The sequence below is a fragment of the Paeniglutamicibacter quisquiliarum genome (genome assembly GCF_019084045.1).
In the GTDB taxonomy this organism is placed as follows: Bacteria; Actinomycetota; Actinomycetes; order Actinomycetales; family Micrococcaceae; genus Paeniglutamicibacter; species Paeniglutamicibacter quisquiliarum.
In genome coordinates, this window is record NZ_JAHRED010000006.1 from 113,275 (window position 1) to 283,046 (window position 169,772).

Below are 169,772 nucleotides of genomic sequence, written 5' to 3' on the forward strand. Positions count from 1 at the left end.
CGCTGGACTATTTCCTTCTGCGCCTGGTTCAGTGCATTGGACACTTCCTGGCTGTCAACCTTGCTGACAACATCAAAAGTTGAATCGCTCGCCATGTGAGCCTCCTTGGGTAGTGATTGTGCTTTGCCTACAAGAGTACCGGGGCGCCCCAAATGCCCGGAGGAACCATGTGCTGACGCGCCGTCGAACCCTCGATTTGCACTCTTGGGAAATAGTCGGGTAGAGTTTCTACTCGTTCCGAAGGGAACAATTCGGCAGATTACCCGAGCGGCCAAAGGGGGCTGACTGTAAATCAGCTGGCAACGCCTTCACTGGTTCGAATCCAGTATCTGCCACCGAATGAACAAAGCCCGTGTTCAAATCCACAAGATTTGAACACGGGCTTTTTCGTGCCCGGACCGCGTTGCTGCAGGTGGGGGCCTGATTGGAAGTCGGGCGGCGGGCTTCGTTCCGGAATGTGACCCACTCAACATCCCTAAGTTGGGCGATGCCCACCACCCAAGATTCATGCGGCCAACTTCTCGCTCATCGGGACCACATAGATGTCCCAGAGCAACATGATGGAATCACGCGGGGCCGACAACACTGCGTGATAGTGCGCCCACTGCCATTCCGTCGCCCCGTTGTCGTCCCTCGGCCTGGGAGGGCAAGAGCCGGGGGTGAGCCACCGCTTGCCATTCCAGATGGCCTGCAATGGCCCAACGGCAGTGGCCGCGGCCGTGGTGTCTTCCAGCGGGCCGGGAAAGGAAACCCGTTCCTGGATCCGCAGTGCGGGGGCAACCGCAAAAGGCGTGGATTCAACGATGGCCAAATCCATGGGCAGTGCGTCGACGTAGCGCTCCGCGAGCAGCATTCCTTCGGAGAGGGCCTTGCGCCCGGATTCCCCGGTCGTTATCAGCAACAAGGTGCAGCGTGTCATATCCGAGTTGGCAGCCGACCCGCATCCGTCTCTACGCGGTCCGGGTCAGGATGCATCCTTCCTGTTATCCGTGGCGCCCGCTGTTTCCTCTGGAAACCGGGCCTGGCTGGCGAACCGGATGGGACCACAAGACCCGCGCTTCGCCCGATGCTTTGGTGGATGGCTGCCTCCTTGGTCGGCTGTGGCATTTCCTTGAGCATACGGAGGCGTGCGCATGGATGGGGGCTGCCGGAATAGATTGTGGATAACTTGTTGCCCGTGGTCGTGACGGGGAGGTGAAAACGGCGTGGGGAAGCCGAAATCCGAGTGCCGACTGCGGCGACTCCTGCTTCACGCGGTACCGTTGGTATATGGCTACTATCAATATCACCGAGTCTGAGTTCACGACGACGTTGGAAGAAAACGACATTGTCTTCGTGGATTTTTGGGCGGCGTGGTGCGGACCCTGCCGCCAATTCGCCCCGGTCTATGACGACATTTCCGAGAAGTACCCCGATGTGAAATTCGCCAAGGTGGACACCGAGGCCGAACAGGGCCTGGCACGCGCCGCGAACATCACCTCAATCCCGACGCTGATGGCCTTCCGCGACAAGGTGCTGGTCTTCTCGCAGCCCGGCGCGATGAACGCCTCGCAGCTCGATGACCTGGTTGTGGCCGTCAAGGGCATCGACATGCAGCAGGTGCACGCACAGATCGCCGAGCAAGAGGCCCAGGCCCAGTAGCTTTCTCCCTGGCGGCCCTAGCGGCGCCGGTGGTCCATCGGCGCCAGGCGCGGGCCAAAGGCCTGCTTGCGGTGCCCGGACAACCCGATCAAGCGCACCACGCGCTGGCGATGCCCGGAGAAGGGTTCCAGCAACTCGAGCATCCCGGCGTCGTCGACCCGGCGTCCGGTGAGCACCTGCCCGACGAAGGCGGCGAGGTGGAAATCGCCCACCGAGACGTAGTCTGCGGCACCATGGGTGCGCTGCAGGACCTCGGCGATGCTCCACGGTCCCACGCCGGGAAGCGATGCCAGCGCCGCGGACAACGTTCCGGCACCCATGGTGTTCTCCCGTCTGGCCCCCAGCTCCAGCAATGCCCAGCGCTCGAGGGCGGGGGCCGCCACGGCGGCCCGGAGCGCGGTGGCCGAACGCTTGGAATCAACGCGGGCCTGGTGCCACTGCCACGGTCGCAGCGAGCGGACGGCCGCCGGCGTCGGCGGCAGGCGCATGCCGGACGGGGCGGGGCCCGGGGGCAATTCGCCGACGGCCAGGCAGAGGTAGCGCCAGGCGAAGTTGGCCTCGAGCACCGTGACTTTCTGTTCCAGGATCGCCGGAAGCAGGGCATCGAAGATGCGCCCGGTGGAGGGGAACCGCAGCCCCGGATTGGATTTCCGGCTGCTGGCCACGACCGGGTGCAACCGGCCCCTGGTTTCCGGGGAATCGAAGGCGCTCCAGTCGTCATAGGCCCCCAGCAGGTGCAGGCCACGCTCCACCGCGTGTGCGGATCCCGGGCCCCAGGCCCTGAGCAAGACTTCCGCATGCAGTCCCACCGAACGGGTGGCCAACAGGGTGACGGGACCGGCAGGGGTGTGGAAACACAACCATGCACCGGTGTCCCCGACCTGGGTCGCCGGATCCCCGGTGCCGCGTTGCAGGATGCCCAGGGACTGGCGCAGGGAATAGGGCCCGTGCGGCCTCCAGGAGGCCTGCGCGTCGCATGCCGGCAACGGGGTCGAGGGGGTAAGGGGCATGCATCCATACTCTCATCGGCACCGGCCCTTCCAGCGCATGAAGAATCACTACGAACGGCGTCGGGAATGTGACGGGGCGCCGGTAGAGTGAGCGCCATGAAGTATGCGCGCACAGTCCTGGACCTGATTGGGAACACCCCGCTGGTCAAGCTCAATTCGGTCACCGCCGGCATCGAGGCAACCATCCTCGTCAAGCTGGAATACCTGAACCCCGGCGGGTCCATCAAGGACCGGATCGCCCTGAAAATGGTGGAAAACGCAGAGGCCGACGGGAAGCTGCTTCCGGGCGGCACCATCGTTGAGCCCACCAGCGGCAACACCGGGGTGGGACTGGCCATGGTCGGCCAGCTCAAGGGCTACAAGACCATCTTCGTGACCCCGGACAAGGTCGGGGAGGAAAAGCGCGACGTGCTGCGCGCCTATGGCGCCGAGGTGGTGGTGACCCCCACCGCGGTGGCACCCGATTCCCCCGAGTCCTATTACGGCGTTTCGGACCGCCTGGTGCGCGAGATCCCCGGGGCGTACAAGCCCGACCAGTTCTCCAACCCCGCGGCCCCGGAGAGCCACTACGAGTCCACGGGTCCGGAAATCTGGAACGACACCGACGGCACGCTGACCCATGTGGTCATCAGCGCCGGCACCGGCGGCACCATCACCGGCACCGGGCGCTACCTCAAGGAAATCTCCGCCGACCGCTCCTCCGGCCCGGTCAAGGTCATCAGCGTCGACCCGGACGGCTCGGTCTACTCCGGCGGCACGGGCCGCCCCTACTTCGTCGAGGGCGTCGGCGAGGACATGTGGCCGGGCAACTACGACCCGGCGGTCCCCGACGAGGTCATCGCCGTGACCGACGCGGACGCATTCGCGATGACCCGCCGCCTGGCCAAGGAGGAGGGCCTGCTGGTCGGGGGTTCCTCCGGCATGGCGGTGGTCGCGGCCCTGCAGGCGGCCAAGGACCTTCCGGCAGAGGCAGTGGTCGTGGTGATCCTGCCCGACGGCGGGCGCGGCTACCTGGGCAAGATCTTCAACGACTCCTGGATGCGCTCCTACGGCTTCCTGCGCGACGACTCGGCGGACACCGTGGGACAGCTGCTCGCGGCCAAGCCGAAGGACCTGCCGGACCTGGTCCACACGCACCTGAAGGAGACCGTCCGCGACGCCATCGGCGTGATGAACGAGTACGGCGTCTCGGCCCTGCCGGTGCTCTCCGCCGAGCCCCCGGTCCGCCTCGGCGAGGTGCGCGGCTACATCGACGAGCGCACGCTGACCGAAAAGCTCTTCCGCAACGAGATCGCCCTGACCGACCCGGTGGGCCCGCTGGTGACCACCGCGCTGCCGCTGATCGGCATCCACGAAACCATCGACCGCGCCAAGGAACGGCTCTCGGAGCACGACGCCCTGCTGGTCACCGACGACGGGGCCGCGGTCGGGGTCATCACCCGCCACGACCTGCTGACCTACCTCACCCACTAAGAAAGTTGGCTCCCAGACATGACTGAGAACATCCCAGGATTCAACACCCGCGCCGTGCACGCCGGGCAGGAATTCGAGCCGCGCACCGGGGCAGTGGTCCCGCCGCTGCACTTCTCCTCGACCTACGCCCAGGACGGCATCGGGAACCTGCGCGCCGGCTACGAGTACGGCCGCGGCGGCAACCCCACCCGCGACGCCCTGCAGGAGCAGCTCGCCGCGCTGGAAAACGGCACCCACGCCTACTCGTTCTCCTCCGGCCTGGCCGCCGAGGACTCGCTGATCCGCGCGCTGGCCGAACCCGGTGACCACATCGTGCTGGGCAACGACGCCTACGGCGGAACCTACCGGCTGATTTCCAAGGTCCTGGGCGGCTGGGGGATCGGCAACACGCCGGTGGACATGTCCGACCACGCGGCGCTGAAGGCGGCCGTCGCGGCAAACAAGACCAAGCTGGTCTGGGTGGAGACGCCGTCGAACCCGATGATGCGCATCTCGGACATCGCCGCCATCGCCGAGATCGCCCACGCCGCCGGCGCCCTGCTGGTGGTGGACAACACCTTTGCCTCCCCGTACCTGCAGCAGCCGCTGGATCTGGGCGCGGACGTCGTGGTGCACTCCACCACCAAGTACATCGGCGGGCACTCCGACGTGGTCGGCGGCGCCATCGTGGTCAAGGACCCGGTGCTGGCCGAGGCCATCGGCTTCATCCAGTTCGCCGTCGGCGCGGTCTCCGGCCCGATGGACGCGTTCCTGACCACCCGCGGCCTGAAGACCCTCGGCGTGCGCATGCGCACCCACTCGGAAAACGCGATGGCCGTGGCCCAGTGGCTGGCGCAGCGCCCCGAGGTCGAGGCCGTGCACTACCCGGGCCTCGAATCGCACCCGGGCCACGAACTGGCCAAGGCGCAGATGCGCGACTTCGGCGGCATGGTCTCGGTGCAGTTCGCCGGCGGCGAGGACGCGGCGCGCATCGTGGCCGAGGCCACCCGCGTGTTCACCCTGGCCGAGTCCCTGGGCGGCATCGAGTCGCTGATGAACTACCCCTCGGAAATGACCCACGCCTCGGTCAAGGGCACCGAACTGGCGGTGCCGGTGAACCTGCTGCGCCTCTCGGTGGGCATCGAGGACGTCCAGGATCTCATCGCGGACCTCGACCAGGCCTTCGCCAAGTTGTAGGCAGCGGGCCGAAACCAAACGGGGGCCGCGCGCCGGGGGAGCAGTTCACCCCCCCGGGGCGCGGCCCCCGTCCTCGGCGCCCGCCTTACTCGGGCACGACCTTGCGCGGTGCCACGACCGGGGTGCGGGTCCCCGCGTCGTATTCCATGACCTGTTTCCCGCCGATCCACACGCGCAGGGCCCGGGACATCACATCCAGCGGGTCCCCGCTCCACAGCACCAGGTCCGCATCCTTGCCGGCCTCCAGCGAGCCCAGGCGGTCGGCCAAGCCCAGCACCCTCGCCGGGTTCAGGGTGATCGCCCGCAGCGCGGTCCCGGGATCCAGGCCCTCCTTCACCGCCAGCGTGCACTGGTGGACCAGGAAGTTGATCGGGACCACCGGGTGGTCGGTGATGATCGAGATCTCGACCCCGGCCTCGGCGAGCCGGCGCGGGTTGGCCAGCGACCGGCCGCGCAGCTCGACCTTCGACTTGGTGGTGAACAGCGGGCCGATGAGCACCGGCACCTTCCGCTCGGCGACCACGTCGGCGACGACGTGGGCCTCGGTGCCGTGGTCAAGGACCAGCTCGTAGCCGAACTCCGCGGCCAGGCGCAGGGCCGTGGCCACGTCATCGGCACGGTGGCAGTGCTGGCGCCACGGGATCTCCCGGCGCAGCACCATGCCCAGGGCCTCGAGCCTCGCATCGCGCTTGGCCGGGTCGCGGGCGGCCAGGTAGTCCTGTGCCTCGATGAACGCCTGGCGGATGACCATCGCGGTGCCCAGCCGGGTGGAGGGGGTCTTGTCCTTGGCGCCGTAGATGCGCTTGGGGTTCTCCCCGAGGGCGGACTTGATGCCGCTGGGGGACCGCAGCACCATCTCGTCGACCCGGCGCCCGTGCGTGTGGATGGCCGCAGTCTGCCCGCCGATCGGGTTCCCCGACCCGGGGTTCACGTTCACTGTCGTCACCCCGCCGGCCAGGGCGTCGTCGAAGCCGGGGTCGAAGGGGTCGATGGCATCCAGGGCACGGACCGCAGCCATGTTCGGGTCGGTCATCTCGTTCACGTCCGACCCGGCCTCGTGCTCGCCCTCCGGGTGCATGCCCAGGTGGACGTGCGCATCGATGAACCCGGGCAGCAGCCACGCGCCTTCGGCATCAAAGACGGGAGTGTCCTCGGGGATCGGCAGATCGGGACCCAACGCGGCGATCGCCGCGTCCTTGACGATGAGGCTGCCGGTGAAGTTCTCCCCGGAGATGGGCACGATGAACGCATTGGTGATGGCAAAAGTACTCATGAAGGCACTCTTCCATGGATTGTCGCCCGGGAACACGCCCGGGCCGGCAAGCGGCGGTTCAGCCGGCGTTTTCCCGCTTGCGGCGTTGGCGTTCGGCCTTGCGCTGCGCGCGGGCGGCCTTGGATTGCGGGGCGAAGTACTTCACGGTGCCGGGGCTGAAAAGCAGGGCGACTCCCACCAGCAGCAGCGCGCCGAAGATGCCCACCCGCACGCCGCGGGTCAGCAGCGGGACACCCACGATGACCCCGCACCAGATCAGGGACATCCGGCCGGCGAGCTTCCCGCGCCAGAGCTGGAGGGTGCAAAAGCCGATGACCAGGCCGAGGCCCACCAATGCGATGCCGGCGCCCCAGAAGCCGGGGGCCTCGTTGCCGGGGCGCGCGGTTGCATTGAGGAAGAAACCGCCGGCGAAGGCCACCGCGGATAGCGCGGCGGCGGTCCACCACCAGCGGGCGACACGCAGCGAGGTCGGGAGCGCCGATTTCACGTTCTTCACTCGGCGGCCACGGGATTGTTTTCAGGCTTCTCCATGCACCGCAGGTTACCGGAAGAACGCCGCAGTGCGGATTCCGTGGCGCGCCCGGGGTGGTTCTGCACCTTGCCTTATAGGATTTATTCCATGAGTATTTCCCCCGAACCCGGCCGCCCCGAAACAGTGCCTGTCGCCACCGGCACCCTGGAGGCGGTCTGCGTTGTCCATGCGCTGAAGCCGGATGCCGGCCCCGTGGGCACCACCGCAATAGACAAGCGGCCGATCGACGGCCCGGTCAAGGTCCGCAAGATGGGGCTGTACGCGGATGTGCAGGTGGACCGGGAACACCACGGCGGCCACGACCAGGCCGTCTACGCGTACTCGCAAGCCGAGGCCGGTCGCTGGGGCGGGGAACTGGGCAGGGAGATTCAGGCCGGCCTGTTCGGGGAGAACCTGCGGGTCTCCGGGATCGACACCACTGACGCGGTCGTGGGGGAGCGCTGGGCCATCGGCAAGTCGGTGGTCCTGGAGGTCACCTGCCCGCGGATTCCCTGTTCGACCTTTGCCCGGCACCTGGGGGAGGAGAACTGGGTGCGCCGCTTCACCGAACGCGGGGATGTGGGCTGTTTCCTGAAGGTGGTCCGGACCGGGAAGATCGGTGCCGGTGAGCCGATCGCGGTGATCTCGCGGCCCGAACACGGGGTGCGGGTGCGCGATATCTTTGTGGGGCCCACCCCTGAACAGGCCGAACGGTTGCTGGAATACCAACACGCCAGCGGACGCCCGCTGCCGGCCAAGGTCCTGCGCACGCTTCCGGAGCCCGAAGCGGGGCAGTGACACGGGCGCCAAATGCGCAATCGAGGCACATCATAGACCGGCTGGGAGTGGCGTGTGCGCAACCTCACCGGGATTAAGTCCCCCAAGTTACGCACGGGGCGATAGTATTAGGTGTTCACTGTATCCGGCTTCCCTCGCATTCTGCCCAATAATTGAGGCAGGAGCTCGTCGTGTGTGAGCCCGCCAATTGCGTGCGGGTTGTTGCTTTCATAGGGGAGTCGCCGGACCAAAGTGATGCGTCCGATTGTGCTGCGGAACCTCGTTGATACGGGGTCTATTCCGCCCCTATGAATGAGGTAATTCTCCGTGTCTTCCGACATGCCCGAAAACCAGCCCACCGCCGAAACCAAGACCGAAGAAGATTCGATTCTCTTCACCGATCTGGGCCTCGACGGCCGCGTCCTCGCCGCCGTCTCCGATCTGGGCTACGAAAAGCCCTCCCCGATCCAGGCTGCGACCATCCCGCTGCTGCTCGAAGGCCGCGACGTCGTCGGCGTTGCACAGACCGGCACCGGCAAGACCGCCGCGTTCGCCCTTCCCGCGCTGTCCAAGATGGCCGAACTTGCCGACCTGAACGGAACCGCACGCAAGACCCAGGTCCTGGTTCTTGCCCCGACCCGTGAACTCGCGCTCCAGGTCGCCGAGGCCTTCACCTCCTACGCCAAGCACATGGGCGACTTCACCGTCCTTCCCGTGTACGGCGGATCCGCCTACGGCCCGCAGCTTGCAGGCCTGCGCCGCGGCGCCCAGGTTGTCGTCGGCACCCCGGGCCGCGTCATCGACCACATCAACAAGGGTTCCCTGGACCTCTCGGACCTGCAGTACGTGGTCCTTGATGAGGCCGACGAAATGCTGCGCATGGGCTTCGCCGAAGAGGTCGACAAGATCCTCGAGGCCACCCCGGAAGAGAAGCAGGTCGTGCTGTTCTCGGCCACCATGCCTTCCTCGATCCGCCGCATCTCCAAGCAGTACCTGCGCAACCCGCAGGAAGTCTCGGTCAAGTCGAACACCTCGACCGGCACCAACATCCGCCAGCGCTACGTGCAGGTCATGGGAGCCCACAAGCTCGACGCCATGACCCGCATCCTGGAGTCTGAAAAGTCCGAAGGCGTTATCGCCTTCGTGCGCACCAAGATGGCAACCGAGGACCTGGCCGACAAGCTCAAGTCCCGCGGCTTCACCGCCGCAGCCATCAACGGCGACATCCCGCAGCAGCAGCGCGAGCGCACCATCGAGAACCTCCGCGATGGCAAGATCGACATCCTGGTTGCCACCGACGTCGCGGCCCGCGGCCTTGACGTTGAGCGCGTGTCCCACGTGATCAACTTCGACATCCCGCACGACACCGAGTCCTACGTTCACCGCATCGGCCGCACCGGCCGTGCAGGCCGCTCGGGCGACGCGATCCTCTTCATGACCCCGCGCGAAAAGTACTTGCTGCGTGCCATCGAAAAGGCCACCCGCCAGACGGTCGAGCACATGCACCTGCCGAGCGTCGACGCCGTGAACGACAAGCGCCTGGCCAAGTTCGCCGACCAGATCGGTGAGACCATCTCCTCGCAGGACCTCACGGTCTTCCGCAACCTGGTGGAGAAGTACTCGGCCGAGCACGAGGACATCACCGAGGTCGAGATCGCCGCGGCGCTTGCCCACATGGCACAGGGCGGCCGCCCGCTGCTCATGCAGGAACTTCCGGTTGCCCCGGCCAAGCAGGCACGCCTTGCAGGCGGCGGCAAGGACGGCTTCGGCTCCCGCGGCCCGTCCCGCGCCCTGACCGAAGGCAACGCCACCTACCGCCTCGCGGTGGGACGTCGCCAGCGCGTCATGCCCGGCTCCATCGTTGGCGCACTTGCCAACGAAGGCGGCCTGACCTCCGCCCAGATCGGCGGCATCGACATCCGTGCCGACCACACCCTGGTGGAACTGCCGGCAGACCTGTCCTCCGAGCAGCTCCGCTCGCTTTCCCGCACCCGCATCGGCGGCGAGCTGATCCACCTTGAGCTGGACAACGGCCGCAGCCCGAAGTCCGACCGCGAGGGTGGCCGCGAAGGCGGCTACCAGGGTGGCGGACGCGGCGGCTACGGCGGAGGCCGCGGCGGTGGCGGCGGCTACCAGGGTGGCGCACGCAGCGGTGGCGGCGGTGGCTACCGCGGTGGCAACGACCGTCGCACCGAAGGCGGCTCCTCCGAAGGCGGCCGTGGCGGCTACGACCGCAACGCCGGTGGCGAGCGCAGCGGTGGCTACCGCGGCAACGCCGGTGCCGGAGAGCGCAGCTTCGGCGGCTCCTCGCGCAAGCCCCGCACCGCCGGTGGCACCGGTGGCCCGCGTCGTCGCGACTACTAAGCACTAAATAAACAACGACCCCCGGTGGGGGCGCGTTTCCGGAAACGGGAGGGCGCCGCCGCCGGGGGTTTTGTTTGTTCCGGCAGGTAACGGGATTCGTTGGCGGGCTCCGGGGTCGATCTGGCCGCGGTCAATGAACCGGCGGGCACCGGCATCATCCGGGCTGCGAGGACTTCGCGGCCTTTGCGCGGAACCGGGGAGCGGGGCCGGCGCCCACCGCTGGTAATCCATCGACCACGACGAGGACGGTGCAGTCATTGGCCAGGGGCACCGTTGGATTGACGGGGAAGCACCGGAACCCAGCCACGACGCGTCGCCCACCACGTGCGCTTTGTCCCGCTGGCCCGGGGGAGCGGGCGCTGGCCGCGCGCCTCGAGGACACGGAGTCGGAAAAGGGCACGCGCATCACCCTGGATCCCGTGGACCCCTGACCGCGACCCTCGGGCTGGAATTGAGGACCGACTGTCGGCAGCTCGCAGCGCCCGACATCATTTTCCCGCGTGCTGTTGCCATGCCTGCGTCCAATCACACCAGGATGCCGACGATGAACCGGATATCTTGGTGCTCGGAGTCGCGCGGTCTGGGATTCGCCGATCGCGTCTACGAGGTGGGCGGCCAACCCTGGAACCGGTTCCAGATGGCTTCGCCTGACGGGAACTGCATCCGCGGCGGGGAAGGGGACTGGCCCGAACGCGAACCTTGGCGTCGCGAGGACCATGCCGGAAGAGCTGCCTGGTGGATGGCACACCTGGCCGGAGCGGGCGCCGTCCCGAAGGGGGCTGCCGCCGGGCGGCCGACGACCCAAAATATGTCAGTGATTTGAGTCACCGGAAGCGGTTAGGAATTGCGGTCTGACCTGCCCCTTCCGACCACTTTTGTGTGGTCGGTCACAAAGTGCCATCCCGATTTCACAGCGTCGAAAAATGCTGGTAGAGTTCTTACTCGTTGCCCCCCTAGCTCAGTGGTAGAGCGCGTTCTTGGTAAGAACGAGGTCACCGGATCGATTCCGGTGGGGGGCTCTGAATGGAATGGCCCGCGTCTTAGTCAGCTCGAAAGAGAATCGGACGCGGACGCGGGTTTTACCATTCGTGGCGGCTTAGCTCAGCTGGTTAGAGCGCACGACTCATAATCGTGAGGTCCCGGGATCGAGTCCCGGAGCCGCTACAGATTGATCCCCGTCTTCCTTGTGAGGGCGGGGATTTTTTGTGTCCCCGGGAGTAGGAATCCCGAGCTTGGCTTAGGGGCCCAATTAAGCGTGTCCGCCCCGGGTGAGCCAGGGGTGCCCGGTTGCCCCATCATGCCGTGTTTAAGCAGGACCTGTCGGCCGAACCCGGAAATCCGTGGGGATCCGGGAGGTTGGACGGAGCGATCTGCGGAACCGGTGACGGGCGAAACCTGTATTCGGCCGTGAATCCGCTGGGAAAAGCACTTGGCAGGGCCCGGCTCGGCGGTCGGTGCGCCCCGATGCCATAGGGTGGTGCGGTGATTCCAATAGCAAACATGCAGGCAACGCTTGCCGCGGTCGTGGTGAGGCCCCCATCAGCCAGTTTTCTGCCGGATTGGCTGAATCCCGATGTCTTCCTGCGCGACCCGGCGCTGGGCCCATGGGTCATCCTGCTCATTTGCGGCATCGTGTTTGCCGAGACCGGGCTGTTGGTCGGATTCTTCCTTCCCGGGGATTCCATGCTCTTTACTGCCGGGTTGTTGGTCGCCACAGGTGCCCTGGACGTCAGCCTGCCGCTGTTCACTGCGCTGATATTTGTTTCGGCCTTCGTCGGTGACCAGACCGGATACCTCATCGGGCGCAAGGCGGGGCCCCCGATCTTCAACAAGCCGGATTCACGCTTCTTTCGCCAGGAATACGTGGAGAAGGCCCACGCGTTCTTTGAGCGCTTCGGCGGGAGGGCCGTGGTGCTTGCCCGTTTCGTTCCCATCGTCAGGACGTTTGTTCCCGTCATCGCCGGGGTCGCGCACATGCAGTACCGGGTCTTCGTGTTCTACAACCTGCTGGGTGCCCTGCTGTGGGGCGTGGGGGTGACACTGCTGGGCTTCTGGCTGGGCCAGTATGAGTGGGTCGGGAACAACATTGACCTGATCTTCATCGCGATCGTGCTTCTGTCTGTCATACCGATCGGCATCGAAATATTCATGGCCGGACGTCGCAGGAAGACTGCCGGCTAGGGGCGGCCGCATCGGACGTGAAATCGGACCGGTACCTTGGCGAAGCGATCCGCGGTAGTGGATTCCGCTACCCGCCGGCGGTGAAATGAAGCTGGATCCGGTGTGACTCCTCCTGTCGCGCCGGAGTGAACCGGTCCGGGGGAGCGGCCAAGATGTGGCGTTGGTCATGTTGGCGGTTTTCGATGTGCAATTTGTGCCAGCTATTGGGTAGAGTATTCTCTCGTTGCCCCCCTAGCTCAGTGGTAGAGCGCGTTCTTGGTAAGAACGAGGTCACCGGATCGATTCCGGTGGGGGGCTCGGAAAAAGAACCGCGGTTGGGCCCAGGAAACGGGCGCAACCGCGGTTCTTTGTTTGCCGCGAAGGCACTACTTTCGCAGCGACGTGTTTCCGCTGACCCGGGAAACTATCCGGTCAATGAGGATTCCCAGGCCGATGGCCACTGCCACAGCCACCACGATTCCCAAGAGATGGTGTTCCTCGAACCATCGTCCGGCAAGTACGCCGATCAAGACGGAATAGGTAGCCCACCCGAGGCTGGAAAAACACGTCAGGATGATGAAGGTCCGGTGAGGGAACCCCGTGGCACCGGCCACCAGATTGACCGCGACTCGGCCAATGGGAACAAAGCGGGCCACCAGGATCAGCGACACCGGGCGGAGCCGCAATTCATAGCCTGCCCAGGCAAAGGCATGTTGGAGCCGCTTTCGACGCATCCAGGAAAACCTGTCTGTGCCGATGCCCCGCCCCAGCAAGTAGGCCACATTGTCGCCGACGAAGGCACCAAGCCCGGCAACCACCCCCAAGATCCAGGGGTTCGGATTCCCCTGCGTGGGCACCAAAGAGGCCAGGGCCACGACCAGCGATTCGCTGGGCACCGGTGGAAAGAACCCATCAATCGCGCAAAAGAGGAAAATCATCAGATACGAAAGTGGGTTTCCGGCCGCGGCAAGGATAAAACCACTGAGTGCATCCAACGCGGTGGAAATATAGTCCAAGAGAGTTCCTGTTCATCCGATGTCCTGGGTCCCCAACGGGCGGATTTGAGCTTCCAGTTTCAAGGCTAACCACGTCCCACGGCATTTCCTACTTACGTACTCGCTGTGATCAATCCGACTCAATCCGGCGGTTCACATGGGTTGCCCGATAAGATGGACGAAGTGCGAAAGCCGCAATCATGTGTGCCCGGCCTTCTGGGCGGGTCTCGTTGGGGTCATTCGCTCGACGACCATGAACCTTCAGGAGAGGACGAAGCGCATGCCGAAAGCGGACTTCAACCAAGAGTTCCCGACCCGTGCTTCATTGCGGCGCGCTCGCGAGGCCGAATTGGCCGCCCAGCAAAACACCAACGATGAAGCGAAGAAGGTTGTCGCAAAGCCGGGCGAAGCCGACGAATTCGATGCCGTTCCCGAAGGCAGCGAAGCCTCGACGGCGGCCGGCAAACGAGCCCCCGCCACGCCGGCAGCTCCGGTGAAGTCCCCAGGGGCGACGAGTGCGAAAACGGCGCCGACCGCCGCCTCGGTGACCGGAGAATCCGACAAGACTCAGGCCAAGCCGGGTCCGGCAGCGCAGGCAAGTACGAAACCGGCCGCCGCACCGGCCAAACCGGCACCGGCCAAGGCCGCTGCCACGCCTCTCGAGACTTCGTCGCGGACAGCGGCGAAGCCAGGAACCACACCGGTCCCACAGGCCGAAGTGAAAACACCGGCAACGACCAAGGCCCCCGCCGCACCCGTCGTGCCGGCCAAGCCCGCCGCGCCTGCCGCCGCAACGCCTGTTGCCGCCAAGCCCGCCGCGCCTGCCGCCGCAACGCCTGTTGCCGCCAAGCCCGCCGCGCCTGCCGCCGCAACGCCTGCTGCTGCCAAGCCCGCCGCCCCGGCTGTACAGACCCCGAAGTCCGCTGCGCCGGCACCCGCGGCAAAGCCTGGTGCTACTTCCGCAGCAGCGAAGCCTGCCGCGCCTGCTCCCGCACCGGCCGCGAAGCCTGCCGCACCTGCACCTACCTCGGGCGCGAAGCCTGCCGCGTCTGCACCTGCTTCCAAGCCTGCAGCGACTGCGCCATCACCGGCCGCCAATTCCGCTGCAACCGCCAAGACGGTGACCCCGGTCTCGAACGCGAAGCCGGAGGCAGCTCCGAAGCCTGCAACCGCGCCTGTCGCGAAGCCCTCTGGCGGAGCCGCGAAGCCGGCAGCCACGCCGGCCGCCAATCCCGCCGTTGCGGCGGCCAAGCCGATCGCCGCCCCTGCCCCGAAGCCGGCACCGGCAGTAGCGAAGCCGGCGGCAGCCAAGCAGGAATCTGCTCCTGCTCCCAAGCCGGCTGCGTCGGCCGTAAAGCCGGCGTCGTCCGTGGAGGCCAAGAAGCCGGCGGACGCCAAGCCCACCGCAACTGCGGCGGTGCCCACAACGGCACCGGCGGCAACCTCCGCCGATTCTGCGGCGGCCGAGGACCTCTCGACGCCTGAAGGCCGCCGTCAGGCCTTCCGGGAAATGATCCCGGCCGCCGGAACCCGCGACACCTTCCTGCGCCCCGAGGACGAAACGACATTCCGTGCGGAGCGCGGCTTCCGCGGCTTCCTCTCGCGCCTGGGCTTCAACATGGCACCCTCGGCCGAGGAAGTCGAGGAGCGCAATTGGCGCCGCACCGTGGGAACCCGACTGACCGAGTCAAAGACCATCTCCGTGGTCAACGGAAAGGGCGGGGCCAACAAGACCCCCACCGCCGTCTTGCTTTCCGCCGTCTTCGGCCGCAACACCGGTGACCCGGTGCTGGTCTGGGACAACAACGGAACCCGTGGAACCCTGGGATGGCGCACCGTCCAGGGTCCCCACACGGCCCATTCCATGGACCTGCTCTCGGCCGCACCCCGGCTCAAGGACGTCAAGGTCGGCGAACCCATCATCCACGACTACACGCATTACCAGCCGGAAGACTGCTACAGCGTGTTGCGCACCGATCCGACCCTGTTGGCCAGCGAGCAATTCGTCAACGCGGCGGACTTCGACGCACTGCATGGAATCGTCTCGAAGTTCTTCTCCCTGACCATCGTGGACTCGGGCAACGACGAGTCGGCCGAACGCTGGATGCGCATGATCGATCACACCGACCAGCTGGTCATCGCGAGCACCACGGTGGAGGAACACGCCGAGGCGGGTGCCCTGCTGCTCGAGGCGCTGGCCAAGCGCGGCGGGCACTACGCGGACCTGGCCAAGAACGCAGTCGTGATCGTGTCCCAGCACCAGCCGCACGGCAACAGCGAACAGCTTGATCGCATTGCCCACGGGTTCCGCCGACTGGCCCGCTCCGTCGTGACGGTTCCCTACGACGCGGCGCTGGTCAAGGGTCAGATCCGCTTCGAGGGATTGCGTCCGGCAACACGCCGCGCCTGGCTCCATGCCACCGCCGCAGTGGCCGGGGCACTGCACGACTGAGTTGGAGAGCACTGCGCTGCTGTGCCGCGGCATCCGGTGGCCCGCGTCCCCCGGCAGCCCGCGCCTGGCGCTCGATGACGCCGAACACCGGGGACAAGATGTGGCCCTGGAACCGGCCACGCGGCTCGGCTTCACGGTGTTGCCCGGCCGCTGGTGCCTGGGCCACCAACTGATCCAGGACCGGAACCACCGCACCCTGGTGCCGTGTCCACATGAGGCGCTGATCGCCCACGGCACCCAGTGCGCCGCGTGCGAGGCAGCCGACCAATCCCGGGCCATGCACGATTTCCACCGCTCCGGCCGTGCCGGCCCGGGCCTGCGCGACTATCTTGGCCAGCCCCACTGGCTCTACGTGGCGACCTTCGCACAGGGGACCACCAAGGTCGGCACCGCCGCTGACCCCAGCAAGTGGCGGCGCCTGGCCGAACAGGGGGCGATCAGTGCCCGCTATGTCGCCTGGTGCCCAGACGGGGCCAGCGTGCGGAACCTCGAAGACCTGGTGACCGGCCAGCTGGGGTTCACCCAGCAGGTGCGGGCCAATTCCAAGGTGCGCGGGCTGCTGGAAAACCATGACACGACCGCAGGGCTCGATGCGCTGAACGCGGCCCGGGCAGCATCGGCGCGCTCGCTCATTGCCGGGCTCGGTCCGGGAATCCTGGCGGGCTCACATGCCGTGGAGGAAACCTGGAGCGCCCCGGAACAGGGAAGGGTGCTGTTGGAGGGATTCGACGCCCACAAGCTTCAGCCCTATCCCGGTTTTCTTGGCGAGGCGGCCCACGGCTTCGAGGTGGCGGCAGTCTCCGGGCAGGTCCTGGGCGTGAGGCTGGGCGGGCAACCCGAGATCTTCGTGGCCAATGCCGCGCTGCTCAAGGGCCGGAAGCTCGCTTTGGGCGACTATGTGACCGATTCGCCGCCGGTCCAGGGCTCGCTGTTCTGAATCGATTTGCCTGCTGAATTAGGATTGGGTCATGACCAATACGCCCTGGGAAGCTTCGTCCGGACTCTACAAGAAACTGACCTTCGGTTCGATGGCGGTTTCCGGCACGGGCATCGTCCTGGCCTTCATCGGCGCCAACACCCACAACCGACCGCTGATGTACACCGCACTGGGAATCATCGGCATCGGGCTGGTGGCCCACGTCATCGGGCTGGTGGTGCGTGCCCGCGACGCCAGGGCCTGGCGCGTCTCCCAGGGCCTGGTTCCGGCCAGGCAGCCCCGGCGCGGGAAAAACGCGCCCCGCGACACCCCCTAGCATTCCCCGGCGGGCACCCGACGGCGGGTCCCGCGACCTTGCCCCAACGCCTCAACTCGTCCCACACAGGAGCGGTACAACAGATGAGCATCAATCCCGAACTGGCGGGCCGGATCTACCCGGCCCAGGACCCCTACATGGTGGGCCGCGAAAAGATCCGCGAATTCGCGGCAGCGGTCAAGGCCACCCACCGGGCACACTACGACCTGGACGCCGCGGCGGAACTCGGCCACCGGGACCTGCTGGCCCCGCCGACCTTCGCCATCATCGTGGCACAACAGGCAGATGCCCAGCTCATCGCCGACCCGGCCAGCGGCATCGACTTCTCCCGCGTGGTCCACGCCGACCAGCGCTTCACCCACCACCGGCCCATCGTTGCCGGGGACGAGCTGGTCGCCGAACTTCACGTTGACACCGTTCGCCCCATGGGCGGCGGGGCCATGATCACCACCCGCTCCGAAATCAGCACGGTGGCCGGCGAATTGGTCGCCACCACCGTTTCCTCGCTCCTGGTACGCGGAGAGGACCAGTAATGATCGACTTTGACACCCTTGAAAAGGGCCAGCCCATCGGCACCGCCACCATCCGCGTGAACCGCGCCGACCTGGTGCGCTACGCCGGGGCCTCCGGGGACTTCAACCCCATCCACTGGAACGAGCGCTTTGCCACCGAGGTCGGGCTGCCCGGCGTCATCGCCCACGGCATGTTCACCATGGGATCGGCCGTGCAGCTGGTCTCCGACTGGGCGGGAAACCCCGGGGCGGTCATCGACTACCAGACGCGCTTCACCAAGCCGGTCCCGGTTGCCGACCCGGCCGGGTCCAACCCCTCCGATTTCGAGGGCACCGCGATCGAGATCAGCGGCACCATCGGTGCGCTGGATGCCGAGGCCCGCACCGCACGGGTGGACCTGACGGTCAGCGTCGAGGGAACCAAGGTCCTGGTCAAGGCCCAGGCCGTGGTGCAACTCTGAAAAAGGACCCCGGGCCCGCTGCGCGCCCGCGCGGCGCCGGCGGCAGCAGGCGCCCGAACCCCGAGGCGCTGCCCTGGCGCAACGGCGTCGTCGCGCTGTATTTTGCCTCCGGGCTGATCCTCTCCACCCTGGTCTCTCGCCTGCCCTCGGTGCGCGACGCCCTGGGGCTGAGCCACGGCGAGGTCGGCCTGCTGCTGCTGTGCATGACCGCCGGCTCCTTCGCCTCGGTCTCGGTCTCCGGGTTCCTGGTCATGCGCCTGGGTTCCAAACGCACCCTGGTGCTGGCCTCGACGCTGACCAGCGCCTCGATGGCCGTGGTGGGCCTGGCGGCCGCCGGTTTCCACTCGCTGGCGGCCACCGGCGTGGCGCTGGGGCTGATGGGGGCGGGAAACGCCGCCTGGAATGTCTCCTCCAACGTCCAGGGCGCCGCGATGGAACGGGCCCTGGGCAAGCCGATCATGCCGGTGCTGCACGGCTTCTTCTCCGTGGGCACCGTGGCCGGCGCCGGCCTCGGGGCGCTCGGCGCGGCGCTGGCGCTGTCCATCTCCTGGCACTTCGCCGCGGTGTCCGCGGCCGTGCTGGTGCTGATCTTCACCGGAACCCGCGTGTTCCGCGCCGACCCGTCCAACACCGGGGCCGGGGGATCGAACAGGTCGCTGCTCGCCGCGGCCTGGCGCGAACCCCGGACCGTGCTGCTGGGCATCCTAGTGCTGGGCATGGCCCTGGCCGAGGGCGCGGCGGGGGACTGGGTCGCCCTGGCCCTGGCCGACGGCTACGGCGCCATCAACTCCGTGGGCGCCATCGGCTACGGCATCTTCGTCGCCGCCATGACCGTGGCACGCCTGGGCGGCGGCGCGATCCTGGAGCGCTTCGGCCGCGTGGTGGTCCTGCGCGCCTCCGCGGTGAGCACCCTGGCCGGGCTGCTGCTCTTCGTCCACGGCCCGAACCTGGCCACCGCCTTCGCCGCCCTGGCACTCTGGGGCCTCGGGGTGGCGATGACCTTCCCGGTGGCCATGAGCGCGGCGTCCGACGACCCGATGCGCGCCGCCGCCCGCGTCTCGGTGGTCTCCACCATCGGCTACGGCGCCTTCCTGGGCGGACCTCCCCTGCTCGGGCTGCTGGCCGACGCGGTGGGCCTGCTCAATGCGCTGGGGTTCGTCGGCATCCTGGTCGTCCTCTCCTTCTTCCTGTCCCCGGCGGCAGCCCCGGTGCACCGCGCACCCCGCCGCACCCCCGCCACCGAGAATCCCGAAAGCTAAGGCACACCACACCGTGAACACGCACATGCTCGCCCCCCTGACCACCACCGGCGTCGGCGGCCCCGCCGCCACCTTCGTGCGGGCCGGCACGCGCGAGCAGATCGTTGCCGCGGTGGAGGCCGCCCGCGACGCGGGACAGGAGCTGCTGATCCTGGCCGGGGGCTCCAACCTGGTCATCGACGACGCCGGGTACCCCGGCACGGTGCTGCAGATCGCCACGCGGGGCGTGGAGATCGGCGGGGAGCTGGACGACGGGCGCGTGCGCGTCGAGATCGCCGCCGGCCATCCGTGGGACGACGCCGTGGCGCAGACCCTGGCCGCGGGGCTGTCGGGGCTCGAGGCGCTCTCGGGGATTCCCGGTTCCGCAGGGGCCACCCCGGTGCAAAACGTCGGCGCCTACGGTTCCGAGGTGGCACACACCCTGCTCCGGGCCACGGTCTACGAGCGCTCCACCGGGCGGACCCTGGACCTCGCGAACGCGGAACTGGGATTCGGCTACCGCGACTCGCTGCTCAAGCGCGGCACCGTGAACGGGTCGCCCGCCTTCGTGGTGCTCTCCGTGGCCTTCGCCCTGGAAAGGCGCCCGGAGTCGGCCCCGATCCGCTACGCCGAGCTGGCCCGGTCCCTGGGCGTGGAAGCCGGGGAACGTGCCGACGCGGCCGCGGTGCGCACCAAGGTGCTGGCACTGCGCGCCTCCAAGGGCATGGTGCTGGATCCGGCCGACCGCGACACCTACTCCACCGGGTCGTTCTTCACCAACCCCGTCGTCCCGGCCGCCGTGCTCGACACGCTGCCGGCCGGCGCCCCCGCCTTCCCGGTTGACACCCCGGGGCTGGTCAAGCTCTCCGCTGCCTGGCTCATCGACCAGGCCGGCTTCGCCAAGGGCTTCGGGCTGCCCGGCACGCCGGGGGAGGCCGTCGCCGGCGGCCGCGCCGCGCTGTCCACCAAGCACACGCTGGCCATCACCAACCGCGGGGACGCGTCCAGCGCCGACATCCTGGCCATTGCCCGCGCCGTGCGGGCGGGGGTCAGCGAGCGCTTCGGCATCGAGCTGCACAACGAACCGCTCTTGATCGGCTGCGCCCTGTAGGGAATCGTGGGGTGCACCATGGCAACCGATCCGCAGCACCCCACCGGCAGACAGGCAGCGGCAGTGGCGCGCCTGCGCCTGGCCGCCCAGGGCCTGCTGCCCGGTACCCCGGCCGCGACCCTGCCCGAACCGGCCGCCACGCCCGCCGACGTCGTCGGCGCGCTGGGCATGATGCAGGCCCAGGACCTCGCCCAGGCCTGCTGGGCCGTTGGCGTCCGGCTGCCCGGCGCCGGGCTCGGCACGATCCATGCGGCGCTGGCCGACGGGTCGGTCATCCGGTGCTGGGGAGCCCGCGGCACGCTGATGTTCATCACACCCCGGGCGCACCGGGCGCTGCTGGCGGTGACCGCCCCGCGGATGCACGCCAAGATGGCCGCCATCCGCGCGCAGGAAGGGATCACCGAGGCCGAAATCGGGAAACTTGCCGATGTCGCGGCCGGGCGCTGCGGAAGCCACGGCGCCACGCGCGCCGAATTGCTCCGGGCCTTCGCGGATGCCGGATCGAGCACCGAGGGGCAGCGCGGCTACCACCTGATCGTGGCGGTGAGCCTGCGCGGGGTCATTGTCCAGGGGCCCATGGAACCGGGAAGCGGGACCCGGCAACTGTTCATGGCAGCGGACTCCTGGCTCCCGGCCGGCGGGTCGCCGCCCGCAGCGAGCGACGCCCTGGCGCGGCTGGTGCGCGGCTACTTCGAATCCCACGGCCCGGCGACGGTTGCCGATTGCGCCTGGTGGCTCGGCCTGCCGCTGACTCCCGTGCGTGCCGCGGTTTCGGGGCTGGGCGCCGTGCTGGAGGGCCTGGAACTGGCCGGAACCACCTACCACCTCGCCCGGGAGCACCGGGAACGCTGGGACCATCCGCCCGGGGCCCGCAGCGTGCTCGCGCTGCCGGGCTTCGACGAGTTCCTGTTGGGCTACCGGGACCGCTCGGCAACCCTGGACGCGGACCACGCGCAGGTGGTGACCCCGGGGAAGAACGGGATCTTCCTGCGCACCGTGGTTGCCGGCGGCCGGACGATCGGGACCTGGGAGCCGGGCGCAGGCGGAACGGCCCCCGCGGGCCGCTTCGTCCCCTTCGACGGGGAACCCGGCCCCGCCCGCGCCCGGGCGATCGCCGACCGCATGGCGTCGTATCGGCGCTTTCGCCTCACGTAGCCGGTTCTCCCGGGACATGGAAAACGGCCGCCGGCCACCTGCTGTGCAGGTCGGCCGGCGGCCGTCGGGACAGCCCCCGCCCGCCGCTTGCGGCGCGCAGGGGGAGAGTCGATGCTAGAGGCGGCCCTGCGCGATGGCCAGCATGCGGCGCAGCGGCTCGGCGGCGCCCCAGAGCAGCTGGTCGCCCACGGTGAAGGCGGAAATGTAGTTCGGGCCCATTTCGAGCTTGCGGATGCGGCCCACCGGGATGTCCAGGGTGCCGGAGGCGGCGACCGGGGTCAGCGCCTCGACGGTGGCCTCCTTGGTGTTGGGCACGACCTTGGCCCACTCGTTGTCGTTGGCCAGCAGCTTCTCGATCTCTGCCACCGACAGGTCCTCGGTGAGCTTGAGGGTCAGCGCCTGGGAGTGCGAGCGCATGGCGCCGATGCGCACGCACAGCCCGTCCACGACGACCTTGTTGGCTTCGGTGTTGCCCAGGATCTTGTTGGTCTCGACCCCGGCCTTCCACTCCTCCTTGGACTGGCCGTTGCCCAGGTCCGCGTCGATCCACGGGATCAGCGAGCCGGCCAGCGGCACGCCGAACTGGGTGGCGTCCAGGCCGCCGCGCTGTGCGGCGAGGACCTTGCGGTCGATCTCCAGGATCGCGGAGGCCGGGTCGTCCAGCTCGGAGGCGACATGCTCGTTGATGTGGCCGAACTGGGTCAGCAGCTCGCGCATGTGGCGGGCGCCGCCGCCGGAGGCCGCCTGGTAGGTCATCGAGGTGCCCCATTCGACCAGGCCGTTCTTGAACAGCCCGCCCAGGCCCATGAGCATGCAGGAAACGGTGCAGTTGCCGCCCACGAAGTCCTTGGTGCCGTTGCCCAGGGACTTGTCGATGACGTTGCGGTTGATCGGGTCCAGCACGATCACCGAGTCGTCGTTCATGCGCAGCGTGGAGGCCGCGTCGATCCACAGTCCGTCCCAGCCGCGCTTGCGCAACTCGCCGTGCACCGCGGAGGTGTAGTCGCCGCCCTGGGCGGTGACGATGATCGGCAGCTTGGCCAGGGTGTCGAGGTCGTACGCATCCTGCAAGGCGGGTGCGCCCTCGGCGAAGGCCGGGGCGGAGCCGCCTGCGTTGGAGGTGGAAAAGAACACGGGGTCGAGGTTCGCGAAGTCGCCTTCGTCCTGCATGCGTTGCATCAGGACGGAGCCGACCATGCCGCGGTAACCGACAAAGCCAACGGAAGAAGTCATGGTTCCAGCTTAAGGGGTGTCGGGCCCGCGCGTGGATTCGGTTACGCGCAAAGGCCGAACCGTGCGGTGCCCAACGCCAAACGCCCCTCCGCCGACCAGGGTCGGCCAAGGGGTGCCGCAGCCGTGCCCGGACCGTGGGGTCCGGTGGCGCGAATGTGTTATTTGCCGCCGCCGGCCAGCAGGGCCCGGCGCATGCCCACCAGCTTCAGCGAGCCGAAGGCAAAGACCTGGGTGAAGACCAGCAGCAGCACCAGGCCCATGACTTTTGACCCGGTCAGCACCAGGAAGAATCCCAGCCCGGCGAAAATCAGGGCGAACAGCGGAAAGAGCATGTACCCGAGCACGAAGAGCGCCTCCGGGTTGGTCTTCAGCGCCTTGAGGGCTTCCTTCATGACTTCTTCTCCCACGCCTCGACGCGGTACTGGGTGCCGTTGGCGGCGGTCAGCCAACCGGTGTCCGGCTCCGAGAGCAGCTTGGTCCAGGCGGATCCCAGGGCAGGGGCCTTGGTGTCGCCCTTCGGGCTGGCGTTGATGACGGTCTTGACGGCCAGGTGGGCACCGCCGGCGAGGGCGGCGTAGATCTCGCCGCCGCCGATGACCCAGATTTCCTCTGAACCCTCTGCGGCCCGGGCGGCCTTCAGCGCCTCGTCGGTCGAACCGACGGGCACCGCGCCGGCGGTGCGCAGCGCGGCGTGGCGCGATGCGTCGCGGGTGATCACGATGTTGGTGCGTCCGGGCAGCGGGCGGAACTTCTCCGGGAAGGATTCCCAGGTCTTGCGTCCCATGATCACCGGGTGGCCGATGGTGGTGCGCTTGAAGTGCGCCAGGTCCTCGGGCAGGGACCACGGCATGGTGCCGTCTGCCCCGATGATGCCGTCCGAGGCCTCGGCCCAGATCATGCCGATGCGTTCGGGGGCGGTGGTTTCGGCGCGGTGTCCGGCGCTCTGGTTCGGGTTGCTCATACGGCGATGGGGGCCTTAATCGTCGGGTGGTGTTGGTAGTCCTCGATCACGAAGTCGTCGAGTCCGTAGTCGAAGATGGAATCGGGGGTGCGCGTGATGCGCAGGCGCGGATAGGGGTACGGCTCGCGCGTCAGTTGCTCGGTGACCTGTGCGACGTGGTTGTCGTAGATGTGGGTGTCCCCGCCGGTCCAGACGAACTCGCCGCGCTCCAGGCCGAGCTGGTCGGCCATCATGCAGGTCAGCAGCGCATAGGAGGCGATGTTGAACGGGACGCCGAGGAACATGTCGGCGCTGCGCTGGTAGAGCTGGCAGGAGAGCTTGCCGTCGGCCACGTAGAACTGGAAGAACGCGTGGCAGGGCGGCAGCGCCATGTTCTCGATTTCGGCGACGTTCCACGCCGAGACGATGTGCCGGCGGGAGTCGGGGTTCGCGCGCAGCGAGTCCATGACCTGGGAGATCTGGTCGATGTGGCGGCCGTCGGCGGTGGGCCAGGAGCGCCACTGCACCCCGTAGACCGGCCCAAGCTCGCCGTTTTCGTCGGCCCATTCGTCCCAGATCTTCACGCCGTTTTCGCGCAGGTAGGAGGTGTTGGAGTCCCCGCGCAGGAACCACAGCAGCTCCACGGCCACAGACTTGAAGTGGACGCGCTTGGTGGTGATCAGCGGGAAGGAATCGGCGAGGTCAAAACGCATCTGGCGGCCAAAGACGCTGGAGGTTCCGGTGCCGGTGCGGTCGCCCTTGGCGGTGCCGTGGGCGAGTACGTCGCGGAGCAGGTCCTCGTATGGGGTTGGAATCGTCACCGCATCAGTCTAGCCGTGCACGTGTCGATCGGCCCGGGGTGACCTGCCCAAAGTTCCCAAATGCGCTCATGGTCACTCCGCGGGCAGGTTGGATCCAGGCCACAGGCAGGGATCCCGGTTCTGGCGCTGGCCCGCCGCCGCGCGCGGGCGACACAGGGGAATGGGGCACCGTCGTGGGCGCGCGATTCGCGCCACTGCAGGCCGGACGGTCCGGGGCGGCACCGACGGGTTCCCCCACGACCGGACCCGCCTCAGGCCAGCAGGTCGTTGTATTCCGGGTAGCGCCGCAGGTAGTCCTGCACGTAGGTGCATTCGGGGACGATCTTCAGCCCGCGCTCGCGCATCTGTTCCAGCACCAGCGTGACCAGGGCCCGGGCAAAGCCGCGGCGGCCGTATTCCTCGTTGATGATGGTGTGCTGCAGCGTCGCGACCTCTCCGTCGACCCGGTACCCGAGGAACCCCACATAGGTGGCGCCGTGCCAGAGCCCATAGCGGCCCCGGTCCGCATCGTGGTCCAACCGCAGTCCCTGGTGCACAATCTTTTCCTGGGTGGTGCCGTGATCCTGTTGGGCCATGATGCGCTCCTTAGCAAAGCCGGAAAACCATACCGGGCGCCGTGCCGCGGGGCGCCTACTTATGAGACTACCGCGAAGGGTGCGCCCTAGTCCTCAAACGCGTCGTAAACTTCCACCGAGACAAGTTTTCCCTTGCCAGATACCGGTTGGTGGACCACGATGACGGCGCCGGGTCGCAGGTACGGGTCTTCCGCGGGAAGGAACGGCACCAGCGCGCCATTCATCCGCGCACGCAATTCGGTGAGCACCAGCGGCAGCACCGGGCGGTGCGTGCACAGCGCCTGGGACCGCCGCTTGTCCAGCAGCTTGGCCACGGTGCGCTGCGCCTTTTCCGGGCGGCGCGTGGCCGCATGCTCGGTGACGGAACCGAGGAGCTTGATGGTGAGGCGGTGCTGGTTCAGGTAGGGCGCCACCGTCTGCACGCAGCGCGTCCAGGGGCTGGAGGCAACCTTGGCCGGACGCCAGGAATCCAGCAGCCGGGCCACGGCCAGCGCCTGCCGCTGGCCCGTGGCGGCCAGCGGGCGCTTGCCTTCCTCGCGGGTCCAGTTTGACCGGGGCTTCGCCTTGGCATGGCGCACCACCACAAAGGGGTGCGTCGCCAGCAACCCGTCCCGGTGTGCGGCAACCAGGGCCTCAAGGGGCTCCAGGTCCCCCGGATTGGTGATCCACGCCCGCGCGGTCTTGGGTGTGACCCAGCGGACCGCGTCGGTTTCCTTCCCGTCGGGGACCGGCGGGGTGCCCGGGGCCCTGGCCGCCCAGTAGTAGACGACCTTGGGGCCCGAGCCCACCGGGTAGGTCATGGCCGGCAGCGGGATGCCCAGCTGGACATCCAGGCCGACCTCCTCGAAGACCTCCCGGGTGGCGCACTCGGGCATGGTCTCCCCGTCATCGAGCTTGCCCTTGGGCCAGGACCAGTCGTCATAGCGGTCGCGGTGGATCATCAGGACCTCGAGCCCGGCGCCGTTGTCGCGCCAGACCAGGGCCCCGGCGGCACGCACCGCAAATTTTCCCTCGCGAATGGCGGCGGAGTCGCTTGAACGCACGAAATGCACGCCGCTAGCGCCTGACCACGGTGCGCTGGCGGGCACGGGAATCAATGAGCCACGACTGGATGTCGGCCAGCGGATTGCCGTCCTCGTCCTTGTGGTGCCGGGTCCAGTCGCCGTCGGCGTCCAGGTGCCAGCTGGCGGTGCGCGGATCCATGTAGCGGTCAAGCAGCGCCACGAGGTCGTTGATGTCCTCGCGGCTGCTCAGCGACACCAGCGCCTCGACCCGGCGGTCCAGGTTGCGGTGCATCATGTCGGCCGAGCCGATGTAGACGACCGGTTCCCCGGCGTTGGAGAACATGAACACGCGGCTGTGCTCCAGGAAGCGGCCCAGGATCGAGCGCACCCGGATGTTTTCGCTCAAGCCCGGGACGCCCGGGCGCAGCGCGCAGATGCCGCGGACGATCACGTCGACGGCCACCCCGGCCTGCGAGGCGCGGTAGAGTGCGTCGATGACAGCCTCGTCGACCATCGAGTTCACCTTGATCACCACGCGCGCGGCCAGCCCGGCCTTGCGGTTGGCGATCTCCGCCTCGATCTTGTCGATCAGCCCCGAACGCAGCGAACGCGGGGCGACCAGCAGGCGCCGGAACGTGGAGCGCGGGGCGTAGCCCGAGAGCTGGTTGAACAGCCGCGAGAGGTCCTCGCCCACCGCGTCGTCCGACGTCAGCAGGCCCAGGTCCTCGTAGTAGCGGGCGGTGCGCGGGTGGTAGTTGCCGGTGCCGATGTGGCAGTAGCGGCGCAGCTTGTCGCCCTCGCGGCGGATCACCAGGGACAGCTTGGAATGGGTCTTCAGTCCCACGATCCCGTACACCACGTGCACGCCGGCCTGTTCGAGCTTCCGGGCCCAGGTGATGTTTGCCTGCTCGTCGAACCTGGCCTTGATTTCCACCAGGGCCAGCACCTGCTTGCCGGCCTCGGCCGCGTCGATGAGCGCATCCACGATGGGGGAGTCGCCACTGGTGCGGTAGAGGGTCTGCTTGATGGCCATGACCTTGGGGTCCGCGGCCGCCTGCTCCAGGAACGCCTGCACGGAGGTGGAGAAGGAGTCGTAGGGGTGGTGCAGCAGGATGTCGCGGCGGCGCATCGCCGCAAACACGTTGGCTGCCTTGGAGGTCTCGGACTCGTTGAGGAAGCGCGAGGTGTGGGCAAGCTGCTTGGGGTAGTGCAGGTCGGACCTGTCGATCCCGGCGATCACGCCCAGGCCGCGCAGATCCAGCGGGGCCGGCAGCGCAAAGACCTCGTCCTCCTCGATGCCCAGCTCGCGCACCAGCAGGGCGCGGATGTTCGGGGAAATGTCGTCCACGACCTCCAGGCGCACCGGGGGCCCGAAGCGGCGGCGCAGCAGCTCCTTCTCCAGGGCCTGGAGCAGGTTCTCCGCGTCGTCCTCCTCGACCTCGAGGTCCTCGTTGCGGGTGACGCGGAAGAAGTGGTGCTCGACGATGTCCATGCCCGGGAACAGGTGCTCCAGGTGCACCGCGATGACCTCCTCGAGCGTGATGAAGCGCGCGACCCTGCCCGCGGAGTTCCCGGCGCGCGGGCCGTCCACGGAGATCAGCCGCGCCATCACGTCGGGCACCTTCAGCCGGGCAAAGAGCTCCTTGCCGCTCACCGGGTTGCGGACCACCACCGCCAGGTTCAGCGAGAGCCCGGAAATGTAGGGGAAGGGGTGGGCCGGGTCCACGGCCAGCGGGGTGAGGATCGGGAAGACCTGGTCGATGAACCAGCGGCGCAGTTCCTCGCGCGCCCGTTCGTCGAGCTCGTTCCAGCCCACCAGCAGGATCTGTTCCTTTTCAAGGGCGGGGCGGACCTGCTGCGCGAAGACCTCGGCGTGGCGCAGCTGCAGCGCGTGCGCGTCGGCCAGCAGCATCTCCAGCTGGTCGATCGGGCTCAGCCCGGTGGCGGAGGGCACCGCGAGTCCGGTGGCGATGCGCCGCTTGAGGCCGGCGACCCGCACCATGAAGAACTCGTCGAGGTTCGAGGAGAAGATCGAGAGGAAGTTGACCCGCTCCAGCAGTGCCAGCTCCGGGTCCTCGGCCAGCTCCAGCACGCGGGCGTTGAAGTGCAGCCAGCTCAGCTCCCGGTCCAGGAACCTGTCGTCGGCGAAGTCGCCGTCGGGCAACGGCGAGGGCTCGAAGTCGGGCAGCTCGATCCGGTCCTGCGTGGCCCGGGCCGCCGGAACATCGGTGATGCCCAATGCGGAGGTGACTGGGTACGGATCCATGGCTGTTGCCCCTAGCGTGGATGAGGTGGAGATGCCGAGCGCCCGCGGCAAGGCCGGAAGGGCGCGCGGCATTGCGTCGATAACTACCTTACCGAAACCGGTGCGTACATGACGTCGACATCCCACTTGGTGAAGCCCAGTTTCCGGTAGAGCGAGACCGCGGCGGTGTTGTCGGCATCCACGTAGAGCATCAGCGCGTCCAGGCCCAGGGAGTTGAGGTAGTCGATGCCGGCCAGGGTGAGCACCTTGCCCAGCCCGGTGCCCTGCGCCTCGGGGACCACTCCGACCACGTAGATCTCGCCGATGGCCTGGTGTTCCCCGGTGGTGGGGGAGGACACCGCGGGGTGCACCTTGGTCCAGTGGAAGCCCCGGATCCTGCCCGCTTCGTCGACCGCCAGCAGGAAGCCTGCGGGGTCGAACCAGTCCTCCTCCATGCGGGCGGCCAAATCCTCGAGGGTCAGTGCGCCCTGTTCGGGGTGGTGCGCGAAGGCCGCGGCGTTCGCGGCAACCCAGCCGGGGCCGTCGGTGGCCGGGTCGAAGGCGCGGATGGAGATGCCCGCGGGCACGATCGGTGCCGGGACCTCGGTGCCGGCGACCATGCGCATGCGCCACAATTCGCGCATCGGGGCGAAGCCGAAGCGCTCGGCCAGCTTGGCCGCCGCCTCGTGGTTCCCGTGGGCCCAGGCCCGCAGCCCGCCCAGCTCGGTCTTCTCCGCCAGTGCCCCGAGCAGCCCGCCGGCGATGCCCGAATCCCGGAACGCGGGGTGCACCACCATCTCCAGGGTTCCCGGCGCGTCGGGAGTCCCGAGGACCGCGACGGCCGCGCCCACCAATTCACTCGAGGACGTGTCGGTCCCCTCGTCCAGGTAGGCGTAGGCACCCAGCAGGGCACCGGATCCCGGGGCGGTGCGCAGATCGAGAAGGGTCTGTTCGCTCAGCGGCGGGTTGCCGTCGGCTTCCTCTCCGGCGGCCACCAGCAGGTGCAGTGCGGAGAGCACGCCGGGCGCCGGGGCCCCGGCAAGCATTTCGATGGTGACTTCGGGATTCGTCGCAGCGTTCATATCCCTAAGATAGCCGCAGCGGCGCCTAGCCGTCGACGCTCTCGGCGTTTTCGTGGCGTTGCGAGGCGAAACGGTATCCCACGTTGCGCACCGTGCCGATGAGCTGTTCGTGGTCGGTGCCCAGCTTGGCGCGCAAGCGGCGGACGTGGACGTCGACCGTCCGCGTGCCTCCGTAGTAGTCGTAGCCCCAGACCTCGTGCAGCAGCTGCTCGCGGGTGAAGACCCGGCCGGGGTGCTGGGCCAGGTACTTGAGCAGCTCGAATTCCTTGTAGGTCAGGTTCAGCGGGGAACCGTGGACCTTGGCGGTGTAGCTGGCCTCGTCGATCAGCACGCCCGCGGCGCGGATCGGTGCACCCGTGGATCCCTCGTCCGGGGCCGACCGGGCCAGGGCCAGGCGCAGCCGCGCCTCGACCTCGGCGGGGCCTGCGGTGTCGAGAATGACGTCGTCGACCTGCCAGGACGCGGAGATCGCCGCCATCCCGCCCTCGGTGAGCACCAGCAGCAGCGGGCAGGCGATGCCGGTGGTGCGCAGCAACTGGCACAGCGTGCGGGAGGCGGCCAGGTCCTTGCGGCCGTCGACCAGCACCACCTCGGATCCCTCGGTGGCCAGCAGCGCGGCCCCCTGGGCGGGCATGACGCGGACCTGGTGGGAGAGCAGTCCCAGTGAGGGAAGGATGTCGGCCGAGGGCCCCGGGGCGTTGGTCAATAGCGCGATGACGGCCATCGATGCCTTCCCTCCCAGGTGCTTGGGTTGCCGATTCCGCGGGCCGGGCCACACGTGCGGCGCAACCCCCGGTGAATCGGTGTTTACACAATGAAGTATAGATTGCCGTGCGTTTCCATTACGTTTCCGAGCCCGCAACACGCGCCGGGCCCGGTGCCCCCGGGCGGGGTGCCGGGCCGGATAGGGCAGGATGTAACCTGTGAGATTCAAAGTTTTGGCCACAGGAACGATTGCCCTTGCCCTGGTCGTCGGGGCCAGCCAGCTGCCCGGCGGGACGCCCTGGCCGGTGCTTGGGGTCACCCTGGTGCTGCTTGCCGCCTTCGCCGTCGGCTGGCCGCGGCTGATGAAGGTGCCCTCGCCCAACCCGGTGTCCCTGGTGATCTTGGTGGTCGGTGCGGGGGCAACATTGCTGGGCCTCTTCGCGCCGTCGGGACCCGGGCTGGGCTGGGTGGCGCCGTGCCTGGCCACCGGCGTCATCCTGATGTTCCTCACCCAGCTGGTGCGCGGCACCGACGCACAAAAGCGCCTGGAGTCCGCCGCCACGGGAATCACCGGCATGGTCGTTGCCGCCTTCGGCTCGGGCTGGGCGGTGCTGGGGACCGAACCGGCCGGGCCGGCCCTTTCCCTGATGGCGGGGATCGGCATCCTGGGGGCGGCGGTCCCCGGGGTGCTGCGGCTGCCGGACCGCGTCGTCTTCCCGCTGGGCTTCGTGCTGGCGGTGCTGCTCGGCGGTGCGGCCAGCCTGTTGCACCCGGGTGTCAGCCTGGTTCCGGCGTTGGTGCTGGGCGCGGCCTGCGGCCTGGTCGTCGTCGGCTCGCGGGCCATGCTGGTTTCCGTGGGCGGGCCCAAGGGGCCGGCCCAGATGGCGGCCGCGGCGCTGACCCCGCTGCTGGTCTGCGGATCGGTGACCTGGTACATCCTGCTGCTGCTGGTCTAGTGGCCAGGGCCCGGTGGGGCGCGCCGCGGCCGACGTCACGAAAGGCCCGGGGGTCCCGCCAAACCGGTTAGGATGGTGGCATGAACGAATACCTTGGACTCGAAATCTTCTTCCTCTCGCTGCTGACCCTGGCGGGCCTGGGCATGGCCGGCTTCGCCGGACTCGTCGTTGCGCGCCTTTTCAAGGGCCAGAAGTAAAGAACAAACAGCACTAGGAAGCACACGCGATGGCAATCGAGATTCCCACCGACCTGACCCCGGAACTGGTGCCGCTCTCGTGGCTGATCGGGACCTGGGAAGGGACCGGACGGCTTGGCGAAGGCGAAGCCGACGACGAATTTTTCTTCCAGCGCGTGAGCTTCACCCAGAACGGGCTGCCGTTCCTGGAATACCGGTCCGAAACCTGGATCACCGACGAGCAGGGCACCACGTTGCGTCCGCTCACCGTTGAATCCGGGTTCTGGTCCCTCGAACGCCCCATGCTGGACGGCGATCTCGGCCCGGGAATGACGCCCGGGGACATTGTTCCCGCCCTGCGTTCGGCCCAAGACGTTGAAGACTTGCGCACGGACGAGGGCGGGTTCAAGATCCAGGCCAACATCGCGCACCCCGGGGCGATCAGCGAACTTTACTACGGCGTCATCAAGGGCCCGCAAATCCAGCTGGCCACCGACTTGGTGATGCGCGGCACCCACGCCAAGGACTACGCGTCGGCCACCCGGATCTACGGCCTGGTCAACGGCGATCTGTACTGGCGGTGGGACGTATCCACCGGCGGCAACGACCTCAAGGCACACGCCTCGGCCGCCCTCAAGAAGCAGGGATGACCATGGCGATTTCGCCGTTACTCTCCAGGCCCGGCGCCGTCGGCGCGTCCGGGATCGATGAGGGCGTCGCCGCCCACTACGGGGAACCGAACCAGGAGCAGCGCAGGCTGCTCTCCGGCGCGGCCGTGGCAGACATGTCCCACTTCGGCGTGGTCACGCTCTCCGGCGAGGACCGGCTCTCCTGGCTCAACACCCTCTCCAGCCAGGCTCTGACCGGGCTGGCCGAGGGGCAAAGCACCCAGACGCTGCTGCTGACGGTGCAGGGCCGCATTGAATTCGACATCCGCGTGCTGGCCGGCGCCGACAAGCTCTGGCTGATCGTCGAGCCGGGACAGGCCGAGCCGCTGGCCGCATTCCTGACCCGCATGCGCTTCATGTTGCGCGTGGAAATCACCGACGTCTCGGCGGAATTTGCCGTCGTGGGCGCCTGCGCACCGCAGCCGGCACTCGCGGAGAACCCGGTCTGGGTCGACCCGTGGCCCGGCGTCACCACCGGCGGCTATGCCTACTCGGAGCCGGAACACCCGGGGAACGAGCGTCCCTGGTACCTGTACATCGTGCCGGCGGCGGAACTCGAGCGGGCGGTCGCGGACCTGCCGCTGGCCGGGATGCTCGCCGTGGAGGCGCTGCGCATCGCCGCCTGGCGTCCGCGCTTCGGCTTCGAGACCGATGAGAAGGCCATCCCGCACGAACTGGATTTGATCCGCACCGCGGTCCACCTGGACAAGGGCTGCTACAAGGGCCAGGAAACCGTGGCCCGCGTGCACAACGTCGGGCGCCCGCCGCGCCGCCTGGTGTTCCTGCAGCTGGACGGCTCGATGCACACCCTGCCCGCCCTCGGCTCCCCGGTGATGGTGGGGGAGAAGGCCGTCGGCTCGCTGACCTCGGTGGCAACGCACTTCGAGGCGGGGCCCGTCGGGTTGGCGCTCGTCAAGCGCAACATCGACACCGAGCTCGAGCTGGAGGTCGTGGACGGCGAGGAGCGCTACGCCGCGAAGCAGGAGATCATCGTGACTCCCGAGGCCGGGCAGATCGCCGGCCGCTTCACCGGCTTCATCCGTCCGCCGCGCTAGAAAACGCTGGAACGGGCCCAGCCATCCGTGTCTTCCACGGGTCTGTGCAACACGTTGCGGCACGGCGGGACCAGTAATACACCTAAAACGCCCGGCCGGGGTTTCCCGGTCGGGCGTTTTGCGTGGACGGGCAGGCAGGAAGGCCCGGTGCGGTCCTTATTTCGTTGAGCCGGTGGTCAACGGGACAGCCCGTCGTGCGTTCATGCCGGGCTTTCCAACCGTTCACTTGAACCTTGTACGGTCACCCGCATGTCTTCTTTCAAGTTCGGGCGCGTTCTCGCCCTCGCCGCCGCGGCCGGCGCGCTGTCCCTTTCCCTCGCCCCCGCTGCCCTTGCCGTCCCCGCGGAAACACACAAAGTCGAGCAGGACGGCGCAAAAACCGCTTCCCCCGGGAAGGGGCAGGGCACGGGCGCCGGGCGGTGCCACGCACCGGGCCTGCCGCCTGTCCCGTACCGGGAAGGCACCGTGGCCTACTTCCAGGACGCCCATGAGTGCAGCCCGCGCGAGCACGCCCTGGGCTACCGTGGCGGCATTGCCCGCCTTGCCACCGTCCTGGACGGCATCGAGGCCGCCAACGAGAATCCTGCGACCATCTTCGGCGGCGACATGGCCGGAGGCAGCCTGTTCGGCGGCGTCTACAAGGGGTTCCCGTTCGTGGAGGCGTTCAACGACCTGGGCGTGGACGCTGCCACCTTCGGCCAGCATGACTTCGACTTCGGTCTCGAGACAGCGCTGGACCTGGTGAAGGCCTCGGAATTCCCGTGGATTGCATCCAACCTCGCCTACAAGGACGGCAGCGAGTTCCTTCCCGGCGCCGTGGCCGGAGCCGTGGAAGCCGGTGAGCTGACGGTCGGCGTCATTGGCCTCACCGGCTCGTTGCAGAACAGCTCCGCCAATGCCGATCTCGACCAGCGGCCCTACCTCGAATCCACCCAGGCCGGGGTGAAGCTGCTGCAGGAGCAGGACGTCGATGTCATCGTCGTCTCCGGCCAGATCGACCGGGCAGAAGGGCTCGAGCTCATGGACCGGGTCCCGGAAGTCCAGGTGCTCATGCGTGAGGAGAACAGCGGCTCGTCCCCGGCCGAGGCGATCGAGCTGGGCGACGGGCGCCTGATGGTCACCGGCATGGGCGACTACGGCGTGGTCGCCGAGATCGACATCGCCAAGGACCTCTGCGGCAACATCACCACGGGCGCCGTCCTGCACGACGTCGACGAATCGGTGGCCGAGGAACCTGCTTGGGCGGCAAGGGCCGCCTTCTACGAGCAGGACATGGAAGAGCGCCTCGACGCGACGATCGGGACGGCGACCGGCGACTTTGGCCGCCGTGCCGCGGGCGAGCTGGCCGCCGATGCCTTCCGCGACTACTTCACGGCCGACCTCGGCTGGGCGAACGGCGGCGGTATCCGCGCCGAGATCGACGGCGGCGATCTCTCGCTGCGCGACCTGCACACCGTTTTCCCCTTCGGAAACCGCGCGATGCTCATCGAGGTCACCGGTGAACAGCTGATCGAGGGCCTGAACCAGGGTGTCGACTCCAGTCCCGAAGGCTACGGGGGCTTCCCGCGGGTTTCCGGCTTCACCTTCACCTACTCGGAATTCGCCCCCGCAGGCCAGCGCATCACCGACGTTGTCCTTCAGGACGGCACGCCTGTCGATCCGGGCGCCACTTACTCCCTGGCCATCACCAACTACGTGGCAACCAACGGCGGTGACGGCGTGAGCGCGTTCCTGAACGCCCCGATCGTGGTGTCGGCAGACGAGGGCACCGCGGATGTCAGCGCCCTGACCGCGTATGTCGAGAAGCTCGGCACCATTACGCCCAACGAAATCCCGAGGGCCACGATCCTGCCGTAGCGCCGCATCGGAAAACACCAAGGGGCCGGGATTTCGCGCACGCGCGATTGCCCCGGCACCTTTTTCTACCCCGCGCCCCTGTGCAGTCCCGGCTCAGGCCCCGTGGTGCAGCTTCAGGCTCAGCAGCGACCCGACCAGCTCGAAGCCCAGCGAGGTGGCCAGGGCGCTGGCGGCGTCCTGGCCTTCCTTGATGCGCGCCTGCGGGATCAATCCCTCGCCCAGCGCGTCGTCGACCGCCAGCGCCGCGGCGTAGCGGCCCAGGCCGTGGCCGCGCAGGTGCGGGTGCGTGAGCACCGTGGTGTCGGCCAGCAGCCCGCCCGGCGCCCAGTAGCCGGCGCCCGCCACGGGCTCGGAGCGGGTGTCGGAGAACAGCACGAAGCACTGGTCCCAGTCGGGGAGCTCGGTGCTCGCGGCGTCGTCGTGAGGGGATCCCTCGCGCAGCTCCGCCAGGTCCTCCAGGTCGGTGGAGACGGTGATGTTCTCCGAGTCCACGATCTCGAAGGGCGAATCGAGGTAGGTCAGCGCGTCGACGCCCAGCGAGCGGACCGAGGGGGCCAGCCCGGAGGCGTGCAGCAGCCCCAGCAACGCCCGGTCGTCGACGAAGTGCTGCTCGGAGGCGCCGCGCAGCAGCGGCAGGAAGTCCTCCGGGGCGCGCACCACCCGGTGGTCGCCCAGGTGCAGCACCTCCACGCGTCCGGTGTCGATCGAGGGGACGAAGAGGCCCACGGGCGCGCGGTCCGGCTGCAGCGCGGAGTCGGGCACGCCGAACTCGCGGGCCCAGGAAAGCGCGATGATGGCACGGGTGCCGAATTCAAGATTCACGGTTTCGAGCCTAGTGCAGGAGCGGGCCGCCGGAGGGTCCCCGTGGCGCGCAAAACGCCCGGGCGCCGGCGGCGGGACTCAGCCGAAGAGGATCCGTGCCTCGTCGTAGCGGTCCTGCGGGACCCGCTTGAGGTTGTTCAGCGCCGCCTGGAACGGCACCCGGTTGATCTTGGTGCCGCGCAGCGAGACCATCGACCCCCAGGCCTCGTCGGACACCGAATCCACCGCCGCCATGCCCAGGCGCGTGGCCAGCACGCGGTCAAAGGCGCTGGGCACCCCGCCGCGCTGGATGTGCCCGAGCACCGTGGCCCGGGTCTCGATGCCGGTGGCGTCCTCGATGAAGGGGGCCAGCTGCTCGCCGATGCCGCCCAGGCGCGGGCGGCCGAAGGCGTCAAGCCCGCGCTCGGAGAACGCCCCCTCGGCGCCCTCGGGCACGAAGCCCTCTGCCACCACCACCAGCGGCGCGCGCCCGCGGTCGTGGGCCTCGCGCACCCAGGCGTAGATCTGTTCCATGGTGGTTGACTGCTCGGGGATCAGGATTGCGTGCGCGCCGGTGGCCAGGCCCGCGTGCAGCGCCAGCCAGCCCACGTGCCTGCCCATGACCTCGGCGATCATGCAGCGGTGGTGGGATTCGCCGGTGGTGCGCAGCCGGTCGATGGCCTCCACGGCGATCTGGTTGGCGGTGTCGAAGCCGAAGGTGAAGTCGGTGGCGTCCAAGTCGTTGTCGATGGTCTTGGGCACGCCGACGATCTTCAGCCCGGCGTCGGTCAGCCGCTTGGCCCCGGCCAGGGTGCCCTCGCCGCCGATGGCGATCAACGCGTCCACGCCGAGGCGCTGCAGCGTCGCGGCGATGTTCGCCGCCCCGCCGTTCTCGCCGTCGAAGGCGTTGGTGCGCGAGGTGCCCAGGATGGTGCCGCCCTGCTTGGAGATGCCGCGGACCGCGGTGCGGGGGAGTTCGACGAAGTCCCCGTCCTTGACCCCGCGCCAGCCGTCGCGGAATCCCACGAACTCGTGGTCGTAGCTCTTGATGCCGTTCAGGACGGCCCCGCGGATGACGGCGTTCAATCCGGGGCAGTCCCCGCCACTGGTCATGATCCCGATGCGCATGCTCACTCAATTCCTTCGCTGCTCGATCACCGCGGCAGCGCGTTGCGGTGCCGGGGCGGTGGTGTGGTGATGGAGCGCGACGCTGGGCTCGCCAGCCACCAGTCTAGCCACCAGGCACCTGTGATCGCCAACACCAAGCCAAAGTGCTACGCCGGGGCGAGCCCTTCCGGCCCACGCAGCGCCGCCCGCCGTCCCCGCACCTGGTGGCGCGGGGGACGGCGGGCGGCCGGGTGGTGCGCGGTGCGGGCGTGCCCTAGCTGACCTTGCGGATCAGCTTCTGCAGCACGATGGTGTCGTCCTGCGCCGGAAGCAGCAGCCAGGCGACGAGGTAGGCCCCGATGCCCAGGACCGGCAGCAGGAAGCTGAGCAGCAGCCCGATGCGGACCAGGGTGACGTCCCAGCCGAACTTCTCGGAGATGCCCCCGGCTATGCCGGCGACCATCCGCTTGGGGCCGCGGCGGAAGGGGATCGAGCGAAGGGAATTGAAAAAGGTGTCCATGGTGTCAAAGTCTTTCATGCCGGGGCGGGAATTTGCTGTGAACTGCGGGTGCGGTGCTGCCCGATTCACTCGGTGCGGCGCGCGGCCAGGATGCCGGCGACGATCAGGATCACCCCTGCACCGCCGAGAAGGGAGATGAAGAGCAGCGGCGCGCTGATCTGGAAGTTCAGCAGCAGGCCCGCGAGCAGGGCGATGCCGATGGCCAGCAGGATCAGGCCGAAGACCAGGGTCCCGGTGGGGAACTGCCCGGCCGGCTCGCCCGCGGAGTGCTGTTGTTCGGTGTGCTGGCTCATGGTGCAACCTCGGCCTTCTCTACGTTGATTTGGATGCTGCTGAATGCCCCGTCGATCTCCAGGCGCAGTTCGGGGCCGCCCCTGTCGGCATTGAGCACGGTTTCGCCATCGCGGATTCCGGTGTTGGCCCCGTTGACCTGCATCGAGCCGAAGGCGCCCTGCGAATCGATGACCACCGGGATGTTGTCCGGGACAGTCAACTCCATGGAGGAGAAGACGTTGTCGAGCTTCACGGTGGTGTCGGAGGTGATGGTCGAGTAGGAGCGCAGGTCAAGCTCCCCGGAGTTGAAGACGTTGGTGGTGCCGTCGCCGTCGGTGCTGGTGATTCCCATGAATCCGTTCATGGGTCCGGAATCGCGCAGCGATCCGCCGCCCCAGAGCAGGGAGAAGATCAGCGCGACGATCCCGAAGCCGACAAGTGCCCCTCCGGTGCGCTGGTTCAGCGCCGCACCGATGAGTCCCAAGGCTATGACGATCAGTGCGACGGCGAACCCCACCGCGACTGCGTCGGCCGGAAGCTCGAGCAGCCCCAGGTGGGACAGGCCGGTGACCAAGGCGAACAGGAGCACCGCGAGCCCCAGCACAATGGTTGCCGCATAGCCCGGCAGCGCCTTGTGGCGCACCGGCTTCGGCGATTTGCCGGGCCACGGGGCGGCCGAACCCGGGAGCGGGGCGGTCGGCGGCGGGCCGAATCCGGCGGCAGGCGGCTGGTTGCCGGGGCCCGTCGCGCGACCCGGGAAGGCGGGGGCCTCGGGTGATAGCAGTGGCATGGTGTGCTCCTGGGGGTTGGGACCGGTTCCCGGCCGGGTGCCGGGCAGCGGCGTGGTCGGTGCCCCGGTCCCCGCCGGGTCGGCGGCCTCCGCGGGCTTGTTCGTTGATGCGGGATCGTCGGGATCGCCGGAATTGCCCGGTTCATCTGCATTTCCGGCCGCGCCCCGGGGTTCGGGACCCTCGTGCACGGTGCCCGGAAGAATGACCGTGTTTGCCGAGACCACCGGCGTTGGGCCGGCGGTGCCCGGGGCCGGGGAATGGGCCGCGGTGGACGGCGGCGTGGCGGACTGGAAGTCGGCGGGACCTGCCGGTGTCGGGGTCCGGAGCGGCTGCGTCCCCCCGGCGAAGCTTCCGCGCCGGGAAAAGACCAGGAAGGCGATGCCCGCGATCACCAGCAGCGTCCAGAAGCCGCCGTCCCACCATCCGAAGAGTGCGGGGGAGCTCACGGCGCCGACGACGGTGAAGACCACTGCCCCGCTCATGCCGCTGCTCCAGCGCCCCGCGATTGCCTCCTGCACGTGGATCTTGCCGTCGGGACCGGGCATCAATGCCCAGCCGACGCCGTAGACCAGCAACCCCAGGCCGGCGACAAAGCACAGCGCCACAAAGGCGCCGCGCACCAGTATGGGGGAGATGCCGAAGCGCTGCGCCACCCCGGAGGCGACGCCGCCGACCCAGTGGTCCTCGCCGCGTTGCAGCCCCAGTTCCCTCACCCAGCGGAAAAACCCGTGTTCCATTGATGCTTCTCTCATGCCTCAATCCTCGTGCCTGCCCGGGTGCCGCCGCTATGGGGGTCGCCCCTGATTGAACCCTGAGGCCAACCCCGGGATCCACGCCCGCGGGCCCCAACCGGCCCGCGGGCGTGCTTGGATGGATACATGAGCCAAACACCTCTCCGTCCCGCGCTGCTGCGCGGGGAGACCCGCATCATTGCCGGGGTGTGTTCAGGTGTTGCCGCCCATCTGGGACTGAAGGCATCCTGGGTGCGCATCGGCTTCGTGCTTGCGGCCCTGCTCGCCGGCGCCGGGGTGGTGCTCTACGCCTGGTTGTGGATCTTTGTGCCAAGCGCGGGGGATGCGCAACGCGACGCCGCCCGCGGCACCGGAACCCGCCGCTTCACCCTGGCCGAGGGGCTGGCCCCGAAGTCGGCCGAGGCGGAGGACCCGCTGGGTGCCGCCCGCCAGGCCTCGTTGCGCCAGGTCGTCATCGGGATCGCGCTGCTGCTGGTGGCGGGGCTCGCCGGAGCGCAGCTGCTGGGCGTCTCCATCCGCTGGGACCTGGTGTGGCCGGTGCTCGTGGTCATCGCCGGTGCCGTGCTGGCCTGGATGCAGCTGGACGAGGGCGGGCGCGCCGGGTTGCGCAGGAGCACCGGGGCGCTGGGCGCCGCCGGGATCACCCGCCTGCTGGTGGGCGTCGGGCTGGTGGTGGCCGGGGTGCTGCTGCTCTTCAGCGGGGCAGTGGGCGTGGGCTCGCTGCTGTCCGGGCTCGCCGTGGCGGTGGCGGTCATCGCCGGCCTGCTGCTGGTGCTGCTGCCCTGGGCGCTGCGCTTCTGGCGCGACTTCGTCTCCGAGCGCACCAACCGCGTGCGCGCGGCGGAGCGCGCCGACATCGCCGCGCACCTGCACGACTCGGTGCTCCAGACCCTGGCCCTGATCCAGAAGCGCGCCGCGGACCCCGCCAAGGTCCTCACCCTGGCCCGCGCCCAGGAACGCGAACTGCGCTCCTGGCTCTACGACGAGCACGAGCGCAGCGCGGACGGCATCGCCGCGGCGATCCGCGCCGCCGCCGGGGAGATCGAGGAACTCTACCTGGTGTCCATCGACATGGTCGGCGTCGGGGAACGCACCGGGCTGCCGCAGCACGACGCGCTCCTGCAGGCCACGCGGGAGGCCATGGCCAACGCCGCCAAGCACGCCGGCGGCACCATCTCGGTATACGTGGAGGCGGGCCAGCAGCGCATCGAGGTGTTCGTGCGCGACCGCGGCGACGGCTTCGATCCCGACGCGGTGTCGGCGGACCGGCACGGCGTGCGCGAATCGATCATCGGGCGCATGGAACGCAACGGCGGCCACGCCACCATCAAGAGCAATGAGGAGGGCACCGAGGTGCACCTGTCCATGGATGTAGACGACGGAGAAGACAATGACTGAGCCAACCCAGGACCCCGCGATCGCCCCGGTGCGCGTGGTGGTGGTCGATGACCACGGGATCTTCCGCTCCGGGCTCAAAGCCGACCTCGACGCGCGCGTGGAAGTTGTCGGCGAGGCCGCAACGGTCGAGGACGCCGTCGCGGTGGTGCACCGGGAAATGCCGGCCGTCGTGCTGCTCGACGTGCACCTGCCGGGCGGGCGCGGGGGCGGCGGCGCGGAGGTGCTCGCCGGCTGCGTGGATGTATTTCCGCAGGTGAAGTTCCTGGCCCTGAGCGTCTCCGACGCCGCGGAGGACGTGGTCACGGTGATCCGTGCCGGGGCCCGCGGGTACGTCACCAAGTCGATCTCGGGTGCGGAAATCTCCGATGCGGTGCTGCGGGTGGCGGGCGGCGACGCGGTGTTCTCCCCGCGGCTGGCCGGCTTCGTGCTCGACGCCTTCGGCACGCAGGCGGCGATCAGCGCCGACGAGGAACTGGATCTGCTCAGTGCCCGCGAACTGGAGGTGATGCGCCTGATCGCGCGCGGCTACAGCTACAAGGAGGTCGCCAAGGACCTGTTCATCTCGGTCAAGACCGTGGAAACCCACGTTTCCTCGGTGCTGCGCAAGCTCCAGCTCTCCAACCGGCATGAACTCACCCGCTGGGCCGTGGACCGCCGGATCCTCTAGCCCCGGGCACCCGCAGGGCACCTCGTGCGGGCAGCCAAAAGGCCGGTGGCCGGGCCCTGGAATCCAGGACCCGGCCACCGGCCGTCGAATATCTGCCGGAAGATCCGGCCAGGCCTTCCGGCCCCTACTTGGCCTCGCCCAGCAGGGTGGCCAGGCGGCCCACGCCCTCGGCCAGGTCGGCATCGCCCAGCGCGTAGGACATGCGGATGTAGCCCGACGGGCCAAACGCCTCGCCCGGGACCACCGCCACCTCCACCTGTTCCAGGATCAGCGCGGCCAGCTCGGCGCTGGTGTTGGGCACGACTCCGCGGATTTCGCGGCCCAGCAGCCCTCGCACATCCGAGTACGCGTAGAACGCGCCCTCGGGGACCGGGCAGTTCACGCCGTCGATGGCGTTCAGCGCGGAGACCATGGCCTTGCGGCGGCGGTCAAAGGCGGTACGCATCTCGGCCACGGCATCCAGCGGGCCGGACACGGCGGCCAGCGCGGCGATCTGCGAGACGTTCGAGACGTTGGAGGTCGCGTGCGACTGCAGGTTCGTGGCTGCCTTGATGACGTCCAGGGGCCCTGCCATCCACCCCACGCGCCAGCCCGTCATGGCGTAGGTCTTGGCCACGCCGTTGAGGATGATGACCTTGTCGCCCAGCTCCGGGGCGGCGGTGGCGATCGAGGTGAACACCGCATCGTCGTAGGTCAGGTGTTCGTAGATCTCGTCGGTGATGACCCAGAGGTCCTTGGACGCGGCCCAGCGGCCGATCTCGGCGACCTGTTCCGGGGAGTACACGGCCCCGGTCGGGTTCGACGGGGAGACGAAGAGCAGCACCTTGGTCTTCTCGGTGAGCGCTGCCTCAAGCTGGTCGATGGTGACCTTGTAGCCCTGCTCGGGGCCGGCGAACACCTCGACGGGGACACCGCCGGCCAAGCGGATCGCCTCGGGGTAGGTGGTCCAGTAGGGGGCGGGCACGATGACCTCGTCTCCCGGATCCAGCAGGGTGGCAAACGCGTTGTACACGGCCTGCTTGCCGCCGTTGGTGACCATGACCTGGGAGGCATCGATCCGGTAGCCCGAGTCGCGCATGGTCTTTTCCGCGATGGCCGCGCGCAGTTCCGGCAGCCCGGCCGCGGGGGAGTAGCGGTGGTACTTGGGGTTGCGGGCCGCGGCTACCGCGGCCTCAACGATGTAGTCGGGGGTGGGGAAATCCGGTTCGCCGGCGCCAAAGCCGATGACGGGACGTCCCGCCGCCTTCAAGGCCTTGGCCTTGCCGTCTACGGCCAGTGTGGCGGATTCTGCGATGGACCCGATACGTCGGGAAATGCGTGCCATGTCGTCGCTTCCTGGAAGGGAGTTGTGGGTGAACGTATGAGCCAAGCTTAGTGGGCGCAGTGGTGGGAGCACGATTTTTTGGGGACGCGCCGGGCGAGTGTGAAGCGTCGCGTCGCGGCGCCCATGTCGGGCAAGGGTTAAAGCCGACGAACTTGCCGGTGCGGCGGGTCGTTCACGGGCTACAGGCCGGGCTCGCGGCCGTAGCGCTTCCGATGCAGTTCGCTGGCCAAATCGGCCGCGGGGTCCGCCTCCTGCTGCCGGTGGCGCACCTGGTGCCACTGGACGTAGGCCGCCGCCCCCAGGAAGAGCGCCGGGGTTGCCACGAAGGGCAGGAAGAGGACCCCGGTGTAGGAGATCAACCCGAGCTGCGCGCCGGCAACCAGCACCAGCAGTCCGGTTCCCACCCACGTCAGCAGGTTCACCCCCAGGCGCATCGCCCAAAGAACCAACCCGATGCCGAGGTACCAGGACAGCGGAAGGGGCGATCGCATGGTGAGGATGCCTATGGCGATTGCCAACAGCAATTGCAGCAACAGGTGCCCGGAGAGATCCCGGCGGTTGCGCAGGGACGCCCAGGCGCCGAGGGCAATGAACAGTGGGACTGCCGCCAGCAGCAGCTGCGGCAGGAATCCTGCGGCAGGCGAATAGCGTGAGGTGGTGCGCAGGATGGCATCGAGCACGGAGCCGCCTGCAAAGACCAATAGGATCAGGGCGCCGGCATGGTCCGGGCCGGCATTCCGGGGTGTCGGGGGGAGCATGAACCCAACCTAGCAGTCACGATTCGGTGCCAAATTGCGCATGAAGCCGGGCCCGGAGTGCCCGGTTCGACAATCGGCACATTCTTTGCGTAGACTTGTTCCTCGGTGTTGGAAAACATCTGGAGCACCAAGTCCGCAATGGATTTGATGGTCCGCGAGCATTATGCTCGAAGGGTAGTGGCGCAATTGGTAGCGCAGCGGTCTCCAAAACCGCAGGTTGCAGGTTCGAGTCCTGTCTGCCCTGCGCAGTGGCAATCATCTACGGTTGCTCGGCGAATATTCACGTCACGGTGTGTTGTGGTCGATACGGCTGCGGCACACCGTGATTGTTTCAAGTGGGATAATCTGAAACGAGGAATCGGTGACCGAAACGACTGCGAGCGATTCGCACGGCGCTGGGCACAACAAGAAGCCGTCGAAAGCCGGTTTCTTCGCGGGCATGGCCCTCTTCTTCCGCCAGATGATTTCCGAGCTGAAGAAGGTCGTCACCCCGACCCGCAGTGAGCTGGTCAACTACACCTTGGTAGTCATCGCCTTTGTGGTGTTGATGATGCTGATCATTTCCGCCCTGGATTTCGTGTTCGGAAACGGATCAATTCTCATCTTCACCAATTCGCCCGAACAGTAACACGGGACCATTCGCCCCACACTTCTGGTGAACCAGTAACAGAAAGCAGGAACCGCAGTGTCCGAGCAGGAACTCGAACCGCAGGCCACCGAAGAATTCGAAGGCCAGGCAGTAGAGGCTGATACCGATCAGGTGTCGGCCGATTCCGTCGTTTCCGAGGACGCCGAGCAGGCTCCCGAGGTTTCCGAGGACGCCGAGCAGGCTCCCGAGGATGCCGAGCAGGATGCCGCAGCCGAGGAAGCACCGGCCGTGGATCCCATTGAAGAATTCCGCACCAAGCTTCGCCGCCAGCCCGGCGACTGGTACGTCATCCACTCGTACGCCGGTTACGAAAACCGCGTCAAGGTGAACCTCGAGACCCGTATCCAGACCCTGGGGATGGAGGATTTCATTTATGAAATCCAGGTCCCGATGGAAGAGGTCGTCGAGATCAAGAACACCACGCGCAAGATCGTGCGCCGCGTTCGGATCCCCGGCTACGTCTTGGTCCGCATGGAATTGACCGACGCCTCCTGGGGTGCGGTTCGCCACACTCCCGGTGTCACCGGCTTCGTCGGCAACGCCCACGATCCCGTGCCGCTGCGTCTTGAGGAAGTCTTCTCGATGCTCGAGCACACCATCGTCACCGAAGAAGAGGGCGAGCACACGAAGGCCGGCCGCGCCCCGATCACCGAGGTCCACGTCGACTTCGAGGTCGGCGAATCGGTCATCGTCAATGATGGCCCGTTCGAGACGTTGCCGGCAACGATCAGCGAGATCAAGCTGGAGTCCTCCACCTTGGTCGTCCTGGTCTCGATCTTCGAGCGCGAGACCCCCGTGACCCTGTCGTTCAGCCAGGTCACCAAGATCCAGTAACATTAAAGACTTCGTGCCTTCCCGGTTTGCTTTACCGGGAAATCGGCATGACTCGGCCGCCGCGCCACGGCGGTCAACCCCCCGAGGCACGCTCCTGTGCATCGGGGCAACGCAAAAGAAGAAGGACCCGACATGGCCCCCAAGAAAAAGGTCACCGGACTCATCAAGCTGCAGATCCAGGCAGGCGCCGCCAACCCGGCACCTCCGATCGGCCCGGCGCTTGGTCAGCACGGCGTCAACATCATGGAATTCTGCAAGGCGTACAACGCCGCCACCGAGTCGCAGCGCGGCAACGTGGTTCCGGTTGAAATTACTGTCTACGAAGACCGTTCCTTCACCTTCATCACCAAGACCCCGCCGGCAGCTGAGCTCATCAAGAAGGCCGCAGGCGTGCCCAAGGGTTCCGCTACCCCGCACACCGTCAAGGTTGCCAAGCTGACCCAGGCACAGGTTGAGGAAATCGCCACCGTGAAGATGGAAGACCTCAACGCCAACGACATCAAGGCTGCTGCCCTGATCATCGCCGGCACCGCCCGCTCGATGGGCATCACCGTAGAAGGCTAATTCCGCCTTCCACACCCGCGCGCCTGGAATTCCGGGAACGCACCCCCAAAACAACCAAGTCGATGCGGAACCAGCCGGATGAATCCGGCGCACCGCATTGCAAGTGGCAGGGTCGCGCGCGACCCATACATGACCACGACTGCATAAGGAGAAAAAGCAGATGGCAAAGCGCAGTAAAGCATTCGTAGCCGCCGCGGCGAAGATCGAAGAAGACAAGTTCTACGCTCCGGCCGAGGCAGTTGCCCTCGCCAAGGAGATCGCCTTCTCGAAGGCAGACGAGACCGTTGAGGTTGCTTTCCGCTTGGGCGTTGACCCTCGCAAGGCTGACCAGATGGTTCGCGGCACCGTGATCCTTCCCCACGGCACCGGCAAGACCGCCCGTGTCCTCGTGTTCGCAAACGGCGACAAGGCAGAAGCTGCAATTGCAGCCGGCGCCGACTTCGTTGGCTCGGACGACCTGATCGCCAAGATCGCCGGCGGCTGGACCGACTTCGACGCAGCGGTTGCAACCCCTGACCTCATGGGCAAGGTCGGCCGCTTGGGTAAGGTCTTGGGTCCCCGTAACCTGATGCCGAACCCGAAGACCGGTACCGTGACCATGGATGTCGCCAAGGCCGTCAACGAGATCAAGGGTGGCAAGATCGACTTCCGCGTCGACAAGCACTCGAACCTGCACTTCATCATCGGCAAGGTTTCCTTCGATGCGCAGAAGCTTGCAGAAAACTACGCAGCAGCACTGGACGAGGTTCTTCGTTTGAAGCCTTCCTCTTCCAAGGGCCGCTACATCACCAAGGCCACCGTGGCCACCTCCTTCGGCCCGGGCGTCCCGGTCGATGCGAACGTGACCCGCGTGCTTTCCGAGGCCTAATAGCGCCTCTGCGTTCCGGACCCGGCACCATCCCCACGGGGGATTGGTGCCGGGTCCGGTCGTTTAACCGATGCACCAGGACGAATCGGGCCGGCCCCGATTCGTCCTGGTGATGGCGGCTCGAAGCCACCTCGAATGACTGACCCGGTGCCCGCGTCCGACTTCGGGTCGTGCAGACCACAAACGCCCGGCCGGGCACCGTGCCTCAAGCTCCAGGGTCGAGGCGCGGCAATCCCCATCACAGCCCTCCGGATGCAGCACGGTGGTTCTGCCTGAGGAGCCGGGCTGTGGAGCAGTGAAGAGGTCTTGGCACGACGCCCGACTGCGGGCAGTGCGTGGCGGAATCTCGGGCCGACTCGGCGCGAATTCGCTTAATCGCCAAAATTGTGAGTTGTGGGATGCCACATTCCTGATATGGTTAAGGGGTCGCGATCTGATCGCGGCCAGGTGACTACGTCACCACGCGCTCCATGGCGGAGACCCCAAGCCCCGCCCGAGCGTGTTACCGCAGCAATGCGTTCCCCCAAGTTGCATTGCTGCATAGACGGGCCCCTCCCTTCCGCTATCCCCCAAGTTGCGGAACCTGAGGGGCCTGTCGTCTGTCCACGGCAGGTTCGCCCCTCGGGGAAGTTGCCTACAACACCTGGCTCCGATTTGGAGCCAGGGGCGCCACGCTGTTAGGCTTGGTGATACCGAAGACCGTCGGTCGAGGATTGCTGTTCACGCCGCAAGACTCCGAAAGTCCCACAAAGGACGACCTGCGCAGGTGAACGAAGTGAATCTCCCGCATTTATTTGCGTGCTTTCCGCCCCGTGCATCTGCATGGGGCGTTTTTTATGTCAGTATTCCTGGCCGGGCTGGATCGACTGGTTATCAGATCTATACCCCGGAAGGAGTGTTATGGCAACGCCGACTAAGGTTTCCGCAGTAGAGGAAATCACCGCCGACTTCAAGGAGTCGACCGCCGCTGTCCTGACCGAATACCGTGGGCTTACTGTTGCGCAGCTCAAGCAGCTTCGCCGTTCACTTGGTGCAGATACCAAGTACGCGGTTGTGAAGAACACCTTGACTGGTATCGCAGCAAAGGAAGCCGGCATCGAAGCATTCGAAGGCCAGCTTGCTGGTCCGACTGCTATCGCCTTTATTAAGGGCGACGCAGTTGCTGCCGCTAAGAGCCTCACGGATTTCGCTAAGGAAAACAAGCAGCTCATCATCAAGACCGGTTACTTCGAGGGCAAGGCCCTTGACGCAGCCGAGGTTGCCGCACTGGCAGCACTTGAATCGCGTGAGTTCCAGCTGGCACGTGTTGCCGGTGTGCTGCAGGCTCCGGCTTCCGCCGCAGTCCGCACCATCGAAGCACTGCGCGTCAAGCTCGAAGAAGCAAACGGTGGCGCTGCTGAAGCACCTGCCGAGGCCGAGGCACCTGTTGCCGAAGCCGCCACCGAAGAAGCCTAAGCTTTCTTCAACCCCTCACTCAAGTAACTTGCGGCACTTATGTGCCGCCGACGGAAAGGCTGCCCATCATGGCTAAGCTGTCCACCGAAGAGCTCTTGGAAGCCTTCAAGGAAATGACCATCATCGAGCTCTCCGAGTTCGTAAAGACCTTCGAGGAGACCTTCGAGGTCTCCGCAGCTGCTGTTGCAGTTGCCGGCCCGGCCGCTGGTGCCGCTGAAGCCGAAGAGCAGACTGAATTCGACGTTATCCTCGAAGCAGCCGGCGACAAGAAGATCGCAGTGATCAAGGAAGTTCGCGCCCTGACTTCGCTGGGTCTGAAGGAAGCCAAGGAGGTCGTTGACTCGGCTCCGAAGGCTGTCCTGGAAGGCGCCACCAAGGAAGCTGCAGAAAAGGCAAAGGAAGCCCTCGAGGCTGCCGGCGCAACCGTTACTGTCAAGTAACTCTTCGCTCCCTAACCGCTGGCCCGCAGAACCATTTTGGTTCTGCGGGCCAGCGGTCTTTTAACGCTGATTGCACTTGAAAAAGACTTGTGGTTTTGCCGTGTTTTGGGTGACACTTACCACTTGCCTCCGCGGCACTAATGTTTTTTGATATCGTAGATAACAGATAGGTAACGAACTTGGCGCAAATGTAGGGAGAGCAGCGATGTCGAGCAACGGAACGGCGCTCATCGACGCCCCGGCAACGGCGATCCCGAAGCAGGGGGCCGAAACCACCGCCTCAAGTGCTCGAAGGCCACCCCGACTGGCCCTGCTCGACGGCCTGCGATTCGTCGCAGCTGCCCTCGTGGTCCTTTTCCACTACACGGCCTGGCACCACGGATTCTGGGGCACCGCCGCGGCCAAGGACGCTTGGCCCGTCCTCTCAAAGCTCACCGTTTATGGCAACATGGGCGTTCAGCTGTTTTTCATCATCAGCGGTTTCGTCATCCTGCTGTCCGCCTACGGGAAGAGCGCCGGGCGGTTTGTCGGATCGCGGGTAGGCCGGTTGTACCCGGCCTACTGGTTCGCGGTGTTGACGACTGGATTCCTGGTCATCGTCATGTGGCCCCAACTGGGATCCGGGCTAGGCGCCAAGGAACTCGTAGCGAACCTCACCATGTTCCATCCGCTCATGGAACTGCGGCACATCGACGGGGTCTACTGGACGCTGTGGGTCGAGATGCGTTTCTACCTGCTCATTCTCGCGCTGATTGTCTTGCGGCTGCTTACCATCCGGGGCATGACCATCCTCGCCGTCATCTGGCCAGTGCTGGGCCTGGCAGCAGACCTCATGGACCGTGAGGTGGCGGTCGAGAACCTCATGAGTGAATACGCCCCTCTCTTTTGCGGCGGGATCATGTTGTTCATGATCTACCGTTTCGGGCACAGCATCTTGCGCTGGTCGGTGCTGGCGCTAAACGTCGGAATTGCCGCCTATTTCACCGGAGTCAAGGGTCCCGCCGAGGCCCTGGAACTGGTGGGCTATGTGGTCCCGGCCTGGCACTACTGGGCCATCATGGTAGGTCTTTTTGCCGCGGTAGCCCTGCTGTCGCTCACGCGCCTGGGCAACGTGCAGTGGAGATTCCTGGGGATCCTTGGGGCACTGACCTACCCGGTTTACCTCCTGCACCAGATCTGGGGCTGGTGGATGATCGACCATTTCACGCCGTTGCTGGGGCAGTACGCCACCCTGCCGCTGGTCATGGGGATCGTGTTCTTGGCAGCCTTCATGGTCAATCGCTTCATCGAACGGCCCTTGGCCAAACCCCTGGCGGCGGCCACCACCAGGGGTTTGGGCTACCTGGGCACCCGTCTTGCCCTCAGGAAGAAGGCTGGGGCACCGGCTCGCGGTCGCTGATGTCCGCGACCGTCGCCCCCAGGGCGGCGATCAACGCCGTTGAATCCACGAAGGCCGAATGCCCGTGGGCCCCGGCCCCGATGCAGATGCGACCCGGCTCGACTCCCACGTCGGCGTAGACAGGCCACGGCGTACTCGAACCCAGCGGGGTGATCGTGCCGCGCTCATATCCCGTCGCCGCAAAGGCAACGTCGGAGTGAGGCATTGACAACTTGTTCACGCCCAGCAGGGAGCGCAACTTCGGCCAGGAAATGACCCTGTCTCCGGGAATCAGGGCGAAAAAGAACGATCCGTCCTTGTGCTTGACTACCAGCGACTTGATGATCTCCCGCGGTTCGACGCCCAAGAGCGCCGCGGCCTCCGCCAGGCTTCGGGCTGGGGGGCGGGAAACGACCTCGACGTCCAGCCCGCGTCTGGCCGCGTCCTGGCGCATGCGTTCCACGCCTGCGGGCAACGGATCGGCCAAGGCCCTAGGCCTCGCGACTCAGTAGCAGGGCGTCGCCCTGGCCGCCGCCACCACATAGGCTGACCGCCGTCTTGCCCGAGCCGCGGCGCTTGAGCTCCAGGGCGGCGGTCAGGGCCAGGCGCGCACCAGAGGCGCCGATCGGGTGCCCCAGCGCAATGGCGCCTCCGTGGATGTTCGTCTTTTCCAGCGGGTAGCCAAGGTCTTTCAGGGACTGGCAAGCCACGGCCCCGAATGCCTCGTTGATCTCGATGAAGTCGAGGTCCGAGGTCTGCCATCCCTGGTTCTTCAGGGCCGCGGCAATCGAATTTGACGGCTGCGAATGCAGCGAATTGTCCGGGCCGGCGACCTGTCCGGCCGCTCCGATGGTCGCCAGGATCTCAAGGTTGTGGGACTGGGCGTATTCGCGTGAGGTGACGATGACGGCGGCAGCTCCGTCGGACAGGGGAGAGGAGTTTCCCGCGGTAATGGTGCCGTCCTTGGCGAACGCCGGGCGCAACCCCGCCAGGGTCTCGAGCGTCGTGTTCGGGCGGATTCCCTCGTCCGTGTCGATCAGCAAGGCGTCGCCCTTGCGCTGCGGAATACTGAGCGGAACGATTTCCTCCGCAAAGACGCCCGATTCGATGGCGGCCGCGGCGCGTTGGTGCGAGGCCGCCGCCACCTCGTCCTGCTGGGTGCGGGTCAGCCCCAGGACCGCGTTCTTCGTTTCGGTGCTCACACCCATGGAATTGCCGTCAAAGGCGTCTGTCAGCCCATCGTTGGCGACCGAGTCGATGGCCGAGATGTTTCCGTAGGTCCAGCCCTGGCGGGAACCGGGCAGCAGATGCGGGGTTTGCGTCATGGATTCTTGTCCGCCGGCAACCACGACGTCGGCATCGCCGACGCGAATCAGCCTGGCGGCATCCGTGATGGCGGCCAGGCCGGAGAGACAGACCTTGTTCAAGGTGGTGGCATTGACGTCCCAGCCGATCCCGGCCGCTATGGCACTCTGGCGCGCGGGGTTCTGGCCGCAGCCGGCCTGCACCACGTGGCCCATGATCACTGCCTCCACGTCGCCGGATGGGACCCCGGATCGTTCAAGCGCGCCACGGATGGCGGCGGCACCCAGATCGACGGCGCTCAGGCCGGCAAGTTGGCCGTTGAGCCGGCCGAAGGGCGTGCGGGCGCCGGCGACCAGCACTGCGTCTCGTGGTGAGGACATGATCGAACTCTCGCTTTCAGGGGTAACCGGGAATCAGTACTTACCTCTAGGCTAGCGCGCTGTGGTTTGCGCCACATGGTTTCCAGCTAACCGTGATGGATCTCTCAGCCCAATCCCGGGCTGGGGTGCCGGGTTGCAAGCGGACCGCTGGACATGGTAGGTCGCATCGTGTAACGTGGAACTTTGCGTCTTCTCTTTTCATCTCCGGCCTTCATATAGCGGTGGGCCTGCTCAGCGGTGCTGTGATCAGTGAAACTCTTCACAGAGAGACGACGCCGGAAACCTGACGGTCTGTGGAAGGATCCATCTTGGTCGCCTCGAGCACCTCTAACAACCAAACCGCTAGTTCGGCCCGCAGCGCGGAATATGCTGGCCGACTTTCTTTTGCAAAGATTCACGAACCACTTGACGTCCCAAACCTGCTGGCGCTGCAGACCGAGAGCTTCGACTGGCTCATCGGCAACGAGCGCTGGAAGAACCGTCTGGCATACGCCCAGACCATTGGTGACACCAGTGTCGCCAGCATCTCCGGCCTGGCCGAGATCTTCGAAGAGATCTCCCCGATTGAAGACTTCCAGGAGACCATGTCCCTGAGCTTCTCGGAGCCGGAATTCGCTGACCCGAAGTACACCATGGCCGAGTGCAAGGACCGCGACGCAACCTACGCGGCTCCGCTGTACGTCAAGGCCGAGTTCATGAACAACAACACGGGCGAAATCAAGCAGCAGACCGTGTTCATGGGCGACTTCCCGCTGATGACCGACAAGGGCACCTTCATCATCAACGGCACCGAGCGTGTCGTGGTGTCCCAGCTCGTTCGTTCCCCGGGCGCCTACTTCGAGCGCACCCCGGACAAGACCAGCGACAAGGACATCTTCACCGCGAAGATCATCCCGTCGCGCGGTGCCTGGTTCGAACTGGAAATCGACAAGCGCGACCAGGTCGGCGTCCGCCTTGACCGCAAGCGCAAGCAGTCGGTCACGGTTCTTCTCAAGGCCCTTGGCTGGACCGAAGGCCGCATCCTCGAGGAGTTCGGGCAGTACGACTCGATCCGTGCCACCCTCGAGAAGGACACCACCGATACCCAGGAAGAAGCACTCCTGGATATCTACCGCAAGCTTCGCCCGGGCGAACCGCCGACGGTCGATGCTGCACAGGCGTTGCTGAAGAACCTCTACTTCGAGGCGAAGCGCTACGACCTGGCCAAGGTTGGTCGTTACAAGATCAACCGCAAGCTCGGTGTTGACACCCCGCTGAACAGCCCCGACGCCTCGGTCCTGAACATCGACGACATCGTCGCGATGATCAAGTTCCTGGTGGCGCTGCACGCCGGCGAGAAGACCACCCCGGGCATCCGCGACGGCAAGCCCGTCGACCTGACCGTGAGCATCGATGACATCGACCACTTCGGCAACCGTCGCATCCGCGCCGTTGGCGAATTGATCGAGAACCAGGTCCGCACGGGCCTCTCCCGCATGGAGCGCGTCGTTCGCGAACGCATGACCACGCAGGACGTCGAGGCAATCACCCCGCAGACGCTGATCAACATCCGCCCGGTTGTTGCAGCGATCAAGGAGTTCTTCGGAACCTCCCAGCTCTCGCAGTTCATGGACCAGAACAACCCGCTGGCCGGTCTGACGCACAAGCGTCGTCTTTCCGCGCTGGGCCCGGGCGGTTTGTCCCGTGACCGTGCAGGCATGGAAGTTCGAGACGTCCACCCGTCCCACTACGGACGCATGTGCCCGATTGAAACCCCTGAAGGCCCGAACATTGGCCTGATCGGTTCGTTGGCGACCTACGGCCGCATCAACGCCTTCGGCTTCATCGAAACCCCGTACCGCCAGGTCGTCGACGGCCGGGTCACCGGCCAGATCGACTACCTGACCGCCGACGACGAGCTCGAGTGCTTCATTGCGCAGGCCAACGCGCCGCTGAGCGAAGACGGTCACTTCATCGAAGAGGGCGTCCTGGTCCGCGAAAAGGGTGGTGGCGGCGAGCCGGTCATCGCCGAACCGCACGAGATCGAATACATGGACGTTTCCCCGCGCCAGATGGTGTCGGTGGCAACCGCCCTGATTCCGTTCCTCGAGCACGACGATGCCAACCGCGCACTGATGGGCGCCAACATGCAGCGCCAGGCCGTGCCGCTGCTGGCCTCCGAGTCCCCGCTCGTGGGCACCGGCATGGAGAAGTTCGCTGCAGTGGATGCCGGCGATTCCGTCGTTGCCTCCACCGGCGGCGTCGTCTCCGAGGTCTCGGCCGACCTGGTCACCGTCATGAACGACGACGGCACCGAGACGGCCTACCCGATCATGAAGTTTGCCCGCTCCAACCAGGGCAACGCCTACAACCAGCGCGTGATGGTTTCCGAGGGCGACCGGGTTGACTACAACTCGATCATTGCCGACGGCCCGTCCACCGACAAGGGCGAGCTCGCCCTGGGCAAGAACCTCCTCGTGGCGTTCATGTCCTGGGAAGGCCACAACTTCGAGGATGCAATCATCCTTTCCCAGCGCATGGTCTCCGACGATGTGCTGACCTCGATCCACATCGAGGAGCACGAAGTTGATGCCCGCGACACCAAGCTCGGTGCCGAGGAAATCACCCGCGACATCCCGAACGTCTCCGAAGAGATCCTTGCCCAGCTCGACGAGCGCGGCATCATCCACATCGGTGCAGAGGTTGAAGCAGGCGACATCCTCGTTGGCCGTGTCACGCCCAAGGGCGAGACCGAGCTGACCCCGGAAGAGCGCCTGCTGCGCGCCATCTTCGGTGAGAAGTCCCGCGAAGTGCGCGACACCTCCCTGAAGGTGCCGCACGGCGAGTCCGGCGTGGTCATCGGCGTTCGCATCTTCGATCGCGACAACGACGACGACCTGCCCCCGGGCGTCAACCAGCTGGTCCGCGTTTACGTGGCCCAGAAGCGCAAGATCACCAACGGTGACAAGCTCGCTGGCCGCCACGGCAACAAGGGCGTCATCTCCAAGATCCTGCCGATCGAGGACATGCCGTTCCTGGAAGACGGAACCGCCGTCGACATCGTCCTGAACCCGCTGGGTGTTCCGGGCCGAATGAACGTCGGACAGGTCCTGGAAATCCACCTGGCCTGGGCCGCGAAGCAGGGCTGGAAGATCGAGGGCGAGCCGGAGTGGGTCAAGAACCTGCCAGCGCTCCCGCGTGAAATGGGATCCACCAAGGTTGCCAGCCCCGTCTTCGATGGTGCTTCGGAGGACGAAATCCGCGGACTGCTCGACCACACGGCAGTGACCCGTGACGGCGTGCGCCTGATCGGCAACTCCGGCAAGGCCCGTCTGTTCGACGGCCGCTCCGGCGAGCCGTTCCCGGACCCGGTGTCCGTTGGCTACATGTACATCTTGAAGCTCCACCACCTGGTGGACGACAAGATCCACGCCCGCTCCACCGGCCCGTACTCCATGATCACGCAGCAGCCGCTGGGTGGTAAGGCACAGTTCGGTGGCCAGCGCTTTGGTGAGATGGAAGTGTGGGCCCTGGAGGCCTACGGTGCCGCATACACCTTGCAGGAACTGCTCACGATCAAGTCCGATGACATCCACGGTCGCGTGAAGGTCTACGAGGCGATCGTCAAGGGCGAGAACATCCCGGAGCCTGGCGTTCCGGAATCGTTCAAGGTCCTGATCAAGGAAATGCAGTCGTTGTGCTTGAACGTCGAGGTCCTCGGAACCGACGGCAACACCATCGAAATGCGAGACTCGGACGAAGAAGTCTTCCGGGCTGCGGAAGAACTCGGCATCGACCTTTCCCGGTCGGAACCGAACTCCGTCGAAGAGGTCTAGTTCCAACCCCGTGTCCATGGGTCGGGGGAGCGCTGGGGGTCCAAGGGCCCGCATCGCTCCCCAGCCCGGGAACACGGCACCGAACTGGACATCTTCCAGACCCAACGGTGAGCGCGGATCCGCACCGGATCCGCGAACACCTCACCAAATTAGACTTCAGAGAACTTAGAAGAGAGATAAGGACCATATGTCCAGCGAATCCTCATTCGGCCTCATGCGCATCGGCCTGGCAACTGCGGACGAGATCCGCGGGTGGAGCTACGGCGAGGTAAAGAAGCCCGAAACCATCAACTACCGCACCCTCAAGCCGGAGAAGGACGGTCTTTTCTGCGAAAAGATCTTCGGTCCGACCCGTGACTGGGAGTGCAACTGCGGCAAGTACAAGCGCGTGCGTTTCAAGGGCATCATTTGCGAACGCTGTGGCGTCGAAGTCACCCGTGCCAAGGTCCGCCGCGAACGCATGGGCCACATCGAGCTCGCCGCCCCGGTGACCCACATCTGGTACTTCAAGGGCGTTCCCTCGCGCTTGGGCTACCTGCTCGACCTGGCCCCGAAGGATCTTGAGAAGATCATTTACTTCGCGGCCTACATGGTCACCGCCGTTGATGAAGAGCGCCGCCACGCCGAGCTGCCGAACCTCCAGGCCCAGCATGACCTGGAACGCAAGCAGCTGGTTGACACCCGCGACTCCGACATCGCCGCCATTGCCCGCGACCTCGAGGACCAGCTTGCTGCCCTCGAAGCCGACGGTGCCAAGGCAGCGGAGAAGAAGAAGGCCCGCGACCTGGCCGACAAGACCATGGCCCAGGTGCGCAAGCGCGCCGACGCCGACATCGAGCGTCTTGACCAGGTCTGGGACCGCTTCAAGAACCTCAAGGTCGCCGACCTCGAGGGAGACGAAGGCCTGTTCCGTTCGCTGCGCGAACGCTACGGACTGTACTTCGAAGGCTCCATGGGCGCCGAAGCCATCAAGAAGCGCCTCGAGGGCTTCGACATGGAAGCGGAAGCCGAGCTCCTTCGCGAGATCATCGAGAACGGCAAGGGCCAGCGCAAGACGCGTGCCCTGAAGCGCCTCAAGGTTGTCAACGCGTTCCTGACCACCACCAACTCCCCGTTGGGCATGGTCCTGGACGCCGTCCCGGTGATCCCGCCGGAACTGCGCCCGATGGTTCAGTTGGACGGTGGCCGCTTCGCGACCTCCGACCTCAACGACCTGTACCGCCGCGTCATCAACCGCAACAACCGCCTCAAGCGCTTGTTGGACCTGGGCGCGCCGGAAATCATCGTGAACAACGAAAAGCGCATGCTGCAGGAAGCTGTGGACTCGCTCTTCGACAACGGCCGTCGTGGCCGTCCGGTGACCGGTCCGGGCAACCGTCCGCTGAAGTCCCTGAGCGACATGCTCAAGGGCAAGCAGGGACGATTCCGCCAGAACCTCCTCGGCAAGCGTGTTGACTACTCGGGCCGTTCGGTCATCGTGGTCGGCCCGCAGCTGAAGCTGCACCAGTGTGGTCTGCCCAAGCAGATGGCGCTGGAGCTCTTCAAGCCGTTCGTGATGAAGCGCCTGGTTGACCTCAACCACGCCCAGAACATCAAGAGCGCCAAGCGCATGGTCGAGCGTTACCGTCCGCAGGTTTGGGACGTTCTCGAAGAGATCATCACCGAGCACCCGGTGTTGCTGAACCGTGCACCTACCCTGCACCGTTTGGGCATCCAGGCGTTTGAACCGCAGTTGGTTGAAGGTAAGGCCCTTCAGCTGCACCCGCTGGTTTGTGCTGCTTTCAACGCCGACTTCGACGGTGACCAGATGGCAGTCCACCTGCCGCTGAGCCCCGAGGCACAGGCAGAGGCCCGGATTCTGATGCTCTCGAGCAACAACATCCTGAAGCCCTCCGACGGCCGCCCGGTTGCCCTGCCTTCGCAGGATATGATCATCGGTCTGCACCACTTGACCACCAAGCGCCTGGACGAGAAGGGCGCCGGTCGTGCGTTCTCCTCGGCCGCCGAGGCGATCATGGCCATGGACCGCGGCGAGCTGCACCTGAACTCGCCGGTGAAGATCCGCGTCACGGGCTTTGTCCCGTCCGCGGAACAGCCGGCTCCGGAAGGCTGGGTTGAGGGCACCGAGGCGCTTATCGAAACCTCGCTGGGTCAGGTGCTGTTCAACGAGACCCTGCCCGCGGACTACCCGTGGGTTGAGCGTGTCGCCGGCAAGGATGCCCTCTCCGAGATCGTCAACGACTTGGCCGAGCGCTACCCGAAGGTGGTTACGGCGGCAACGCTGGACAACCTGAAGGACGCCGGCTTCAAGTGGGCCACCCGCTCGGGTGTCACCGTTGCCATCTCGGACATCACCTCGAACATGGACAAGGCAGCCATCCTTGCACCGTACGAGGTAAAGGCAACCCGCGTGCAGTCCCAGTACGACAAGGGCCTGATTGCGGACTCCGAACGCCGCCAGGACCTGATCGACATCTGGACCAAGGCGACCGACGAGGTTGCCGAGGCAATGCGCGCCGGCATGGAAGAGCTGAACACCATTAACCGAATGGTGACCTCCAAGGCTCGTGGTAACTGGCTGCAGCTGCGCCAGATTGCCGGTATCCGTGGCCTGGTGTCCAACCCTAAGGGCGAGATCATCCCGCGTCCGATCAAGTCTTCGTACCGCGAAGGCCTGTCGGTTCTCGAGTACTTCATCGCTACCCACGGTGCCCGTAAGGGCCTGGCCGATACCGCGCTGAAGACCGCCAACTCGGGTTACCTGACCCGTCGTCTGGTGGACGTCTCGCAGGATGTCATCGTGCGCGAGCTCGACTGCGGCACCAGCCGCGGCCTGAACGTGCCGATTGCCTACACCGACGAAATCGGTACCGTGCGTATGCACGAAACCGTTGAGAACTCGGCGTACACCCGTACGTTGGCCACTGACGTGACCGATGCCTCGGGCACCGTGCTGGCCGAGGGTGGATCCGACGTGGGCGACGTGCTCATCGACGAACTGTTCGCAGCCGGCGTCACCGAGATCAAGGTCCGCTCCGTGCTGACCTGTGAATCGGCCGTTGGAACCTGTGCACTTTGCTACGGTCGTTCCCTGGCCAGCGGCAAGACCGTGGACATCGGTGAGGCAGTGGGCATTATCGCCGCACAGTCCATTGGTGAGCCCGGTACCCAGCTGACCATGCGTACCTTCCACACCGGTGGTGCTGCTTCCGCGGAAGATATCACCCAGGGTCTGCCCCGTATCCAGGAGCTCTTCGAGGCACGTACACCCAAGGGTGTCGCCCCGATCTCCGAGGTTGCGGGTCGTGTCACGATCGAGGACAGCGAAAAGCAGCTCCGCATCGTGATCACCCCGGACAACGGCGACGAAGAGATCGCTTACCCGGTTCTGCGTCGTGCACGTCTGTTGGTCGTCGAGGGCGAGTCCGTCGCCGTTGGCCAGCAGCTGGTTGCCGGTGCCATCGACCCGAAGCAGGTCCTGCGAGTTCTTGGCCCGCGTGAGGCACAGAAGTTCCTCGTCCGCGAAGTCCAGGAGGTCTACCAGTCCCAGGGCGTTGGCATCCACGACAAGCACGTGGAAGTCATCGTTCGCCAGATGCTTCGCCGCATCACCGTCATCGAGTCGGGCGACACCGACTTGCTGCCGGGCGAGCTTGCGGACAAGGCACGCTTCCAGTCGGAGAACCGCAAGGCCGTCTCCGAGGGCAAGCGCCCGGCATCGGGTCGCGACGAGCTGATGGGTATCACCAAGGCCTCCTTGGCCACCGATTCCTGGCTCTCGGCCGCGTCCTTCCAGGAGACCACGCGTGTCCTGACCCAGGCCGCAATGGAAGGCAAGTCCGATCCATTGCTCGGCCTGAAGGAAAACGTCATCATCGGTAAGCTGATCCCGGCCGGCACCGGCCTGGATCGCTACACCCAGGTGAACGTGGAACCGACCGAGGCGGCGAAGGCTTCGCTGTTCACCGGACAGTCCGCTTTCTCCACCGGCATGGACTACGAAGGTCTGGAGCCGGGCCTCAGCCCGGAATTCCACGCCATCGCCATGGATGACTACGATCTCGGCAACGATTTCCGCTAAGGCGTAGTTCTTCTCCCCGGCCGTGCCGGGGAGAAGAGCACGTAACAAGGCCGGCCCGTGCCGCGCTTCCCTTTCCTCGCAAGAGGTGCGGGGGAGTGCGGCACGGGCCGGCCTTTTAGTGCCCGAAATGCGGCATTGCCGTACACGTGCCCCGTCATGGGAACCCGGGCGGCGTCCGGCAGCAGTGTCCATGGACCATGGTTGGGGAGCGGCGATTCCGAGACTGGGTGAAATTACATCTAGTACAAATCTGTGGCCGGTGGACCCACTTTGCCTGCCGGGAGCTCCGGGGAAGGTGCGGGGCTCCGGGTCTTGCCTTGAATGCGCGCAACTGAGCGAGGACAAGTGTCTTGAACCCCAAACCAGTCGCACCTGCAACTAGTGGATAAGTGCCCAATAGATTCCCGCAGTGGTTGCCCGCTGCCAGTTCCAGTTAACGGATGGGGACACTTTGGGGATGGAAAATCCAATTTCGTCTGAGTCGTTGCTCGGGATCCCTGGCCTTGCTCTGCAGGACGTGGGGGATCGCGTCCACAAGGATGATCTTGAAGTGCCCGGCATGGAAGGACGCGTGGCATACCGGGCAGAGCAGTGCACCATTCGAAAGATTTGTCTTGCCGCCGAGGTACCACGGATCGATGTGGTTGGCCTCGCAGCGGTGCGCGGCCATGGTGCAGCCGGGGTTGATGCATCCACGGTCCCTCAGTGCCAGGGCGCGCCGTTGCGCCCGGCTGAAGAAGCGTTGGGTCCGTCCCAGGTCCAGAGGTTGGGACTCAGTGCCCAACACCGCGGGAATCGCGTTGGCGACGGAGGCGAGTCTGCGAGCGTAACCGGCGGAAACCAGGTGCCCGTGGGTGGTGATGCCTGGATCATTGAGTTTTCCGACCAGTGACTCCCACGAAATTGTCACGATCATTTCGATGTTGGGCTTTGCGGGGAGGCCCGGTTCCGTCTCCCCATCCCGGTTGATGGCGAACCGCATGCTGTCGAGAAAGGCCTGAAGCAAATTTCTGGCCTTGTGTCGTTCTCGGGCTTCCGCCAGTGTCTCCCCTGGGAGGACTTCGATGTCGGCCCCCTGGGCGCCGGTCATGGTCGGCTGGCCGAGATCGGTGAATCCCGCCCGGGGGCGTTGGTCAATGGGGGTTTCTGGATCAATGGCCCAGGATGGGATGGTTTCCGCATCGGGGGAGAGCGAGGTGCTGGGCAGGCCGGGAAGCGCTGGCTGTCCTTCACCGTCTTGCGTTGCAGTTGGCCCGGCATCGTCAGGGGATTGGGTGCCCGTGCCGAAGGCGGAATGCGGGTTGGCCAGCTGGTCGGCCAGCGTCGAGAGCAATTCGTGCCCCTCGACGCCGGTGCAAAGCTCCCAAATGAATCCACGTGCCCTCTTGCCCTGGAAGCGCAGGCCGAAATTGGTTTCCATCAGTGCCTCGCTGCGTTCGAGTGCGGTTGCATCGAGCTGCGCGGAGAGGTGCTTAAGCAGTTGATCCGTGCCCGTCTGGTTTCGGGCCACGAGGGACTCGGCCAGCTCCGACTCGATTCGACCGAGGGCTTCGTCGGGGTTGGCCTGGGCATCGATGCCGGGTTGGAGCGAGCGCAGCCGGCGGGCGGCGCCTGCGACTCGATGGGGGTCCGCCGTTCCGTCGTTGAAAACCTTACCCAGATGCTCGAAGCGGGGAGCAATGGCGGCGCCGTTGAACCCGCTGCGGGGAAGGAGCAGGTCGCGGCTGATGAGCCGCTGCCTGGCCTGGCTGTAGGAGAGGTTCAACCGGTCCTTCAGGAAACCGACGGCATCCCGGCAGGGCATCTTGCTGCCGGGTCGGTGGTATTCGTCAGCGGGCAGGGCTGTTGCCCCTCCGACGAAGTCCTCCAGATGGCTGTGCAATTCATGCAGTTCCTCCAGTGGCTTCTCGCACAAGGTGTGGGCGTCGGTCTCCTCGATCTTGCCCGCGGCAACGATTTGTGCGCGGCCCGTGGTTCGGCCAAGATCCTCAGCCAGGAGGGCCAGCAGGAGCGCCCGAACCGCTGAATTCCCGACGTCGTCCGCGATGTCGTCGATGAGTCGCTTGACGAGCGGATTGAGCATGGCCAGCAGGCGCAACTTGTCGTCCGCGGATAGTTCGAACGTGGTGTCGTCCGAGGTGTCCGCGGACGCGAGCCCGGCCGGCAGCAATGCGGCCAGCCCGGCAGTGGTGAGCGCCGCCAGTGATTCCATGTCTCCACCATGGGCCCTTTCCTGGCCCGCCGTGACTGGGCTTGGCAAATATGTGGACAACCTTGGCTAAAAGTGCGGCGTCACCCCGGTGGCCGACTGGTGAATATTCTCGGCATCAACCGGAGACGCCTGGGCGGGATTAAGTGACGTGCACTGCATCCATGTCATGCCTGTGCGCCGGGTTGTCGGCGGAATTCCCGCGATTCGCGGCAAATCCCGCGTTTCCGTGAGGCCGCGCGGAGAGACGCGGCCAAAATGCTTGGCATGCCTCGAGAGTCTCGGTGTCATGGCTGGCCGGATGTGCGTGCTAAGCTAGAGGTAATTGTTTTTCATGTGTGGCAAATGGACACGGTCCGGGTTGCGGGTAGGTTGCGCAACAGATGCCACACTTTCGCACGCCTAAGGTCAATTCCGAAGTCGCTGTGATGAAACGACTATAAACGCAGCGTCTCCAAGCAGTTTGATTGTGGGCGTCGCCGCAGAACAAGAAACCGGAGGACACGAAAGTGCCTACTATTCAGCAGCTGGTCCGCAAGGGCCGCTCGCCGAAGGTCAAAAAGACCAAGGCCCCAGCCCTCAAGGGCAACCCGATGCGTCGTGGCGTATGCACCCGTGTGTACACCACGACCCCGAAGAAGCCGAACTCCGCACTTCGTAAGGTCGCACGCGTGCGCCTTGCAGGTGGCGTTGAAGTGACCGCTTACATCCCTGGTGTTGGTCACAACCTTCAGGAACACTCCATCGTGCTCGTTCGCGGTGGTCGTGTGAAGGACCTTCCGGGTGTGCGCTACAAGATCGTACGTGGTGCCCTCGATACCCAGGGTGTGAAGAACCGTAAGCAAGCTCGTTCTCGCTACGGTGCCAAGAAGGAAGGTAAGTAATGCCTCGTAAGGGCCCGGCGCCAGCGCGCCCCCTCGTCTCGGATCCGGTTTACGGTTCCCCGCTTGTTACCCAGCTGATCAACAAGGTCTTGGTTGATGGTAAGAAGTCCACTGCAGAGCGTATCGTTTACGGTGCACTCGAAGGTGCCTTGGCCAAGAACGGTACCGACCCGGTCGTGACCCTGAAGAAGGCCATGGATAACATCCGCCCGGCCCTCGAAGTTCGCTCCCGCCGTGTCGGTGGCGCAACCTACCAGGTTCCCGTCGAGGTCAAGCCCGGACGCTCCACCGCGCTGGCTCTTCGCTGGCTCGTTGGCTACTCCAAGGCTCGCCGCGAGAAGACGATGATCGAACGTCTCATGAACGAGATCCTCGACGCCTCGAATGGTCTTGGTGCCGCTGTCAAGCGTCGCGAAGACACCCACAAGATGGCAGAGTCCAACAAGGCATTCGCCCACTACCGCTGGTAAAAAGCGTTTAGTCCAGTTGGCGGGATTGATCGCAGATCAGTTCCGCCAACATTTCGGACTTAACCTACAAAGGGAGACATCGTGGCACAGGACGTGCTTACCGACCTAAACAAGGTCCGCAATATCGGTATCATGGCTCACATTGATGCCGGTAAGACCACTACTACGGAACGCATCCTGTTCTACACGGGTGTGAACCACAAGCTCGGCGAAACGCACGATGGTGCCTCGACGACTGACTGGATGGAGCAGGAGAAGGAGCGCGGCATTACTATCACGTCTGCCGCCGTGACCTGCTTCTGGAACAAAAACCAGATCAACATCATTGACACCCCGGGCCACGTTGACTTCACCGTTGAGGTTGAGCGCTCGCTGCGCGTCCTCGATGGCGCCGTTGCCGTGTTCGATGGCAAGGAAGGCGTGGAGCCGCAGTCCGAGACTGTTTGGCGCCAGGCCGACAAGTACAACGTGCCGCGTATCTGCTTCGTCAACAAGATGGACAAGCTTGGTGCCGACTTCTACTTCACCGTAGACACCATCATCAAGCGTCTTGGCGCCAAGCCGCTGGTCATGCAGCTGCCGATCGGCTCCGAGTCAGAGTTCACCGGCGTTGTCGACCTGATGACGATGAAGGCTTTCGTTTGGGAAGGCGACTCCAAGGGTGACGTCACCATGGGTGCCGCCTACGAGACCCGCGAAATTCCGGCCGACTTGCTGGAAAAGGCCCAGGAATACCGCGCCAAGCTGGTTGAGGATGTCGCTGAGGCATCCGACGAGCTCATGGAGAAGTTCCTCGAAGGCGAAGAGATCAGCATTGCTGAACTCAAGGCCGGCATCCGCAAGATGGTTGTCAACTCGGAGATCTACCCGGTCTTCTGTGGTTCCGCCTTCAAGAACCGCGGCGTTCAGCCGATGCTTGATGCCGTTATCGACTTCCTGCCGAATCCGATGGATGTTGGCGCGACGATCGGTCACGATCCGAGGAACGAAGAGATCGAGCTCAAGCGCGAGCCGAATGAAACCGATCCCTTCTCGGCACTTGCCTTCAAGATCGCAACCCACCCGTTCTTCGGCCAGTTGAACTTCATCCGCGTGTACTCCGGCAAGGCAACTCCGGGTACCCAGCTGCTGAACTCGACCAAGCAGAAGAAGGAACGCATTGGCAAGCTCTTCCAGATGCACGCCAACAAGGAAATGCCGGTAGACGAGGTCCACGCAGGCCACATCTACGCAGTCATTGGCCTCAAGGACACCACCACCGGTGATACCTTGTGCGATCCGGCACACCCGATCGTTCTTGAGTCGATGTCCTTCCCCGATCCCGTGATCTTCGTTGCCATTGAGCCGAAGACCAAGGGTGACCAGGAGAAGCTCTCGACTGCGATCCAGAAGCTTTCGGCCGAGGACCCGACGTTCACCGTCTCCCTCAACGAAGACACTGGCCAGACCGAAATCGGCGGCATGGGCGAGCTCCACCTGGACATCCTGGTGGACCGCATGCGCCGCGAATTCCGCGTCGAAGCCAACGTCGGCAAGCCGCAGGTTGCTTACCGCGAAACCATCAAGAAGGCTGTGGAGAAGGTTGACTTCACCCACAAGAAGCAGACCGGTGGTTCCGGCCAGTTCGCAAAGGTCCAGGTCTCGTTCGAGCCCCTGGAAGTTGTTGAAGGTGTCATCTACGAGTTCAAGAACGGCGTAACCGGCGGCCGTATTCCTCGCGAATACATCCCTTCGGTCGACGCAGGTATCCAGGACGCCATGCAGTTCGGCATCCTGGCCGGCTACCCGATGGTGGGCGTCAAGGCGACCCTCCTCGACGGTGCCTACCACGACGTTGACTCCTCGGAAATGGCATTCAAGATCGCCGGCTCCCAGGTGTTCAAGGAAGGCGCACGCCGCGCCCAGCCGATCATCCTCGAGCCGGTCATGGATGTCGAAGTCCGTACTCCCGAGGAGTACATGGGCGACGTCATCGGTGACTTGAACTCCCGCCGTGGCTCCATCGCCTCGATGGAAGACGCAGCAGGCGTCAAGGTCATTCGCGCGACGGTTCCGCTGTCTGAAATGTTCGGTTACATTGGTGACCTGCGTTCCAAGACCCAGGGCCGTGCCGTGTACTCGATGACCTTCTCCAGCTACTCCGAGGTCCCGAAGGCTGTTGCCGACGAGATCATCCAGAAGAACCGCGGCGAGTAATCGTCTAGGACCAACATTGGCCGTGAGCCCGGTTCCCGGGTGAGTGGCCGCACGATGGGGCCGGATCAGAGAAATCCAATCCGGCCCCGTCAGGCCAACTAACGGATCCACAGTAGGATCCCGCAGCTAACCACAATTTAAACATTTCACTAAGCCCCCAGTAGACTTGCATAAGTTCGCCCGCGATCCGAGTGGGCGAGGTACGTCTTCTGTAAACGTTTCTAGGAGGAACCTGTGGCAAAGGCAAAGTTCGAGCGGACCAAGCCGCACGTCAACATCGGCACCATTGGTCACGTTGACCACGGTAAGACCACGTTGACGGCCGCCATTTCGAAGGTGCTTGCTGACAAGTACCCGGATTTGAACGAGCAGCGCGACTTCTCGCAGATTGACTCTGCACCGGAAGAGCGCCAGCGCGGCATTACCATCAACATTTCTCACGTCGAGTACCAGACCGAGAAGCGCCACTACGCGCACGTTGACGCCCCGGGTCACGCTGACTACATCAAGAACATGATCACCGGTGCTGCACAGATGGACGGTGCAATCCTCGTGGTTGCCGCCACTGACGGCCCGATGGCTCAGACCCGCGAGCACGTTCTGCTCGCCCGCCAGGTTGGCGTTCCCTACCTGCTGGTCGCACTGAACAAGTCCGACATGGTTGACGACGAAGAGCTCCTGGACCTCGTGGAAATGGAAGTTCGCGAACTTCTCTCCTCGCAGGGCTTCGACGGCGACGAGGCACCTGTTGTGCGCGTTTCCGGTCTGAAGGCACTCGAAGGCGACCCGGTTTGGGTCAAGGCCGTTGAGGACCTGATGGAAGCTGTCGACAACCACGTGCCGGACCCGGTTCGTGACCGCGACAAGCCGTTCCTGATGCCGGTTGAAGACGTCTTCACCATCACCGGTCGTGGCACCGTTGTTACGGGCCGCGCCGAGCGTGGAACCCTCGCCATCAACTCCGAGGTCGAGATCGTCGGCATCCGCCCGGTCCAGAAGACCACGGTTACCGGTATCGAGATGTTCCACAAGCAGCTCGACGAGGCATGGGCCGGCGAGAACTGTGGTCTGCTGCTTCGCGGCATCAAGCGCGAAGACGTAGAGCGTGGCCAGGTCATCGTGAAGCCGGGTTCCATCACCCCGCACACCGAGTTCGAGGCCAACGTCTACATCCTCTCCAAGGATGAAGGCGGACGTCACAACCCGTTCTACTCGAACTACCGCCCGCAGTTCTACTTCCGCACCACGGACGTCACCGGCGTTATCACCCTGCCGGAAGGCACGGAAATGGTTATGCCCGGCGACAACACCGAAATGTCTGTCGTGCTGATCCAGCCGATCGCCATGGAAGAGGGCCTCGGCTTCGCAATTCGCGAAGGCGGCCGCACCGTTGGTTCGGGACGCGTTACCAAGATCACCGCGTAAGTTTACTTCGCAGATCTTGACCTAACGGTCTAGAAGAGACCCCCGCAGCACTGTTTCGACAGTGCGGCGGGGGTCTTTTCATGTGCCCGTGGACATGTGGAAAACTGCCCGGACATTTATATCCATCAGATAGTTTGAATGCGCTACGCTGTAAGACGCATGCCGAGCCGGATCGCCGGGGGCGCAAACTCATAGGTGAAGGCAGGAAACCGAGATGGATTGGTTCATCGGGGTCGTCGTGGCGGTGCTCATGTTCTTCGCGGGGCTCTTCCTGGGGAAGCGCCTTTCGGCCACGAAGGAGGCGGCCCGCCGACCCGCCGCGGTGAAGTCGCCGGATCGTACGGAGCTGGCGGAGGCCTGGCAACTCGGCTTCGACGCGGCCACGCGGGCCACCCATCCCTCGGACGCCCCGGCCGACTTGCCGCTCCCGGAGGCGAATGCACCGGTAGCGCCCGGAGCGGAACGCCGCCCTGCACCGGCCGGCGCGCAACCGTTCTCCCCGGGCGGCCCCGTCTCACAGGTTCCTCCCGAATCCGCGCCGACGATGCGGCCCGCGGCGCCTCCATACGTCCCACCGGTGCCGGTCGACCCGCGGGTGCGGGCACTGCGCAACATCAACATCACGCTGTATGTCGCCGCGCTCCTGCTGGTGGCCTCGGCATCGCTGTTCATCTCCCTTGCCCTGCCTGCGCAGGCCAAGGTCGTGGGCCTGGGCATCGTGGCCCTCGGATTCTACGTCGCGGGACTGGTGATGCATGCGCAAAGCGAGCGACTTCGCCCGGCGGCCGCGGCCTTCACCGCTACCGGGCTGGCGCTGATCCCGATGACCGGGCTGGCACACTACCTGCTGCTCTCCGAAACCCCCGGTGCAAGCTGGTTCGCCACCTCCATGGTGGGCACCGCGGCCTTCGTCTATGCCGCGGGACGGCTGCAGTCCAAGGTCGTCGCCGGGCTCGCCACGACCTTCCTGGTCTCCACCGCCTATTCCGGAGGCGCGGTGCTCAACCGCGGGCTGATCTACTACTTCCTCTTCAGCATGCTGCTGGCCACCGCCATCACGCTGGTGGGCTTCCTGCGGCCGCGCTGGATAGCGAACATCTACCTGCAGTCCTTCACGATTGCCCACCGGTACCTGGTTCCCGCGACGGTGCTGGCGGCAGTGCTGTCGACGGCGGTGCTTGAGGCCATGGACTACGCCTGGATTTTTGCGGCGGCTGCCGTGTACTACGCGGTGGCGCTCTTCTCCTCCCCTGCCCGCGAGCGCTTCTGGCATTTGGCCGCGGCCCGTGCGGCGGGGATGGTCAGCATCGGCTCCTTCCTGCATGCTGCCGAGGTGTCCTCGACGGACATCTTCCGCATCATGGCAGCCCTGCTGTTGCTGCAGCTTGTGTTGCTGGCACACCGGGCCGGGCAGTATTCACGCAAGCTGCGGGTGCACCCGCGCCTGGTCAAGCGGGAAACCTGGGTGCTGGTCGCCCTTGCGGCGGTTTGCACCGTCCTGGGGGCCGAGGAATTCCTGCGCGATCCCGGAAGCACCGGCGCCGGGCAGCGGCTGGACCTGAACTGGGCGCTGGCACTGCTGGTGCTCTGCGGACTTGTTGTCGGGGCGAAACTGGGTGGAAACTTCCGCTGGATTTCGCTGGGAGCGGCCGCACTCTCATTCGCCGAACCCGGCGATGGAAGCCAGGGGCGCCAAGGCATCGTGATCGCCGCCGCCGTGATCGCCACCTGGCTGTTGGCGCGCGGAGCCACCGGCAGGGGGCGGCATCTGCTGCGTTGGGCGGCGCGGATCTCCTCCGTCGTTGCGGCCGGGGCGCTGTTCGCCTTCGCCGCGGCGGGGTGGGTGCTGTTGCCAAGGCATTCCGGGGTCCTGGGGACCGGCTCCGGTTCCGGCGACTCGGCGGCGCTGGGTAGTGCCATCGAAGTGGCAAGCCTGGTCGGTGCCACGTTGGCGCTGATCCTTCAGGTGGGCTGGTCCGCCGCCGCGCTGCGCAGGAGCGGACCGGTCGGTGCGGTGTCAGGGCCCGCGGGGACGGCCCGTTTCCACGAGGCGGGTGAATCGCTCATCTTTGCCGGGGGAGTTGCATGCGCTTCGGGCACGCTCTGGTTGCTGGCGGCGTATATGCGCTGGGGTGCTCCACTGATCCATGCGGACGTGGACAGGAGCGTCGTTGGTTGGAGCACGCTGTTGTGGCTGGGCTACCAGTGGGACCTGATCCTGATGTGGTTGCTGGTTGTCGCGGGGCTTGTCGGCGCCACCTTGGTCCTGGGCCATGTGCGCTCGGCGGCACCGGTTGCCGCGGACAACGCCAAGGGCAAGCCCGCCAGCGGGTCCTCGCCGCGAGCGGAATTGGGCCCTGCCACCCTCGTTCACCTGGGCGGATTGGTCGCCCTGGCCGCCGGCCTGGCAATCGCTTTGGACAGGCACCCGTCGTGGATGGTGGAACTTGTTGCGCTGCTGGGACTGGGGTATGCGGGAATCCGCATCCTGGCGGGCACCGAGACCCGCGTACGTGTCGGCTATGCGGTTCTGGCCCAGGTGCTGTTCTCCGGCACGGCCTGGCATGTGGCGGATCGTTTCCACATGGACGGGCACGGGCAGTACGCGCTCCTGGCCTTCACCATTGCCTTGGCGCAAACCGTGCGCGCGCTGCTGGGCCGGCGCGCCGCCGCGGCGGGGCTGGGCGACCCACGCACCGTCCTGAGCGTTGCTGCGCTGGCGCTGCTGCTGTTGATCCCGGCCGCCTACCTGGCTGACCGGTCCGGCGGACTTGACCAGGCCAGCCTGCTTATCCAGTGCCTGTGCCTGTCGGTCTTCGCCGGAGTGCTCGTGAAGACCCAGGCCGCACGCGCTGCGTCCTTCCGCTATGCGTCCATTCCCGCTGCACTCGGGTTCCTCGGCCTGGTGCTGACTCCTGCCCTCGACGGGGACCTGCGGACCGGCGGCTGGCTGCCCATCCCGTTGTGGGGCGAGGAAGCGGCGAGCACCATGCTGGTGCTGCTGCTGGTTGGGATCCTGGTGGCGGAACTTCGCGGCGTGGGCGGGGCCGGGTACCGCTGGGTGCGGGCAACGGTGGGGGTGATGTACTGGGTCCCGCTGATCGGAATGCACGGGAGCTCCGAACCCGGATGGCAGGTCATCGCAGGCCTGCTCGGGGCTGCAGGTGTCACCATCTTCGCTGCCACCTGGGGCGTCCCGTTGCTCTTGCTCGGCACTGCGGTGCTGGTGCTGCTGGCCTCGCTGCGCGGCGTCGAGCTCATCCACGCCCTGGCCGGGGAACCGGGGAGCGAACCGCTTGACAGCATGATCGGGCTGGGCGCGACCTCTGTCATCCTGTTGATCATGGCGGTCTTCGGCGGGCGATTTGGCGCGGAGCCGGTGGGCTTCGCGTTGGTGGCCAGACGGAGAACGGGCTGGGGGCCGGCCCACGCACGGGTGCTCTTTACCGCTTCACTGGCGGCACTGGGCCTGGGCGGATTGCTGGGCCAGGTCGATGGCGTGGATCGGTACGTCTATGCCGGGGGATTGATGCTGATGATTGCGGTCTTCGCGGCCGCGGCCCTGGAGGTGCCGGCGCGATGGAAGGAAACCGGATACGAGGTCGCTGCCTTGGCCGGTGCCGCAGTCATCCACCGTTGTTGGTGGGTCGGCGTGGACGGGACAGGCGCCTTCGCCGCCTTCTACTACTGGATCATTGTGCTGGCGCTCCTGGCTGTCTACGAGTTTTCGCGCAAACGCGAGCGGAACGCGACAGTTGTCCTGGGCGCCTCCGCAGCGCTGCTGTCGATGGCGGGTCTGGGGACAATTGTTTCCTCCAGCGTGGCCCAGCAGCTGGTGGTCTTGCTGAGCTTCACCGTATTGCTCGTCTTTGGCTTGCTGACCACCCGCAAGATCTTTACCATCTGGGGAGCCGTCGGGGTCGCGGTTGCAGTGCTGTGGTTCCTGCGCGGATTCACTTTCCTCCTGTTGCTGCTCATCGCCGCGGGCCTGATTGCCCTGGCCTTGTGGAAGCTGGGGAAGATGAACAAGGGTGCGCAAAACCAAACCGCCCCGGGCCACGGGTATCCGCCGGCAGGTGGCGTTGAACCAACAGTCGATGGCACCAACGCCCCCCACCGGACTGCCGAAATCCCCGGAGGACGGACAGGACCTGGACGCGAGGCGCCGAAGGAGACCCGAGTCCAGGAACCGGGAGCCCAACAGCAGCCAAGCGGCATGCCGTGGATGCGGCCGCGCGGCCAGGACACCGGCGATGAATCACGCTGACCCCGCAAGTGGTGACCGGTGCCCGGTCGGGCGCTAGGCTGGCAGCATGAAGTTCTTGATAGTCGTGCTCATCGTGGTGGTAGTCGTCGTGGTCGTCATGCGCGTGCGCAAGCAGTTCTCCAGTGAGATCGCGCGGGCGAAGGACATCCGGCGGGCCAACGGCGACGAACACTAGCCGAGGCGGAACGGGCGCAGTGAGCTTGTTCACGCGCCGATGCCCGGGTCGGGAAACCGATGCGGATGCTCCGACCGGAATTCCGGCGATTTTCCCTCCTCCGGCACCGCGTGAAGTTCCGTTCCGGACGCCTTCGCGCCCGGCGGCCTCCGGCGGGGGAGAAAGCAGATTTGGTGTTTCGGCCCGAAACCTGACACACTAGACAAGTTGTTCATGAGTATTTCCATGCTCTGTGTCTGCTGATCGGGAAACCGACACCGGGGCACGGGGTTTCAACCGAGATTGTGTCTCACCCGGGATAATGCCCGGGGCTGGGGAGCAATACAACCGAATTTTTGGAAACATTAACAATGTCCCCCACGTATCCATCGGATTCGTATCGCTTTCAAACGCGACACGCCCGAGCGCGGGGGTCGGGCTTCGGCGGATTGAGGAACCCGGATTTATCCGGATTCAGTTCGATGCGAGGCGTGCCGGTCCACTATTGGACCCGTAGGGCACAGTAACTGTACAGAGAGTGCTAATTAGAAAGAGGCATCACGCCATGGCGGGACAAAAAATCCGCATCCGGCTGAAGTCGTATGACCACGAGGTCATTGACGTTTCTGCCCGGAAGATCGTTGAGACGGTGACGCGCGCTGGCGCAACCGTAGTCGGCCCAGTGCCGCTGCCAACGGAAAAGAACGTGTACTGCGTTATCCGTTCGCCCCACAAGTACAAAGACAGCCGTGAGCACTTTGAAATGCGCACGCACAAGCGTCTGATCGACATCATCGATCCGACCCCGAAGGCCGTAGATTCGCTGATGCGTCTTGACCTGCCGGCGGATGTCAACATCGAAATCAAGCTCTAGGGGAGGTGGCGAGAAAACTATGACCGCAACCCGTAATGTCAAGGGACTGTTGGGCACGAAGCTCGGCATGACCCAGGTTTGGGACGAGAACAACAACCTCATCCCGGTAACCGTCGTACAGGCCGACAGCAATGTCGTCACTCAGCTGCGTAACGCCGAGCGCGATGGCTATGTAGCGGTTCAGATCGGCTACGGCCAGATCGACCCGCGCAAGGTCACCAAGCCGCTGGCAGGCCACTTCGAGGCAGCAGGGGTCACCCCGCGCCGCCACGTCGTTGAACTGCGCACTGCCGACGCCGATTCCTACGCCGCAGGCCAGGAACTCACCGTCGAAATCTTCGCCGCTGGCCAGAAGGTCGACGTCGTCGGAACTTCCAAGGGTAAGGGCTTCGCCGGCGTCATGAAGCGCCACGGCTTCCACGGTGCTCCGGCATCGCACGGTGCTCACAAGAACCACCGTAAGCCGGGCTCCATCGGCGGCGCTTCGACCCCGGGCCGCGTGTTCCAGGGCCAGAAGATGGCCGGTCGCATGGGCGCCGAGCGCGTCACCACGCAGAACCTCACCGTTCACGCAGTGGATGCCGAGAAGAACCTCCTGCTGATCAAGGGTGCCGTTCCCGGCGCCCGCGGCCGCGTCGTTCTCGTGCGCACCGCTGTGAAGGGAGCATAACTAAATGTCTAACGCACTCACCGTCGAGTTCCCTTCGGAGATCTTTGACGTTCAGACCAACGTTCCGCTGCTGCACCAGGTCGTCGTGGCCCAGCTGGCAGCTGCTCGCCAGGGTACGCACAAGACCAAGAACCGCGCCGAAGTTTCCGGTGCCGGTCGCAAGCCGTTCAAGCAGAAGGGCACCGGCCGCGCCCGTCAGGGTTCAATCCGTGCTCCTCACATGACCGGCGGTGGCGTTGTCCACGGTCCGACTCCTCGCGATTACAGCCAGCGCACCCCCAAGAAGATGAAGGCTGCTGCATTGCGCGGCGCCCTGTCTGACCGCGCTCGCAACAACCGCATTCACGTCATTGAAGCCCTGGTTGAAGGCACCACGCCGAACACCAAGGCCGCACTGGCCACCCTGCGCGCTCTGTCCGAGCGCAAGAACCTGCTCGTAGTCATCGAGCGCGCCAACGATGTTGCGGCCCTTTCGGTCCGTAACCTCCCCGAGGTCCACGTCCTGTACGTAGACCAGCTCAACACTTACGATGTGCTGGTTTCCGACGACGTTGTCTTCACCAAGGCCGCTTTTGATGCCCTGGTCCAGAAGGAGGAAGCCAAATGAGCACCTTCTCTAAGGCTCCGCACGATGTGGTCATCGCACCCGTCGTTTCGGAAAAGAGCTACGGTCTGATCGACGAAGGCAAGTACACCTTCCTGGTTGACCCGCGTTCAAACAAGTCGGAAATCAAGAACGCCGTGGAAGCCATCTTCTCGGTCAAGGTTGACTCCGTAAACACCCTCAATCGTGCCGGCAAGCGCAAGCGCACCAAGTTCGGATGGGGGACGCGCAAGGCTACCAAGCGTGCGATCGTCTCCCTGAAGGAAGGCTCGATTGACATCTTCGGCGGTCCGCTTTCCTAAGCGGAGACCACTTTAACGAGGAATTAAACTATGGGAATCCGTAAATACAAGCCGACTACCCCGGGCCTTCGCGGCTCGAGCGTAGCCGACTTCGCAGAAATCACGCGATCAACTCCGGAAAAGTCGCTGCTTCGCCCGCTCCACAAGACTGGCGGCCGCAACAACACCGGTAAGATCACCACTCGTCACAAGGGTGGCGGACACAAGCGCCAGTACCGTCTAATCGACTTCCGTCGTCACGACAAGGACGGCGTGCCGGCAAAGGTCGCTCACATCGAGTACGACCCGAACCGCACCGCCCGCATTGCGCTTCTTCACTACATTGATGGCACCAAGCGTTACATCATTGCACCGAACAAGCTCTCCCAGGGTGACACCATTGAGGCCGGCGCAAACGCCGACATCAAGCCCGGCAACAACCTGCCGTTGCGCAACATCCCGGTGGGTACTGTTATCCACGCTGTGGAGCTGCGTCCCGGTGGCGGTGCCAAGATGGCTCGTTCCGCAGGTGCCTCGGTTCAGCTGGTGGCCCGTGAGGGTCGCTTCGCTCAGCTGCGTTTGCCGTCCGGCGAAATCCGCAACGTTGACGTGCGCTGCCGCGCAACCGTCGGCGAGGTCGGAAACGCCGAGCAGTCGAACATCAACTGGGGAAAGGCCGGCCGTATGCGCTGGAAGGGCGTTCGCCCGACCGTGCGTGGCGTTGCCATGAACCCTGTTGACCACCCGCATGGTGGTGGCGAAGGCAAGACGTCCGGTGGCCGTCACCCGGTCAACCCGAACGGCAAGCGCGAAGGACGCACTCGTCGTCCGAACAAGGACAGCGACAAGATGATTGTCCGCCGTCGCCGTACCGGCAAGAACAAGCGATAGGAGCCTGGAAACATGCCACGCAGCCTGAAGAAAGGCCCCTTCGTCGATCAGCACCTTTTTGTTAAGGTCGCTGCTGAGAACGAAAAGGGCACCAAGAACGTCATTAAGACGTGGTCCCGCCGTTCGATGATCATCCCCGACATGCTCGGGCACACGATCGCCGTACACGACGGACGTAAGCACATCCCCGTGTTTGTCACCGAGTCGATGGTCGGGCACAAGCTCGGCGAGTTCAGCCCGACCCGGACGTTCCGCAGCCACGTGAAGGACGACAAGAAGGGCAAGCGCCGCTAACCCGCAAGGGTTTAGCGAGTGCTTAGCACTTCTTCGAGAGACGAGAGAAGGAAAGCAATGGAAGCCAAGGCAATTGCGCGCCATATCCGCGTGACGCCTATGAAGGCCCGGCGCGTCGTCAACCTTGTTCGTGGCAAGCAGACGAACGAAGCACTGGCGATCCTGAAGTTTGCCCCGCAGGCAGCTTCAGAGCCAGTGTTCAAGGTTGTAGCATCGGCAGTGGCTAACGCCCGTGCCGCCGCAGACCGCGAGGGTGTCGCGTTCAACGAAGACGAGCTGTTCATCAGCGAAGCGTTTGTTGACGAGGGTCCGACCATGAAGCGGTTCCAGCCGCGTGCTCAGGGTCGGGCATACCAAATCAAGAAGCGCACGAGCCACATCACTGTGGTCGTCGCAACCCCTAAGAAGGGTGGGGAAGAGTAAATGGGACAGAAGGTTAACCCGCATGGGTTCCGACTCGGTATCACTACCGACCATGTTTCGCACTGGTTCGCCGACAGCACCAAGGTCGGTCAGCGTTACAAGGACTTCGTAAAAGAAGACATCCGTATCCGCGAACTGATGACCGTTGGCATGGAACGCGCCGGCATCGCCCGCGTGGAGATCGAGCGTACCCGTGACCGTGTTCGTGTGGATATCCACACCGCACGTCCCGGCATCGTTATCGGTCGCCGCGGCGCCGAAGCCGACCGCATCCGCGGCGAGCTCGAAAAGCTCACCGCCAAGCAGGTTCAGCTGAACATCCTCGAGGTCAAGAACCCCGAGATCGAAGCCCAGCTTGTTGCCCAGGGCATTGCCGAGCAGCTTGCTTCGCGTGTGGCTTTCCGCCGCGCGATGAAGAAGGCCATGCAGTCGGCAATGCGCGCAGGTGCCAAGGGCATCCGCGTACAGTGCTCCGGTCGTCTTGGCGGTGCAGAAATGTCCCGCAAGGAGTTCTACCGCGAAGGCCGTGTGCCGCTGCACACCCTGCGTGCGAACATCGACTACGGCAAGTTCGAAGCCAAGACCACCTTCGGCCGCATCGGCGTGAAGGTCTGGATCTACAAGGGCGACGTCACTTCCAAGGAACTGGCAGCCCAGGCTGCTGCAGCTCCGGCCCGCGGCCGCGGCGATCGTCCGGGTGGACGTCCGGGTGGACGTCCCGAAGGTGGCGAGCGTCGTCGTCGCCCCGAGCGCAACGCCGCTCCAGGTGCAGAAGCAGCTCCGGCTGTCGAGGCTCCTGCAGCAGCAGTTGCAGAAGGAGGACAGGCTTAAATGCTTATCCCACGCCGAGTAAAGTACCGCAAGCAGCACCACCCCAATCGGAGTGGCGCAGCTTCGGGCGGTACCACGGTAGCCTTCGGTGAGTACGGTATCCAGGCCCTTACACCGGCCTACGTTACCAACCGCCAGATCGAGGCAGCTCGTATCGCAATGACCCGCCACATCAAGCGTGGCGGCAAGGTCTGGATCAACATTTATCCGGACCGTCCGCTGACGAAGAAGCCTGCCGAAACCCGCATGGGTTCCGGTAAGGGTTCGCCGGAATGGTGGGTCGCAAATGTAAAGCCGGGACGGGTTCTCTTTGAACTCTCCGGTGTCAGTGATGAGGTAGCACGCGAGGCCCTGCGCCTTGCAATCCACAAGCTGCCGTTGAAGGCACGCATTGTGCGTCGCGAAGGTGGTGAATAGGAATGGCAATCGGATCCAAGGATCTAGCAACCGAAGCACTGGACGGCTTTGATAACGCCCGTCTGGTCGAGGAGCTTAAGAAGGCCAAGGAGGAGTTGTTCAACCTCCGTTTCCAGTCGGCTACCGGCCAGCTCGAATCGCATGGCAACCTGAAGACTGTCAAGCGCGATATCGCTCGCATCTACACGGTGCTGCGCGAACGCGAGCTGGGCATTCGTCCGGACGTTGTTGTCCCAGTAGAGGAAGCCACGAAGGCCAAGAAGTCTTCGAAGAAGGCCGAAGCTGCTGAAGCAACTGAGGAAGCCAAGTAATGAGCGAGAAGGAGAACGTCGTGGATGCAGCCGCAGAGCGCAACGACCGCAAGACCCTCCGCGGGTACGTGGTTTCCGACAAGATGCAGAAGACCATCGTCGTTGACGTCGAGGACCGTGTAAAGCACGCCCTCTACGGCAAGGTCATGCGTCGCAACAAGAACGTCAAGGCTCACGACGAAGAGAACAGCGCCGGCATCGGCGACCTCGTTCTCATCGCCGAGACCCGCCCGCTGTCTGCCGACAAGCGCTGGCGCCTCGTGGAAATCCTCGAAAAGGCCAAGTAAGCCCTTTCGCTGGTTTTCACTCTGACGTGAACCAAGCAAGACACCCCGGAACCGCTGGACTATCCAGCCGGTGCCGGGGTGTTTTGCTTTTCCGACCAGGTCACGCAGGTAGCATGGGTGGCCGGGGGAGAGCCGGAGCCGTCGCCGCAGCGACGTAGTTGCATGAACGGGGGACCACCAATGGCAAGGGACCGGACGGGGGAGTCGTCGGATCTGCGTGTGCCGCTGTCGCGGAGCCTGCTGGCGGTATCAGTTCCCGGGGTGTTCCTGGCCGTGTTGCCGCACCTGTCGATCGGCTCCTCCGGGATCCTGGCGGTGCTCCAGGCGCTACTGCCGTTGCTGTTTCTCGCGACCCTGGGGCTGTGCGTGGTGCTGGCGTTCCGCCGCTACTTCGCCCAGGCCGTGGTGCTCCTGGTCCTTGCCGCTACGTCAATGGTTCCGGTTCTCGCGCCGTCAGCCGGAACGACGTGCAGCCCGGGTGCGCCGCTGACGGTGGTGTCACTCAATGCCGGGCGCGGCCACGCCGATGCGTCGTCTCTCGCGGCGGTGATCGGTGAATCGGACCCGGACATTCTTGTGCTTGTCGAAGCCGGCGAGCCGCTGCTCAAGGCGCTGGAGGCCGAAATCCCGGGCTGGGCCTACGTCCACCGGACCGGCGAGGTGTTCACCGGCGGCAGCGTTGACACCGTGATCCTCTCCGGGCACCCGCTGCGCGAGGAAGCGCCGGCGGTGCTGCAATCGCAGGGCGCACTCTTCGATGCGCCGGTGGCCGTCATAGATCATCCGGAGGCAGGGCGAATTCGGGTGGCGGGGATCCACCCGGCGCCGCCGACCCACGCACCGTCGTCCTGGGCGGGTTCCCTGCGCCGCCTCGCTGCCTGGAAAGAGGAACACGCGGGCATGCCGCTGGTCATGGCGGGGGACTTCAACGCCACGACCGCGCACCCCCACTTCCGGACGCTGGCCGCGGGCCTCGTCGATGCCTCCCCGGCGTGGGGGCCATGGGCGGCAGGCACCTGGCCCGCCGATTCGGCCGTTCCGGCATTCGCGGGCATCGACCACGTCCTGGCGCGCGGGCTCGCGGTGCGCGCCGCCGAACGCTTTTCCGTACCCGGCACCGACCACCACGGCATCGTCGCGCACCTGTCTTCCTGCCGGTGACCGGCAGCCCGCGATGGGTGCCGGATCCAGGGGGTTCGTGTGAGCAACGACCCCCGGTTTCCCCTTAGCACACGGTTTCGGGATCGCGCATCTTTGCGGTAGACTTTATTTTCTGTGCGCGTTATGTATGGGGACTATCCACCTCCTGCCTGACGCATAGTGCGGCCGGACGGTTTTTTACGGGCCCGAAAGTCGTGCGGCATAGCTCTGAGCCTAAGCCTCGGCCCTGCTTCCCCAGCATCATGTTGTTGCGCACTCGTGCGTTGCGAACAGCGGTGTATGGAGGTGGGGGTAAGCAGAAGCTGAGATGGACCATATCCGTTCCGCAAGGCTCCCTAGGAGAACCAGCGAGACGACAGGAGTAAAAAGTGATTCAGCAGGAATCGCGACTGAAGGTTGCCGACAACACCGGTGCTAAGGAAATCCTTACCATTCGTGTTCTCGGTGGCTCTGGCCGTCGCTATGCAGGCATCGGCGACGTAATCGTCGCCACCGTCAAGGATGCAATCCCGGGCGGAAACGTAAAGAAGGGTGACGTCGTCAAGGCTGTCATCGTTCGCACCAAGAAGGAACGTCGCCGCGTCGACGGTTCCTACATCAAGTTCGACGAGAACGCAGCTGTCATCCTCAAGGCTGACGGCGAGCCCCGCGGTACCCGTATTTTCGGTCCGGTGGGTCGTGAACTTCGCGACAAGAAGTTCATGAAGATCGTTTCCCTGGCTCCGGAGGTACTGTAACCATGGGTGCAAAGATTAAGAAGGGTGACCTCGTTCAGGTCATCGCCGGTTCCGACCGCAACAAGCAGGGCAAGGTGCTGAAGGTATTCCCGGCAGCACAGCGCGTTCTTGTTGAGGGCGTCAACCGCGTCACCAAGCACACCAAGGCCGGCCAGACCGAGCGTGGCACGCAGACCGGTGGCATTGAGGTCGTTGAGGCCCCGATGCACATCTCGAATGTCGCAATCGTTGACCCGGAAACCAAGAAGCCGACCCGCGTTGGCTTCCGCGAGGAAACCGTGGAGAAGAACGGCGTGTCCAAGACCGTCCGTGTTCGCTTCGCCAAGTCTTCCGGAAAGGCACTGTAATGACTGAAGCAGCTGTGAACATCCAGCCTCGCCTTAAGGCCAAGTACAACGCCGAAATCCGCGAAACCCTGACGAACGAGTTCAACTACGCCAACCCGATGCAGGTCCCGGGCCTGGTCAAGGTTGTTGTGAACATGGGTGTCGGCGAAGCCGCCAAGGACTCCAAGCTCATCGAAGGCGCAGTTCGCGACCTCACCGCCATCACCGGCCAGAAGCCGTTGGTTACCAAGGCACGCAAGTCGATCGCACAGTTCAAGCTGCGCGAAGGCATGCCCATTGGTACCCACGCCACTCTGCGCGGAGATCGCATGTGGGAATTCGTGGACCGTTTGGTTACGCTGGCACTGCCGCGTATCCGTGACTTCCGTGGCCTGAGCCCGAAGCAGTTCGACGGCAACGGCAACTACACCTTCGGTCTCACGGAACAGTCCATGTTCCACGAAATCGATGTTGATTCCATCGACCGCGTTCGCGGCATGGACATCACCGTAGTGACCACCGCGAAGACCGACGACGAAGGCCGCGCCTTGCTCAAGGCCCTGGGCTTCCCGTTCAAGACCGCCAACTAGATCAACTACGTTGCAGGTCCGCGCTTGCGCGGAAACCGTAGCGAGGAAGGGCAGAAGCCCAAATGACAATGACAGATCCTGTCGCAGATATGCTGACTCGTCTGCGCAACGCCAACTCGGCTTACCACGACACGGTTTCCATGCCGTCGTCCAAGCTGAAGGTACGCGTTGCCCAGATCCTGAAGGAACAGGGCTACATCGCCTCGTTCGTTGAGGAAGCAGCAGAGGTTGGCAAGAAGCTGACCATCACCCTGAAGTTCGGCCCGAGCCGCGAGCGTTCAATCGCTGGCGTTCGCCGTATTTCGAAGCCGGGCCTGCGTGTATACGCAAAGTCCACCAACTTGCCGCACGTCCTTGGTGGCCTCGGCATTGCAATCCTGTCCACGTCCTCCGGTCTGCTTACCGACCGCCAGGCAGCCAAGAAGGGTGTAGGTGGGGAAGTCCTCGCCTACGTCTGGTAACGGGAAAGGGAGAAAGAAACCATGTCACGTATTGGACGTCTTCCGATCACTGTTCCTGCCGGCGTCGAGCTCAAGATTGATGGCGACGTTGTCTCCGTCAAGGGCTCCAAGGGCGAACTGACCCACACCGTACCCAGCCCGATTGCAGTGGTTCTCGAAGAGAACACCGTAACCGTGTCGCGCCCGAACGACGAGCGCGATTCGCGTTCGCTGCACGGCCTGACCCGCACCCTGATCGAGAACATGATCATCGGTGTCACCGCTGGCTACGAAAAGAAGCTCGAAATCCACGGTACCGGTTACCGCGTTGTGGCAAAGGGTTCGAACCTTGAGTTCGCCCTGGGCTACTCGCACCCGGTGGTTGTCGAAGCTCCCGAGGGCATTGCCTTCGCGCTCGACGGCAACACCAAGATCACCGTCTCGGGTATCAACAAGCAGCAGGTTGGCGAAGTTTCCGCCAACATCCGCAAGCTCCGCAAGCCTGACCCGTACAAGGGCAAGGGTGTTCGGTACGCTGGCGAAATCATCCGCCGCAAGGTCGGAAAGGCTGGTAAGTAACCATGGCTCTGGGAATCAAGGGTAAGAGCAAGGCAGCCGCACGCGGCCGCCGCCACTTGCGCGTCCGTAAGCGCATCACCGGCACCGAGGTGCGTCCGCGCCTGGTCGTCAACCGCTCGGCACGCCACATCTTCGTCCAGATCGTAGACGACAGCAAGGGCATCACCGTTGCCTACGCGTCGACGATGGAAGCCGACTTGCGCGCATTCGATGGTGACAAGACCGCCAAGGCCAAGCGCATTGGCGAGCTCGTCGCTGAGCGCGCCAAGGCTGCAGGCATCGAATCCGTGGTCTTCGACCGCGGCGGCAACAAGTACCACGGTCGCGTGGCTGCTGTTGCTGACGGTGCACGCGAAGGTGGGCTGGCACTGTGAGCGAAGCAACTAACAAGAAGGAAACTCAGGTGTCTGAAGCTACTGAGGCAGCCTCGACTGCTGCTGCTCCTGCCACGGACAAGGCCGGCGCCGCTCGCGGCGAAGGCCGTGGACGCGGCGGCGAAGGCCGTGGACGTGGCGAGGGTCGTGGCCGTGGCCGCGACTCGAAGGACAGCCGCAACGAAGACAAGGACAAGTTCCTTGAGCGCGTTGTAGCAATCAACCGCGTATCCAAGGTCGTCAAGGGTGGTCGTCGCTTCAGCTTCACCGCACTTGTCGTCGTGGGTGACGGCAACGGTCTCGTTGGCGTCGGCTACGGCAAGGCCAAGGAAGTTCCGGCAGCTATCGCCAAGGGCGTTGAAGAAGCCAAGAAGTCCTTCTTCCGCGTTCCCCGCGTCGGCACCACCATCCCGCACCTGGTGCAGGGTGAAGCCGCTGCCGGCGTCGTTCTCCTCCGTCCGGCCGCCCCGGGTACCGGCGTTATCGCCGGTGGTCCGGTTCGCGCCGTCCTGGAATGCGCTGGCATCCACGATGTTCTGTCGAAGTCCATGGGCTCGACCAACCAGATCAACATTGTTCACGGCACCGTTGCCGCGCTGAAGGCCCTTGAAGAGCCTGCAGCCGTTGCAGCCCGCCGTGGACTGCCGTTGGACGAGGTTGTCTCGGCTCAGATGCTGCGCAACATCCAGAACCAGAAGGCAGGTGCGTAAGTAGTGGCGAAGAATTTTGTCCCTAGCGACGCAAATCTGGCAATCACCCAGATCAGGTCCATCATTGGTGTAAAGCAGAACCAGCGCGATACCCTTCGCTCGCTTGGCTTGAAGCGCATCGGACACACCGTGTTCCGTACCGCTGATGCAGTGACCGTTGGCATGATCAACACGGTTCCGCACCTCGTAAAGGTTGAGGAGGCGAAGTAATCATGGCTGAAAAAGAAAACGCACTGAAGGTACACCACCTGCGTCCGGCCGAAGGTTCCAAGAAGGCCAAGACCCGTGTGGGTCGTGGTGAGGGATCCAAGGGTAAGACCGCGGGTCGCGGTATGAAGGGCACCAAGGCGCGCTACCAGGTCAAGGCCGGCTTCGCCGGTGGCCAGTTGCCGCTGCACATGCGCCTTCCGAAGCTTCGCGGCTTCAAGAACCCGTTCCGCGTCGAGTTCCAGGTTGTTAACCTGGACAAGATCTCGGAGCTGTTCCCCGAAGGTGGCGAAGTCACCGTTGAGGCACTGATCGCGAAGGGCGCCGTTCGCAAGAACGAGCCCGTCAAGGTCCTTGGCTCGGGCGAACTGACCGTCAAGGTCGACGTAAAGGTCAACGCCTTCTCGTCCTCCGCAGCGGAAAAGATCGTCGCAGCCGGCGGCTCTGCAGTAGAGCTCTAAGCTACGTGATCTCTTGATCACACAGTGAGAAGGGGTGGACCCGGGAATTCGCATTGCGGATTCCCGGGACCACCCCTTTTTTCTTCCTTCCTCACAGCCCTGGGACGGCCGGCATCCACTGGACGCCGAGAACGCGATCCCGGGGTGCCTCCCCGCTGAATATATCGATCAGCCGGGAAATGATTACAGTCTTTGCCGCGGCGCATTTGGCGAGTAACGCTGACCACCCGCTAGAATCGATAGGTCAACCCCCGGGTATGCCGGGCCACCATCACTCAGGAGGACGCTTGTTCGCCGCCATTGCCCGGGTATTCCGGACGCCTGACCTGCGACGCAAGTTGTTGTTCACGCTCGCCATCATCGCGATCTACCGCGTGGGTGTCTATATCCCTGCTCCCGGTGTGGACTACTCGAACGTCCAGCAGTGCCTAGCCGCGGGTAACACCACCGGCGGGCTGTACCAGTTCGTGAACCTGTTCAGTGGCGGTGCGCTGCTGCAGGTCTCGATCTTCGCCATGGGCATCATGCCGTACATCACGGCCTCGATCATCATCCAGCTGCTGCGCGTGGTGATCCCTCGCTTCGAGGAGCTGCACAAGGAAGGCCAGTCCGGGCAGGCGATCCTGACCCAGTACACCCGGTACCTGACCATCGCGCTGGGCCTGCTTCAGGCCACCACGCTGGTTTCCCTGGCACGCAGCGGGATGCTTTTCCCCTCCTGCCAGCTGCCGATCGTCCCGGATGACAGCCTGTGGGTCATCGTGCTGATGATCTTCACTCTTACCGCCGGAACCGGCCTGATCATGTGGATGGGCGAACTGGCCACCGAGCGCGGCGTCGGCAACGGCATGTCGCTGCTGATCTTCGTCTCCATCGCCTCGGGCTTCCCCTCGGCCATGGGCGCCATCGCCACCTCGCAGGGCTGGGGCGTCTTCATCGGCGTCATCCTCATCGGCCTCGCCGTGATTGCCCTGGTTGTCTTCGTGGAACAGTCCCAGCGCCGCATCCCGGTGCAGTACGCCAAGCGGATGATCGGGCGCCGCACCGTCGGCGGGACCTCGACCTACATCCCGATCAAGGTCAACATGGCCGGGGTCATCCCGGTGATCTTCGCGTCCTCGATGCTGGCGCTGCCGACCATGCTGGTCTCGTTCAACACGCGCGCCGACGGCACGCTGCCGGACTGGGCCCTGTGGGTGCAGACGAACTTCTCCGGTTCCTCCCCGCTCTACATGGTGGCCTACACGCTGCTGACCATCGGATTCACCTACTTCTACGTCGCGATCACGTTCAACCCGACCGAGGTTGCCGACAACATGAAGCAGTACGGCGGATTCATCCCGGGCATCCGCGCCGGACGCCCCACGGCCGAGTACCTCGAGTACGTCCTCAGCCGCATCACGTTCCCCGGTGCCATTTACCTGGCATTCGTGGCCCTGATTCCGTTGATCGCCTTCGTGCTGATCAACGCCGATCAGAACTTCCCATTTGGCGGCACCTCGATCCTCATCATGGTTGGTGTGGGTCTTGAGACCGTCAAGCAAATCAACGCACAAATGCAGCAGCGACACTACGAAGGACTTCTGCGATGACAAGACTGTTGATCATTGGACCACCCGGCGCCGGCAAGGGCACCCAGGCGGACCGCATCTCCGAGCGCCTCAACGTTGTGGCCATCTCCACCGGTGACATCTTCCGCGCCAACGTCAAGGGCGGCACCCCGCTGGGCGTCGAGGCCAAGAAGTACATCGACGCCGGCAACTTCGTTCCCGACTCGGTCACCAACTCGATGGTCCGCGACCGCCTGTCCCAGGACGACGTCAAGGACGGCTTCCTGCTGGACGGCTACCCGCGCACCAGCGCCCAGGTCGACGAGCTGGACTCGATCCTGGCCGACGCCGGGGTGGAACTCGACGCAGTGCTGCAGCTGACCGCCGACGACGACGAACTCGTCGCCCGCCTGCTCAAGCGCGCGGAGATCGAGGGCCGCGCCGATGACAACGAAGAGGTCATCCGCCACCGCCTGGGCCTGTACCACGAGGAAACCGCAGTCGTGGTCAACCGCTACCAAGAGCGCGGCATCGTGCGCCTGGTCGACGGCATCGGTGAAATCGACGAAGTCACCAACCGCGTCATGGACGCGCTGGGACAGAACGTCTAAGTAGCTTGCACACGCGCAAACCGCGGGGATCGGCACACCAGTGCCTGCATCCCCGCGGTTTTTGCGCTAACGACGCAGAGAAAATTCCTTGAAAGGGGAACCACACCATGGCTTTCGGCCAACCCAAAATCGAGTACAAGACCAACCAGCAGATCCTGAAGATGCGTGAAGCCGGTTTGGTGCTGGCCGAGGCATTGGACGAGGCAGTGGCAGCCGCACAGATCGGCGTGACCACCGCGCACGTCGACGAGGTCTTTGCCTCGGTGCTCGAACGCCATGGCGCAAAGTCCAACTTCAAGGGCTACCACGGCTTCCCCGCCACCATCTGCGCCTCCGTCAACGACGAGGTCGTCCACGGCTTCCCCAGCCAGTACGAGCTCAAGGACGGGGACGTGCTGAAGATCGACGGCGGAGCCATCATCGACGGCTGGCACGCCGACTCGGCACGCACCGTCATCCTGGGCACCGCCGACCCGGAAGACCAGCGCCTGTCCGACATCACCCAGGAAGCCATGTGGCGGGGGATCGCCGCCCTGGCAGAAGCCCGCTTCGTGGGCCAGATCGGCGATGCCATCGACGACTTCGTCTCCGGCGTGCCGGGCAAGCCGCTGGGCATCCTGGAGGACTACGTGGGCCACGGCATCGGTTCGGAAATGCACCAGGCCCCGGACGTGCTCAACTACCGCACCGGGCACCGCGGGCCCCGGGTGAAGCCGGGCCTGTGCCTGGCCATCGAACCGATGCTGGTGCGCGGGGGACTTGAGACCAAGGTGCTCGAGGACGACTGGACCGTCGTCACCGTTGACGGCGCCCGCGCCTCGCAGTGGGAGCACTCGGTTGCCGTTCACATGGGCGGCATCTGGGTGCTCACGGCCCATGACGGGGGAGTGGCGGGCCTCGCCCCCTTCGGCGTAACGCCTTCCCCGATCGTTTCCTGATGTTCCGTGCAGCGCCCGCGCGCGGGCGCTGCACGGAAAAATGTGGTGGATCTAACAAATCGAGCCGGTCAAGGGATTTCCCTTTAAGCCTCCCAGCGCGTAGGCTTGACTGTTGGTTGTCTGTTCCTTGGTGCCCAAAAGCTCGCGCTTAGGGTGCCTCTGTTATTGATGGCCAAGACCATAAACCTGTCGGTGGCAAAAGCCGCCGGCAACAAAAGTTAGCGGAGGATATGGCCAAGAAAGAGGGTGTCATCGAGGTAGAAGGCACCGTGTCAGAGGCACTGCCCAATGCGATGTTCCGTGTTGAGCTGCCCAACGGGCACGTTGTACTTGCAACTATCTCGGGAAAGATGCGTCAGCACTACATTCGAATCCTCCCTGAGGATCGCGTAGTGGTGGAACTCAGTCCGTATGACCTCAACCGCGGACGTATCGTTTACCGCTACAAGTAAAGATTTTTGTTCTCCTTCCCTTGGGACGGGCGACAAAGGAATTTACGCTCCACTTGAAACCGCAACCGCAAAAGGACAAAGCCTTGAAGGTTAACCCTAGCGTGAAGCCGATCTGCGATAAGTGCAAGGTGATCCGTCGTAATGGCGTGGTCATGGTGATCTGCGAAAACCCACGCCACAAGCAGCGTCAGGGCTAATTTCCCTCACGGGAAATCCTGCGCGTAGTAAAAGTAATTGGCAGCACAGCATCCACCGCGCGATGCATACCCACGGCACGGAGGCCGTGGACTGGGAACACCCAGGAATGTGCTGCTTTAGACCTCCGCACATCGAAAGGTAGACAGCATATGGCTCGTCTAGCTGGCGTAGACATCCCGCGCGAAAAGCGCGTGATCATTGCGCTCACCTACATTTACGGCGTGGGCAAGACCCGTGCAGAACAGACCATCGCCGAGACCGGGATCAACCCGGACACTCGCGTGAAGGATCTGACCGACGCTGAGCTGGTTCAGCTGCGTGACTTCATTGAAGGCAGCTTCAAGGTTGAGGGTGACCTCCGCCGTGAAGTGGCAGCTGACATTCGCCGCAAGGTTGAGATCGGCTCCTACGAAGGCATCCGCCACCGCAAGGGCCTGCCGGTCCGCGGTCAGCGCACCAAGACCAACGCTCGTACCCGCAAGGGCCCGAAGCGCACCGTCGCCGGTAAGAAGAAGACCCGCTAAATCTAGCGGTCGTCACTAAGCCAATTTTCTCGTAGGAGTAAGCATGCCCCCCAAGACTCGTGGAGCGGTCCGCAAGCCGCGTCGCAAGGACAAAAAGAATATCGCGCTCGGACAGGCGCACATCAAGAGCACCTTTAACAACACCATCGTTTCCATCACGGATCCGAACGGTGCTGTAATCTCGTGGGCCTCGGCCGGCGAGGTTGGCTTCAAGGGCTCGCGTAAGTCGACTCCGTACGCCGCACAGATGGCCGCCGAGGCCGCTGCAAAGCGCGCACAGGAGCACGGCCTTCGCAAGGTTGACGTTTTCGTCAAGGGCCCGGGCTCGGGACGCGAAACCGCGATCCGCTCGCTGCAGGCTGCTGGCCTTGAGGTCGGGTCCATCCAGGACGTTTCCCCAAGCGCTCACAACGGCTGCCGCCCGCCAAAGCGTCGCCGCGTCTAAAAATGACTGTCTGGCTTTGATGCCGCCGCGTCTTTCTCCCGCAAGGGAGTTGGGCGCGGCGGCATGATCGCCACGGCTAGCCAGACCGAACCAGACGAACGCCGACGAGGCATACGTCGTTTCCACCCCCTGTGTTGCGTCATATAGCGGACGCTCGCTGAAAGGAAATGTAAGTGCTCATTGCACAGCGCCCTACCCTGACCGAAGAAGTCGTAGCGGAGAACCGCTCCCGTTTCGTAATTGAACCGTTGGAGCCAGGCTTCGGCTACACCCTGGGCAACTCGCTTCGCCGTACCCTTCTCTCCTCCATTCCTGGTGCAGCTGTCACCAGTGTGCGGATCGACGGCGTACTGCACGAGTTCACCACCGTAGCCGGTGTGAAGGAAGACGTCACCGAGCTGATTCTGAACATCAAGAATCTCTCTGTGTCCTCCGAACATGACGAGCCGGTCGTCGCCTACCTGCGCAAGCAGGGCCCGGGCGTCGTCACCGCAGCCGACATCACCCCGCCAGCCGGCGTGGAATTCCACAACCCGGACCTGCACATCGCGACGTTGAACGCGAAGGGCAAGTTCGACATGGAACTGACCATCGAGCGTGGCCGCGGCTATGTTTCTGCAGCGCAGAACAAGAACGTGGACGCCGAGATCGGTCGCATCCCTGTGGATTCGATCTACTCGCCGGTACTCAAGGTGACCTTCCGCGTGGAGGCCACCCGTGTCGAGCAGCGCACCGACTTTGACAAGCTCATCGTCGATGTCGAGACCAAGGATTCGATGGCCCCGCGCGATGCAGTTGCATCTGCCGGCACCACCCTGGTTGAACTGTTCGGACTGGCTCGCGAGCTGAACACCGCCGCTGAAGGCATCGAGATCGGCCCGTCCCCGACGGACGCCGCCCTCGCAGCCGACATGGCGTTGCCGATCGAGGACCTCGAACTGACCGTTCGCTCGTACAACTGCCTCAAGCGTGAGGGCATCCACTCCGTGGGTGAACTCGTTGCACGCTCCGAGGCCGACCTGATGGACATCCGTAACTTCGGTGCGAAGTCCATCGACGAGGTCAAGGCGAAGCTGATCGATTTGGGTCTGGCCCTGAAGGATTCCCCTCCGGGCTTCGATCTTGCAGCACGTGCCGCCGCCATTGGCGACGATGACGTCTACGGTGACGAAGAAGTCTAAGACTTCTTGGCCCACCAGCTATAGAACTTAAACCTTTGCGCCCGGGATCCCCCGGGGCACCGGGCGCAAAGGCCACCATAATAGGAGAACACTATGCCTACCCCTCCCAAGGGTCCGCGTCTCGGCGGCAGCGCAGCTCACGAGCGTTTGATGCTCGCGAACCTGTCCGCGCAGCTGTTCGAGAACAAGTCCATCACCACCACGCTGACCAAGGCCAAGCGCCTTCGTCCGCACGCAGAGCGCCTGATCACCTTCGCCAAGCGCGGAGACCTGGCCTCGCGTCGCCGCGTCCAGGCAGTCATTGCCTCGCGCAGCCGCACCAACAAGTCGATCGTTCACGAGCTGTTCGAGAACATCGCACCGCTCATGGCCGAGCGCCCGGGCGGCTACACCCGCATCACCAAGATCGGCAACCGCAAGGGCGACAACGCTCCGATGGCTGTCATCGAATTGGTCATGGAGCCGGTTTCCCCGAAGCAGGCCGTTGTGAAGGAAGCCGAGAAGGCTGCCGCAGTGGCTGCTCCGGTTGAAGAGGTCGTTGAGACCGAAGCAACCGAAGCTGCAGAGGTTGTAGAGACCGAAGCCGCAGAGGAGAACAAGGCCTAGTCCTTGTTTCCTCGGCAAGAGCTGAAACGTTGGCCCGGTGCACTTATGCACCGGGCCAACGTTTTAAGTACTGAAGACCCCCGCGACGGGCCCGCCCGCGGCCGCTCGCAATTTCGGGGGGAGGACCGCTCCCGTGACAAGTGGAGCAGGCCACCGAATGAGGACCGTGAGATGAATACTTCCGCCTTTGACGCCCAGCACCCCGGTCTCGCGCCGGCCGGAAGCGCCGCCGAGCCTGCCACCGTGCGCCTGGCCATCCGCATCGGCTATGACGGAACCGCCTACAACGGCTGGGCGCTGCAGCCGGGCCTGCCCACCGTGCAGGGAGTGCTCGAAGCCGCCCTGGCCATGCTCATCCGCCGCGACATCCGCACCGTCGTGGCCGGACGCACGGACGCCGGGGTGCATGCCCGGAACCAGATCGCGCATTTCGACCTGACGCCGACCGAGGTTGCGGGCCTGGCCCGAGGAGCGAACATCGAACCCGGCTTTGCCCTGCTTCGCCGGCTGCGCGGTGTACTCGGCCGCGAACACGGTGCCATCCTGGTCCACGACGTCTGGATCGCCCCCGACGGGTTCGACGCACGCTTTTCCGCACTCTGGCGCCGCTACTCCTACCGCATCGCCGACGGACCTGCACGCTTCGATCCGCTGACCCGCGCCTTCACCATGTGGCACAAGACGGACCTGGATGTCGATTTGCTGAACGCGGAGGCCTCAAGCCTGCTCGGACGCCACGACTTCCTCTCCTTCTGCAAGCCGCGCGAGCATGCCACCACCATCCGCACGCTGACGGAATTCGAGTTCGACCGTGATGCCGAGGGCATCATCGTGGCGCACCTGAAGGCCGACGCTTTTTGCCACAACATGGTCAGGGCCATGATCGGTGCCTGCATCAAGGTCGGGGACGGGCGCGAGGTCCCGGGGTGGGTGGCGATGCGCTTGGAGGAAGCCGTGCGCGATTCCCGGATCATGCTTGCAGACCCGCGGGCACTGGTCCTGGAGGAAGTCGCCTATCCTCTTGATGCGCACGAGATCGCCAGGCGCGCGGAATTGACGCGCACCCGTCGCACGCCGCATGAGATCACCAAGGACCTGCCGGAATTGCGCGGAATCGACCTGTAGTCCGGGGGAATGCGGCGCAATACACTGGCATAAGTCGTCCTGTCGGCAGGCTCACTTCAGGCGCTTTGGCGGTGTCGGGGTTAATCCGATAGACTATGGGCTGTTGTGCGTGTCCTTTGTTCGACACAACCTTCTCCGCGTGACGGCTCAGTTGCAGAGCCACTGGTCTGCTGGGATTGCGAACATTCATGGACGGCCGGTCTTTTCAGTCCTCACCTGGCGAACTGGTTACAGCGCATCGAACACAGCACATCTACAACAGTGGATCTCACAGCCGCTGCTTGGAACTGTGCTTGACCAGTAACCAATAAAACAAAGGCAATTACAGTGCGTACGTTCACTCCAAAGCCGGCTGACCAGACCCGCCAGTGGCACATCATTGATGCCACCGACGTTGTACTTGGTCGCCTCGCCGTCCAGGCCGCAACCCTGCTGCGCGGCAAGCACAAGGCTACCTTCGCCCCCCACATGGACATGGGCGATCACGTCATCATCATCAACGCCGAGAAGGTTGCCCTCACCGGCGCCAAGCTCGAAAACAAGCGCGCCTACCGTCACTCGGGTTTCCCGGGCGGCCTGAAGTCCGTGACCTACGCCGAGCTTCTTGAAAAGAACCCGGTCCAGGCCGTGGAGAAGGCCATCAAGGGCATGCTCCCGAAGAACTCGCTGGCTGCAGATCAGCTGTCCAAGTTGAAGGTCTACCGCGGTGCCGAGCACCCGCACGCTGCACAGCAGCCGCAGACCTTCGAAATCACCCAGGTCGCGCAGTAGCGCTGGGCCCCGAGAACAAGACTTTAGGAGATTATCGTGGCTCAGAACACTGAAGAGATCACTGAATTCGAGGGTGAAGCTCCGACTTCGTACACCTCGGAGACCGTTGCCGTTGAGGCAGAAGCCGTCAAGGAACGTCCGGCACTGACCGTTGCAGGCGCAGCAGTTGGCCGCCGCAAGCAGGCAATTGCCCGCGTGCGCGTCGTCCCAGGTACCGGCAAGTGGACCCTCAACGGTCGCACCCTGGAAAACTACTTCCCGAACAAGCTGCACCAGCAGGATGTCAACGAACCGTTCAAGCTCCTCGAGCTCGACGGCGCCTACGACGTTCTTGCACGCATCCACGGTGGCGGCCCCTCGGGCCAGGCCGGTGCGTTGCGCCTGGGCATTGCCCGTTCGCTGAACGAAATCGACCGCGACAACAACCGTGCAGCCCTCAAGAAGGCCGGCTACTTGACTCGTGACGCCCGCGTCATCGAGCGCAAGAAGGCTGGTCTCAAGAAGGCCCGCAAGGCTTCGCAGTTCTCCAAGCGCTAAATCGCTTGCACCGACCCCCTGGGGGTCGGAAACCAGGGGCCCCGCAACCGCAAGGTTGTGGGGCCCCTGGTCGTTAAGCAGGCCATCGGCATGCGAAAAAGAGCCAGCGTTCAGTTCCACGAACTGAACGCTGGCTCTTTTCCTGTCATGCAGACCCTCGGTTGGCGTGGTCTTCCACCCTGGCGTTGGGCCGACGGGCCAAGATGGCGACGGGTCGACTAACGCCCACCAGGTTGGTTCGGCAGATCGGTGCTGGATTCGACGGCCCAGTCGATGCGTGGCCGGGCCCCTGCCGCCGTGGTGCGGTGGTTCAGGTGGAGCCACACGGCAGTTGCCCCCGGAGCGATTGATTGGGAGGGACCTTCCACGTCGCCGTGCGGCCGAACGGTCACCGGATCCGGGCTGCTGTTGGTCACGGCCGCCGAATAGGTGAGGATGTCCCCGGCGCGGATTCCCGGGGCAGGAGGACCATAGTTGGCCAGCAGGTCCGCCCGGCTGGCGACCAATTGCGCCTCGGCCTGGCCGACCTCCTTCCCTGCCGCCCCGTACCCTGCATCGGCCCGCCCCAGCACCAGGTGCGGCTCGCTGAATGTCCAGTCATCCGGGGGAGCGGGGGTGATCGAGCGCGGCACGACCTCGACCCGCACCTCCGGGTGCCCGGGCAGCGGGCGCGGCCCGTGCGGGAGGTTGGTGTCGTCGTCGGCCGGGTTTGTGACGGCCGGCGCGCCCAGCTCCGCGCGCGGGATCCGGGCGAACACGATCTCCTCATAGGCGCCGCGCTCATAGAGCACGCCGATCGAGCCGTCGGGCAGCTCGGCGGCCGTGGAGTACGCCGAGGCGCCGGCGCAGAGCAGGACGCTTCCGGCCCAGGTGGTTCCGTCGTCCGGGCTGTGCCGCAGCACGGTGTTCCGGCGCAGGTGCCGGTGCGCGTTGTGGGTTGCCACCATCCCGCCGCCGGCCAGGGCGGTGAGCGAGCCGTTGTCGCTGGGGTCAGGCAGCGCGGGGACGGGTTCGGGGCGGGAGAAGGTGGCCCCGCCGTCCACCGAGCGGGCGGCCAGCCGGTGCGGCGTGGCCCGCGAGTGCAGCAGCACGCTGCCGTCGGGCAGGGCGGCGACGGAGGATTCGTTGGTGTGCGTGCCGTCGGCGGACGGCTCCAGCGCCTCCCCGAGCTTCCAGCTGTGCCCGTGGTCGTCGCTATGGGCCACCGCGGCGGCGATCCGTCCGCCGGCGGACAGCAGCACCACGCAGGGCTGGAGCAGCCGCCCGGCATGCGGGCCCGCGGAGACACGGGTGCCGGCGCCCGAGGCCGCGAAGATCCCGCGGATCCCGGGGCGCTTGAGCTGGCCGGTGATCCGGCGGTGGCTCCAGCTGAGCCCGTCGTCGGTGGAGGCGGAGAGATCCACGTGCTGGGTTTGGGCGGTGCCCGGCAGGGACTCGAAAAACCCCCAGCGGGTGGTCGCGGCGTGGAAGCAGAAGATCGTGCCGGTTTCGCCGTCCACCAGCAGGGAGGGGTCGCCGAAGCCGTGCAGGCCGGTTCCGGTGCGCAGGGTGCGCTGCGCCTCCCAGGTCCTCCCGCCATCGGTGCTGCGGCGCAGCACCAGGTCGGCGGGGGAGGGCAGGTCATCGAGCGTGGGCCGCCCGTCGTAGACCGCCAGCAGCGTCCCGGCGGCGGTCACGGCCAGGGCGGGGATCCGGTATTGCCGGTGGCCGCCGGCCCCGCGGGTCGCCAGCACCGTTTGGTGCGTGCCGGCCGGGCGGGCGCTCACGATTCCAGGGCGTCGAGGAACCAGCCGGTCAGGGTCGCCGGGTGGGTGATCGCGGTGCCCACGACCACCGCGTGCGCCCCGGCATCCAGCGCCGCGCGGGCCTGGGCGGGGGTGTGGATGCGGCCCTCGGCGATGACCGGCACGCCCAGGTCCGCCGCGATGATCGCCTCGAGCAATTCCAGGTCCGGGCCCTGGGTCTTGGGCCGTTCCCCGGTGTATCCGGCCAGCGTGGTGCCGATCAGGTCCGCCCCGGCGGCGGCCGCCGCGACCGCGTCGTCCAGCGAACCGCAGTCGGCCATCACGGTGGCCCCGGAGCGTTCGCGGATCCCGGCGATGGTTTCGGCCAGGCTGAGCCCGTCCGGGCGCGGCCGGCGGGTGCCGTCCAGGGCAATGATGTGCGCCCCGGCGGCCGCGACGGCCAGCGCGTGGTGCAGCGTGGGGGTGATGAACACCCCGTCGTGGCCGTCCTTGAACAGGCCGATGACCGGGACCTGCACCGCGGAGCGGGTCGCGGCGATGTCGGCCAGGCCCTGCACGCGGACCGCCTTGGCCCCGCCGATCACCGCGGAGGCGGCGACCTGCGCCATGGTGCGCGGATCGCGCATGGGTTCGCCGGGGTAGGCCTGGGCGGAGACGACCAGCGCGCCCTTCAGGGCGGTGAGGTCCGAAGCTGTCAGTAACACGGGTGGTGGGTTCCTTCTAGGCGGGGACTGTGGTGGCGTGGGCGCGGAGCAGCAGCAGCGAGGCGGCCCCGGCCAGGGCGGCGTCGGCGCCCAGGGCCGCCGGTTGCGGGACCAGGGAGGCGAGCGGGGCAATGAGTTCGGCGGCGAAGGCGGCACGCAGCGGTGCCCACCACCGCTCCCCGGCATCGGCCAGTCCGCCGGAGAGGATGACGGATTCGGGGTCCAGGGTGTTGGCCAGCCCGCCCAGTGCGCGGCCCGCGGCGGTGGCGGCGGTGTCGATGGCCCCCGCGGCGAGCAGGTCCCCGGCGGCGGCGCGGGCGAACACGGCGCGCGCGTCGGGCACCGTCAGGTCCCCGCCGCGGCGCAGGTAGAGGGCGTGCAGGGCCGGTCCGGAGGCGATGGCCTCCAGGTGCCCGGTGCCCCCGCAGGGGCAGCGCAGCCCGGCGGCCTCTGCCGCCGGCACGTGGCCCAGGTGCCCGCCGACCTGCCGGGCGCCAAAGACGGGGACCCCGTGCAGCAGCAGCGAACCGCCGATGCCGGTGCCGAAGGCGGCCAGCAGCACCGAGTCGGTTCCGGTTCCGGCCCCCAGCCAGCCCTCGCCCAGCGCGTGGGCGTGCACGTCGTTGACCGCCTGCACCTGCTGCGGGTGAAGCCCGAGCCGGGCGCCAAGCCCGGCGCGCAGGTCGGTGCCCGCCCAGCCCGGCAGGTGGTCGGTGGCCGAGAGCACGGTCGCGGTGCCCGGGTCGATGACCCCGGCCGCGCCGATCCCGACCCCGAGCGCGGGCGCACCGGAGGCGGGGGCGCGGGCGAGCAGGGGAGCGGCGAGTGCCGCGACTGCATCCAGCACGGCTTCGGGCCCGGCGGCCGCGGGGGTGGGCAGCGAGCTCCGGGAGGTGATGCTGCCGTCGGCACCCACCAGGGCGGCGGCGATCTTGGTGCCGCCCAGGTCGATGCCGACGGCGGTGCGCGGTGCTGCCATGGGCCTAGAGCAGCCCGGTGTCGGCGAGGATCGAGCGGATGCGCGCGGCCTCCTCGGCGTTCAGGGATGCCATGGGCTGGCTCATGGTGTTGGAGCCGATGACGCCAAGCTGCACCAGGGCCGTCTTGAACGCGCCCAGCCCGCCGGCGCCCGGGGAGACCCGGGATCCGTCCGGGACCTCGACGATGCGGAAGAGCTCGGCCAGGCGGTCCTGTTCCTTGACCGCGGTCTCCCAGTTCCCCGACACCGCGGCGTCATAGAGCCGGCGGTAGCCGGCGGGGTCGACGTTGGCCAGGCCCGGGACCAGTCCGTCGGCGCCCGAAAGCATGGCGGCGTCGCAGACGACCTCGTGTCCGCTGAACAGCGCGAATCCGTCCAGTCCGCGGGTGAGCAGGCGCAGCTGGCGGAAGGCGATGTCGTTGCCCGAGGAGTCCTTGACCCCGGCGATGGTGCCCTCGTGGGCGAGCTCGGCCAGCAGCTCCGGGGCCAGCTTGTAGCCGGTGCGCACCGGGACGTCGTAGGCGAGGACCGGGACGTCAACCGCCGCGGCGATGGCGCGGAAGTGCGCCTTGACCTCGGCGGCGTCGAAGATCGCGTAGTACGGGGTGGTGGCGACCACGGCGTCGGCCCCGCGGGAGACGACCTTGCGGGCCTCCTCGATCACCCGGGCGGTGGTCTGCTCGTTGGCGCCGACCAGCAGCGGGACGCGCCCGGCGGTCGCCGAGACCACGGTGGCCAGCACGGCCTCGCGCTCGGCGTCGGTCAGGTACGGGGTTTCCCCGGAGGAGCCCAGTGGGAACAGGCCGTGCATGCCGTTGGAAACCAGGTGCTCGACGACCGCCTCCAGGCCCGGCAGGTCCAGGGCGCCGTCGGACGTGCGCGGGGTGAGGACGGGCGGGATGACGCCGGTGAATGCGGGGGTGGTGCTCATGCTTCCTCCAGGGGAGTTCGGGTGGTTGCGGGGGCCTGGAGCAAACTCGGTGCGGCCCCCAGCAGGGTTCGGGTGTAGTCGTTGGTGGGGTTGTCAAAGACCTGGGCGGCGGAGCCCTGCTCCACGATCCGCCCGGCGTTCATCACGCAGATGCGGTCCGCGACGTAGCGGACGGTGGAGATGTCGTGGGAGATGAAGACCAGTCCCAGGTTGAGCCTGGCCTTCAGGTCGGTGAGCAGGTTCAGCACCTGGGCGCGGACCGAGACGTCCAGGGCGCTGGTCGGCTCGTCGGCGATGACCAGTTCCGGGTCAAGGGCCAGGGCCCGGGCGATGGCCACGCGCTGGCGCTGCCCGCCGGAGATCTGGGCGGGGGAGACCTCCGCGGCGGAGGCGGGCAGCCCGACCAGCTCGAGCAGCTCGTAGACCTTGGCCGAGCGGGTGGCCCGGGTCCCGATTCCGTGCACCAGCAGCGGGTCGGTGAGGATGTCGTGGACCGTCATCCGCGGGTTCAGCGCGGTGGCCGGGTCCTGGAAGATGATCGAAACGGACTTGCCGAATTCCCGGCGGGCGGGCCCGCGGCGGGAGAACGGTTCGCCGTGGAAGAGCACCGAGCCGCTGGTCGGTTCGCGCAGGCCCACCAGCACCGAGGCGAGGGTCGACTTGCCGCAGCCCGATTCTCCGACGATGCCCACGGTCTCCCCGCGGGCGATGGTGAAGTCGACCCCGTTGACGGCCTTGACGATGGTCGGGTGGAAGAGCTTGCCGCCGCGTGCCCGGTGGTGCACGTGCAGGTCCTTCAGTTCCAGGACCGGGGCGGAGCCGGGCGCGGCGGGGTGTGCGGCGGCCGGTGCGGTGGTGCTCATGCGTTGGCTCCTTCGGTGCGGGTGCTCGGGGCCGCGGTGGCCCAGTAGTGGTCGGAGGTCCCGACCCGTTCCAGGGACAGGGCCCGGGCGGGGTCGGCTGCGGGGTCAAGGGAGCGGGCGGCGAACCTGTCCCCGGCGGCGAAGTCGCGCGGGCTGGGCACCGATCCGGGGATCTGGTGCAGGCGCTGCGCCCCGGATTCGATGGAGAGCACCGCGCCGAGCAGGCCGCGGGTGTATTCGTGCCGGGGATCGGCCAGCAGCTCGGCGGTGGCGCCGGATTCGACGACCTGCCCGGCGTACATCACCGTCACGCGGTGCGCCAGGGAGGCGACCAGCGCCAGATCGTGGCTGACGAACACCATGGCGAAGCCGAGCTGTTCGCGCAGCTCGTTGAGCAGGTCCACGACCTGCGCCTGCACCGTGACATCCAGCGCGGTGGTCGGCTCGTCGGCGACCACGAGCTTGGGGGAGCGGGAGAGCGCCATGGCGATGAGCACGCGCTGGCGCTGCCCGCCGGAGAGCTCGTGCGGGTAGGAGCGCAGCGTCCGGCGCGGATCCAGCTTGACCAGCTTGAGCAGTTCCTCCGGGCTCATCCGGCCGTTGCGCCGGGTCAGCTGCTCCATCTGCTCGCGGATCAGCATCGAGGGGTTCAGCGAGGACAGGGCGTCCTGGTAGACCATCGCGATCTGTTCCCCGCGCAGGCCCTTGAAGAGCTTTTCGCGGGTGGTCTCGCGGTTGTCGGGGCCCACCAGTTCGCGGCCCTCGAACATGATCGAGCCGGTGACCTCGGCGTTGGGGGCCAGCAGGCCCATGATGGCAAGCGAGGTGATCGACTTGCCGCAGCCTGACTCGCCGACCAGGCCCATGGTCTCGGACTCGTTGACGGTGAAGGAGACGTTGTCGACGATCCGCGTGTCGCCGTAGCGGTCCGGGAAGCGGATGGAGAGGTTGCGCACCTGCAGGATCGGCCGGGCCTTGGTGTCGGGGTGCAGCCTGTCGCCGCGGCCCAGCTCGGTGGCGCGCAGGCGTTCGAGTTGGGCGGCGAGCAGCGGCGGGGTGGCCGCGTCGGGCGAGGCGGCGTCGATGCCGTGGCCGGACTCGGCGCGCAGCACCGCGGCGGCGGTGTTGTCCTTCTCGGTGATCTTCGCCGGCTTGCGCAGCCGCGGGTTCACCATGGCGTCGGTGAGGCCCTCGGCGAGCACGTTCAGGCAGAGCACCGTGAGCAGGATCAGCAGGCCCGCGTAGGTGGTGGCCCACCAGGCGCCGTTGAGCACCAGGGTGCGGCCGTAGGAGATGACGTTGCCCCAGCTGGGGGCGGGGTCCTGGACGCCGGCGCCGAGGAAGGAGAGCGAGGCCTCGAAGATGATCGCGTCGGCGACCATCACGGTCGCGAAGACCAGCACCGGGGCGGCGGTGTTGCGCACCACGTGGCGCACCAGGATGTGCAGGCGTCCGGCTCCCAGCACCTGCTCGGCGCGCACGTAGTCCTCACCCCACTGGGCCATGACGTTGGCGCGGACCACGCGGGCCAGCTGCGGGATGTAGATGACGGCGATGGCGACGATGATCACCGGGACGGAGTTGCCCAAGGTTGCCAGCAGCACCGCGGCGAGCGCAATGCCGGGGAAGGCCATGATGATGTCCATGATGCGCATGACCGATTCGCTGACCCACTTCGAGGCCGTGGCGGCGATCGCGCCGAGCACCGCGCCGACGGCGATGGCCAGCGCCACGGCGCCCAGGCCGATCAGCAGCGAGGAGCGGGCGCCGAAGAGCAGACGCGAGTAAATGTCGCGGCCCAGCCGGTCGGTGCCGAAGGGGTTGGCGGCGCTGGGCGCCTGGGCGGGGATGCCGGTGGCCAGCGGGTCGTGCGGGGCCAGCCAGGGGGCGAAGAGTGCCGCGAGGGCGACGACTGCCAGGAAGAGCAGGGCGGCCTTGGAGCCCAGGGGAAGGGCCCTGAAGGCGAGGCCGGGGCGGCTGAGGCGGTCAGCAAGTCCGTACCGCATGGTCATACCGTCCTAATCCGGGGGTTGATGAGCAGGTAAAGCAGGTCCACGGCGATGTTGACCAGCACGAAGGTGATGGCGATGGTCAGCGTGACGCCCTGGACCAGGGAGACGTCGTTGTTGGTGATGCCGTTGAGGATGAGCTGGCCCATGCCGGGCAGCGAGAAGATCATTTCGATGACCACCGCGCCTCCGAGCAGGTAGCCGATACGCAGGCCCAGCACGGTGACCGGGGTGATCAGCGCGTTGCGCAGCACGTTGCGGCGGATCACCTCGTGGCGCGGGACCCCGTTGCCGATGGCGGTGCGGACGTAGTCCTTGTCCATTTCCTCGACCATCGAGGTGCGCACCACGCGGATCAGCGAGGCGCAGACCGGGATGGCCAGGGCCAGGGCGGGCAGCGCGAGGGAGCGGAAGTAGCCGGCGGGGTCCTGGCTGAAGGGGACGAAGCCGCCGGAGGGGAAGGTCCCGGTGCCCAGGGCCAGCCACTGGATCAGCAGGATGCCCAGCCAGAAGGAGGGCGTGGCCACGGCGGCGATGGAGAGCACGCGGATGCCCGCGTCGGGCCAGCGGTCGCGGTAGAGGGCGGCGGTGACTCCCAGCAGCAGGGAGAGCACCACGGCGATGGCCACGCCGAAGAAGGTCAGCTGCAGGGTCAGCGGGAAGGCCCCGGCGATGATCCCGGAGATCGGCTGGGCCGGCGGGGTGGTCTTGCCGAAGTCAAGCACCAGCAGGCGGGCCAGGAAGGAGATGTACTGCACGAGGACCGGCTTGTCGAGGCCGCGTTCGGCGCGGCAGGCGGCCTTGGCTTCCTCGCTGGCGCCCTCGCCGAGCGCGGTGGTGGCCTGGTCGCCGGGGGAGAACTGCAGGACCAGGAAGACCAGCAGCGTCACGCCCAGGATCATCAGTGGCAGTGCCGCCAGGCGTCGGCCCAGCAGGCGGAGGATATTGCCCACGTCTATGGTGCTCCTCGGAATCGGGGATGTGCGGGGGTGGAGGGGGGAAAGGATGGCGCGCCGCCGACGATGGGGGAGTCGGCGGCGCGCCGGCTTTTTTGCTAGGCGTGCGCGACGTCCACGAAGGAGAGCCCGGTGGTCGGCAGCGGGCGGAAGCCCGTCAGCGCGTCCGGGTTCCAGGCGGTCGGGAGCATGCGGTGCAGGATCGGGTAGAGCGGAGCCTGCTCGGCGATCAGGTCAATGACCTGGTTCCAGACCTTCTGTGCTGCGACCGGGTCCGCGGCGCGCACCGCGGCGTCAAGCTGCTTCTGCACGGTCGCGTACTCCTTGGTCTGGTGCCAGCGGAAGCGGTCCTGCGGCCACACGGTGCCGCGGAACCACCAGGACAGCAGCAGGTCCAGGTCGTTGCCGAAGACCGAGGGGTCGCCCGGCGCGGCGACGACGCGGAAGGTGCCCGAGTCGACGTGGTCCGGGTACAGCGCACCGGACTGCATGGACTTGAGCGTGACCTTGACGCCGGGAAGCTTGTTCCAGGATTCGATGATCACCGGGGCGGCGTCCTTGACCCAGGAGGTGTCGGTGGTCAGCAGCTCGAAGGAGAGCTCGGTGACCCCTGCCTCCTTGAGCAGGGACGCTGCCTTCTCCGGGTCGTAGGTGTAGACGGTGGAGGCGCGGTGGTAGCCCGGGTGGTTTTCCTGGACGAAGGAACTCGCGGCGGTGGCGTTGCCCAGCAGGGCGCGGTCGATGACGGTCTGGGTGTCCAGGCCGTAGTGCAGGGCCTGGCGGACCAGCTTGTTGTCGAAGGGCTTCTCGGCGCAGTTGAACATCAGGAAGAGCAGGCCGAAGGACTGCACGGACTCGACGGTGGCATTGGCCTTGAGCCGCTCGATGTCCAGGTAGGGGACGTCCTCGATGGCCTGGACGCGGCCTGACTCCACGGCGGTGACGCGGGCGGCTGCGTCCGAGAGCAGGAACCAGGTCATGCCCGGGGCCTTGGCGGCCATGGGGCCGTTATAGGACTCGAACTTCTCGAAGACGATCTTGTCGTCCTTGACCGCGGAAACGAGCTTGTAGGGTCCGGTGCCCACCGGGGCGGCGTCGAAGCCGGCCTGGTCGGCGGAGGCCAGCTTCTTGGGCACGATCTTGACGATGGAAATGCGTTCGGCGAAGAGCGGGAAGGCGTACTTCAGGGTGAAGGCGATCGTGTCGGTGCCCTTGGCGGCGACCTTGTCGATGAAGGGGATGAACTGGGCGAAGAGCGAGGCGTTCTTCTCATCGAGCACGCGCTCGAAGGAGTAGACGACGTCATCGACGGTGACCGGGTCCCCGTTGTGGAAGGTGGCCCCGGCGCGCAGCTTGATCTCGTATCCCAGCTCGCCGACCTTGACCGGTTCGGCCGCGGCGAGTGCCAGATAGCGTTCGCGGGTGGCCGGGTGCAGTTCGGTCAGGCCCTCGAAGATGTGCAGGTTCGCTGCCATCGGGGTGGCCCCGGAGGAGGTCATCGGGTCGAACCCGGTGGAGAGCGCGTAGGACATGCCGGCCTCGATCGGCTTGGTTCCGGCGGCCCCGGAGACGGCGGTGCCGGTCGAACCGCTCGGCCCGCAGGCCGACAGGGTCGCGGCGAAGGCGCCGGCGACGCCCATGGCCCCGGCCAGTTTGAGGAAATTGCGGCGGGAGCTGGCCATGTTCAAAACTTCGTTGTGTAGCGTCATGGTGGGTCACCTCGGGTGGGATGTGGACGGTTATCGGATGTAGGATGTCCTATGCCTGAAGTACAATGTATGCGAAGTCACATTGAACGTCAACCACGGACCCGCACCCGGCGGGACCCGCAGGCACGAAGCGGCAGAAGGAAGGGAAACCGATGAGCGCAGCACAGCCATCCGCCCGGCGGATCAGGGCCAATGCGGCCGACCGGCTGCAGGCCCTGCAGCAGGAAATCATGGAGCTGATCCTCGAACGCGGGCTGGTACCTGGTGATCCGCTGCCCACCGAGCACGAACTTGTCGAGGTGCTCGGCGTGGGGCGCAACACCGTGCGCGAGTCGCTCAAGGTGCTCCAGGCGCTGGGCATCGTGGACGTGCGCCACGGCTACGGCATGTTCGTGGCCACCAAGCAGCTCGGCGCGCTCGCCGCAACCCTCGAATTCCACTCCCGGCTCTCGCTGAGCACCAGTGGCCACGAGGCCCTCGAGCTCGTCGAGGTCCGCCAGGCGCTCGAGGCGGGGCTGATCGGCGCGGCCATCGACGCGATGACGGCGCCCGCCTTGGAACGCGTCCGTGCCGCGGTGGAGGACATGGAGGCCCGGGCCGAGGCCGGCCAGCCGCTGAGCGAGGCCGACGAGCAGTTCCACCGCGGATTGTTCGAGCCGCTGGAAAACGGGATGCTCACCAACCTGCTGGGGGTCTTTTGGTCGGCCTACTCGAAGCTGCACGAGCAGATGGACCCGGCCGACGACCTGCTGGTCGAGACGGCCCGCAACCACCGGGACATCTACGAGGCCGTGGCGTCCGGCGACAAGGCCACCGCCGCGCGGCTGATGGCCGGGCACTTTGACGGGATCCGCGGGCTGATCCGCACCACCGTCGGCGGCTAGGTCCCCGGCCCCGGTCAGGGGGCCGGGCGGGATCAGCCAAGCGCGAAGGCGCGCCGCAGCGATCCGTCCGCACCCAGGAGCACGGGTGCCGGCGCGCCCGGCTCCAGCGTTCCGGCGCCACGGCCCAGGCCCAGCGCCCGCGCCGGGTCACTCGTCGCGGCCCGGATCGCCTCCCCGAGCGGGACCCCGGCCGCAACGGCCCGGCGCACCGCGGCGTCCATGGTGAGGGTGCTGCCGGCGATGGAGCCGCCCGCGGCGAGCCTGGCCACCGAATCGCGCACCTCCACGGCGAGTTCGCCCAACTGGTAGCTGCCGTCGCCGAACCCCGCGGCGGCCATCGCGTCGGTCACCAGGGCCACCCGTCCCGGCGCCTGGGTGAAGAGCAACCGGATGAGCGGGTCGTGGACGTGCACGCCGTCGGCGATGAGTTCCAGGACCACCCGCCCGTCGTCGAGGGCCGCGGCAATCGGGCCGGGGTTGCGGTGGTGCAGCCCCGGCATGGCATTGAACGCGTGGGTGAGCAGCGAGGCCCCGGCGTCGAAGGCCGCCCGGGCGGTGGCGTAGTCGGCCTCGGTGTGGCCGACCGCCACCCGCACGCCGTGTTCGACCAGGAAGCGCGTGGCCGCCAGGCCGGGATCCGGTTCCGGGGCGAGCGTCACCTGCACGATGGCGCCGCCGGCGGCCTCCAGCAGCGGTTCGAGCACCGCCACCGAGGGCGCCAGCAAGTGGTCGGGGTGGTGGGCCCCGCGCTGCCCGGGCGCCAGGCACGGGCCTTCCAGGTGGATGCCGGCGATCCGGCCCTCCGCGGTGGCGGCGGCCAGGCGGGCCACCGCCCGGCGCAGCTCGGGCAGGGGATTGGTCACCAGCGAGGCGACGAGGGTCCCGGTGCCGTGGCCGCGGTGCGTGGACAGGACTGTGTCCAGGCCCCCGGGGTCCTCGAAGGCCGCGCCGCCGCCGCCGTGGCAGTGGATGTCCACGAAGCCCGGGGCCAGCAGGTCCCCTCCGGCATCCAGCACCTCGGTTCCCGGGGGCACCCGCTGGGTCCAGCCCGGGCCTGTGCGCAGTTCCACCAACGAGCCCTCCTCGACGAGCGCCCATCCGGACGGATCTGGTGATGCAGCGGATCCGCTCCCGGCGAGAATTGCGGAATGGATGAGGACGCGGTTCATTGGTGCTCCGGTTCGAGGTCGGGGACAGCGTGTGGTGTCGGTGCGAACGCGCTCAGGAGGGATCCCGTTCCACGGCGGTTTCGTAGCCGTAACGGTCCCCGCGGTAAAGCGTCTCGGTGGCCTCGATAGCCCGTCCTCGATCGGTGAAGCCGACCCGGTCCACCCGCAGGGCCGCGGCGCCAACCGGTTGGTCGAGCAGGTGCGCCTCGGTGGCCGTGAGATTGGTGGCGGTGATGGTCTGGCTGGCCCGCATGATGCGCTGGCCATGTTCAGCCAGCTGCGTATCCAGCGAGCCTTCAGGATCGGGAAGTCCGTCGCCAAAGAGGCCCGGAAGCAGGCGGGCGGTTTCCAGGGCCATGGGCGCCTGGTCCGCCAGGCGGAGCCTGCGCAGCAGCAGGACGCCGGAGCCCTCGGCCACGCCCAGGGCGCGGGCGGTGTCGGCGGGGCAGGGCTCGATCCTGCAGTCCAGCGTGCGGGAGGAGGCCCGGAGACCGCGCTCGGCCATGTCCTGGCTGAATCCGGTGAGCCGCGGGCCCTTGCGGATCTGCGCGGGGTCCGCGACGTAGGTTCCCGAGCCCTGCACGTTGAAGACCAGGCCGGCGGCGGCCAGCCGGGCGATGGCCCGGCGCACGGTGTCGCGGCTGACGCCGAAGCCGGCCTGCAGCTCCCGCTCCGTCGGCAACGGATCGCCGATGGCCAGCGTCGTGCGGATCTGTTCGGCCAGGGCGTTGGCCAGGGCCACGTACTTGGGGGAACCGGTCCGAACCAATTCGCGTGATATCTCCATGTTTCCGAGTATATCCCGCTGAATATTGATATTGGTACGGACAAATCATCGAATAGTGGGTACTCTGGGCAGGTGGAAATCATCGTGCTCTCAGACCCGGCGGCCGTGGGCCGCCACGCCGCCCGCCTCATCGCCGACACCCTGGCCAGGCGGCGGGACCCCGTGCTTGGCGTGGCCACCGGCTCCAGCCCGCTCGGCACCTACGCGGCGCTAGCGGTCCTGGCGCGCGAGGGGCTTGACCTCTCGCGAACCACCGCCTTTGCCCTGGACGAGTACGTGGGGCTGGATCCCGCGCACCCCGAGGCCTACCACTCCGTCATCGACCGCGAGGTCACCCTCCCGCTGGGACTTGACCCGCGCAAGGTGCACGTCCCGCACGGCGCGGCCGCCGACCTGCCCGCGGCCTGCGCCGAGTACGAGGCGGCGATCGAGGCGGCCGGGGGCATCGACGTGCAGCTGCTGGGGATCGGGGCCAACGGGCACATCGGCTTCAACGAGCCCGGCTCGTCGCTGGGCAGCCGCACCCGCGTCAAGACCCTGGCCCCGCGCACCCGGCGCGACAACGCGCGGTTCTTCGGGGGAGACGTCGAGGCGGTTCCGTTGCATTGCCTGACCCAGGGCATTGGCACCATCCTGCGCGCCCGCTCGGTGCTGCTGGTGGCCACCGGCGAGTCCAAGGCGGCCGCGGTGGCGGCCATGGCGGAAGGGCCGCTGGGCGCCTTCTGCCCCGCGAGCGCGCTGCAGCTCCATGAGCGGGCGACGGTGGTCCTGGACGAGGCCGCGGCCTCGCTGCTTGCCGACCGCGAATACTACGACTTCGCCCGGGACAACGCGCCCGGGGGTGCCCCGAAGCGGGATTGAGGCGATGCGCGACGCTTGACAGATGTGGGCGATGTCACGTATCCATAGATCGGATGTCCTACCTCTTTGCTCGACCTCACCGACCCTCCCAAGCCGGAAAGGCACTTCCCAAGAGATGACCGATCACCCGAAACCCCGACTTTCACGCGCGGCCCGCCCCCTGGCCACGGCGGCGCTCCTGGCCCTGTTGGCCCCCGTCGCCCTGGCCGGATCCGCGGGCGCCGCCCTGTCGGCACCCGGCACCGACCCCTTCGCCGCCCCGGGCACCTACACCGAGGCGAACCTCGCCGCCGACCGCACAAGCGAAAACTACTTCTACCGCATTCCCGCCCTCGCCCACCTGGGCAACGGCGTGGTGCTCGCCTCCTGGGACGCCCGCCCGAATTCCGCCGCCGACGCGCCCAATGCCAACAGCATCGTGATGCGCCGCAGCACCGACAACGGCAAGACCTTCGGGGAGATGACCACCATCGCCGCCGGCCACCTGGGCGACGCCGAGACCCCGAAGTACGGCTACAGCGACCCCAGCTTCGTGGTCGATGCACAAACCAACACCGTCTTTGCCTTCTTTGTCTATTCCAAGGACCAGGGATTCCACGGCAGCACCTTCGGGAACGACGACGCCGACCGCAACGTCATCAGCGCCGCGGTGGTTTCCTCGGGCGACGGCGGGGTGAGCTGGAGCGAACCGCGCCTGATCACCGACGTGGCCAAGCCCGGCGCCGACGCCACCCCGGAACCGGGCGACGTGAAGTCCACCTTCGCCACCTCCGGGGCAGGCATCCAGCTGCGCTACGGGGCCCACGCCGGGCGGCTGGTGCAGCAGTACGCCGGCCGGGTCATGCAGGCCGACGGCAGCACGCCGATCCAGGCCTACTCCGTATATTCGGACGACCACGGCCAGACCTGGGAGCGCGGGGAATTCATCGGCACCGGGATGGACGAGAACAAGGTCGTCGAGCTCTCCGACGGACGGGTGATGCTCAACTCCCGCGACTCGAACAACGGGGGATTGCGCAAGGTGGCGATCTCCAGCGACGGCGGACACAGCTACTCGCCGGTTCAAGCCGACACCGAGCTCGTGGACCCGACCAACAACGCCCACGTGACCCGGATGTTCCCCGAAGCCGCCGAGGGCAGCGCGGAGGCGAAGATGCTGCTCTACACCGGCGCCAACCACCCCACCGAGCGCCGCAACGTCTCGGCCCGGGTCTCCTGCGACGACGGGGAAAGCTGGCCCGGGCTGCGCACCATCCGCTCCGGCTTCTCCGCCTACTCGGTGGCCACCGCGCTGGACGACGGGCTCTACGGGGTCTTCTACGAGGGCAGCTACACCAACGACCTCCCCTTGGCCACGTTCGACCAAGACTGGCTCAATGTGGCCTGCGCCCCGCTGTCAGCTGCGCCGCTGGCACTGGACGCCGGAGGCAGTGCCGAGGCATCCGTGCGCATCGCCAACCAGGAAGCCACCGCGCTCTCGGGCACGCTGACACTCACCGGCCCGGACGGATGGGACCTGGGCACCGCCGACCTCGCCCCGCTGGCCGCCGGCGCCGAAGCCACCCTCCGGCTCCCGGTCACCGCCCCGGCCACGGCCAACGGAACCGTGAAACTGCAGGCCCGCTTCACCGCCGCCGACGGCCGCACCTCGCACGGCACGCTGGCCGTCGCGGTCAAGGGGCAGGAAATCGTCTCGCTCGAGGTCTCGGGCAAGCGCACCGACGGGGTCCGCGACCTCGCCGCGGCTCCCTACGCGGCCGGAGAGAAACTTCCCTACTCCTTCCACGTCGCCAACACCGGCAACACCACCACCTGGGTGGTGCCGACCGAAGGCAACTTCACCCCGCTGGTTGCCGCACCGGTGGGCCAGAGCAGCCCGGCGGGCAACTGCCGCTACTCGTCGCTCGCCGCCGGCGCCTCCTACGACTGCGCCACGCCCAGGCACACGGTGACGGAGGCGGAGGTGGCCGACGGCTTCTTCGTCCCCGCCAGCACCTGGACCGCCGGGCGGATCCCGGACTACGCCACGGTCGTCAAAAAGTATTCCGTCGACGGCGGCGAGGTCGACCTGCTGGTGCGCGCCCCCGGCCTGGCGACAAGCGCCTCCGCGGGAACCTTCACCGACGAGGACGGCAACGGCCATGCCTCCGCGGGGGACACGGTGAGGCACCCGGCGGTCCTGTCCAACACCGGCAACGTCAGGCTGACCGGGATCCGCGCCGGGGACCAGGCGCTCGCCGGCGCACTCGCCCCCGGGGCCACCCTCGAGACCGAGCTCGTCCACGAGCTCACGGCGCAGGAGGCCCTCAGTGGCCAACTGGCCGAACGCACCGTGCAACTGGCGGCGTCCAACGGCAATAGGCAGGCCACTGCGCAGCTCGCGCTGGGCCCGGTGCAGCTGCCCCTGGACCCCGAAGCCTGGGAACCCACCGACGTGGAGACCCAGGTCCCGGCCACCAGCAGGCTGTCCCTGGCGCCCGAGGCCGGCGCCGCGCGCTGGGACGGGGACTTCTCCGTGGTGATGGAGCTGCCGCGCGGGACCAATGCAAGTGTCTTCCGTCTCTTTGAGGACGGCCGTCTGATCCACGGCCAGCAGCTGAAGGCCGACAGCCCGCGTTCCCAACGCGCCGTGGTCGGGCTCACCGGGAGGGCGGACGGAAACCGCCGCTACACCGCCGAACTCCAGAACGCGGCCGGCACCTCCACCTCCCTTCCGCTGCGGGTCACCGTGGATTCCGGGCGGGCCGGCTAGTTCCGGCACCCCGTGCCGGGGACCGGGTGCAGGGGACCTGCGGCCATCAGGTCGCGGGGCCCCTGCGCCGGGCCGTCCCCGGGCATGGGGCTTGGCTTCGGGCCCGTCCGGAGCCGTGGGCAGCCCAAAGGGTGCCCCGTGGAGAAATACCGGGGAATGATCCGGGAGCGGGTTATGATGAGTCGCGATGGCAAGGTTATTTGGGACCGATGGTGTCCGCGGAAAAGCAAACGAACTTCTGACCCCCGAGCTGGCGATGGCGCTTTCACAGGCCGCCGCCATGGTGCTGGGGCACGAACAAATAGATGACGGGCGCAGGCCCGTGGCGGTGGTGGCCAAGGATCCAAGGATCAGTGGCGACTTCCTTTCGGCTGCGATCGAGGCGGGCCTCGCGGCTTCCGGCGTCGACGTGCACGATGCGGGGACCCTGCCGACTCCGGCGGCGGCATACCTGGTCGCGGACCTGGGTGCCGACTTCGGCGTCATGATCTCCGCCTCGCACAACGCGGCACCCGACAACGGGATCAAGTTCCTGGCCCGCGGCGGCAAGAAACTCGACGACGCCCTGGAGGACGCCATCGAGGCGGCCATGGAGAAGCCCAAGCACCGCCCGGTCGGCGCGGACGTGGGACGCATCTCGCGCTTCGCCGATGCCGAGGACCGTTACATCATGCACCTGTTGCAGACGCTGCCCCACCGCCTGGACGGGCTCAAGATCGTCCTTGACTGCGCGCACGGCGCGGCCAGCGGCTGCTCGCCGGAGGTGTTCAACGCCGCCGGTGCCCAAGTCGTGGTCATTGGCGCGGAACCCGACGGCATCAACATCAACGACGGCTACGGCTCCACGCACCTTGAACGCCTGCAGGCGGCAGTGGTGGACAACGGGGCCGACCTGGGCATCGCCCACGACGGCGACGCCGACCGCTGCCTGGCCGTCGACCACGAGGGAACCGTCGTGGACGGGGACCAGATCATGGCGGTCATGGCCATGGACATGAAGGAACGCGGCGTCCTGAAGGACAACACCCTGGTCGCCACCGTGATGAGCAACCTGGGCCTGAAGATCGCGATGCGCGAGGCCGGCATCACGATCAAGGAAACCGGCGTGGGGGACCGCTACGTGCTCGAGGGCATGCGCGAGGGCGGCTACAACCTGGGTGGCGAGCAATCCGGCCACGTGATCTTCGCGGACCACGCCACCACCGGCGACGGGGTGCTGACCGGCCTGCACATTGCGGCCCGCGTCAACGCCACCGGCAAGTCCCTGAAGGAACTTGCCGGAGCCATGACGGTGCTGCCGCAGGTGCTGATCAACGTCAAGGGCGTTGACAAGGAAGCGGCACCAAGCAACCAGATGCTGATCGCCGCGATCGTTGCCGCCGAGGCGGAACTCGGGAGCAACGGCCGGGTGCTGCTGCGCCCCTCGGGCACCGAACCCGTGGTGCGCGTGATGGTGGAAGCCACCTCGCAGGACATGGCCCAATCGCTGGCCACCTCGCTGGCCGAGGTCGTTTCACGCGAACTGGCGCTATAGATTCTTTTTGCAACATTGAGACCGTGGCCGAGTGTTCCGGCACCAACGGTGTCAGGCGCTCGGCCACACGCATTTGAAATGTGCAGCCCCAGGCTGCACCAGTGATTTTCGAAAGGGTGTTCCACGGGCATGAGCATGAAGATATCGGTGATAGGTACCGGATACCTGGGCGCGACACACGCGGCCTGCATGGCTGAACTCGGCTTCGAAGTCATCGGCGTTGACGTCGACCCGGCAAAGATCCAGGCCCTGTCCGAAGGCAGGTTGCCCTTCCACGAACCTGGCCTGGGGGAGTTGTTGCGCAAGCACGTGGCCTCGGGCCGGCTGCGCTTCACCACCGACTATGAGCAGGTGGCCTCCTGGGCAGACATCCACTTCGTGGGCGTCGGCACCCCGCAGCGTGCCGACGGGCACGGGGCAGACATGCGCTACGTCGACGCGGCGGTGGCCGAGCTTGCCGCCCGCATTCGCGGCACTGCACTGATCGTGGGCAAGTCCACGGTTCCGGTGGGCACCGCCCGCAGGCTGCGCGGGCTGATTGCGGCCAACGCCCACCCCGATGCGCAGATCTCCCTGGCCTGGAACCCCGAGTTCCTGCGCGAGGGCTTCGCCGTGGCGGACACCATGTCCCCGGACCGCCTGGTGCTGGGTGTCGAGGACGGGACCTCCGAGGCCATCCTGCGCGAGGTCTACGCCAGTGCCCTGGAGGCGGACACCCCGCTGATCGTGACGGACTTTGAGACCGCGGAACTGGTCAAGGTCGCGGCCAACGCCTTCCTGGCCACCAAGATCTCCTTTATCAACTCCTTTGCCGAGGTCACCGAGACCATCGGCGGGGACATCACGGTGCTGGCCGACGCACTGGGCCACGACGCGCGCATCGGGCGCAAGTTCCTCAATGCAGGCGTGGGCTTCGGCGGCGGTTGCCTGCCCAAGGACATCCGGGCCTTGCAGGCGAGGACCAGTGAACTGGGCCTGACGCACACCATGGGCTTCCTGGCCGAAGTGGACGAGATCAACCTGCGCCGGCGCGAACGCGTGGTCCGCCTGGCGAACGTGATGCTCAAGGACGACCTGGTCGGGGCTCGCATTGCGGTCCTCGGGGTCACCTTCAAGCCCGACTCCGACGACGTGCGGGATTCCCCGGCGCTGGACATCGCCGTGCGGCTGTACAACGCCGGTGCCGACGTACTCGTCTACGACCCCAAGGGCAACAAGAACGCGGCCGAGCGTTTTCCGCGGCTGCAGTACGCAGGTGACCTGCCCGAGGCCGTGCAGGATGCCGACTTGGTGCTGCTGCTGACCGAATGGGCGGAATTCAAGGCCCTGGTTCCAGCTGACCTCGCGCACCTGGTGGCTGCCCGGCGCCTCATCGATGGAAGAAACGTCCTGAACCGGAAGCAGTGGGAAGCGTCCGGCTGGGAGATCGTGGGCATGGGCCAGCACCATGCTCCGCTCGACGGAGAGCTCTAGGCCCTGGCGACGGCCGGCCACGCGGCGGTGGACATGCGCCGCTCCGTTCCGGCACCGGCCATCGTCTCGGTGCCTGGGCGGTCCGTCGCGCCGCTTCGCGCCATGACAATCGAATTCAATTTTGGTGGTCAATTAGGCAGGCGAACATCCGGAATTTGGGTAGCATGACTTGAGCGTGGATTACCCCAATTGTCCACGCAGTATTTGCGTGTACCCCAAGTATCCGCAAATGCGAGGGACCCACCAAGCACTCGCAATGTTGGTGGGTCCCTTTCGTTAATCCGGTCCTGCTTCCGGGCCGCATTCCGGGTCCGGCCCGCCGACCGGCGGCGACGTCCCTAAAGCCCCAGCTCGCGGCCAGCGCGGGGGAGTTCCTGCAGCAGGTCGACGGCGCTGACCATGCCTTCGTGTGCCGCCAACGCGCCCGCATGCGCATGGACCAGGGCACCGGCCGCGGCCAGGTCCACCAGGCGATGGCTCTGCGCCACGACGTCGGCCGCGGTGGGCGTGGCGGGGAAATTCGCTGCCGCCAGCAGCGTGCCGAGGATGCCCGTGAGCACGTCGCCGCTGCCGGCGGTGGCAAGATCAGGGGTGGAGGCGTGGACGATCAGGGTGTAGCCGTCGGGAGCGGTGCAAATTGTCGAGGGCCCCTTGAGAAGGACCACGCAGTCGTAGGCAACGGCAGCCCAGCGGGCCCAGCGGATCGGGTCGTTGGAGATATCGCGGGAGCTGACGCGTACGCCGGCCTTGGCCAGCAGGGCGTGCAGTTCCCCGGCATGCGGGGTGAGAATCCGCAACTGGTGGTGTCCGCCCGGTTCCAGCATGGAAAGCGCGCCTGCATCGATGACACAGGGAGTGCTCGCGGCCAGGATCATGGCCAAGTGTCGGCGGGTGTCCTCGGTGTCCTCAAGCCCCGGGCCGATGGCCCAGGCTCCGATGCGGGTCGCACCCTCGCGCTCATTGCGGCGGTTGCGTGCCAACAGGGCCGTCAGCTCCGGGGTCGCCAGCGGAACGGACTCCGGCACCTGGGTGGTCAAGGCCGTAGCAACGGCCTCCGGGACCAGAGTGCGCAGCAGGCCGAGCCCGCTGGAAACCGCGGCCCTGGCGGTGAGCACCGCAGCGCCGGGGTACTTGGCGGAGCCCGCCATCAGCCCCAGCACCCCTCGCTGGTACTTGTGCCTGCCGGCCGCGCTCCAGTCGGTATTTCGGTCCAGCAGAAGTTCGAGGTCGTCTCCCTGCACCATCCAGGCCTCGGGTTCGGGCAAGGTTGCGGAGAGCCCCAGGTCGGTGACGAGAATGTTCCCGGACACCAGGTGGCCCGATCCCACCACAAGCCCAGTCTTCAGCGCACCGAAGCTGACGGTGCGGTCGGCCGGGATGACGTTGTCCGCCGCGGCGCCGGTGTCGGGGTTCACCCCGCTGGGAAGGTCGCACGCCAGTACGGGGATTTCGCGGGGCACCTCGGGAAGCTTCGCCCCGGGACGGCCCCCGGTGCCATAGCCGGCATCGATCAGCAGATCGCAGTTAACCAGGAGGTCGTCCAGGCCCGCCAAGGTTGCCGTGCGCCCGCCCGCACGTGACAGTGACTTCAATCCGGCCTGGTGGGCGTCGGTTCCCAGCAACACCGCGGTGGCCTGCACCCCGCGCTTGGCCAAGGTGGCGAGGGCAAAGAGCCCGTCCCCGCCGTTGTTTCCCGGACCGATCAGGGCCACGGCACGGGAGCCGTACAGCCGTCCCGTATTTTCCTTGAGCAATAGCACTGCCTGGTGTGCCAGTGCGTCTGCGGCCCGGTGCATCAAGGTCAGGTCGTTGGCATCGCGCAGCAGCTGGGCTTCGGCATCTCGAACGTGGGAACCTGCGTAGACGGGGATCATTAGTTCAGAATACCCAACTCCGGAGGCGAATTGCCGCAGCCATGGCCAGTCGGGAGGTGCCTGTCTACCGTTCGGCGACGACCATGGCGGTGGCCAGATCGCCGTCGTGGCTCATGGACAGGTGCCAGTGCACCACACCTTTTCTTGCGGCCGCCTCGGCAACCGAGCCGTCAAGCACCACAAAGGGGTCGCCGGCGCCGTCTTTCTCGATCCAGCAATGCTGCCAGTTCATGCCTGCCGGAGCACCCAATGCCTTCGCAATGGCTTCCTTGGCAGCGAATCGTGCGGCCAGGGACCTCACGTGGAGCTCGCGTTCCGCGGGAACAAAGAGGCGCTCGCGCAAGGCCGGGGTCCGCTCCAGTTGCGCCTTGAAGCGCGAGACCTCCACTACATCAACACCAATTCCCACGATCATGCCTCCGAGTTTATCGGCTTCCGGAGTAGCTCCATGCCGGATACGGATTCTTGCTATGGCATGCCGACCACCGGAGTCGTAGGCTACGAGGCAGTGCGTCCAGCGAACCGATGGGAAGGGACAGGCAGTGACGGTGAATGAGATCGGAATTGAGCCAAGCGCGATTGCGCTGTTGCGGGACGGCTTTGGCCGCATTCGGGATGGCCTCCAGCGGCTCCTGGCCGAGGCCGAACCGCGGATGCTGAGCTTTAGGGCGAGCAGTCATTCGAATTCCATGGCATGGCTCATCTGGCATCTGACCCGCATCGAGGATGACCACTTCACGCATCTGGCCAGGGCACTGGATGGGGAATCAACGCTCGAGCAGTGTTGGATCGCCCGGGACTGGGTGACCCGTTTCAATCTGCCCTACCGCCGGCTCGATACCGGCTTCGGGCACAGCAGTGACCAGGTTGCGGATTTCGGGATGTATGACGCCGAGTACCTGCTCGGCTACCACCGGGATGTGCACGAACAAGCAATGGGCATCCTGTCGGCCTTGCCCGAGGCGGACCTTTCGACCGTTATTGACCGGCGGTGGAATCCACCCGTCACCGCCGGGGTCAGGCTGATTAGCGTCCTCAACGAGACCGCCTCGCACTTGGGTCAGGCGGAATTCCTGCGTGGGATCTACGCCGACCAATCCGGCTGAGGGAAGGCACGTTCCTTAAAACCGGCGGTGCCGGTGCTTCCGCGTTTCGGGAAGCACCGGCACCGCCGGAAGCGGAACGTATTTTGGTCCAGGACCTACTCGACAGTGACCGACTTTGCCAGGTTGCGCGGCTGGTCCACGTCCAGCCCCTTGGCCGAGGCCAATTCGCAGGCGAAGAGCTGCAGCGGGACGGTGGCCAGCAGCGGCATCAGCAGCACCGGAGTCTCCGGAAGGTAGAACACGAACTCGGCGTAGTCGCGAACCGCCTCGTCGCCTTCCTCGGCGATGACCAGGGTCTTGGCGCCGCGGGCGCGCACTTCCTGGATGTTCGAGACGACCTTGGAGTGCAGCGAATCGCGGCCGCGCGGCGAGGGGACAACCACGAAGACCGGCTTGCCCTCCTCGATCAGCGCGATCGGGCCGTGCTTGAGCTCGCCTGCGGCGAAGCCCTCTGCATGGATGTAGGCGATTTCCTTGAGCTTCAGGGCGCCTTCCATGGCTACCGGGTAGCCAACGTGGCGGCCCAGGAAGAGAACCGACTCGGTCTCCTGCATGGAACGGGCCAGCGACTTGATTTCATCCGCGCGGTCCAGGACGTCCTGGATCTTGGCCGGGATCTTGCCCAGGTCGGCAAGGATGTCCTTGATCTGTCCGGAGAACAGGTTGCCGCGCAACTGGGCCAGGTACAGGCCGAGCAGGTAGGTGGCGGTGATCTGCGCGAGGAACGCCTTGGTGGAGGCAACGGCGATTTCCGGTCCGGCGTGCGTGTACAGCACTGCATCGGATTCACGCGGGATGGTGGAGCCGTTGGTGTTGCAGATGGCCAGGGTCTTGGCGCCCTGTTCCTTGGCGTAGCGCACGGCCATGAGCGTATCCATGGTCTCGCCGGACTGCGAGATGGAAACGACCAGGGTGTTCTCGTTCACGATCGGGTCGCGGTAGCGGAACTCGTGGCTCAGCTCGACCTCGACCGGGATCCGGCACCAGTTCTCGATGGCGTACTTGGCCACGGATCCCGCGTAGGCGGAGGTTCCACAGGCCAGCACAACGATCTTGGTGACGGCGGCGAGTTCCTCGGGGGAGATGCGCAGTTCATCGAGGGTCAGTCGGCCAAAGGCGTCCGAGCGGCCCAGCAGGGTGTCGGCCACCGCAGCGGGCTGGTCGAAGATTTCCTTTTCCATGAAGGAGCCGAAGCCGCCCTTTTCGGCGCTGGCGGCATCCCAGTCGACGTGGAATTCCTTGCCTTCGGCAGGGTTGCCGGAGAAGTCGGTGATGCTGTGGGAATCGGGGGTGATCGTGACGATCTGGTCCTGCCCCAGCTCCACCGCGCGGCGGGTGAAGTCGATGAATCCCGAAACATCCGAGCCCAGGAAGTTCTCGCCGTCGCCCAGGCCCAGGACCAGGGGGGAGTTGCGGCGAGCGGCCACGACGACGCCCGGGTGGTCCGCGTGAACAGCCAGCAAGGTGAATGCACCCTCGAGTTGGCGGGCGGCCAGCTCCATCGAACGGGTGAGGTTGCCTTCGCCGGCTCCGCGGTAGACGGAGCCCAACAGGGCAGCTGCCACTTCGGTGTCGGTTTCGGAAAGGAACTCGACGCCCTCTGCGAGCAGCTTGCCCTTGAGCTCGGCGAAGTTCTCGATGATGCCGTTGTGGATCAGCGCGAGGTTCCCTCCGTCGGCCAGGTGCGGGTGGGCGTTGCCATCCGTGGGGCCGCCGTGGGTCGCCCAGCGGGTGTGGCCAATGCCGGTCAGGGAGGACGGCAGCGGATCGGCTTCCAGGGCCTCGACGAGGTTGTTCAGCTTGCCCGACTTCTTGCGCGAGTCGATGCCCGCTTCGGTGACGACGGCCAGTCCGGCCGAGTCATAGCCGCGATATTCGAGGCGTCGAAGACCCTCAAGAATCACATCGAGCGCCCCGTGATCGGCTGCGCGTCCAGCATTACCTACGTATCCAACGATTCCACACATGCCAAAAAGATTACCGTGCCGCGCAAGCCTCCACGTTCATTTGCGCTGACGGCTGGTCTTAAAAATATGTGTGCATGCCCACGCGTCCGGAGTATGGCCAAAAGGTTAAGTTTGGGAATACGGGCGGATTGTTGGCACAATTCAAGGCGTGAATGGACAGCGTGCGGTCGACTACAGTGCAACACCCTTCGTCGAATTGGACCGCCAAACCTGGGCAAGACTGTCCAACGAACTCAAGCAACCGCTGGATGAAGCGGACCTGCGCCGGCTCAGCGGGCTCGGCGAGCAACTCAATCTCGCCGAGGTGCGCGAGGTCTATCTCCCTCTATCGCGCCTTCTCAACCTCTATGTCCAGGGGTCGGCCGCGCTTCACCAAGCCACCAACACCTTCCTGGGGGAGAGCACCCGGCGCACGCCCTTTGTCATCGGCGTGGCCGGTTCCGTTGCGGTGGGCAAGTCGACCACGGCCCGCGTGCTGCAGGAGCTCTTGCGCCGCTGGCCCGACACCCCCGACGTGCAATTGATTACCACCGACGGCTTCCTGTATCCGAACGTGGACCTGGAAAAACGCGGCATCATGCACCGCAAGGGATTTCCGGAATCCTACGACCGGCGTCGACTGTTACGTTTCGTCTCCGAGGTGAAATCCGGCGCGCCGGAGGTGCGCGCGCCCTGGTACTCGCACCTCACCTACGACATCGTTCCGGGCAAGGAAGTCGTGGTGCGTTCTCCTCAGGTGCTGATCGTGGAGGGCCTAAATGTGCTTCAGCCCGCACGGGCGCGCCTTGATGGCACTGCAGGCCTGGCCCTGAGTGATTTCTTTGACTTCTCCGTCTATGTTGACGCCCGCACAGCGGACATCGAGGAATGGTACATCCGCCGATTCATGAAACTGCGGTCCGGTGCGTTCTCGGACCCCGCATCCTATTTCCACCGTTATGCATCACTGAGCGACGAGGAAGCCAGGGAAACCGCACACGGAATCTGGAAAAGAATCAATGAGCCGAACCTTCGGGAAAATGTCATTCCGACGCGTGGCCGCGCACAACTTGTGCTTAGTAAATCCGCTGATCATTCGATCCGACGAATGCTTCTTCGCAAGATCTGACTTGCGAATCCAGCGGATGAACGTATCGCAAATTTTGAAAAATATCCGCGTCACCATCTGTTGACCACTACCATCGTGTGCAAAGCTGGGCACATGTTAAAAGGATTCAGAGATTTCATTATGCAGGGCAACGTTGTTGACCTTGCCGTTGCCGTTGTCATTGGTGCTGCTTTCGGCGCCGTGGTCAAGTCATTGGTTGAGAACATCATCATGCCTTTGATTGCCGCATTGGTGGGTTCGCCGAACTTCGACGATTTCCTGATTGTCACGATCGGCGACGGCGTTGCCATCAAGTTCGGTGTGTTCTTGACCGTCCTGGTGAACTTCATCCTCATTGCTGCCGCCATCTACTTCGTGGTCGTTTTGCCGATGAAGCACCTCAGCGAAAAGCGCCAGGCCCGCCTGGGCGTCGAAGAGCCCGCCGAGGAATTGGACCCGCAGGTTGCCCTGCTGGCCGAAATCCGCGACGAGCTCCGCAGCCGAGCGCTCTAAACTCGCTGCAACACTTCCCTATCAGCCAATAACGAAGCCCTGGCGGCCCTGTTCACATGATCAGGCCACCGGGGCTTCGTCGCGCCCGGCGCCGTCAGGACGACGGCCACGGCCATCGGTGGCGTGCCCCTGAAGCATGCACCACGGGGATAGTGGGATGATGGATGGGTGAGTGCACAATCAACCCAACAGACCGAAAAACCAGCCCACCCCCAGGATGAGACAACGTCGTCGGCCTGGGAACGGCGCGCAGTCATCGATCTGGCCAACATCCGTGAAAACGTGAAGCGCGTGGCCGAGCTGGTCGCCCCGGCCGCGGTGATGGCCGTGGTCAAGGCGGACGGCTACGGACACGGGGCGGTGGCCGTGGGCCGCGCGGCGGTGCAGGCCGGGGCCACCTGGCTGGGCTGCGCCCACGTCACCGAGGCCCTGAAGCTGCGCGAAGAGGGGTTGGAGACTCCGCTGCTGGCATGGCTGCACACCGCGGACACCCCCTTCGAGGCGGCCATTGCCGCGAACATTGACTTGGCGGTTTCGGGCTGGGAACTCGAGCACGTGGCCCGCGCAGCGCAGGCAGCCGCCCAGCCCGCCCGCGTCCACCTGAAGATCGACACCGGTCTGGGCCGCAACGGCTGCATGGCCGACCAATGGGAGCTCCTGCTGGGGCGTGCCGCCAGCTACCAGGAAGAGGGTCTGATGCGCGTGGTGGGTGTCTTCTCCCACCTGGCCGTGGCCGACGAGCCCGAACGCCCGGAAACGGACGACCAGCTGGCCGCCTTCAACCAGGCTGTTATCCTGGCCGAGGATGCTGGATTTGACCTCGAGGTGCGGCACATTGCCAACACCCCCGCAATCCTCACCCGTCCCGATGCCCACTACGACATGGTGCGGCTGGGACTGGGCCTGTACGGGCTGAGCCCCTTTGCCGGGGAAGACCCCTCGCGCTATGGGTTGCGCCCCGCAATGACCTTGATGAGCCGGATCGCGAACGTGAAGAAGGTTCCCGCTGGCCAGGGCGTGGGCTACGGACTGAGGTACCACACCGAGCGGGAAACGTACCTGGGCCTGGTCCCGATGGGCTATGCCGACGGCGTGCCGCGTTCGGCCTCGAATGCTCCGGTGAGCATCAACGGCAAGACCTACCTGGTGCGCGGCACCATTGCTATGGACCAGTTCGTGGTGGACCTGGGCCCGAATGTCGATGTCGATGAAATCCTCGGTTCCGAGGTTATTCTCTTCGGCGACGGCGGCCCGAGTGCGACCGAGTGGGCGGACGCGGCTGGAACCATCAACTACGAAATCGTGACCCGCGTTTCACCCCGCGTGCCGCGTCGGCTCGTGGAGGGTTCCTGGGGTGAATCCGGTGAGTGAGGCCTCGATAGCCGCCGAGCTTGCGGTGGCCGACATCGCCGAAACTCGCGACTTCGCCCACCGCCTCGGAGGGATCATGCGCGCCGGGGACCTGGTGATCCTGACCGGGGAACTTGGCGCCGGAAAAACCACCTTCACCCAGGGCCTGGGGCTGGGCATGGGGGTGCGCGAAGGCATCATCTCGCCCACTTTCGTGATCTCACGCATCCACCCGGCACTGGGCCACGGACCCGACCTGGTGCACGTGGATGCGTACCGGCTCGCCAGCGCCGCGGAACTCGACGACCTCGACCTCGAGGCGAGCATGGGCCAGTCCGTCACGGTGGTGGAATGGGGTGCGGGCAAGGTGGAACAGCTCAGCGACTCCAGGCTCGAAATCGTGCTGCTGCGACCCGGTTCGGCCGAAATCCACGAGGACCTGGTCTTCGACTTCAACGAGGGCGAAGACGACGAGCCACGCACCATCCGGATCGCGGCCTTCGGCCCGCGCTGGGAGAACGATCCCGGTTTGGCCGCGTTGTTGACAGACTTCGAACGCTAGAGCACCAAGGGAACCGCATACATGCTTGTACTGGCCATTGATACTTCCGCCAACGCCTCGGCGGCCTTGCTCGAATCCACGGACTCCACCGTGACCGTGGCGGGCTCCTTTACCTCAAGCGTCGGCAACGACCACTCCGAGGTCCTTTCTCCGGCCATCGAGTCCCTGCTGGCGCAGGCCGGCGGCCGGATCCCTGACGCGATCGCGGTCGGTGTGGGACCAGGTCCCTTCACCGGTTTGCGCGTGGGTCTGGCCACCGCCCGGACCCTGGGCTTTGTCTGGGGAATCGGAGTCCACGGCGTCATGAGTTTGGACGCGGTAGCCCTTGACGCCGTTGCGCAGGGCCCGGCTGGGGAATTCACCGTGGCTATCGACGCCCGCCGCAAGGAACTTTATTGGGCCCGCTACGACAACACCGGAGTGCTGGTTGGGGGCCCGTATGTGACCGTTGCCGAGGAGTTGCCGGCCGGACCCGTGTACGGGGCCGGCGGAGGGCTGTACGCCGAGCGCCTGGCGGCCGTGGGTGCCGAGGTGGTGCCCGGCTTCGAGTCCGCCCACCCCGGAGCGGTTTCGCTGGGCACCCGTGCCGTCCGGGCCCTGGCCTCCGGACAGCCGCTGTTGGGGACCGAGCCGCTCTACCTGCGCGAATCCGATGCGAAGGTTCCCGCGGTCATGAAGGGCAAACTGCTGTGAGTCGGGCAATGGCCAACCCCGCACTGGCGGGCCTGGTGACCCGCGAGATGGTTCACGAGGACGTGGCCGAGGTCTGGGAAATGGAAAAGGCCCTTTTCCCCGCCGACGCCTGGCCCTTGGATATGTTCTTTGGCGAGCTGGACCAGAAGGAGACCCGGAATTACTGGGTGGTGTTGGATGCCGGGAAGATCGTTGCCTATTGCGGGCTGATGTGCGTGCTGCCGCTGGCCGACGTGCAGACCATTGCGGTGGCCCCCGACTACGAGGGCAGGGGGATCGGAACGCATCTTTTGCGCCTCATGATCGACACCGCGATCGGCCGCAGCGCCACGGACCTGTTGTTGGAGGTCAGGGAGGACAATCCCCGCGCCCGGGAGCTCTATGAGCGCCATGGCTTCGATGCCATCCACCGACGGGCCCGCTACTACCGCGACGGTGTCGACGCGGTGATCATGCGCAAGGTGCTCATCCTGGGCGATTGAGCTGGAGTGGCCGAGGCCCGAAGCAACGGATTGTCGGTCTTTCGCCCGCCCAGTGGAGGCCGCTTCGCCGAAACCGGGCCGGGCAACCTAAAATTGGTTCCATGTCCCTTTCTGCACCGCTTGTCCTTGGCATTGAATCCTCCTGTGACGAAACCGGGGTGGGTATCGTGCGCGGGACCGAGCTGTTGGTCAATGCCGTGGCTTCCTCGATGGAGGAACACGTGCGCTTCGGCGGTGTCATTCCCGAGATTGCTTCCCGGGCCCACCTGGATGCCTTTGTTCCGACTCTCGAATCTGCCCTCAAGGATGCCGGGGTGACGCTCGCGGAGATCGACGCGATTGCGGTGACCAGCGGCCCCGGGCTCTCCGGCGCACTGATGGTGGGCGTCTCCGCGGCCAAGGCCCTGGCCCTGGCTACGGGCAAGCCCCTTTACGCGATTAACCACCTGGTCGCACACGTCGGCGTGGGCATCCTGGACGGGGGAGAGCTGCCCGAGAACCTCGGGGCGCTGCTGGTCTCCGGTGGCCATACCGAAATCCTTCAGGTCAATTCGCTGACGTCGGATGTGCGGCTGCTTGGAGCCACCATCGATGACGCGGCAGGGGAAGCCTATGACAAGGTCGCCCGCCTGCTGGGGCTGGGTTACCCCGGGGGCCCGGTCATTGACCGGATCGCCAAGGAAGGCGACCCGAAGGCCATCCGGTTCCCGCGCGGGCTGACTTTGCCCAAGTTCGTGGGAACCGAGGAAAACCCGGGGAGGCACCGCCACGATTTCTCCTTCTCGGGCCTCAAGACCGCCGTGGCGCGCTGCGTCGAGCAATACCAAAAGCGTGGCGAGGAGGTTCCGGTGGCTGACATCGCCGCCAGCTTCCAGGAAGCGGTGGTCGACGTGATCACTTCCAAGGCCGTGCGTGCCTGCCGCGAAAACGGACTGACCAATCTCTTGTTGGGGGGAGGGGTGGCCGCCAATTCCCGCCTGCGCGAGTTGCTGGCGGCCCGCTGCGCCTCGGCCGGGATCACCTTGCGAGTGCCCCCGCACAGCCTCTGCACGGACAACGGAGCCATGGTCGCGGCGCTGGGTGCCCAGCTGGTGGACGATGGGGTGCTTCCAACCGGGTTGGGGTTCTCCACCGACTCCGGGCAGCCGGTGAGCCTGATTTCACTGGCCGTCTAGAATCGGCCGGGAACGCGAAAGGGTGGATGGGCAAATGCCCATCCACCCTTTCGCTTGGGTTCCGTACGGCTTCGCCTTAGGCCAAGTGCATGCGACGTACGTTGTCCTTGACGACTTCACGCAGGTTGCCGTTGTGGGCTGAGGCGATCTTGTGCTGCCACTGGTAGCCGGCACCACCCTTGATGATGCGTTCCACATCGGCGAGCTCGGCACTGCAGCCGAGTTTTTCGGCAACGGGGGCCAAACGGACGAGCTCCTGGAGAAGATGCTCGGTGACGAGCATTTCATCCCCGGCGGCGTTGAGGATGATGATGGCCTCCATGCCGTAGCGAGCGGCGCGCCACTTGTTTTCAACCCGGTACCAAGGAGGCATGACGGGGATGGTGCCGCCATTATCGAGAGTCGTGGACATGTCATCCACGAGGCATTGCGTCAGCGCAGCTATGGCACCGATGTCTTGCAGCGAGGAGAGGCCGTCGGAGATGCGCATTTCGACGGTCCCGAAGCGGGGGACCGGGCGCACATCCCAGCGGATTTCCGAGATGTCGTCAATGACGCCGGTGTGCAGCATGTCGGCAACGTAGGACTCGTATTGGTCCCAGGACGGGAAATGGTAGGGGATGCCAGCGGTGGGAAGCTGCTGGAACATCAGGGCTCGGTGCGATGCGTAGCCGGTATCTTCCCCGCCCCAGAACGGGCTGGACGCGCTCAGAGCCTGGAAGTGCGCCTGATAGTTGATCAAACCGTCAACGATCGGCAGGGCCTTGGCGCGGGAGTCCAGTCCTACATGCACGTGCACACCGTAGATCACCATTTGCTGGCCCCACCACTGAGTGCGGTCGATCATCTTGGCGTAGCGGTCCTTATCAGTGACCGGCTGCAGCTTGGGAGGTGCGAACGGGTGGGAACCTGCGCAGTACAGGTCGACATCCATCGGGTCGGTGACCTCGCGGACCGCCACCAAGTTCTCGTGCAGTTGGGCTTTGGCCTGGGCCACGGTTTCGCAAACACCGGTGACGATCTCCACGGTGTTCAGCAACAGTTCCTGCTTCACGTGGGGATGTTCCTCGTCGATGGCAAGTGAACCGTGGCGGAGGTTCAATTCGGCCAGCACTTCCTCGGCTACCGACCGCAGATCGGAGGTATGCCGATCCACCAATGCAACTTCCCATTCCACACCAAGGGTGGACTGGCGTGATGATGCGAAATCTATCTGCATCGGGCCTCCATGTCTTATGCGGCGAATCACGCCAATATGTTGTTACTGCTCAGTCTATCGAGCGTAATGGCGCATTTGATGCGACCGTCGAGGGTCGGCGGTGATTTTGTGGATCAACAGGGTACTCGTGCGCACACACCATCTACACGGGCTCGACCTCAATGGCGTAACGCTGATCGCCGACCCGGGTGAGGATCAGGGTCGCCTTGTTCTTGGCATCGCGCCCTGTACCTGCCAGCAGGATCTTGCGCAGTTCCTCCGGCGTGACATCCATGCCGCGTTTCTTGATGTCCAGCACTCCGATCTTTTCGGTCTTTACCCAAGCACGGAGATTCTTCACATGGTAGGGCCGGACGGCAAGTACCTTGTAGGCCTTGGCAAGCGGGGTTTCAACGGGCTCCGCGGTGCTGAAGTAAGCGATGCGCGGATCGATCAGGTGCCCACCGGTGGTCTTGAGCAATTCATCAATGAGTCCGGCGCGGATCACGGCGCCGTCGGGTTCATAGATGTAGGAATCGATTGCGCCCACCGGGACGTCGCCACGCAGCGCCGCGTCCGGATCGAAGTCCACCGGACTGGTCAGCTCAGTGGCACCGTGCGCGGCAATGACAAGGGCAGCGCGGCGGATCCCGGGGCGGGCGAGCGGGCCGAACCAAAGTGCGGCCTCCGTGACGTCTCCGTTGATCGAAACCCACTGGACCTCGCAATTGGAAGGTACCGCTTCGTGGGGCAGTCCCGGGCCCATCTTCACGCCCACGGCCAGTCCACGGTCGGCCAGTGACTCGACGAAGGACAGGGGAGGGCTGAACGCCTCCGGGTCGAAGATCCTCGAGGTCCCGGATGCATCGGTGGTTCGGCGAGCCGGGTCGAGCCACACGCCGTCAAAACCGGTCAAATCGAAGGTCGTCGCGTCCGCATTGACGACGGTGGCGGTGGGCCACGGCATGAGGTTTAGGGTAGCGGCCGCCGCTGTGGCTTCGTCCATTTCCACGGCCGTGACCTCGAGGTCGGCACTTGCTAACGCGAGGGAATCAGCGCCGATCCCGCAACCCAGGTCGGCCACCTTCTTGACTCCGGCACGTGTGAAGCGTTGAGCATGGAGTCCTGCGAGCTTGAGCCGCGTTGCTTGTTCCAGGCCGGCCGGAGTGAAGACCATTCGGTCGGCGAACGGGCCGAACTTGGTTCGGGCCTTGGAACGAAGCTGGGCCTGCTGGACCACCGCCGTCACCAATTCCACCGGGTGGCCGTCCTTGCGCAGCGACAGATTGAGATTCAGTGCCGCTTCCTTGGTTCCGGCGGCGGACGGGTCCACCGAGTTCAGAAGATCCCACCCCTGGGGTGTTAACAGGATTGCTAGTTGGGATGCTGCAGCTTCGGAGCTTTGATTTGCCATGAGATCAAGCCTAGCTGGAGGAAGCAGAGGTGATCCTTATCTGTTGGCCCATGCGGAGAAGCGGCCTCCCCACATGACGCCCGGGAGCTCTGTCGTGTCATATATCGACTCGTAATGTTACCGGTACCGCCGAGGTACGTTTGAGTCTCACCAATGCCGATGCTGTCGTGGCGCAGAAGACCGCGAACGCCTGGGTCGATGCACTTGCAGAACAAGTCACGGAAATTGAATCTGGTTTTGCCAGCGGATCATCGAACAAAGATTCAATCGTTCAATTTGTTCCACTGGTGGATGCCGAAATTCCGACTGCGCCGGTGTCGCCCAACACCAAGTTGGTCATAGCCCTTGGGGCTGTGCTCGGGTTGGCGCTCGGTGTCGGATATGCGTTGCTCCGGCAGCATTTGGACCGCCGCGTTCGATCGGTCGAGGATCTTGAGAAACTTGGCACGTCGGTGATCGGCACGATTCCGTTGGACCCCCGCTTGGTGAACAACCGCACAACCATCGAAACCGGTGCCTTGGATCATGACGACCGCGCTTCGCACCCATATGCTGAGGCCCTGCGCGAGCTGCGTACTAACCTCACCTACGTTGATGTAGACAAACCAGCGCGGGTCCTCCTCGTTACTTCTTCGGTCCCCGGCGAAGGCAAGTCTTCCGTCGCGGCAAACCTGGCGATCGCCATTGCGTCCACCGGCCGACCCACGATTCTTGTTGATGCAGATTTGCGCCGCCCCGTGGTTACCGATGTCTTTGGTCTTCCAGGAGGGGCAGGGCTCACTGATGTTCTCAGCCACCACGCAACGCTGGATGACGTTCTCCAGCCCTATGGACCCATTCCAACGTTGTCGATTCTCGCGGCCGGACGAATCCCGCCGAATCCCTCGGAGCTTTTGGGATCCCAGGCAATGCTCTCATTGCTTGAAGACATGAGCCGCGATGCCCTTGTTCTGATCGATGCACCCCCGCTTCTTCCTGTCACCGACGCCGCCGTATTGAGCAACTTTGTCGATGGGGTTCTGGTGGCAGTGAAGGCCGACTCGACTTCAACCGATGAGGTTGCCAAGTCGTTGAACAACCTGCACAAAGTCGGTGCTCATATTCTGGGGTTCGTCCTGAACCAGGTGCCGACCAAGGGTGCGTCAGCTGCGAACTACGGCTACTACGGCCAGTACTACTACGCTTCCGAGGAACCGCAGGCAGACTCGACGAAAAAGGCCAAGCCGAGCCGCCGCCTGAAGCAGGCAGTTCCAGTGCAGGCACCAATGCGCACTGTAGAGCCACAGACCGCGGCTGTTGTCCAAGTGGACGGCAACGCTTCAGGGGCAACCTACATCGCGGCGAATGCGGAATTTGATGACGTGCTCACATCGCGAGCAGGCATGCGGCACCTAAGGCGCTAATCCTCGCCAACTTAACCGCTCGTATCCGGACACAGAGGCCGGATACGAGCGGTTTCTTGTTGAATCAATAGATCTTTAGGTGATTCCGAGGGGGCCGGTTCGAAACCCAGTCGATCGAGCTCCCCACGAAGGGATTTGTGGACCCAAAGTGCGTGCCCGATTGCGTCGCTCAGAGGTGATGTTTCACTGCCGGGTAGTAGCCTTTGAGATACCCGTCGGTGGTGGGGTGCAGATTGGATGGATCAGCGAGATCGACCTGGTTGAAATAGATCCACGGCTTGTTCGCGCCGAGACCGTGGTTGTTGAATGCCCCGGTGACCGAAACGAACTTGGCACTGGTGCGCTTCGTGGCATTCTTGATGGCCAGGTTGAGTGCATCTCCCAATCGATTCAGTTGCTTCGCGCGCTTGGCAGAGATGAGCTGCTCATCCCCGTTTGAGGTGGTGAACAGGCGCGGGTAGCCTAGGACCAGGATCTTGCCGCGGGTGGCGGCGTCAAGCGTGCGCAGGGTCTGATGCGCGGATGCCCCGATCGTTGGAATAGCCAGATTTCCCAGGCGCAAGGCACCGTCGCAGGCAGCATCGCTTCCCAGCGTGCTGCAGGCCGTGACGAGCCCTCTGATATCGAGGTCGTTGGCGCCCAGGGTGAGGGTTACCAATTCGGCACCGGCCAGGTAGGGGGTGAGCAGCGGCACAGTACCGGCGATTTGGGCCGTGGTGAGGCCGGCACAGGCGGCATTGGCGGTGAGGTTGACCCTGGGCCGCGCGTCCAACGCCGTGACGTGCGTTGGTCCGCTTCCTTGGAGGCAGCCGGACGGCATCATCGGGTTTTGGGTCAGGATTCCTGAACCGAAGCCAGCGGAATATGAGTCGCCGAGATTGACGTAATCAGTGACCTTGGACTGGGTCTTGGTTTGGGAGGCCGTGGCGGTGGCCGGGGCGATGCCGGTGAACGTGAGGGCAAGCGCCGCGGCGCCGATGCCCAGCGTGGTGAGGAAACGAAATTGTCTTCTGCGAGCCATGAGGATTGAACCGTCTCAAGATGGCGGTGCACGGTGGGGCACACCGGATCAAGCCCGAATGCACGGGCGGCAAGTGACGCACACGTGTGTCCCCGTGCACGTGGGTGGCCCAACCCCAAGGTCTCGCCACAATCCGACCCCCCCAAAGTGAGGATTGGTTCAGCTGCCGGCGGGCCAGGGAGTAATGGTCCGCGCGTATTGCCAATCGTAAGCGCCGTGGTTCACGGAGAACAGGCTTGCGGGGGAGTCAGGTACGCCGGCATTGAGCAACGCCAGCCACTGTGGACCCTGGGTGGGCGCGCATCAGCGCGAACGGGGTGTGGCTGCCAAACCTGCTCCGAAACCGAAACCTTAGAGGGGCAGTGCCGAGCGGATGGGCCAGTCTTGGCCCTCGAGGATGACCTGTGCACAGCTGCCGGTGTCGGCGTTGAACACCAGGGGAGCAAAGAGGTTGACGCTCGCTTGGTGGTCGGAGGTATTCACAATTACCAGGACGCCTCGGGAGCCAGGCTCCGGGTCTCCGACCAGCGCCATTTGTTCGTTGGTGAAGACGGGCTTGTAGTCGGTCAGGTGCAGGGCCGCATCCAACACGAAGAGCCGAAGCCCGGCTGCTTGGGGAGAGGCCAACGCGTACAAGCCAAGTGCTCCCTCCACCGGTTCCAGGGACAACGTGGTGGCTTCGGGGAAGCCGGGCAGGGCCGCTGCAGGAACCAAAACGCGGCTCATCGCAGGAAATCCATCAACGAGGGCTGCAAGGTGCGCGAAGCTGCGGACAGTGCCGCCTGGTAGGCAACCTCTTGGGTCTTGAGTTCCAGAATGACCGAACCCAGATCGATGTCCTCGATGCCGCTGCGCCGTGCTTCCAATGAAACCGAATCCGAGAGCAACGCATCTTCGGCGGCCAGGACTGAAGCGTGGCTTGCGCCAATGGTGGCCTGGGATCCCAGGACCTTTTGCAAGCTCACATCGACCTCGCCGATGCGGGAGGAAATATTAGTTCCGGCGCGCAGATCAGCGACGATGTTCTTGATCAGTTGAAACACGCTCGTGTTGCCCTCTCCAAATACCTGGGCTCCGTCGGCATCCACTCGGACGCTCGAGTTCGTTCCGATGCGGCGTTCCACACCGCTGGTGCCCGAGAATCCATAGGCACTATCCACTGCACTGGCTTGGTCGGATGTCCCGGCAAAGACGTGACGCCCCATGAACTTGGTGTTTGCCGCGTTCGAGAGCGAGTCATGCAGTTGGTCGAGTTCCAGGGCGATGGCTTCCTTGGCATCCGGAGCCAACGCGCCGTCGTTGGCGCCCTTGACCGTGAGGTCGCGAACCTGCTGGAGGATGTCGGTGGCGGATGTCAGCGCCTGGTCCGTGGTGGAGAGCCAGCCATTGGCATCCTGCACGTTGCGGGAGAACTGCTCGTTCTGGCGTTGCTGCGTACGAAGTGCCATGACGTTGGCGGTGCCGGCGGGATCATCGCTGGGCCGGCCGATTTCCTTGTGGGTGCCGGCCTTGTTCTGGATGGTGGCGAGCCGGTTCATGGCCGCCTGCAGGTTGCGCTCGGTGTTGGTGGTCAGCGATGCGGTGGTGATTCGAGTCATGGGCCTTCTCCTTTATCGTCCAACGAGCCCGGTGCGGTTGATGAGGGTGTCGAGCATTTCATCAATGGCGGTCATGACCCGTGCGGCGCCCTGGAAGGCGTGTTGGTTGGCGATGAGGGCTACGTTTTCCTCATCGATGGAAACAGCGGAGACCGATTGCTGGGCGTTGACGGCACCGGCAGCGGCAACGGCCGTCGAGACTGCCTGCTGGGCCTCGGACTTGGTCGCGGTTCCGATCTTGATGACCATATTGGCCCAGAGTGCGTCGGGACCGTCGGGGGAGCCGCCCAGCTTGGACATTTCCGTTGCGTTGGAGCCGTCGAGCGCGCCACCGTTGGTGCCGGCGGTGGCAAGGTCCTTGGCCCCTGTGGCCAACACCCTCAGCGAGCGTGCCGGATTGTTGGAATCGGTGATTCCAAAGAACGGGGGACCGGGGGTGCCGTCCACCGTCTTGCCGTTGGCCTGCGCCGCGTTGACTGTGGTGGCCAGCTTCTCTGCAATGACGTCCAGCGACTTGGCTGCCTCGGCCAGCGGTCCACCGGTTCCAGCATCATCGGCCGGTGCGAGCAGGGAAACAGTGCCGGCGATGCGGCCTGCCTGCAGAGCCACGGGCTGTCCCGGGCGGTGGGTCCACTGCAGCGCCGGGGCCGTGCCGCCATCGAACGTAGCCGACCCGGTGACCTCCAAAGGACGCACCGTTGAGCCGGTGACCAAGGCGTTGCCATCGATCAACACGTCCACGGTGCCGTCGGGCAGTTCGCGAACCGTCGCGCCGGAGAGTTCCGAGATGGTTTGCGTGAGCACGGCACGCTGGTCCAGCAAGGCGTTTGGCGCCCCACCGGCCGCGACCGCGGAACGAATTTGGGCATTGAGCCCGGCGACGGTGTTTGCCGCGCTGTTGACGTCATTGACCATGGTGTCCAGGGACTGGCGTTGGGCAGACCACTGGTCGGTTACTTCGGTGTGGGACTGGTCGATGCGGTTCACCACCGCCTTGGCCCGTTCCAGCAGGACGGCTGCCGGGGAAGATTCGCCTGGCTGGTTGGCCACATCTTCCCAGCCGGCCCAGAAGTCATTGAGCAATGAGGACAGGCCGTTCTCGCCTGGTTCCCGCAGGATCCCCTCGAGGTTTGTCAGGCCCTCGGCACGGGTGTCTGACTGCGCGGCCAAGGCCACGGTCCCGCGCACGCGGGCATCCAGGTGCGCATCGGCGAGCCGGGCGATTCCGGTGAGAACCACTCCCTGGCCAACGCCGGGGCGCGAAGCGAGCATACCGGTGGAAGCGACGGAACCTGCAGAGACGAAGTCGGCCCGCTGCCGTGTGTAACCCGCGGTGCCCACATTGGCCAGGTTGTTTCCGGCAGTCTCCATGGCGAGGCGCGCCGCGTTGAGGCCGGACATGGCCGTATTCAGTCCGCTGAACGTACTCATGTCAGTTCCCTATAGATTCGTGTCGATGATGTGTGCACCGGAATTGTGTGCCGCCGATGTTCCGGAAGGACCGTATAGCGAGGTGTCCTCACCCAGGTTCGCCAGCGTTTCCTGGGTGGAGCGGTAGGCCGCACGCAGATACTGTTCATTGGCATCCCGTAGCCGGGTGATTTCAGCCGTGGTGTTCCGCAGCGCAGTCAAGTGGGCGGTGAGGATTTCATTCCACGGACCAGGAGGCGCAGTCTCAATGATCCGGGTCAAGGGTGAAGCCGCGTCAATTCCCCATGCGGATGCCAGCTGTGACGCCTCCAAGGCGCGCGCAAGACCGGCGGCGTGGACCTTCTCGAGAATGTTCTCGATCTCCCGCGTCGCCAGCGGTATCCATTGCGACTTCCCGGAGACCAGCAACAAATGCTCTTCCTCCAACTTGAAGTGAAGCAACTCGAGTAGTTCCCGTTCTTTCCACAACAGGGCCGAAAGCTCATTGGTTCCCATGTATCCATCTCTCCAGACTGTTGTGCCCCCAAAGTATCCCCAGTTATTTCAGTCTATCGGCCGGTCCAAAGTGAACGTTAGTTGTACAACTTCAAATTGGGGTGCTTTCAAGTCCGCTTTTTGGGGATATTCGGGCTAGTATCTTCGTTGGGGAAATGGTTTTTTTGGGGAAAACAGACGTGGCCACTAGCAATAGCTCTTGGCTTGATCATCACTCAAATTGACAAGGACGATCCGGGTGGAGCGACAGGCACGCAACCAGTTGGTTATAGAGAACCTTCCCTTGGTCGGATATCTTGCGGCAGAATTATGTGCCAAGGCGACCCACCTTTCCCGTGAAGACCTCGCTTCGGTGGGTGCCATAGCACTCATTACTGCCGCGGATGCCTTTGACGATTCGCTGGGCGTCCCCTTCGGAGCCTACGCGCGCCGGCGCATCCTCGGGGCATTCGCGGACGACATGCGATCCAACGACTGGGCCACCCGGGGTGCGCGGAAGAAGATCACCGAAACCCGTACGGTCCAGGAATCCCTGACCGCAGCATTGGGGCGAACCCCCACCGTTTCCGAGCTCTCCGACGCCCTCGGCATGGACCAGGCGTCAACCCTTGCGATCTTGAGCGATTCTGCCCGCACGGTCGTATCGATCGACGACACCATGAACGACTACCTCGTCTCCGGCACCGAGACCCCTGAAGAGGCGTTGCTCGAGACCGAGCACACCAAGGTGATCCGGGATGCCGTTGCCGCGTTGCCGGAGAACCTGCGTGTCATCATTGAGCGCATCTACTTCCAGGGCTCGACAGTCAAGGAACTTGCTGCCGAAATGGGTGTCACCCATTCGGCGATCTCCCAGCGCCGCACCTCCGCCATGAAGCTGCTTCACGAGGGACTGCAAACGCGCTATGTGCCGGAGCAGCCACCCGCACCGGAAACCGCCATGACCCGGGCCGCGACCCGGCGACGCGAGCTTTACCTGAAGGAATTTGGCCAGCGGGTGTCCGGCGGGATCGTGCGCATCGCCGGCGGCGCGGTGTCGCCAACGGCCTAGCCGGGTCCGAGCGAAATTTTTTCTCCGGTCTGCTAACAAACCCTGGTGGGTGGCCGATAGTCGGTGATTGAGGTCCACGGACGGACCTCGTTACAGACACCCGTCTCACGGAGGAATTCACCATGGGTATGCAGATCAACACCAACATCGCGGCGCTTAACGCTCACCGCAACCTGACCAGCACGCAGAACGACCTTTCCAAGTCGCTGGAGAAGCTCTCCTCCGGCCTGCGCATCAACCGCGCAGCCGACGATGCAGCAGGTCTGGCAATCTCCGAGGGCCTGCGCTCGCAGGTCAACGGCCTCACCGTTGCAGCCCGCAACGCCCAGGACGGCATCTCGGTCATCCAGACCGCTGAAGGCGCCCTGACCGAGGTCCACTCCATCCTGCAGCGCATGCGTGACCTTGCTGTCCAGGGTGGTAACGACTCGAACAACGCCGATTCACGTGCAGCCATCAAGGGTGAAGCGGATGCGCTCGGCTCCGAGCTTTCGCGTATCTCGGAATCCACCAACTTCAATGGCATCAACCTGTTCCAGGGTGGCGCAACCGCCGGACCGGCTTCTCTCGCCTTCCAGGTAGGCGCCGAAGGTGATGCAGCATCGCAGATCTCGGTTTCACTCGACAGCCTGGCAACTTCGCTCTCGGGCGTCGTGACCATGACCGGTGGCACTGTCTCGACCGCGGCCGCCGGATTCCTCGTCACCGATGCCACCGCGGCACAGACGACCATCGAAGCGATCGACGTGGCAATCAAGAACGTATCCACCTCGCGTGCCGATCTTGGTGCCAACCAGAACCGCTTCGAGTCGGCCATCAACACCCTCAATGTTTCCCGTGAGAACCTGCAGGCTGCAGAGTCCCGCATCCGCGACGTTGACATGGCTTCCGAAATGGTTAGCTTCACCCGCTCGAACATCCTGTCCCAGGCCGGAACCGCCATGCTCGCGCAGGCCAACCAGGCCAACCAGGGCGTGCTGCAGCTTCTCGGCTAAGCTTTCAGGGCGTTTTTGGCAACTGGCTTTCCCGGGCAGTGAAGATGTCCGGGAACGCGCCAAGCCGCAAACGATCTCCCGTGGCAGGCATCGGCTCTCCGAGTCACTTGCCTGCCGCGGGAGATTTGCGGTATCCACACCATAGGTAGAAGCGGAGAAAACATGGGCCTGGCACTCGACGGACTCGCCAGCGGGCTGGACACCACGGCATTGATCAAATCCCTCATGCAGGTGGAGGCGATCCCGCAGAACATCCTGAAAAACAAGGTCAGCGCGACCCAGACCATGGTGTCGGCCCTACAGGCGCTCAACACCCGCGTCGCGGACCTCGCAACTCTGACCACGAAACTGGCCAAGCCTGAATCGCTGCAGCTTTTCAGCACCTCGGGAAGCTCCGAGGGACTGACCGTAACGACCACCGCCGGCGCAAGCGCGGGATCCCTGGACCTTACGGTGACCAAGCTGGCCCAAAGTCAGCTCCAGGTCTCCGATCCGGTCACCGAATGGACCGAATCCAGCTTCTCCATCATCGCCGCCGACGGCACCGAAACGCTCATAACGGCACCATCGAATTCACTCGATGACATCGTCACTGCTGTCAATGCCTCCGATAGCGGCGTGCAAGCGGTCAAGGTTTCCGCCGGCAAGGACGCGAACGGTGTGGACCAATACCGGGTCCAATTCTCCTCCGGCGACTCAGGTGCCGCGAACTCCTTTACCATTTCCGGGACCGCGGTTCCGATGACGGAAATCCGCGCGGCACAGGACGCCGAGCTCAAGCTCTGGGCCGGAACCGCCGCAGAGCAATCTGTTAGCTCCACGACCAACACGTTCGCCTCCCTCTTGCCGGGAGTCGATGTCACAGTCTCCAAGGTTTCCACCGAACCAGTCACCGTGTCCGTGGAGCGCGACGGCGAAGCCACCTCCAAGATCGCCTCGAACCTGGTGGATTCCCTCAACGGTCTCTTCAATTTCATTGCCACAAACTCCTCGGTCACTTCCGGAACCGGCGGTGCCACGAAGGGCATGATCTTCACCGGTGACAGCACGGCGCGGATGGTGAAGCAGCGGGTGATGGACGCGGCGATCTCGCCGATTGACGGCAAGTCGCCTTCCGAGATCGGCATCTCCATCACCAAGGACGGCAAGCTCGAATTCGATTCCGAAAAGTTCTCCCAGGCCCTGGCCGAAGATCCAGCCCGGGTCGAAACGGTGCTGCAGACCATCTCTTCCCGGGTCTCCGCGGTGTCGACGGACATGTCCGACAAATACGACGGGGTCATCACCTCCCGGATCAAAGGCCAGGAATCGGTCGTGACCCGTCTTGATGACCAGATCTCGGACTGGGACCGGCGCCTGGACAGTCGGGAAGCCACGCTCAAGCGGATCTACTCGGCTCTCGAAGTTCAAATGAGCAATCTCAATTCACAATCGTCGTATCTTGCCTCTCAATTGGCCTCGCTCCCGACAACGCAGAAGCAGTCATGATGAACCCCGCCCAGAAACTTGCCCAACTCAATCGCGAAGCAATCCTTTCGGCCAGCCCGGCGCGCCTTCTCACCATGCTCTACGACCGCCTGTTGGTGGACCTGAACCGTGCCGAAGCAGCGCAACTCGCAGCGGACTGGGCAGTGTCCTCGGAAAACCTGGTGCATGCCCAGGCCATCATTTCCGAACTGGTCTCAAGCCTGGACTCCGAGGCCTGGTCGGGGGCAACCGCGCTCCACAGCATCTACGCCTTCGCCACCCAGCTGCTCATTGATGCGAACGTCAAGCGCGACCCGGCGTTGACGCGACAGGCCATCGGCATCATGGAGCCACTGCGGCAAACCTGGCACGAGGCAGCTTCCGCCCCGGCTGCCCCCAGCACCGGTGGCGTCCACATTGGCTAATCAGCCCGAATCCGCCGGGCACTCGGTCCCATGGGAACGCTTCCTCGCCGATTTGGAGGACCAGGTGGCCCAACTGCGCGAATCTTGCGCGGATGACACCTCCTTGTTCGAGCTGCCCGACACTTCATGGAGCCCGCCGGCCGGCCTCGGCGAATTGCCACCGGAACTTGCCCCACGGGCGCGAGCGCTACTCGAGGAAATGGATTCGCTCACCCCGGTCCTGGGGGAACGGCGCGACGAAGCCGCACGGCAGCTCCGTGCCGTGTCATCGGTTCCAAGGGATTCGTCAGCGACCTCCGTTTACCTGGATTCGGTCGGATAGCCCAAACAGCTAACGGCCAACGCCCGGTAACCGATTGTCTAGTATGAGCACGGATAGCTCACTTCCTTTTGAGCCCACGGATGGGCCACGAAACGACCTTGGAGCGATTCGTCGTGTTCAATTCCGTCACGTCCATGGCGATCGAAAGTGCCCTGGATGGCCTGGCACTGCGCCAGCGAGCCATCGCCAACAACATCGCCAACGTCAACACCCCCGGCTACCACGCCCGCCGTGTTGAGTTTGAATCGGCCCTGTCAAAGTCGGTGGCCGAAGGCAACGGCCTAGCGGCTGCGACCACTTCGGCCTCCTTGGAGCCCACACGTCTCGACGGATCCAACGTCAATCTGGACACCGAGACGCTCTCGAACATCGATACCGTGTTGCGCTACCAATTCGCCACGCAGGCCGCCTCCGGGCCGTTCAACTCCATCCGCACCGCCCTTCGGAGCAACTAATGCTTGACGCCATCGGAATCGCCGGCAGCGCACTGACCGTGCACCGCAAATGGCTTGACGCCGTCTCCGACAACCTGGCCAATGCGAACACCGCCACTGCCACCGACGGCGAAGCCTTCCGGGCCCGCTACGTCTTGGCCCAGGCCGGTGCCGAGAACACCGGCGTGTATGTCGCGGGTGCGGAGTTCGGGGACGCCGAGGGGCGCATCGTGCACGAACCGGACCACCCCTTGGCGGACGAGGAAGGCAATGTCCGCTACCCGGATATCGACATGTCCGAGCAAATGGGATCCCTGATCATGGCCCAGCGTGGCTACCAGGTCAACGCCGCGGTTGTGGACCGCGCTAAGGAAACATACCAGGCAGCACTGCAGATCGGACGCAACCAGTAATGGCCTTCGAAATCGGCCCCGTCGCGGGCGTCAGCCCCACCCTGCCCACCGGATACCTGAAGCCGGCCGGTGCATCCGCCACCGACGGCTCGGCTTTTGCCAATGCCCTGGGAGGAGCCGTGGACCAGGTCCAGTCCCTGCAGGCCACCTCCAATGATCTTTCCATCAAGGCCGTGACCGGGGACCTGACGGATATCCATGCCGCCACCCTCGCCTCGACTCGTTCTGCAGTAGCCCTGGAGATGGTTTCCACCTTCCGCAACCGTGGAGTTGAGGCCTTCAACGAGATCATGAGGATGCAAGCCTAGTGGCTAACGTTCCAGCCCCGCTGGCGAAGGCCGCGGATGCCGTGCGCGGCTTCAGCCTGGCACAACGCACCATTGCCTTGATCGGCATCGCCGTCCTGGCCTTGGGAACCATTGCCTTGGTTTCCTTCATGAGCCAGCCCAAGCTGACACCGTTGTTCACGGGCCTTGCCCCGGAAGACGCCGCCGGTGTCGTAGAACAATTGAAGGCCGATTCGGTTCCCTATGAACTTACCGGGGGAGGGGGCACCATACTGGTGCCCGAGGCCAATGTCTACGACTCGCGTCTCAAGGCCGCAGCTGCCGGGCTGCCCACAGCCGGCACCAGTGGATACTCCCTGCTCGATGACATGGGCGTGACTTCCAGCGAATTCCAGCAGTCCGTCACCTACAAGCGGGCGCTCGAAGGCGAACTGGCCAGCACCATCCAGGCCATGGAAGGGGTCAACCTTGCCTCGGTCAAGCTTGCCATTCCGGAGCAAACCGTTTTCGTGGATTCCAAGACCAACCCCACCGCCTCGATCTTTGTCGAAACCAAGCCCAACGTGACCTTGGGCAACGACCAGGTCCAGGCCATCGTGCACTTGACCTCCGCGGCCGTTGACGGGCTCAAGGCCGAGGACATCTCCGTCGTGGATTCGACGGGCAAATTGCTTTCCGCCGCAGGTGTCGGGTTGACCGGCGGCGCCGAAAAGCAAGCTGCCGACTACGAAACCCGCGTAGCCGGAGTCATCCAGGCCATGCTCGACCGCGTGGTCGGCCCGGGCAACGCCACGGTCGCCGTGGCAGCCGACCTGTCCCTGGAATCGGCGGAACGCACCGAGGAATCCTTCACCAACCCCGAGGGCAACCCTGCGCTGACCGAATCCGTCAAGGAAGAGGAATATGAGGGCAGCGGTGGGGCCGGCGCAGGAGTGCTGGGCCCGGACAACATTGCGGTGCCCGGCGGCGAGAACGGCGAGGGAACCTTTACCTCCACCGACAACCAACGCACCAATGCGGTGAACAAGGTGACCGAGAACCGCTTGATCCCCTCCGGCAACCTGAACCGGCAGAGCGTCTCGGTGGCCCTGAACTCGGCAGCCACCCAGGGCCTGAGCATCCCCGACATCACCCAGATGGTCAGCACTGCGGCAGGTATCGACGAGGCACGCAACGACACCGTCAATGTCTCGGTCGTGCCCTTCAACGCCGACGGCGCCGCAGCCGCGGAGGAAGCGCTCGCCGCCGCAGCCGCCGCGGAGGAGGCAGCCCGCACCGCGGAGCTCCAGCGCACCTTGATCATTGCCGGGGTCATTGGCCTGGCACTGATCCTTGCGGTGGTTTACGCACTCTATGTGAGGCGCAACAAGCAAAACCGCGAACCGGTGGACCTGGGCGAGTTCCGCGAATTCACGTCGCTGCCACCGGCACCGGCAGCAGCCGAGGTCGCGTCCCTTAACACCATGGCCATTAGCCAGGTTCCGACCCCCGAGCCCGTGGCTCCGTTGGTAACCCCACAACACATCAAACGTGAGCAACTGGCGGCACTTGCCGCCAGCGATCCAGCCGCGATGGCTGATTACCTGCGCACCGTGATGGACGATCGGAGCACCGAATGAAGCAGCCCCCAGCAACCGGGAATCTGACAGGCATACAGAAGGTTGCAGTATTGCTGATGCAACTCGAAACGCGCCAAGCGGCGGAAGTCATGCGACAGTTCTCTGAGTTCGAGGCAGATGAGATCGCTGCGGAAATCGTGCGCCTGAGCCGTGTTGAAGCCCAACAAGTCGAACATGCCATCAACGAGCTTCACGACCTGGCTACGGCCGGGAAACCGAATGCTCGTGGGGGTCGTGACACGGCCGCTAGCCTGTTGGAAGCATCTTTCGGGGCCGAGAAGGCCATGACCGTGATGAACCGTCTTTCCTCCACGATGGCGGGGATGACTTTTGAATTCCTTGAATCCACCGAACCAGCGCACATAGCCTCACTTCTCGACGGCGAACTGCCGCAAACCATCGCCTTGGTTTTGGCCCACTTGCGCCCCGAGGTGGCTTCCTCGGTGCTGGCAGGATTCGACTCTTCCCAACGCTCTGCCGTTGTCGTGGCTCTGGCCGCCATGGGTACCGCCGTGCCCGAAGCCGTGCGCGTGGTGGCCGAGGAACTGAAGAAGCGTACCGGATCCGTTATGGCCAGTCACGAACCCCTTCAGGCCGTCGGAGGCATCCAGCCGTTGGTGGACATTTTGAACCGCTCGAACATCGCGGTGGAAAAGGAAGTGCTCTCCTCGCTAGACGAGAGCGATCCCGAATTGGCCGAGGAAGTGCGCTCACGCATGCTGTCCTTCGCTGACCTTGTCAAGTTCGATCGCATCGACGTCCAGCGCGTTCTGCGCGGAGTCGACCCCACAACGTTGGCCCTTGCGCTCAAGGGTGTGTCGACCGACGTCGAAGATACCGTCCGGGGAAATATCTCGGAACGCACCAGAAGCATCCTAGATGCCGAAATATCTTCAATGGGAAAGGTGCGCATTTCGCTGGTGGAAGAGGCCCGCGCCGATATAGTTCAGACCATCCGGGCACTGGAAGCCAGCGGGGAAATAACGATCAAGCGTGCCGACAAGGACGACTATGTCCTATGAGCCAGTCACTTTCGAAACAGTGAAGTTCGGTGTACTGAATCCCTTATCTGACACCAGTAGCGACAGACTCAACTCGCAGGCTCACGGATACGCTACTGGTTACGCTCAGGGCATCCGAGCCGCCGAGGCCGTAGCGCGTACCCAGCGCGAAGTCTTGGCTCGCGCTGCCGCTGTAGTCCAATCTGCCCGGGACGAAGAACACGCCGCGGCTATCGCAGCGTTGCATGCCGCGGCCGCCGCCTTACATGCTTGCACGGTCCCTGTGCTGGAACAGGCTTCCACCGTGATGGTGGAATCGGCGCTGCTGCTGGCCGAAAAAATCGTGGGTGCCGAATTGTCGAATCATCGCTTCGGGGCCAAGGCGGCACTCGATCGCGCCATGGACGGCGTTGATGCCCCCACCGTGCGTCAGGTTCGCATGAACCCGGAAGACTTGGAGCTGCTGGGCTTGGAAACCTTGCCGGGCACCGACATAGCTTTGATTCCCGACCCCTCGTTAATCCGTGGCGACGCGCTGACAGCCTTCGACGAGGGCTTCCTTGATGCACGCATTGCAACCGCGCTTGAGCGGGCCCAAATCGCCCTGCGAAGGGCTGGCACATGAGCCTAGAAACGCAAACCTGGACCGGCCTTGACGCAGCACTCCTCGCGGCCGAGCCTGTGCGAATGGGAGTGGTGAGTTCGGTGGTCGGGTTGGGGCTTGAGGTTGCGGGCCTGAATGCGCCCTTGGGCACGGTGCTGGAGATCGGCGACGACAAGGTTGCTGCTGAGGTGGTGGCCGCGCGCCGGGACACGCTTCACTGCATGCCGCTGGGGCCGATGGATGACATCCGGGTCGGCGATTTCGTGCACAGCAGCGGATCGGCCGCCTACATTCCCGTCGGCACGGGACTGCTCGGCCGGGTGCTGGACGGATTGGGCCAGCCCATTGACGGGCGCGGCCCGCTGGGGGAGCACACCCTGGTTCCCATGGAGCACCATGCGCCTGCGGCACTGGAACGCAGCCGGATCACCACCCCGCTGCAGCTGGGTGTTCGCGCCATGGACACCCTCACCGCGGTGGGTGCCGGCCAGCGCATCGGGCTTTTCGCCGGATCCGGAGTCGGCAAGTCCTCGCTGCTGTCCATGATTGCCCGTGGCACCTCGGCCCAGATCAATGTCATTGCCCTGGTGGGCGAGCGGGGGCGCGAGGTCAGGGAATTCCTTGAAGAGGATTTGGGTGCCGAGGGCCTGGCCCGCTCGATCGTCGTGGTGTCCACCGCCGACGAACCGGCGCGCATGCGCCTGCGGGCGGCCTTCGTGGCCACCCGCATTGCCGAGTCCTTCCGTGAATCCGGTGCCCAAGTCTTGCTCATGATGGACTCGCTTACCCGTGTGGCCATGGCCCAACGTGAAATCGGGCTCTCCGCGGGCGAGCCTCCGGCAACCCGCGGCTACCCGCCCTCCACCTTCTCCCTGCTGGCCCGTTTGCTAGAGCGTGCAGGTACGTCCGCGACCGGTTCCATCACCGGGATCTACACCGTGCTGGTGGACGGGGACGACCACAACGAACCCATCGCCGACGCGACCCGTTCGCTGCTGGACGGGCACATCGTCCTGGATCGGAAACTGGCCATCTCCGGCCACTTCCCGTCCATTGACGCACTGGCCTCGGTTTCGCGCGTCGCCTCCCGGGTGACCAGCCGTGAACAGGCCACCGCGGCGGGAGCCCTGCGCAAGGTCATGGCCGCACGCCGTGCCGTGCAGGATCTGTTGGATGTCGGGGCCTACCAGCGCGGAAGCAACGCGCTGGCGGATGCGGCCGTCGATCACGAAGCCGCGATCAATCGATTTCTGCAGCAACGGCTCGAGGAGCCGGTGCCCAGCGGCCAGTCCTGGGCCGAACTTCAATCATTGCTACGAACCATGGGGGTGTCCTGATGTCCAGGGGATTTGCACTTTCGGGCCTGCTGCGCCTGCGCGGACTGCAGGAAACCAAGGCGGCGGGAGACCTCGCGGCGGCCAACCGCAGCCTGCGCCAGCGGACCATGGAACGGAACGCCATGCGCGATGCCATGGCCGCTCCCGAGCGGGCACCGGTAGACAGCGAGACGCTAATGGCCTTGGTTGCCTCGCGTGCCTCCACGCGCGGCATGCTGCTGGAACTGGACACGCTGGTTTCCAGCTTGGACGGGAAAGCTGAAGAAGCCCGGGAAACCCATGGCCAGGCTCGCAAGGAGCTCAAGGCCCTGGAGAAGCTGGCTGACCGCCATGAGGTGAGGGTACGTACCGAAGCCCTCTCCCGTGAGCAATTGCTCCTTGACGACTTGGGTGCCACCAGCGCCTTTGAAGGGAAGACACCGTGAGCTTTGACGGCATGGCAACACGTATTGGCGCTATCCAATCGACACTGGCGCGCGTCAGCGGAACCCCGGCACCCGCGAAGGTCGAGGCATCGCCCGGCGGTGCCGCGAGTGCTGCTGCTTTGGCCGGTGCCGTCCCGGGGCTCGGTGCAAACTCGGGTGCGCTGCCCACGACCCCGGCCGCGTTTACCCAGGCACTGCAACAGGCGATGGCACCTTCGGTGGCGGCAAGCCCCGTCACCGCATCACCGGCACCTGCGCCCACCGTGGCGTCGGGCTCCGGGGCAGCAGTTGAAAAATCCACGTCGGTGGGTAAGGAGCCTCCGGCAACGGCCGACGGCGTGGATGGCTCCGACGTGGTGCAGAACGCGAAGAAGTACCTCGGCATTCCATACGTTTGGGGAGGAAACAATCCCAAGATCGGCCTTGACTGCTCGTCCTTCGTGCAGCACACCTTCAGGGATTTGGGCGTGGAACTTCCCCGGGTGGCCCGGCAGCAGGCCAAGGAAGGAACCGAAGTTCCCTCCTTGGCCCAGGCCAAGCCCGGCGACCTGATTGTCACCCGTGGAGGTGGCCATATTGGCATTTACCTGGGCGACAACAAGATGATTCATGCCCCGCGTCCGGGGGAAAGCGTGAGCATCCGGAAACTCTTTGAAACCGATGCCACGATCATGACCATTCGCCGCATTGTGCCGTCCGCATCCGCCGGGGCGTCCGAGGCCAAGACCCCTGCCGCCGCCACGGCGTCTGCTGCGACCCAGCAGACCGAGCTCACCGCGGCAGCGCAGCGCGCCCTGTTCTCGACAGCGGTGAGTGGCGCATGATTCCCTTCCCGTCCACTCACGCCACACTGCCGGTTGCCTCTGCGTCCTCGGCTTCCGCGAAATCCGGGGACCTGGGTGCCTCTCCTTCGGGTCAGTTCGCCGAAGTCTTTGCCTCCATGATTCCCACCGCGCCTGCACCCGGTAAATCGGGTGCACCTGTGGCAACCGGCGTGGAGGCAACAGATGCAGAACCGGCAAATCCAGCAAATGGGCAACCGGCAATCGACACCCCGGAAGCATCCCTCGGTGGCTCGCAGTGCCGGGAAACCGCCGCACCCGCTGCACGGACATCGAATACCTCAGCAGTGGATGCTGAGGCCGTGATGAACCAGCGGGCGCAGCACTCGGCGCTGTCGGCTCCTGCCGCGCTGCCCACGGGATCCACAACGGTCACCAAAACCGGCAACGAGCAGGCGGACGGTTCCACCGAGCCCGTTTCCGCCGAACAGGTCGCTGGTTCGCCGGCAGGCTCGCCATTGCCGGTGGCCGTCGCGCCGTGGCTGGTTGTGCCGAGTCCCAGGGCCGTTGCTCCTCCGGAAGCTGCGCAACTGCCTGTCGCGGAGACACCCTTGTTGGTTCTCCCGTTGCCCGAAGGCGGGTCGCCCCTGCATGTGGCGCCCATTCCTGGGACCACCGTCGCCGGGTCCATGGTCGCCGATTCCCGCGCTGCCGTGACGCCGCCCCCGCAAGCACTCGCGGTGTCCGCCAATTCCGAACCCACTGGAACCAAGGATGCATTGGCTCCAGTCATGAAAGCGGCTGCAACACCCATCGCGGAATCCGCAGCTGCCGTGTCGAACGCAGAAATCCACGGCCTGGTAACCGCACCGGATGCCAACTCGGTTCACACGCAGCAGGAACCGGACGCAGGCCAAACTCAGGCCGGCAGTGCCGCCACGGCGCCGGCCGGAACGCAAGAGGTACAGGCTGTATCCAACTCCGGCTCCCGGCCGATTCCTGTTGTCGTCGGCCAGGGCGATGTCCGGATGGCCGCTACTGGAGCGACGGCGGTGGCCGGTGTCGTCGGCGATGCAAGCATCTCGGCAGTGGACCCGCTCGAGTCTTCCGCCGCAGAGACCCCGTTGTTGCGGTCCCAGACACCGGCCCCGTTGCACCGGCAATTGCTCGGGCCCATCGCCAGCCTTGCCGCCGGACCGAACGGGGAACGAACACTGAGTGTCAACATCGCCCCCGAGGCGTTGGGCCCCATCACTGTCAAGGCGCTCCTGGGCGGTGAAGGCATCCGAATGGAGCTCTCTGCGCCCACTGACGCCGGGCGCGAGGCGTTGCGAGCCATGCTGCCGGAGCTGCGGCGTGAACTGGCCGCCACGGGCTCAGGAACCATCATGTTGTCCAGCGGAACGGATTCCTCCTCCACTCCTGGCGGCCACACCGGCAGCCAGAACGCGGGCGGCGGGGACGCACGTCCCTTCACCGGTGCCCCTTCTCCGGGATTGCGCACCCGCGGCGAACCGGCACCCCAAACAGCGGGGCGGGAAACCACCCTTGCCCTGCACGATACTTCCCATCTCGACGTGATGGCTTAGGAAGGACAACCCCCCCCATGACAGTGCCACCCATCGAAGCGACGCAATTCGGGGCAACAGCCGCGCCCGTTCGTGCCCCCAAACAGGCCATGGACGGGGAAGTGTTCCTGCACCTGCTGGTCACCCAGCTGGCAAACCAGGACCCGAGTTCGCCCATGGACACCAACCAGATGATTTCCCAGACCACCCAGCTGGCCTCCATGGAACGCATGAACACCCTCAGCGCCACCCAGGAAGCCTCGTTGGACATCCAGCAGCGCCTGGCGGCATCCTCGCTGATCGGTCAGGAAATCACCACCGCCGGGGAGCCGCCGATCACCGGGGTGGTCACCGCGGTGTCCTTTTCACAGGGTGCCCCGGTGGTCACGGTGGGGGAGCAGCAGATCCCTTACGCGCAGATCATCGGCATCGCGGCACCCGCCGCGCCGGTTCCCGATCCGGAGCAGGACACGACCCCGGAAGCCTTGCCTGAGGGCGGGGACACGGTGCCTGAAACCGCCGAACCGGGTGCCCTGGGCGCCTAGGCGTCCGCCCCACGTTTTCTTGTTCCACCCAATTTCCTTCAACGCAGAAAGACATCCACCATGCTTCGTTCACTGTATTCAGGAATTTCCGGTCTTCGCGCCCACCAGACCATGCTTGACACCACCGGCAACAACATTGCCAACGTCAACACGTCGGGCTTCAAGTCTTCCTCCGTCCAGTTCCAGGACACCCTGTCCCAAATGACCCAGGGCGCCACCACCCCGGGCGAGAACGCCGGCGGACGCAACCCCGCCCAGGTCGGTCTCGGCGTGCAGGTCGCGGGCATCTCGACCAACTTCGGCCAGGGATCCGCCCAGAGCACCGGACGTTCCTCGGACATGATGATCGCCGGTGAAGGATTCTTCGCCACGCGCTCGGGGAATGCCACCTCGCTCACCCGCTCCGGTGCCTTCGAATTTGACGCCAACGGCAGGCTGACCAGCGCCGACGGCGGCATCGTGCAGGGCTGGATGGCCCAGGGCGGGCAGCTGGCCACTGGCGGCGCGCTGACCGACGTCGCCCTGCCGCGGGACCTGCTCGCACCGGGTGTCGGCACCAGCACCGCCGGACTCTCCGGCAACCTGCCCAAGGAAACCGCCACCGGCGAATCCATCGTGCAGGACAAGGAGATCTTCGCTGCGGACGGCACGAGCCGCACCATGACCATGACGTTCACGCGCACCGCGAACGGCTGGAATGTCGCGGGCAACGACGGCGCCGGGGCCACCGGCACCGCAACGCTGGCCCTCGCCAACGACGGAACCCTCAACGGCGGCACCATGAACCTCGGCGGCATCGCCGTGGACCTGTCCGCGGTTACCGGCTATGCAGGGCTCAAGACCGTGTCGATCGCCGAGCAGAACGGCCGCTCCGCCGGAACCCTCGAGTCCTACACGCTGGGCTCGGACGGCACGCTGACGGGAACCTTCTCCAACGGCGCGCAGCAGGCCATCGCGCAGATCGCCCTTGGCTCCGTGGCCAACCCCGGCGGCCTGCAGAAGACCGGAGGATCGGGCTACACCGTCACCGCCAACTCGGGCGCCATCGAATACGGCGTACCGGGGGACCCGGGCATGGGCACCATCTCCGGCGGCATGCTGGAAATGTCCAACGTTGACCTCTCCCAGGAATTCACCAACCTGATCGTTGCCCAGCGCGGCTTCCAGGCCAACGCCCGCATCATCACCACCAGCGACGAGGTTCTCCAGGAACTGGCCAACCTCAAGCGCTAACCCGCGTATGGGTGGTCCCGTTAGCTAAGGGGGCCACCCACGCAATCCACCATCGGCTTCTCCGTCTGACGCCGGGGCGGGTCAGAGTTGATCGGCGCATCAGTCCACGGTTGGTTCCATGGCAACTGCGGCCCCTTAGAGTCACCTTCATCTACGACAAAGTAGGATTACGCCATGAAAAAGACCACTGCAGGACTGGCCGCACTCGCCCTCACCGCCGCCGGAATCATCGGCACCACAACCGCTCTGGCCGCTGACGGCACCTGCCAGGTCTATTCGGGTGGCGGATGGCTCGTTGGGGCTTGCCCCGAACCGGCGGTGGTTCCCGTTGAGCGAATCGGCGGGGCGAACAAGTACGAGACCGCCGTGCTCATCTCGCAGATCAACGCCGAGCCGGGCGTCCCCGCCGTATACCTGGCCAACGCCGCCAGCATGGTTGACGCCCTGTCCATCTCGCCGTACACGGATGGGCCCATCCTGCTGGTGCCGGCCACCGGCGCCCTTCCAACCACGGTGGCAGATGAGCTCGCCCGCTTGAACCCGGGAAAGCTGGTGGTGCTCGGCGGGACGACCGCTGTCAGCAACGACATGCTCGGCCAGGCACAGCTCGCCGCAGCGAACTAATCAGATCCCGGCCTGCCGTAAACGGTAAGCCGGAGGGTAGGCGGGCGGCGTCGTTGGCTAACGGCGCCGCCCTTTCTGCCGAGAGTGCTCCTCTGAAAGGACGGGGTGCTTCAATGATCGTTGTAACCAGGCTCAACGCCACACGCTTTGCGATCAACGCCGACCTCATCGAGCGGATCCAGGAAAACCCCGACACCGTTGTGTTCATGGTCAACGGCGCGAAGTACGTGGTCACGGAGACCATGGAAGAAGTCATCGCCCTGGTGGCGGGACATCGTGCCCGGGTGGTTTCACTGGCGCGGAACTACGAGCCGCCGCAACCATCCGTTCCGCCCCTGACGCATCGATAAAGAGGACGCCCCCAAGTGGATCCAGCAACAATCATTGGCCTCCTGCTGGCCTTCGGCGCCATGTTCACCATGCTTTTCATGGAGGGCGCCAACGTCTCGTCGATTCTGCTGCCGGCCCCCATGATCATCGTGTTCCTCGGAACCATCGCCGTGGGCATCGCCAGCGGCACCATCAGTGACACGATCATTGCCTTCAAGTCCCTCCCCTCGGCTTTCCGGGGCAAGATCGCCCCGGTGGGGGAGCTGATCACCCGCCTGGTCGAATTGGCGGACCTTGCACGCAAGGAGGGTCTGCTGGCGCTGGAGTCCGAGGCCAGGGAAACCAAGGACCCGTTCCTGGGCCGGGCCCTGCAGTCCATGGCCGACGGCATGGACGGGGACGAGCTTCGCGACCAGCTCGAGGATGAGATCTCCACCCGCGAGCGCACTGATGCGATTGCGCACAAGTATTTTTCCACCCTGGGCGGTTATGCCCCCACCGTGGGCATCATCGGCACCGTGGTCTCGCTGACCCACGTGCTGGAAAACCTCTCCAAGCCCGACGAGCTCGGGCACATGATTGCCGCTGCCTTCGTGGCCACGCTGTGGGGACTGGTCTCGGCCAACTTCATCTGGCTTCCCATCGGCGCGCGGCTGCGCCGGCTTTCGGAACTCGAAATCGACAGCATGACCCTGGCCATGGAGGGCGTGCTGGCGATCCAAGGCGGCAGCCAGTCGATCCTGCTGGAAGAGAAGCTGAGGGCCATGGTCCCGTCGTACGCATTGGGCACGAAGAACGACAAGAAGAATGGCAAGAAGTCCAACTTCGGGGCCGCATCCGTGCTCGATGACTTCAAGGAAGCCGCGTGAGTGGCGGCCGCAGCAGTAGCCGGCGCGGGGGCCGGAAGGGCCGCAAGCCGGCAGAGTCCGGGCACGACGGTCCGGACGAGCGCTGGATGGCCTCCTACATGGACATGGTCACGGTGCTGATGTGCCTGTTTATCGTTCTTTTTGCCATGTCCACTGTCGACCAGGACAAGTACACGAAACTGAAGAATTCCCTTGCCACCGGCTTCGGCACCGAACAAAGCATTACCGCGGACACAGCGGAGGGCGTCGTGGTCCCGCCCGAGCTGGTGGGCACCGAGGGATTGCTGGCCAGCAGCCAGATTGACGGCCAGACCAAGGAAACCCTGCTGGCCCTGGCCCAGGACGAACAGTCCGAACTGATTGAGCTCAAGGAACGCATCCAGAAGCGGCTGAAGGATTCCGGGCACGCCGGCGCGGCCGATTTCTCCATCGACAACCGGGGCCTCACCGTGCGCTTGGTCAGCGCGGAGACCTTCTTTGTGCCCAACAGTGCCGAGCTCACCGACAATGCCCGCGAGATCATCGACGCCATCGCCCCGGTGTTGGCCCCCACCAAGCGCTACTTCGAGGTGGAGGGATTCGCGGACGAGCGCCGCCCGGTCAAGCCGTACCCCACCAACTGGGAGCTCTCGGCTTCCCGAGCCACCGGAGTGCTGCGCTCGCTGGTCGAGGACGGTGGCGTGAAGGCCTCGCGGATTTCCTCGGTCGGCTACGGGGACGCCCGTCCGGTCCCAGGCAACAAGGACCTGTCGCTGAACCGCCGTGTCGACATCGTGGTGCTGTCCAACCAGCCCGAGTCGGTCCGAAGCCTGCTGAAGCAGAACCCGTAGTCACCTAGCGTGCCTGCGACAATGCCGGGTCGGAAGCCTTCCAAAGCGGTACGACCTTGGAACAACCCTGCGCCGGCACGTTTCTCTCTTCTACTTCCCCTCATGGTGTCGTAGGGTGATGCCAAGGGAGCGGAATCGCGTCGCTTGGGGAATTCGCGCGGGGCTGCTCTGAGATCACTTTTGGGGAAGTGGCTGGTGGCCAATGCTGAGACACCGTGGAAACAAAGTGCATTCAGGTCAAATGGAAGAGCGTGTCCTGGCGCCATCCAGAAGGCCTCGGCGAACGACTCTGGCAGCCATGTTCATCGACGTCTTCCATCTGGACGATGAACCGCAGACCGTGCGAAGAACCGGGAATCAGGCCACCGGCATGGTGATGCTCGGCGGTGAATATGCCCGGACGCCAGGTCGCGCAGTGGTCTGCACCTGTATCCGGGCTGGCGACGTTCGCGTAATTTCCGTCCCAGATCCGGAGTGCAGGGGTCACGCCTAACTGCCGGGATATTTCATGCTGGCCAGCCCTACAGGAGCGCATTATTGGATAACGACGACCAGTTGCGTTGCGATTGGAAGGCACTCTCCCCGCAGCCCGTGCAGATGGTGCTGACGATCAGTCCGTATTAAACATTGATGGTCCGCATTTACGAAGAGAAAACGTATGCGCCCAATCCGATTACGACGGCAATGAGTGCCGCAAGGCCGATGTTCTGCCATAACACCGGAATGCGTGGCCCCTGATCGTAATAACGACGATTTCCCAAAGTTAGCTCCCAAGCTGGTGATTGAAACTCCAACAGTATGTGAGCTGCGGTACACCGGATTGCCATTCACGTGGCTTTCACCTCGCGGTTCACCCTGTGCAGGCCACGTAGCGACATATGGTCCATCAGAACCCTTGGCGTGAGCCGCGCCAAGGCAACAATCTGCCGGGATTGTTCACTCGCGGCGCGGTCCAGCGGGGTCGCATGTCCGCAAGACCGGCGACACATTGCCTGCTACCCGGGAGGACTTCGTCCTGCCCGATAGGAGGGTTTCACTGCACTATCCGTCGCGATTGTTCAGTTCTCGTGCCCGCCAAAAGCCGTTGTGAAAACTCTGCTCTTCCTCTTGCCGTCACCGAACGATCAGGTAGGCAGCAATCCCAATAACCGCTAAAACCAAAATACCCAAACCAATGTTCTGCCACAGAAGCGGAATGCGTGGACCTTGGCTGTAATAACGACGCTTGCTCATGATCAGCCTCCAAGTCTTTGAAATGTGATTCCCGTACAGGACCCACAGTCCAAGCTACCTGCCGTTCCTGATAGCTCGCTCAGTTCGTCGCAACCCACGGCGGGCTTTGCCAAGCTCGCGAATCCGACTATCTGCCGTTTAGGTGAGGGTGTGCTGGTTGTTTGAGCGGAGAATCCGCCGCCAATCGGCGCCCGTCACTGTTCTGCGGGCACGCTCACTGCTCGTGACACGGGAAGCCGCGTGTACGCAATCCGTAAGCGGTGAGTCATATGGGCAGGGCCAATCGGTGCGGTCTTCCGCACGCTGTTAGGCCGTGATGACCTTGCCTGCGTTCGTGTTGACAGCCTGCTCGATACGTCCCAGGGCCCGAATCATCTCGAGGTGGTGATCCTTGAGTTCATTGACGGCCTCCGCCAGATCGACCTCAGGAAGATTCTTGAGATCCGCCACGCGTGAGTTCCAGGACTCCACGAGGGCGAACGCCTGCGGGGTCGTTTCTTGGACGATAAATCCCTCGTAAATGTTGGTCATTATGGACCTCTCCTCTTCGATGCGCTGGAATCCGCTACGTGAACACTGTTGAGCTTAGACTCTCGGCCGACTACGGCTCCACTTCATCCCTGGCCAACAACCCTACGTCGCCCGAAAGGCAGCCATGCCCGAATCCAAGGCGGTGACGCGGTGTTCGATGATATCCCCCGCGGCCAGTAGACCGGATCCAGCGCACTCAACAGAGCTCCCGGGTCAGCTGTTTCAACACCCGACTTCATCGAAATGGTTGGACCGAGAATCTGCAAACGTGGGCGCGACAGGGGCGGTGACAAACCAGCCTGAGTCGATCGGTTATCGGCGAGCAGCGATCAGTTCGCGCAAAATCCCTAGTCAGTCTGCTACTGACGATTCCAAGGAATCGCGGGACGAATATTTGCCCCAACCGACTAACCAACCAGCCACTGTCTGCCGATAGTGGTGCCAGTGACGATCTTGCCTGCGGGACGCCCCGATGCGGGTGGGCCCAATCCAACACCCCCTGACCCGGCCGCCGCCGTTGTCTATGACTTCCGCCGCCCCACCACCCTGGCCCGGGAACACGCGCGCGTGCTCGAACTTGCCTTCGAGACCTTTGCCCGTCAATGGGGCACCCAGCTGACGGCCAAGATCCGTGTCATGTCCCAGGTAACCCTCGAATCGGTCCAGATGCAGTCCTACGACGACTACGTCGCGGGCCTGCCGCCTGCCACCACCATGGTCCTTTGCGAGGCCGAGGGGCACGGCGCGCGCGCCGTCATCCAGTTCCCCGCCGCGGACGCGCTGAACTGGGTCTCGCACATGCTCGGCAGCCCCACCACCACCCATGCACCCGAACGCAAGTACACGCGCATCGAGCAGACACTGGTGCGCGGGCTGATGGACGAGGCGCTCGAGGACCTGCACTACTCACTCGGTGCCCTGCTGCAGCAACAGCTCGCGGTGGTCGGAATCCACCACAATTCGCAGTTCGCGCAGGCCGCCACGAAGTCGGAGATCGTCATCGCCGCCTGGCTGCGGGTGCGCGTGGGGGAGCGCAGCACGCTGGCCTCGGTCGCGGTGCCGGCCGACATGCTGCTGCCGCAACTGGGGGAAACCAATCCGCGCACGCCGGTGGAGAACGCCGCCGAGCTGCTCACCGAGGCCATCGCCGGGGTCCCGGTGGACGTGGCCCTGGCACTCGGTCCCAGTTTCGTCACCCCCGGCACCATCCTGAATCTTGCCGTGGGAGATGTGCTGCCCCTGCCGCACCCCGTCCACCGGCCCTTCGAGCTGTCTGTTGACGGGCGCCGCCTGGGCACCGCCGCAGCCGGCACCCGCAGCGGCCGGATCGCCGCAGTCGTCGTTTCTACCGAGGAGAGCCTCTCTTGAGCCCCGAACCAACTTCCATCCCGGTCCTGCACTCGACAGCGCTGTATTCGGCGGCCGCCGAGGCACTGGCCGGCATGCTTCCCACAACCTCGCCGGTCACCGCCGTGCTGCACTCCGGCACCCGCGATGCCGCCATGCTGAAGGGATCCGGCGAGCTGGTGGCCGCCGGCTTCGTCGGCCAGCACTCCGCCGACGTGCTGCTCTCGGTGGCTGCCCCGATGCTGGGAGGAGCCCCGGGCGGACCCGGCTCGCTGGTGTCCGCAGCAGACATCCTGCGACCTGCGCTCGAAGCCGCCACCGGCGTGCTGGGAGCCGGCGTGCTCTCCACCGATTCGGCGGTGCACGCCGATGCGATGCTCGGGGACGCCGAGACCGTGTGCTTTGAACTGCACAGCGCCGGGAAGGAAATCGGCTTCTTTGCCATCCGCATCCGCAACAACGAACCCACGCAGCTGCCCGCAGGATCCGCCCTCGAGGGACGCGAAGACGTGGCAAGCCGACTGGGCCGCATCAACAACGTGGAAATGGCGTTGACCGTGGAAATCGGGCGCACACGCATGTCGGTGCGCGATGTGCTGGGCCTGGAGCCCGGCGCCGTGGTGGAGCTCGATCGCTCCGCCGGGGCTCCGGCGGACATCCTGCTCAATGGCCGGCTTATCGCACTGGGCGAGGTCGTGGTCATGGACCAGGACTACGGCGTGCGCATCACCCAGATCCTTGATGTGAACGAGGGCCTGGCCTAGTTTTGGATAGCTTCTTCTTGGTGCTGCGGGTGATCGTTTCGCTCGCGGCGGTCTTCGGATTGTTGTTTTACCTGCGCAAGCGCGTGCTGACGCGCTTCGGGTCCCCGCGTGCCTCGCAGCTTTCCGTGGTCGAGCGCCAGGGCTTGGGCCCGAAGTCCTCCGTGGTGCTGCTCGACGTCCAGGGCCGGCGCTACCTGCTGGGCGTGGCCGAGTCCTCGATCAGCGTGCTGGACTCCTTCGAGGCACCCGAGCCAGTGGCACCAGATCCTCTTGAAGAGGTCAACGCCCCGGTCACCATGGCCGAACGCTCGCGCGCCTTCGCAGCTCACCTGAACACCATGCGGCAGGGCGGCGTCCCCGCCAACGAGCCCGGCGCGGAAGGCCCGGCTGCGAACGAACAGGGTACGCCGGCGGTGCTTTCATCCACGCCTTCGGGAGCGCTTGCCGGCTCGATCCTGTCGCCGGACACCTGGCGCCGGGCCGTGGCCGCCGTCCGGTCTGGCCGCGGCGCATGAGAGCGCTTCGCACTTCCCTGCCTTCCCGCGCCCGGATGGCCCTGCTGGCCGGGTTGCTCCTGGTGCTGCTGGTTGCCCTTTCCTGGCTCAATGCCTCCTCCGCCCTTGCCGCGCCGGTTGAACCCGGGGACCCGGGGGACAACGGCGGGCTGTCCGTGGAAATCAACGGACCCAACGGCACCCCCAGCTCCGCCATCGTCACCCTCATTGCCATCACCATGCTTTCGGTGGCCCCTGCACTGCTGCTGATGATGAGCTCGTTCACCAAGATCTTCGTGGTCCTTGCCTTCACCCGCAACGCCCTGGCGCTGCCCACCATCCCGCCCAACCAGGTGCTGGCCGGCCTGGCGCTCTTCCTCTCCTTGTTCATCATGGCCCCGGTGCTCACCGCCATGAACGAGACAGGCGTCCAGCCCTACCTGGACGGGTCCATCGACCTCACCCAGGCCCTCGAGGTCGGGGTGGTGCCGCTGCGCGAGTTCATGCTGGCGCACACGCGCGAGGCCGACATCGCATTGATGACCCGCGCCGCGGAACTGCCCAACCCCGCCACCCCTGCGGATGTCGCGCTGACCACTTTGATCCCGGCCTTCATGATCTCCGAGCTGCGCGCGGCCTTCATCATCGGCTTCGTGATCTTCGTGCCCTTCCTGGTCATCGACCTGGTGGTCTCCTCGGCGCTGATGTCCATGGGCATGATGATGCTCCCGCCGGTGATGATCTCCCTGCCGTTCAAGATCCTGCTCTTCGTGCTGGTGGACGGCTGGGGCCTGGTCATCACCGCGCTCATCGGTTCCTACCGGATCGGCGGCGGCTAATGGATCCGAACGCCGTCCTGGACATCGGCCTGTCCGGGCTGCTGGTCGCCGCGAAGCTTGCCGCCCCGGTGCTCATCACCTCGCTGGTGGTGGGCTTCGCGATCTCGCTGTTCCAGTCGATGACGCAGATCCAGGAAATCACCCTCTCCTTCGTCCCGAAGGCCGCGGCAGTCGCCATCGCGCTGCTGGTGTGCGGGCACTGGATGATCGCCGAGATGGTGCTCTTCACCCACGAGCTCTTCGAGAAGATCCCGGCCCTGCTGGGAGGCGGGTAAGGATGCTGGCCACCGTGCCGCTGGCCTGGCTGGAGGTCATGATGCTCGCGGCGGTGCGCGTCACCGCGTTCCTGGTCATTGCCCCGCCCTTTTCGCACAACGCCATCCCGCTGCGGATCAAGGGAATGCTCGGCATCGGGCTCGCCCTTGCCGTCACCCCGCGCCTGTCCGGGGGCTACGAGTCGCTGGCCACCGGGCCGTTCCTGGCCGCCGTCGTCTCCGAGCTGGTGGCAGGGGCCGCCATGGGATTCATGGTCATGCTGGTCTTCTCCGCCATCCAGTCCGCCGGCAGCCTCATCGACCTCTTTGGCGGCTTCGCCATGGCCCAGGGCTTCGACCCCCAGTCAATGATCAACGGCGCCCAATTCACCCGCTTCTTCCACTTCGCCGCCCTGGCCCTGCTGGTCGCCTCCGACGGCTACCAGCTGGTGCTCGCCGGGCTGTTCCGCTCCTTTGCCGTCATCCCGCTGGGCGGCGGGATCGGGCTGCCGTACGTGGCCGAATCCCTGGTGGGCGCGGTGGGGGAGATGTTTGTGGCCGCGGTGCAGATCGCCGGTCCCCTGCTGGTGGTCCTGGTGCTGGCCGACATCGGCCTGGGCCTGCTGACCCGCGCCGCCCCGGCGCTGAACGCCTTCGCCATGGGCTTCCCGCTGAAGATCATGCTCACCCTCGCGCTGGTCGGCACCGTGTTCGTGGTGCTGCCCGCACTGGTCTCCGCGCTGGTGCGCGGGGCCCTGTCCCTGCTTTCGGGGGTGGGCGGAGCGTGAGCCAGGATTCGGGGGAGCGCAGCGAAAAGGCCACCGCCCAGCGCATGAAGGAGGTCCGCGAGAAGGGCAAGACGACCCGCTCGCAGGACCTTGCCGCCTGGCTGGGCATCGGGGCCGCGGCCCTGATGCTGCCCGGGGTGCTTAGCGCCGCCGAGACGGCGGGCCGGGCACAGCTGGAGGCGGTGCGCCGCATCATCGCCGCCCCCGACCCCGAGGCGGCGCTCGCCGCGCTGGGCACCGGACTGGGTTCGCTGCCCGGATCCCTGCTGCGGCTCTTCGTGGTGGTGCTGGTGGTCGTGGTGGCCACCGCCGCGCTGCAGGGCGGAATCAACTTCAGGAAGTTCCGGCTGGATCCGGCAAGCCTGAACCTCGTCACCGGCATGCAGCGGGTCTTCGGGCTCCAGGCGCTCTGGCAGGGGCTCAAGGCCCTGCTGAAGGTGGCGGTCATCGCCCTGGTGCTCTGGTTCGTCGTCTCCTCGCTCATGCCGCTGCTGCTGCAATCCGGCTCCCTGCCGCTGGCGTCGCTGCTGGCCGCCGGGTCGGACGGTGCGGCCTCCCTGATCCGAGCCTCGGTCGTTGCCGGGCTGGTGCTGGCCGCCGCCGACGTGCTGGTGGTCATGCGCCGGAACCGCAAGCACACCCGGATGACGCGCAAGGAAGTCACCGACGAGAACAAGCGCACCGACGGGGACCCGCTGATCAAGTCCCAGCGCCGGGCACGGCAGATGGCGATGAGCCGCAACCGCATGATCGCGGCCATCGCCGACGCCGACGTGGTGATCGTGAACCCCACCCACGTGGCGGTGGCGCTGCGCTACGAGCCGGGCAAGTCAGCGCCCCGGCTGGTGGCCAAGGGAGCCGGGAACATCGCCGCGCGCATCCGCGAGGAAGCCGCCGAGAAGCGCGTGCCCATGATCCGCGACGTGCCGCTGGCCCGGAACCTGCACGAGGTCTGCGGCATCGGGGACGAGATCCCCGCCGAGCGCTACAACGACGTCGCGCGGGTCCTGGCCTTCGTGATGACACTCAAGGCCCGCGGCAACGCAAACGGCGTCCACACGGTTCCCGACGCACCGGGCACCGCACCCGGCCCGGGAAGACGGGCGGGCCCGACATGAGCCCGGCGCCCCGATGTCCCCGCACGCACCTTCCTTCACCGCCCCAACCCGGGCCGCCTCGCCGGCCCGGGACCCAACCGCCGGCCGACCGCCGGGCCACAAGGAGCACGACCGAATGAAATTCGCCTCCCTCTCCAAGATCGCCGTGCCGCTGGGCGTGGTGGGCATCATCATGCTGCTGGTGGTCCCGGTTCCCGCCGCATTGCTGGACGTGCTGATCGCCGTGTCCATCCTGCTGGCCCTGGTGATCCTGTTGACCACCATGTTCGTCAAGCGGCCGCTGGACTTCTCGGTCTTCCCCTCGCTGCTGCTGGTCGCCACGCTGCTGCGCCTGGGCCTGAACGTCGCCTCCACCCGGCTGGTGCTGGGCAACGGGTACGCCGGGGAGGTCATCGCGGCCTTCGGCTCCATCGCAGTGGGCGGCTCGCTGATCATCGGCTGCGTGATCTTCCTGATCCTTGTCGTCATCCAGTTCGTCGTGGTCACCAAGGGCGCCGAGCGCGTTGCCGAGGTCGGGGCACGCTTCACCCTTGACGCCATGCCCGGCAAGCAAATGGCCATTGACGCCGATTTGAACGCCGGGTTGATCACCGACTCCCAGGCGCGCGAGCGCCGCGCCGAGGTGGCAGCGGAAGCCGACTTCTACGGCGCCATGGACGGTGCCTCCAAGTTCGTCAAGGGCGACGCCATCGCCGGGCTGATCATCATCATCATCAACCTCGTCGGCGGCATCGCCATCGGCATGGTCTCCCGCGGCATGGGCATCTCCGAGGCACTGAACACCTACGCGCTGCTGACCATCGGCGACGGCCTGGCCACGCAGATCCCCGCGCTGCTCATGGCCGTGTCCACCGGCATGATCGTCACCCGCTCCAACGCGTCGGCCGACATGGGCTCCACCGCCTCGCAGCAGCTGGCGCAGTCGCGCACCGCGCTGCTGATCTCCGGGGCCTCGGCCATCGCCCTGGCACTGGTGCCCGGGATGCCGAAGCTGCCCTTCATGCTCATCGGCGCCCTGCTGATCCTCACCGCCCAGCGCATCAAGTCCAACGAGGCCAAGGCCGAGTCCCTCGCGGAGGTGGCGCGGCAGAACGAGGCGGCGGTGGTGCCCACCGAAACCACCGAGGACCTGATCGAGAAGATGCGGGTGCACGCCTTGGAGATCCAGCTGGCCCCCGACCTGGTGGACGTGGTCAACGGGGGAGGGGACGACCTGCTGGCCCGCGTCCGCGCCCTGCGCCGCCGCGTGGCCATGGAGATGGGCATTGTGCTGCCGCCGGTGCGCACCCGCGACTCGGTGGACCTGCCCCCCGCCACCTACACCATCAGGATCGCCGGGGTGGAGGCCGGGCGAGGCACGGCCCCGCGCGGAAAGGTGCTGGCCCTGGGCGAGCACCTGGATTCGCTGCCCGGGGTTTCCGTCGTGGAGCCGGTCTTCGGGCTTTCAGGCAAGTGGGTGCCCGCCGAGCTGCGGCACAACGCGGAGATGGCGGGGGCCACCACCATCGACCGGGTCTCGGTGATCGTCACCCACCTCTCCTCGATCGTCCAGGCGCAGGCAGCCAGGCTGCTGACCCGCGAGGACGTGCGGGTGCTCACCGACGCGGTGCGCGAAACCAACCCCTCGGCCGTGGAGGAACTGGTGCCTTCCCCGCTGTCCCTGGCCGAGGTCCAGCGCGTGCTGCAGGGCCTGCTCATCGAGGCGGTGCCCATCAACGACCTGGGGCGCATCTACGAGGCCCTGGCCCTGCGCGCCAAGGCCAGCACCGACCCCGAAGGCCTCATCGAGGCGGCCCGCACGGCACTGGGCCCCGCCATTGCCGCCGGCTACCTTGAGGGGAACACGCTGCGCGTGGTCATGATCGATCCCGTCTTGGAACAGGGCATGCTCGAGGGGCTGCGCCCCTCGGAGGCAGGAAGCCAGATCATGCTGGATGCGGCCCGCTTGGAGGCGGTGCTGGCCTCGGTCAAGCAGATCGCCGGGGAGCTGGAAACCCGCGGGCTCTCGGCGGTGCTGGTCTGCGCCCCGGCGCTGCGCCCGGCGGTGCGCCGCCTGCTGGGCACAGCCCCCGGTTCCATCCCGGTGCTCTCCTACCAGGAGGCCACCGCCGGCGGGGCAGAGATCGAGACAGTGGGGGTGGTGCGCGGTGCCGATGCGATTTCAGCTTGAGGGTGCCAGCCTGCTGGAAATCCACCAGCGGGCCATCGCCGAGTACGGGCAGCACATCCGCATCGTTTCGGCCGAGCGGGTCACCGTTGGCGGCATCGGCGGGTTCCTGGCCAAGTCGCACCTCGAGGCCATCATCGAGGTCCCTAACGAATACGCACCCGAGGGGCACGTGCTGGAACCCGGGGACGAACCGGCGCCGCAGCGAGCCATTGAGCCCGCTCCCAAACTCCGGTCCCCGAAGCACGGGTCATCAAAAGCCGTTGAGGAACCGGAAGCCGGCAGGCCAGCTTCCCCGGCACCCGACTCCTTCATTTCCCCTGCCTTGACGCCCGATTCTCCGGCCGTGGCCGGCGGCATCGACGGGCTGCTGGCGCGAGCGGATGAGGCCGAGCTGCGTCTGGCCCCGCAGCTGCCGGTGTTCGCCGACCGGGGCACGCTGACGCCGCTGCCCGGGAGGCCCGACTTCGACCGCCTGCTGGACAGCCAGGCCTTCGCACTGGAACCCGCCACCGGCACCCGCGCCGCAGGCGGACCATCGCCCCGGTCCGGTGCGCCAAGGTCTCCGGCAGGGCATACTGCGGCGCCGGGCACCGACATCGTTCCCTCTCCGCTGGCCGGCCCCGGGGACCTGGTTGTGGTGATCGGACTCTGGGGAGATGCCGGCATGGGAGCCGGCGAACTCGACGAGGGCACTGCGCTGCGGCGCAATGCCGGGGAGCTGGCCCAGAAGTTCGATACTCAGGCCCTGGCCCGCAGGCCGATCCTTGACCGGCGCGGCATCCTGCGCGCCCGTGCCACCGCGGTGGCCGACGGCGTCCCGCTGCTGGTTTCCGTGGCCATCAATCCGCTGCTGGCGCTGCCGGCGCAGCTGCATTTGCTGGAGGTGCTGGCGCCCGACCAACTCTGGGTGGCGGTGGATGCCGGGCGCAAGGCCGAGGACAGCGCCGCCTGGGTCCAGGCCGTCGCGAAGGCGTGCGGGATCTACGGGGTGGTCTCCCTGCATGCCGAGGAGACCCTGTCCCCGGAAACTGTCTGGGAGCTGGGGTTCCCGGTGCTTGAGACCAGGGACCCGGGCGCCTAGTCCCATGGGGGCCGGCAACCCGGCACGACGATACTCCGGGCCATCAGGCCAGGGCCGGCTCCACGGGCAGGGTGACGTTCATGCTGGTGCCCTCCCCGGGTGTGCTGGTGCACTGGATGCGTCCGCCGTGCCGGTCCACGATGGCCTTGGCGATGGAGAGCCCCAGGCCGGTGCCGGGGATGGCGGCATCACGCACCTCGTTGCTCCTGAAGAACTTGTCGAAGACGCGGGGCACGTCGTGGGGAGATATCCCGAGACCCGAGTCGCTGACTTCAAGGATCGCTTCGCGGCCGTTCGAGGTCGCGGTGACGCGGATTTCGCCGCCGTCCGGTGAGTACTTGATGGCATTGGAAATGAGGTTGTCCACCACCTGGGCGATCCGCGCCGGATCCGCATGCGCCCACAGCGGGGAGGGAAAGTCAGTCACGATCGAGACCTTCGCTGCTTGTGCCTGCGGCCTGACGGCCCCGACGCAGGACTGGACCAGCCCGGCGAGGTCGGTCTTCCGGGGATGGATGGTGGTTGCAGCAGAGGCAGAGAGCAGCAGGTCCGAGACCATGTCGAGCAGGCGTTCGGCGCTGTGGTGGGAGTACCGAAGGTATTGGGCCATGCTGCCCAGGGAGGCCGCGGCGTCGATGTCCAGCTGGTCGAGCACCAGCTCCAGGTTTCCGAGAATCGAGGTCAGTGGCGCGCGCAGGTCGTGGGAAACGTTGGCAATCAATTCATCCTTGGCCGAGACCGCCTCGTAGAGGCCTGTCACGTCGCTGAAGGCGATCACGGCCCCGCCGAAGCCTCCGTCCTGTCCGCGCATGCTCCGGGCCGCCGTGCCGAGCGCCCGCTGTTCATTTCCCGTCCCCGTCCACACCACGTAGTCGCCGAATTCCTCGCCATTCACTGCCCTGCGGATCGGGTGTTTGTCCTCAGCCAGGACCGCCTCCCGATCCTGGCCCAGCAGCACCAACCCCTCTTCCTCAGGTGCGTGCGCGGCGGTGCTCGGGGTCAATTGCCGGAGCCATTCGTTGGAGAGGATGGTTTTTCCTTCGGCATCAACGGCCACGATGCCCACGTCCACGGTGTCAAGGACGGTGCCCAGCAGCCGTTCACGTTCGATGCTGGAATTCAACAGCTCCCGCAATTCCCTGTCTTGCTGCTCCAATTGCCGTTGCTGCAGGGCCACGTTGCCCGCCACCGAACGGATGGCCAGGGAAACGGCCAAAAGCATCAAGGGCAACAGGAACATGCTGGTCAGCTGGGCCCCCGTCGCACCAGAGAGCAAGGGGACGCGCGCGGCAATGATGACCAGGGGGCCCACGAAACTGATGATGGTCACGGCCCAGGGAAACATGCCCGAGACCGACAACCAGATGACAGGAAACACTGCAAGTGCCGCCAGACCCCGCAGGATGTCCGAGGCCCCGTTGTGCAACAACCCGATGACGACCAGGTCGCAGACCGGGATGAGCAGCGGGGCACCGATTGGAAGCCGTTCCCAGGGAACCAGCCACGCCGCAAGGATGAGCAAGGCGTGCCCGGCCAACCCGACGATGACGAATTCTCGCTCCAGCAGGATGGGCGAGGAGACTGTCGCGGCAATCATGGCGAAAGCGAGCACCACGGTCAGCGGCAAATGGCAAAGGCCGATGCGAGCCCGCGGCCCGAGCCGACGCAGATGGAAGAGCAGTTTCGTCGGTTGAAGGGAATCGGGGATTCCCGCCCTAACGGAAGATCGACCATTCATGCCCGCGCCTGCATATCGCATAAAACCATAGTGCCACCATGAACTCGCGATCCGGCATAATTCCCCGCCTCGGTCCGATGCTTCTCCGTCGGCCTAACCTGCATACCACTTGTAGTTTCAGGAATCGACTGGTAAGTCTTGAGGATAGCCAGTGGGGAGGTGAATTCGTATTCGGGTTTCACAAACGGCAGAGGACACTGACGATGAATCAAGGGACCGTCGTGGTCATTGAGGATGACGCCGACGTCCGGAACCTCGTGGTCGCGGTACTGCGGCAGTCCGGGTTCGAGGTGGTCGCGGCGGCCACCGGGCTCGAAGGCGTGGAAACGGTCAGGGAAAAGGAACCGGTCGTCGTGACCCTGGATCTTGGCCTGCCGGATATCGACGGCCATGAGGTGTTACGCCGCATCCGCCAGTTCAGCGACTGCTACGTCATCATGTTGACTGGCAGGGACGATGAGGCGGACACCTTGACCGCGTTGCATGCCGGTGCCGATGACTACCTGACGAAGCCGTTTCGACCGCGGGAACTACGTGCCCGGGTTGGGGTACTGTTGCGCCGTCCGCGTTCAGGGACCCCAGCGCCTGAACCCCACGGCACAACGTCCGAACCCCATGGCCCAGCGGCGGATACCCCGGCCAGGAAGCGGTTGACACTGCGCCATGGTGGCTTGGTCCTTGACAGCGAAGCGCGGACCGCGAGGCTGTCCGACGCCGAGCTCTCCCTGACCAGGAGCGAGTTTGATCTCCTGCAAGACTTGATGCGCAACGTCGGCACTGTACGGACCAAGGCCGATTTGGTTCATGTCGTCCGCGGCGAGATGCCGCGCGACGGCGGACGCGGATATGTCAGCGATGTGGACGAACGCGCGATCGAAGTGCACATCGGAAACTTGCGCCGGAAACTTCGCGAGAATGCCCGAAGCCCTCAGTGGCTGCTGACGGTGCGTGGAGTTGGCTACCGCTTGGCGGCACCCAAGCCGGAGAGGGAATGATCGACACCTAGCCCTGTTCCCTCGGCTTGATGTACTGCTCCTGCAGCTCCTGCAGGGTCTGCTGGCCGCAAACCTCCAGACCAGGCAATAAATCGACGGCTGTCGCTCCATCGCCGCGTTTGACGGCTTCCCCCAGTTCCCGCGCGTCCCCTGCGAGGCGCACGGCTCCCGCCATGGAAGCGGCCGTCTTCAGGCTCAGCAGGGCATCCAGCGCGGTATCCGGATCAAGGGGATCCAGTGCCTGGGCCAACCGTTCATAACGCGATTCCCACAGATCCACGAAGTCGTGCACGAAGCCCAAGACAATCGAAAGGTCGTCGACCTGCTGCTCGAGCTCCCGGAGAACCGCAAAATCCACCAGGGGCTGGCCGTTCGGTGATGGCAACGTGGACATTGGCGAGTCTTCTCTGGCGACCCCTGCCATGGTGTCGGTTGGGCCCATGAGCGGGGCGGTGGGCGGAGTGTGCATTGCCTTAGGATATCCGCTTGGACTGGGCAAGATAAGGGAAAATCCGGAGAACCGGGACAATCTGCGTGAATCCTGCGTTTGGCAACGGGCCAAGACGTCGTAAACGCCGTTAAAGATCGTCTGATCTGTGGTTGGAGACAATGGCCGTTGGCCCGCGGGAGCGTTAGCGCGGTCCACTCGGGGTGGAGATGACATGAGGGGGCCTTCCGTGGGGTCATTGCCCGCTGAACGTTGCGATGGCATTGATCACCGCCGGTCCAAGGATGGCGATGAAGAGAACGGGAAATATGAAGAACAGGAGCGGGAACAGGATCTTGACCGGCAACTTCATGGCCTTCTCCTCCGCACGTTGCCGCCGCTTCACGCGCATGACCTTGGCTTGCACCCGCAGAACCTGGCTGATGGCGATGCCGTATGCATCCGCCTGGACGACCGCCTGGACAAAGCTGCGCAATTCGGGGACGTTGGTTCGCTGGGCGAGGGCCGTGTACGCCTCCCGGCGTGAGCGGCCGACCTGCATGTCCTGCAGCGTGCGGATTAATTCCTGCGCCAAGGGTCCCCGGCCGTTTTCACCGGCTCGGGACACGGCGCCCTCGAACCCGAGGCCCGCCTCAACGCTGATCAGCATCTGGTCGAGCGTATTGGGCAGTTCAAGCTGCAATTCCTGTTGCCGTTTCTGGCCGTTGCTGATCAACAGCAGGTCGGGGATGAAGTATGCAGCGACGAAGACCCCAAGTCCCATGACCTTCATGACCGGGTGCGGATCCAGGCCGAAAAGGAACCCGAGTACCGCGCCGGCCAACGCCAGTGCGGGTTTCACTGCCAGGAGGCGGTCAAGTGGCATGGAGGTCGGGCGCCCGGCCAGGGAGAGCAGCTTGTCGAGTCGGCGAACATACGCCTCGGGAGTGAGGCGCCTGCCGATCCGCACCAGCAGGCCGGTATCGGGCCGGGCAGCGGTTTCCTCCAGGTCGTGGCCGCGGCGCAGGTTCTCCCTGCTGGCGGCCTGGCCCTTGCGGTCCACGGAGAAGAACGCGAGACCGAGGTAGAGCATGGCGAAGCCGACCAGCAACGCGCCGGCGGTGACGATGAGTGGCATTTTCCGGTCCTCAGAACTTCAAGTCGATGATCTTGCGCATCCACAGCCCGCCGACGGTCATGAGGACGACGGAGGCGCCCATCATGACCCAGCCCAGGGGCTGGGTGAACATCGGGGTCATGTAGCCGGGGCTGATGACCATGAGCATGGCTATGATGCCCACGGGCATGGCCATGAGGATGTAGGCCGAGAACTTGCCCTCGGCGGCAAGGGAAGCGATCTGTCCCTTGATTTCGCTGCGTTCGCGGATCGTTTCATTGACCTGGTCCAGCACCTCGGCCAGGTTTCCGCCGACCTCGCGGTTGATTTGCACGGCTTGGGCGATCCACCGGAAGTCCTCGCTTTGCATGCGGGTGGCGGCGTCGTTCAGCGAGGCCAGCAGGTCCCTGCCCAGGCTGGTTTCCGAGACGATGCGTCGCATCTCCTCTGACGTCGGGGCCGGGGACTCCAGGGCTGCGGCGTCCATGGCGCGCAGGATGCTGTGCCCCGCGCGCAGGCTGCCGGAGAGCAATTGCAGGGTGTCCACCAATTGCTCGCCGAATCCGTGGCGGCGCTTAGCGGTGCGACGCTGCAGGTACACGTGCCCGAGCGCCGGGACCAGCAGGAAAAAGAGCACGCCCAGTCCGGGCCCGGCAAGCAGCATGCCCAGCACCATGGCGACGAGCGCGGCGGAGGCCATGAGCACCAGGAACTCGCTTTGGCGCAGACGCAGCCCGGCGCTTTCCAGCGCCTCGCTGCTGAAGATCCGCAGCTTGCGCCCGGCGAGCAGGGCCTCGAGGAATCCGGTGGTTCCGCCGGCAAGCCGGGAGAGCTGCGTGGTGGGTGAGACGTCGACGGGGGCACGGCGATCCACGGCGACCCGTGCCGGGCGAAACGTGAAACCCAGGGCCAGGCCCAGAGCCAGCAGCATCAGGGCCAATCCGATCAATAATTCCATCTCGCCCTCCTAGGCGTTGGCGACGGCGTGTTGCCGGCCGGCAAAGACGGCAGGCGAAACCTGGATGCCCATGTCCTGGAACCTGTCCATGAACGTGGGCCGAATGCCGGTGGGGACCGGCGTGCCGCGGAAGCGCCCGTCATCGTCAACGCCGGCGGCGAAGTCGAAGACGAAGGCATCCTGCAGCGTGACGATGTCGCCCTCCATGCCCTGGACCTCTGTCACGTGCGTGATCCGCCGAGTGCCGTCGCGTAACCGGGAGATCTGGATGATCAGGTGCACTGCGGAGGCGATCTGTTCGCGGATGGCGCGCAGGGGAAGATCCATGCCTGCCATCAGGACCAGGGTCTCCAGCCGGGCGATGGCGTCGCGGGGCGAGTTCGAGTGCACCGTGGAGAGCGAGCCGTCGTGGCCGGTGTTCATGGCCTGGAGCATGTCCAGGGATTCGCCGCCACGGACCTCGCCCACCACGATCCGGTCCGGGCGCATGCGCAGGGAGTTGCGCAGCAGTTCGCGGATGGTCACTTCGCCTTTTCCTTCCGTGTTGGGTGGGCGGCTTTCCAGGCGCACGACGTGGTCCTGCTGGATCTGGAGTTCGACGGCATCCTCGATGGTGACGATGCGATCGGTTTCGGGCAGAAAGGAGGAAAGCACGTTGAGCAGCGTGGTCTTGCCCGTGCCGGTGCCTCCGGAGACGATGATGTTCAGTTTCGCCTTGACGCAGGCATTGAGCAGTTCCGCCATCGCCGGGGTCAGCGTCCCGAAGCGGATCAGGTCCTGCACCGTCAGCGGGATCTTGCTGAACTTTCGGATGGTCAGGGAGGAACCGCCCACTGCCAGCGGCGGAATGATCGCGTTGACACGCGACCCGTCCTCCAGGCGGGCATCGACCAGCGGCGAGGACTCGTCGATGCGACGTCCCACCTTGGCGACGATGCGCTCGATCACCTTGCGCAGGTGCTCCTCGGAGCTGAAGCGCGAGTCGCTGAGGACCAGCTTGCCCTTGCGCTCCACGTAGATCCTGTCCATGCGGTTGACCATGATCTCGGTGACGTCCTCGTCCTCCAGGAACTGCTGCAGCGGACCGTAGCCCAGCACGTCGTTGGCCACGTCGTTGATCAGGCGTGAGCGTTCGGCGGGGGAGAGCGGGACCTTCTCCGCGTCAATGACCTGGACCAGTTCCTCGCGGGCGCTGGCGCGCAGGTCCTCCTCGGTCAGCGTGGAATCGTTGAAGCGGCTTCCCATGCGTTCGAACAGTGCCTTGGCGGCACGCTGCTTCAGCCCTGCATAGGCATCCACCGGGTGGGTGATCGCTGACTTCGCGTTCGTCGAACCCGCGACCGGTGCATGCGCAGCCGGCTTGTAGATGTCCGAGGGCACGAGGGAGGGCATGACCGTTTTGGCTTCGGGCATGACAACGGAAGCCGCCTTGGGCAAGGCGGTGTCCAGGCGTTGGCTTGCCGCATGGCGGGCGCCGGAGGCACGATTCGACGGCGCAGCGTTTTCCGCGGCGCTGAGTCGCTCGGAGAGTTTCATCGGACAACCACCCTTCGGTGCAGCTTGCGGGCGGGCCGGAGGCGCCATTGCGGGTCGAAGCGCCGGGCCAGGTGGGCGAAGCCCTTGACCGCGCGGTCGGACTTGGATTCCTGGAGCACCGGGATGCCGCGGTTCGTGGAGAATGCCACGGTCCGCGAACGGGGGATGCTCACGTCAACCGGGGCACCGATCCAGGTCTCAATGTCCCCGATGGTCAGCCCCGTCTTGGGGTCGGCCATGTTCAGCACCACGTGGCGGGTTTCCGGGAGGATGTCCAGCTTCTTGAGCACATCGAGCCCGGTGCGTAGTCCGCGCACGCTGGGCACGTCCATGCCGCTGACCCACACGGCGTCGGTGCAGCGTTCCATGGCGGTCAGGGCGAGCTCGGTGAGTCCGGGGGCGCTGTCCACGATGACGTATTCAAATTCCGCGGAGAGCTGGTCGAGCAGGCGCTCGATGTGCGCGCTGGTGACGTGGTCCGCGTCGGCGGGGTCCTTCGGGGCGCACAGCGCGTAGAGCCCGGCGGGGTGGACGGTCAAAAAGGCCTTGAGCACCAGGGTGTCCTGGCTCGCCGAGAAGGACACGGCGTCCATCACGGTGTGCTCGGGATCCAGCGACAGCGCGGAGGCGACGTCGCCGAATTGCAGGTCCAGGTCGACGATGACGACGCCCATGGGCGCGATCTTGCCCAGGCCCACGGCGATGTTGGTGGCCACGGTGGTCTTGCCCACGCCTCCCTTGGGGGAGAACACGCCAATCACCTGGCCCCGCTTCTCCTGCGATTCTGCGCTCGCCGGCTGCTGGTGGCGGCTGCGTGCCGAATGGGCCTGGCAGGCGCGGTCAAGCACGGATGCGACCTGGGCGATGTCCGCCGAGGGTGCGAGGACGTCGCGGATCCCGGCGCGCATGGCATGGACCACGAGTTCGGGGTCGTAGTCGGCGGCGAGGACGACGCTGATTTCCGGGCACTGGACATCGAAGACGGTGGCCAGGCGAAGGGCCTCGTCGGCGGGGATGCCGGGACCCAGGATCAGGACCTCGGGTGCCTGTTTCAGGGAGTCCAGCAATTGCCGGGGGTCGGTGGGCACGCTGGTGGTCAGGAAGGAGCGCACCTCCCCGTGCAGGCCGCCTTGGACGGCGGCGCGGATGAGCTGGTCAAACTGGGCATCCGGGGAGATCAGGACGAAGCGGCTCACGGGTACACCTCCGATTGGCGCATGAGTTGGGGCGGGTTATTTTCCTTGGCATCCTTGGGCTCGTTGGTCAGCCAGATGCGGCCGTATTCGGCCGAGTAAACGATCTTCGCGGCCTCGCGGTCGGTCACGGCGAGGGAGACGAGCATGGTCCCGGCAGGCAGTGGCTGTGCACCCTCCGCCGCTTCGGCGGTGGCGTCGGCGCGCTGCAATCGCGTGACGAGCATCTTGTGGAAGACCCGGCCGGAGGCAGGAACACCGGCGTCGTCCCTGAGTCCTTCCTTGTCAAAGGACACGAAAACACCCACCGTGCTTCCGGCGGTGATGTTGCCGCCGACCATCCGCTGTGGTTCCAGGCCGAAGGTGATTTCCTGCAGGCCCTTGGGCACCGCGACGGTGCCGGGTGTTTGGAGGGAGGCAGGATCGACAAGTCGACTGGAGAGCAGCACCTCGCCGGGCGCCAGATCCGTGACTGTCACCTGACCGGCGATTTCGTCCAGGGTGGCCAGCGCCCCGGCGGGCACGGTGCCCGCGGGCCTGGCTTCGAGTGCCACGGATTCGCCAAGGTCGGCGACGGACGTTCCCTCGGGAACGGCCTGACGAATGACCAAGACGTTGGTGGGCGTGAGTTCCGCCATGGCGCGCGCGTCGGCTTTGGCGGCATAGGAGAAGACGAGGACAGCGCCGAGCAGCGCGAGAACGGCGGCGGCAACACCGCCCAGAAGTCGGGATTTCAAGAAAAGCTCCTAGTGGGTCATTCGGACGACGGTGGCCCCATAGGGGTTCACCGGTCCCAGGATGTGGCCCTCGTCGAGGGACACGTAGCGGACGAAACTGCCGATGATGCCGCGGCAGTCCCCGGTGCACGCCTGGGAACCGACGTGTGTGGAGGTGTTGCGGAAAACAGAGGGCAGCGAGGTTCCCCCGGAGAACTTCCAGCCAGCGACCTCGAAGGCAGCGAAGGAGGAAATCTTATAGACGGCCCCGGCGCCGGTTCCGCTCACCTGGTTGAAGACGGGGAGCAAGACCGTTGGTCGTCGGCCGGCGTTGAGTTCGGTGCTCCACTTGTTGAAGACCGTGGTGCAATTGGGCGGTTCGTTGTTGCCGGTGGAGCTACCGCCTTCCTGGACGAGAAGGTCGATGTAGCCGCCGCATTGCCCCTCGATCTGGGCCAACCACCCGAACCCGCCGGGGACCGGTGCTCCCGAGGGACCGTAGTTGCAGCCCGGGTTGGCGTATGACCCGCCGTGGAGCCCCAGTCGCTGGAGTCCGCCGTCGACGCGGCCTTCGACCTGGCAAACCGAGAATGCCGCGGGGAAAATGATGGGACCAGCTTTCGGGCTGCCCCATTGCGCACCTGCACGCGCTCCGACTTCTGCCGAGTCAAAGCCCATGATGCGGGCGAAGAAAAGCGAAACCATGTTGGCCTCGCCGCCTGTCTGCTGGGCTCCTGTTGTCACGGTGACAGTGCCCGCGCTCTTGTTCAGCTGGACGGACTGGATGTTGCTGAGCCCGTCGTTGGCATTCGTGTTCGCGTAGGTTGCGGCCACCGGGGACACTGTGGCGCAGGAGGTGCTGGCCAGGTTGCGGGCGCATTCCTGCGCAAGGGCAAGAGCCGCGGCGTCAGCGCCGTTCTGCAGCTGGGCCTTCTCGGCATACAGCATTCCGACATCCACGACGAGGGCCGTGAAGCCGAGCAAGGCGACCAACAGCAGGGCCGTCATCACGCTCACGGTTCCGCGTTCGGAATCCGAGGATTTCCTTAGCCTCCGCATCGCATGACCCCCTTGCCGGTGAGGGTGATGGGGGAGACGATGCCGGTGATGGTCGACAGGGGGTAAGTGATGGTGACGTTGGCCTGGGTGCCGGGCGTGCAGCCTGCGGGGGAGATGGCTATATTTCCATCCGTAAGCTTGGGGTAGAGGGTTGTGGCGGCGTTCTTGGTGGTCGAGCGCGCGGTGGCCGGATCGTTGGAGATGGCCATGACCCGGACGCCCTCGCGGGCGGCCTGGGTCAGCGTGAGCTGGGCGTTGTAGGCATGCCCGAACTCGATGATGCCCATGACCAGCATGAGCAGGACCGGAAGGACAATGGCGAATTCAACGGCAGCGGAACCGCGTTCGTTCTGCTGTGTCATGGCCTAGGCCTTCCGGGTTTGAATGGTTGAAACATGCCGTGGTGGCGGGGCGAGTAGGCCCCGCCACCATGATGTGGTTGTTGGAGCGAGACTAAGCTCCGACGGCGGGGAGTGCTGCGCTGACCTTTAAGAACAATGCGTTCAATTGCGGGCCGAGGAGCATGAGGGTGGCGATGATGGCGACGGCGATGACGCCGACCATGATGCCGTACTCAACGGCGGTAGCGCCGGTTTCATCGCGCTGGAAACGGTTCTTGATGCGGAAGCCGAGGGTCTGGAGAGTGGCGTAAATGGACAGCATGGGAGAGCTCCTGAATGAAGTGGTGTGTTGGTTTCGCGAGGTGCATCGGACTGCTTCGTGCACCGCGCTGAAAAAAACATAGCAAGACATTTCGAGGTTAAGGCCGGACCTGCGGCTATCCTCGACGAACCCTATACCAACCCCTGGGAAGCTGCGTTTTTCCTGCGCTTAAACTGAACCAAACCGGCGTTTTGGCCGAAGCACGAAGTTGCTGAACGGCGGAATTTGAGCGGTCATTCAAGCGTGATTTTGCCGCGAATGTTGGGACCCAATCCTGTCTAGGACGCGTAGTTGTGCCGGGTTGATTCTTGTGATTGTCGGAGATGCGGGAGAGGACCACGGTTGCTGCAGTTGGAGCGGAGGGTCTGATTGGCGTCTCGGGAACATGATTCGAAGCCGATGACATGCTCGTTGCAGTAAGCCCGGAAGGAATGGCACCGCAGAGGTGCGCTCGCCGGGTACAGGCGGTGGGGCTCTCGAAGGGGCTCGACCCTCGTACGACCGAGGCTGAGAGCCAGGCCTGCCTTGACGAAATCCATCCTGACGGTGGCCTTGGCATGAGTACCGCGGGCCGGCCCTATTGCCTTCGAGGCATTCTCCTAATCAAACCCTAAAAACAAGCCACGGGAGCTAGTTTTTCCAGGGATATGGGCAACAGAATGCAGACTAGACAACCGAACGATCCTAGTAGTTCAGACCAGCTCTCTGGGATCTGAATTGTGCGCCGGTCCGTTCAAGCTTCGAAATGCGTGAGCCCGGGCGACTGGGCAAATCGGGAGGTCATCGCCAGTGCAATGTCATGCAGTTTCTGGTTCCGATTATTTGACGCACTGCGAAGGAAGTCGAAGGCTTCGGCGGCTGTGCAAGAGTTCTGGGCCATAATAATGCCGCGAGCCAAGTCAATGGCCGTCCTGGATTCCAACGCGGCGGACAGATCCTGCGATTTCAGCTCGGCCTCCGCGATCCTCAGGGCCATGCGCAACGCCTTGCTGCCTCCATCCGCGTAGCCCATCGCGTCGAGGATGAGGCCGTCGTTGATGGCACCGATTCGTGCTGTAAAAAAATTGAGGGTGCCAGATACGTGGGGTCCCAGTTGCAGTGGGAGGACCAGTAAGCCGGTAAAGCCACTGTCGGCTAATTCGCGCCCCAAGTCGGGCCACCGGGAATCTGAAGAGTCAGCCAGGATGACCGGCAACCCGGTGCGTATGGCATGGAGCCAGGGTCCGGCATCCATAGGATGCTCCACCTGACCAAGATTGATCACTCGATCATCGCTGCCGGCGATTGCCGCGGGAAGTCTGCTCCTTTGCATAACCACCGAACATTCAACCACAGCCCCGTAGGCGTCCGTCATTGCCGCAGCTACTTGGCTGACCAGACTTTCCAGAAGGCTTTGGAGGTTTTTCATTTCCGACACCAGATCGCATAGCTCCCCAAAAGCCGCCATTTTTCTTGGCGCGTCCATGACTCTGAACCTATGGCAGAGGCTCGTGTTTCACAACAACTGATTCGTATCCACTCGATGAAATGTTCGTTCCTCGGATCGCCGAGTAGCGGTGTCACAAGCGGTCCAATTGAATTGGCTTCGAATCATATGCGCGGGCGAGCGCCGACCCGCGGTAGGGCATGGATACCTGCTTTTGGGCGACCACGGCACTTTAGGTATCGGTCTTCCGCCTGGAGCCCCTGCCTCTCGCGGCGCAGCGTCTCGAGGGCGCTGGTTTCGGCCGGCAGTCGTTCCAGGCGCCGCTTGGTCGGTCCTTGGCCATTGGCCGCAGCCCTTCTTCGCCTTGTTCCCGGTACATCGTGGCCTAG

170 protein-coding genes and 5 tRNA genes (1 of these 175 running past the window's edge) are annotated in these 169,772 nt (G+C 65.4%); 118 read left to right on the forward strand and 57 right to left on the reverse strand.

The window, feature by feature from the left end; all coding sequences use genetic code 11:
• Positions 1–95, reverse strand: the beginning of a protein-coding gene (locus KRR55_RS12185) for a YajQ family cyclic di-GMP-binding protein (protein ID WP_217389369.1). Its footprint begins 394 nt before the window's first position; the window shows 95 of its 489 coding nt (coding positions 1–95); it begins with the start codon at positions 93–95; its stop codon lies off the left edge, out of view.
• 158 nt (positions 96–253) lie between these two features.
• Here KRR55_RS12185 and KRR55_RS12190 point away from each other — a divergent pair.
• Positions 254–335, forward strand: a tRNA-Tyr gene (locus KRR55_RS12190).
• 170 nt (positions 336–505) lie between these two features.
• Here KRR55_RS12190 and KRR55_RS12195 read toward each other — a convergent pair.
• Positions 506–919, reverse strand: a complete 414-nt coding sequence (locus KRR55_RS12195; RefSeq protein WP_217389370.1) for a hypothetical protein — start codon at positions 917–919, stop codon at positions 506–508.
• Positions 920–1,269: 350 nt separating this feature from the next.
• Between KRR55_RS12195 and trxA the strand changes: the two genes are divergently transcribed.
• Positions 1,270–1,641, forward strand: a complete 372-nt coding sequence (gene trxA / locus KRR55_RS12200) for a thioredoxin (protein WP_217389371.1) — start codon at positions 1,270–1,272, stop codon at positions 1,639–1,641.
• 17 nt (positions 1,642–1,658) lie between these two features.
• Here trxA and KRR55_RS12205 read toward each other — a convergent pair whose 3' ends face one another.
• Positions 1,659–2,651, reverse strand: a complete 993-nt coding sequence (locus KRR55_RS12205; protein ID WP_217389372.1) for a DNA-3-methyladenine glycosylase family protein — start codon at positions 2,649–2,651, stop codon at positions 1,659–1,661.
• A gap of 96 nt (positions 2,652–2,747) precedes the next feature.
• Here KRR55_RS12205 and KRR55_RS12210 point away from each other — a divergent pair, with 96 nt between their 5' ends.
• On the forward strand, positions 2,748–4,124 hold the full coding sequence (locus KRR55_RS12210) for a cystathionine beta-synthase (protein ID WP_217389373.1): 1,377 nt from the start codon (positions 2,748–2,750) through the stop codon (positions 4,122–4,124).
• 18 nt (positions 4,125–4,142) lie between these two features.
• A complete protein-coding gene (locus KRR55_RS12215; protein WP_217389374.1) occupies positions 4,143–5,300 on the forward strand; it encodes a cystathionine gamma-synthase in 1,158 nt (385 codons plus the stop codon).
• Between the two features lie 85 nt (positions 5,301–5,385).
• Here the strand turns inward: KRR55_RS12215 and KRR55_RS12220 are convergent, their stop codons facing one another.
• Both KRR55_RS12220 and KRR55_RS12225 read right to left on the reverse strand, forming a co-directional pair.
• Entirely contained in the window at positions 5,386–6,573 is a 1,188-nt protein-coding gene (locus KRR55_RS12220) for an amidohydrolase (RefSeq protein ID WP_217389375.1), read from the reverse strand.
• Positions 6,574–6,631: 58 nt separating this feature from the next.
• On the reverse strand, positions 6,632–7,069 hold the full coding sequence (locus KRR55_RS12225) for a hypothetical protein (RefSeq protein WP_217389376.1): 438 nt from the start codon (positions 7,067–7,069) through the stop codon (positions 6,632–6,634).
• Between the two features lie 123 nt (positions 7,070–7,192).
• Here KRR55_RS12225 and KRR55_RS12230 point away from each other — a divergent pair, with 123 nt between their 5' ends.
• From KRR55_RS12230 to KRR55_RS12255, 6 genes are all read left to right on the forward strand, one after another.
• Positions 7,193–7,882 carry an MOSC domain-containing protein gene (locus KRR55_RS12230; protein WP_217389377.1) on the forward strand — a complete coding sequence of 230 codons (690 nt, stop codon included), beginning with the start codon at positions 7,193–7,195 and terminating at the stop codon, positions 7,880–7,882.
• Positions 7,883–8,200: 318 nt separating this feature from the next.
• Positions 8,201–10,225, forward strand: a complete 2,025-nt coding sequence (locus tag KRR55_RS12235) for a DEAD/DEAH box helicase (protein WP_217389516.1) — start codon at positions 8,201–8,203, stop codon at positions 10,223–10,225.
• A gap of 947 nt (positions 10,226–11,172) precedes the next feature.
• A tRNA-Thr gene (locus KRR55_RS12240) sits at positions 11,173–11,244 on the forward strand.
• A 71-nt stretch (positions 11,245–11,315) separates the two neighbouring features.
• Positions 11,316–11,389, forward strand: a tRNA-Met gene (locus KRR55_RS12245).
• Between the two features lie 336 nt (positions 11,390–11,725).
• Positions 11,726–12,406, forward strand: a complete 681-nt coding sequence (locus KRR55_RS12250) for a VTT domain-containing protein (protein ID WP_217389517.1) — start codon at positions 11,726–11,728, stop codon at positions 12,404–12,406.
• Positions 12,407–12,631: 225 nt separating this feature from the next.
• Positions 12,632–12,703, forward strand: a tRNA-Thr gene (locus KRR55_RS12255).
• A 68-nt stretch (positions 12,704–12,771) separates the two neighbouring features.
• Here the strand turns inward: KRR55_RS12255 and KRR55_RS12260 are convergent.
• Positions 12,772–13,380, reverse strand: coding sequence for a DedA family protein (locus KRR55_RS12260; RefSeq protein ID WP_217389518.1), 609 nt, complete (start codon positions 13,378–13,380; stop codon positions 12,772–12,774).
• A 280-nt stretch (positions 13,381–13,660) separates the two neighbouring features.
• On the opposite strand from KRR55_RS12260, the gene KRR55_RS12265 reads away from it, so the two are divergent.
• From KRR55_RS12265 to KRR55_RS12300, 8 genes are all read left to right on the forward strand, one after another.
• Positions 13,661–15,832 carry a MinD/ParA family ATP-binding protein gene (locus tag KRR55_RS12265; RefSeq protein ID WP_217389378.1) on the forward strand — a complete coding sequence of 724 codons (2,172 nt, stop codon included), beginning with the start codon at positions 13,661–13,663 and terminating at the stop codon, positions 15,830–15,832.
• A gap of 1 nt (position 15,833) precedes the next feature.
• On the forward strand, positions 15,834–16,769 hold the full coding sequence (locus KRR55_RS12270) for a DUF2797 domain-containing protein (protein ID WP_217389379.1): 936 nt from the start codon (positions 15,834–15,836) through the stop codon (positions 16,767–16,769).
• Positions 16,770–16,800: 31 nt separating this feature from the next.
• Positions 16,801–17,085, forward strand: coding sequence for a hypothetical protein (locus KRR55_RS12275; protein WP_217389380.1), 285 nt, complete (start codon positions 16,801–16,803; stop codon positions 17,083–17,085).
• 83 nt (positions 17,086–17,168) lie between these two features.
• Positions 17,169–17,618 (forward strand): FAS1-like dehydratase domain-containing protein, encoded by a 450-nt coding sequence (locus KRR55_RS12280; protein ID WP_217389381.1) that lies wholly within the window; start codon positions 17,169–17,171, stop codon positions 17,616–17,618.
• Positions 17,618–18,058, forward strand: coding sequence for a MaoC family dehydratase (locus tag KRR55_RS12285; protein WP_217389382.1), 441 nt, complete (start codon positions 17,618–17,620; stop codon positions 18,056–18,058). The genes KRR55_RS12280 and KRR55_RS12285 overlap by 1 nt, the downstream gene beginning before the upstream one ends.
• 95 nt (positions 18,059–18,153) lie before the next feature.
• On the forward strand, positions 18,154–19,317 hold the full coding sequence (locus tag KRR55_RS12290) for an MFS transporter (protein ID WP_336245114.1): 1,164 nt from the start codon (positions 18,154–18,156) through the stop codon (positions 19,315–19,317).
• Positions 19,202–20,407: a UDP-N-acetylmuramate dehydrogenase gene (locus KRR55_RS12295; protein WP_256449171.1), complete on the forward strand. Its 1,206-nt coding sequence runs from the start codon at positions 19,202–19,204 to the stop codon at positions 20,405–20,407. The genes KRR55_RS12290 and KRR55_RS12295 overlap by 116 nt, the downstream gene beginning before the upstream one ends.
• A gap of 18 nt (positions 20,408–20,425) precedes the next feature.
• Positions 20,426–21,562 carry a winged helix DNA-binding domain-containing protein gene (locus KRR55_RS12300; RefSeq protein WP_217389384.1) on the forward strand — a complete coding sequence of 379 codons (1,137 nt, stop codon included), beginning with the start codon at positions 20,426–20,428 and terminating at the stop codon, positions 21,560–21,562.
• A gap of 114 nt (positions 21,563–21,676) precedes the next feature.
• On the opposite strand, the gene asd is transcribed toward KRR55_RS12300, so the two are convergent.
• From asd to KRR55_RS12345, 9 genes are all read right to left on the reverse strand, one after another.
• Positions 21,677–22,795 carry an aspartate-semialdehyde dehydrogenase gene (asd, locus tag KRR55_RS12305; protein ID WP_217389385.1) on the reverse strand — a complete coding sequence of 373 codons (1,119 nt, stop codon included), beginning with the start codon at positions 22,793–22,795 and terminating at the stop codon, positions 21,677–21,679.
• A 158-nt stretch (positions 22,796–22,953) separates the two neighbouring features.
• Positions 22,954–23,187, reverse strand: a complete 234-nt coding sequence (locus tag KRR55_RS12310; RefSeq protein WP_217389386.1) for an NF038396 family protein — start codon at positions 23,185–23,187, stop codon at positions 22,954–22,956.
• On the reverse strand, positions 23,184–23,756 hold the full coding sequence (locus KRR55_RS12315; RefSeq protein WP_217389387.1) for a dihydrofolate reductase: 573 nt from the start codon (positions 23,754–23,756) through the stop codon (positions 23,184–23,186). Before KRR55_RS12315 ends, KRR55_RS12310 begins: the two co-directional genes overlap by 4 nt.
• Entirely contained in the window at positions 23,753–24,556 is an 804-nt protein-coding gene (locus tag KRR55_RS12320) for a thymidylate synthase (protein WP_217389388.1), read from the reverse strand. Before KRR55_RS12320 ends, KRR55_RS12315 begins: the two co-directional genes overlap by 4 nt.
• 251 nt (positions 24,557–24,807) lie before the next feature.
• Positions 24,808–25,131, reverse strand: coding sequence for a GNAT family N-acetyltransferase (locus KRR55_RS12325; RefSeq protein ID WP_217389389.1), 324 nt, complete (start codon positions 25,129–25,131; stop codon positions 24,808–24,810).
• A gap of 86 nt (positions 25,132–25,217) precedes the next feature.
• Positions 25,218–26,183 carry an NUDIX hydrolase gene (locus KRR55_RS12330; RefSeq protein WP_217389390.1) on the reverse strand — a complete coding sequence of 322 codons (966 nt, stop codon included), beginning with the start codon at positions 26,181–26,183 and terminating at the stop codon, positions 25,218–25,220.
• 4 nt (positions 26,184–26,187) lie between these two features.
• The gene (locus tag KRR55_RS12335; protein WP_217389391.1) at positions 26,188–28,401 is read right to left on the reverse strand and encodes an RNA degradosome polyphosphate kinase; all 2,214 of its coding nucleotides are present in this window, start codon (positions 28,399–28,401) and stop codon (positions 26,188–26,190) included.
• An 83-nt stretch (positions 28,402–28,484) separates the two neighbouring features.
• Positions 28,485–29,462: a mycothiol synthase gene (gene mshD / locus KRR55_RS12340; RefSeq protein WP_217389392.1), complete on the reverse strand. Its 978-nt coding sequence runs from the start codon at positions 29,460–29,462 to the stop codon at positions 28,485–28,487.
• A 25-nt stretch (positions 29,463–29,487) separates the two neighbouring features.
• Positions 29,488–30,186, reverse strand: coding sequence for a winged helix-turn-helix domain-containing protein (locus KRR55_RS12345; protein WP_217389393.1), 699 nt, complete (start codon positions 30,184–30,186; stop codon positions 29,488–29,490).
• 199 nt (positions 30,187–30,385) lie between these two features.
• Here KRR55_RS12345 and KRR55_RS12350 point away from each other — a divergent pair, with 199 nt between their 5' ends.
• The 4 genes from KRR55_RS12350 (at position 30,386) to KRR55_RS12365 (ending at position 34,879) form a co-directional block, all read left to right on the forward strand.
• Positions 30,386–31,123, forward strand: a complete 738-nt coding sequence (locus KRR55_RS12350; protein ID WP_217389394.1) for a hypothetical protein — start codon at positions 30,386–30,388, stop codon at positions 31,121–31,123.
• 226 nt (positions 31,124–31,349) lie between these two features.
• Entirely contained in the window at positions 31,350–31,949 is a 600-nt protein-coding gene (locus KRR55_RS12355) for a heme-binding beta-barrel domain-containing protein (RefSeq protein ID WP_217389395.1), read from the forward strand.
• A gap of 2 nt (positions 31,950–31,951) precedes the next feature.
• Entirely contained in the window at positions 31,952–33,022 is a 1,071-nt protein-coding gene (gene ygfZ, locus KRR55_RS12360; RefSeq protein WP_418888840.1) for a CAF17-like 4Fe-4S cluster assembly/insertion protein YgfZ, read from the forward strand.
• 249 nt (positions 33,023–33,271) lie between these two features.
• A complete protein-coding gene (locus KRR55_RS12365) occupies positions 33,272–34,879 on the forward strand; it encodes a bifunctional metallophosphatase/5'-nucleotidase (protein WP_217389397.1) in 1,608 nt (535 codons plus the stop codon).
• A gap of 93 nt (positions 34,880–34,972) precedes the next feature.
• Here KRR55_RS12365 and KRR55_RS12370 read toward each other — a convergent pair whose 3' ends face one another.
• The 5 genes from KRR55_RS12370 to KRR55_RS12390 form a co-directional block, all read right to left on the reverse strand.
• A complete protein-coding gene (locus KRR55_RS12370) occupies positions 34,973–35,701 on the reverse strand; it encodes a GNAT family N-acetyltransferase (RefSeq protein WP_217389398.1) in 729 nt (242 codons plus the stop codon).
• 78 nt (positions 35,702–35,779) lie between these two features.
• Positions 35,780–36,808, reverse strand: coding sequence for a 6-phosphofructokinase (locus KRR55_RS12375; protein ID WP_217389520.1), 1,029 nt, complete (start codon positions 36,806–36,808; stop codon positions 35,780–35,782).
• A gap of 253 nt (positions 36,809–37,061) precedes the next feature.
• Positions 37,062–37,307: a PspC domain-containing protein gene (locus tag KRR55_RS12380; RefSeq protein ID WP_217389399.1), complete on the reverse strand. Its 246-nt coding sequence runs from the start codon at positions 37,305–37,307 to the stop codon at positions 37,062–37,064.
• Between the two features lie 65 nt (positions 37,308–37,372).
• Positions 37,373–37,600: a hypothetical protein gene (locus KRR55_RS12385; protein ID WP_217389400.1), complete on the reverse strand. Its 228-nt coding sequence runs from the start codon at positions 37,598–37,600 to the stop codon at positions 37,373–37,375.
• Complete coding sequence (locus KRR55_RS12390) at positions 37,597–39,123, reverse strand: PspC domain-containing protein (protein WP_217389401.1); 1,527 nt, start codon at positions 39,121–39,123, stop codon at positions 37,597–37,599. Before KRR55_RS12390 ends, KRR55_RS12385 begins: the two co-directional genes overlap by 4 nt.
• Before the next feature lie 126 nt (positions 39,124–39,249).
• Here KRR55_RS12390 and KRR55_RS12395 point away from each other — a divergent pair, with 126 nt between their 5' ends.
• Positions 39,250–40,521, forward strand: coding sequence for an ATP-binding protein (locus tag KRR55_RS12395; RefSeq protein WP_217389402.1), 1,272 nt, complete (start codon positions 39,250–39,252; stop codon positions 40,519–40,521).
• Complete coding sequence (locus tag KRR55_RS12400) at positions 40,514–41,188, forward strand: LuxR C-terminal-related transcriptional regulator (RefSeq protein ID WP_217389403.1); 675 nt, start codon at positions 40,514–40,516, stop codon at positions 41,186–41,188. Before KRR55_RS12395 ends, KRR55_RS12400 begins: the two co-directional genes overlap by 8 nt.
• A 124-nt stretch (positions 41,189–41,312) precedes the next feature.
• Here the strand turns inward: KRR55_RS12400 and KRR55_RS12405 are convergent, their stop codons facing one another.
• Together KRR55_RS12405 and KRR55_RS12410 are read right to left on the reverse strand one after the other, a co-directional pair.
• Entirely contained in the window at positions 41,313–42,512 is a 1,200-nt protein-coding gene (locus KRR55_RS12405) for a pyridoxal phosphate-dependent aminotransferase (RefSeq protein WP_217389404.1), read from the reverse strand.
• A 179-nt stretch (positions 42,513–42,691) separates the two neighbouring features.
• Entirely contained in the window at positions 42,692–43,270 is a 579-nt protein-coding gene (locus tag KRR55_RS12410; protein ID WP_217389405.1) for a hypothetical protein, read from the reverse strand.
• Positions 43,271–43,441: 171 nt separating this feature from the next.
• Here KRR55_RS12410 and KRR55_RS12415 point away from each other — a divergent pair.
• The 8 genes from KRR55_RS12415 (at position 43,442) to KRR55_RS12450 (ending at position 49,479) form a co-directional block, all read left to right on the forward strand.
• A tRNA-Trp gene (locus KRR55_RS12415) sits at positions 43,442–43,514 on the forward strand.
• A 117-nt stretch (positions 43,515–43,631) separates the two neighbouring features.
• A complete protein-coding gene (secE, locus tag KRR55_RS12420) occupies positions 43,632–43,898 on the forward strand; it encodes a preprotein translocase subunit SecE (RefSeq protein ID WP_217389406.1) in 267 nt (88 codons plus the stop codon).
• 57 nt (positions 43,899–43,955) lie between these two features.
• Entirely contained in the window at positions 43,956–44,753 is a 798-nt protein-coding gene (gene nusG, locus KRR55_RS12425; RefSeq protein ID WP_217389407.1) for a transcription termination/antitermination protein NusG, read from the forward strand.
• Positions 44,754–44,885: 132 nt separating this feature from the next.
• Positions 44,886–45,317, forward strand: coding sequence for a 50S ribosomal protein L11 (rplK, locus tag KRR55_RS12430; protein WP_217389408.1), 432 nt, complete (start codon positions 44,886–44,888; stop codon positions 45,315–45,317).
• Positions 45,318–45,477: 160 nt separating this feature from the next.
• Positions 45,478–46,185: a 50S ribosomal protein L1 gene (gene rplA / locus KRR55_RS12435; RefSeq protein WP_217389409.1), complete on the forward strand. Its 708-nt coding sequence runs from the start codon at positions 45,478–45,480 to the stop codon at positions 46,183–46,185.
• A gap of 900 nt (positions 46,186–47,085) precedes the next feature.
• Entirely contained in the window at positions 47,086–47,640 is a 555-nt protein-coding gene (gene rplJ / locus KRR55_RS12440) for a 50S ribosomal protein L10 (protein ID WP_217389410.1), read from the forward strand.
• A gap of 68 nt (positions 47,641–47,708) precedes the next feature.
• Complete coding sequence (rplL, locus tag KRR55_RS12445) at positions 47,709–48,080, forward strand: 50S ribosomal protein L7/L12 (RefSeq protein ID WP_132358704.1); 372 nt, start codon at positions 47,709–47,711, stop codon at positions 48,078–48,080.
• A 205-nt stretch (positions 48,081–48,285) separates the two neighbouring features.
• Positions 48,286–49,479 carry an acyltransferase family protein gene (locus KRR55_RS12450; RefSeq protein ID WP_217389411.1) on the forward strand — a complete coding sequence of 398 codons (1,194 nt, stop codon included), beginning with the start codon at positions 48,286–48,288 and terminating at the stop codon, positions 49,477–49,479.
• Here the strand turns inward: KRR55_RS12450 and KRR55_RS12455 are convergent.
• Together KRR55_RS12455 and KRR55_RS12460 are read right to left on the reverse strand one after the other, a co-directional pair.
• A complete protein-coding gene (locus tag KRR55_RS12455; protein ID WP_217389521.1) occupies positions 49,442–49,912 on the reverse strand; it encodes an aminoacyl-tRNA deacylase in 471 nt (156 codons plus the stop codon). The genes KRR55_RS12450 and KRR55_RS12455 overlap by 38 nt on opposite strands.
• A gap of 37 nt (positions 49,913–49,949) precedes the next feature.
• Positions 49,950–51,143, reverse strand: coding sequence for an acetyl-CoA C-acetyltransferase (locus KRR55_RS12460; protein ID WP_217389412.1), 1,194 nt, complete (start codon positions 51,141–51,143; stop codon positions 49,950–49,952).
• A gap of 308 nt (positions 51,144–51,451) precedes the next feature.
• On the opposite strand from KRR55_RS12460, the gene rpoB reads away from it, so the two are divergent.
• Both rpoB and KRR55_RS12470 read left to right on the forward strand, forming a co-directional pair.
• Entirely contained in the window at positions 51,452–54,958 is a 3,507-nt protein-coding gene (gene rpoB, locus KRR55_RS12465; RefSeq protein WP_217389413.1) for a DNA-directed RNA polymerase subunit beta, read from the forward strand.
• 187 nt (positions 54,959–55,145) lie between these two features.
• On the forward strand, positions 55,146–59,039 hold the full coding sequence (locus KRR55_RS12470) for a DNA-directed RNA polymerase subunit beta' (protein ID WP_217389414.1): 3,894 nt from the start codon (positions 55,146–55,148) through the stop codon (positions 59,037–59,039).
• Between the two features lie 433 nt (positions 59,040–59,472).
• On the opposite strand, the gene KRR55_RS12475 is transcribed toward KRR55_RS12470, so the two are convergent.
• The gene (locus KRR55_RS12475; protein ID WP_217389415.1) at positions 59,473–61,251 is read right to left on the reverse strand and encodes a DUF222 domain-containing protein; all 1,779 of its coding nucleotides are present in this window, start codon (positions 61,249–61,251) and stop codon (positions 59,473–59,475) included.
• 506 nt (positions 61,252–61,757) lie between these two features.
• Here KRR55_RS12475 and rpsL point away from each other — a divergent pair.
• The 39 genes from rpsL (at position 61,758) to rpsI (ending at position 91,050) form a co-directional block, all read left to right on the forward strand.
• Positions 61,758–62,132: a 30S ribosomal protein S12 gene (rpsL, locus tag KRR55_RS12480; RefSeq protein ID WP_068731493.1), complete on the forward strand. Its 375-nt coding sequence runs from the start codon at positions 61,758–61,760 to the stop codon at positions 62,130–62,132.
• The gene (rpsG, locus tag KRR55_RS12485) at positions 62,132–62,602 is read left to right on the forward strand and encodes a 30S ribosomal protein S7 (protein ID WP_217389416.1); all 471 of its coding nucleotides are present in this window, start codon (positions 62,132–62,134) and stop codon (positions 62,600–62,602) included. The genes rpsL and rpsG overlap by 1 nt, the downstream gene beginning before the upstream one ends.
• A gap of 81 nt (positions 62,603–62,683) precedes the next feature.
• Entirely contained in the window at positions 62,684–64,798 is a 2,115-nt protein-coding gene (gene fusA, locus KRR55_RS12490; RefSeq protein WP_217389417.1) for an elongation factor G, read from the forward strand.
• 234 nt (positions 64,799–65,032) lie between these two features.
• Entirely contained in the window at positions 65,033–66,223 is a 1,191-nt protein-coding gene (gene tuf, locus KRR55_RS12495; RefSeq protein ID WP_217389418.1) for an elongation factor Tu, read from the forward strand.
• A gap of 214 nt (positions 66,224–66,437) precedes the next feature.
• Positions 66,438–70,490, forward strand: coding sequence for a hypothetical protein (locus KRR55_RS12500; protein ID WP_217389419.1), 4,053 nt, complete (start codon positions 66,438–66,440; stop codon positions 70,488–70,490).
• 46 nt (positions 70,491–70,536) lie between these two features.
• Entirely contained in the window at positions 70,537–70,665 is a 129-nt protein-coding gene (locus KRR55_RS20525) for a hypothetical protein (protein ID WP_256449173.1), read from the forward strand.
• 544 nt (positions 70,666–71,209) lie between these two features.
• Positions 71,210–71,518 (forward strand): 30S ribosomal protein S10, encoded by a 309-nt coding sequence (rpsJ, locus tag KRR55_RS12505; RefSeq protein WP_003803825.1) that lies wholly within the window; start codon positions 71,210–71,212, stop codon positions 71,516–71,518.
• 19 nt (positions 71,519–71,537) lie between these two features.
• Positions 71,538–72,188, forward strand: coding sequence for a 50S ribosomal protein L3 (gene rplC / locus KRR55_RS12510; RefSeq protein ID WP_217389420.1), 651 nt, complete (start codon positions 71,538–71,540; stop codon positions 72,186–72,188).
• Positions 72,189–72,192: 4 nt separating this feature from the next.
• A complete protein-coding gene (rplD, locus tag KRR55_RS12515) occupies positions 72,193–72,795 on the forward strand; it encodes a 50S ribosomal protein L4 (RefSeq protein ID WP_217389421.1) in 603 nt (200 codons plus the stop codon).
• Positions 72,792–73,094, forward strand: coding sequence for a 50S ribosomal protein L23 (rplW, locus tag KRR55_RS12520; protein WP_217389422.1), 303 nt, complete (start codon positions 72,792–72,794; stop codon positions 73,092–73,094). The genes rplD and rplW overlap by 4 nt, the downstream gene beginning before the upstream one ends.
• Before the next feature lie 30 nt (positions 73,095–73,124).
• Complete coding sequence (gene rplB, locus KRR55_RS12525) at positions 73,125–73,964, forward strand: 50S ribosomal protein L2 (RefSeq protein ID WP_217389423.1); 840 nt, start codon at positions 73,125–73,127, stop codon at positions 73,962–73,964.
• Positions 73,965–73,976: 12 nt separating this feature from the next.
• Positions 73,977–74,258, forward strand: a complete 282-nt coding sequence (rpsS, locus tag KRR55_RS12530) for a 30S ribosomal protein S19 (RefSeq protein ID WP_068731512.1) — start codon at positions 73,977–73,979, stop codon at positions 74,256–74,258.
• A gap of 57 nt (positions 74,259–74,315) precedes the next feature.
• Positions 74,316–74,681 (forward strand): 50S ribosomal protein L22, encoded by a 366-nt coding sequence (gene rplV, locus KRR55_RS12535; protein ID WP_071212937.1) that lies wholly within the window; start codon positions 74,316–74,318, stop codon positions 74,679–74,681.
• Positions 74,682–75,512, forward strand: coding sequence for a 30S ribosomal protein S3 (rpsC, locus tag KRR55_RS12540; protein WP_217389424.1), 831 nt, complete (start codon positions 74,682–74,684; stop codon positions 75,510–75,512).
• Positions 75,513–75,929, forward strand: coding sequence for a 50S ribosomal protein L16 (gene rplP / locus KRR55_RS12545; protein WP_217389425.1), 417 nt, complete (start codon positions 75,513–75,515; stop codon positions 75,927–75,929). It begins immediately after the preceding gene.
• A 2-nt stretch (positions 75,930–75,931) separates the two neighbouring features.
• Positions 75,932–76,240, forward strand: a complete 309-nt coding sequence (rpmC, locus tag KRR55_RS12550; protein WP_217389426.1) for a 50S ribosomal protein L29 — start codon at positions 75,932–75,934, stop codon at positions 76,238–76,240.
• The gene (gene rpsQ, locus KRR55_RS12555) at positions 76,240–76,527 is read left to right on the forward strand and encodes a 30S ribosomal protein S17 (protein ID WP_132358666.1); all 288 of its coding nucleotides are present in this window, start codon (positions 76,240–76,242) and stop codon (positions 76,525–76,527) included. The genes rpmC and rpsQ overlap by 1 nt, the downstream gene beginning before the upstream one ends.
• A gap of 219 nt (positions 76,528–76,746) precedes the next feature.
• Positions 76,747–77,688, forward strand: a complete 942-nt coding sequence (locus KRR55_RS12560; protein ID WP_217389427.1) for an endonuclease/exonuclease/phosphatase family protein — start codon at positions 76,747–76,749, stop codon at positions 77,686–77,688.
• A 368-nt stretch (positions 77,689–78,056) separates the two neighbouring features.
• Positions 78,057–78,425, forward strand: a complete 369-nt coding sequence (gene rplN, locus KRR55_RS12565) for a 50S ribosomal protein L14 (protein WP_071212943.1) — start codon at positions 78,057–78,059, stop codon at positions 78,423–78,425.
• A 2-nt stretch (positions 78,426–78,427) separates the two neighbouring features.
• On the forward strand, positions 78,428–78,772 hold the full coding sequence (gene rplX / locus KRR55_RS12570) for a 50S ribosomal protein L24 (protein WP_071212944.1): 345 nt from the start codon (positions 78,428–78,430) through the stop codon (positions 78,770–78,772).
• Complete coding sequence (rplE, locus tag KRR55_RS12575) at positions 78,772–79,341, forward strand: 50S ribosomal protein L5 (RefSeq protein WP_217389428.1); 570 nt, start codon at positions 78,772–78,774, stop codon at positions 79,339–79,341. Before rplX ends, rplE begins: the two co-directional genes overlap by 1 nt.
• A 62-nt stretch (positions 79,342–79,403) precedes the next feature.
• Positions 79,404–79,802: a 30S ribosomal protein S8 gene (gene rpsH / locus KRR55_RS12580; protein ID WP_007271041.1), complete on the forward strand. Its 399-nt coding sequence runs from the start codon at positions 79,404–79,406 to the stop codon at positions 79,800–79,802.
• A 21-nt stretch (positions 79,803–79,823) separates the two neighbouring features.
• Positions 79,824–80,360 carry a 50S ribosomal protein L6 gene (gene rplF / locus KRR55_RS12585; protein ID WP_217389429.1) on the forward strand — a complete coding sequence of 179 codons (537 nt, stop codon included), beginning with the start codon at positions 79,824–79,826 and terminating at the stop codon, positions 80,358–80,360.
• Between the two features lie 2 nt (positions 80,361–80,362).
• Positions 80,363–80,734, forward strand: coding sequence for a 50S ribosomal protein L18 (gene rplR / locus KRR55_RS12590; RefSeq protein WP_217389430.1), 372 nt, complete (start codon positions 80,363–80,365; stop codon positions 80,732–80,734).
• Between the two features lie 29 nt (positions 80,735–80,763).
• The gene (gene rpsE / locus KRR55_RS12595) at positions 80,764–81,444 is read left to right on the forward strand and encodes a 30S ribosomal protein S5 (protein WP_217389522.1); all 681 of its coding nucleotides are present in this window, start codon (positions 80,764–80,766) and stop codon (positions 81,442–81,444) included.
• 3 nt (positions 81,445–81,447) lie between these two features.
• Positions 81,448–81,654: a 50S ribosomal protein L30 gene (gene rpmD / locus KRR55_RS12600; RefSeq protein WP_217389431.1), complete on the forward strand. Its 207-nt coding sequence runs from the start codon at positions 81,448–81,450 to the stop codon at positions 81,652–81,654.
• 2 nt (positions 81,655–81,656) lie between these two features.
• The gene (gene rplO / locus KRR55_RS12605; RefSeq protein ID WP_217389432.1) at positions 81,657–82,112 is read left to right on the forward strand and encodes a 50S ribosomal protein L15; all 456 of its coding nucleotides are present in this window, start codon (positions 81,657–81,659) and stop codon (positions 82,110–82,112) included.
• A 257-nt stretch (positions 82,113–82,369) separates the two neighbouring features.
• Complete coding sequence (gene secY, locus KRR55_RS12610; protein ID WP_418888839.1) at positions 82,370–83,704, forward strand: preprotein translocase subunit SecY; 1,335 nt, start codon at positions 82,370–82,372, stop codon at positions 83,702–83,704.
• Positions 83,701–84,273: an adenylate kinase gene (locus KRR55_RS12615; protein WP_217389434.1), complete on the forward strand. Its 573-nt coding sequence runs from the start codon at positions 83,701–83,703 to the stop codon at positions 84,271–84,273. The genes secY and KRR55_RS12615 overlap by 4 nt, the downstream gene beginning before the upstream one ends.
• Positions 84,274–84,380: 107 nt before the next feature.
• A complete protein-coding gene (map, locus tag KRR55_RS12620) occupies positions 84,381–85,211 on the forward strand; it encodes a type I methionyl aminopeptidase (RefSeq protein WP_217389435.1) in 831 nt (276 codons plus the stop codon).
• A 230-nt stretch (positions 85,212–85,441) separates the two neighbouring features.
• Positions 85,442–85,663, forward strand: coding sequence for a translation initiation factor IF-1 (gene infA / locus KRR55_RS12625; protein WP_068731548.1), 222 nt, complete (start codon positions 85,442–85,444; stop codon positions 85,661–85,663).
• A gap of 83 nt (positions 85,664–85,746) precedes the next feature.
• The gene (gene rpmJ / locus KRR55_RS12630; protein WP_013349661.1) at positions 85,747–85,860 is read left to right on the forward strand and encodes a 50S ribosomal protein L36; all 114 of its coding nucleotides are present in this window, start codon (positions 85,747–85,749) and stop codon (positions 85,858–85,860) included.
• Between the two features lie 150 nt (positions 85,861–86,010).
• A complete protein-coding gene (rpsM, locus tag KRR55_RS12635; RefSeq protein WP_071212955.1) occupies positions 86,011–86,385 on the forward strand; it encodes a 30S ribosomal protein S13 in 375 nt (124 codons plus the stop codon).
• A gap of 43 nt (positions 86,386–86,428) precedes the next feature.
• Positions 86,429–86,830 (forward strand): 30S ribosomal protein S11, encoded by a 402-nt coding sequence (gene rpsK, locus KRR55_RS12640; RefSeq protein WP_217389436.1) that lies wholly within the window; start codon positions 86,429–86,431, stop codon positions 86,828–86,830.
• Between the two features lie 173 nt (positions 86,831–87,003).
• On the forward strand, positions 87,004–88,011 hold the full coding sequence (locus KRR55_RS12645) for a DNA-directed RNA polymerase subunit alpha (RefSeq protein ID WP_217389437.1): 1,008 nt from the start codon (positions 87,004–87,006) through the stop codon (positions 88,009–88,011).
• Between the two features lie 93 nt (positions 88,012–88,104).
• A complete protein-coding gene (gene rplQ / locus KRR55_RS12650) occupies positions 88,105–88,617 on the forward strand; it encodes a 50S ribosomal protein L17 (RefSeq protein ID WP_217389438.1) in 513 nt (170 codons plus the stop codon).
• A gap of 171 nt (positions 88,618–88,788) precedes the next feature.
• The gene (gene truA, locus KRR55_RS12655) at positions 88,789–89,742 is read left to right on the forward strand and encodes a tRNA pseudouridine(38-40) synthase TruA (RefSeq protein WP_217389439.1); all 954 of its coding nucleotides are present in this window, start codon (positions 88,789–88,791) and stop codon (positions 89,740–89,742) included.
• Between the two features lie 327 nt (positions 89,743–90,069).
• A complete protein-coding gene (gene rplM / locus KRR55_RS12660) occupies positions 90,070–90,513 on the forward strand; it encodes a 50S ribosomal protein L13 (RefSeq protein ID WP_071212959.1) in 444 nt (147 codons plus the stop codon).
• A gap of 36 nt (positions 90,514–90,549) precedes the next feature.
• Positions 90,550–91,050 carry a 30S ribosomal protein S9 gene (gene rpsI / locus KRR55_RS12665; protein WP_217389440.1) on the forward strand — a complete coding sequence of 167 codons (501 nt, stop codon included), beginning with the start codon at positions 90,550–90,552 and terminating at the stop codon, positions 91,048–91,050.
• Positions 91,051–91,268: 218 nt separating this feature from the next.
• On the opposite strand, the gene KRR55_RS12670 is transcribed toward rpsI, so the two are convergent.
• The 8 genes from KRR55_RS12670 to KRR55_RS12705 all read right to left on the reverse strand — a co-directional run bounded on the left by KRR55_RS12670 (position 91,269) and on the right by KRR55_RS12705 (position 100,946).
• The gene (locus KRR55_RS12670) at positions 91,269–92,816 is read right to left on the reverse strand and encodes a sialidase family protein (RefSeq protein ID WP_217389441.1); all 1,548 of its coding nucleotides are present in this window, start codon (positions 92,814–92,816) and stop codon (positions 91,269–91,271) included.
• Positions 92,813–93,493, reverse strand: a complete 681-nt coding sequence (locus KRR55_RS12675) for an N-acetylmannosamine-6-phosphate 2-epimerase (RefSeq protein ID WP_254456176.1) — start codon at positions 93,491–93,493, stop codon at positions 92,813–92,815. Before KRR55_RS12675 ends, KRR55_RS12670 begins: the two co-directional genes overlap by 4 nt.
• Before the next feature lie 22 nt (positions 93,494–93,515).
• A complete protein-coding gene (locus KRR55_RS12680) occupies positions 93,516–94,478 on the reverse strand; it encodes an ROK family protein (protein WP_217389443.1) in 963 nt (320 codons plus the stop codon).
• Between the two features lie 4 nt (positions 94,479–94,482).
• Positions 94,483–95,409, reverse strand: coding sequence for a dihydrodipicolinate synthase family protein (locus KRR55_RS12685; RefSeq protein ID WP_217389444.1), 927 nt, complete (start codon positions 95,407–95,409; stop codon positions 94,483–94,485).
• Complete coding sequence (locus KRR55_RS12690; protein ID WP_217389445.1) at positions 95,406–96,272, reverse strand: ABC transporter ATP-binding protein; 867 nt, start codon at positions 96,270–96,272, stop codon at positions 95,406–95,408. Before KRR55_RS12690 ends, KRR55_RS12685 begins: the two co-directional genes overlap by 4 nt.
• Positions 96,269–98,278 carry a dipeptide/oligopeptide/nickel ABC transporter permease/ATP-binding protein gene (locus tag KRR55_RS12695; RefSeq protein ID WP_217389446.1) on the reverse strand — a complete coding sequence of 670 codons (2,010 nt, stop codon included), beginning with the start codon at positions 98,276–98,278 and terminating at the stop codon, positions 96,269–96,271. Before KRR55_RS12695 ends, KRR55_RS12690 begins: the two co-directional genes overlap by 4 nt.
• Before the next feature lie 2 nt (positions 98,279–98,280).
• Positions 98,281–99,234, reverse strand: coding sequence for an ABC transporter permease (locus KRR55_RS12700; protein WP_336245107.1), 954 nt, complete (start codon positions 99,232–99,234; stop codon positions 98,281–98,283).
• A 101-nt stretch (positions 99,235–99,335) separates the two neighbouring features.
• Positions 99,336–100,946 carry an ABC transporter substrate-binding protein gene (locus KRR55_RS12705; protein WP_217389447.1) on the reverse strand — a complete coding sequence of 537 codons (1,611 nt, stop codon included), beginning with the start codon at positions 100,944–100,946 and terminating at the stop codon, positions 99,336–99,338.
• 152 nt (positions 100,947–101,098) lie between these two features.
• Here KRR55_RS12705 and KRR55_RS12710 point away from each other — a divergent pair, with 152 nt between their 5' ends.
• Positions 101,099–101,830 carry a FadR/GntR family transcriptional regulator gene (locus KRR55_RS12710; protein WP_217389448.1) on the forward strand — a complete coding sequence of 244 codons (732 nt, stop codon included), beginning with the start codon at positions 101,099–101,101 and terminating at the stop codon, positions 101,828–101,830.
• A 32-nt stretch (positions 101,831–101,862) separates the two neighbouring features.
• Here KRR55_RS12710 and nagA read toward each other — a convergent pair whose 3' ends face one another.
• Complete coding sequence (gene nagA, locus KRR55_RS12715) at positions 101,863–102,999, reverse strand: N-acetylglucosamine-6-phosphate deacetylase (RefSeq protein ID WP_217389449.1); 1,137 nt, start codon at positions 102,997–102,999, stop codon at positions 101,863–101,865.
• Positions 103,000–103,051: 52 nt separating this feature from the next.
• On the reverse strand, positions 103,052–103,786 hold the full coding sequence (locus KRR55_RS12720; protein ID WP_217389450.1) for a GntR family transcriptional regulator: 735 nt from the start codon (positions 103,784–103,786) through the stop codon (positions 103,052–103,054).
• Between the two features lie 72 nt (positions 103,787–103,858).
• Here KRR55_RS12720 and nagB point away from each other — a divergent pair, with 72 nt between their 5' ends.
• The 4 genes from nagB (at position 103,859) to KRR55_RS12740 (ending at position 110,406) form a co-directional block, all read left to right on the forward strand.
• Positions 103,859–104,647, forward strand: coding sequence for a glucosamine-6-phosphate deaminase (gene nagB, locus KRR55_RS12725; RefSeq protein ID WP_217389451.1), 789 nt, complete (start codon positions 103,859–103,861; stop codon positions 104,645–104,647).
• A gap of 115 nt (positions 104,648–104,762) precedes the next feature.
• Positions 104,763–107,399: a sialidase family protein gene (locus KRR55_RS12730; RefSeq protein WP_217389452.1), complete on the forward strand. Its 2,637-nt coding sequence runs from the start codon at positions 104,763–104,765 to the stop codon at positions 107,397–107,399.
• A 187-nt stretch (positions 107,400–107,586) separates the two neighbouring features.
• Positions 107,587–108,933, forward strand: coding sequence for a phosphoglucosamine mutase (gene glmM, locus KRR55_RS12735; protein ID WP_217389453.1), 1,347 nt, complete (start codon positions 107,587–107,589; stop codon positions 108,931–108,933).
• 129 nt (positions 108,934–109,062) lie between these two features.
• Entirely contained in the window at positions 109,063–110,406 is a 1,344-nt protein-coding gene (locus tag KRR55_RS12740) for a UDP-glucose dehydrogenase family protein (RefSeq protein WP_217389454.1), read from the forward strand.
• Between the two features lie 338 nt (positions 110,407–110,744).
• On the opposite strand, the gene KRR55_RS12745 is transcribed toward KRR55_RS12740, so the two are convergent.
• On the reverse strand, positions 110,745–112,280 hold the full coding sequence (locus KRR55_RS12745) for an NAD(P)H-hydrate dehydratase (RefSeq protein WP_217389455.1): 1,536 nt from the start codon (positions 112,278–112,280) through the stop codon (positions 110,745–110,747).
• A gap of 64 nt (positions 112,281–112,344) precedes the next feature.
• Entirely contained in the window at positions 112,345–112,695 is a 351-nt protein-coding gene (locus tag KRR55_RS12750; protein ID WP_217389456.1) for a holo-ACP synthase, read from the reverse strand.
• A 127-nt stretch (positions 112,696–112,822) separates the two neighbouring features.
• Here KRR55_RS12750 and KRR55_RS12755 point away from each other — a divergent pair, with 127 nt between their 5' ends.
• A complete protein-coding gene (locus tag KRR55_RS12755; protein WP_217389457.1) occupies positions 112,823–113,386 on the forward strand; it encodes a mycothiol transferase in 564 nt (187 codons plus the stop codon).
• 95 nt (positions 113,387–113,481) lie between these two features.
• On the opposite strand, the gene glmS is transcribed toward KRR55_RS12755, so the two are convergent.
• A complete protein-coding gene (glmS, locus tag KRR55_RS12760) occupies positions 113,482–115,353 on the reverse strand; it encodes a glutamine--fructose-6-phosphate transaminase (isomerizing) (RefSeq protein ID WP_217389458.1) in 1,872 nt (623 codons plus the stop codon).
• Positions 115,354–115,501: 148 nt separating this feature from the next.
• Here glmS and coaA point away from each other — a divergent pair, with 148 nt between their 5' ends.
• The 7 genes from coaA (at position 115,502) to tsaD (ending at position 121,215) form a co-directional block, all read left to right on the forward strand.
• Positions 115,502–116,461, forward strand: coding sequence for a type I pantothenate kinase (coaA, locus tag KRR55_RS12765; protein ID WP_217389459.1), 960 nt, complete (start codon positions 115,502–115,504; stop codon positions 116,459–116,461).
• Between the two features lie 93 nt (positions 116,462–116,554).
• Entirely contained in the window at positions 116,555–116,953 is a 399-nt protein-coding gene (gene mscL / locus KRR55_RS12770) for a large conductance mechanosensitive channel protein MscL (RefSeq protein WP_217389524.1), read from the forward strand.
• 168 nt (positions 116,954–117,121) lie between these two features.
• On the forward strand, positions 117,122–118,324 hold the full coding sequence (gene alr / locus KRR55_RS12775; protein ID WP_217389460.1) for an alanine racemase: 1,203 nt from the start codon (positions 117,122–117,124) through the stop codon (positions 118,322–118,324).
• On the forward strand, positions 118,317–118,865 hold the full coding sequence (gene tsaE, locus KRR55_RS12780) for a tRNA (adenosine(37)-N6)-threonylcarbamoyltransferase complex ATPase subunit type 1 TsaE (protein ID WP_418888841.1): 549 nt from the start codon (positions 118,317–118,319) through the stop codon (positions 118,863–118,865). The genes alr and tsaE overlap by 8 nt, the downstream gene beginning before the upstream one ends.
• A gap of 21 nt (positions 118,866–118,886) precedes the next feature.
• On the forward strand, positions 118,887–119,558 hold the full coding sequence (gene tsaB, locus KRR55_RS12785; protein WP_217389462.1) for a tRNA (adenosine(37)-N6)-threonylcarbamoyltransferase complex dimerization subunit type 1 TsaB: 672 nt from the start codon (positions 118,887–118,889) through the stop codon (positions 119,556–119,558).
• 8 nt (positions 119,559–119,566) lie between these two features.
• Positions 119,567–120,040: a ribosomal protein S18-alanine N-acetyltransferase gene (rimI, locus tag KRR55_RS12790; RefSeq protein WP_217389463.1), complete on the forward strand. Its 474-nt coding sequence runs from the start codon at positions 119,567–119,569 to the stop codon at positions 120,038–120,040.
• A gap of 101 nt (positions 120,041–120,141) precedes the next feature.
• Positions 120,142–121,215 (forward strand): tRNA (adenosine(37)-N6)-threonylcarbamoyltransferase complex transferase subunit TsaD, encoded by a 1,074-nt coding sequence (tsaD, locus tag KRR55_RS12795; protein ID WP_217389464.1) that lies wholly within the window; start codon positions 120,142–120,144, stop codon positions 121,213–121,215.
• A gap of 76 nt (positions 121,216–121,291) precedes the next feature.
• Here the strand turns inward: tsaD and KRR55_RS12800 are convergent, their stop codons facing one another.
• Together KRR55_RS12800 and KRR55_RS12805 are read right to left on the reverse strand one after the other, a co-directional pair.
• Positions 121,292–122,434 (reverse strand): glutamate--cysteine ligase, encoded by a 1,143-nt coding sequence (locus KRR55_RS12800; protein WP_217389465.1) that lies wholly within the window; start codon positions 122,432–122,434, stop codon positions 121,292–121,294.
• Between the two features lie 142 nt (positions 122,435–122,576).
• Positions 122,577–123,827 (reverse strand): class I SAM-dependent methyltransferase, encoded by a 1,251-nt coding sequence (locus tag KRR55_RS12805; RefSeq protein ID WP_217389466.1) that lies wholly within the window; start codon positions 123,825–123,827, stop codon positions 122,577–122,579.
• Positions 123,828–123,967: 140 nt separating this feature from the next.
• On the opposite strand from KRR55_RS12805, the gene KRR55_RS12810 reads away from it, so the two are divergent.
• Entirely contained in the window at positions 123,968–125,230 is a 1,263-nt protein-coding gene (locus KRR55_RS12810) for a tyrosine-protein kinase domain-containing protein (protein WP_254456149.1), read from the forward strand.
• 169 nt (positions 125,231–125,399) lie between these two features.
• On the opposite strand, the gene KRR55_RS12815 is transcribed toward KRR55_RS12810, so the two are convergent.
• The 5 genes from KRR55_RS12815 to KRR55_RS12835 all read right to left on the reverse strand — a co-directional run bounded on the left by KRR55_RS12815 (position 125,400) and on the right by KRR55_RS12835 (position 129,775).
• Positions 125,400–126,251 (reverse strand): GDSL-type esterase/lipase family protein, encoded by an 852-nt coding sequence (locus tag KRR55_RS12815; protein WP_217389467.1) that lies wholly within the window; start codon positions 126,249–126,251, stop codon positions 125,400–125,402.
• A 351-nt stretch (positions 126,252–126,602) separates the two neighbouring features.
• Entirely contained in the window at positions 126,603–126,977 is a 375-nt protein-coding gene (gene fliW, locus KRR55_RS12820) for a flagellar assembly protein FliW (RefSeq protein WP_217389468.1), read from the reverse strand.
• Positions 126,974–127,849, reverse strand: coding sequence for a flagellar hook-associated protein FlgL (gene flgL, locus KRR55_RS12825; protein WP_217389469.1), 876 nt, complete (start codon positions 127,847–127,849; stop codon positions 126,974–126,976). The genes fliW and flgL overlap by 4 nt, the downstream gene beginning before the upstream one ends.
• 12 nt (positions 127,850–127,861) lie before the next feature.
• A complete protein-coding gene (gene flgK / locus KRR55_RS12830; RefSeq protein WP_217389470.1) occupies positions 127,862–129,280 on the reverse strand; it encodes a flagellar hook-associated protein FlgK in 1,419 nt (472 codons plus the stop codon).
• A gap of 9 nt (positions 129,281–129,289) precedes the next feature.
• On the reverse strand, positions 129,290–129,775 hold the full coding sequence (locus KRR55_RS12835) for a flagellar protein FlgN (RefSeq protein ID WP_217389471.1): 486 nt from the start codon (positions 129,773–129,775) through the stop codon (positions 129,290–129,292).
• A gap of 238 nt (positions 129,776–130,013) precedes the next feature.
• On the opposite strand from KRR55_RS12835, the gene KRR55_RS12840 reads away from it, so the two are divergent.
• The 21 genes from KRR55_RS12840 to KRR55_RS12940 all read left to right on the forward strand — a co-directional run bounded on the left by KRR55_RS12840 (position 130,014) and on the right by KRR55_RS12940 (position 146,936).
• On the forward strand, positions 130,014–130,826 hold the full coding sequence (locus KRR55_RS12840) for a sigma-70 family RNA polymerase sigma factor (RefSeq protein WP_217389472.1): 813 nt from the start codon (positions 130,014–130,016) through the stop codon (positions 130,824–130,826).
• Between the two features lie 122 nt (positions 130,827–130,948).
• Positions 130,949–131,821 carry a flagellin N-terminal helical domain-containing protein gene (locus tag KRR55_RS12845; protein WP_217389473.1) on the forward strand — a complete coding sequence of 291 codons (873 nt, stop codon included), beginning with the start codon at positions 130,949–130,951 and terminating at the stop codon, positions 131,819–131,821.
• A 162-nt stretch (positions 131,822–131,983) separates the two neighbouring features.
• A complete protein-coding gene (gene fliD, locus KRR55_RS12850) occupies positions 131,984–133,309 on the forward strand; it encodes a flagellar filament capping protein FliD (RefSeq protein WP_217389474.1) in 1,326 nt (441 codons plus the stop codon).
• Positions 133,306–133,713 carry a flagellar export chaperone FliS gene (gene fliS, locus KRR55_RS12855; RefSeq protein WP_336245109.1) on the forward strand — a complete coding sequence of 136 codons (408 nt, stop codon included), beginning with the start codon at positions 133,306–133,308 and terminating at the stop codon, positions 133,711–133,713. Before fliD ends, fliS begins: the two co-directional genes overlap by 4 nt.
• On the forward strand, positions 133,706–134,035 hold the full coding sequence (locus KRR55_RS12860) for a hypothetical protein (RefSeq protein ID WP_217389475.1): 330 nt from the start codon (positions 133,706–133,708) through the stop codon (positions 134,033–134,035). Before fliS ends, KRR55_RS12860 begins: the two co-directional genes overlap by 8 nt.
• 113 nt (positions 134,036–134,148) lie before the next feature.
• Entirely contained in the window at positions 134,149–134,490 is a 342-nt protein-coding gene (gene flgB / locus KRR55_RS12865) for a flagellar basal body rod protein FlgB (RefSeq protein WP_217389526.1), read from the forward strand.
• Complete coding sequence (locus tag KRR55_RS12870) at positions 134,490–134,882, forward strand: flagellar basal body rod protein FlgC (protein WP_217389476.1); 393 nt, start codon at positions 134,490–134,492, stop codon at positions 134,880–134,882. The genes flgB and KRR55_RS12870 overlap by 1 nt, the downstream gene beginning before the upstream one ends.
• Positions 134,882–135,190 (forward strand): flagellar hook-basal body complex protein FliE, encoded by a 309-nt coding sequence (fliE, locus tag KRR55_RS12875; RefSeq protein ID WP_217389477.1) that lies wholly within the window; start codon positions 134,882–134,884, stop codon positions 135,188–135,190. The genes KRR55_RS12870 and fliE overlap by 1 nt, the downstream gene beginning before the upstream one ends.
• On the forward strand, positions 135,190–136,788 hold the full coding sequence (fliF, locus tag KRR55_RS12880; RefSeq protein WP_217389478.1) for a flagellar basal-body MS-ring/collar protein FliF: 1,599 nt from the start codon (positions 135,190–135,192) through the stop codon (positions 136,786–136,788). The genes fliE and fliF overlap by 1 nt, the downstream gene beginning before the upstream one ends.
• Positions 136,785–137,810, forward strand: a complete 1,026-nt coding sequence (fliG, locus tag KRR55_RS12885; protein ID WP_217389479.1) for a flagellar motor switch protein FliG — start codon at positions 136,785–136,787, stop codon at positions 137,808–137,810. The genes fliF and fliG overlap by 4 nt, the downstream gene beginning before the upstream one ends.
• Positions 137,800–138,414, forward strand: coding sequence for a FliH/SctL family protein (locus tag KRR55_RS12890; protein ID WP_217389480.1), 615 nt, complete (start codon positions 137,800–137,802; stop codon positions 138,412–138,414). The genes fliG and KRR55_RS12890 overlap by 11 nt, the downstream gene beginning before the upstream one ends.
• Positions 138,411–139,730, forward strand: coding sequence for a FliI/YscN family ATPase (locus KRR55_RS12895; RefSeq protein ID WP_217389481.1), 1,320 nt, complete (start codon positions 138,411–138,413; stop codon positions 139,728–139,730). Before KRR55_RS12890 ends, KRR55_RS12895 begins: the two co-directional genes overlap by 4 nt.
• Positions 139,730–140,155, forward strand: a complete 426-nt coding sequence (locus tag KRR55_RS12900; protein WP_217389482.1) for a flagellar export protein FliJ — start codon at positions 139,730–139,732, stop codon at positions 140,153–140,155. The genes KRR55_RS12895 and KRR55_RS12900 overlap by 1 nt, the downstream gene beginning before the upstream one ends.
• Before the next feature lie 11 nt (positions 140,156–140,166).
• Complete coding sequence (locus KRR55_RS12905; protein WP_254456151.1) at positions 140,167–140,979, forward strand: C40 family peptidase; 813 nt, start codon at positions 140,167–140,169, stop codon at positions 140,977–140,979.
• Between the two features lie 647 nt (positions 140,980–141,626).
• Positions 141,627–142,526, forward strand: coding sequence for a flagellar hook-length control protein FliK (locus KRR55_RS12910; protein WP_217389483.1), 900 nt, complete (start codon positions 141,627–141,629; stop codon positions 142,524–142,526).
• Positions 142,527–142,543: 17 nt separating this feature from the next.
• A complete protein-coding gene (locus tag KRR55_RS12915; RefSeq protein ID WP_217389484.1) occupies positions 142,544–143,050 on the forward strand; it encodes a flagellar hook assembly protein FlgD in 507 nt (168 codons plus the stop codon).
• Between the two features lie 60 nt (positions 143,051–143,110).
• A complete protein-coding gene (locus KRR55_RS12920; RefSeq protein WP_217389485.1) occupies positions 143,111–144,283 on the forward strand; it encodes a flagellar hook protein FlgE in 1,173 nt (390 codons plus the stop codon).
• Between the two features lie 174 nt (positions 144,284–144,457).
• The gene (locus KRR55_RS12925; RefSeq protein ID WP_217389486.1) at positions 144,458–144,907 is read left to right on the forward strand and encodes a cell wall-binding repeat-containing protein; all 450 of its coding nucleotides are present in this window, start codon (positions 144,458–144,460) and stop codon (positions 144,905–144,907) included.
• Between the two features lie 113 nt (positions 144,908–145,020).
• The gene (locus KRR55_RS12930; protein WP_217389487.1) at positions 145,021–145,257 is read left to right on the forward strand and encodes a flagellar FlbD family protein; all 237 of its coding nucleotides are present in this window, start codon (positions 145,021–145,023) and stop codon (positions 145,255–145,257) included.
• 15 nt (positions 145,258–145,272) lie between these two features.
• Positions 145,273–146,106 carry a motility protein A gene (locus KRR55_RS12935; RefSeq protein ID WP_217389488.1) on the forward strand — a complete coding sequence of 278 codons (834 nt, stop codon included), beginning with the start codon at positions 145,273–145,275 and terminating at the stop codon, positions 146,104–146,106.
• The gene (locus tag KRR55_RS12940) at positions 146,103–146,936 is read left to right on the forward strand and encodes an OmpA/MotB family protein (RefSeq protein ID WP_336245110.1); all 834 of its coding nucleotides are present in this window, start codon (positions 146,103–146,105) and stop codon (positions 146,934–146,936) included. The genes KRR55_RS12935 and KRR55_RS12940 overlap by 4 nt, the downstream gene beginning before the upstream one ends.
• A 1,539-nt stretch (positions 146,937–148,475) precedes the next feature.
• Here KRR55_RS12940 and KRR55_RS12945 read toward each other — a convergent pair.
• Entirely contained in the window at positions 148,476–148,700 is a 225-nt protein-coding gene (locus tag KRR55_RS12945; protein WP_217389489.1) for a hypothetical protein, read from the reverse strand.
• 444 nt (positions 148,701–149,144) lie between these two features.
• Between KRR55_RS12945 and KRR55_RS12950 the strand changes: the two genes are divergently transcribed.
• The 9 genes from KRR55_RS12950 (at position 149,145) to KRR55_RS12990 (ending at position 157,555) form a co-directional block, all read left to right on the forward strand.
• Positions 149,145–150,068, forward strand: a complete 924-nt coding sequence (locus KRR55_RS12950; RefSeq protein WP_336245111.1) for a flagellar motor switch protein FliM — start codon at positions 149,145–149,147, stop codon at positions 150,066–150,068.
• On the forward strand, positions 150,065–150,811 hold the full coding sequence (gene fliN / locus KRR55_RS12955) for a flagellar motor switch protein FliN (RefSeq protein ID WP_254456152.1): 747 nt from the start codon (positions 150,065–150,067) through the stop codon (positions 150,809–150,811). The genes KRR55_RS12950 and fliN overlap by 4 nt, the downstream gene beginning before the upstream one ends.
• A gap of 20 nt (positions 150,812–150,831) precedes the next feature.
• Entirely contained in the window at positions 150,832–151,326 is a 495-nt protein-coding gene (fliO, locus tag KRR55_RS12960; protein ID WP_217389490.1) for a flagellar biosynthetic protein FliO, read from the forward strand.
• On the forward strand, positions 151,323–152,144 hold the full coding sequence (gene fliP / locus KRR55_RS12965) for a flagellar type III secretion system pore protein FliP (protein ID WP_217389491.1): 822 nt from the start codon (positions 151,323–151,325) through the stop codon (positions 152,142–152,144). Before fliO ends, fliP begins: the two co-directional genes overlap by 4 nt.
• The gene (gene fliQ / locus KRR55_RS12970) at positions 152,144–152,419 is read left to right on the forward strand and encodes a flagellar biosynthesis protein FliQ (protein WP_217389492.1); all 276 of its coding nucleotides are present in this window, start codon (positions 152,144–152,146) and stop codon (positions 152,417–152,419) included. The genes fliP and fliQ overlap by 1 nt, the downstream gene beginning before the upstream one ends.
• A gap of 2 nt (positions 152,420–152,421) precedes the next feature.
• Positions 152,422–153,186 (forward strand): flagellar biosynthetic protein FliR, encoded by a 765-nt coding sequence (locus tag KRR55_RS12975; RefSeq protein WP_217389493.1) that lies wholly within the window; start codon positions 152,422–152,424, stop codon positions 153,184–153,186.
• Positions 153,183–154,304, forward strand: a complete 1,122-nt coding sequence (locus KRR55_RS12980; RefSeq protein WP_336245112.1) for an EscU/YscU/HrcU family type III secretion system export apparatus switch protein — start codon at positions 153,183–153,185, stop codon at positions 154,302–154,304. Before KRR55_RS12975 ends, KRR55_RS12980 begins: the two co-directional genes overlap by 4 nt.
• Positions 154,305–154,419: 115 nt before the next feature.
• The gene (locus tag KRR55_RS12985) at positions 154,420–156,474 is read left to right on the forward strand and encodes a flagellar biosynthesis protein FlhA (RefSeq protein WP_217389494.1); all 2,055 of its coding nucleotides are present in this window, start codon (positions 154,420–154,422) and stop codon (positions 156,472–156,474) included.
• Positions 156,458–157,555, forward strand: a complete 1,098-nt coding sequence (locus KRR55_RS12990; protein WP_217389495.1) for a hypothetical protein — start codon at positions 156,458–156,460, stop codon at positions 157,553–157,555. The genes KRR55_RS12985 and KRR55_RS12990 overlap by 17 nt, the downstream gene beginning before the upstream one ends.
• A gap of 43 nt (positions 157,556–157,598) precedes the next feature.
• On the opposite strand, the gene KRR55_RS12995 is transcribed toward KRR55_RS12990, so the two are convergent.
• Positions 157,599–159,152, reverse strand: a complete 1,554-nt coding sequence (locus tag KRR55_RS12995) for a sensor histidine kinase (protein ID WP_254456153.1) — start codon at positions 159,150–159,152, stop codon at positions 157,599–157,601.
• Between the two features lie 344 nt (positions 159,153–159,496).
• Here KRR55_RS12995 and KRR55_RS13000 point away from each other — a divergent pair, with 344 nt between their 5' ends.
• Positions 159,497–160,288: a response regulator transcription factor gene (locus tag KRR55_RS13000; RefSeq protein WP_217389497.1), complete on the forward strand. Its 792-nt coding sequence runs from the start codon at positions 159,497–159,499 to the stop codon at positions 160,286–160,288.
• Between the two features lie 7 nt (positions 160,289–160,295).
• Here the strand turns inward: KRR55_RS13000 and KRR55_RS13005 are convergent, their stop codons facing one another.
• The 10 genes from KRR55_RS13005 to KRR55_RS13050 all read right to left on the reverse strand — a co-directional run bounded on the left by KRR55_RS13005 (position 160,296) and on the right by KRR55_RS13050 (position 169,422).
• The gene (locus KRR55_RS13005) at positions 160,296–160,757 is read right to left on the reverse strand and encodes an Hpt domain-containing protein (RefSeq protein WP_217389498.1); all 462 of its coding nucleotides are present in this window, start codon (positions 160,755–160,757) and stop codon (positions 160,296–160,298) included.
• Between the two features lie 214 nt (positions 160,758–160,971).
• Positions 160,972–161,853 carry a type II secretion system F family protein gene (locus tag KRR55_RS13010; RefSeq protein WP_217389499.1) on the reverse strand — a complete coding sequence of 294 codons (882 nt, stop codon included), beginning with the start codon at positions 161,851–161,853 and terminating at the stop codon, positions 160,972–160,974.
• A 10-nt stretch (positions 161,854–161,863) separates the two neighbouring features.
• On the reverse strand, positions 161,864–162,790 hold the full coding sequence (locus KRR55_RS13015; protein WP_217389500.1) for a type II secretion system F family protein: 927 nt from the start codon (positions 162,788–162,790) through the stop codon (positions 161,864–161,866).
• A 9-nt stretch (positions 162,791–162,799) separates the two neighbouring features.
• On the reverse strand, positions 162,800–164,326 hold the full coding sequence (locus KRR55_RS13020) for a CpaF family protein (RefSeq protein WP_217389501.1): 1,527 nt from the start codon (positions 164,324–164,326) through the stop codon (positions 162,800–162,802).
• Positions 164,323–165,522, reverse strand: coding sequence for a CpaE/TadZ family protein (locus KRR55_RS13025; RefSeq protein WP_217389502.1), 1,200 nt, complete (start codon positions 165,520–165,522; stop codon positions 164,323–164,325). Before KRR55_RS13025 ends, KRR55_RS13020 begins: the two co-directional genes overlap by 4 nt.
• Positions 165,519–166,256 carry a Flp pilus assembly protein CpaB gene (gene cpaB / locus KRR55_RS13030; protein ID WP_217389503.1) on the reverse strand — a complete coding sequence of 246 codons (738 nt, stop codon included), beginning with the start codon at positions 166,254–166,256 and terminating at the stop codon, positions 165,519–165,521. The genes KRR55_RS13025 and cpaB overlap by 4 nt, the downstream gene beginning before the upstream one ends.
• A gap of 9 nt (positions 166,257–166,265) precedes the next feature.
• Positions 166,266–167,252, reverse strand: coding sequence for a pilus assembly protein TadG-related protein (locus tag KRR55_RS13035; protein ID WP_336245113.1), 987 nt, complete (start codon positions 167,250–167,252; stop codon positions 166,266–166,268).
• A 29-nt stretch (positions 167,253–167,281) separates the two neighbouring features.
• Entirely contained in the window at positions 167,282–167,656 is a 375-nt protein-coding gene (locus KRR55_RS13040; protein ID WP_217389505.1) for a TadE family protein, read from the reverse strand.
• A 91-nt stretch (positions 167,657–167,747) separates the two neighbouring features.
• Complete coding sequence (locus KRR55_RS13045) at positions 167,748–167,957, reverse strand: Flp family type IVb pilin (protein WP_217389506.1); 210 nt, start codon at positions 167,955–167,957, stop codon at positions 167,748–167,750.
• 733 nt (positions 167,958–168,690) lie between these two features.
• Positions 168,691–169,422 (reverse strand): GAF and ANTAR domain-containing protein, encoded by a 732-nt coding sequence (locus tag KRR55_RS13050; RefSeq protein WP_217389507.1) that lies wholly within the window; start codon positions 169,420–169,422, stop codon positions 168,691–168,693.
• Between the last annotated feature and the right edge of the window lie 350 nt (positions 169,423–169,772).

Coding starts and splice junctions, on each gene's coding strand:
- KRR55_RS12195 (WP_217389370.1), bottom strand. CDS start 919: ATGACACGCTGCACCTTGTTGCTGATAACGACCGGGGAATCCGGGCGC.
- trxA (WP_217389371.1), top strand. CDS start 1,270: ATGGCTACTATCAATATCACCGAGTCTGAGTTCACGACGACGTTGGAA.
- KRR55_RS12205 (WP_217389372.1), bottom strand. CDS start 2,651: ATGCCCCTTACCCCCTCGACCCCGTTGCCGGCATGCGACGCGCAGGCC.
- KRR55_RS12210 (WP_217389373.1), top strand. CDS start 2,748: ATGAAGTATGCGCGCACAGTCCTGGACCTGATTGGGAACACCCCGCTG.
- KRR55_RS12215 (WP_217389374.1), top strand. CDS start 4,143: ATGACTGAGAACATCCCAGGATTCAACACCCGCGCCGTGCACGCCGGG.
- KRR55_RS12220 (WP_217389375.1), bottom strand. CDS start 6,573: ATGAGTACTTTTGCCATCACCAATGCGTTCATCGTGCCCATCTCCGGG.
- KRR55_RS12230 (WP_217389377.1), top strand. CDS start 7,193: ATGAGTATTTCCCCCGAACCCGGCCGCCCCGAAACAGTGCCTGTCGCC.
- KRR55_RS12235 (WP_217389516.1), top strand. CDS start 8,201: ATGCCCGAAAACCAGCCCACCGCCGAAACCAAGACCGAAGAAGATTCG.
- KRR55_RS12250 (WP_217389517.1), top strand. CDS start 11,726: ATGCAGGCAACGCTTGCCGCGGTCGTGGTGAGGCCCCCATCAGCCAGT.
- KRR55_RS12265 (WP_217389378.1), top strand. CDS start 13,661: ATGCCGAAAGCGGACTTCAACCAAGAGTTCCCGACCCGTGCTTCATTG.
- KRR55_RS12275 (WP_217389380.1), top strand. CDS start 16,801: ATGACCAATACGCCCTGGGAAGCTTCGTCCGGACTCTACAAGAAACTG.
- KRR55_RS12280 (WP_217389381.1), top strand. CDS start 17,169: ATGAGCATCAATCCCGAACTGGCGGGCCGGATCTACCCGGCCCAGGAC.
- KRR55_RS12285 (WP_217389382.1), top strand. CDS start 17,618: ATGATCGACTTTGACACCCTTGAAAAGGGCCAGCCCATCGGCACCGCC.
- KRR55_RS12295 (WP_256449171.1), top strand. CDS start 19,202: ATGCGCTGGGGTTCGTCGGCATCCTGGTCGTCCTCTCCTTCTTCCTGT.
- KRR55_RS12300 (WP_217389384.1), top strand. CDS start 20,426: ATGGCAACCGATCCGCAGCACCCCACCGGCAGACAGGCAGCGGCAGTG.
- asd (WP_217389385.1), bottom strand. CDS start 22,795: ATGACTTCTTCCGTTGGCTTTGTCGGTTACCGCGGCATGGTCGGCTCC.
- KRR55_RS12310 (WP_217389386.1), bottom strand. CDS start 23,187: ATGAAGGAAGCCCTCAAGGCGCTGAAGACCAACCCGGAGGCGCTCTTC.
- KRR55_RS12315 (WP_217389387.1), bottom strand. CDS start 23,756: ATGAGCAACCCGAACCAGAGCGCCGGACACCGCGCCGAAACCACCGCC.
- KRR55_RS12325 (WP_217389389.1), bottom strand. CDS start 25,131: ATGGCCCAACAGGATCACGGCACCACCCAGGAAAAGATTGTGCACCAG.
- KRR55_RS12335 (WP_217389391.1), bottom strand. CDS start 28,401: ATGGATCCGTACCCAGTCACCTCCGCATTGGGCATCACCGATGTTCCG.
- mshD (WP_217389392.1), bottom strand. CDS start 29,462: ATGAACGCTGCGACGAATCCCGAAGTCACCATCGAAATGCTTGCCGGG.
- KRR55_RS12345 (WP_217389393.1), bottom strand. CDS start 30,186: ATGGCCGTCATCGCGCTATTGACCAACGCCCCGGGGCCCTCGGCCGAC.
- KRR55_RS12355 (WP_217389395.1), top strand. CDS start 31,350: ATGGCAATCGAGATTCCCACCGACCTGACCCCGGAACTGGTGCCGCTC.
- ygfZ (WP_418888840.1), top strand. CDS start 31,952: ATGGCGATTTCGCCGTTACTCTCCAGGCCCGGCGCCGTCGGCGCGTCC.
- KRR55_RS12365 (WP_217389397.1), top strand. CDS start 33,272: ATGTCTTCTTTCAAGTTCGGGCGCGTTCTCGCCCTCGCCGCCGCGGCC.
- KRR55_RS12375 (WP_217389520.1), bottom strand. CDS start 36,808: ATGCGCATCGGGATCATGACCAGTGGCGGGGACTGCCCCGGATTGAAC.
- KRR55_RS12380 (WP_217389399.1), bottom strand. CDS start 37,307: ATGGACACCTTTTTCAATTCCCTTCGCTCGATCCCCTTCCGCCGCGGC.
- KRR55_RS12385 (WP_217389400.1), bottom strand. CDS start 37,600: ATGAGCCAGCACACCGAACAACAGCACTCCGCGGGCGAGCCGGCCGGG.
- KRR55_RS12390 (WP_217389401.1), bottom strand. CDS start 39,123: ATGAGAGAAGCATCAATGGAACACGGGTTTTTCCGCTGGGTGAGGGAA.
- KRR55_RS12395 (WP_217389402.1), top strand. CDS start 39,250: ATGAGCCAAACACCTCTCCGTCCCGCGCTGCTGCGCGGGGAGACCCGC.
- KRR55_RS12400 (WP_217389403.1), top strand. CDS start 40,514: ATGACTGAGCCAACCCAGGACCCCGCGATCGCCCCGGTGCGCGTGGTG.
- KRR55_RS12405 (WP_217389404.1), bottom strand. CDS start 42,512: ATGGCACGCATTTCCCGACGTATCGGGTCCATCGCAGAATCCGCCACA.
- KRR55_RS12410 (WP_217389405.1), bottom strand. CDS start 43,270: ATGCTCCCCCCGACACCCCGGAATGCCGGCCCGGACCATGCCGGCGCC.
- rplK (WP_217389408.1), top strand. CDS start 44,886: ATGGCCCCCAAGAAAAAGGTCACCGGACTCATCAAGCTGCAGATCCAG.
- rplA (WP_217389409.1), top strand. CDS start 45,478: ATGGCAAAGCGCAGTAAAGCATTCGTAGCCGCCGCGGCGAAGATCGAA.
- rplJ (WP_217389410.1), top strand. CDS start 47,086: ATGGCAACGCCGACTAAGGTTTCCGCAGTAGAGGAAATCACCGCCGAC.
- rplL (WP_132358704.1), top strand. CDS start 47,709: ATGGCTAAGCTGTCCACCGAAGAGCTCTTGGAAGCCTTCAAGGAAATG.
- KRR55_RS12450 (WP_217389411.1), top strand. CDS start 48,286: ATGTCGAGCAACGGAACGGCGCTCATCGACGCCCCGGCAACGGCGATC.
- KRR55_RS12455 (WP_217389521.1), bottom strand. CDS start 49,912: ATGCGCCAGGACGCGGCCAGACGCGGGCTGGACGTCGAGGTCGTTTCC.
- KRR55_RS12460 (WP_217389412.1), bottom strand. CDS start 51,143: ATGTCCTCACCACGAGACGCAGTGCTGGTCGCCGGCGCCCGCACGCCC.
- KRR55_RS12470 (WP_217389414.1), top strand. CDS start 55,146: ATGTCCAGCGAATCCTCATTCGGCCTCATGCGCATCGGCCTGGCAACT.
- KRR55_RS12475 (WP_217389415.1), bottom strand. CDS start 61,251: ATGGAATCACTGGCGGCGCTCACCACTGCCGGGCTGGCCGCATTGCTG.
- rpsG (WP_217389416.1), top strand. CDS start 62,132: ATGCCTCGTAAGGGCCCGGCGCCAGCGCGCCCCCTCGTCTCGGATCCG.
- KRR55_RS12500 (WP_217389419.1), top strand. CDS start 66,438: ATGGATTGGTTCATCGGGGTCGTCGTGGCGGTGCTCATGTTCTTCGCG.
- KRR55_RS20525 (WP_256449173.1), top strand. CDS start 70,537: ATGAAGTTCTTGATAGTCGTGCTCATCGTGGTGGTAGTCGTCGTGGTC.
- rpsJ (WP_003803825.1), top strand. CDS start 71,210: ATGGCGGGACAAAAAATCCGCATCCGGCTGAAGTCGTATGACCACGAG.
- rplC (WP_217389420.1), top strand. CDS start 71,538: ATGACCGCAACCCGTAATGTCAAGGGACTGTTGGGCACGAAGCTCGGC.
- rplD (WP_217389421.1), top strand. CDS start 72,193: ATGTCTAACGCACTCACCGTCGAGTTCCCTTCGGAGATCTTTGACGTT.
- rplW (WP_217389422.1), top strand. CDS start 72,792: ATGAGCACCTTCTCTAAGGCTCCGCACGATGTGGTCATCGCACCCGTC.
- rplB (WP_217389423.1), top strand. CDS start 73,125: ATGGGAATCCGTAAATACAAGCCGACTACCCCGGGCCTTCGCGGCTCG.
- rpsS (WP_068731512.1), top strand. CDS start 73,977: ATGCCACGCAGCCTGAAGAAAGGCCCCTTCGTCGATCAGCACCTTTTT.
- rplV (WP_071212937.1), top strand. CDS start 74,316: ATGGAAGCCAAGGCAATTGCGCGCCATATCCGCGTGACGCCTATGAAG.
- rpsC (WP_217389424.1), top strand. CDS start 74,682: ATGGGACAGAAGGTTAACCCGCATGGGTTCCGACTCGGTATCACTACC.
- rplP (WP_217389425.1), top strand. CDS start 75,513: ATGCTTATCCCACGCCGAGTAAAGTACCGCAAGCAGCACCACCCCAAT.
- rpmC (WP_217389426.1), top strand. CDS start 75,932: ATGGCAATCGGATCCAAGGATCTAGCAACCGAAGCACTGGACGGCTTT.
- rpsQ (WP_132358666.1), top strand. CDS start 76,240: ATGAGCGAGAAGGAGAACGTCGTGGATGCAGCCGCAGAGCGCAACGAC.
- rplX (WP_071212944.1), top strand. CDS start 78,428: ATGGGTGCAAAGATTAAGAAGGGTGACCTCGTTCAGGTCATCGCCGGT.
- rplE (WP_217389428.1), top strand. CDS start 78,772: ATGACTGAAGCAGCTGTGAACATCCAGCCTCGCCTTAAGGCCAAGTAC.
- rpsH (WP_007271041.1), top strand. CDS start 79,404: ATGACAATGACAGATCCTGTCGCAGATATGCTGACTCGTCTGCGCAAC.
- rplF (WP_217389429.1), top strand. CDS start 79,824: ATGTCACGTATTGGACGTCTTCCGATCACTGTTCCTGCCGGCGTCGAG.
- rplR (WP_217389430.1), top strand. CDS start 80,363: ATGGCTCTGGGAATCAAGGGTAAGAGCAAGGCAGCCGCACGCGGCCGC.
- rplO (WP_217389432.1), top strand. CDS start 81,657: ATGGCTGAAAAAGAAAACGCACTGAAGGTACACCACCTGCGTCCGGCC.
- secY (WP_418888839.1), top strand. CDS start 82,370: ATGCCGGGCCACCATCACTCAGGAGGACGCTTGTTCGCCGCCATTGCC.
- KRR55_RS12615 (WP_217389434.1), top strand. CDS start 83,701: ATGACAAGACTGTTGATCATTGGACCACCCGGCGCCGGCAAGGGCACC.
- map (WP_217389435.1), top strand. CDS start 84,381: ATGGCTTTCGGCCAACCCAAAATCGAGTACAAGACCAACCAGCAGATC.
- infA (WP_068731548.1), top strand. CDS start 85,442: ATGGCCAAGAAAGAGGGTGTCATCGAGGTAGAAGGCACCGTGTCAGAG.
- rpsM (WP_071212955.1), top strand. CDS start 86,011: ATGGCTCGTCTAGCTGGCGTAGACATCCCGCGCGAAAAGCGCGTGATC.
- rpsK (WP_217389436.1), top strand. CDS start 86,429: ATGCCCCCCAAGACTCGTGGAGCGGTCCGCAAGCCGCGTCGCAAGGAC.
- rplQ (WP_217389438.1), top strand. CDS start 88,105: ATGCCTACCCCTCCCAAGGGTCCGCGTCTCGGCGGCAGCGCAGCTCAC.
- truA (WP_217389439.1), top strand. CDS start 88,789: ATGAATACTTCCGCCTTTGACGCCCAGCACCCCGGTCTCGCGCCGGCC.
- KRR55_RS12680 (WP_217389443.1), bottom strand. CDS start 94,478: ATGGCAGCACCGCGCACCGCCGTCGGCATCGACCTGGGCGGCACCAAG.
- KRR55_RS12685 (WP_217389444.1), bottom strand. CDS start 95,409: ATGAGCACCACCCCCGCATTCACCGGCGTCATCCCGCCCGTCCTCACC.
- KRR55_RS12690 (WP_217389445.1), bottom strand. CDS start 96,272: ATGAGCACCACCGCACCGGCCGCCGCACACCCCGCCGCGCCCGGCTCC.
- KRR55_RS12695 (WP_217389446.1), bottom strand. CDS start 98,278: ATGCGGTACGGACTTGCTGACCGCCTCAGCCGCCCCGGCCTCGCCTTC.
- KRR55_RS12705 (WP_217389447.1), bottom strand. CDS start 100,946: ATGACGCTACACAACGAAGTTTTGAACATGGCCAGCTCCCGCCGCAAT.
- KRR55_RS12710 (WP_217389448.1), top strand. CDS start 101,099: ATGAGCGCAGCACAGCCATCCGCCCGGCGGATCAGGGCCAATGCGGCC.
- nagA (WP_217389449.1), bottom strand. CDS start 102,999: ATGAACCGCGTCCTCATCCATTCCGCAATTCTCGCCGGGAGCGGATCC.
- KRR55_RS12720 (WP_217389450.1), bottom strand. CDS start 103,786: ATGGAGATATCACGCGAATTGGTTCGGACCGGTTCCCCCAAGTACGTG.
- KRR55_RS12730 (WP_217389452.1), top strand. CDS start 104,763: ATGACCGATCACCCGAAACCCCGACTTTCACGCGCGGCCCGCCCCCTG.
- glmM (WP_217389453.1), top strand. CDS start 107,587: ATGGCAAGGTTATTTGGGACCGATGGTGTCCGCGGAAAAGCAAACGAA.
- KRR55_RS12740 (WP_217389454.1), top strand. CDS start 109,063: ATGAGCATGAAGATATCGGTGATAGGTACCGGATACCTGGGCGCGACA.
- KRR55_RS12745 (WP_217389455.1), bottom strand. CDS start 112,280: ATGATCCCCGTCTACGCAGGTTCCCACGTTCGAGATGCCGAAGCCCAG.
- KRR55_RS12750 (WP_217389456.1), bottom strand. CDS start 112,695: ATGATCGTGGGAATTGGTGTTGATGTAGTGGAGGTCTCGCGCTTCAAG.
- glmS (WP_217389458.1), bottom strand. CDS start 115,353: ATGTGTGGAATCGTTGGATACGTAGGTAATGCTGGACGCGCAGCCGAT.
- mscL (WP_217389524.1), top strand. CDS start 116,555: ATGTTAAAAGGATTCAGAGATTTCATTATGCAGGGCAACGTTGTTGAC.
- tsaB (WP_217389462.1), top strand. CDS start 118,887: ATGCTTGTACTGGCCATTGATACTTCCGCCAACGCCTCGGCGGCCTTG.
- rimI (WP_217389463.1), top strand. CDS start 119,567: ATGGCCAACCCCGCACTGGCGGGCCTGGTGACCCGCGAGATGGTTCAC.
- tsaD (WP_217389464.1), top strand. CDS start 120,142: ATGTCCCTTTCTGCACCGCTTGTCCTTGGCATTGAATCCTCCTGTGAC.
- KRR55_RS12800 (WP_217389465.1), bottom strand. CDS start 122,434: ATGCAGATAGATTTCGCATCATCACGCCAGTCCACCCTTGGTGTGGAA.
- KRR55_RS12805 (WP_217389466.1), bottom strand. CDS start 123,827: ATGGCAAATCAAAGCTCCGAAGCTGCAGCATCCCAACTAGCAATCCTG.
- KRR55_RS12815 (WP_217389467.1), bottom strand. CDS start 126,251: ATGGCTCGCAGAAGACAATTTCGTTTCCTCACCACGCTGGGCATCGGC.
- fliW (WP_217389468.1), bottom strand. CDS start 126,977: ATGAGCCGCGTTTTGGTTCCTGCAGCGGCCCTGCCCGGCTTCCCCGAA.
- flgL (WP_217389469.1), bottom strand. CDS start 127,849: ATGACTCGAATCACCACCGCATCGCTGACCACCAACACCGAGCGCAAC.
- flgK (WP_217389470.1), bottom strand. CDS start 129,280: ATGAGTACGTTCAGCGGACTGAATACGGCCATGTCCGGCCTCAACGCG.
- KRR55_RS12835 (WP_217389471.1), bottom strand. CDS start 129,775: ATGGGAACCAATGAGCTTTCGGCCCTGTTGTGGAAAGAACGGGAACTA.
- KRR55_RS12845 (WP_217389473.1), top strand. CDS start 130,949: ATGGGTATGCAGATCAACACCAACATCGCGGCGCTTAACGCTCACCGC.
- fliD (WP_217389474.1), top strand. CDS start 131,984: ATGGGCCTGGCACTCGACGGACTCGCCAGCGGGCTGGACACCACGGCA.
- fliS (WP_336245109.1), top strand. CDS start 133,306: ATGATGAACCCCGCCCAGAAACTTGCCCAACTCAATCGCGAAGCAATC.
- KRR55_RS12870 (WP_217389476.1), top strand. CDS start 134,490: ATGCTTGACGCCATCGGAATCGCCGGCAGCGCACTGACCGTGCACCGC.
- fliE (WP_217389477.1), top strand. CDS start 134,882: ATGGCCTTCGAAATCGGCCCCGTCGCGGGCGTCAGCCCCACCCTGCCC.
- fliG (WP_217389479.1), top strand. CDS start 136,785: ATGAAGCAGCCCCCAGCAACCGGGAATCTGACAGGCATACAGAAGGTT.
- KRR55_RS12890 (WP_217389480.1), top strand. CDS start 137,800: ATGTCCTATGAGCCAGTCACTTTCGAAACAGTGAAGTTCGGTGTACTG.
- KRR55_RS12895 (WP_217389481.1), top strand. CDS start 138,411: ATGAGCCTAGAAACGCAAACCTGGACCGGCCTTGACGCAGCACTCCTC.
- KRR55_RS12900 (WP_217389482.1), top strand. CDS start 139,730: ATGTCCAGGGGATTTGCACTTTCGGGCCTGCTGCGCCTGCGCGGACTG.
- KRR55_RS12905 (WP_254456151.1), top strand. CDS start 140,167: ATGGCAACACGTATTGGCGCTATCCAATCGACACTGGCGCGCGTCAGC.
- KRR55_RS12910 (WP_217389483.1), top strand. CDS start 141,627: ATGGTCGCCGATTCCCGCGCTGCCGTGACGCCGCCCCCGCAAGCACTC.
- KRR55_RS12915 (WP_217389484.1), top strand. CDS start 142,544: ATGACAGTGCCACCCATCGAAGCGACGCAATTCGGGGCAACAGCCGCG.
- KRR55_RS12920 (WP_217389485.1), top strand. CDS start 143,111: ATGCTTCGTTCACTGTATTCAGGAATTTCCGGTCTTCGCGCCCACCAG.
- KRR55_RS12925 (WP_217389486.1), top strand. CDS start 144,458: ATGAAAAAGACCACTGCAGGACTGGCCGCACTCGCCCTCACCGCCGCC.
- KRR55_RS12930 (WP_217389487.1), top strand. CDS start 145,021: ATGATCGTTGTAACCAGGCTCAACGCCACACGCTTTGCGATCAACGCC.
- KRR55_RS12945 (WP_217389489.1), bottom strand. CDS start 148,700: ATGACCAACATTTACGAGGGATTTATCGTCCAAGAAACGACCCCGCAG.
- fliP (WP_217389491.1), top strand. CDS start 151,323: ATGAGAGCGCTTCGCACTTCCCTGCCTTCCCGCGCCCGGATGGCCCTG.
- fliQ (WP_217389492.1), top strand. CDS start 152,144: ATGGATCCGAACGCCGTCCTGGACATCGGCCTGTCCGGGCTGCTGGTC.
- KRR55_RS12975 (WP_217389493.1), top strand. CDS start 152,422: ATGCTGGCCACCGTGCCGCTGGCCTGGCTGGAGGTCATGATGCTCGCG.
- KRR55_RS12985 (WP_217389494.1), top strand. CDS start 154,420: ATGAAATTCGCCTCCCTCTCCAAGATCGCCGTGCCGCTGGGCGTGGTG.
- KRR55_RS12990 (WP_217389495.1), top strand. CDS start 156,458: ATGCGATTTCAGCTTGAGGGTGCCAGCCTGCTGGAAATCCACCAGCGG.
- KRR55_RS12995 (WP_254456153.1), bottom strand. CDS start 159,152: ATGATTGCCGCGACAGTCTCCTCGCCCATCCTGCTGGAGCGAGAATTC.
- KRR55_RS13000 (WP_217389497.1), top strand. CDS start 159,497: ATGAATCAAGGGACCGTCGTGGTCATTGAGGATGACGCCGACGTCCGG.
- KRR55_RS13005 (WP_217389498.1), bottom strand. CDS start 160,757: ATGCACACTCCGCCCACCGCCCCGCTCATGGGCCCAACCGACACCATG.
- KRR55_RS13010 (WP_217389499.1), bottom strand. CDS start 161,853: ATGCCACTCATCGTCACCGCCGGCGCGTTGCTGGTCGGCTTCGCCATG.
- KRR55_RS13015 (WP_217389500.1), bottom strand. CDS start 162,790: ATGGAATTATTGATCGGATTGGCCCTGATGCTGCTGGCTCTGGGCCTG.
- KRR55_RS13020 (WP_217389501.1), bottom strand. CDS start 164,326: ATGAAACTCTCCGAGCGACTCAGCGCCGCGGAAAACGCTGCGCCGTCG.
- KRR55_RS13040 (WP_217389505.1), bottom strand. CDS start 167,656: ATGACACAGCAGAACGAACGCGGTTCCGCTGCCGTTGAATTCGCCATT.
- KRR55_RS13045 (WP_217389506.1), bottom strand. CDS start 167,957: ATGCTGTCCATTTACGCCACTCTCCAGACCCTCGGCTTCCGCATCAAG.
- KRR55_RS13050 (WP_217389507.1), bottom strand. CDS start 169,422: ATGGACGCGCCAAGAAAAATGGCGGCTTTTGGGGAGCTATGCGATCTG.